Origin of the sequence: Phyllobacterium sp. YR620 (assembly GCF_900104165.1) — a bacterium.
GTDB classification, from domain to species: Bacteria; Pseudomonadota; Alphaproteobacteria; order Rhizobiales; family Rhizobiaceae; genus Phyllobacterium; species Phyllobacterium pellucidum.
This window is the reverse complement of the sequence record NZ_FNJP01000003.1, coordinates 225,143-454,552: the sequence shown is the minus strand read 5'-3', so window position 1 is coordinate 454,552 and position 229,410 is coordinate 225,143. Positions and strand designations below refer to the sequence as shown.

Annotated in this window: 218 protein-coding genes, 4 tRNA genes and 2 pseudogenes (1 of these 224 running past the window's edge); 84 read left to right on the top strand and 140 right to left on the bottom strand. The window is 58.9% G+C overall.

The window, feature by feature from the left end; all coding sequences use genetic code 11:
• From clpA to BLR72_RS13985, 3 genes are all read right to left on the bottom strand, one after another.
• Window positions 1-277, bottom strand: partial view of an ATP-dependent Clp protease ATP-binding subunit ClpA gene (clpA, locus tag BLR72_RS13995; protein WP_091949505.1) — the start only. It extends 2,186 nt beyond the left edge of the window; 277 of the gene's 2,463 nt are visible here — the first part of the coding sequence; it begins with the start codon at window positions 275-277; its stop codon lies off the left edge, out of view.
• A gap of 6 nt (window positions 278-283) precedes the next feature.
• A complete protein-coding gene (gene clpS / locus BLR72_RS13990; RefSeq protein WP_162737255.1) occupies window positions 284-616 on the bottom strand; it encodes an ATP-dependent Clp protease adapter ClpS in 333 nt (110 codons plus the stop codon).
• A gap of 222 nt (window positions 617-838) precedes the next feature.
• Window positions 839-1,171, bottom strand: a complete 333-nt coding sequence (locus BLR72_RS13985) for a phasin family protein (RefSeq protein ID WP_091949502.1) — start codon at window positions 1,169-1,171, stop codon at window positions 839-841.
• Between the two features lie 303 nt (window positions 1,172-1,474).
• Between BLR72_RS13985 and BLR72_RS13975 the strand changes: the two genes are divergently transcribed.
• Window positions 1,475-2,782 (top strand): D-alanyl-D-alanine carboxypeptidase family protein, encoded by a 1,308-nt coding sequence (locus BLR72_RS13975; protein WP_091949496.1) that lies wholly within the window; start codon window positions 1,475-1,477, stop codon window positions 2,780-2,782.
• 48 nt (window positions 2,783-2,830) lie between these two features.
• Window positions 2,831-3,100, top strand: a complete 270-nt coding sequence (locus BLR72_RS13970) for a hypothetical protein (protein WP_051615159.1) — start codon at window positions 2,831-2,833, stop codon at window positions 3,098-3,100.
• Window positions 3,101-3,112: 12 nt separating this feature from the next.
• Here BLR72_RS13970 and BLR72_RS13965 read toward each other — a convergent pair whose 3' ends face one another.
• The 3 genes and pseudogenes from BLR72_RS13965 to BLR72_RS13955 all read right to left on the bottom strand — a co-directional run bounded on the left by BLR72_RS13965 (window position 3,113) and on the right by BLR72_RS13955 (window position 6,805).
• Window positions 3,113-3,550, bottom strand: a complete 438-nt coding sequence (locus tag BLR72_RS13965; protein ID WP_091949493.1) for a DUF1489 family protein — start codon at window positions 3,548-3,550, stop codon at window positions 3,113-3,115.
• Window positions 3,551-3,723: 173 nt separating this feature from the next.
• A pseudogene (locus tag BLR72_RS13960) lies at window positions 3,724-5,196 on the bottom strand (nucleobase:cation symporter-2 family protein); the annotation flags it as partial.
• 208 nt (window positions 5,197-5,404) lie between these two features.
• Window positions 5,405-6,805, bottom strand: coding sequence for an L-serine ammonia-lyase (locus BLR72_RS13955; RefSeq protein ID WP_091922684.1), 1,401 nt, complete (start codon window positions 6,803-6,805; stop codon window positions 5,405-5,407).
• 240 nt (window positions 6,806-7,045) lie between these two features.
• On the opposite strand from BLR72_RS13955, the gene BLR72_RS13950 reads away from it, so the two are divergent.
• Window positions 7,046-7,762 carry a DUF599 domain-containing protein gene (locus BLR72_RS13950; RefSeq protein ID WP_091949486.1) on the top strand — a complete coding sequence of 239 codons (717 nt, stop codon included), beginning with the start codon at window positions 7,046-7,048 and terminating at the stop codon, window positions 7,760-7,762.
• Here BLR72_RS13950 and BLR72_RS13945 read toward each other — a convergent pair.
• On the bottom strand, window positions 7,757-8,956 hold the full coding sequence (locus tag BLR72_RS13945; protein ID WP_027232587.1) for an MFS transporter: 1,200 nt from the start codon (window positions 8,954-8,956) through the stop codon (window positions 7,757-7,759). The genes BLR72_RS13950 and BLR72_RS13945 overlap by 6 nt on opposite strands.
• Window positions 8,957-9,174: 218 nt before the next feature.
• Here BLR72_RS13945 and BLR72_RS13940 point away from each other — a divergent pair, with 218 nt between their 5' ends.
• The gene (locus BLR72_RS13940; protein WP_091949483.1) at window positions 9,175-10,146 is read left to right on the top strand and encodes a heparan-alpha-glucosaminide N-acetyltransferase; all 972 of its coding nucleotides are present in this window, start codon (window positions 9,175-9,177) and stop codon (window positions 10,144-10,146) included.
• Window positions 10,147-10,151: 5 nt separating this feature from the next.
• On the opposite strand, the gene BLR72_RS13935 is transcribed toward BLR72_RS13940, so the two are convergent.
• The 6 genes from BLR72_RS13935 to BLR72_RS13910 all read right to left on the bottom strand — a co-directional run bounded on the left by BLR72_RS13935 (window position 10,152) and on the right by BLR72_RS13910 (window position 16,236).
• Window positions 10,152-10,538: a MerR family transcriptional regulator gene (locus BLR72_RS13935; RefSeq protein ID WP_091949480.1), complete on the bottom strand. Its 387-nt coding sequence runs from the start codon at window positions 10,536-10,538 to the stop codon at window positions 10,152-10,154.
• 124 nt (window positions 10,539-10,662) lie between these two features.
• Window positions 10,663-12,075, bottom strand: coding sequence for a magnesium transporter (gene mgtE, locus BLR72_RS13930; RefSeq protein WP_027232584.1), 1,413 nt, complete (start codon window positions 12,073-12,075; stop codon window positions 10,663-10,665).
• Between the two features lie 115 nt (window positions 12,076-12,190).
• Window positions 12,191-13,639 carry an aldehyde dehydrogenase family protein gene (locus BLR72_RS13925; RefSeq protein ID WP_091949477.1) on the bottom strand — a complete coding sequence of 483 codons (1,449 nt, stop codon included), beginning with the start codon at window positions 13,637-13,639 and terminating at the stop codon, window positions 12,191-12,193.
• A 150-nt stretch (window positions 13,640-13,789) separates the two neighbouring features.
• Complete coding sequence (locus BLR72_RS13920) at window positions 13,790-14,383, bottom strand: anthranilate synthase component II (RefSeq protein ID WP_091949474.1); 594 nt, start codon at window positions 14,381-14,383, stop codon at window positions 13,790-13,792.
• Window positions 14,380-15,783, bottom strand: coding sequence for an aminodeoxychorismate synthase component I (pabB, locus tag BLR72_RS13915; protein ID WP_091949472.1), 1,404 nt, complete (start codon window positions 15,781-15,783; stop codon window positions 14,380-14,382). The genes BLR72_RS13920 and pabB overlap by 4 nt, the downstream gene beginning before the upstream one ends.
• 27 nt (window positions 15,784-15,810) lie before the next feature.
• Window positions 15,811-16,236 carry an Lrp/AsnC family transcriptional regulator gene (locus BLR72_RS13910; protein WP_027232580.1) on the bottom strand — a complete coding sequence of 142 codons (426 nt, stop codon included), beginning with the start codon at window positions 16,234-16,236 and terminating at the stop codon, window positions 15,811-15,813.
• 171 nt (window positions 16,237-16,407) lie between these two features.
• Between BLR72_RS13910 and rocF the strand changes: the two genes are divergently transcribed.
• Entirely contained in the window at window positions 16,408-17,397 is a 990-nt protein-coding gene (gene rocF, locus BLR72_RS13905; protein WP_081815943.1) for an arginase, read from the top strand.
• A gap of 24 nt (window positions 17,398-17,421) precedes the next feature.
• Entirely contained in the window at window positions 17,422-18,630 is a 1,209-nt protein-coding gene (gene rocD, locus BLR72_RS13900; RefSeq protein WP_091949630.1) for an ornithine--oxo-acid transaminase, read from the top strand.
• Between the two features lie 48 nt (window positions 18,631-18,678).
• Here rocD and BLR72_RS13895 read toward each other — a convergent pair whose 3' ends face one another.
• From BLR72_RS13895 to BLR72_RS13885, 3 genes are read right to left on the bottom strand one after another with little or no spacing between them, the layout of a single operon-like run.
• The gene (locus BLR72_RS13895; RefSeq protein ID WP_091949469.1) at window positions 18,679-21,123 is read right to left on the bottom strand and encodes a GcvT family protein; all 2,445 of its coding nucleotides are present in this window, start codon (window positions 21,121-21,123) and stop codon (window positions 18,679-18,681) included.
• Complete coding sequence (locus BLR72_RS13890) at window positions 21,120-23,567, bottom strand: GcvT family protein (RefSeq protein WP_091949466.1); 2,448 nt, start codon at window positions 23,565-23,567, stop codon at window positions 21,120-21,122. Before BLR72_RS13890 ends, BLR72_RS13895 begins: the two co-directional genes overlap by 4 nt.
• Before the next feature lie 41 nt (window positions 23,568-23,608).
• A complete protein-coding gene (locus BLR72_RS13885; RefSeq protein WP_027232575.1) occupies window positions 23,609-24,841 on the bottom strand; it encodes an aromatic ring-hydroxylating oxygenase subunit alpha in 1,233 nt (410 codons plus the stop codon).
• A gap of 154 nt (window positions 24,842-24,995) precedes the next feature.
• On the opposite strand from BLR72_RS13885, the gene BLR72_RS13880 reads away from it, so the two are divergent.
• Window positions 24,996-25,904: a LysR substrate-binding domain-containing protein gene (locus tag BLR72_RS13880; protein WP_091922669.1), complete on the top strand. Its 909-nt coding sequence runs from the start codon at window positions 24,996-24,998 to the stop codon at window positions 25,902-25,904.
• Here the strand turns inward: BLR72_RS13880 and BLR72_RS13875 are convergent.
• Entirely contained in the window at window positions 25,891-26,382 is a 492-nt protein-coding gene (locus tag BLR72_RS13875) for a thioesterase family protein (RefSeq protein WP_036814816.1), read from the bottom strand. The two genes, BLR72_RS13880 and BLR72_RS13875, sit on opposite strands and share 14 nt — an antisense overlap.
• A 109-nt stretch (window positions 26,383-26,491) precedes the next feature.
• Window positions 26,492-27,472: a GlxA family transcriptional regulator gene (locus BLR72_RS13870; RefSeq protein WP_091949463.1), complete on the bottom strand. Its 981-nt coding sequence runs from the start codon at window positions 27,470-27,472 to the stop codon at window positions 26,492-26,494.
• Window positions 27,473-27,552: 80 nt separating this feature from the next.
• Between BLR72_RS13870 and BLR72_RS13865 the strand changes: the two genes are divergently transcribed.
• Genes BLR72_RS13865 through BLR72_RS13840 form a run of 6 tightly spaced genes read left to right on the top strand, consistent with a single transcriptional unit; the run spans window position 27,553 to window position 34,512 of the window.
• The gene (locus BLR72_RS13865; protein WP_091949460.1) at window positions 27,553-28,458 is read left to right on the top strand and encodes a beta-keto acid cleavage family enzyme; all 906 of its coding nucleotides are present in this window, start codon (window positions 27,553-27,555) and stop codon (window positions 28,456-28,458) included.
• 4 nt (window positions 28,459-28,462) lie between these two features.
• A complete protein-coding gene (locus BLR72_RS13860) occupies window positions 28,463-29,527 on the top strand; it encodes a carnitine 3-dehydrogenase (RefSeq protein WP_091949457.1) in 1,065 nt (354 codons plus the stop codon).
• A 5-nt stretch (window positions 29,528-29,532) separates the two neighbouring features.
• Window positions 29,533-30,696: an acyl-CoA dehydrogenase family protein gene (locus tag BLR72_RS13855; protein WP_091949454.1), complete on the top strand. Its 1,164-nt coding sequence runs from the start codon at window positions 29,533-29,535 to the stop codon at window positions 30,694-30,696.
• Between the two features lie 11 nt (window positions 30,697-30,707).
• On the top strand, window positions 30,708-32,786 hold the full coding sequence (locus BLR72_RS13850; protein ID WP_091949451.1) for an acetate--CoA ligase family protein: 2,079 nt from the start codon (window positions 30,708-30,710) through the stop codon (window positions 32,784-32,786).
• Window positions 32,783-33,565: a carnitinyl-CoA dehydratase gene (locus tag BLR72_RS13845; protein WP_027232568.1), complete on the top strand. Its 783-nt coding sequence runs from the start codon at window positions 32,783-32,785 to the stop codon at window positions 33,563-33,565. Before BLR72_RS13850 ends, BLR72_RS13845 begins: the two co-directional genes overlap by 4 nt.
• Window positions 33,562-34,512 carry an alpha/beta hydrolase gene (locus tag BLR72_RS13840; protein WP_091949448.1) on the top strand — a complete coding sequence of 317 codons (951 nt, stop codon included), beginning with the start codon at window positions 33,562-33,564 and terminating at the stop codon, window positions 34,510-34,512. Before BLR72_RS13845 ends, BLR72_RS13840 begins: the two co-directional genes overlap by 4 nt.
• A 5-nt stretch (window positions 34,513-34,517) precedes the next feature.
• Here BLR72_RS13840 and BLR72_RS13835 read toward each other — a convergent pair whose 3' ends face one another.
• The 9 genes from BLR72_RS13835 to BLR72_RS13795 all read right to left on the bottom strand — a co-directional run bounded on the left by BLR72_RS13835 (window position 34,518) and on the right by BLR72_RS13795 (window position 45,218).
• Entirely contained in the window at window positions 34,518-36,179 is a 1,662-nt protein-coding gene (locus BLR72_RS13835) for an ABC transporter ATP-binding protein (protein WP_091922655.1), read from the bottom strand.
• Window positions 36,172-36,999, bottom strand: a complete 828-nt coding sequence (locus BLR72_RS13830; protein ID WP_027232565.1) for an ABC transporter permease — start codon at window positions 36,997-36,999, stop codon at window positions 36,172-36,174. Before BLR72_RS13830 ends, BLR72_RS13835 begins: the two co-directional genes overlap by 8 nt.
• A gap of 9 nt (window positions 37,000-37,008) precedes the next feature.
• A complete protein-coding gene (locus tag BLR72_RS13825) occupies window positions 37,009-37,968 on the bottom strand; it encodes an ABC transporter permease (RefSeq protein ID WP_091949446.1) in 960 nt (319 codons plus the stop codon).
• A 14-nt stretch (window positions 37,969-37,982) separates the two neighbouring features.
• Window positions 37,983-39,572: an ABC transporter substrate-binding protein gene (locus tag BLR72_RS13820; protein ID WP_027232563.1), complete on the bottom strand. Its 1,590-nt coding sequence runs from the start codon at window positions 39,570-39,572 to the stop codon at window positions 37,983-37,985.
• Window positions 39,573-39,692: 120 nt separating this feature from the next.
• Window positions 39,693-41,696: a CocE/NonD family hydrolase gene (locus BLR72_RS13815; RefSeq protein ID WP_091949443.1), complete on the bottom strand. Its 2,004-nt coding sequence runs from the start codon at window positions 41,694-41,696 to the stop codon at window positions 39,693-39,695.
• Between the two features lie 191 nt (window positions 41,697-41,887).
• Window positions 41,888-42,625 (bottom strand): ABC transporter permease, encoded by a 738-nt coding sequence (locus BLR72_RS13810; RefSeq protein ID WP_051615173.1) that lies wholly within the window; start codon window positions 42,623-42,625, stop codon window positions 41,888-41,890.
• 101 nt (window positions 42,626-42,726) lie between these two features.
• On the bottom strand, window positions 42,727-43,440 hold the full coding sequence (locus BLR72_RS13805; protein ID WP_091923007.1) for an ABC transporter permease: 714 nt from the start codon (window positions 43,438-43,440) through the stop codon (window positions 42,727-42,729).
• 115 nt (window positions 43,441-43,555) lie between these two features.
• Window positions 43,556-44,284, bottom strand: a complete 729-nt coding sequence (locus tag BLR72_RS13800) for a transporter substrate-binding domain-containing protein (RefSeq protein ID WP_244506707.1) — start codon at window positions 44,282-44,284, stop codon at window positions 43,556-43,558.
• 109 nt (window positions 44,285-44,393) lie between these two features.
• Window positions 44,394-45,218, bottom strand: coding sequence for an ABC transporter ATP-binding protein (locus BLR72_RS13795; RefSeq protein WP_091949434.1), 825 nt, complete (start codon window positions 45,216-45,218; stop codon window positions 44,394-44,396).
• A 170-nt stretch (window positions 45,219-45,388) separates the two neighbouring features.
• Here BLR72_RS13795 and BLR72_RS13790 point away from each other — a divergent pair, with 170 nt between their 5' ends.
• From BLR72_RS13790 to BLR72_RS13775, 4 genes are read left to right on the top strand one after another with little or no spacing between them, the layout of a single operon-like run.
• On the top strand, window positions 45,389-46,261 hold the full coding sequence (locus BLR72_RS13790; RefSeq protein ID WP_091949431.1) for a dimethylarginine dimethylaminohydrolase family protein: 873 nt from the start codon (window positions 45,389-45,391) through the stop codon (window positions 46,259-46,261).
• Window positions 46,258-46,914 carry a TetR family transcriptional regulator C-terminal domain-containing protein gene (locus BLR72_RS13785; RefSeq protein WP_027232556.1) on the top strand — a complete coding sequence of 219 codons (657 nt, stop codon included), beginning with the start codon at window positions 46,258-46,260 and terminating at the stop codon, window positions 46,912-46,914. Before BLR72_RS13790 ends, BLR72_RS13785 begins: the two co-directional genes overlap by 4 nt.
• Complete coding sequence (locus BLR72_RS13780; protein ID WP_091949627.1) at window positions 46,914-48,101, top strand: pyridoxal phosphate-dependent aminotransferase; 1,188 nt, start codon at window positions 46,914-46,916, stop codon at window positions 48,099-48,101. The genes BLR72_RS13785 and BLR72_RS13780 overlap by 1 nt, the downstream gene beginning before the upstream one ends.
• Window positions 48,098-49,684 (top strand): 5-guanidino-2-oxopentanoate decarboxylase, encoded by a 1,587-nt coding sequence (locus BLR72_RS13775; RefSeq protein ID WP_091949428.1) that lies wholly within the window; start codon window positions 48,098-48,100, stop codon window positions 49,682-49,684. Before BLR72_RS13780 ends, BLR72_RS13775 begins: the two co-directional genes overlap by 4 nt.
• A 30-nt stretch (window positions 49,685-49,714) precedes the next feature.
• Here BLR72_RS13775 and BLR72_RS13770 read toward each other — a convergent pair whose 3' ends face one another.
• Window positions 49,715-51,139 (bottom strand): aldehyde dehydrogenase family protein, encoded by a 1,425-nt coding sequence (locus BLR72_RS13770; RefSeq protein ID WP_091949425.1) that lies wholly within the window; start codon window positions 51,137-51,139, stop codon window positions 49,715-49,717.
• A gap of 331 nt (window positions 51,140-51,470) precedes the next feature.
• On the opposite strand from BLR72_RS13770, the gene BLR72_RS13765 reads away from it, so the two are divergent.
• The gene (locus tag BLR72_RS13765) at window positions 51,471-51,749 is read left to right on the top strand and encodes a hypothetical protein (protein WP_091949422.1); all 279 of its coding nucleotides are present in this window, start codon (window positions 51,471-51,473) and stop codon (window positions 51,747-51,749) included.
• Between the two features lie 107 nt (window positions 51,750-51,856).
• Here the strand turns inward: BLR72_RS13765 and BLR72_RS13760 are convergent.
• Window positions 51,857-51,941: transfer RNA gene (locus tag BLR72_RS13760), tRNA-Leu, on the bottom strand.
• A gap of 257 nt (window positions 51,942-52,198) precedes the next feature.
• Here BLR72_RS13760 and lipB point away from each other — a divergent pair.
• Window positions 52,199-52,927: a lipoyl(octanoyl) transferase LipB gene (lipB, locus tag BLR72_RS13755; protein ID WP_091949419.1), complete on the top strand. Its 729-nt coding sequence runs from the start codon at window positions 52,199-52,201 to the stop codon at window positions 52,925-52,927.
• A 7-nt stretch (window positions 52,928-52,934) separates the two neighbouring features.
• Here lipB and BLR72_RS13750 read toward each other — a convergent pair whose 3' ends face one another.
• Complete coding sequence (locus BLR72_RS13750; RefSeq protein WP_091949417.1) at window positions 52,935-54,947, bottom strand: acetyl-CoA carboxylase biotin carboxylase subunit; 2,013 nt, start codon at window positions 54,945-54,947, stop codon at window positions 52,935-52,937.
• Window positions 54,948-54,977: 30 nt separating this feature from the next.
• Complete coding sequence (locus BLR72_RS13745) at window positions 54,978-55,934, bottom strand: DMT family transporter (protein WP_091949415.1); 957 nt, start codon at window positions 55,932-55,934, stop codon at window positions 54,978-54,980.
• Window positions 55,935-56,226: 292 nt separating this feature from the next.
• On the opposite strand from BLR72_RS13745, the gene parE reads away from it, so the two are divergent.
• Complete coding sequence (gene parE, locus BLR72_RS13740) at window positions 56,227-58,305, top strand: DNA topoisomerase IV subunit B (RefSeq protein WP_091949412.1); 2,079 nt, start codon at window positions 56,227-56,229, stop codon at window positions 58,303-58,305.
• Between the two features lie 176 nt (window positions 58,306-58,481).
• Window positions 58,482-58,898, top strand: a complete 417-nt coding sequence (locus tag BLR72_RS13735) for a hypothetical protein (RefSeq protein ID WP_091949409.1) — start codon at window positions 58,482-58,484, stop codon at window positions 58,896-58,898.
• 110 nt (window positions 58,899-59,008) lie between these two features.
• Here the strand turns inward: BLR72_RS13735 and lpdA are convergent, their stop codons facing one another.
• The 5 genes from lpdA to BLR72_RS13710 all read right to left on the bottom strand — a co-directional run bounded on the left by lpdA (window position 59,009) and on the right by BLR72_RS13710 (window position 65,419).
• Complete coding sequence (lpdA, locus tag BLR72_RS13730; RefSeq protein WP_091949406.1) at window positions 59,009-60,406, bottom strand: dihydrolipoyl dehydrogenase; 1,398 nt, start codon at window positions 60,404-60,406, stop codon at window positions 59,009-59,011.
• A gap of 3 nt (window positions 60,407-60,409) precedes the next feature.
• Window positions 60,410-61,705: a dihydrolipoamide acetyltransferase family protein gene (locus BLR72_RS13725; protein WP_091949402.1), complete on the bottom strand. Its 1,296-nt coding sequence runs from the start codon at window positions 61,703-61,705 to the stop codon at window positions 60,410-60,412.
• A 9-nt stretch (window positions 61,706-61,714) separates the two neighbouring features.
• Window positions 61,715-62,728, bottom strand: a complete 1,014-nt coding sequence (locus BLR72_RS13720; RefSeq protein WP_027232545.1) for an alpha-ketoacid dehydrogenase subunit beta — start codon at window positions 62,726-62,728, stop codon at window positions 61,715-61,717.
• A gap of 3 nt (window positions 62,729-62,731) precedes the next feature.
• Complete coding sequence (locus tag BLR72_RS13715) at window positions 62,732-63,982, bottom strand: thiamine pyrophosphate-dependent enzyme (RefSeq protein ID WP_091949399.1); 1,251 nt, start codon at window positions 63,980-63,982, stop codon at window positions 62,732-62,734.
• A gap of 288 nt (window positions 63,983-64,270) precedes the next feature.
• Window positions 64,271-65,419, bottom strand: a complete 1,149-nt coding sequence (locus BLR72_RS13710; protein WP_091949396.1) for a DUF2336 domain-containing protein — start codon at window positions 65,417-65,419, stop codon at window positions 64,271-64,273.
• Between the two features lie 162 nt (window positions 65,420-65,581).
• Between BLR72_RS13710 and BLR72_RS13705 the strand changes: the two genes are divergently transcribed.
• Entirely contained in the window at window positions 65,582-66,037 is a 456-nt protein-coding gene (locus BLR72_RS13705) for a MaoC family dehydratase (protein WP_091949393.1), read from the top strand.
• Entirely contained in the window at window positions 66,037-66,909 is an 873-nt protein-coding gene (locus BLR72_RS13700) for an HpcH/HpaI aldolase/citrate lyase family protein (RefSeq protein ID WP_091949390.1), read from the top strand. The genes BLR72_RS13705 and BLR72_RS13700 overlap by 1 nt, the downstream gene beginning before the upstream one ends.
• An 11-nt stretch (window positions 66,910-66,920) precedes the next feature.
• On the opposite strand, the gene BLR72_RS13695 is transcribed toward BLR72_RS13700, so the two are convergent.
• Entirely contained in the window at window positions 66,921-67,502 is a 582-nt protein-coding gene (locus tag BLR72_RS13695) for a nitroreductase family protein (RefSeq protein ID WP_091949624.1), read from the bottom strand.
• Between the two features lie 125 nt (window positions 67,503-67,627).
• Between BLR72_RS13695 and BLR72_RS13690 the strand changes: the two genes are divergently transcribed.
• Window positions 67,628-68,668, top strand: a complete 1,041-nt coding sequence (locus BLR72_RS13690; RefSeq protein ID WP_091949388.1) for a hypothetical protein — start codon at window positions 67,628-67,630, stop codon at window positions 68,666-68,668.
• Here the strand turns inward: BLR72_RS13690 and BLR72_RS13685 are convergent.
• From BLR72_RS13685 to BLR72_RS13670, 4 genes are all read right to left on the bottom strand, one after another.
• Window positions 68,665-69,501 carry a lysophospholipid acyltransferase family protein gene (locus BLR72_RS13685; protein WP_091949385.1) on the bottom strand — a complete coding sequence of 279 codons (837 nt, stop codon included), beginning with the start codon at window positions 69,499-69,501 and terminating at the stop codon, window positions 68,665-68,667. The two genes, BLR72_RS13690 and BLR72_RS13685, sit on opposite strands and share 4 nt — an antisense overlap.
• Before the next feature lie 95 nt (window positions 69,502-69,596).
• Window positions 69,597-71,585 (bottom strand): threonine--tRNA ligase, encoded by a 1,989-nt coding sequence (gene thrS / locus BLR72_RS13680; RefSeq protein ID WP_091949382.1) that lies wholly within the window; start codon window positions 71,583-71,585, stop codon window positions 69,597-69,599.
• 110 nt (window positions 71,586-71,695) lie between these two features.
• Entirely contained in the window at window positions 71,696-72,058 is a 363-nt protein-coding gene (gene yidD, locus BLR72_RS13675; protein WP_091949379.1) for a membrane protein insertion efficiency factor YidD, read from the bottom strand.
• An 8-nt stretch (window positions 72,059-72,066) separates the two neighbouring features.
• Window positions 72,067-72,513 (bottom strand): iron-sulfur cluster assembly scaffold protein, encoded by a 447-nt coding sequence (locus tag BLR72_RS13670; RefSeq protein WP_091949376.1) that lies wholly within the window; start codon window positions 72,511-72,513, stop codon window positions 72,067-72,069.
• A gap of 267 nt (window positions 72,514-72,780) precedes the next feature.
• On the opposite strand from BLR72_RS13670, the gene folE reads away from it, so the two are divergent.
• From folE to BLR72_RS13655, 3 genes are all read left to right on the top strand, one after another.
• Complete coding sequence (gene folE / locus BLR72_RS13665; RefSeq protein WP_091949373.1) at window positions 72,781-73,407, top strand: GTP cyclohydrolase I FolE; 627 nt, start codon at window positions 72,781-72,783, stop codon at window positions 73,405-73,407.
• 13 nt (window positions 73,408-73,420) lie between these two features.
• On the top strand, window positions 73,421-73,837 hold the full coding sequence (hisI, locus tag BLR72_RS13660) for a phosphoribosyl-AMP cyclohydrolase (RefSeq protein WP_091949370.1): 417 nt from the start codon (window positions 73,421-73,423) through the stop codon (window positions 73,835-73,837).
• A 179-nt stretch (window positions 73,838-74,016) separates the two neighbouring features.
• Window positions 74,017-74,982 carry a patatin family protein gene (locus BLR72_RS13655; RefSeq protein WP_027232533.1) on the top strand — a complete coding sequence of 322 codons (966 nt, stop codon included), beginning with the start codon at window positions 74,017-74,019 and terminating at the stop codon, window positions 74,980-74,982.
• A 6-nt stretch (window positions 74,983-74,988) separates the two neighbouring features.
• Here BLR72_RS13655 and BLR72_RS13650 read toward each other — a convergent pair whose 3' ends face one another.
• Together BLR72_RS13650 and BLR72_RS13645 are read right to left on the bottom strand one after the other, a co-directional pair.
• A complete protein-coding gene (locus BLR72_RS13650; RefSeq protein ID WP_091949367.1) occupies window positions 74,989-75,420 on the bottom strand; it encodes a CBS domain-containing protein in 432 nt (143 codons plus the stop codon).
• Between the two features lie 110 nt (window positions 75,421-75,530).
• Window positions 75,531-76,265, bottom strand: coding sequence for a rhomboid family intramembrane serine protease (locus tag BLR72_RS13645; protein WP_091949364.1), 735 nt, complete (start codon window positions 76,263-76,265; stop codon window positions 75,531-75,533).
• A 306-nt stretch (window positions 76,266-76,571) separates the two neighbouring features.
• Between BLR72_RS13645 and BLR72_RS13640 the strand changes: the two genes are divergently transcribed.
• The 3 genes from BLR72_RS13640 to BLR72_RS13630 all read left to right on the top strand — a co-directional run bounded on the left by BLR72_RS13640 (window position 76,572) and on the right by BLR72_RS13630 (window position 78,951).
• Window positions 76,572-77,189 (top strand): PAS domain-containing protein, encoded by a 618-nt coding sequence (locus BLR72_RS13640; RefSeq protein ID WP_091949361.1) that lies wholly within the window; start codon window positions 76,572-76,574, stop codon window positions 77,187-77,189.
• Between the two features lie 146 nt (window positions 77,190-77,335).
• Entirely contained in the window at window positions 77,336-77,944 is a 609-nt protein-coding gene (locus BLR72_RS13635; RefSeq protein ID WP_091949358.1) for a PilZ domain-containing protein, read from the top strand.
• Window positions 77,945-78,342: 398 nt separating this feature from the next.
• Window positions 78,343-78,951 (top strand): transglutaminase-like cysteine peptidase, encoded by a 609-nt coding sequence (locus BLR72_RS13630; protein WP_091949355.1) that lies wholly within the window; start codon window positions 78,343-78,345, stop codon window positions 78,949-78,951.
• 53 nt (window positions 78,952-79,004) lie between these two features.
• Here the strand turns inward: BLR72_RS13630 and BLR72_RS13625 are convergent, their stop codons facing one another.
• From BLR72_RS13625 to BLR72_RS13600, 6 genes are all read right to left on the bottom strand, one after another.
• A complete protein-coding gene (locus BLR72_RS13625; protein WP_091949352.1) occupies window positions 79,005-79,532 on the bottom strand; it encodes a gamma carbonic anhydrase family protein in 528 nt (175 codons plus the stop codon).
• A gap of 28 nt (window positions 79,533-79,560) precedes the next feature.
• Window positions 79,561-79,767: a DUF3126 family protein gene (locus BLR72_RS13620; RefSeq protein ID WP_027232526.1), complete on the bottom strand. Its 207-nt coding sequence runs from the start codon at window positions 79,765-79,767 to the stop codon at window positions 79,561-79,563.
• Between the two features lie 103 nt (window positions 79,768-79,870).
• Window positions 79,871-80,695, bottom strand: a complete 825-nt coding sequence (gene cysE, locus BLR72_RS13615; protein ID WP_091949349.1) for a serine O-acetyltransferase — start codon at window positions 80,693-80,695, stop codon at window positions 79,871-79,873.
• 229 nt (window positions 80,696-80,924) lie between these two features.
• Window positions 80,925-81,680, bottom strand: a complete 756-nt coding sequence (locus BLR72_RS13610; RefSeq protein ID WP_027232524.1) for an alpha/beta fold hydrolase — start codon at window positions 81,678-81,680, stop codon at window positions 80,925-80,927.
• A gap of 12 nt (window positions 81,681-81,692) precedes the next feature.
• A complete protein-coding gene (locus BLR72_RS13605) occupies window positions 81,693-82,178 on the bottom strand; it encodes a DUF192 domain-containing protein (protein ID WP_091949346.1) in 486 nt (161 codons plus the stop codon).
• Between the two features lie 8 nt (window positions 82,179-82,186).
• A complete protein-coding gene (locus BLR72_RS13600) occupies window positions 82,187-82,768 on the bottom strand; it encodes a cold-shock protein (protein WP_027232523.1) in 582 nt (193 codons plus the stop codon).
• Window positions 82,769-83,039: 271 nt separating this feature from the next.
• Between BLR72_RS13600 and BLR72_RS13595 the strand changes: the two genes are divergently transcribed.
• Together BLR72_RS13595 and BLR72_RS13590 are read left to right on the top strand one after the other, a co-directional pair.
• A complete protein-coding gene (locus BLR72_RS13595; RefSeq protein ID WP_091949343.1) occupies window positions 83,040-83,480 on the top strand; it encodes a VOC family protein in 441 nt (146 codons plus the stop codon).
• 153 nt (window positions 83,481-83,633) lie between these two features.
• Window positions 83,634-85,166 (top strand): acyl-CoA carboxylase subunit beta, encoded by a 1,533-nt coding sequence (locus tag BLR72_RS13590; protein WP_091949340.1) that lies wholly within the window; start codon window positions 83,634-83,636, stop codon window positions 85,164-85,166.
• A 34-nt stretch (window positions 85,167-85,200) separates the two neighbouring features.
• On the opposite strand, the gene BLR72_RS22285 is transcribed toward BLR72_RS13590, so the two are convergent.
• From BLR72_RS22285 to BLR72_RS13540, 11 genes are all read right to left on the bottom strand, one after another.
• Window positions 85,201-85,383, bottom strand: a complete 183-nt coding sequence (locus BLR72_RS22285; protein ID WP_139202531.1) for a hypothetical protein — start codon at window positions 85,381-85,383, stop codon at window positions 85,201-85,203.
• A 327-nt stretch (window positions 85,384-85,710) separates the two neighbouring features.
• A complete protein-coding gene (locus BLR72_RS13585; RefSeq protein WP_091922603.1) occupies window positions 85,711-85,890 on the bottom strand; it encodes a hypothetical protein in 180 nt (59 codons plus the stop codon).
• A gap of 72 nt (window positions 85,891-85,962) precedes the next feature.
• Entirely contained in the window at window positions 85,963-86,328 is a 366-nt protein-coding gene (locus tag BLR72_RS13580) for a GFA family protein (protein ID WP_091949337.1), read from the bottom strand.
• A 53-nt stretch (window positions 86,329-86,381) separates the two neighbouring features.
• Entirely contained in the window at window positions 86,382-87,557 is a 1,176-nt protein-coding gene (locus BLR72_RS13575; RefSeq protein WP_091949334.1) for a BaiN/RdsA family NAD(P)/FAD-dependent oxidoreductase, read from the bottom strand.
• Window positions 87,554-88,348: a YdcF family protein gene (locus BLR72_RS13570; RefSeq protein ID WP_091949331.1), complete on the bottom strand. Its 795-nt coding sequence runs from the start codon at window positions 88,346-88,348 to the stop codon at window positions 87,554-87,556. The genes BLR72_RS13575 and BLR72_RS13570 overlap by 4 nt, the downstream gene beginning before the upstream one ends.
• Complete coding sequence (locus tag BLR72_RS13565) at window positions 88,348-88,827, bottom strand: GNAT family N-acetyltransferase (RefSeq protein ID WP_091922598.1); 480 nt, start codon at window positions 88,825-88,827, stop codon at window positions 88,348-88,350. Before BLR72_RS13565 ends, BLR72_RS13570 begins: the two co-directional genes overlap by 1 nt.
• Window positions 88,818-90,299 (bottom strand): Asp-tRNA(Asn)/Glu-tRNA(Gln) amidotransferase subunit GatA, encoded by a 1,482-nt coding sequence (gene gatA, locus BLR72_RS13560; RefSeq protein WP_091949329.1) that lies wholly within the window; start codon window positions 90,297-90,299, stop codon window positions 88,818-88,820. The genes BLR72_RS13565 and gatA overlap by 10 nt, the downstream gene beginning before the upstream one ends.
• A gap of 18 nt (window positions 90,300-90,317) precedes the next feature.
• Entirely contained in the window at window positions 90,318-90,800 is a 483-nt protein-coding gene (locus tag BLR72_RS13555; RefSeq protein ID WP_027232514.1) for a GNAT family N-acetyltransferase, read from the bottom strand.
• A 5-nt stretch (window positions 90,801-90,805) separates the two neighbouring features.
• The gene (gene gatC / locus BLR72_RS13550; RefSeq protein ID WP_091949326.1) at window positions 90,806-91,093 is read right to left on the bottom strand and encodes an Asp-tRNA(Asn)/Glu-tRNA(Gln) amidotransferase subunit GatC; all 288 of its coding nucleotides are present in this window, start codon (window positions 91,091-91,093) and stop codon (window positions 90,806-90,808) included.
• An 86-nt stretch (window positions 91,094-91,179) separates the two neighbouring features.
• Window positions 91,180-92,772, bottom strand: a complete 1,593-nt coding sequence (locus tag BLR72_RS13545) for a hypothetical protein (protein WP_091949323.1) — start codon at window positions 92,770-92,772, stop codon at window positions 91,180-91,182.
• 51 nt (window positions 92,773-92,823) lie between these two features.
• On the bottom strand, window positions 92,824-93,528 hold the full coding sequence (locus tag BLR72_RS13540; protein WP_091949320.1) for a metal-dependent hydrolase: 705 nt from the start codon (window positions 93,526-93,528) through the stop codon (window positions 92,824-92,826).
• Between the two features lie 117 nt (window positions 93,529-93,645).
• Here BLR72_RS13540 and ruvX point away from each other — a divergent pair, with 117 nt between their 5' ends.
• On the top strand, window positions 93,646-94,146 hold the full coding sequence (ruvX, locus tag BLR72_RS13535) for a Holliday junction resolvase RuvX (RefSeq protein ID WP_091949621.1): 501 nt from the start codon (window positions 93,646-93,648) through the stop codon (window positions 94,144-94,146).
• Here ruvX and BLR72_RS13530 read toward each other — a convergent pair.
• The 3 genes from BLR72_RS13530 to BLR72_RS13520 form a co-directional block, all read right to left on the bottom strand.
• Window positions 94,110-94,433, bottom strand: coding sequence for a DUF6105 family protein (locus BLR72_RS13530; protein WP_091949318.1), 324 nt, complete (start codon window positions 94,431-94,433; stop codon window positions 94,110-94,112). The two genes, ruvX and BLR72_RS13530, sit on opposite strands and share 37 nt — an antisense overlap.
• Window positions 94,434-94,716: 283 nt before the next feature.
• Complete coding sequence (locus BLR72_RS13525) at window positions 94,717-96,348, bottom strand: acyl-CoA dehydrogenase family protein (protein WP_091949315.1); 1,632 nt, start codon at window positions 96,346-96,348, stop codon at window positions 94,717-94,719.
• A 168-nt stretch (window positions 96,349-96,516) separates the two neighbouring features.
• On the bottom strand, window positions 96,517-97,581 hold the full coding sequence (locus tag BLR72_RS13520) for a class I SAM-dependent methyltransferase (RefSeq protein WP_091949312.1): 1,065 nt from the start codon (window positions 97,579-97,581) through the stop codon (window positions 96,517-96,519).
• A gap of 197 nt (window positions 97,582-97,778) precedes the next feature.
• Between BLR72_RS13520 and BLR72_RS13515 the strand changes: the two genes are divergently transcribed.
• Genes BLR72_RS13515 through dprA form a run of 4 tightly spaced genes read left to right on the top strand, consistent with a single transcriptional unit; the run spans window position 97,779 to window position 101,793 of the window.
• Window positions 97,779-98,744, top strand: a complete 966-nt coding sequence (locus BLR72_RS13515; RefSeq protein WP_027232506.1) for an aspartate carbamoyltransferase catalytic subunit — start codon at window positions 97,779-97,781, stop codon at window positions 98,742-98,744.
• Window positions 98,741-100,027, top strand: a complete 1,287-nt coding sequence (locus BLR72_RS13510; protein WP_091949309.1) for a dihydroorotase — start codon at window positions 98,741-98,743, stop codon at window positions 100,025-100,027. The genes BLR72_RS13515 and BLR72_RS13510 overlap by 4 nt, the downstream gene beginning before the upstream one ends.
• Window positions 100,028-100,048: 21 nt before the next feature.
• Window positions 100,049-100,663 carry a glycerol-3-phosphate 1-O-acyltransferase PlsY gene (gene plsY, locus BLR72_RS13505; RefSeq protein WP_091949305.1) on the top strand — a complete coding sequence of 205 codons (615 nt, stop codon included), beginning with the start codon at window positions 100,049-100,051 and terminating at the stop codon, window positions 100,661-100,663.
• Complete coding sequence (gene dprA / locus BLR72_RS13500) at window positions 100,660-101,793, top strand: DNA-processing protein DprA (RefSeq protein ID WP_091949302.1); 1,134 nt, start codon at window positions 100,660-100,662, stop codon at window positions 101,791-101,793. The genes plsY and dprA overlap by 4 nt, the downstream gene beginning before the upstream one ends.
• Here dprA and BLR72_RS13495 read toward each other — a convergent pair.
• Window positions 101,761-101,961: a hypothetical protein gene (locus BLR72_RS13495; RefSeq protein ID WP_081815942.1), complete on the bottom strand. Its 201-nt coding sequence runs from the start codon at window positions 101,959-101,961 to the stop codon at window positions 101,761-101,763. The genes dprA and BLR72_RS13495 overlap by 33 nt on opposite strands.
• 323 nt (window positions 101,962-102,284) lie before the next feature.
• Between BLR72_RS13495 and topA the strand changes: the two genes are divergently transcribed.
• The 5 genes from topA to BLR72_RS13470 are packed head-to-tail and all read left to right on the top strand — an operon-like array spanning window position 102,285 to window position 109,601.
• A complete protein-coding gene (gene topA, locus BLR72_RS13490) occupies window positions 102,285-104,909 on the top strand; it encodes a type I DNA topoisomerase (RefSeq protein ID WP_091949300.1) in 2,625 nt (874 codons plus the stop codon).
• 9 nt (window positions 104,910-104,918) lie between these two features.
• A complete protein-coding gene (gene rnr / locus BLR72_RS13485) occupies window positions 104,919-107,243 on the top strand; it encodes a ribonuclease R (protein WP_091949297.1) in 2,325 nt (774 codons plus the stop codon).
• A complete protein-coding gene (locus BLR72_RS13480) occupies window positions 107,240-107,674 on the top strand; it encodes a DUF983 domain-containing protein (RefSeq protein ID WP_027232499.1) in 435 nt (144 codons plus the stop codon). Before rnr ends, BLR72_RS13480 begins: the two co-directional genes overlap by 4 nt.
• Window positions 107,675-107,678: 4 nt before the next feature.
• The gene (locus BLR72_RS13475; protein WP_091949294.1) at window positions 107,679-108,422 is read left to right on the top strand and encodes an NUDIX hydrolase; all 744 of its coding nucleotides are present in this window, start codon (window positions 107,679-107,681) and stop codon (window positions 108,420-108,422) included.
• A 3-nt stretch (window positions 108,423-108,425) separates the two neighbouring features.
• Window positions 108,426-109,601 (top strand): MFS transporter, encoded by a 1,176-nt coding sequence (locus BLR72_RS13470; RefSeq protein WP_091949291.1) that lies wholly within the window; start codon window positions 108,426-108,428, stop codon window positions 109,599-109,601.
• 30 nt (window positions 109,602-109,631) lie between these two features.
• Here BLR72_RS13470 and BLR72_RS13465 read toward each other — a convergent pair whose 3' ends face one another.
• Window positions 109,632-110,411, bottom strand: a complete 780-nt coding sequence (locus BLR72_RS13465; RefSeq protein ID WP_244506697.1) for a DUF899 domain-containing protein — start codon at window positions 110,409-110,411, stop codon at window positions 109,632-109,634.
• A 153-nt stretch (window positions 110,412-110,564) separates the two neighbouring features.
• On the bottom strand, window positions 110,565-110,972 hold the full coding sequence (locus BLR72_RS13460; RefSeq protein WP_091949288.1) for a lysozyme inhibitor LprI family protein: 408 nt from the start codon (window positions 110,970-110,972) through the stop codon (window positions 110,565-110,567).
• A 375-nt stretch (window positions 110,973-111,347) separates the two neighbouring features.
• Between BLR72_RS13460 and rpmG the strand changes: the two genes are divergently transcribed.
• Complete coding sequence (gene rpmG / locus BLR72_RS13455; protein WP_008122896.1) at window positions 111,348-111,515, top strand: 50S ribosomal protein L33; 168 nt, start codon at window positions 111,348-111,350, stop codon at window positions 111,513-111,515.
• A gap of 85 nt (window positions 111,516-111,600) precedes the next feature.
• On the opposite strand, the gene BLR72_RS13450 is transcribed toward rpmG, so the two are convergent.
• Both BLR72_RS13450 and BLR72_RS13445 read right to left on the bottom strand, forming a co-directional pair.
• Window positions 111,601-112,977: a PleD family two-component system response regulator gene (locus BLR72_RS13450; protein ID WP_091949285.1), complete on the bottom strand. Its 1,377-nt coding sequence runs from the start codon at window positions 112,975-112,977 to the stop codon at window positions 111,601-111,603.
• A 23-nt stretch (window positions 112,978-113,000) separates the two neighbouring features.
• On the bottom strand, window positions 113,001-113,372 hold the full coding sequence (locus BLR72_RS13445; protein ID WP_008122893.1) for a response regulator: 372 nt from the start codon (window positions 113,370-113,372) through the stop codon (window positions 113,001-113,003).
• A 270-nt stretch (window positions 113,373-113,642) separates the two neighbouring features.
• Between BLR72_RS13445 and BLR72_RS13440 the strand changes: the two genes are divergently transcribed.
• Together BLR72_RS13440 and BLR72_RS13435 are read left to right on the top strand one after the other, a co-directional pair.
• Entirely contained in the window at window positions 113,643-113,930 is a 288-nt protein-coding gene (locus BLR72_RS13440; protein WP_027232493.1) for a DUF3572 domain-containing protein, read from the top strand.
• An 83-nt stretch (window positions 113,931-114,013) separates the two neighbouring features.
• Window positions 114,014-115,330, top strand: a complete 1,317-nt coding sequence (locus BLR72_RS13435) for a DNA polymerase IV (protein ID WP_091949282.1) — start codon at window positions 114,014-114,016, stop codon at window positions 115,328-115,330.
• Between the two features lie 6 nt (window positions 115,331-115,336).
• Here the strand turns inward: BLR72_RS13435 and dnaE are convergent, their stop codons facing one another.
• The 4 genes from dnaE to proS form a co-directional block, all read right to left on the bottom strand.
• Complete coding sequence (gene dnaE / locus BLR72_RS13430) at window positions 115,337-118,831, bottom strand: DNA polymerase III subunit alpha (protein ID WP_091949280.1); 3,495 nt, start codon at window positions 118,829-118,831, stop codon at window positions 115,337-115,339.
• 456 nt (window positions 118,832-119,287) lie between these two features.
• On the bottom strand, window positions 119,288-119,971 hold the full coding sequence (locus BLR72_RS13425; RefSeq protein ID WP_027232490.1) for an ABC transporter ATP-binding protein: 684 nt from the start codon (window positions 119,969-119,971) through the stop codon (window positions 119,288-119,290).
• Window positions 119,972-121,252, bottom strand: a complete 1,281-nt coding sequence (locus tag BLR72_RS13420) for a lipoprotein-releasing ABC transporter permease subunit (RefSeq protein WP_091922558.1) — start codon at window positions 121,250-121,252, stop codon at window positions 119,972-119,974.
• Window positions 121,245-122,576 carry a proline--tRNA ligase gene (proS, locus tag BLR72_RS13415; protein WP_091949277.1) on the bottom strand — a complete coding sequence of 444 codons (1,332 nt, stop codon included), beginning with the start codon at window positions 122,574-122,576 and terminating at the stop codon, window positions 121,245-121,247. Before proS ends, BLR72_RS13420 begins: the two co-directional genes overlap by 8 nt.
• An 833-nt stretch (window positions 122,577-123,409) precedes the next feature.
• Between proS and BLR72_RS22485 the strand changes: the two genes are divergently transcribed.
• Window positions 123,410-123,547 (top strand): hypothetical protein, encoded by a 138-nt coding sequence (locus BLR72_RS22485; RefSeq protein WP_172982594.1) that lies wholly within the window; start codon window positions 123,410-123,412, stop codon window positions 123,545-123,547.
• 59 nt (window positions 123,548-123,606) lie between these two features.
• Window positions 123,607-123,753: a hypothetical protein gene (locus tag BLR72_RS22480; protein ID WP_027232486.1), complete on the top strand. Its 147-nt coding sequence runs from the start codon at window positions 123,607-123,609 to the stop codon at window positions 123,751-123,753.
• A gap of 18 nt (window positions 123,754-123,771) precedes the next feature.
• On the opposite strand, the gene BLR72_RS13395 is transcribed toward BLR72_RS22480, so the two are convergent.
• From BLR72_RS13395 to BLR72_RS13290, 22 genes are all read right to left on the bottom strand, one after another.
• Entirely contained in the window at window positions 123,772-124,041 is a 270-nt protein-coding gene (locus tag BLR72_RS13395) for a DUF1467 family protein (protein WP_027232485.1), read from the bottom strand.
• Complete coding sequence (mce, locus tag BLR72_RS13390) at window positions 124,041-124,445, bottom strand: methylmalonyl-CoA epimerase (protein WP_091949271.1); 405 nt, start codon at window positions 124,443-124,445, stop codon at window positions 124,041-124,043. Before mce ends, BLR72_RS13395 begins: the two co-directional genes overlap by 1 nt.
• 10 nt (window positions 124,446-124,455) lie before the next feature.
• On the bottom strand, window positions 124,456-126,129 hold the full coding sequence (locus BLR72_RS13385) for a ribonuclease J (RefSeq protein ID WP_091949268.1): 1,674 nt from the start codon (window positions 126,127-126,129) through the stop codon (window positions 124,456-124,458).
• Between the two features lie 22 nt (window positions 126,130-126,151).
• Window positions 126,152-126,991, bottom strand: a complete 840-nt coding sequence (locus BLR72_RS13380; protein WP_091949265.1) for a biotin--[acetyl-CoA-carboxylase] ligase — start codon at window positions 126,989-126,991, stop codon at window positions 126,152-126,154.
• A 5-nt stretch (window positions 126,992-126,996) separates the two neighbouring features.
• Window positions 126,997-128,421: an NADH-quinone oxidoreductase subunit NuoN gene (gene nuoN / locus BLR72_RS13375; protein ID WP_091949262.1), complete on the bottom strand. Its 1,425-nt coding sequence runs from the start codon at window positions 128,419-128,421 to the stop codon at window positions 126,997-126,999.
• Window positions 128,422-128,441: 20 nt separating this feature from the next.
• Entirely contained in the window at window positions 128,442-129,947 is a 1,506-nt protein-coding gene (locus BLR72_RS13370) for an NADH-quinone oxidoreductase subunit M (RefSeq protein WP_027232480.1), read from the bottom strand.
• On the bottom strand, window positions 129,947-131,941 hold the full coding sequence (gene nuoL, locus BLR72_RS13365) for an NADH-quinone oxidoreductase subunit L (protein ID WP_175492358.1): 1,995 nt from the start codon (window positions 131,939-131,941) through the stop codon (window positions 129,947-129,949). The genes BLR72_RS13370 and nuoL overlap by 1 nt, the downstream gene beginning before the upstream one ends.
• A 7-nt stretch (window positions 131,942-131,948) precedes the next feature.
• Complete coding sequence (gene nuoK / locus BLR72_RS13360) at window positions 131,949-132,257, bottom strand: NADH-quinone oxidoreductase subunit NuoK (protein ID WP_027232478.1); 309 nt, start codon at window positions 132,255-132,257, stop codon at window positions 131,949-131,951.
• A 13-nt stretch (window positions 132,258-132,270) separates the two neighbouring features.
• Window positions 132,271-132,891 carry an NADH-quinone oxidoreductase subunit J gene (locus BLR72_RS13355; protein ID WP_027232477.1) on the bottom strand — a complete coding sequence of 207 codons (621 nt, stop codon included), beginning with the start codon at window positions 132,889-132,891 and terminating at the stop codon, window positions 132,271-132,273.
• A gap of 181 nt (window positions 132,892-133,072) precedes the next feature.
• The gene (gene nuoI, locus BLR72_RS13350) at window positions 133,073-133,564 is read right to left on the bottom strand and encodes an NADH-quinone oxidoreductase subunit NuoI (RefSeq protein WP_027232476.1); all 492 of its coding nucleotides are present in this window, start codon (window positions 133,562-133,564) and stop codon (window positions 133,073-133,075) included.
• A gap of 11 nt (window positions 133,565-133,575) precedes the next feature.
• Window positions 133,576-134,622, bottom strand: coding sequence for an NADH-quinone oxidoreductase subunit NuoH (gene nuoH, locus BLR72_RS13345; protein WP_027232475.1), 1,047 nt, complete (start codon window positions 134,620-134,622; stop codon window positions 133,576-133,578).
• 17 nt (window positions 134,623-134,639) lie between these two features.
• The gene (gene nuoG / locus BLR72_RS13340) at window positions 134,640-136,721 is read right to left on the bottom strand and encodes an NADH-quinone oxidoreductase subunit NuoG (RefSeq protein WP_091949612.1); all 2,082 of its coding nucleotides are present in this window, start codon (window positions 136,719-136,721) and stop codon (window positions 134,640-134,642) included.
• A 108-nt stretch (window positions 136,722-136,829) separates the two neighbouring features.
• Window positions 136,830-137,399: a hypothetical protein gene (locus tag BLR72_RS13335; protein WP_091949259.1), complete on the bottom strand. Its 570-nt coding sequence runs from the start codon at window positions 137,397-137,399 to the stop codon at window positions 136,830-136,832.
• A gap of 12 nt (window positions 137,400-137,411) precedes the next feature.
• Complete coding sequence (gene nuoF / locus BLR72_RS13330; protein ID WP_091922542.1) at window positions 137,412-138,713, bottom strand: NADH-quinone oxidoreductase subunit NuoF; 1,302 nt, start codon at window positions 138,711-138,713, stop codon at window positions 137,412-137,414.
• A 63-nt stretch (window positions 138,714-138,776) separates the two neighbouring features.
• Window positions 138,777-139,952, bottom strand: coding sequence for an NADH-quinone oxidoreductase subunit E (locus tag BLR72_RS13325; protein ID WP_091949256.1), 1,176 nt, complete (start codon window positions 139,950-139,952; stop codon window positions 138,777-138,779).
• Entirely contained in the window at window positions 139,952-141,142 is a 1,191-nt protein-coding gene (locus BLR72_RS13320; protein ID WP_091949254.1) for an NADH-quinone oxidoreductase subunit D, read from the bottom strand. The genes BLR72_RS13325 and BLR72_RS13320 overlap by 1 nt, the downstream gene beginning before the upstream one ends.
• A 69-nt stretch (window positions 141,143-141,211) precedes the next feature.
• The gene (locus tag BLR72_RS13315) at window positions 141,212-141,589 is read right to left on the bottom strand and encodes a four helix bundle protein (protein WP_280140131.1); all 378 of its coding nucleotides are present in this window, start codon (window positions 141,587-141,589) and stop codon (window positions 141,212-141,214) included.
• 38 nt (window positions 141,590-141,627) lie between these two features.
• Entirely contained in the window at window positions 141,628-142,233 is a 606-nt protein-coding gene (locus BLR72_RS13310) for an NADH-quinone oxidoreductase subunit C (protein ID WP_091949248.1), read from the bottom strand.
• Between the two features lie 9 nt (window positions 142,234-142,242).
• On the bottom strand, window positions 142,243-142,824 hold the full coding sequence (locus BLR72_RS13305) for a NuoB/complex I 20 kDa subunit family protein (RefSeq protein WP_027232469.1): 582 nt from the start codon (window positions 142,822-142,824) through the stop codon (window positions 142,243-142,245).
• The gene (locus tag BLR72_RS13300) at window positions 142,815-143,180 is read right to left on the bottom strand and encodes an NADH-quinone oxidoreductase subunit A (RefSeq protein ID WP_091922538.1); all 366 of its coding nucleotides are present in this window, start codon (window positions 143,178-143,180) and stop codon (window positions 142,815-142,817) included. Before BLR72_RS13300 ends, BLR72_RS13305 begins: the two co-directional genes overlap by 10 nt.
• Window positions 143,181-143,621: 441 nt before the next feature.
• Entirely contained in the window at window positions 143,622-144,833 is a 1,212-nt protein-coding gene (locus BLR72_RS13295; RefSeq protein ID WP_091949245.1) for an MFS transporter, read from the bottom strand.
• 161 nt (window positions 144,834-144,994) lie between these two features.
• The gene (locus tag BLR72_RS13290) at window positions 144,995-145,321 is read right to left on the bottom strand and encodes a DUF982 domain-containing protein (protein ID WP_175492357.1); all 327 of its coding nucleotides are present in this window, start codon (window positions 145,319-145,321) and stop codon (window positions 144,995-144,997) included.
• A gap of 800 nt (window positions 145,322-146,121) precedes the next feature.
• On the opposite strand from BLR72_RS13290, the gene BLR72_RS13285 reads away from it, so the two are divergent.
• The gene (locus BLR72_RS13285; RefSeq protein ID WP_027232466.1) at window positions 146,122-146,451 is read left to right on the top strand and encodes a hypothetical protein; all 330 of its coding nucleotides are present in this window, start codon (window positions 146,122-146,124) and stop codon (window positions 146,449-146,451) included.
• A 17-nt stretch (window positions 146,452-146,468) separates the two neighbouring features.
• Here the strand turns inward: BLR72_RS13285 and BLR72_RS13280 are convergent, their stop codons facing one another.
• The 5 genes from BLR72_RS13280 to BLR72_RS13260 all read right to left on the bottom strand — a co-directional run bounded on the left by BLR72_RS13280 (window position 146,469) and on the right by BLR72_RS13260 (window position 152,119).
• Complete coding sequence (locus BLR72_RS13280) at window positions 146,469-147,455, bottom strand: ABC transporter permease (protein ID WP_091949240.1); 987 nt, start codon at window positions 147,453-147,455, stop codon at window positions 146,469-146,471.
• Window positions 147,452-148,432: an ABC transporter permease gene (locus BLR72_RS13275; RefSeq protein ID WP_091949237.1), complete on the bottom strand. Its 981-nt coding sequence runs from the start codon at window positions 148,430-148,432 to the stop codon at window positions 147,452-147,454. Before BLR72_RS13275 ends, BLR72_RS13280 begins: the two co-directional genes overlap by 4 nt.
• On the bottom strand, window positions 148,429-149,928 hold the full coding sequence (locus BLR72_RS13270) for a sugar ABC transporter ATP-binding protein (protein ID WP_175492361.1): 1,500 nt from the start codon (window positions 149,926-149,928) through the stop codon (window positions 148,429-148,431). Before BLR72_RS13270 ends, BLR72_RS13275 begins: the two co-directional genes overlap by 4 nt.
• Window positions 149,929-150,014: 86 nt before the next feature.
• The gene (locus BLR72_RS13265) at window positions 150,015-151,145 is read right to left on the bottom strand and encodes a sugar ABC transporter substrate-binding protein (RefSeq protein WP_091922531.1); all 1,131 of its coding nucleotides are present in this window, start codon (window positions 151,143-151,145) and stop codon (window positions 150,015-150,017) included.
• Between the two features lie 41 nt (window positions 151,146-151,186).
• Window positions 151,187-152,119, bottom strand: a complete 933-nt coding sequence (locus tag BLR72_RS13260) for an SMP-30/gluconolactonase/LRE family protein (protein WP_091949232.1) — start codon at window positions 152,117-152,119, stop codon at window positions 151,187-151,189.
• A 380-nt stretch (window positions 152,120-152,499) separates the two neighbouring features.
• Here BLR72_RS13260 and BLR72_RS13255 point away from each other — a divergent pair, with 380 nt between their 5' ends.
• Both BLR72_RS13255 and BLR72_RS13250 read left to right on the top strand, forming a co-directional pair.
• Complete coding sequence (locus BLR72_RS13255; protein WP_091922528.1) at window positions 152,500-152,703, top strand: hypothetical protein; 204 nt, start codon at window positions 152,500-152,502, stop codon at window positions 152,701-152,703.
• Window positions 152,704-152,876: 173 nt separating this feature from the next.
• Window positions 152,877-153,623: a LuxR C-terminal-related transcriptional regulator gene (locus BLR72_RS13250; protein ID WP_091922526.1), complete on the top strand. Its 747-nt coding sequence runs from the start codon at window positions 152,877-152,879 to the stop codon at window positions 153,621-153,623.
• 41 nt (window positions 153,624-153,664) lie between these two features.
• On the opposite strand, the pseudogene BLR72_RS13245 reads toward BLR72_RS13250, so the two are convergent.
• The 6 genes and pseudogenes from BLR72_RS13245 to BLR72_RS13220 form a co-directional block, all read right to left on the bottom strand.
• Window positions 153,665-153,922 (bottom strand): annotated as a pseudogene (locus BLR72_RS13245) (transposase); the annotation flags it as partial.
• Window positions 153,923-154,017: 95 nt separating this feature from the next.
• Window positions 154,018-155,457 (bottom strand): HlyD family type I secretion periplasmic adaptor subunit, encoded by a 1,440-nt coding sequence (locus tag BLR72_RS13240; RefSeq protein ID WP_027232458.1) that lies wholly within the window; start codon window positions 155,455-155,457, stop codon window positions 154,018-154,020.
• Window positions 155,458-155,461: 4 nt separating this feature from the next.
• Complete coding sequence (locus BLR72_RS13235; protein ID WP_091922524.1) at window positions 155,462-157,183, bottom strand: type I secretion system permease/ATPase; 1,722 nt, start codon at window positions 157,181-157,183, stop codon at window positions 155,462-155,464.
• A 103-nt stretch (window positions 157,184-157,286) separates the two neighbouring features.
• Entirely contained in the window at window positions 157,287-157,868 is a 582-nt protein-coding gene (locus tag BLR72_RS13230) for a PE-PGRS family protein (protein ID WP_091922523.1), read from the bottom strand.
• A 285-nt stretch (window positions 157,869-158,153) separates the two neighbouring features.
• The gene (locus tag BLR72_RS13225) at window positions 158,154-159,188 is read right to left on the bottom strand and encodes a hypothetical protein (protein ID WP_244506705.1); all 1,035 of its coding nucleotides are present in this window, start codon (window positions 159,186-159,188) and stop codon (window positions 158,154-158,156) included.
• Between the two features lie 442 nt (window positions 159,189-159,630).
• Window positions 159,631-159,707: transfer RNA gene (locus BLR72_RS13220), tRNA-Asp, on the bottom strand.
• A gap of 188 nt (window positions 159,708-159,895) precedes the next feature.
• On the opposite strand from BLR72_RS13220, the gene BLR72_RS13215 reads away from it, so the two are divergent.
• Together BLR72_RS13215 and BLR72_RS13210 are read left to right on the top strand one after the other, a co-directional pair.
• Window positions 159,896-159,971 (top strand) — tRNA-Val (locus tag BLR72_RS13215).
• 155 nt (window positions 159,972-160,126) lie between these two features.
• Window positions 160,127-160,735: a HupE/UreJ family protein gene (locus tag BLR72_RS13210; RefSeq protein ID WP_091949227.1), complete on the top strand. Its 609-nt coding sequence runs from the start codon at window positions 160,127-160,129 to the stop codon at window positions 160,733-160,735.
• A gap of 63 nt (window positions 160,736-160,798) precedes the next feature.
• On the opposite strand, the gene lon is transcribed toward BLR72_RS13210, so the two are convergent.
• From lon to BLR72_RS13190, 4 genes are all read right to left on the bottom strand, one after another.
• Window positions 160,799-163,219 (bottom strand): endopeptidase La, encoded by a 2,421-nt coding sequence (gene lon / locus BLR72_RS13205; protein ID WP_027232450.1) that lies wholly within the window; start codon window positions 163,217-163,219, stop codon window positions 160,799-160,801.
• 439 nt (window positions 163,220-163,658) lie between these two features.
• Complete coding sequence (clpX, locus tag BLR72_RS13200; RefSeq protein WP_027232449.1) at window positions 163,659-164,933, bottom strand: ATP-dependent Clp protease ATP-binding subunit ClpX; 1,275 nt, start codon at window positions 164,931-164,933, stop codon at window positions 163,659-163,661.
• Window positions 164,934-165,141: 208 nt separating this feature from the next.
• A complete protein-coding gene (gene clpP, locus BLR72_RS13195; protein WP_027232448.1) occupies window positions 165,142-165,771 on the bottom strand; it encodes an ATP-dependent Clp endopeptidase proteolytic subunit ClpP in 630 nt (209 codons plus the stop codon).
• Between the two features lie 130 nt (window positions 165,772-165,901).
• Window positions 165,902-167,005: an NAD(P)/FAD-dependent oxidoreductase gene (locus BLR72_RS13190; RefSeq protein ID WP_091949224.1), complete on the bottom strand. Its 1,104-nt coding sequence runs from the start codon at window positions 167,003-167,005 to the stop codon at window positions 165,902-165,904.
• Between the two features lie 88 nt (window positions 167,006-167,093).
• Here BLR72_RS13190 and BLR72_RS13185 point away from each other — a divergent pair, with 88 nt between their 5' ends.
• Entirely contained in the window at window positions 167,094-168,338 is a 1,245-nt protein-coding gene (locus BLR72_RS13185; RefSeq protein WP_244506696.1) for a cytochrome P450, read from the top strand.
• Here BLR72_RS13185 and BLR72_RS13180 read toward each other — a convergent pair whose 3' ends face one another.
• The 5 genes from BLR72_RS13180 to BLR72_RS13160 form a co-directional block, all read right to left on the bottom strand.
• Window positions 168,339-168,683, bottom strand: a complete 345-nt coding sequence (locus BLR72_RS13180) for a cupin domain-containing protein (RefSeq protein WP_091949218.1) — start codon at window positions 168,681-168,683, stop codon at window positions 168,339-168,341.
• Entirely contained in the window at window positions 168,683-169,969 is a 1,287-nt protein-coding gene (locus BLR72_RS13175; protein WP_091949215.1) for an O-acetylhomoserine aminocarboxypropyltransferase, read from the bottom strand. The genes BLR72_RS13180 and BLR72_RS13175 overlap by 1 nt, the downstream gene beginning before the upstream one ends.
• 152 nt (window positions 169,970-170,121) lie before the next feature.
• Complete coding sequence (locus tag BLR72_RS13170; RefSeq protein ID WP_027232443.1) at window positions 170,122-170,559, bottom strand: CoA-binding protein; 438 nt, start codon at window positions 170,557-170,559, stop codon at window positions 170,122-170,124.
• Window positions 170,560-170,565: 6 nt separating this feature from the next.
• Window positions 170,566-171,381 carry an enoyl-CoA hydratase gene (locus BLR72_RS13165; protein ID WP_091949212.1) on the bottom strand — a complete coding sequence of 272 codons (816 nt, stop codon included), beginning with the start codon at window positions 171,379-171,381 and terminating at the stop codon, window positions 170,566-170,568.
• A gap of 15 nt (window positions 171,382-171,396) precedes the next feature.
• A complete protein-coding gene (locus tag BLR72_RS13160) occupies window positions 171,397-171,945 on the bottom strand; it encodes a hypothetical protein (RefSeq protein ID WP_091949209.1) in 549 nt (182 codons plus the stop codon).
• 53 nt (window positions 171,946-171,998) lie between these two features.
• Here BLR72_RS13160 and BLR72_RS13155 point away from each other — a divergent pair, with 53 nt between their 5' ends.
• Window positions 171,999-172,454, top strand: coding sequence for a PaaI family thioesterase (locus tag BLR72_RS13155; protein WP_091949207.1), 456 nt, complete (start codon window positions 171,999-172,001; stop codon window positions 172,452-172,454).
• Window positions 172,455-172,469: 15 nt separating this feature from the next.
• Here BLR72_RS13155 and BLR72_RS13150 read toward each other — a convergent pair whose 3' ends face one another.
• The 3 genes from BLR72_RS13150 to BLR72_RS13140 are packed head-to-tail and all read right to left on the bottom strand — an operon-like array spanning window position 172,470 to window position 175,735.
• Entirely contained in the window at window positions 172,470-173,105 is a 636-nt protein-coding gene (locus BLR72_RS13150; RefSeq protein ID WP_091949204.1) for an Isoquinoline 1-oxidoreductase subunit, read from the bottom strand.
• 11 nt (window positions 173,106-173,116) lie between these two features.
• Complete coding sequence (locus BLR72_RS13145; RefSeq protein ID WP_091949201.1) at window positions 173,117-175,273, bottom strand: xanthine dehydrogenase family protein molybdopterin-binding subunit; 2,157 nt, start codon at window positions 175,271-175,273, stop codon at window positions 173,117-173,119.
• Window positions 175,274-175,276: 3 nt separating this feature from the next.
• Window positions 175,277-175,735 carry a (2Fe-2S)-binding protein gene (locus tag BLR72_RS13140; protein ID WP_027232437.1) on the bottom strand — a complete coding sequence of 153 codons (459 nt, stop codon included), beginning with the start codon at window positions 175,733-175,735 and terminating at the stop codon, window positions 175,277-175,279.
• Between the two features lie 410 nt (window positions 175,736-176,145).
• Between BLR72_RS13140 and BLR72_RS13135 the strand changes: the two genes are divergently transcribed.
• Both BLR72_RS13135 and BLR72_RS13130 read left to right on the top strand, forming a co-directional pair.
• Window positions 176,146-176,937: a DUF930 domain-containing protein gene (locus tag BLR72_RS13135; protein ID WP_175492356.1), complete on the top strand. Its 792-nt coding sequence runs from the start codon at window positions 176,146-176,148 to the stop codon at window positions 176,935-176,937.
• Between the two features lie 113 nt (window positions 176,938-177,050).
• On the top strand, window positions 177,051-177,623 hold the full coding sequence (locus BLR72_RS13130; RefSeq protein ID WP_036814795.1) for an HdeD family acid-resistance protein: 573 nt from the start codon (window positions 177,051-177,053) through the stop codon (window positions 177,621-177,623).
• A 9-nt stretch (window positions 177,624-177,632) separates the two neighbouring features.
• Here the strand turns inward: BLR72_RS13130 and BLR72_RS13125 are convergent, their stop codons facing one another.
• Together BLR72_RS13125 and BLR72_RS13120 are read right to left on the bottom strand one after the other, a co-directional pair.
• Window positions 177,633-178,310 (bottom strand): pentapeptide repeat-containing protein, encoded by a 678-nt coding sequence (locus BLR72_RS13125; RefSeq protein ID WP_091922994.1) that lies wholly within the window; start codon window positions 178,308-178,310, stop codon window positions 177,633-177,635.
• A gap of 185 nt (window positions 178,311-178,495) precedes the next feature.
• Window positions 178,496-178,906 (bottom strand): cupin domain-containing protein, encoded by a 411-nt coding sequence (locus BLR72_RS13120; RefSeq protein WP_091949195.1) that lies wholly within the window; start codon window positions 178,904-178,906, stop codon window positions 178,496-178,498.
• 218 nt (window positions 178,907-179,124) lie between these two features.
• Between BLR72_RS13120 and BLR72_RS13115 the strand changes: the two genes are divergently transcribed.
• Window positions 179,125-179,550: a hypothetical protein gene (locus BLR72_RS13115; RefSeq protein ID WP_027232432.1), complete on the top strand. Its 426-nt coding sequence runs from the start codon at window positions 179,125-179,127 to the stop codon at window positions 179,548-179,550.
• Here the strand turns inward: BLR72_RS13115 and BLR72_RS13110 are convergent.
• The gene (locus BLR72_RS13110; protein ID WP_027232431.1) at window positions 179,542-180,513 is read right to left on the bottom strand and encodes an HAD family hydrolase; all 972 of its coding nucleotides are present in this window, start codon (window positions 180,511-180,513) and stop codon (window positions 179,542-179,544) included. The two genes, BLR72_RS13115 and BLR72_RS13110, sit on opposite strands and share 9 nt — an antisense overlap.
• 255 nt (window positions 180,514-180,768) lie before the next feature.
• On the opposite strand from BLR72_RS13110, the gene BLR72_RS13105 reads away from it, so the two are divergent.
• Window positions 180,769-181,359, top strand: coding sequence for an ankyrin repeat domain-containing protein (locus tag BLR72_RS13105; RefSeq protein ID WP_027232430.1), 591 nt, complete (start codon window positions 180,769-180,771; stop codon window positions 181,357-181,359).
• 44 nt (window positions 181,360-181,403) lie between these two features.
• Window positions 181,404-181,913, top strand: a complete 510-nt coding sequence (locus tag BLR72_RS13100; RefSeq protein ID WP_027232429.1) for a YHS domain-containing (seleno)protein — start codon at window positions 181,404-181,406, stop codon at window positions 181,911-181,913.
• A 7-nt stretch (window positions 181,914-181,920) separates the two neighbouring features.
• On the opposite strand, the gene BLR72_RS13095 is transcribed toward BLR72_RS13100, so the two are convergent.
• The gene (locus tag BLR72_RS13095) at window positions 181,921-184,137 is read right to left on the bottom strand and encodes an adenylate/guanylate cyclase domain-containing protein (protein ID WP_091949192.1); all 2,217 of its coding nucleotides are present in this window, start codon (window positions 184,135-184,137) and stop codon (window positions 181,921-181,923) included.
• A 208-nt stretch (window positions 184,138-184,345) separates the two neighbouring features.
• Here BLR72_RS13095 and BLR72_RS13090 point away from each other — a divergent pair, with 208 nt between their 5' ends.
• The 8 genes from BLR72_RS13090 (at window position 184,346) to BLR72_RS13055 (ending at window position 192,978) form a co-directional block, all read left to right on the top strand.
• On the top strand, window positions 184,346-185,584 hold the full coding sequence (locus BLR72_RS13090) for an adenylate/guanylate cyclase domain-containing protein (RefSeq protein ID WP_244506695.1): 1,239 nt from the start codon (window positions 184,346-184,348) through the stop codon (window positions 185,582-185,584).
• 126 nt (window positions 185,585-185,710) lie between these two features.
• Window positions 185,711-186,631, top strand: a complete 921-nt coding sequence (gene ppk2 / locus BLR72_RS13085; RefSeq protein WP_091949187.1) for a polyphosphate kinase 2 — start codon at window positions 185,711-185,713, stop codon at window positions 186,629-186,631.
• A gap of 182 nt (window positions 186,632-186,813) precedes the next feature.
• Window positions 186,814-188,775, top strand: a complete 1,962-nt coding sequence (locus BLR72_RS13080) for an elongation factor G (protein WP_091949184.1) — start codon at window positions 186,814-186,816, stop codon at window positions 188,773-188,775.
• A 320-nt stretch (window positions 188,776-189,095) separates the two neighbouring features.
• Window positions 189,096-189,560, top strand: coding sequence for a 50S ribosomal protein L13 (gene rplM, locus BLR72_RS13075; protein WP_027232425.1), 465 nt, complete (start codon window positions 189,096-189,098; stop codon window positions 189,558-189,560).
• Between the two features lie 2 nt (window positions 189,561-189,562).
• Entirely contained in the window at window positions 189,563-190,039 is a 477-nt protein-coding gene (gene rpsI / locus BLR72_RS13070; protein ID WP_027232424.1) for a 30S ribosomal protein S9, read from the top strand.
• 129 nt (window positions 190,040-190,168) lie between these two features.
• Entirely contained in the window at window positions 190,169-191,122 is a 954-nt protein-coding gene (gene speB / locus BLR72_RS13065; protein WP_091949181.1) for an agmatinase, read from the top strand.
• Window positions 191,123-191,195: 73 nt separating this feature from the next.
• A complete protein-coding gene (gene argC / locus BLR72_RS13060) occupies window positions 191,196-192,131 on the top strand; it encodes an N-acetyl-gamma-glutamyl-phosphate reductase (RefSeq protein WP_091949178.1) in 936 nt (311 codons plus the stop codon).
• Window positions 192,124-192,978 carry an aminoglycoside phosphotransferase family protein gene (locus BLR72_RS13055; RefSeq protein WP_091949175.1) on the top strand — a complete coding sequence of 285 codons (855 nt, stop codon included), beginning with the start codon at window positions 192,124-192,126 and terminating at the stop codon, window positions 192,976-192,978. The genes argC and BLR72_RS13055 overlap by 8 nt, the downstream gene beginning before the upstream one ends.
• Here the strand turns inward: BLR72_RS13055 and arsK are convergent.
• Complete coding sequence (arsK, locus tag BLR72_RS13050) at window positions 192,967-194,181, bottom strand: arsenite efflux MFS transporter ArsK (protein ID WP_091949172.1); 1,215 nt, start codon at window positions 194,179-194,181, stop codon at window positions 192,967-192,969. The two genes, BLR72_RS13055 and arsK, sit on opposite strands and share 12 nt — an antisense overlap.
• A gap of 165 nt (window positions 194,182-194,346) precedes the next feature.
• Between arsK and BLR72_RS13045 the strand changes: the two genes are divergently transcribed.
• A complete protein-coding gene (locus BLR72_RS13045) occupies window positions 194,347-194,586 on the top strand; it encodes a type II toxin-antitoxin system Phd/YefM family antitoxin (protein ID WP_027232419.1) in 240 nt (79 codons plus the stop codon).
• Window positions 194,583-194,966, top strand: coding sequence for a type II toxin-antitoxin system VapC family toxin (locus tag BLR72_RS13040; RefSeq protein ID WP_091949169.1), 384 nt, complete (start codon window positions 194,583-194,585; stop codon window positions 194,964-194,966). Before BLR72_RS13045 ends, BLR72_RS13040 begins: the two co-directional genes overlap by 4 nt.
• A 4-nt stretch (window positions 194,967-194,970) precedes the next feature.
• Here BLR72_RS13040 and BLR72_RS13035 read toward each other — a convergent pair whose 3' ends face one another.
• Window positions 194,971-196,068, bottom strand: a complete 1,098-nt coding sequence (locus tag BLR72_RS13035; RefSeq protein WP_091949167.1) for a COX15/CtaA family protein — start codon at window positions 196,066-196,068, stop codon at window positions 194,971-194,973.
• Between the two features lie 156 nt (window positions 196,069-196,224).
• On the opposite strand from BLR72_RS13035, the gene BLR72_RS13030 reads away from it, so the two are divergent.
• Window positions 196,225-196,440 carry a DUF2842 domain-containing protein gene (locus BLR72_RS13030; RefSeq protein ID WP_027232416.1) on the top strand — a complete coding sequence of 72 codons (216 nt, stop codon included), beginning with the start codon at window positions 196,225-196,227 and terminating at the stop codon, window positions 196,438-196,440.
• A 13-nt stretch (window positions 196,441-196,453) separates the two neighbouring features.
• Here the strand turns inward: BLR72_RS13030 and BLR72_RS13025 are convergent, their stop codons facing one another.
• Window positions 196,454-197,473 (bottom strand): polysaccharide deacetylase family protein, encoded by a 1,020-nt coding sequence (locus BLR72_RS13025; RefSeq protein WP_175492355.1) that lies wholly within the window; start codon window positions 197,471-197,473, stop codon window positions 196,454-196,456.
• A 161-nt stretch (window positions 197,474-197,634) separates the two neighbouring features.
• On the opposite strand from BLR72_RS13025, the gene BLR72_RS13020 reads away from it, so the two are divergent.
• Complete coding sequence (locus BLR72_RS13020) at window positions 197,635-198,765, top strand: GNAT family N-acetyltransferase (protein WP_091949161.1); 1,131 nt, start codon at window positions 197,635-197,637, stop codon at window positions 198,763-198,765.
• Window positions 198,766-198,777: 12 nt separating this feature from the next.
• Here BLR72_RS13020 and BLR72_RS13015 read toward each other — a convergent pair whose 3' ends face one another.
• Complete coding sequence (locus tag BLR72_RS13015) at window positions 198,778-200,925, bottom strand: GumC family protein (RefSeq protein ID WP_091949158.1); 2,148 nt, start codon at window positions 200,923-200,925, stop codon at window positions 198,778-198,780.
• Window positions 200,926-201,165: 240 nt separating this feature from the next.
• Here BLR72_RS13015 and BLR72_RS13010 point away from each other — a divergent pair, with 240 nt between their 5' ends.
• The 5 genes from BLR72_RS13010 to BLR72_RS12990 all read left to right on the top strand — a co-directional run bounded on the left by BLR72_RS13010 (window position 201,166) and on the right by BLR72_RS12990 (window position 206,060).
• Window positions 201,166-201,711 carry a polysaccharide biosynthesis/export family protein gene (locus BLR72_RS13010; protein ID WP_091949156.1) on the top strand — a complete coding sequence of 182 codons (546 nt, stop codon included), beginning with the start codon at window positions 201,166-201,168 and terminating at the stop codon, window positions 201,709-201,711.
• Window positions 201,712-201,718: 7 nt separating this feature from the next.
• Window positions 201,719-202,858 carry a glycosyltransferase family 4 protein gene (locus BLR72_RS13005; RefSeq protein WP_091949154.1) on the top strand — a complete coding sequence of 380 codons (1,140 nt, stop codon included), beginning with the start codon at window positions 201,719-201,721 and terminating at the stop codon, window positions 202,856-202,858.
• Window positions 202,859-202,927: 69 nt separating this feature from the next.
• Entirely contained in the window at window positions 202,928-204,469 is a 1,542-nt protein-coding gene (locus BLR72_RS13000) for an undecaprenyl-phosphate glucose phosphotransferase (RefSeq protein WP_091949151.1), read from the top strand.
• Window positions 204,466-205,719, top strand: coding sequence for an O-antigen ligase family protein (locus BLR72_RS12995; RefSeq protein WP_244506694.1), 1,254 nt, complete (start codon window positions 204,466-204,468; stop codon window positions 205,717-205,719). Before BLR72_RS13000 ends, BLR72_RS12995 begins: the two co-directional genes overlap by 4 nt.
• 89 nt (window positions 205,720-205,808) lie before the next feature.
• Window positions 205,809-206,060: a hypothetical protein gene (locus tag BLR72_RS12990; protein ID WP_091949148.1), complete on the top strand. Its 252-nt coding sequence runs from the start codon at window positions 205,809-205,811 to the stop codon at window positions 206,058-206,060.
• Window positions 206,061-206,073: 13 nt separating this feature from the next.
• Here BLR72_RS12990 and BLR72_RS12985 read toward each other — a convergent pair whose 3' ends face one another.
• The gene (locus tag BLR72_RS12985; RefSeq protein ID WP_091949146.1) at window positions 206,074-208,230 is read right to left on the bottom strand and encodes a mechanosensitive ion channel family protein; all 2,157 of its coding nucleotides are present in this window, start codon (window positions 208,228-208,230) and stop codon (window positions 206,074-206,076) included.
• Window positions 208,231-208,579: 349 nt separating this feature from the next.
• Here BLR72_RS12985 and BLR72_RS12980 point away from each other — a divergent pair, with 349 nt between their 5' ends.
• Complete coding sequence (locus tag BLR72_RS12980; RefSeq protein WP_091949143.1) at window positions 208,580-208,861, top strand: hypothetical protein; 282 nt, start codon at window positions 208,580-208,582, stop codon at window positions 208,859-208,861.
• 350 nt (window positions 208,862-209,211) lie between these two features.
• Window positions 209,212-209,889 (top strand): DUF1194 domain-containing protein, encoded by a 678-nt coding sequence (locus tag BLR72_RS12975; RefSeq protein ID WP_091949140.1) that lies wholly within the window; start codon window positions 209,212-209,214, stop codon window positions 209,887-209,889.
• 88 nt (window positions 209,890-209,977) lie between these two features.
• Here the strand turns inward: BLR72_RS12975 and BLR72_RS12970 are convergent.
• Window positions 209,978-210,054 (bottom strand) — tRNA-Pro (locus BLR72_RS12970).
• A 656-nt stretch (window positions 210,055-210,710) separates the two neighbouring features.
• Between BLR72_RS12970 and BLR72_RS12965 the strand changes: the two genes are divergently transcribed.
• The 5 genes from BLR72_RS12965 to BLR72_RS12945 all read left to right on the top strand — a co-directional run bounded on the left by BLR72_RS12965 (window position 210,711) and on the right by BLR72_RS12945 (window position 216,548).
• Window positions 210,711-211,376 (top strand): nitroreductase, encoded by a 666-nt coding sequence (locus tag BLR72_RS12965; RefSeq protein WP_091922990.1) that lies wholly within the window; start codon window positions 210,711-210,713, stop codon window positions 211,374-211,376.
• A 495-nt stretch (window positions 211,377-211,871) separates the two neighbouring features.
• Complete coding sequence (locus BLR72_RS12960; protein WP_091949606.1) at window positions 211,872-213,554, top strand: arylsulfatase; 1,683 nt, start codon at window positions 211,872-211,874, stop codon at window positions 213,552-213,554.
• Window positions 213,555-213,760: 206 nt separating this feature from the next.
• A complete protein-coding gene (locus BLR72_RS12955; RefSeq protein WP_091949137.1) occupies window positions 213,761-215,833 on the top strand; it encodes an ATP-dependent helicase in 2,073 nt (690 codons plus the stop codon).
• A gap of 133 nt (window positions 215,834-215,966) precedes the next feature.
• Window positions 215,967-216,218, top strand: a complete 252-nt coding sequence (locus tag BLR72_RS12950; protein ID WP_027232403.1) for a hypothetical protein — start codon at window positions 215,967-215,969, stop codon at window positions 216,216-216,218.
• Window positions 216,219-216,233: 15 nt separating this feature from the next.
• Complete coding sequence (locus BLR72_RS12945; protein WP_091949134.1) at window positions 216,234-216,548, top strand: hypothetical protein; 315 nt, start codon at window positions 216,234-216,236, stop codon at window positions 216,546-216,548.
• A gap of 142 nt (window positions 216,549-216,690) precedes the next feature.
• Here BLR72_RS12945 and BLR72_RS12940 read toward each other — a convergent pair whose 3' ends face one another.
• The 6 genes from BLR72_RS12940 to BLR72_RS12915 form a co-directional block, all read right to left on the bottom strand.
• A complete protein-coding gene (locus BLR72_RS12940) occupies window positions 216,691-217,248 on the bottom strand; it encodes a MerR family transcriptional regulator (protein WP_027232401.1) in 558 nt (185 codons plus the stop codon).
• A gap of 137 nt (window positions 217,249-217,385) precedes the next feature.
• Complete coding sequence (locus tag BLR72_RS12935) at window positions 217,386-217,706, bottom strand: integration host factor subunit alpha (protein ID WP_008128366.1); 321 nt, start codon at window positions 217,704-217,706, stop codon at window positions 217,386-217,388.
• A 123-nt stretch (window positions 217,707-217,829) separates the two neighbouring features.
• Complete coding sequence (locus BLR72_RS12930; RefSeq protein ID WP_027232400.1) at window positions 217,830-218,801, bottom strand: beta-ketoacyl-ACP synthase III; 972 nt, start codon at window positions 218,799-218,801, stop codon at window positions 217,830-217,832.
• Window positions 218,798-219,883: a phosphate acyltransferase PlsX gene (plsX, locus tag BLR72_RS12925; protein WP_091918934.1), complete on the bottom strand. Its 1,086-nt coding sequence runs from the start codon at window positions 219,881-219,883 to the stop codon at window positions 218,798-218,800. The genes BLR72_RS12930 and plsX overlap by 4 nt, the downstream gene beginning before the upstream one ends.
• Window positions 219,884-220,083: 200 nt before the next feature.
• Complete coding sequence (locus tag BLR72_RS12920) at window positions 220,084-220,653, bottom strand: YceD family protein (RefSeq protein WP_091949131.1); 570 nt, start codon at window positions 220,651-220,653, stop codon at window positions 220,084-220,086.
• Window positions 220,654-220,667: 14 nt separating this feature from the next.
• Window positions 220,668-221,222: a ubiquinol-cytochrome C chaperone family protein gene (locus BLR72_RS12915; protein WP_091949128.1), complete on the bottom strand. Its 555-nt coding sequence runs from the start codon at window positions 221,220-221,222 to the stop codon at window positions 220,668-220,670.
• Window positions 221,223-221,347: 125 nt separating this feature from the next.
• Here BLR72_RS12915 and BLR72_RS12910 point away from each other — a divergent pair, with 125 nt between their 5' ends.
• Window positions 221,348-221,875: an outer membrane protein assembly factor BamE gene (locus BLR72_RS12910; protein WP_091949603.1), complete on the top strand. Its 528-nt coding sequence runs from the start codon at window positions 221,348-221,350 to the stop codon at window positions 221,873-221,875.
• Between the two features lie 80 nt (window positions 221,876-221,955).
• Here BLR72_RS12910 and BLR72_RS12905 read toward each other — a convergent pair whose 3' ends face one another.
• The 7 genes from BLR72_RS12905 to glyA form a co-directional block, all read right to left on the bottom strand.
• Window positions 221,956-224,109 carry a sodium-translocating pyrophosphatase gene (locus BLR72_RS12905; protein WP_091949125.1) on the bottom strand — a complete coding sequence of 718 codons (2,154 nt, stop codon included), beginning with the start codon at window positions 224,107-224,109 and terminating at the stop codon, window positions 221,956-221,958.
• Window positions 224,110-224,686: 577 nt separating this feature from the next.
• Window positions 224,687-225,193 (bottom strand): transcription antitermination factor NusB, encoded by a 507-nt coding sequence (gene nusB / locus BLR72_RS12895; RefSeq protein ID WP_091949122.1) that lies wholly within the window; start codon window positions 225,191-225,193, stop codon window positions 224,687-224,689.
• 2 nt (window positions 225,194-225,195) lie between these two features.
• Window positions 225,196-225,657 (bottom strand): 6,7-dimethyl-8-ribityllumazine synthase, encoded by a 462-nt coding sequence (gene ribH / locus BLR72_RS12890; protein ID WP_027232392.1) that lies wholly within the window; start codon window positions 225,655-225,657, stop codon window positions 225,196-225,198.
• Between the two features lie 33 nt (window positions 225,658-225,690).
• Window positions 225,691-226,305 carry a riboflavin synthase gene (locus BLR72_RS12885; RefSeq protein ID WP_091949119.1) on the bottom strand — a complete coding sequence of 205 codons (615 nt, stop codon included), beginning with the start codon at window positions 226,303-226,305 and terminating at the stop codon, window positions 225,691-225,693.
• A 10-nt stretch (window positions 226,306-226,315) separates the two neighbouring features.
• On the bottom strand, window positions 226,316-227,413 hold the full coding sequence (gene ribD, locus BLR72_RS12880) for a bifunctional diaminohydroxyphosphoribosylaminopyrimidine deaminase/5-amino-6-(5-phosphoribosylamino)uracil reductase RibD (RefSeq protein ID WP_091949117.1): 1,098 nt from the start codon (window positions 227,411-227,413) through the stop codon (window positions 226,316-226,318).
• Window positions 227,414-227,417: 4 nt separating this feature from the next.
• Window positions 227,418-227,900: a transcriptional regulator NrdR gene (gene nrdR / locus BLR72_RS12875; protein ID WP_027232389.1), complete on the bottom strand. Its 483-nt coding sequence runs from the start codon at window positions 227,898-227,900 to the stop codon at window positions 227,418-227,420.
• Window positions 227,901-228,057: 157 nt separating this feature from the next.
• Entirely contained in the window at window positions 228,058-229,350 is a 1,293-nt protein-coding gene (glyA, locus tag BLR72_RS12870) for a serine hydroxymethyltransferase (protein ID WP_091949114.1), read from the bottom strand.
• Window positions 229,351-229,410 lie beyond the last annotated feature (60 nt).

The following is a 229,410-nucleotide window of genomic DNA, read 5'->3' as shown; positions in this document are numbered from 1 at the left end:
CAGCACGCTGGATGACGCGTTGAAAAGCAGCGGTTGGCTTGGAATCCTCGTCATAACCCGTCACGAGGTTGTCGAGCTCATGATCGACATAATCGGTCACCGTTCGCGTCAATTGAGCGAGGTCGACATTGCAGGCGCGCATGACACTACTCGCGTCCTGATCATCGATGAGCGCAAGGAGCAGATGCTCCAGCGTTGCATATTCATGATGATGCTCGTTCGCGATTGTCAGCGCCTGATGGAGGGCCCGCTCGAGACTAGGTGAGAAAGATGGCATGAAACCTCACTTTTTCTCCATCACGCATTGCAGCGGATGTTGGTTTTGCCGCGCATAGTCCATGACTTGGGTCATCTTGGACTCCGCGACCTCATAGGTAAAGACACCACATTCTCCGACTCCATGATTGTGCACATGGAGCATAATGCGTGTGGCATCCTCTCTGTTCTTCTGGAAAAAACGCTCCAGAACATGAATGACGAACTCCATTGGAGTGTAATCGTCATTGAGAAGCAACACGCGATAAAGGCTGGGTTTTTTCAGCTTTGGTTTAGTCCGGGTAATGACAGCCGTGCCACGTCCGGGACCATTGCCGCCACCCTTTTCTTCATCTTGCATAATGGGTGATAACCGCATCATCTCTTCAGACACCCGCATTCCTGATAGCTATTTGTCGCTTCATGCATTCTATGTAGGTCGCACCAAGCAGATTTTAAGCCCTCTCCTGAAGCTTGCAATATCAAGTTGCCGTTGCAAAGGGCCATTTGGCCCAGCGGAACAAAAAAAGTCCGGTTGCGTGGGCAACCGGACTTTTAAACAATGTCAGCAGCAAGTTCAGGTTTATTTGCCGACCTTGGCGACAGCCAACTCGAAGGGGCGGTAAGCCTCTTTTGCGAGATCGGCATAAAGTTCGCCGAACTTAGCAGCCTGCGAGACGAAGCCCTCATAGGCCTTCTTCGAAAACAGGCTCTGTGCAGCGAACGCCTGCTCTGCCGATTTCGTCGAGGCGAGCTTTTCGAGCAGGACCGAGCCGTCATTGAACGAACGCTTCGAATAGTCCGCAGCTTCGGTTGCAATTGCCTGCAGACCCTGGCTGAGCGCGTTTACGCTCTTCATCGTGCTGTTGATGAATTCCTTGCTGGATTCATTCAGTGCTTCAAACGGGGTGGCCATGATTCATCCTTCACATATATTGTTGTTGGGCTTCATTTAGTGTGCAATGCACAAAAAGTCAATTTTTTGCTGCACTGCAGCATTCCGGTAAATTTTTCGATAAAGGCGGAGGAAATCGTCAACACGGCGGTTACCATAAACATTTTGGTAACGCTGATGCGGATAAAGTTCACGAAATCAATCTGATGCGTCAGATCAAAGAGAACCCACCCGCATATCGAACAGGTGTTGATTGTGCTCCATCCGGCCCGCCAAACAAATAAACTAATCAAAAAAGTGGCTCATGCATTCCTGGCTCTCTCGATGATCTCCGGCATCAGCGCTGCCGGCACCTCGGCAGCGTCGGCTGAAACCAAGGCGGCAGCCATCGTTGTCGATGCCAACACCGGCAAGACGCTCTATTCGTCCAACCCTGACGCCCAGCGCTTTCCGGCCTCGCTGACGAAGATGATGACGCTCTACATGCTGTTCGATGCAATGGCGGCAGGCAAGGTCTCCAAATCGACACCCATCCCGGTTTCCGCTTACGCCGCCGGCCAGCCGCCGACGAAGGTTGGCTTTCGCCCCGGCCAGACGATCAGCGCCGAGGCCGCCATCCTGTCGCTGATCACCAAGTCAGCCAACGACTCGGCAACCGCCATCGGCGAGTATCTCGGCGGATCCGAGCAGCGGTTCGCTGTGATGATGACCAACAAGGCGCGCCAGCTCGGCATGCGCAACACGCAGTTCCGCAATGCGAACGGCCTGCCTGATCCGCAGCAGCGCTCTTCCGCCCGCGACCTCGCCCTCCTCGGCATCGCGCTGCGTGAGCATTTCCCCCAATACTACGATTATTTCTCCACACGCAGCTTCACCTACAACGGGCGACGCATTGTTGGGCACAACCGCTTGCTCGGAAAAGTACGTGGTGTCGATGGAATCAAGACGGGTTACACGCGCGCGTCCGGTTTCAACCTCGTCAGTTCCGTCAATGTCGACGGCAAGAAGCTTGTCGCGGTCGTCATGGGCGGCACGAGCGGCGGCGCCCGCGACGCGCAGATGGCGCAGCTCATCGACAAGTATCTTCCCAGCGCTTCGCGCCGAGACGGCGGCAACCTGATCGCCTCGCGTCGCAACAGCAAGGTCGAGATCGCGGCTGTCGATCTCCCCGATACCGCGCCCGTCCCAGTGCCGGCCCGGCGCGAAGAGGTGGCGACCACCCAAGCCGCCGAAGTCGTCACGGCCTATGCAGATCCGAAGCCGGTTCCATCGGTCGCAGCGCGCGTTCTCCAGGTTCCGGCGCCTCAGCCAAAGGCCGAGATCGGCGAAGGCGATGTTTCCGAAGTCGATCCAGTGACCACCGCTTCCGCGCCGTCGGCGGGGGGATGGATGGTGCAGATTGCTTCGGTCGGTAGCTCCGAAGAAGCCAAGGCTATGCTTGCCAAGGCCGCAGCCCAGGTTGGCGGTCCGATCGCCTCGCTCTCGCCCTATACGGAAAAATTCCAGAAGGGTGCGCAGACTTATCATCGTGCGCGCTTTGCCGGCATTACCAACGCCAAGGCGGCCAACAATGCCTGTGCCGCACTGAAACGTCAGAATTTCAACTGCTTTGCAATTGCACCACAATCGTAAGGCATCAACCCGACAGACCCAGATTGTACAGTGTAGAGGGTTTTGCGAATGTCCAGCACCACGGAAATACATGACCCGGCGGGCCTGACTGCCAAGGAATCGAAATCATCACTGTTCGGCATGCACGCCTTGCAGCAGGCCGCTTTGCGGATCGCCGATCTTCGCCACGGCAATGCGGCATTCAAGACGATGGACCTCGTCAATGTGCTGCTTTGTCAGGCTGCCCGCACCCGCCGCGCGGCGATGCCGCCGGTGCGCCTGCGCATTCACTCGGATGGCCGTAACGGCGTCAGTCCGGTTCGGCTGCGCCTCTCCTGATCGAGAACAGATTTAGAGTAGGCCCAGCGAGGCGAGTTCGTTGCGCAGTTCCGGTGGGAGTTTCGCACGGCCGGACTTGCCATGTCCTTCATCCATGGGGACATCTTCGCTGGAAAGATACCGCCATCCCTGAAACGCACGGCGCGGCTGCCATTCCGTTGGGACGATGCGCGGGTCGAGGACCAGATGGCAACGCGAAATGCCTTGATCGTCCGTGAATGTGCGAATGTCGGTTAGTCGCTGGCGGCACTGGATGTTGCCCTTGATCACCCAGTAGAGCGAGCCGCCGTCGAGAAGCTCGTCGATGCGCTTGGGCACCATCCGGGTTGTATGAAACTGCTCGATGGAGAGTCCCGCCTGCCGGCGTTCGTCAAGGCGGAAATCGATCCAGGCCGCGAGTTCTTCAATTGCACTGCAGCCGACGCAAAGTTTGACGAGATTGAGAACCATGTGAGAAGCATTTACGCTTTCATCCGCCAAGGTCAACCATTGCCTCTGCTTCTCCACAGGGCCACGGTTCACGAGGCGGTGGCCGGGCCTTGCGCCCGACCCCTTTGCGATCAGTGACTAGTTCCGGCGATGGCCGCTGGTGCCGGTTCGAACTGCCGCTTCGACGGCGCCGAATGATTATCTGGAGCCAAGACCGGCACTTCCACGCCGTTGGCATCGTAAAGCTTGCCGTTGAGGAAGTAATCGCCGTCATGCAATTGTGCGATGTCCTGGTAGCGCAACGTCCGCTCGGTTCCGGCGACGAATACGGACTGCTGGTCCGAATTACCCGCCGTGAGATGATTGAAGACCAGGTTCAATACGATCGCCATCAAGGCGGCGGAACTGATCCCCGAGTGGAAGATGGTCGCGAACCAGGCCGGAAAGTGATCGTAGAAGTTCGGCGCTGCAATCGGAATCATGCCGAAACCTATCGAGGTCGCTACGATGATGAGGTTCATGTTGTTGGTGTAGTTGACCTTGGAAAGGGTACGGATGCCGCTTGCGGCAACAGTACCGAAGAGCACGATCCCTGCCCCGCCGAGAACCGCGCTCGGCACGGCGGCGACGACCCGGCCCAAGATCGGCAAGAGGCCGAGGGTTACGAGCACCAGACCGCCCGTCGCCACGACATAGCGGCTCTTGACGCCCGTGACTGCCACAAGCCCGACGTTCTGGGCAAAGGCACTCTGCGTGAACGAGCCAAAGATCGGCGCGATAAGGCTCGAGAGCATATCCGCCCGCAGTCCATCACCGAGGCGCTTCGAGTCGACCTTGGTTTCAATGATCTCACCGACTGCCAGGATATCGGCCGAGGTTTCAACCAGCGTCACCATGATGACAATGAACATCGAGATGATCGCCGCCAGGTGAAAGGTCGGGAAGCCGAAATGGAACGGGGTCGGTATCGCGACGATCGGCCCCTCGGCGACTTTGGAAAAGTCGGTCATGCCAAGCGCGAGCGCTATGGCGGTGCCGATGATGATGGCAAGCAGGATCGAGAGGCGCGAGATCGTGGCGCTGCCGAGCTTGCTGAGCAGCAGGACAACGACGAGCGTTATCGCAGCAAGCTGAATATTGCCGACGCTGCCGAACTCGGGGGAATTGCTGTTGCCGCCCATGGCCCAGCGCACGGCAACCGGCATCAGTGTGAGGCCGATCGTCGTGATGACGATACCGGTGACGAGCGGCGGAAAGAAGCGCGTGATACGCGAGAATATGGGTGTGATCAGCAGGCCGACCAGCGATGCCGCCATGACGGCACCGAGCACCGCGTCCATGCCGCCACCGCCGCTGACGATGGCGACCATGGTGGCAACGCCCGAAAACGAGACGCCTTGCACGAGCGGCAGCTGGCATCCAAAAAGGGGAATTCCCATCGTTTGCAGTATGGTTGCAAGGCCGCCGGCAAAGAGCGAGGCGGCAATCAGGAGACCGATCTGGTCAGGCGCAAGGCCTGCGGCCTGGCCGACGATCAGCGGCACGGCAATAATGCCGCCATACATCGTTAGAACATGTTGCAGGCCATAGGCGAGATTGGCGCCGAGTCCAAGGTTTCGATCCTCTGGCCGCTGATCCAGCGGCCCTCCGATTGTGTTTGCTTCCAAGGTAAAGTCCTCCCAATACCTTTGATGCCCGGCTTTTCCTCCTCGCCGGGCGGGACGAAGACTATGACAACCTTTTCAAGACCTGACTTTAGCCGATTTGATGAAACTGTTTTCAAGAAATCCGCACCTATTGGAGAGGGCGGACGATATCAGTCGCACTCCTGAAGCGCTGCGGACATAATATAGATATTCTGAGACTTGAGGGGCGTCAGCACTCGACGACGTTGACGGCAAGCCCGCCGAGGCTGGTTTCCTTGTAGCGCTCGTTCATGTCCATGCCGGTCTGGCGCATCGTCTCGATGCACGCGTCGAGCGGCACGAAATGCGTACCGTCGCCCTTGACGGCCAATGAAGCGGCGGTAACGGCCTTGACCGCGCCAAGCGCATTGCGCTCGATACAGGGCACCTGCACAAGCCCGGCCACGGGATCGCAGGTCATGCCAAGGTGATGCTCCAGCGCAATCTCCGCAGCGTTCTCGATCTGCTCCGGCGAGCCGCCGAGCACCGCGGCAAGGCCAGCGGCGGCCATGGCGGATGCCGAACCCACTTCGCCCTGACAGCCGACTTCGGCGCCCGAGATCGAGGCGTTGTGCTTGATCACCCCGCCGATGGCGGCAGACGTCAAAAGGAAGTCACGAATGCCATCGGCATCCGCATCCTCGTGGAAATGCAGATAATAGCGCAGCACGGCGGGAACCACCCCGGCGGCACCATTGGTCGGCGCGGTCACGACACGACCGCCAGCCGCATTTTCCTCATTTACCGCCATGGCGTAGACCGAGAGCCAGTCATTGGCGAGGAGCGGATTGATCCGGTTCTGCCGCCATTCCTCCTGCAACCGATCATGCAAATAGCGGGCGCGGCGCTTGACCTTGAGGCCGCCGGGCATGATGCCCTCCTGCGCAAGTCCGCGATCGATGCATGAGCGCATGGCCGACCAGACGCGGTCGAGACCTGCATCGAGTTCCTCGCGGCTCATGAAGGTTTCTTCGTTTTGCCGCTTCATTTCAGCGATCGAAAGTCCGCTCGCCTTGGCCATGCTCAGCATCTGCGCGGCATTGATAAACGGAAACGGGACGGCAGCTTCAGCCTTTGGCGCGGAGCGGGTCTTCGCGGCTTCCAGTTCTTCCTCGGTGACGACGAAACCGCCACCGATCGAATAGAATATGCGGCGCAGAAGCAGCCGCTCATCGGCGTCATACGCCTCGAAGGCCATGCCATTCGCATGTCCGGGAAGCGGGGTGCGTCGGTCCATGATCAGGTCGGTCGCGGGGTCGAAGCGGTAGGAGGGATGCCCCTCGGGCGAGATGCGCTTCGTGCGGCTCACCGTCTCAAGCATCGTATCCATTGCGTCCGGATCGACAGTGGCCGGAAGGTAGCCGCAGAGGCCGAGGATGACGGCGCGGTCGGTCGCGTGGCCGACGCCGGTAAACGCCAGCGAGCCATGCAGGTGAACGCGCAAATGATCGACCTTGACGCCGCTCGGCCGTGGCCACTGGCCGCTCTTGAGTTCTTCAAGAAACAGCCCGCCTGCGGTCATCGGACCCATCGTGTGGGAGCTCGAAGGACCAATGCCGATTTTATAAAGATCGAAAACCGACAGGAACATGCGGTTACTTACCCCGAGCTGGATCGCTTCCGTTGATAATGGCCGGTTGCCGGCAAACGTCAAAGCCAGCTTCCGACCTTGCGTTGTGTTTCTACGACATAGGCGCGCTGTTGCAAAAGTCAAAGAAAAACGCCGTATCGCCTGGTTGGCGGCAGTTCCAAAAATACCCTCCGGCCGGTTTGCCAAGCGCCGGAATTTCCGTACATTCGCGATTGCCGCCGCGCGTCACAGAGGACCGAAATGGAACCTGCCCAAAACACATCCTATTGGCTCGACGCCGTGGCGCTCGTCTATTTCTTCGTTGTCTGGATGGTCTATTCCTATACGACCGCGAAGGGCTTTGGCGGCAGGAAATCCCTCACCTACGAAATGAACGAAGCGCGACGCCAGTGGATGGCGACAATGGCGACACGCGAGTTGCGCATGATCGACACCAGCATCATGATCGGCCTGCAGCAAGGCACCGGTTTTTTCGCCTCCACATCCATCCTTGCGATCGGCGGCTGCTTCGGTCTTCTGAATTCCTCAGGCCGCGTATTGACGCTGTTCCACGAGATTCCTTTTCTCAACGAGACGACCCAGCAATTGTTCGAGACCAAGATACTCGGGCTTCTCGTCCTCTTCGCCTACGCCTTCTTCAAGTTCGCTTGGTCGTATCGCCTGTTCAACTACTGCTCGATACTCATCGGCGGCGTGCCCATGGCGCGTGACAAAGGCCCCGATGATCCGCTCGTCCTTGCCAGCATCAACCGCGCGGCGGGCATCAATATTCAGGCTGGCCAGCACTTCAACAGCGGCCTGCGCGGCATCTTCTTTTCGATCGGCTATCTCGGATGGTTCCTGCATCCGCTGCTGTTCATGGCGACCACGACATTCGTCGCCATCGTCCTGCTGCGGCGGCAATTCTTCTCGACGGCACGCGACGTCTTGATGCGCAACAGCGTAAGCGAGCTATAGGCTTCGCGGCAGATAGCGCCAAACGAAGAAGGATGTGAATACCATGAGCCCGGCGAGCGCGATGAAGATCGCGCCGAGGTGAAAGAACGTCAGGATGATCGAATAGGTGAAGGCCGGCAATATCTCGGAAAAATCGAGGTAGGTCCGGTAGACCGCGGTCATCTGCGCGCGCTCATGCGGATGGACGGCGCGGATGAAGGTTGCTGAGCCGAGCGTATCGATCGCAACGCAGAAAAACGCGCCGACAAGCAGCATGATGGCGGCAATCATCGGGAATTTCTCACCAGCGAGGCCTGCCCCGATCAGGGAGACCGCGAGGAGCATGAAGACCGCGGAGATCGTCCGCATGAGGCCCTTGGACATGCCGACCTTGCCCCAGAGGATCGAGCCGAAAAGGAAGAGGTTGCCGAGCGAGACGAGAAGACCGCCGGCCAGCGTTCCCTGCCCCGTCGCCACCATGAGGATCGGGCCGTAAACGAAGAACGTGCTCCAATAGCAGGAGCGGGAGAACGCGATAAGCCAAGCCAGACGCAGGCGCGGCTGCACGACGAAGCGGCGCACATTGGCAATGGGGTTTGCAGGACGGCTCGGCCCTCTTTGCAGCGCCGGGTTGTCGCTGAGCCGGAAGTACCAGAACAAGGCCAGCAGCACGAGTGAGAAGCCGATCGACAGCACGAACGGCGCAACCATGCCCACGTGCGTATAAAGGAACACACCGAGAAACGGTCCGCCGGTCCAGGCGATCGTCGCCGTTGCCATGCGCACCGACTCGGCGCGGACGAGTTCGCCCTTCTTGATGTGGTCCATGATGTAGAGGCTGAGCGTGATCGACAGGGTTCCCGCGCCGAAGGTGCGCAGGAACAGCCCGGCCGCCTGCCCCGGCAAGGTGTCGAGGGCAAAGGCCATGCAACCGATGATCAGTGATGTTACTCCGGCCGTATAGACCCAGCGGCGCGGAATACGGACGATCAGCAACGGGATCGACAGGGTCGAGATCAATCCGAACAGCGACATGCAGGTGTAAAGTATACTGACGCCGCGCTCGCTCTGCATCAGGTCATAGGTCTGGATCGGCACGACGCTGGTGATGATGGCACGCGCCATCGATTCAACGCCGAACAGGATCGCAAAGACCCGCGCCGTCGGACGCTTGGCCGTGGTAATCCAGATAGGGTAGCGGACTTGGCTGATCACCGGAGGAACTTCGGAGGGATTGATTCGGTCGTTGCAGCGAGTTTCAATCGTTGCGCCGTCATTGGCCGTCGATGGAGCGACATATTATGTCCGTTTCATGGAAACCGTTGAAACAAGTAATAAAAAGCCCTGATTGATCGATATGAAAGGCAATGGATTTTGCCGGCCATGTCGCATAGCGTGCGCGGGATAGCACACCACATACGAGCATTCTCCGCATGACCGACAACCTCAGTTCGATTTCGCCCGCAAAGCCGCGTCTTGGCAGGCTCGACGTGCTGCGCGGCATCGCGCTTATCGCCATGGCCACTTATCACATGGGCTGGGATTTCGAATTCTTCGGTTATCTCGAACCGGGCACGACCGGCCAGGGAGCCTGGAAGCTCTACGCGCGGATCATTGCCTCGACTTTCCTGATGCTCGTCGGCTTCAGCCTTGTTCTTGCCCATGGGCGCGGTATAAGATGGCGGTCGTTCCTCGTGCGGTTAGCGCAGGTCGTCGTGGCGGCAGCGGCCATCACCCTCGTCACCTGGTACATGACGCCCGAAAGCTTCGTTTTCTTCGGGATCCTGCATGAAATAGCGGCGGCGAGCCTACTTGGACTGCTTTTCCTGAGGCTTCCAGCGATCATCGTGGCGCTTGCGGCGGTGGCAGTCGTGGCATTGCCATTTTACTTCGTTTCGCCGGCATTCGATCCGCCGGTGTTGTGGCCGCTCGGGCTTTCGGAAGTATTGATCCGTTCCAACGACTATGTGCCGATTTTCCCCTGGTTCGGCGCAGTCCTTTTCGGGATGGCGCTTGCCAAGGTAATGCAGCAGACGGGCGCTATGAAACTGCTTGCCGGTGATATCGCGCCGGCCTGGCTGAACCGGGCGCTGCAATTCATTGGCCGTCACAGCCTTGCATTCTACCTGATCCATCAACCGGTTCTGATCAGCTGCGTGTTCCTGATCTCGCATGTCTTCCCGCCGGCGGTGGCAACGCCGGAGGAAATCTTCGGCAATGCCTGCGTGCAGAGTTGCTCGATCGACAACGAAGCGGCGTTTTGCCAAAAGTTCTGCTCCTGCGTCATCAACGAGAGCAAGGCGCGCAATATTTTCGACGACGCGTTCGCCGGAAGGCGGGATCAGAACGATCCGGAGATGCAGGATATTGCCGGGCTGTGCACCCAGCTCAACATGCCGCAATGAGATGGCTAAGTGCTGACACCGAGTTCAGCGAGACGCTCGATGCAGGCTTCCTCAACCTGGTCGAGCTCGGTCAGCGTCTCCTCGATATCGCGGCGCTTCTGGCGCAGATCCCCACGCTTTTCCTCGACCCGCTTCATCAGCAGATGCAACTGCCCCATCTCTCCCGGGGGTTCGCGATACATCTGGACGATTTCATGAATTTCCGCGATCGAGAAGCCTAGCCGTTTGCCGCGCAGGATCTGCTTAAGTAGATGCCGGTCCGATGGACGAAAAAGCCGCGTGCGCCCGCGCCTGATCGGATGAATCAGTCCCTCGTCCTCGTAGAAGCGCAGCGTCCGTGTCGATACGCCGAACTCGCGTGTCAATTCGGTGATGGAATAATATTCGCGCATACCCGACACTATTGCTAGTTCCCCCACTATATCGATTGAATGTTTTGCCCACGCAATTACGTAAAAGTCAATTGGACGATTGTATAGGGTTGTGAACTTAAGTGCAAAATCAGGTAAGTTGCTGTTACTTAAAGCCAAACCACCAGGTGGCCAGGCCAAGGAATGATGAAAACCCGACAACGTCGGTCACGGTCGTAACAAACACGGCAGAGGCAATGGCGGGGTCCGCGCCGAAACGGTGCAGGAGCAGCGGAATCAGTATTCCCCCAAGTGCGGCGGCGAGCATATTGATGATCATGGCAGCCGCAATAATGCCGCCGAGATTAGCGTGGCCGAACCAGAGCCCCGCTACAAGTCCGATCAAAATGGCGAAAACCACGCCGTTGATGAGCCCGACCGACGCCTCGCGTCGTATGATACGCCCGGCATTGTAGATATCCATATCGCGCGTCGCGAGAGCGCGCACGGTCACGGTCATCGTCTGCGTGCCGGCATTGCCCCCCATCGACGCAACGATCGGCATGAGCACGGCTAGCGCGACCATCTGCTGGATCGTGGCATCGAAGAGCCCGATGACGGAAGCCGACAGGATTGCTGTAAAAAGATTGACGACAAGCCAGGGCACGCGCGAACGCGATGTCGATACGACGGAATCCGAAAGCTCTTCATCGCCGACACCGCCGAGGCGCAGGATATCCTCTTCCGCTTCCTCCTGAATAACGTCGACAATGTTCTCGATGGTGAGAACACCGACAAGGCGCTCGTTCTCATCCACGACGGCCGCTGAAAGCAGGTCATATTGTTCGAAGATCTGCGCAGCCTCTTCCTGGTCCATCGTGGCCGGAATGGCATGGCGCGTCTCGTGCATGATCTCTTCGACCTTGACGTCGCGCCTTGTGCGCAGGATGCGGTCAAGATCGATGGCGCCGAGCAGCCGGAACATCGGGTCTATGACGAAAACCTGCGAAAAGGATTCTGGCAAATCGTCATTGTCGCGCATGTAGTCGATCGTCTGCCCAACGGTCCAGAACGGTGGAACGGCGACGAACTCGGTCTGCATGCGCCGACCGGCCGTTTCCTCGGGATAGCCGAGCGAACGGCGCAGTCTGACGCGTTCAGTGAACGGGAGTTGCGCCAGAATCTCGTCCCGATCTTCCTGGTCGAGATCTTCGAGAATGTAGACGGCATCGTCGGAGTCGAGTTCCTGGACAGCCTCGGCGATCTGCTCGTTGGGCAGGGCATCGACAATCTCCATGCGGACTGCTTCGTCGACCTCGGTCAGCGAGGCGAAGTCGAATTCGTCACCGAGAAGTTCGACGAGCGCGGCGCGCTGCTCCGAGTGCAGCGCTTCGAGAACGTGGCCGAGTTCGGATTGATGCAGCTTGCCGACATGCGAGCGCAGGAAGAGGACGTCGCGATCGGCGATCGCAGCGCCGACACGGGCGAGATAGGATGTCTTTACCGCACCGTCATCCCCGTAGATGTCGGATTCATCATTGTCGGACGCGGCCTCCGGTAGGGTCTCTAGATCATCCATTCTGTCCGCACCCGTTTTCTGACAAGTCAAACGCGACGGGCGACCAACGCCGTCTATTGTCAGTTAGAGCAAAGCATGCCCAAAGGAAACTAGCGGGCATGCTTTGCGCTTATTTTCAGGCGGCGGTGTCTTCCCAGCCACTAATGGCCTTCACTTCTAGGAAGTCTTCAAGGCCCCAATGGCCGCCCTCGCGGCCAATTCCCGACTGCTTGTAGCCGCCGAACGGTGCATCGGCCGCATGGGAAGCGCCATTGATGCGGACCATGCCTGCCCGGAGCCGCTTAGACACGCGTTTGATTCGTTCCGGATCACCCGACTGGATATAAGCGGCAAGGCCATACGGCGTATCGTTGGCGATCTCGACGGCCTCCTCTTCCGTGTCGAATGGAATCATGGCGAGTACAGGTCCGAATATCTCCTCGCGCGCGATCGTCATGCCATTGTTGACGTCGGCAAAGACGGTCGGGCGCACGTAGTAGCCACGGTTGAAGCCCTCGGGACGCCCCGTACCGCCTGCAATCAGTCGCGCGCCTTCCTTGATGCCCTGTTCGATCAGGCCCTGCACCTTGTTGAACTGCATTTCGGAAACGAGCGGCCCCATGTGGTCGCCATTCTCTGACGGATCGCCAACCTTGGTGGCCTTGGCCGTCTCGGCGGCAACCTGTGTGGCCGTGTCGTAGACCGAGCGCTCGACCAGCATGCGCGTCGGCGCATTGCAGGACTGCCCGGTATTGTTGAACACGTGCGCCACGCCACGCTTCACGGCGGCCTCGACGTCCGAATCGGCAAAGACGATGTTGGGAGACTTGCCGCCAAGTTCGAGCGAAACGCGCTTGACCGTATCAGCGGCCGCCTTGGTGACGGCGACACCAGCGCGCGTCGATCCGGTAAATGACATCATGTCTATGCCGGGATGGCGCGACATGGCCTCGCCGACGGTCGGGCCGTCGCCGTTGACCAGGTTGAACACACCGGCCGGAAGACCCGAAGCATCGATGATTTCCGCGAAGACGACCGAGGAAATCGGCGCGAGCTCGGACGGCTTGAGAATGACCGTGCAGCCGGCAGCAAGCGCCGGAACAACCTTGAGCACAACCTGGTTCATCGGCCAGTTCCACGGCGTGATGAGGCCGCACACGCCAATCGGCTCGTAAACGATGCGCGACGACGTGTTGTGGGCGTCGAGTGGACGCTCGAATTCGAAGTTCTTCAAGGCACGGATGAAGGCCTTGATGTGCGCGGTGCCGGAAGCTGCCTGCTCGTCGAGCGCCATCTTGATCGGCGCGCCCATTTCGGCGGAAATGGCCTTGGCCATGTCGTCGATGCGTTCCTGATAGGCGGCAAGCAGGCGCTGGAGCCATTCAAGGCGCTCTTCGCGGCTGGTCACGCTCCACTTGGCGAATGCCTTGCGCGCAGCGGTGACCGCCTTGTCGACATCGGCGGCCGAGCCGAGCGAAATCACGGCGAAAGCCTGTTCGTCGGCGGGGTTGATAACCTCCAGCTCTTTGTCGACCGTTGGAGCTATCCATTTGCCATCTATATAGAAATCGGTCTTGCGCAGCATGGTCTGTCTCCTGCCAGTAAATGCGGATTGTCCGTTGATGTGCGGTCGGCGATCGCCAACGCATAATGATTGCAGTTGTAAAGGACGAATGCGGGTACGGCCAACAGGAATATCGAACAAAGAGGCGAAAATAGCGTCGCCCTCCCTGGCCTATGTCGTCCTGTTGCCATTGAATGCGCGCGCCAGCCGCAGGAAGTTTCCGAGCATGGCATGGCCATATTCCGTAAGGACCGACTCCGGATGAAACTGAACGCCATATGTCGGGTGAGTGGCATGGGCAAGGCCCATGATTTCACCCGCCTCGGAGCGCGCCGTAATGCGAAGGTCGCCATCCCCCGGAAGGTCCTGAACGATCAGCGAATGATACCGCCCGGCGCGGAAGGGGCTTGGCAGCCCCTTGAACACGCCCCGGCCGTCATGGTTGATCGCCGAGGCGCGGCCGTGCATGGGCTCGCGCGCCCGCACCACATGGCCACCAAAAACTTCGCCCATGCACTGGTGGCCAAGGCAAATGCCAAGCATCGGAGTGGTGCCGCTCAGCGCCTCGATGATCGCCATGGATTGCCCCGCCTCGCGCGGGCCACACGGGCCGGGCGACAGGACGATTGCCTCGGGGTCCAGCCGCTTGACGTCGGCAACCGAAATCGCATCGTTGCGAACCACCTGCGTTTCGACGCCAAGTTCGGTGAAGTAGCGCGCGACGGTAAAGACGAAGGAATCGTAATTGTCGATAATGAGGATCATTCCGGCCCGCCCTCATCGAACACGGTGAAGATGCGTGCTGCCTTGTCCAGCGTCTCCTGGTACTCGGATGCGGGATCCGACAGGGCGGTGATCCCGCCACCCGCCTGAAATACCGCCATGCCGTTTTGGAACAAGACGGTACGGATGCCGATATTGGTGTCGAAATTGCCGTTGAAGCCAATGAAACCGATCGAGCCGCAATAGACACCGCGCGCCTCACCTTCGATCTCGGTGATAATCTCCATTGCCCTGAGCTTGGGAGCGCCAGTGATCGACCCACCGGGAAAGGCGGCGCGAACAAGGTCCATAAGGCCCTTGTCCTCCTGCAACCGGCCGGTCACGACCGAGACGAGATGATGCACGCTGGCATAGGTTTCGAGGCCGCATAACACAGGCGTCAGCACCGAATGCGGCCGGCAAACGCGAGAAAGGTCGTTGCGCATCAAGTCGACAATCATGAAATTCTCGGCCCGGTCCTTCTCCGACCTCAGAAGAGTCTCCGCCAGTGCCTTGTCTTCATACGGATCAGCCGAACGTGGCATTGTCCCTTTGATCGGCCTCGTCTCAACCAGGTCGCCGCGGGCCACAAGGAAGCGCTCCGGCGAACTCGAGGCAACGACAATCTCGCCATGGTCGAGATAGGCGGCAAAGGTCGCGGCATTGCGCTTGCGCAGCGCCTTGTAAAAACGCCAACGATCGAAACTCTGCGGCAGCTCGGCGGTGAAGCGCTGGGCGATGTTGGCCTGGAAAATATCCCCGTCGAGTATGTACTCAACGACCCGGGCGACTGCCTGCATATAGGCGGTGCGTTCGAAGTTGGACCGCCATGAGGTTCTTGCGATGCGCTGCCCCGTCATCTCGACGGATGGCTGCGCAGCGGAACGACTGATCGCCTCGATAATACGATCCGAGCGCTCCTGGCTCCGCCGCTCCTGCGCCGGCCCAGCCATTTCGGGAAAACCCGAGGAAACAAGCCAGACCCGCTGTTCCACATGATCGAAGGCCAACACCACATCGTAAAATAGCCAGGCGGCGTCCGGCATCGCGCCTTGTGGTGGTGTTCCGGGCTGAGGCAAGCGTTCGAGCAGCCGGCCGAACTCGTAGGAGAAATAGCCGATGGCACCGCCTTGAAACGGCGGCAGCCCAGCCTGGACCTCCATCCGGTATCGCCCGATATAGTCCGCAATCGCCGTGAGCGGCTCGCCCTCGACCCTTTCGCCGTTCCAGCTGACCTCGCCACCGGCAACGATCAATCTCGCGAACGGATCGGCAGCCACGTAGGAATAGCGGCCCAACTGGTCATGGCGCATGGCGCTGTCGAGAAAGCTCATGCCCCCCAACGGCCGCAACCGCTCGGCGGCTTCAACAGGTTCGAGCCATGGAATCTCACGAACATGCAAGCGCCGATCTCCCTTCAACCTTTGAGATTATCCGCTCTTGCGGGTCGATAAAAGAATACTTGTCTCCGTCGAGGTGATTCCGTCAATATGACGGATGTCGCGAAGCGTGCGGTCGAATGCCTCCAGCGTCTCCACCTCGATTTCAGCGACGATATCCCACCGGCCGTTCGTTGTGTGCAAAGCGCGAATCTCCGGAAAGCCCTGCAGGCGGCGGATCACCTTCTCGGCACCCTGTCCCGCTACCTCGATCATCGCCACGGCGCGCACCCCGTAAATGCCGGCGCCGGCCTTGAGCGTGACGGTGAAGCCCTGAATTGTCCCATCGGTGGTCAGCTTGTCGATGCGCGTGCGGACAGTAGCGCGCGATATGCCGAGCACGGTCGCCATCGATGAGACAGGTAAGCGGCAATCATCGCGCAGCAGCGACAGCAATTTGCGATCCACGTCGTCCATTGGGCTCTCACTCTGCATAAAGTTCTTGAGCAAAATGCTCAATTCCTTGCGCATTTCTATCAAGATGCCGTCTATTTGTCACCGCGCCGAAATGCCAAAATCATTGCGGGACATAATATTCTCTTTCAATTTCGGAACGAGACCATCCAAACGCGAAAGTGGCGGTTGTTTATGAACATGCACAGCAATTTTGAGGACACGCACAAGCAGAAGCTGACGATCATCGGTGCGCCAATCGAGGAAGGCGCGGGTCGCCTTGGCGCGCTCATGGGACCGGCAGCCTTGCGCACTGCCGGACTCGTCCGCACGCTTGAGGAATTCGGACATCCTGTTGAGGATCGCGGCGATCTGCAACTGCCTCCGGTTTTGCCCGTGGTTCCAGCCGTTGATGGCCTCGCCCACCATATCGAGCGCATTGCCGCCTGGTCGCGCATGCTCAGCAGCGAAACCTATGACGCAATGACCAAGGGGACGTTCCCGATCACTCTCGGCGGCGATCACAGCCTTTCCATGGGCTCGGTGAGCGGCGTTGCCCGCTACTGCGAGGAACATGGCCGCGAACTCTTCGTGTTGTGGCTGGACGCCCATTCCGATTTCAATACACCCGCCACCTCGCCTTCCGGCAACATGCACGGCATGTCGGCGGCACTTCTTTGCGGCGAACCTGGTCTCGAAGGCGTTTTCGGCGAAGAGCCGCGCGGTTTCGTCAAGCCAGAGAATTTGCACCTCTTCGGCATACGCTCGATTGATGCAACAGAGCGCGTCCTGCTGCGTGAACGCGGAATTGATGTCGTCGACATGCGCCGCATCGATGAATTCGGGGTCGCCAAGCTGATGCGCCGCATCATCGAGCGTGTGCAGAAGGCCAATGGCATCCTGCATGTCAGCTTTGACGTCGATTTCATTGACCCATCACTTGCTCCGGGCGTCGGCACCACCGTGCCGGGCGGCGCCACGTTCCGCGAAGCGCATCTGGTCATGGAACTTCTGCACGATTCCGGCGTCGTCGGCTCTCTCGACGTGGTCGAACTCAACCCATTCCTCGACGAACGCGGCCGAAGCGCGCTGCTGCTCGTCGATCTCGTTGCCAGCCTGTTCGGCCGGCAGATCTTTGACAAGCCAAACCTTGCTGACCAGAGCGCCGGCGCGCTCAGCATTTGATTTTGGCATTAGGAGGACATTTTGCTGCACACAGCCGCTGATCTGATTTCAACAGAATCCCGTCTCGGGGCCCATAACTACAAGCCGCTCGACGTGGTGCTGGAACGCGGTGAAGGCGTTCACGTCTGGGACATCGAAGGCAATCGCTATCTCGATTGCCTCTCCGCCTATTCGGCCGTCAACCAGGGCCATTGCCATCCGAAGATCCTCAAGGCGATGACCGAGCAGGCGTCGAAACTGACACTGACGTCCCGCGCCTTCCGCAACGATCAGTTGGCATTGTTCTATGAGGAACTTGCAGCGCTAACCGGCTCGCACAAGATTCTGCCGATGAACAGTGGCGCCGAAGCCGTCGAAACCGCGATCAAGGCCGTGCGCAAGTGGGGCTACGAGGTCAAGGGCGTGCCGGAGAATGCCGCCGAGATCATCGTCTGCTCCGACAATTTCCACGGCCGCACCATGGGGATCGTCGGCTTCAGCACCGATCCTTCCGCCCGCGACAATTTCGGTCCCTTCGCCCCGGGCTTCAAGGTCGTGCCCTTCGGCGATATCGACGCTTTCGTCGCAGCGCTGAGCCCCAATACCGTCGGCTTCCTGGTCGAGCCGATCCAGGGCGAAGCCGGCGTCCTCATTCCGCCAAAAGGTTATTTCACCAAGGTGCGGGAACTGTGCACCGACAATAATGTCACGCTCATCCTCGACGAAATCCAGACCGGCCTCGGCCGCACCGGCGCGCTGCTCGCCGAGGAGCACGAGGGCATCGAGGCGGATGTGACGCTGATCGGCAAGGCGCTTTCCGGCGGCTTTTATCCGGTCTCGGCTGTCCTGTCGAACAGCGATGTGCTCGGCGTTCTCAAGCCGGGACAACATGGCAGCACCTTCGGTGGCAATCCGCTCGCCTGCGCCATTGCCCGCGCGGCGCTACGCGTTCTCACGGAAGAGAACATGATCGAAAACTCCCGCAAGGAGGGAGAATACTTCCTCGAACAGCTCAAGGGCATTCGCAGCAATATCGTGCGGGAAGTGCGCGGTCGTGGCCTTATGCTTGCGATCGAGCTCAATCCGGAAGCAGGCGGCGCCAATCGCTTTTGCTACGAACTCAAGGAACGCGGCATCCTCGCCAAGGATACGCACGGCCACACGATCCGCATCGCGCCGCCGCTCGTCATCAAGCGGGACCAGGTCGACTGGGCACTCGAACAGTTCGACGCCGTTCTCACCAGCATGAATTGATGGCTGCGAGGTGCGTGGTTGATGCAACCACGCGCCTCTCTTCTCAGCCTACATCCGGACGCGCTCAGCCTTCGGATCGTACATCGGCTTCAGCGAAGCCTCCGCCTTCACGCGCTCGCCGGCAATCTCGATCTGATATGCGGAAGCCAGGACGTCGTCCGGGTTCTCGCCTTCACTCGGAACGTAGCCAAGCCCGATCGCACCGCCGAGATGGTGGCCGTAATTGCCGGACGTTATGGTTCCGACAATGTTGCCGTCGCGAACAATGGCTTCGTTGTGGAACAGCAACGGTTCAGGATCGCTCAGCCTGAACTGCACCAAGCGACGATTGAGGCCCTTGTCCTTCTTGCGAAGCACCGCTTCCCGGCCAATGAACTCGCCCTTGTCTGCCTTGACGGCAAAGCCCAGGCCAGCCTCGAGAACATGATCCTCGTCGGTAATGTCATGGCCGAAATGCCGGAATGCTTTCTCGATGCGGCAGGAATCGAGCGTGTGCAGGCCGCAGAGTTTCAGACCGAGATCTTGGCCGGCCTCTTCGATGGCTTCGAAGACATGCGCCGTCTGATCCGTCGAAACATAAAGTTCCCAACCGAGCTCACCGACGTAAGTCACGCGGTGCGCCCGCGCCAACCCCATGCCGATCTCTATCTCGCGCGCCGTACCGAAAGGATTGGCCTCGTTTGAAAAGTCATTCGGGCTGATTTTCGTGATCAGTTCGCGCGCCTTTGGCCCCATCAGGCAAAGCACCGATTCCGCTGCCGTCACATCGGTTATGACGACGAACTCATCGCCAAGATGCTTGCGCATCCATGCGAGATCGCGCTGCAGGGTTGCGCCCGGTACAACCGCGAAGAACGCGGTTTCGGAAAGCCGCGTAATGGTAAGATCGCTCTCGATGCCGCCGCGATTGTTCAGCATCTGCGTATAGACGATACGGCCCGGCTCTACGTCGAGCTGGTTGGCACAGAGCTTTTGCAGGAAAGCCAAAGCATCGCGCCCCTCGATCCTGATCTTGCCGAACGACGTCATATCGAAGAGGCCGACGCCATTGCGCACGGCGAGATGCTCGTCACGCTGGTTGTCGAACCAGTTCTGCCGCTTCCAGGAATAGCGATATTCCGGTTCTTGGCCTTCGCGGGCAAACCAGTTGGCCCGCTCCCAGCCAGCAACCTCGCCAAAAACCGCACCGCGCTGCTTCAAGTGCTCATGGATCGGCGAGCGCCTAACATTGCGCGACGTTTCCATCTGCCGGTAGGGAAAATGGTCGGCGTAGAGCAGCCCAAGCGTTTCGGAGACACGCTCTTTCAGGTACCGCCGGTTCTTCTGGAACGGCTGCGCCCGGCGGATATCGACCTCCCAGAGGTCGAACGGCGCCTCGCCGTCGTGGATCCACTGCGCCAGCGCCATGCCAGCCCCGCCCGATGACACGATGCCGATGGAATTATAGCCCGCGGCAACCCAATAGCCGCCAAGTTCCGGTGCTTCGCCGAGATAGTAACGATCGTCGGGAGTGAAACTTTCCGGACCGTTGAAGAACGTATGAATGCCTGCCGTCCCGAGCATGGGCATGCGGTTGACGCCCATTTCGAGGATGGGTTCGAAGTGTTCGAAATCCTCCGGCAATTGATCGAAGCAGAAATCTTCGGAGATGCCGTTCATGCCCCACGGCTTGGCAACCGGCTCGAACGCGCCAAGCATCATCTTGCCGGCGTCTTCCTTGTAATAGGCGCATTCATCGGGGACACGCAGCACAGGCAGCCGACCAAGTCCTTCAATCGCCTCCGTCACCAGATAAAAGTGCTCGCAAGCGTGGAGCGGTACAGTCACACCTGACGTGGCAGCAAGATCGCGTGCCCACATGCCAGCGCAGTTGATGACGACATCGGTTTCAATCGTGCCCTGCTCATCCCCCTTCGACCAGGAAACACCAGCGACACGGCCATTCTTCTTCAGAACGTTGGTCACCTTCACATTCTCTACGATCCTCGCGCCGCGCTGACGTGCGCCCTTGGCAAGCGCCATGGCGATATTGGCCGGATCGCACTGGCCGTCGAGCGGCAGGTGCACTGCTCCGACGACATCCTCGACATTAAGATGCGGATACATCTCCTTGACTTCTCTAGGAGAAATTTCCCGCACATCCACATCGAAGGCGCGGGCCAGCGATGCTTGCCGGTAAATTTCGTGCTTGCGCTCCTCAGTGAGCGCGACCGTGATTGAGCCGACCTGGCGCATGCCGGTCGCGACCTCAGTTTCGGCTTCCAGCTTGACGTAGAGGTCGGCCGAATACTTTGCGAGGCGCGTCATGTTCTGCGATGCACGCAACTGACCGATCAGACCGGCGGCATGCCATGTCGTGCCTGAGGTTAGCTGCTTGCGTTCGAGGAGAACGATGTCGGTCCAGCCGAGTTTCGCCAGATGGTAGGCAACGGAGCAGCCCGATACGCCGCCGCCGATGATGACGGCCCGTGCCTTGGTGGGAAGCGAACTCATGCGCGGATTCTTTCGTTCTTGGGATCCCAGAGGGGCTGGTCAGGATGCACAATAGCCTTGCGGCGCTCGCCGAAGATTTCGACTTCGATCTCGGTGCCGGGCTCGGTCAGTTCGGTCTTGAGCATGCCGAGCGCGATCGACTTGTCGATGCGGTGGCCCCAACCGCCGGACGTCGTCTCGCCGACAATATTTCCCTTGTGCCAGAGGGTCGACATATAGGGCGCATCGCAATCGCCGGCATCGACGGTCAACGTGACAAAGCGTTTGTCCACACCGCGCTGCTTTTCGCTCTCAAGCGCAGCCTTGCCGAGGAAGTTGGGCTTTTCCCATTTGACAAATCGTTCGAGCCCGCTTTGCAACGGCGTATAATCCGTCGAAAGATCGCCCTTCCAGGCGCGATAACCTTTCTCGAGCCGCAACGAGTCGAGCGCGAACATGCCGAACGGCTTGATCCCGTATTTCTGCCCAGCCTCCCAGATCGCGTCGAAGATCGTCGCGGTGTCCGCAACTTTCGTGTGCACCTCCCAGCCGAGTTCCCCAGCGAACGACACGCGCACCAGCTGGCAGTACCGTCCGGCAATCTGCGTCGACTGGTGCGACAGCCAGGGTCGGTCGAGTTCAGCGTCGCACACATCCTTGAAGAGGTCCCGTGCCTTCGGACCGGTGACGATCTGGCAGGAGAACTGCTCGGTCACATTGTCGATCCTGATCGCGCTTCCCGCGGGCAGGTGTTTAACCAGCCAGTCGCGATCATGCCACTCCGCAACGGCCGCCGTGATGAGGAAGAAGAGATTTTCGTCGATCGCCATGATCGACATTTCCGTGACGACGCGGCCCTTGTCGTCGGCGAAATAGGCAAGGCCGATCCGGCCGGGCTTGGGGACAATACCGGTAATGAGCGTCGCGAGCCATTCACGCGCGCCCTCGCCGCTCACGCGAAAACGCGTGAAACCCGGCAGATCGAGGATTCCGACTGCGTCGCGCACCGCGTGGCATTCCTCGCGAATACGCTCGTGCCAAGGTCCATTGCGCGAGAAGGTCTGGGTCGCTTCCTCGGATGTGTCGTCACCGGGCCTCGCATACCAGTTCGCGCGTTCCCAGCCGTTGTAAGGCCCGAATTGACCGCCGAGCTTGGCGATACGGTCATGGAGTGGCGAGAGCTTCTTGTTGCGGCCCGCAGGCCAGGTGTGGCGCGGAAAATGGATCGCATATTCGTGGCCATAGACTTCGAGTCCCTTGGCAACGCAATAATCGGGATCGGTGAAACCGGTGAAGCGGCGCGGATCGCATGACCACATGTCCCACTCGGTGGCGCCTTCCGTCACCCATTCGGCAAGCACCTTGCCGGCGCCGCCTGCCTGGGCGATGCCGAAGGTGAAGACGCATGCCTCGAAGGCATTGGGAACGCCGGGCATTGGCCCGATCAGCGGATTGCCATCCGGCGCATAGGGGATGGGGCCGTTGATGATCTTGGAAAGGCCGGCAGTGCCGAGGATCGGCACGCGGGCAATGGCATCGTTCAAATACCAGTCGAGACGTTCAAGATCGTCCGGAAAGAGCTGGAACGAGAAATCGTCAGGCATCGGATCATCCGGCGTCGCCCAATGTGCGCGGCAGTTTCGCTCATAGGGCCCGAGATTCATGCCGTTCTTTTCCTGGCGCAGATAATAGGACGAATCGACGTCGCGCAGCAGCGGCAGCTTGTGGCCATTCTCGCGTGTCCAGGCAGCGATCTCGGGAATTTCGTCGAATAGCAGATATTGATGGCTCATGACCATCATCGGCACGTCACGGCCAAACAGCTTGCCGATTTCCTGCGCGCGGTAGCCGGCGGCGTTGACGACATATTCGCAGCGGATCACACCCTGCGGTGTCGCGATCACCCACTCGTCCTTGTCGCGGCGCGCACCCGTCACGGGGCAGAAGCGGATGATCTTCGCGCCCATGTCACGCGCGCCCTTTGCAAGCGCTTGCGTCAGCTGCGCCGGATCGATGTCACCGTCGTTCGGATCGTAGAGCGCTCCGGCAAGTTCGTGCGTCGCGATGAACGGATAGCGCCCGTTGATTTCATCGACGCCGAGCACGTCGATATCCATGCCCTGATAGCGGCCCATGCTCTTGACGCGTTCGAACTCGCGCAAGCGCTCCTTGCTATGGGCAAGGCGCAGCGAGCCGGTCACATGATAGTTCATGGGATAATCGACTTCGGCGGCAAGATTGCGATAAAGCTGCGCCGAATAGCGCTGCATGTTCATGACCGACCACGAAGCCGAGAAAGTTGGAACGTTGCCGGCGGCATGCCATGTCGAACCCGAGGTCAATTCATTCTTTTCGAGCAGGACGCAATCGGTCCAGCCGGCCTTGGCGAGGTGATAAAGCGCGGAAACGCCGACCGCTCCGCCACCGATGATGACGACGCGCGCCGACGTTGGAAACTCAGACATATAAATTCTCCCGTGGTCTCATGCCAATTTCGGGGCCGGGTTCAAGCCCGACCGATTTCATCGAGGTACCACTGGATGTACCGCAACTCGTTATATTCCATTGGCGCAATCGGGCCCGGCACAAAATAGTTAGACCGCACGCCCCGCGCCGTATGTTCGATGATCGTCTTGTCCTCTGCCGTCGTCACTTTCCACAGCCAGGTCAGCTTTTCGAGATCGTAGTCCTTGCCTTCCTCGGCATCGCCGCGCACCAGCCAGATCAGTTCCATCTCGCAGGTATCGACCGTCTTCGGGATGAAGCGGTAAATCATGCCATGATCGGGATAGCAGACGAGGAAGCTGGTGCCGCCGAGGTGAATGGAGGTCACGCCGCCATCGAACTCGGTGAAACGGCCCATGAGCGGCGCAACGGGTGATCCGTCTTCGCTGCCGCTCTTGACGCCGTCGTAGAGCGCATAGCGGAACGTGTGGATCGCTTCCTTACCCTGCGCGGAATTCTGCCAGTTGTCGCCGGTCGCAATGTCTATGCCGAGCGCGCAGGTGCGCTGCTCCATCTTGGCATTGAGTTCGACGATCTTCTCCGCCGGCTGTTCCAGCGCATGGGTCTGCGAGTATTCCGGATGCGCTGGACCGCAGTGGTAGCATTCCACATAGTTCTCGACTGCAAGCTTCCAGTTGGCATCGACGGCATAGGTTTCGCGATACGCCACCTTGGCGTCGCCCCAGCCATATTGACCGCAGGTGGTGCGCAGCGACTGCTCGATAATCGAGAAGTCCAGAGGTTCGTCGGCAAAGCAGATGAAAATCAGGCCATCCGCAACGCGGACATGCAGCTTCTTGAGGCCGTGCGCCGTACGGTCGAAGTCGCGCGGCATCAGGCGCGCGGCGCGAAGGCTGCCGTCATTGGCATAGGTCCAGGCATGATAGGGGCAGACGAAGAATCGGGCGTTGCCCTTCTGCTTGGTGCAGACCTCCGCGCCGCGATGGCGGCAGACATTCAGGAACGCATGGATCGAACCATCTTCGGTGCGCGAAACGATGATCGCTTCGGCGTCGATCTTGAACAATTCGAAATCACCCGCGTTCGGGATGATGCTGGCATGGCCGATGCAATGCCAATGACGCCGAAAGACCCTCTCCATATCAAGGGCATAGACGTCCGGATCCATGTAGAAGGCGCGCACGAGGCCATGCCCTGGCCGATGATCGGCCACCAGACGATCAATCTTGTCCAGAGCCGGTGCAAGTTCTGCAAAAGCCTGTTCCGCCGCCATTTCATTCTCCGAAAAAGATTGTTTCTGGACGCTTATTGTTTCTCAGGTGCGTCGCAGTTTAGAATGATTCCGCATTGAGCGGCATTCAAGCGATGGTTGCTCATAAAGACATGAATTATTCTCACGCATCTGATTTCGACAAGGTTTCTCCGCCATGATGTCCAAACCCCGGATACCCCCGCTCGGCTCCTTGCGGGCATTCGAGGCATCGGCGCGGCTGCTGAGCTTCCGTCTGGCAGGCGATGAACTTGGGGTCACGCAGTCGGCGATAAGTCACCGCATCTCGGAACTCGAGACGATCCTCGGGGTCAAGCTTTTCGAGCGGCTGCCGCGGGGCGTTTCGCTTACCGACGCCGGCACACTCTACTACCCCTACATGCGCGATGCCTTCGAGAAGATCGCGCGTGGCAGCGCGCTGATCAATCGGCTCGGCACGACGGACGATCTTGCGATCGAAACCTACTCGACCTTCGCCATACGCTGGCTCATCCCGCGTCTTTCCGATTTCCGCAAGGTCAATTCCAATCTGGCCATCCGCATCGGCACCAGCCAGCTCGATTGGGAGCTCAATATCGACAGTTCCGATATCGGCATCATCCATACGACGCGGCCGGAGCGGCTCAATCTGCACTACCGGTTGCTGGCCAAGGCGGAGATGTTTCCGGTCTGCAATCCGCAGGTGGCGGCACGCATGGGTGGGGGCGACGCCAAGGCATTGAGCAACGTGCCGCGCCTCGCACTCTATACCTCGCCGGAAGATTGGGGGACATGGCTCGAGGCCGCGAACATCGCCGATACGGGCCGCGCTGTCACATTGAAGTTCGACACCTACCTCGCCGCCTTGCAATCGGCCCTCGACGGCCAAGGCGTGTGCGTTGCACCGGATTTCCTGGTCGCCGACGACCTCAGGGCCGGACGCCTCGTCGCGCCATTCGCGCTGAGGGTGCCGCAGCCCGGCGCATGGTACATGATCTGCCGCAAGGAGCGGGTCGGCGAGGCCAGAATTCGACAATTCGAACGCTGGCTCGTCGAACAGTTCGGCGGCGAACCTATTTCTTCTTGATGCCGATCGCCCGGCCGACGCGATCCGGCGCCGGCAGTTGGGCGTGTTCCTTCATATAAAACTCAAGCTTGGGCAGCACGTCTTCCGGAAACGGCGTCACTTTCGGCCCGCTCATGTCGACATGCAGCGAGAGCACCTCGCACGTTGCCGCAACCCAGCCATCCTTATGGATGATTTCGAGATAAGTGTGCAGTCGCTTGCTGTCATAATCGATGAGCTGGTTGGTGACGGTCACGACATCATCAAGGTGGAGCTCCTGCACGTAGCAGATGTGCACCTCGGCCGTGTAGATCGTCAGCTTTCGCTCGGCCGCGTATGTGGGGCCAAAACCGAGCTCCGACAGGAACTCGTCGCCGCCCCTGTCAAAGACGACATTGTAATAAGCCATGTTGAGATGGCCGTTATAGTCGATCCATTCCTTCTCGATCGGGATGGGCGCCGAATGATAGAGTTCAGCGTCTCGATTGGTTGCTAGCATGTTATGGTCCTCGTTCTTGGCGAGCCGACGCCTGTCGATCGCTGGATTTGAAACATGGGTGCCTCGCCTTCCGCTGTGCCAAAAGCGACGAGCCATGGCGGTTCCCTCATCAATGGTTCGGCCGGAAAGCGCTTGGCGGCTTGCCCTCGAAACTCCTGAATGTCCGTGTGAATGCGGCAGCCGAGGAAAATCCCGTCCGCGCAGCGATATCCGCCAGCGGCGATTTCGTGTCGGTAATGAGCCGCCGCGCCACCTTGAGCCGCAAGCGCAGATAGTATCGTCCGGGCCCCTCGCCGACCGCTTTAGCGAAGATTTTCTCAAGGCTGCGCGCGCTGAGCCCGCAACGCCGGGCGATGGCGCCGACTGTCAGGGGCGCATCGATATGGGCTTCCATGAGGCGGATCGCGCCCGCAAGCTTGGGATGCACATCGTCGAGCCGGCCCAACGAAACCAGCGGCTGCGCGTCGCTCGACGTATGCGCCTCGTCATAGATGAAGACGCTGGCGACATCGAGGGCGACCGACATGCCATAGCGCGAGCGAATCAAGTGCAGCATCAGGTCGAAGGTCGGCGAGGCGCCGCCACTCGTGAAGACAGGACCGTCGATGACATAGCGGTCGGGCCTGATATCGGATTCCGGGAACTCCGCCGTAAACTCCTCCATGTCCTCCCAGTGGGTGGTCGCCTTGCGCCCGGCGAGAAGACCAGCACGGCCAAGCAGCCAGGACCCTGCCTCGATGCCGCCGATCATCTGATAGTGATGGACGGCGCGCCGCAGGTTGGCGGTAAAGGTCGTGCGCGCGATGTCTGAAGTGCCAAAACCACCGATAACCAATAACATATCGCCTTTTACGGAAGCATCGAATGAACCAGAAACCGCAATCGGCAAGCCGCACGTCATCATGGCCGGCTCGCCGTCCAGCGAGACGATTCGCCATTTGAAGAGTATGCTCCCGGAGACGCGGTTGGCCGCGCGCATCGGATCGATTGTCGATGCAACACACATGAGCGAAGCGCCGCTGAAAACGAGGACGGTCACATCCAGCGGTTGGGTGTCGGGTAAAAAGACTGGCGAATTTTCGCTTTTCATCAATTTCAATTCGTATATCGCAAAGCATCGCGTGGCAATCGGGGCATGATCACGGCAACGAAAAATATGGGAGCAGAGCTATGGGACTTACCCCCAATCGCGAAGTATTCATCACCTGTGCCGTGACCGGCGCGGGCGATACGACAGGTCGTTCCGACAAGGTGCCGGTCACGCCGCGCCAGATCGCCGACGAGTGCATTGCCGCAGCCAATGCCGGGGCTGCAATCGCTCACATCCATGTCCGCGATCCGAAGACCGGCAAGGGTTCTCGCGATGTCGCGCTCTATACCGAGGTCGTCGAGCACATCAAGGCGTCGGGCGTCGACATGGTCTTGAACCTGACCGCCGGGATGGGGGGCGACCTGACGCTCGGCAGTGTCGAGCAGCCAATGCCGCCCTCCGTGATCGGCACCGACATGGCGGGCGCGACCGAGCGCCTCGAACACGTCGCCAAGCTTCGTCCCGAAATCTGCACGCTCGACTGCGGCACGATGAACTTCGGCGAAGGCGACTACGTCATGACCAATACGCCGGCGATGCTGAAGGCAATGGCGGCGCAGATAACGGCACTCGGCGTTCGCCCCGAGGTTGAAATCTTCGATACCGGCCACCTGCTTCTCGCCAAGTGGCTCTATGACCAGAAGCTGCTTGAAGATCCGGTCATGGTCCAGCTCTGCATGGGCATTCCCTGGGGCGCGCCCGACGATATCAATACGCTTTTGGCCCTCACGAACAATCTGCCGAAAAACTGGACGTTCTCCGCTTTCTCGATCGGCCGCAACCAGATGCCCTATGCGGCGATGGCCATGCTTGCCGGCGGCAATATCCGTGTCGGTCTTGAAGACAATATCTGGCTCGACAAGGGCGTGCTTGCCACCAACGGCCCACTGGTCGAGCGGGCAGTAAAGGTTGCCGAAGGCATCGGCGCAAAGATTCTCGGACCGAACGACGTCCGCGAGCGCATGAAACTCACAAAGGGCTGGTGATAGAATGGCTGGAATTCGCAAGGCTGCGGCGGTTGGCGGCGGCGTAATTGGTGCGGGCTGGGTGGCGCGCCTTCTCCTCAACGGCATCGACGTTTCGATCTACGATCCGGATCCCGAGGCTGAGCGCAAAGTCAGCGAGGTGATGAAGAATTCTCGCCGCGCCTATAAGACCATGGTGCCGGACGGCTTGCCGAAAGAAGGAAGGCTGACATTCGCCAAGTCCATAGAGGAAGCCGTCGACGGCGCTGACTTCATTCAGGAAAGCGTTCCCGAACGGCTCGAACTGAAGCACAAGGTACTTGCCGAGATCGACAAGCATGCCGCGACGGATGCCATTGTCGGTTCATCCACCTCGGGCATTCTCCCGTCCGACATGCAGACCGCGATGAAACACCCCGAGCGTCTTGTCGTAGGGCATCCCTATAACCCGGTCTATCTTCTGCCGCTCGTCGAAATCGTCGGCGGCAAGCAGACCTCGCCGGACGCTGTCGAAAAAGCGCGCGAACTCTATGCCTCCATCGGCATGAAGCCGGTGGTCATCCGCAAGGAGATCGAGGCTTTCGTCGGCGATCGCCTGCTCGAGGCGGTCTGGCGCGAGTCGCTTTGGCTGATCAAGGACGACATTACCACCGTCGAGGAACTCGACGATATCATGCGCTATTCATTCGGCATTCGCTGGGCGCAGATGGGCATGTTCCAGGTCTATCGCGTCGCCGGTGGCGAAGCGGGCATGCGCCACTTCATCGCCCAGTTCGGTCCGTGCCTGTCCTGGCCGTGGACCAAGCTAATGGACGTGCCCGAACTTACCGAAGAACTGGTGGACAAGATCGCCAACCAGTCGGATGAGCAGGCGCACGGCCTTTCGATCCGCGAACTCGAACGCATCCGCGACGACAATCTCGTGGCGATCATGGAAGCGCTGTCGCGCCAGAACAAGGGCAAGGGCTGGGGCGCGGGCGCCCTCTACAAGGATTATACGAAGCGCCTCTCGAAGCTCGCCCAGAAGCCGGCGACCTCCAAGGCCGCCGAGAAGGCCAAAGCCAACAAGCCCAAGAAAAAGAAGGACTAACGCACATGGATTTCGGTCTTTCGGAGGAGCAAAGGCTGATCGTCGAAACGACGCGCGCCTTTGTCGAGAACGAACTCTACCCGCACGAAGCGGAGGTGGAACGCACGGGCGTGTTGCGCAAGGAACTCTCCGACGAGCTCAAGCAGAAGGCGATGGAAGCCGGACTTTATGCAGCCAACATGCCAGCCGAAGTCGGCGGCGCGGGGCTCGATACCGTCACCTGGCTGCTCTACGAAAAGGAACTCGGCCGCGCCAATTATGCGTTGCACTGGACCTGCGTCGGGCGCCCGTCGAATATCCTGCTTGCAGGTACCGATGCGCAGAAAGAGAAATACCTCTACCCCTGCATTCGCGGCGAAAAGTCCGACTGCCTGGCCATGACCGAACCCGGCGCGGGCTCGGACTTGCGCGGCATGAAGGCGACCGCTGTCGAAAAGGGCGGCGACTGGGTCGTCAATGGCACCAAACATTTCATCAGCCATGCGCTCGAAGCCGATTTTGTCATACTCTTTGTTGCATCGGGCGAAGAAGAGACGACGCGCGGCAAAAAGAAGAAAATCACCGCCTTCTTCGTCGACAAGGGCCACCCCGGCATGACGATCCGCGAAGGCTACCGCAATGTCTCGCATCGCGGCTATACCAATGCCATCGTTGAGTTTGACGATTGCCGCCTGCCACAGGAAGCGATCCTCGGCGAAGTCCACAAAGGCTTCGAGGTCGCCAACACCTGGCTTGGAGCAACCCGCTTGCAGGTTGCGGCGACGTGCCTTGGCCGCGCGGAACGTGCGCTCGGCCACGCCATTGAATATGCTGCCCAGCGACAACAGTTCGGCCAGCAGATCGGCAAGTTCCAGGGCGTTTCGTTCAAGCTCGCCGACATGGCGACGGAGCTCAAGGCGGCGGACCTTCTCACCTTCGAAGCCGGGTGGAAGTTCGACCAGGGTACAGTGACTGACCAGGACATGGCCATGGCCAAGCTGAAGGCGACCGAAACGCTGGCCTTCGTCGCCGACGAGGCGATCCAGATTCACGGCGGTATGGGCCTTATGGATGACCTGCCGCTCGAACGCATCTGGCGAGATGCCCGTGTTGAGCGCATCTGGGAAGGCACGTCCGAGATCCAGCGGCATATCATCTCGCGTGCCCTGCTCCGCCCGCATGGCGCATAACGGAGCATTTCATGGCATCGCATAAGCTCGACCGGCTGCTTCGGCCAAAATCCATTGCTGTCTTCGGTGGCCTCCAGGCCATCGAAGTCATCAAGCAATCGCAGAAAATGGGCTTTACCGGCGAGATTTGGCCGGTCCATCCCAAGCATGACGAGATCCTCGGCCTCAAGGTCTATCGCTCGGTGGCCGATCTCCCCGGAAGTCCCGATGCCGCCTTTGTCGGCGTCAACCGTTTCGTCACGCTCGATATCGTGCGGCAGTTGCGCGATGCCGGCGCCGGCGTCGCGGTCTGCTATGCCTCGGGCTTCCTTGAAGCCGGCGCGGACGATGCCGATGGCGCACGCTTGCAAGAGGAGCTCGTTGAAGCGGCAGGCGACATGCCGATCATCGGACCGAACTGCTACGGCCTTATCAATTATTGCGACGGCGCCCTGCTCTGGCCGGACCAGCACGGCGGCCGCCGGCTTGCTGCCGACGAACGCGGCGTTGCGATCATCACGCAATCGTCCAACATCGCCATCAACATGACGATGCAGAACCGCGGATTGCCGATCGCCCACGTCATGACCGCGGGCAACCAGGCGCAGACCGGCCTTCCAGACATGGCGATCGCACTTCTCGAAGACGACCGCGTGACTGCGCTCGGTCTGCATATCGAAGCATTCCAGTCGGCGCCGAAATTCGAGGCTCTGGCAAAACGGGCGCGCGAACTCGGCAAGCCGATCGTCGCCATGAAGGTCGGCCGGTCGGCGCAGGCACGCGCGGCGACTGTCTCTCACACCGCATCGCTGGCAGGGTCGGACGCTGCATCGGACGCGTTCCTGAAGCGGCTCGGCATAGCCCGCGTCAACTCGATCGCCTCGTTCCTCGAAACGTTGAAGTTCCTCCACGTCCATGGCCCTCTCGATGGCAACACACTGTGCTCGATGAGCTGCTCAGGCGGCGAGGCATCGGTGATGGCAGACAGCGCCGAGGGCCGCTCGGTGGAATTTCCGGCGCTCACGCCGGAACACAGGGCGCGCGTCAAGGCAACGCTCGGGCCGCTCGTCGCCGTGGCGAACCCGCTCGACTATCATACTTTCATCTGGAACAACGAACCGGCCCTGACGGAGACCTTCACCGCCATGGTTTCCGGCGGCTTCGCCTTAAGCTGCCTCGTTCTTGATTTTCCGCGCAAGGATCGCTGCTCGGACGTGGATTGGTGGTCGACGGTGCGCGGCTTCGAAAGCGCGCTCAAGACCAATCGCGCCAAGGGAGCGATTGTAGCGTCCTTGCCCGAAAACATTCCCGAAGAGTACATGGCCGGGCTCATGGAAAGCGGGATCGCGCCTCTTTGCGGCATTACCGAAGCGTTCGACGCCGCCGAGGCCGCCGCGTTCATCGGCCGTGCCTGGAAGCGTAGCGCTTCCGCACCCGTCGCAGCACCTGGCAGTTCAAACGCTTACGAACCCGCCTCTCCCGATGAGGCGGACGCCAAGGCGCTGTTGCGCAGGCTGGAACTCCCCGTACCGGAAGGTCGCCGCTGCCAGACAGCCGATGAGGCAGTCCTTATCGCGAACGGTCTCGGCTATCCAGTTGTCTTGAAGGCGCTCGGCATCGCCCACAAATCCGAGCATAATGCGGTGCGCCTGAACCTAAAAAGCAGCGACGAAGTTCGAAGCGCGGCGAATGACCTTGCCGGCCTTGGAACGGGACTTTACGTGGAGCGCATGGTAACGGGTGCTGTCGCCGAACTCATTGTCGGCATAGTCGATGATCCGCAGTTCGGCCCGGTCATGACGCTTGGAACCGGCGGCGTTCTCGTCGAACTTCTGCAAGATACGGCGACGTTGCTGCTGCCGTCGAGCCGTGAAGATATCGAGGCGGCACTGCGTTCGCTCCGCATGTTCCCGCTACTCGACGGCTATCGCGGCAGGACGGCGGCGGATCTTGATGCCGCGATTGATGCCATAGCGGCAATTGCCACGTTTGCCGTGAAGAATGCAGGCCGCATAGCCGAGCTGGATATCAATCCGCTGCTCGTCTGCGGCAAGGGAGACGGCGCGTGGATTGCCGATGCGCTGCTGGTCACAAAGGGAGAGCTGAATTGAACGACGTTATAAGGACAAGGCGCGAGGGCGGCATTCTCGAGGTCACGCTCGACCGCCCGAAGGCGAATGCGATCGATCTGATCACGAGCCGCCTCATGGGCGAAACGTTCAGAGAATTCCGCGACGATCCCGAATTGCGCGTCGCCATCGTCCAGACCGCCGGAGACAAGTTTTTCTGCGCCGGCTGGGACCTGAAGGCAGCTGCAGGCGGTGACGCCGTCGACGGCGACTATGGTGTCGGCGGTTTCGGTGGTCTGCAGGAGTTGCGCGACCTGAACAAGCCAGTCATCGCCGCGGTCAACGGCATGGCCGTCGGCGGTGGTTTTGAACTCGCGCTTTCCTGCGATATGATCCTCGCATCTGATCATTCGAGCTTTGCCCTGCCCGAAATTCGGGCCGGCACTCTTGCCGACGCCGCGACCGTCAAATTGCCCAAGCGCATTCCTTATCACGTCGCGATGGACCTGCTTCTGACCGGTCGCTGGATGGATGTCGCCGAGGCGCATCGCTGGGGTCTCGTCAATGAGGTTCTGCCCAAGGACAGGCTGATGGAGCGTGTCTGGGAGATCGCCCGCCTCCTCGAAAGCGGTCCGCCGCTCGTTTTCGCCGCGATCAAGGAAGTCGCGCGCGAAGCAGAGAACATGACATTCCAGCAGGCAATGAATATGATCACCAAGCGGAAGTTCCGCACGGTCGATATCCTTTATGCCTCGGAAGACGGACAGGAAGGATTCAAGGCTTTTGCCGAGAAGCGTGAACCTGTCTGGAAGGGTAGATGAGCACAGACTATTCCGTCCTGATCGATAAAGAGACCTGGGCGTTCATCGACAGGACGAACAGTTTCTATCCCCCGAACGCGATAGACCTGACTATCGAAGAGCAGCGCGGCGTCTATAACACGATGTGCCGCGCATTCTTTGCCGGCTATCCAGAGGCAGTGTCATCGATGGATGCGTTCATCGACGCGCGCGACCACCGGATACCGGTCCGTGTCTATGACAAAAGCGGCTCCAAGCCCGAAGCTGTCTGCCTCTATTTCCACGGTGGCGGCTTCGTCGTCGGTGGACTCGACAGCCATGATGACGTCTGCGCCGAGATTTGTGATGCTACGGGCTTTCGCATCATCTCCGTCGATTATCGCCTTGCACCCGAGCACCCGCATCCCACGGCGTTCCGCGACTGCCTCGCAGCCTTCGAGCACGTGGCTGAAACCTCCGATCTTCCAATCGTCATTTGCGGAGACAGCGCCGGCGGCAATCTGGCAGCCGCAGTCATCCATCACGTCCGCAGCCATGACCGCGCACCGATCGGCCAGGTTCTCATCTATCCGGGGCTCGGTGGCGCGACCGATCAGGGCTCCTATCTCACTCACGCCGAAGCGCCGATGCTGTCGACCCGTGATACCGTCTACTACGCCAATATGCGTGGCGGCGGCTTCAACTGGTCCACTGATCCGCGCTTCGCGCCCCTCAACGATCCGGATTTTGGCGGACTGCCGCCGACAGTTGTCATTTCGGCCGAATGCGATCCGCTCTCGGACGATGGCCGGCGCTACCGCGACAAGATTCTCGCAGCGGGCGGCAAGGCGATCTGGAACAATGAGCCGGGCCTGATCCACGCTTATCTGCGCGCCCGCCACAGTGTCGAGCGGGCGCGGTCAAGCTTCCGGCGGATCGTCACCGCCGTGCATCTGCTCGGGCAAGGCCGCTGGCCCGGCCAGCTTTGATTCATCTAATTCCCGGCGCTCGCCATGCGCCGGTTCTTCATGGCGCCTTCGAGCCAGCCAAGCTCCATTTCCGGCACCGACGACAGCAGCAGATCCGTATAGGCGTCGAAAGGCGGCTTCAGCACCTCGGTCTTCGGACCGTAGCGCACCACTTCGCCGCGATACATGACTGCGATCGCATCGGCGATGGATTTGACCACGGCAAGATCGTGGGTGATGAAGATATAGGCGACGTTCTCGTCCTTCTGCAGATCGAGCAGAAGCTTGAGGATGCCGTCCGCCACCAGCGGATCGAGCGCGCTCGTCACCTCGTCGCAGATGATGAGCTTGGGCTTGGCGGCAAGCGCGCGCGCAATGCAGACACGCTGCTTCTGTCCGCCTGACAGCTCGGCCGGGTAGCGATCGGCAAAGCCCGTCCCCATCTCGATCTTGTCGAGCAGTTCGCGAACACGAGCATCGCGCTCCTTGCCTCTCATACCGAAATAGAATTCGAGCGGGCGGCCGATAATCGTGCCGATGGTCTGGCGCGGGTTCATCGCGACATCCGCCATCTGGTAGATCATCTGCAACTCGCGCAGATCGTTGCGCGTGCGGTTGGCGAGGCGCGGCGACAGTGTGCGCCCGTTGAACGTGATGCTCCCTTCCATCGGCGGCAACAGCCCGGTGATGGCGCGAGCCAGCGTCGACTTGCCGGAACCGGACTCGCCGACGACGGCCAGCGTCTGGCCGAGATGGACGTCGACGGTAACGTTCTTGAGCACCTTGACCAGTCCGCCCCCATAGGCCGCGGTAATGTTGTTGACCGCCAGCACCGGCGCATCGTTCGGGTTCTTCTGCTCATGCGGAATGTGGTGCACGGAAACAAGCTGGTTGGTGTATTGCTGGCGCGGCTCCTTGATGATCTGGCGTGTATCGCCATATTCCACGAGCTTGCCATGGCGCAGCACCATGATGTCGTCGGCGACCTGCGCCACGACAGCAAGATCATGCGTGATATAGAGCGCGGCGACATTGGTGTCGTGGATGGCCTCCTTGATCGATGCCAGCACGTCGATCTGGGTGGTCACGTCCAGCGCCGTCGTCGGTTCATCGAAGACGATGAGGTCGGGCTCCGAGCACAATGCCATAGCGGTCATGGCGCGTTGCAGCTGGCCGCCGGATACCTGATGGGGAAAGCGCTGACCGAAGGTCTCGGGATTCGGAAGTCCAAGCTTCTTGAACAAGCCAATCGCACGCTTCTCGGCTTCTGCCCTCGAACATATACGGTGCAGAAGCGCTGCTTCTATGACCTGGTCCATAAGCTTGCGGGCGGGATTGAACGAGGCGGCAGCCGACTGTGCAACATAACAGACCTCCTTGCCCCGGACCTGGCGCAACAGGCGTGGGCCACCTTTGACAAGATCGCGGCCGTTGAGGATCACTTGCCCGCCAGTAATGCGCACACCTCCCCGGCCATAGCACATGCTTGACAGGCCAATGGTGGATTTGCCGGCGCCCGACTCGCCGATAAGGCCGAGCACCTTGCCGCGCTCGAGCTTGACCGACACGTCGTCAACGATGACGACGTTGCGCGGCGGCTCACCGGGTGGGTAGCTGGTGGCCTCGATGCGCAGGTTCTGGATATCGAGCAGGAGACCGGTCTTGTCCTTCCTTGGTGCCTTAGCCATTGCGACCTCCCTTCAGACTTGTCGTCCGGTTCAATATCCAATCGGCAACGAGGTTGACCGAGATCGCGAGAACGGCAATCGCCGCTGCAGGAATAAGCGCCGCCGGCACACCGAAGACGATGCCTTCCTTGTTTTCCTTGACCATGCCGCCCCAGTCGGCATCCGGCGGTTGCACGCCGAGCCCGAGGAAGGAAAGCGCCGACAGGAAGAGCACGGCAAAGATAAAGCGCAGCCCGAGTTCAGCGATAAGCGGGGTGAGCGCATTGGGCAGGATTTCGCGAAATATGATCCATACCCGGCCCTCACCGCGCAGCTTTGCGGCCTCGACAAAGTCCATGACGTTGATATCCACCGCGACGGCCCGCGCCAGTCGATAGACGCGGGTGGCGTCGAGCAGGCCCATGACGAAAATGAGCGTGACCACATTGGCAGGCAGGACCGAAAGCACCACAAGCGCAAAGATCAGCGTCGGGATTGCCATGATCAGATCGACAAAGCGTGACATGAGCTGGTCGAACCATCCGCCGACGACGGCGGCGGCGAACCCCAGCACCGAACCGAGAATAAAGGAAAGGGCCGTCGCCATGGCGGCGATGAAGATCGTTATGCGCGCACCGTAGATCATGCGCGACAGGAGGTCACGGCCGAGATTATCGGTACCGAGCAGATACTTGGCCGACGAGGGCTCCCACACATCGCCCACCGTCTCGCCGACGGGATATGGCGCGACCCACGGAGCGAATATAGCCGCAAACAGGAACACGGCGGTGATGATGAGGCCGATCCATGCGCTGATGGGAATAGCTTTGACGTTCAGCATGGCGCGCCCCTACTTCGGATGCCGGAGGCGGGGATTGGAAACAATCGCCACGATGTCAGCAATGATGTTCAAACTTATGTAGACGGCCGCGAAAACCAGCCCGCATGCCTGCACGACCGGAACGTCGCGCTTGGCCACGTGGTCGACAAGATACTGGCCCATCCCCGGATAAACAAAGATCACCTCGACCACGACGACGCCGACCACGAGAAATGCGAGGTTGAGCATCACGACGTTGACGATCGGCGCAATCGCATTGGGAAACGCATGCCGGGTAATGATCTGAAGCGGCGAAAGCCCCTTCAGTTCGGCCGTTTCTATATAGGCAGACTGCATGACGTTGAGGATTGCCGCGCGCGTCATGCGCATCATATGCGCGAGAACGACAAGCGTAAGCACCGTCACCGGCAATGCAATCGCGCTCAGCCGCTCGCCGAGTGGCATGCCTTCATAGACGGTCGATACGCTCGGGAACCACTGCAGCCGCACCGCCACGAAATATATAAGCAGGTAGCCGGTGAAGAACTCCGGCAGCGAGGTCGAAGCGAGACCAAGGCCGGAGATCAACTTATCGACGATGCCGTTGCGGTAGCGCACCGCCAAGAGCCCGAGCATGATGGCAAGCGGAATGGACACCACCGCCGCCCAGAATGCCAGGAACAGCGTATTCCATAGCCGCTCTTTCAGCGACGTCGCGATATCCTGTCCGCTGGAAAGTGCCGTCCCGAGATCGCCGGTCAGGATCCCGCCGAGCCAGCGCAAATAGCGAATATAGGCAGGGTCGTTCAGACCCATGTCACGCCGCAGGTTTTCAAGCGCCTGCGGCGTGGCCGATTGGCCGAGGATGGATTGGGCCACGTCGCCCGGCAGGATTTGCGTGCCGGCAAAGATGAGCACCGAGACCGCAAGCAGGAGCAGAAGGCCCATCGCAATGCGCTGGGCCACCAGTTTCAGGACAGGTGCACTCATCCGCCCGGCGCCGATCAGGCGTTCAGCCAGCAGCGCGACAGAGCATAGCCGCCGCTCATCTCCTGATTGCCGTCCGGCACCCAGCCGCCGACCTTGGCGCTGGTCGCGTCGATGAAGTCGTTGAACATCGGCACGATGACACCGCCTTCATCGCGAACGATGATCGCCATGTCGCGGTACATCTGCTTGCGCTTGCCCTCATCGAGTTCGCCGCGCGCGGTGATCAGCATCTGGTCGAACTTGGGATTGAAGAAGCGCGTGTCGTTCCAGTCGGCCTTCGAATAGTAGGCCGTGGAATACATCTGGTCCTGCGTCGGACGTCCGCCCCAATAGGATTCCGAGAAGGGCTGCTTGTTCCAGACTTCCGACCAGTAGCCGTCGCCAGGCTCGCGCTTGACTTCGATTTTGATGCCGGCCTTGGCGGCGCTCTGCTGATAGAGCTGTGCCGCATCGACGGCGCCCGGGAAGGCGACATCGGATGTGCGCAGGAGAACGGTGCCGTCATGGCCGGACTTCTTGAAGTGGAACGCGGCTTTGTCCGGATCGTAGGTGCGCTGCTCGATATCGTCGGAGAACAGCGGATAGGCCTTGTTGATCGGGAAGTCATTGCCGACAGAACCGTAGCCGCGCAGAATCTTCTGCACCATCTCTTCGCGGTTCATGGCGTATTTCAGCGCAAGACGCAGGTCGACATTATCGAAAGGCGCCGTGTTGCAATGTGCAATGAACACGTAGTGTCCCTTGCCGGCCACGTTCTGGATGGTCACGCCAGGGACGCGCTTGACGAGATCGACAATCTTCGGCTCGACGCGATTGATCATGTGAACCTGTCCGGACTGAAGAGCCGCGGTACGGGCGGTCGCATCGTTGATGACGATGATTTCGATCTGGTCGGCATGGCCGCGCTTGTCGCCGTTCCAGTAGTTGGCGAACTTCTCGCCAATGTGACGTACGCCCGGCTGATCGGTGACGACCTTGTATGGTCCCGTCCCGATACCTGCGGTGGGCTTGTCCTTGCCACCGTTCGGCTGGATCATAAGGTGATAGTCGTCCATCAGGAACGGCAGGTCGGCATTGGCTTCTTTCAATGTGAAAACAACGGTATCGCCGTCCTTCTTCACGTTCTCGATGCCGCCCATGATACCAAGGGCGCCCGACTTGGAGTTCGCGTCCGAGTGGCGTTCCATGGTGGCGACAACGTCGTCCGGCGTCATTTCCTTGCCGTCGTGGAATTGGACACCCTTGCGGATCTTGAAGGTCCATACCTTCGCGTCGTCCGATGAACCCCACTCTTCGGCGAGTTTCGGCTCAAGCTTGCCATCGGGCTGAATCTCGACAAGCTGCTCGCCCCACTGGCGGCCGAACTTGTAGGGCACCTGGCTTTGCCAGGTCGCAGGGTCAAGACTGTCCGTGGATGCACCGCCCTGCATGCCCGCCTTGAGCGTGCCGCCCTTCACAGGCCCTTCGGCAAGTGCTGCGCTGGACAGAAGGGAGTTGGCAAATACGGTCGTAACACCAAGTGCGGCGGCCCTGCCGAGAAAGTCGCGGCGGGAGATGTGACCGCGTGCGACCTTGCGGCTGAGATATTCGAGTTCTTTAGACATACCAGTTCCCCTTCTTGCTCCGACGCAACGCGCCCGGATTGGTTTTTGTGATAATGTGACTTGATACCCGTGGATTACAACTGTTGATTGCTAAATAGTCCTCCTCGGCTCATCTGAATATCAAATGAAGCTTCGTTTGATCGTTTCTGCGAAGTCGTGCTCGAAGATGACATTGTCGTTTTCGTAGGCCTCGATACGCCCCGTCAGGTAGAAATTGTGCTGGTCCGATCGCATCGTCGTGTAGGTCTCCGTGCGCGTACGCCAATTGTCGCGTCCGGAAATCTCGGTCCAATGCGTCTCGCCATAGGCCGACAGCGGATCGTCAGGATGGATCTCCCAACGCTCGCGCGCTACGCCGCCATGGATCAGCCCATGATCCTTGTCGCGCGCCTCGCCAAAATCATCCTCGATCAGCAAGGTGATCTTGCCGCTTACCTGATCGTGTTCGATCGTCCGGCTATTGCCACCTTCGCGCAATGTTTCAATTTGCCATGGCGACGCGCCTTCGGGCTCGGGGAAAGTCCACTCGTCGCCGAGCGCAAGCGGGCGCGAGGGAATTGCCACGCTGCCAGCGTGGATGCTGAGGCTGACATGGGATGGCGACGGCCAGACAAGCGGCCAATAAGACGTTGAAACCGCCACGCGCAAGGTGTGCCCGGCCGGGACCCTATAGGCAATATCATCGAGCTTGAACGTAGTTGTCACTTGCTCGCCGGGCACCAGTGGCTCGGCATTGTCATGGCCATGGCGGTGACAGAGATTGAAGACGCCATAGGTGATACGGGTCGATGCGCCATCCGCATGCACGTCACACAACCGCACCGCGACCATGGCCACGGGCTTGTTGCTCGAAAGCGTAAGCGTGATTTCCGGCGCTCCGACGATGTCGATTGCCTCGTCGAGGGACGTGTCATAGCAAAGCGAAAGCGCGTCGTCGCGGCGCTGGTCGCCGGGCATTTCCGGTCCGAGCCAGATCGCACAATATTCGCCGCTCATCATGCCACAATCCTGCGGCGACGCGACCAGATGCGAGAAGTTTTCGCTCGCTTCCGGCGCCAGTGACCGGTCGCCCGCAAGGTGAAGCACCTTGCTGCCGATACGTTGCGAAGGCCACTCGTTTTCGGCAATCCAATAGCCGCTGCGTTCCGTGTACCAGCTTTTCGGACGGACCGAATCCATCAGGTAACCACGGTACGTCGGATCGTTCTCGACGCCGGTGTCGATATCCTTGAGCCAGCGATCCCACCAGCGCAACGCCTCCTGCAGGAAGCCGATGCGCGGTTCCGGCACGGCAAAGTGCGGGTATTTGTGTACCCATGGACCGATGATGCCTTTGACCGGCGCGGTTATACCTTCCATCAAGCGCGGCACGGCGTTCTTATAGGCATCGCCCCAGCCGCCGATCGCCAAGGTCGCGGCCTTGATCGCCGAAAACTCCTCGCAGACGGAGCCACGCCGCCAATAGTCGTCGCGTGTCTGATGCTTGAGCCATACAGCTGGCAGGAACGGCTCGTTGCGCAGACGCTCCAGCCACATCTCCCGCCATTTTGCGCCGGCATGCGCCGGATCTGGCGGGCGCGAGGAATAGGCAAGCATTGTTGCGCCCCAGCCAAGATTCTCATTAAGCAGCAGGCCGCCCTTGTAATGGATATCGTCGGCGAAGCGATCATCGGTCGAGCACAACGTGATAATGGCCTTGAGCGGCTCGGGCTGGAGCGCTGCTACCTGCAACGAATTGAATCCGCCCCAGGATATGCCCATCATGCCAACCTTGCCGGTCGACCATGGCTGCGCGGCGATCCAGTCGATCACCTCGCACGCGTCGGCAAGTTCCTGCTCGGAATATTCATCCTCCATGAGCCCTTCGGAATCGCCATTGCCGCGCATGTCGACACGCAGGCAGGCATAGCCGTGGCCGGCAAAATACGGATGGGTGAGATTGTCGCGCGCCGTCGTTCCGTCACGCTTGCGATAGGGCAGGAATTCAAGAATGGCGGGAACGGGACTATCGTTGGCATTTTCGGGCATCCACACCCGCGCCGAGAGCCGGCAACCATCAGCCAGGACGATGCCCATATCGGCATGCTCGATGACATTCTGAGGAAACGTTTCGACTGTCCGCATTATCGCCTTTCATCTCGCGCAGAGTTGAAAACAGACAATGCCCGCCGAAGGCGTGACGCCCGGCGAAAGCCAGAATCCCATTTTCTCGTCTTTGCGAGGTGTTCCTTTGCCCACACTATGCGCATCTGCTCGCCAGCAGGCATAAAACAGCTGCGACATAACTCACACAATTTGCGCCACACCCGAGTTTTTCATCCGAGCTTCGAGGGGATCATTCTTTCAACGCGCCTGAAGAGCATCACGATAATGCCGGTGATCACCAGATATCCCGCGGCAAGGAGGAGCAACGGCTCGTAGGTCAGGAACGTATCCTGCCTGACACGCGAAGCGACTGCGTAAAGATCGACGACGGTGATCGTCGCAACGAGCGGCGTCGACTTCAGCTGCAGGACAGCCTCGCCGGCAAGCGTCGGCAGCGCGCGATGGATCGCCTGCGGCAGCCATATCCGCCTGAAGATCGTGAAGCGCGGCATGCCGAAGGCACGTGCGGCTTCCAATTGTCCCTTGGGAACGCTGGCGAATGCGCCTCGCATTACCTCGCCCTCATAGCCCGCGTAGGACAAGGTCAGCGCCAGCACTGCATAGGGCCAGGCCTGCCGCAAATAAGGCCAGAGTTCCGATCCGCGTATCCACGGATATTGCGGGAAGAGCGAACCAAGGCCGTAATAGAGCAGCCAGAGTTGCAGCAGCAGCGGCGTGCCGCGAATGACGGTGCAAAACATCTTGGCCGGAACAGCGAGAATCGCCGGCCCGGACGCTTGGGCGAGTCCCAGCGGCACCGCCAGCAGGAAGCCCAGGATAACCGTCACGATTAAGATCCAGATCGTCCGCCACAGGCCCTGAGCGATAAGGTCGCCGTAGTTTTGCAGCCAGTCCCAGCGCATGAAGAAAACGGCGGACGCAATCAACGCCAAACCGATCAGCATCATGACGATGCGATGCGGCTGCAGCAGGCTAGCGATGCGGATCCCGCCCGTTTCCTTGTGGATCGGAAATGTCTCGATCGGGACTTCGATAGGCGTTTCGGACATCAATGCGCCTCCTTGACGGAGGGCATGCCGCGTCGGGCCCAGATTTCAACCCGGCCAATAATGGCGTTTGAAAACAGCGTGATGAACAGATAAAGCGCGCCTGCTGCCATATAGAAGAGGAAATAAGCCTTGGTCGCACCCGCCGCCTGGCGCGTTTCGAGCGTTAGCTCGGCGAAGCCCACGACGGCCAGAAGCGATGTATCCTTGGTGGCGATCAGCCAGAGGTTGGCTAGTCCCGGGAGCGCATGCGGCAGCATCGCGGGCAGCGTAATGCGCCGCATCATCAGGCTCGGCGACATGCCATAGGCCCTCGCCGCTTCGATCTCGCCCTGCGGAATGGATTTGATTGCGCCGCGCAAGACCTCCGTTGCATAGGCGCCTTGGACAAAACCGAGGACGACGATACCGGCGACAAGGCCGCTAATATCGACCCGGCTATAACCGAGGGCCTCGAATAGGCGATTGATGAGGTCCGTGCCGGCATAATAGAGCAGCAGGATTAACACCAGTTCGGGAATTGCTCGCACCATTGTGGTGTAGATAGCGGCAATGTCGCGGACAATCGGGCCGCCATAGAGCTTGCCGTAGGCGCCGAGCGTTCCGATGATAAGCCCAATGCCGAAAGAACCAAGTGCGATCTGCAGGGAGTGAAAGAGCCCGCGAAGCAGATTGCCGCCCCACCCAGGTGGATTTGGCGACAGGAGCCCGAACATGCCGGATATGGCGGCGGGAAGGATCGATGCGTCGGCCAAGCCGTCCTCGATTCAGTATCGGATAGAGTTTTGAACAAGTTGGCCGGAACGGGCTGTCCCACTCCGGCCGGACAGCTTAGCCGCCATAAATATCGAAGTTGAAATACTTCTTTGAGATCTCGTCATACTTACCATCTGAGCGGATCGCCTTGATGGCAGCGTTGATCTTGTCCTTCAGCTCGGTATCGCCCTTGCGCAGGCCGACGCCGACACCGGGGCCGAGGATCTCCAGATCATCGGCTACCTTGCCCTTGATCTCGCAGCACGCCTTGCCGGCATCGGTCGCAACGAAGGTTTCGAGCGCGAGCGAGTCGGCCTGCGTCGCATCGATGCGGCCTGCGGCGAGATCCTGGTTCGCTTCATCCTGCGTCTGGTATTCCTTGATTTCGGCTGCGGTCGAAGCGAAGTACTTCTTGGCGTAGGCCTGGTGCACCGTCGAAACCTGAACGCCGATGATCTTGCCCTTCAGGCCTTCCGGCGTCGGCTGCATCTCCACGCCCTTGGCGCCCATGATGACAGTCGGGGTGTTGTAGTACTTGTCGGAAAAATCGATCGTCTTCAACCGCTCGTCGGTGATCGACATGGAGCTGGCGATCATGTCGATTTTCTTCGTGGTCAAGGCGGGAATGATGCCGTCCCAAGCGACAGGCGTAATGACGCAATCAAGCTTGGCCTGCTCGCACAGCGCGTTGATGATATCGACTTCCCAGCCGTTCCACTTGCCCGATGCGTCGGGCGAGGTGAATGGCGGATAGGGCTCGGCAGCGATGCCGACTTTCACCTGCTCGGCGCTTGCAGCGCCCATGCCAGCGACGACCAGGACAACGGCGGATACCGTTGTTTTCAAAAACGACTTCATTCTCATCTCCATTCTTTCAATGTTCCCCAGGATTGTTTCCTGTTGCTTGCTTATTTTATGAAACAGTCCGGATAAACTGCTTCAAACGTTCAGATTTTGGCGATCCGAACAATGATTCCGGCGGACCCTCTTCCTCGATGATGCCGTTGTGCAGATAGATGACGTGGCTCGCGACCTCGCGTGCGAATTTCATCTCGTGCGTGACGAGAAGCATGGTCCGGCCTTCCTCGGCGAGATCGCCGATCACCCGCAGCACCTCGCCGACAAGTTCCGGATCAAGCGCGGAGGTGGGCTCGTCAAACAGCATGACGCGCGGCTGGATTGCAAGCGCCCGCGCAATCGCGCCGCGCTGTTGCTGGCCACCGGAGAGATAGGCTGGATAAACGTCGCGCTTGGCCGACAGGCCGACACGCTCGAGCAATTGCTCGCCGATAACCATGGCCTCATCGCGCTTCATGCCCAGCACATGGACCGGAACTTCGATGACATTCTGGATGAGCGTCATGTGCTGCCAGAGGTTGAAGTTCTGGAACACCATGCCGAGACGGCTGCGGATGCGCTCGATCTGGCGCCGGTTGGCGGGATGCAGGCCACCATGGCCATCGCTGACCATTTTTACGTCTTCGCCATTGATGCGAATGATGCCGCTGGTGGGATTTTCGAGAAAGTTGATGCAACGCAGGAACGTGGATTTACCGGAGCCACTGCCGCCGATCATGGCGACCACATCGCCATCCCGCGCCGTCAGGGACACGCCCTTCAGAACTTCGAGTGCTCCGAAGCGCTTGTGAAGCTTCTCGATATGAATGGCTTCAGCTTGTTCGCCTGTCGCCCGTTGAAGTGGATCCGTCGAAACGGTTGCCGCTTCCATCGCCGTCATTCCGGGATACCTGCTCGTATTGGGCTTGCACGTTTTGTCATGACAGCCTTTGATCCGCCTCATTATCTGACAGGGTCTAAATTGCCCTCTTTGGCTGCATCACACCACTTGCGCTCTATTTATGCAAGCGTATAAATACTCCGAGAAACAATTTTTTGAGAGCAGCGCAGATGCAAGCATTCGGTTCCCAGTCCATGGCCCTCCCCTTGAAGCGCGTCATCATGCGCAAGCCGGACCACGTCATGGCAGGGGCCGAACGCGACGTCTGGCACTATGGGCCGCAATTCGATCCACGCAAGGCTTCCGATCAGCATCGCGTGTTTGCCGATCTCGTTGCCCGTTCGGGCGCGGAGATCACGTGGATACGCGACGGCAATGACGGGCTGTCCGATTCCATCTTCACCCATGATCCATCGTTGGTGACCGACAAGGGCGCCGTTATCCTGCGCATGGGAAAGCCCCTGCGCCTTGAGGAAACGGACTTGCACCGGGAGACCTATCGGCAGATGGATGTGCCGGTCCTCGGCCGCATCGAGGCGCCCGGCACCGTCGAGGGCGGCGATTGCGTCTGGGTCGACGAAAAGACCCTGGCGGTTGGGCGCGGGGTCCGTACCAATCAGGCGGGGATCGAGCAGCTCGCCGATATTCTCAAGCCGCTTGGCGTCACCGTTCTCGGCTTCGACCTGCCGCTCTGGCATGGAGAAGAGGCCTGCCTGCACCTTATGTCGATCATATCCCCGCTCGCCGAAGACCTTGCGCTTGTGCACATGCCGCTGTTGCCGGCAGCGTTCTACCAGCTTTTGAAAGAACGCGGCATTCGCCTGGTTGCCGCTCCTGAAGCAGAATTTGCGGCCAGCAATGGTCTCAACCTCAACGTCCTGCCGACAGCGCCCTATGAGGTCATTGCCGTCGCAGGCTTCGAGGGCACGAAGGCCGCTATGGAAGCAGCAGGCTGCACTGTCACAACCTTCGAGGCCGATGCGCTCTGCATCGCCTGCGAAGGCGGCCCGACCTGTCTCACCCGCCCTGTCTGGCGCCAATGAACGCTGAAACCGCCACCCGCAAGAGCTTTCGCCGCGAGGGCGAGGACAAGCGCCGCGAGGATCTTATCGCGGCAACGCTCGAATGCGTGGCCGAACGCGGCCTTGCCGGTGCGACAGTACGTGAGATTGCGCAACGCGCCGGAGTCACCGCCGGGCTTATCCGCTATTATTTTCCGACCAAGGATGAACTGATCGGCGCGGCCTACCGTGCCGTCATGCAACGCATGACCGTGCAGGCGAGCGACGCTCTTAGAAGCGCGAATGACGATCCCCGCGCCCGCCTTTACGCCTTCGTGACAGCCAATCTCGGCCAGCCGATCATGGATCCGCACAATCTTTCGCTCTGGGCGGGTTTCATTGCGCTCGTCCACGCCGATCCGGCCATGGCAGCAGCACATCGCGACGGCTATCTCGGCTTCCGCGACGAACTCGAAATCCTGATACGCGATGCACTGCTGTCGGCAAGCGCACCGGCCGAGTCGCGCCACACCCGCAGCCACGCCATTGCCATCAATGCGATCATCGACGGGCTGTGGCTCGAAGGCTGCCTGGCCGGCGATATTTTCTCCGATGGCGAGTTGGCCGAAACCGGCATAAGCGCTATCGAAGCCGTACTTGGAATTTCTCTCAAAGCTGAAGGAGGCGCGCCATGATGCGCTATGCGTCTGTTACGAATCGTCTCGCGGGGCTTGGCTCTGACAAGTGGGCGGTGCATATGCGCGCCCGCGAAATGAAGCATGCCGGCGAAGACGTCATCGAGCTCACCATCGGCGAACCGGACATCCCGACGCCAAACGATATGATTGACGTCGCAGAACGCTCGATGCGCGCCGGACGCACCGGTTATTCCAATGGCCGCGGTGAACCTGCAGTACTGGCCGCGCTTTCGGCCAAATATACTGCCCGCACCGGGCGCCCGATCGATGCCGAGCACATTATGTGCTTTCCCGGCACCCAGACCGCCCTCTCCCTCGTCATGCTTGGCATCGCCGAGGAAGGCGACGAAATCATAACGGGCGATCCGCTCTATGCGACCTATGACGGCGTCGTACGTGCAACCGGCGCAATGCGCGTCTCAGTACCGCTGCGTCCGGAAAAGGGTTTTCGCATGCAGGCGGCCGACCTTGAAAAGGTCATTACGCCGCGCACCAAGGTGTTGCTGTTGAATACGCCGCACAACCCGACGGGGGCGGTACTCAGCGCCAGGGAAATCGCTGAAATCGGCGAGGTCTGCCGGAAACATAATCTCTGGATTGTCTCCGACGAGGTCTACGAGCAGCTCATATTCGACGGTACCTTTGCTTCGCCGCTCGATCAGCCGGAACTTGCGGACCGCACTGTCGCGGTCTCCTCCATTTCCAAGTCGCATGCGGCGCCGGGCTTCCGCAGCGGCTGGTGCGTCGGGCCGAAGGACTTTACCCGCCGCCTGCTGCCGCTTTCCGAATCGATGCTCTTTGGCGGCCAGCCCTTCATCGCGGATATGACCGCCTATGCGCTCGGCCAGCCTTCAGCCGCCGCATCGACGATGCGTGAAAGCTATCTTCGCCGGGCGCGTTCGATCGCCGACCGCCTCGATGGCGTTGCCGGCATTGACTGCAAGATCCCACAGGCCGGAATGTTCATTCTCGCCGATATCCGCGCCACTGGTCTCAGTGGCGATGAATTTGCGATGCGGCTCCTCGAAGAAGAACTCGTCGCGGTCATGCCGGGCGAATCGTTCGGCGAAAACCTTGCCGGTTATCTTCGCCTCAGCCTCAGTGTCGCCGACGACAAGATCGACGCAGCCTGTGCCGGCATCGTCCGCCTCGCATCACGCCTTCAGAAACGGAAATCCGCATGACCACGGTTGGTGAAGCTCTCGTTCATTTGCTCGAATCCTACGACGTCGATACCGTCTTTGGTATCCCGGGCGTCCACACCATCGAGCTTTATCGCGGCCTTGCCGGCTCCAAGATACGCCACATTACCCCGCGCCATGAACAAGGTGCCGGATTCATGGCGGATGGCTACGCACGCGCGACGGGCAAGCCGGGCGTCGCATTCGTCATCACCGGACCGGGCATTACCAATACGATCACTGCCATGGGACAAGCGCGCGCCGATTCCATTCCGATGCTGGTCATCTCCGGCGTGAACCAACGTGACTCGCTCGGCAAGGGCATGGGTTTCCTGCACGAACTTCCGAACCAGCGCGCCATGCTGCAAACGGTTGCAATGTTCTCGCACCGGATCGAAAAGCCCGATGAACTGCCCATCGTGCTTGCCCGGGCCTTTGCTCTTTTTGCGTCTCGCCGTCCAGGCCCCGTTCACATTGAAATTCCGCTCGACGTCATGGCGCTACCGCTTGAAGGCGCGCAGCGCGAGCCTTCCGATGCGCCGGTGCCGCACGCATCAACCGAAACCATAGCGGAGTTGGTCCGCCACTGCCTGTCAGCGGAACGGCCCGTCATTCTCGTTGGCGGCGGCGCAAAGTCTGCGGCGGACGGCTTGAAGGTTCTCGCCGAGAAGCTCGATGCGCCGGTAGTCGCCACCACGAACGGGCGTGGCATCATGCACAAGCATCCGCTGCTCATCCCGGCAAGCCCGAGCCTCAAGGCGGTGCGCGAGCTCCTAGCCGACAGCGATCTCGTCATCGCCATCGGCACGGAAATGGGACCGACCGACTATGACATGTACGCCGATGGCGGCTTCCCGGAATTGAAGCGCTTCGTGCGAATCGACATCGATGCCGGACAGCTCGATCGCTGGCCTGCATTCATGCCGATCGAGGCGGACGCGAAGGAAACCGTCGGGTCACTTTCTGCAGCCCTGCCGGACCGCAGAAACGGCCGAGGCGGCGAAGAACGCGCAAAGCGCGTGCGCGACGCGGCCTGGGCCGATGTCGGCGCGCGCATCCAGGGGCAGGTGCGTTTCCTCAATACGTTGCGCGATACGCTGCCCAATTCGCTGATCGTCGGCGATTCGACGCAAACGATTTACTCCGGCAACCTCTATTACGATCACGACCGCGTCGGCGGGTGGTTCAACGCTGCCACAGGTTTCGGCGCGCTCGGCTTCGGGCCGCCTGCAGCCATTGGCGCAGCCCTTGGCAAGCCCGAGACCTCGACGGTCTGCATTGTCGGCGATGGCGGCTTCCAGTTCGTCCTCGGTGAAATCGGCGCAGCCGTCGATGAAAACGTGCCGATGATCTTCATCGTCTGGAACAATCAGGGCTATCAGGAGATCGAGCGCGCAATGGTCGATGTGAATATCGACCCCGTTGGTGTTCGCCCCTCCGCTCCGGACTATATCAAGATTGCCGAAGCCTATGGGGTACCGGCCGAGCGTCTCAGCGATATCGGAGAGCTCCCGGCTTCGCTTTTGCGAGGCAAGGCGAGCAATAGCCCGTACCTGATTGAAATCGATGAAAAACTGGTTGGCTGACGGCTTGCAGCCGTCAGCCCTTCTTCCGTCTTATGGACGGTGGATTGTCTTCACTTCAAGGAAGTCCTCGAGACCGAACCTGCCACCCTCGCGGCCATTGCCGGACTGCTTGTAGCCTCCGAACGGACTGCCGTAGCGATGCGGCCCGCCGTTGATATGTACCATGCCGGCCTTAAGCCTTGCAGCGACACGCTCGGCACGCTTGGCGTCGCCGGTCTGCACGTAGGCCGCGAGACCGTAGGGCGTATCATTGGCAATGGCGATCGCTTCTTCCTCCGTGTCGAAGGGTATCAGCGCCAGCACAGGACCGAACACCTCTTCGCGCGCAATGCGCATGGTATTGCTGACATCGGCAAAGATGGTCGGACGCACGAAATAGCCGGTCTCGTAGCCTTCTGGCTTGCCCGCGCCACCGACGACGACGCGCGCGCCCTCGGCGATCCCCGCCTCGATGAGGTTTTGCACCCTCCCATACTGGATATGGCTGACGAGCGGGCCGATATGTTCACCCTCCTCCTCCGGATTGCCGACGCGCGCCTGCTTTCCGGTTTCTCCGGCAATTTTCACTGCCCGGTCATAGACCGAGCGCTGGACGAGCATGCGCGTCGGGGCATCGCAGGACTGGCCGCTATTGTTGAAGCATTCAAGCACGCTGCCGGCGACGCGATCCTCGAGATCCGCGTCCTCAAAAACGATGTTCGGCGATTTGCCGCCAAGTTCGAGGGTCACGCGCTTCACCGTTTCCGCCGCATCCTTGCTGACGGCGATGCCGGCGCGGGTCGATCCTGTAAAGGACATCATGTCGACATCCCTGTGCCTGGAGAGCGCCGCTCCCACAGTTGCACCATCGCCATTGACGAGATTGAATGTGCCAGCCGGGAAACCCGCCTCGTCGATCATTTCGGCGTAGAGCATGGCGTTGAGCGGCGTGAATTCGCTCGGCTTCAGCACGCATGTGCTGCCCGTTGCGAGCGCCGGGATGACCTTGAGCGCAATCTGATTGATCGGCCAGTTCCACGGCGTGATCAAGCCGCAGACGCCGATAGGTTCGCGCACCAACAGGTCGCCATTGGGCAATTCCTCGCGCATATGTAGGTTCTTCAAAGCATCAATGAAGCCCTGAAGATGGCCGACGCCCACATCCGCCTGCTGCTGCGTGCTCATCGTGATAGGAGCGCCGAGTTCAAGCGTAATCGTTTGCGCCATTTCGTCGTAGCGGCGCTTGTAGATAGCGAGCAACCTTTCGAGCAGCGCAATGCGCTCGTCCACCGACGTCTGGCTATAGGTTTGGAAAGCCTTCTTGGCCGCACCCACCGCGCGATCGATATCGGCGGCCGTGCCCATGGAAATAACCGCAATCGGCTGTTCAGTCGCCGGATTGATGACTTCCAGATCGTTTGGCTCAAGCGGCTTTACCCATTCGCCATCGATATAGAAGTTGCGTTTGTCGAGCATGAAACTTTCCTCCGAGAACTTAGCCGTAGGCCCATTCTGACCAACAATCGGACGAAGGCAAGAACTTTATACGTTTGTATAATTAGGTGGCGCGGAGAGCGGCATCACGTCAAGGCGACCGAGTGTGAGCGCTACGTCTAGTCCGCGAAAAATTCCGTCGCACAATTCATGATGGTTGTTCTCGATCCACAAATTGGCTAGAGGAGTAGGGCATACTTTTTATATTTTGAATTAAGGAAAATACTATGATCTCCCAGTCCACGTTGGGCCTCCGCCCAGGGCTTTTCCTTGTCGCTGAACGCTTCCTGTCCTCCCAAGTTTGGAGGATGGCATGACCGACGGCGACACTTTTGATCAGGAATTTGTCGATTTAATTGTCAAATTCGGAAAACGTGCGGTTCGCGCATCGGGATATATGATCGTTAGTTGGTTGCTTCTGCACCATAATCAGTTGGGCTTGCAGAGCAGTTGGGGCTTGCCTATAGCCTTTGGAATTCTGGGCTTCGCGTCGTCAAGCGCCCGGTTGGCTCAATTGGGGCTAGCTGCGTTACTCTGTATGGCTCTGTTGCCGATGAGTGAAATCAAGTCGATCATCAGCACGTTTATGTGACCAAGATTCGATCATTCGCCAAACTCTTCCTCACGGGTGGCATCTATAAGCAATATGGCGGCCGAAGCCGCCATATTTTGCTTTAGATTCAAATATTTGAGAGAAAATGGTGCGGTCGAGAAGACTCGAACTTCCACGTCTTGCGACACAGCGACCTCAACGCTGCGCGTCTACCAATTCCGCCACGACCGCACTCTGTGGTAGAAGCCGAACCAGTCGGCTCGCGGCATGTAGCAAATAGGTTTCGGTGAAACAAGCCCTATCTACCGATAATCCGATTGTTTTTTAGAAAGCTGGCATAAACCTTCACGCAGCCGCGCAAGACTGGAAATTCCGCCCGAAAAGGTCCATATGCGGCAGACCCAACGCAATCGTTGAAACGAAGCCACACCGGCTAAGCGGACTACGATTCTGGCGCAGGCAGATACAACCGGACCAGCATTCATACCATGAGAACCATTCGCGACGACCTCGTCCCCGATTTCCTGCCCGAAGGCGAATCGTCACCCGTCGAATGGCTCGTTACCGATGGACTGACAGACTATGACACCGCCCTCGGCTTCATGGACGAGCGTGTGGCGGCCATTCGCGACGGCAGGGCGCGTGAGCTTGTCTGGCTCGTCGAGCATCCGCCGCTCTATACAGCCGGCACCAGTGCCAAGGCGGCCGATCTACTCGTCGCCGATCGCTTTCCGGTCCATGCAACCGGACGGGGCGGCGAATATACCTATCACGGCCCCGGCCAGCGCGTTGTCTACGTCATGCTCGACCTAAAGCGACGGCGTGAAGACATACGCGCCTTCGTGACCGCTCTCGAACAGTGGATCATCACCACGCTCGCCTCATTCAATGTTCGCGGCGAGCGGCGCGAGGATCGGGTCGGCGTCTGGGTCACCCGGCCGGAGCGCCCGCCCCTGCCCGATGGTTCGCCCGCTGAAGACAAGATCGCCGCCATTGGCATTCGCCTGCGCAAATGGGTGAGTTTTCACGGCATTTCCATCAATGTCGAACCGGAACTCGCACATTTCGACGGGATTGTTCCTTGCGGCGTGCGCGGCCACGGCGTTACCAGCCTCGTCGATCTTGGCCTGCCGGTCGACATGCACGATGTCGATCGCGCCTTGCTGGAGGCCTTCGAAGATGTGTTTGGACCAGTTGTGAAGGTCGCGGCGGCCTAGCTGGACCTCACGCGAATTCCATGATGATCGCATCAACGGCGAGACTGTCGCCGATCTTGGCGTTGATCGCCGAAACAATGTGGTCGCGATCGGCGCGCAAAACGTTCTCCATCTTCATCGCCTCGACGATCGCAAGCGTTTCGCCGGCCTTCACTTCCTGCCCCACGGTCACATTGATCGACACGATCAGGCCGGGCATCGGGCAAAGCAGCAGCTTCGAGGTGTCAGGCGGCACCTTCACCGGCATCAGCTTTTCAAGTGCGGCGACGTGATTTTGCATGGCGTGGGCAGTAACCGACATGCCCTTCCAGTCGATACGCATGCCATTCAGCACCGGGCGAAGCTGCGCCTTGACAGAACGCTCGCCGATATAGCCGTCCCAGACCGCATCGCCGGGCTGCCAGTTGGCGCGAACCGTAACCGCTTTCTCGCCATGCAGCCTGAATTTCATTTTTGATGGCGGATGGGCCGTGCAGGCGTCAATATGAACAGGGACGTAGTCGTCGCCGATGCGGACTTCCCAATCGGCCCGAATTTTGCCTGTGTGCGGCCGCAGGCGGTCGTTGAGCCGGTCGAGACGCTCCTTGCGCACGAGTTCAACGGCAAGCGCCACGCAGGCAAGGATATCACGATCCTCGTCCGCCGGGACCACGGGCTTGAAGCCATCGGGGAATTCTTCAGCTATGAACCCTGTGGAAAGTCGGCCCTCGCGCCAGCGGGGATGCTGCATCAGCGCGGCAAGGAAGGGAATATTATGCTCGATGCCGTCGACGACGAACGCATCGAGAGCATCGGCCATTGCGTCGATCGCCTCAAGTCGGGTCGGCGCCCATGTGCAAAGCTTGGCGACCATCGGATCGTAGAACATGGAGATTTCCGACCCTTCGGTGACGCCCGTATCATTGCGGATGATCGCCTTGCCCACTGGGCCTTCGCTTGGCGGCCGGTAGCGTGTGAGCCGGCCGATCGACGGCAGGAAATTGCGATAGGGGTCTTCGGCGTAAAGACGGCTCTCCACCGCCCAGCCGTTGAGTTTGACATCAGCTTGTTCAAGGCCAAGCCTTTCGCCGGCGGCAATGCGGATCATCTGCTCGACCAGGTCGATGCCGGTGATGAGCTCGGTGACGGGATGCTCCACCTGCAGGCGCGTGTTCATTTCGAGAAAATAGAACTTGCGGTCCTTGTCGACGATGAATTCGACGGTCCCGGCGCTCTGGTAGTCGACCGCCTTTGCCAACGCTACCGCCTGTTCGCCCATGGCCTTGCGAGTCGCCTCGTCAAGGAAGGGCGACGGCGCCTCCTCCACGACCTTCTGGTTGCGCCGCTGCACGGAGCATTCGCGCTCGCCGAGATAGATGCAGTTGCCGTGCGCATCGGCCAGCACCTGGATCTCGATATGGCGCGGATCGACGACGAATTTCTCGATAAAGACGCGATCGTCGCCAAAGGAATTGCGCGCCTCGGAGGTTGCCCGCTCAAAACCATCGCGCACCTCGGACTTGTCCCAGGCGATGCGCATGCCCTTGCCGCCGCCGCCTGCCGAAGCCTTGATCATCACCGGATAGCCGATCTCGCCGGCGATCTTCTCCGCATGCGAGGCATCCTTGATGATGTCGAGGAAGCCCGGGACAGTGCTGACCTTCGCCTCGTTGGCGAATTTCTTCGACTCGATCTTGTCGCCCATGGCGATGATCGCCCTGGGCTTCGGCCCGATGAAAATAATGCCCTGCTTTTCCAGCGCTTCGCAGAAGGAAGCGCGCTCGGAAAGGAACCCATAGCCCGGATGTACGGCTTCGGCCCCGGTGGCCTTGCAAGCCGCAATGATCTTGTCGGCGACAAGATAGCTTTCGGACGCGGCGGAAGGGCCGATATGCACAGCCTCGTCGGCCATCTCCACATGCACCGCATCGCGATCGGCGTCCGAATAGACAGCTACAGTGGCAATACCCATCTTGCGTGCGGTCTTGATGACGCGGCAGGCGATTTCACCACGATTGGCGATCAGGATTTTCTTGAACACGTAAGTCCTCCCCGGAGCATGTTCCTGTTTCTATTGCCAATCGCGCACTTGCTCAACAGGTTCTTCGGCGGTCGCTCCGGTTGCGTTGCGCTTCTTGCCCTCGCGCCAGACCACATAGGCGCCAGAACCGATAATGATCGCAATGCCCAGCCACTTCGAGGCGGAAGGAAATTCGTTGAAGACGACAAGCCCGATGATTACGGCCATGACGATTTCGAGATATTGAAATGGAGCGAGCAGCGACGCCGGCGCAAGACGCGATGCGTGTACCACGAGCAGGTGCCCACCGGTCGCAATCGCGCCGATCGCGAAAAGAAACAGCCATGAGAGTCCGGCCGTCGGCCGGCCAAGCGTCATGTCGCTCACGCCGAAGATTTGGCCGAGCACCAGGGCAATGATAACGGTGATCGTGCCGCCGATGCCGGCATAGAGCTGCATGACGAGCGGCGTGTCCGCATCGCCATAGCGGCGGTTCAATATCAGGTAGAAGGCAAAAAGCGTCGCGGTGGCGAGCGGCAGCAGCGACACCCATCCGAAGAGTTCCCAGCTCGGCTGGATGACGATCAGGGTGCCGACAAACCCAATCGCGACAGCGCTGCGCCGGCGCCAGCCGACCTCTTCCTTGAGGATCAGGGCTGAAAGCAGGGTCAGCATCAGCGGTTCGACGAAAAAGACGGCCATTGCATCGGCAAGGGGCATGTATTTCACGGCTGCAAAGAAGCAGAGGCTGCCGATGCCCATCAAAAGGCCACGAAACATATTGCCCCAGAGCTTTACCGGTTTCAGCGAACGGGCGCCGCTGAGCGCGACGATAATCAACAGGGTCAACAGGGTTTGGACGACGAAGCGCGACAGGGTTACAGTCGCGGGGGGCATGCTGTCGACCGTCGAAAGCCATTTGGCGATCGCATCCATCATCGGCAGGAAAAACATGGCCGCGGCCATTGCTGAAACGCCCCTCAACTGTTGCGAGGTCGTGTTTTCCATGGCTTTGACCTTTCCGGATGAAGCAGGCGGGCGAGATGACTGCTGGCATATCGGCTCCGCAGAAAAAATCAATTGCTGGAGTGCGCCGGACATGTTCGTTCTTGGACCTCCTGACGCAGGCTGGATCCGAAAAGGTGAGTTGGAGGTAGAAAGTTGCTTGATACGCCCACGCGCATGGCATAGTCCTGTGGGTGAACACCAGAACAGACAGCGAACTCCCATCGCCTTTCCCCTCGGGGCATGCAAGGATTGCAGGTGATTCGAATTGGGATAGAATTGGCCGATCAAGACCATGGATGACAGCAACGATCTATTTTCTGCAGTCGTAAAGACAGCCCGCGAACGCCAGGCGGCGGTACAGTCGCGTCCGGAAACGAGCGTCCCTGCGTCATCCGAGCGATCAGTGCCGAGCGCGAAACTGCCGCAGAAGCAGGCCGCAGAAAATAGTTACAGCGCTGCCGACATTGAGGTTCTGGAAGGGCTGGAACCGGTACGTCGGCGTCCCGGCATGTATATTGGCGGCACGGACGAGCGGGCGCTGCATCATCTCTTTGCCGAAGTCATTGACAATGCCATGGACGAGGCGGTGGCGGGCCACGCCAATTTCATCGACATCGAGCTCGACGAACACGGCTATCTGTCGGTAACGGACAACGGCCGTGGCATCCCTGTCGACCCGCATCCCAAGTTTAAGGATAAGTCGGCCCTTGAAGTGATCATGACGACGCTGCATTCGGGCGGAAAGTTCGACTCCAAGGTCTACGAGACCTCGGGCGGCTTGCATGGCGTCGGCGTCTCGGTCGTCAACGCGCTCTCCGATCACCTCGAAGTCGAAGTCGCGCGCAATCGCAAGCTCTATCGCCAGCGATTTTCGCGCGGCAAACCGCTCGGCCGGATCGAAGAGGTTGGCGACGTTCAGAATCGCCGTGGCACCAAGGTGACGTTTCACCCCGACGCCGAGATTTTTGGACAAGGCGCCAAATTCGATCCGGCGCGCATCTACAAAATGGCGCGCTCCAAGGCCTATCTTTTTGGCGGTGTGGAAATTCGCTGGAATTGCGCGCCTTCATTGCTGGATCCGAAGGACCCGACGCCGGATAAGGCGGTTTTTCATTTTCCCGGTGGACTCAAGGATTACCTCAGCAACTCGCTTGGTAAGGAATTTCAGGTCACTCGTGAAATGTTTGCGGGAAAGACTGAAAAGTCCGGAGGACACGGCGCGCTCGAATGGGCTGTGACCTGGCACGGCGGCGACGGCTTCGTCCATTCCTATTGCAACACCATTCCGACTGGCGAAGGCGGCACCCATGAGGCGGGCTTGCGCATCGCCCTCACCCGCGGCCTGAAGGCCTATGCGGAGCTTGCCGGCAACAAGCGCGCCTCGATCATAACCACCGACGATGTGATGATCTCCTCGGCCGCAATGCTCTCCGTTTTCATCCGGGAGCCGGAATTTGTCGGTCAGACCAAGGACAAGCTCGCGACGGTGGAAGCGCAGCGCATCGTCGAGAATGCTATTCGCGACCCGTTCGACCATTGGCTTGCCGCCTCGCCGCAAGAGGCGTCCAAGCTTCTCGACTGGGTGATCGACCGCGCGGACGAGCGCGTCAAGCGCCGGCAGGAAAAAGAGGTCAACCGCAAGTCCGCGGTCAAGAAGCTGCGGCTTCCCGGCAAGCTTGCCGATTGCAGCCAGACCGGAGCGATCGGCGCTGAGCTTTTCATCGTCGAAGGTGATTCCGCTGGCGGATCGGCGAAGCAGGCGCGTGATCGCGCGACGCAGGCTGTGCTGCCCCTGCGCGGCAAGATCCTCAATGTCGTCAGCGCCGGCCGCGAGAAAATGACCGCCAACCAGCAGATCAGCGATCTTATCCTGGCGCTGGGCTGTGGCACGCGATCGAAATATCGCGACGAGGATCTGCGATATGACCGCGTTATCATCATGACTGACGCCGATGTCGACGGCGCGCATATCGCATCGCTGCTCATCACCTTTTTCTATCAGGAAATGCCGGATCTCATCCGCAACGGCCACCTGTTCCTCGGCGTACCGCCGCTCTATCGGATCGCGCAGGGCGGCAAGGTCGCCTATGCCCGCAATGATGCTCACAAGGACGAACTCCTGAAGACCGAGTTTACCGGCAAGGGCAAGGTCGAGATCGGCCGGTTCAAGGGCCTCGGCGAAATGCGCGCCGACCAGCTCAAGGAAACGACGATGGACCGGCGCAAGCGTACGCTGCTTCGGGTCCAGATCGACGAGGAATGGATCAACGAGACCAAGCTTGCCGTGGACGATCTCATGGGCACGCGCCCCGACGCCCGTTTCCGCTTCATTCAGGATCGCGCGGCATTCGTCGAAGAACTCGATATTTGAGCTGAACTGATCTGGTTCTGCTCTTTTTTGGCCTGCGTCGCGGGCCCTCATGTGCTGCGACGCATCTCCGATGCTTGTCACATATCTATTTTATAACAATGCAATATTCAGCGTCTCGGAGCTCATATTCGCCGAGCAACAACTTAATCAATCACAATTTTATTTAAGGAATTGCCATGGGCCAGAAGATTGATCAATTCACCGAAAGCCTCCGTCTCAAGCTGACCGCTGCCAGCGAAAATCTGGATAGTCTCAAAGCCAAAATTGACGGCAAAGTAGATGATGCCGAGCAGGATGTGCGGACCCGTCTCGATGATGTGAAAAGCCGTATAGACGAGGGCAAGGCCTCGGTTGCAGCGGCAAACTCCCGGATCAAGAACTGGGTCGATGCCAAGAAGGCGGCAACGGACGAGCAGATTTCCGCGTGGAAGACGCAGCTCGAAGTCGACCGCCTCGAGGATCGCGCCGTATTGGCCGAAGAATATGCGCTCGCTGCGCGCGAAGTCGCCGCCGCTGCTATCGACGACGCGGAAGAAGCGTCACTCGAGGCATGGCTTGCCCGCAAGGACGCTGACACCGCAGCCGGAAAGTAACGCTCGTCGGTTAAGCCTGAAGAGTTTCATCCGGCGCTGGCGCGCCGGATGGGCCTATCCTGTGTTTGTATGTTAAGAACCAGCGATCCTTCGACCAGGCGGGCTCCTGATTAGATATGCAATGCGTGCCCGAGCGCCTTCAGGCAGGCTTCGTGGAAGCCCTCGCTCTGCGTCGGGTGCGCATGGATCGTACCAGTGATGTCTTCGAGGCGAGCGCCCATTTCGAGCGCCAGGGCAAACGCTGCCGAAAGCTCCGACACGCCCTTGCCAACCGCCTGGATGCCAAGGATCAGGTGATTGCCTGCGGCAGCCACTACGCGCACGAACCCTTCCTCGCCTTCCTGCGTCATGGCGCGGCCATTGGCGACGAAGGGAAACAGTCCCACCTTGACCTCGTGACCGGCCGCCTTTGCCTCGTCCGGCGAAAGGCCGACCGATACGATCTCCGGATCGGTGAAGCAGACTGCGGCGATGGCCCGCTTGTCCCAGCTGCGATTTTCGCCGGCCACGATCTCAGCCACCATTTCGCCCTGCGCCATGGCGCGATGTGCGAGCATCGGCTCGCCGGTCACGTCGCCGATCGCATAGATGCCACGCATCGACGTGCGGCATTTGTCATCGATGCGGACAAAGCGTCCATCCATGTCGATGTCGATCTCCTCAAGCCCCCAACCCGAGGTCACCGGCTTGCGGCCAACAGTCACCAGAACCTTGTCGGCCGGGATCTTGTCGTCATTGCCATCGGCGTTTTCGATCAGGAGCGCATCGCCCTTGGCGCTCATGCCCTTGGCCTTGGCGCCGGTCAGCACCATCACGCCAAGTTCGGAAAGGCTGCGCGATACCGGCCGTGTCAGTTCCGCATCATATTGCGGCAGGATTTTTGGCAATGCCTCGACGACAGTGACCTTCGAGCCAAGTTTTGCATAGGCCGTGCCGAGCTCAAGCCCGATGTAACCGCCGCCGACCACGACAAGCTTCTCGGGCACGTCGCGCAGGGCGAGGGCCTCGGCCGAGGAAATGATGTTTTCGCCGAACGGCAATGACGGAATCTCCACGGGCGCCGACCCGGTGGCGATTACGATATTTTCAGCGCGAATGATCTGCTGCCCTGTCAAGGTCTCGACTTCGACCGTCTTGCCGTCGCGGAATTTTGCCTTGCCGGTAACAATCTTGACGTTGGCCTTCTTCAAAAGCCCAGCGACGCCATTGTTGAGGCGGCTGACGATGCCGTCCTTCCAGGCAATGGTCTTCGAGAAATCGATGGATGGTTCTTTCAGTGAAATGCCGAGCGGGGTTTGCCCCGCGGCAAAATGCGCGACCTTGGCAAACTCGTCGGCTGCGTGGATCAAGGCTTTCGATGGTATGCAGCCGACGAGCAGGCACGTTCCACCCACCTTGACCGCTTCTACGATCACGGTATCGACGTTAAGCTGGCCGGCGCGAATGGCGCAGACATAACCGCCCGGCCCTGCCCCGATCACCAGCAATTTGCAGGAAATGTCCTTCATAGGTCAGCCCTCCACGAAGATCAGCGCAGGCGTTTCGAGCAGCGTCTTGATCCGCTGGATAAAAACTGCGGCATCCCAGCCGTCGATGACGCGATGGTCGAAACTGGATGACAGGTTCATCATCTTGCGCGGAATGAAATTCGTCCCGTCCCAAACCGGACGTACCATGATCTTGTTGACGCCGATGATCGCGACCTCCGGATAGTTTATAACCGGGGTCGTCACCACGCCCCCCATGCTGCCGAGCGACGTTATGGTGATCGTCGAGCCGGTCAGTTGTTCACGCGTGGCAGAACCCGTCTTTGCAGCATCCGCAAGCAGATTGACCTCAGCCGCGCAGTCCCAGAGCGTGCGCGCCTCGGCATGCTTCACCACCGGCACCACCAGTCCGTTCGGGGTCTGCGCCGCAATGCCAATGTGCACACCGCCATACTGGTTGATGATGTTGGCCTCGTCGTCGTATAGCGCATTGAGGTTTGGTTGGTCGGCGATGGCCTTGACCATTGCCCGCATCAGGAACGGAAGAATCGTGAGCTTAGCCTGCTCGGCGCGCTTCTTGGCGTTGAGCGTCGCGCGCAGTTCCTCGAGCGCGGTGACGTCGATCTCCTCGACATAAGTGATGTGAGGAATGTGAGACTTGGCGATCGCCATTTTCTCGGCAATCTTGCGCCGAAGACCGACAACCTTGATCTCCTTGATCGAATTGTCCGGAGCAAGCGCCGCAGCGCCCGGACGCTGCGAGCCACGGGCGAAGAAAGCCTCTAAATCCTCATGGGTGATGCGTCCGGCAGGTCCGGTACCGCTTACCTGCCGCAGATCAACGCCTGCTTCCCTGGCGCGCAGCCGGATTGCAGGCGAAGCGAGCGGCTTTTCGCCCTCACCGCGCGGCGCCACTCCGCTGACGGGCGGTGCCATCACGCGGGGCGGCTCGGCGACTGCTGCCGGCTTGGCCTTGGGCTTTTCTACCTCTGCCTTCGCCGGTTCGGACTTCTTTTCCGGCTGCGGGGCTGCAGCCTCGCTTTTGGCGGGCTTGGCCGGTTCAGGTGCATGACCCTCACCTTCAATCTTAAGGCGCACCAGCGGCGAACCGATGGCTATCACCTCGCCGATTTCACCGCCGAGCCAGAGGATTTCGCCATCCACGGGCGAAGGAATTTCGACGGTTGCCTTGTCGGTCATGACGGCGGCAAGCACCGTATCCTCGCGCACGAGATCGCCGATCTTTACGTTCCATTCGACGAGTTCGGCCTCCGCAACGCCTTCACCGACATCCGGCAGCTTGATGACATATTCACCCATCTTCTGCTCCTATCCTTCCAGCGTTTCTACAAGGGCGCGACCGACACGCGCTGGACCCGGGAAATAGTCCCATTCCTGCGCATGCGGATAGGGCGTATCCCAGCCGGCGACGCGAGCAACCGGCGCTTCCAGCTTGTAGAAGCAGTGTTCCTGAACCAGAGCTGCTAGTTCCGCCCCAAAGCCGGACGTCAGGGTCGCTTCGTGAATTATGACACAGCGCCCCGTCTTGCTGACCGATTCGACGATCGTTTCGAGGTCAAGCGGCAGCAGCGTCCTAAGATCGATGATTTCGGCGTCGATGCCGTGCTCCTCGGCAGCAGCTTCTGCGACATAGACCATTGTACCGTAGGCAAGGATCGTCATCTGTTTGCCCTCGCGCCGCTTGATAGCCTTGCCAAGCGGCACAGTATAATGACCGTCCGGCACGTCGCCGAGATCATGCTTGGACCACGGCGTGACGGGACGATCATGGTGGCCGTCAAACGGTCCGTTATAGAGGCGTTTCGGCTCGAGGAAGATCACCGGATCCGGATCCTCGATCGCGGATATGAGAAGTCCCTTCGCATCGTGCGGGTTGGACGGGACCACCACCTTCAGGCCCGATACATGGGTGAAAAGAGCTTCCGGGCTTTGGCTATGCGTCTGCCCTCCAAAGATGCCGCCGCCTGTCGGCATGCGGATAACGATGGGGCAGGTAAAGCCGCCATTGGACCGGTAGCGCAAGCGGGCTGCTTCGGAGACGATCTGGTCATATGCCGGATAAACGTAATCGGCGAACTGGATCTCGACGCAGGGCTTCAAGCCATAGGCGGCCATGCCGATCGCAGCGCCGACGATGCCGGCCTCGCTGATCGGCGCATCGAAGCAGCGTGTCTTGCCGTACTTCGCCTGCAGCCCTTGCGTACAGCGGAAGACACCGCCGAAGAAGCCGACATCCTCGCCGAAGACGACGACGTCATCGTCGCGCTCCATGGTGATATCCATCGCGTCGCGGATGGCTTCGATCATCGTTTTGCGGGCCATGGATCAGACTCCTGCCTGCTGGCGCTGACGACGCAGATGCGGCGGCATGGTTTCGTATACGCCCTCGAACATATCGCGCGCCGAAGGCTTGCCGCCTGCATGCAACGTACCGTGGCCTTCAGCCTCCTTCTGCGCGGCAATAACCGTGTCGAGGATTTCGGCTTCCGTCTGCTTGTGACGCTCTTCAGTCCACGCGCCGCGCAAAATCAGGTGATTCTTCAACCGCATGACCGGATCGCCGAGAGGCCAGGCATCGGATTCCGTTTTGGGTCGATAGGCGGACGGATCATCCGAGGTCGAGTGCGCGCCGACGCGATAGGTAACGTATTCGACAAGCGTCGGACCGAGATTGCGCCGCGCCCGTTCGATCGCCCATTTCGCCACCGCATAGACCGCGAGATAGTCATTGCCGTCAACGCGCAGGGCCGGGATGCCGAAGCCAAGGCCACGCGCGGCAAATGTACCCGATCCGCCGCGCGCAATACCCTGGAAGGTGGAAATTGCCCACTGATTGTTGACGATGTTGAGGACGACTGGCGCCTTGTAGGTCGATGCGAAAACCAGCGAGGCATGGAAATCCGACTCGGCCGTCGAGCCGTCGCCGATCCAGGCTGCCGCAATCTTGCTATCGTTCTTGATGGCAGACGCCATGGCCCAGCCGACCGCCTGGATATATTGCGTCGCAAGGTTGCCCGAGATCGAGAAGAACCCATGCTCTTTCGACGAATACATGATCGGCAGCTGGCGCCCCTTCAGCGGATCACGCTCGTTCGAGTAGATCTGGCACATCATCTCGACCATGGGATAGTCGTCCGCGATGAGCAGGCCTGCCTGGCGATAGGTCGGGAAATTCATGTCGCCAGGCGCAAGCGCCTTGCGAAAGGCACAGCTTACCGCTTCTTCACCAAGATGCTGCATGTAGAAGGACGTCTTGCCCTGCCGCTGCGCTATCTGCATGCGGGCATCGAAGGTGCGCAGCGTCATCATATGGCGCAAGCCCTCGACGAGTTGCTCGTCGGTCAGCATGCCGGCCCAGGGACCGACCGCCTCGCCTTCGCGGGTCAAAACCCGGATGATCGAAAAGGCGAGATCGCGGAAATCCTCGGAATTTGCGTCCACCTCGGGCCGCCTGACCGATCCAGCCTCCGGAATATTCACATTCGAAAAGTCCGGCTCGCCGCCGTGCCGCACGGCCGGCTCCGGCACATGCAGGCTTAAAGGATCAAATTCTCCAAGGGGACCGTCATTCGACATGCCATCGCCTCCCAACCACTGACATTTTCCACGCAGTCTACCATGAATTATTAGGTCAGTAATACTGTCTTAAAACAGCGGCCTTCGAGCATGGCATCATGCCCTGCCTCAATATACGATCACATCAGTTTGATATTATTAGGCATTCGTGCATCACGTGTGGTGCATGGGTGTGGCACGTCCGAGCAAAAAAGCAACAATACTTCAATTCGGGTCACGACCGCCGGCCTATTCGTTCGCAAGCGGCCGCGATTTTGCAATCAAATGCAGATTATGCTCATTCACGTTCTAGGCGGCAGTGATGGCGAGAACCTGTTCGCGCGCATTTTCCCGGATGGCATCGAGGTGGATGCGTTTGAGCAGAGACAGCATATCATCATTTGCGGCGGCGGGAATCGTGCCCGCATCTCGACCGATTGGCTCCAGATGCTCGATCATGCGACGGATGATTTCGGGCGAACCAACGTCCTGTCTGCCGTTGGCAACGTTACGCCAGCCCTCGAGCGCCACCTTTAGCGGAAGATGCGTGCTGACCGGCAAACCCGCTGCGCTGAGCAAAGCGCCGAGCGCGGCCGGCCGTCCGTCGATGATGAGGCTGCGCACGCGCCCGAGACTGTAACCCGAGAGCGCAACCAGAACGGCGGCAAAGAAATCGATCTTTCCAGCCGCGACGATCCGAATGACGAAGGCGGTGGTCAGGTCGCCGCGCAATTGCAGATGCTCGATAAGCGCCGGATATTCATTGATGCGCGTTGCCGCGACGAGGCTGACGGATGCCCGCACGCAGGCGTCCCGCGTGATGCGCTTTGCGCGGCGCTCTCCCATAAGAGCCATGACCATATCCATCTGACACAGGGCTTCGGCGATACGAACTGCGAGTGCATGCCGGCAATCGGCAGGAAGGCGGTTGTCATCGATCAGGAGCGTCCTGATTTCCGCGACATGGCCGAGGCGCTCGACAAGCCTGCGAAAACTTATGTCGGCGATCTGCGCCTGGCTATTGGCGAGCAATGCTGCGACCGCCTCGACCTCGCCGATCTCGATAATGGCAGCGCTCACCGGATAGGACACCTTTGCGCGCGCCGCCACCAGGCGCTGCGCTTCGCCACTGCCGCCGGCGACGCAATCGATAAGGTCGGCGTCACTCAACAATACGGAACGGCCGAGAATATAGGTTGCGACCTCGATCTGGTCACGCGCGAGGCTGGCAACGATGTGAGCCGGCGCATGGGCGCTCGTCGAAAAAGCTTCAGCAAGAGCAAGCCGCACTTTGGGCGAAGGATCATCGAGCAAGAGTGTCAACACCGCTTCGGTGGAGCGCCGTTCGTCGAATTCGAGGTCGGGCTGCAAGTAGATATGCGCCAAGGCAGCCGCCGCATGGCAGCGCTGCGCCACCGAGGCATTGTCGATCATCTTCACATAATGCTGAACGGACATTCTGTCTTCGCCCCCGAGTCCCCTGATTGGGCACAACTCTAAAGGGAAAAAGTTTACGATCCGTTCACCATGCGCGTTAACCATGCATGTCCACGCGACAGGTTGCGAACTCAAGCAGGCCGCCCTAGTCTCTCGCAAAAACATTGAGGAGACGCGAGGCGTATGGCCGGGCTTTATCTGGAAGAATTTGAGATCGGGCATGTGTTTCAGCATGCGCTGCGCAAGACGGTCACCGAGAGCGACAACATGCTTTTCTCGGTCATGACGCTCAACCCGCAGCCCCTCCATATCGATTTCGATTACGCTTCGAAGACAGAGTGGGGAAAGCCGCTGGTGAATTCGCTGTTCACGCTGGGGCTGATGATCGGCATATCGGTGAATGATACGACGGTCGGCACGACCATTGCCAATCTCGGCATGACCGATGTGACGTTCCCCTCTCCGCTCTTCCATGGCGATACCGTGCGCGTCGAAACGCAGGTCATCTCGGTCCGCCGGTCGAAGTCCAAGCCTGACCGCGGCATCGTCGAATTCGAACACAGGGCCTTCAACCAGCACGGCATTCTCGTCGCCAAATGTACGCGGCAGGCGATGATGAAATCGAAGGGTGCGGCCTGATGCGCTCACTTCTGTTCGTACCCGGCGACTCGGAAAAGAAGCTGGAAAAGGGCTTGGGAAGCGGCGCCGACGTCCTGCTCGTCGATCTCGAGGATTCGGTCGGCACGGCCCGCAAGGAAGTGGCGCGCGACATCGCCTCGGCATTCCTGCGGGCGCATCGGAGCGAAAGCTCGCCCCGGCTTTTCGTGCGGATCAACGACCTTGCAAGCGGGCTTGCCGATGATGATCTCGCGGCGGTGATGCCCGCCATGCCTGAGGGCATCCTTCTGCCAAAATCCAATAGCGGCAAGGACGTAACGCGGCTTTCCGCCAAGCTCAATGTGCACGAAGCCAACAGCGGCGCAGAAGAAGGGGCGACGAAGATCCTTGCGCTCATAACCGAAACTGCCATCGGGACGCTTTCTGCCGCCAGTTATCCGGGCTGTTCAGGCCGCCTGGCGGGGCTCAGCTGGGGCGCTGAAGACCTATCGGCGGCAATCGGCGCGCGCGCGTCGCGCAACGAGACCGGAGCCTATACGGACGTGTTTCGCATCGCCCGCGCCGCGACCATCCTCGGCGCGTCGGCCGCTGATGTCGCCGCCATCGATACGGTCTACATCAATTATCGCGACGATGCCGGCCTTGAACGCGAATGCACCGAGGCGGAGCGCGACGGCTTTACGGCGAAGCTAGCGATCCACCCGGCGCAGGTGCCCATCATCAACCGGGTCTTTACGCCATCGGCCGACACTGTCGCCCAGGCGCAGAAAATCGTCGATGCCTTCGCGGCCGAACCGTCGGCAGGGGTTATCGGCATTGACGGGTTGATGTTTGACCGGCCGCATCTCAAACGCGCCCAGCGCCTTCTGGCCCGGGCCCGGTCAGCATCCTGATACTTTCCGTCTCAGCCCTCCCAGGGACCGGAATATTCGGAAAGAATGTCCTTTATCTCGGGCCGCGGACGCTCCGGGACTTTCTGGGCGCAGGTCCCGATATGAACGAAGCCGGCGACTCGCTCATGCGGCGCCAGCCCCAGCAAGGCCCGGCCCTTCTCGTCCGAAGCATACCAGTTGCTGATCCAGTTCGTTGCGTAGCCGAGCGCATTGGCCGCCAGCGAAAGGTTCATGGCGGCGGCGCCGGAGGAAAGAAACTGTTCCCACTCAGGAATGTGGTGGTCGACCGGAGAAAAGATCACGCCGATGACCAGCGGCGCCCTGGCAAAGCGTTTCAATTCCTGCTCGCGCCGCTGTTCGGTGAGCGGCCCCTCCCGCTCCTCGGCCAGCGCCGAAAGATAGGTGCCAATCCGCTCGCGCGCTTCGCCGCGATAGACGATGAAGCGCCACGGTGTCAGGCGCCCATGGTCAGGTACCCGCGAAGCTATGCGGATCATCGTTTCGATCTCGCCGTCGGAAGGAGCCGGAAGCCCGATCGCTGAAATAGGCGTCGAGCTGCGTGTGGACAAGAATTCGATGACGGAGTGGGGCACAGATGTATCCATAATAATCCTGCTTTTGCGATGCGCCGACAATGTGGTGGTTTCTCGGGCCAAGTAAAGGTGCGGCATAGCGAAAAAGCCTTGAAATTGCCATCGGCTTCGGATCAAACCATCACATGGGTGCAGCCAATAATTTCCCGGTGGGGCGGAAAGCTTTCAAATGCGGACATGTCCGCATCGCGATCCTGTTTGCCGGCCTGGCGATCTATGTTCCAGGCGCAACGGCCCAGGCACTGGCGCCGGATCTGCCGCAGACGCCGACGGTTGAACTTCCAACGATTCCCAATCTGCGCGAATATGCCAATCCCAAGGCTCCCGCCAACAACCCGCTGGCAAACGAACCCGAACTCATGCTTTCGGCCAAGCTTTCCGACGATGGCGGTGCCATCAGCCGCGGATTGGTTTGGCGCGTCTTCGCTCCCGAGCCCGGTGCAGACGGTAAGCTCGCCTTGCTTGCAACGGCCAAGGGCGGCACAACCTCTTTCAACCTCGCACCCGGCAGCTATCTCGTCCATGTTGCGTTTGGCCGTGCTGGCGCAACCAAGCGCATCACCATGACGCGTGCCAAACGCTCGGAGACAATGATCCTTGACGCCGGCGGCGTCAAACTCAATGCCGTCCTTTCCGGCGGCGGTCGCATCCCGCCCGATCAGCTGCGTTTCTCAATCTACGAAGACCATGAAGATTCAAACGGCGAGCGCGCGCTCATCATTCCCGATGTGAAGCCGGACACGGTCGTGCGCCTCAATACTGGCACCTACCAGATCGTTTCCAACTATGGCACGGCCAATGCCGTAATCCGCGCCGATATCCGTGTCGAAGCTGGCAAGATTACCGAGGCGAATGTCGAGCACAGGGCGGCGCAGCTGACGCTGAAGCTTGTACGCGAGCAAGGCGGCGAGGCGTTGGCCGATACGGCCTGGTCCGTGCTTACCACGTCTGGGGATATCGTCAGGGAAAGCGTTGGCGCGTTTGCGTCAATCGTTCTGGCCGAGGGCGACTATGTGATCATCGCCAAGAATAAGGACAAGATCTATCAGCGCGACTTCAAGGTCGTCGCCGGCCGCAACCAGGATGTTGAAGTCGTCGCGTCCGAGGGCGCAGCTACCGCCACCAGCGCCAGCCAACCCGCAGATGGTGAAGAGCCCTTGGATTAGACCGCGCTGGTTGCCGGGCGGAACTTGGGATCAAGTGAGAAAACGGCGTTGTAGAGGTATTCGAGCATCTGCTTGCGGTCCTCGAGACCCTTCAATTCATCCCAGCCGATAATCCTGCCGACATGCGCTTCGATGGATTTTCCTGATAGGCGCCGGAATTCACGAATCAGCAGCGAAATGCGCAGCGTCATCGATACTTTGCTGGCAAGGTGGAAGACACGGCCGTTCTGACCGCCGAAATAGACAGGTATCACCGACGCCTTGGCCTGCTGCACGAGCTTGGCGGGAAATATCTTCCACGGCAGGTCTTCGGCTCGCCCGAAACCCTTGGGCGCAGTTGCAACGCCGCCCGCCGGAAAGACGACGATCGTCACGCCCTCCTTTAAAAGCCGCACGGCCTCATGGCGTGTCGCCATGTTCATTGCCATGGCTTCCTTGGTTTCATCGAAACAGACCGGCAAGGCGTAGGGGCGAATTTCCGGCACCTTCAAGAGATCGTTGTTGATGAGCACCCGAAACGGCCGGCCAAGCTGCTCGGCGAGTGCAAGAGCCGCGATACCATCGCCAATGCCATAGGGGTGATTGGCAATCATGACGAGCGGCGTATCTGGCAGATCGCGCGGCGGCCACTGGTCCTGAACGTCCAGCCGGACATTGATCAGATCCATCATGCGGCAGAAGACATCGATGCCGGCAGGCACGATGTCCCGGCGCCAGATATCATAGAGGCCCGCGTAATAGTTGCGGCCCGATATACCCTCGATGGCCCGGATCAGCCACTGGGTCAGGCGCGACTGGGTGTCATTGGCATAGGAGAGTTCGGGAAAGTGCACGTTAGACCTTTGGCTGAAACAAATTTGAACAATTTTCTCGTAATCTTGTGACAGCGCGATGAACGTCACCGCGCCGTCATATTTCGACTTTTAGCCTATTGCGCGGCAAGTCGCGCCAGGTCAGGCGGTGTTGCTTCGGCGGTCAGTTGCGCAATAGCTTCATCCAGCGTCAGCGACACCTGGTTCTGCGAGCCAAGGCGACGCATATTGACCGAACGCTCTTCCGCTTCCCGCATACCGCAGACGAGAATGACCGGCACTTTCTGCAAGGAATGCTCGCGCACCTTGTAGTTGATCTTCTCGTTGCGGAAGTCGGTGATGACCTGCAGGCCGGCGGCCTTCAGCTCCTTGGCGACCTGCGCACCGTAATCGTCGGCCTCGGAGGTGATCGTCGCCACCACCACCTGTACTGGCGCAAACCACAGCGGCATGTGTCCGGAATAGTTCTCGATCAGGATGCCGAGGAACCGCTCCATGGAACCGCAGATAGCGCGGTGGATCATTACCGGCTGCTTCTTCTCCGAAGTCGAGTCGATATAAAAAGCGCCGAAGCGCTCCGGCAGGTTGAAATCGACCTGCGTCGTTCCGCATTGCCAGTCGCGGCCGATGGCATCGCGCAACACGTATTCGAACTTGGGGCCGTAGAAAGCGCCCTCACCCGGATTGATCGCCGTCTTGATCTTGCCGCCCGACTGCGCCTCGATCGTGTTGAGCACCTTGCTCATCACTGCTTCGGCACGGTCCCAAAGCTCATCCGACCCAACGCGCTTGTCGGGACGCGTCGACAGCTTCACCGTAATGCCCTCGAAGCCGAAATCGGCATAGGTCGTCAGGATAAGGTCGTTGATACGCAGGCACTCGGCCTCCATCTGCTCGTCGGTGCAGAAAATGTGGGCATCATCCTGGGTAAAGCCGCGAACGCGCATCAAGCCATGCAGCGCTCCGGAAGGTTCATAGCGATGCACATTGCCGAATTCCGCAAGTTTTACCGGCAGATCGCGGTAAGATTTCAAGCCATGCTTGAAAATCTGCACGTGACCCGGGCAGTTCATCGGCTTCAGCGCGAAAACGCGCTCATCGTCCGTTTCATCGCCGGCAACCGTGACCTTGAACATGTTGTCGCGGTACCAACCCCAGTGGCCCGACGTCTCCCACAGCGATTTGTCGAGCACCTGCGGAGCATTGACTTCGCTGTAGCCATGGCTGTCGAGACGGCGGCGCATATAGCTGACGAGGTTCTGGAACATACGCCAGCCCTTCGGATGCCAGAATACGACACCCGGGCCCTCTTCCTGGAAATGGAACAGGTCCATTTCCCGGCCAAGACGGCGGTGGTCGCGTTTTTCGGCCTCTTCCAGCATGTGGAGATAGGCGTTGAGATCGGTGTCGTTGGCAAAGGCCGTTCCATAGATGCGGCTCAGCATTGGATTGTTGCTGTCGCCGCGCCAGTAGGCGCCCGCCACCTTCATCAGCTTGAACGAATTGCCGATCTGGCCTGTCGAGGCCATGTGCGGGCCGCGGCAGAGATCGTACCAATCGCCCTGCGCATAGATCTTCAGATCCTGGCCCTCGGGAATGGCATCGACGAGCTCGACCTTGTAGGCCTCGCCCCTCTCGGCAAAAACCTTGCGGGCCTTCTCGCGCGACCAGACTTCCTTGGTGAACGGCTTGTTGCGGGCAATGATCTCCCGCATCTTCTTCTCGATCACCGGCAGGTCGTCGGGCGTGAACGGCTCGTTCTTGGCGAAGTCGTAGTAGAATCCGTTTTCGATGACGGGGCCGATGGTGACTTGAGTGCCGGGAAACAATTCCTGGACGGCTTCGGCAAGGACGTGGGCACAATCATGCCGAATAAGGTCGAGCGAGCGCGGATCGTCGCGCGTCAGGATCTCGACCGCACCGCCCTTTTGCAGCGGATCGGAAAGATCGCGCACAACGCCGTCGACCGCATAGGCGACCGCCTTCTTCGCCAGTGATTTGGAAATCGATTCTGCAAGTTCCGTCCCGGTCAGATGAGCGTCGTAGTCGCGCTGGGAGCCATCGGGGAAACGCAGGGACACAGTCTTGGCAACTGCCTCGGACATATAACCACTCCTATCCAGTCCCGCCAACGATTGCGGGTGGTGTTGAACAACCGGACTTCCTGCCGGCGAGCGGACTTCTAAAGCCTGTTTCGGCTGGCGTAAAGTACCCCTCAGCTTTTGCGTGAGGCGATCGCCCAGTAGCGCCAGGGCATGTACCAGACATAGCGGCTTTCGAGCGTCGTCGGTACGGGATCGATGCCATGGGTTCCGCCTGGTCCGCAGCGCATCAGCCGGAAAAGACCCATCCAGCTGCCCGACCACAGTCCATGGCGCGCGATCGACTCGTAGGCGTATTCCGAACAGGTCGGCAGGTGGCGGCAGGAATTCCCGATGAAGCCGGACAGTGTGAGCTGGTAAAGCCTCACCAAACCGGTTCCGAGCAGCCGGCCAGGCGTTTTTCGCCAGGCTCCGTTCCAGTTCCTGCTATAGCGGGATGAAGGTCGCGTTTGATCGCGCAGCTTTTGGTCGCACATGGCGCTGGTCAGGCCGCAGCCTCTGCGGTCTTCTTTTCGATCTGGTTGATGCAATCGACGACCGCGTCGAATGTCAGCATGGTGGAGTTGTGGCGCGCCTTGTAGTCGCGCACGGGTTCCAGAAACTTCAGGTCCTCGAAGCGTCCCTCAGGCGGTACTCCGTTTTCCTTGAGCATCCTGAACATCGTATCGCGGACGTCGCGTAATTCCTGCGCCGTCGCGCCGATGACATGTCGCGCCATGATTGAAGACGAGGCCTGGCCCAGGGCGCAGGCGCGAACGTCATGGGCAAAATCGGAGACAACGCCATCCTTCATCTTCAAATCAACGATAACCGTCGAGCCACACAGTTTCGAATGTGCCGTGGCAGTGGCATCGGGATCTGCAAGGCGGCCAACCCGTTGAATATTTCCGGCAAATTCGAGAATGCGCCCGTTATAAACGTCATTGATCATGATGGATGCCTGTTCTCGACACAGTGTTCATCGCAATTGCGTCAATCCGTATCGTTTTACCCTATGAATTCCATGCTCGATCTCTATATAGTATGTGAGTAGGCCAGCACAAAGTCGAATAGATTAAATTCTCTCTTTCGATAACATGCTGGTGGCGTTGGCAAATCCGTCAATGCTGGCTTCAATACACCGTCCGTTCGCCAGAACGACTATCGTGTATTGCCGTTTAACTCGTCGCTCCTTTGAGGGCGGCTACGGGAGATCGCGATGGATGCGGTAATCAAGAACTTGCAGTCGGCAACGGCCAAGCAGGACAATTCGAAACGCCCCACTCAACAGGAAGCTGAAGACGCAGTGCGTACGCTGCTGCTGTGGGCCGGCGACAATCCCGACCGCGAAGGATTGCTCGACACGCCGGAACGTGTCGCCAAATCCTACAAGGAACTGTTTTCCGGTTATGGACAGGATCCGGCCGAGGTCCTCGGCCGCACGTTCGAGGAAATCGCCGGCTACGAGGATATTGTTCTCATTCAGGACATCCCGTTCTTCTCGCATTGCGAGCACCATATGGTACCGATCGTCGGCAAGGCCCACGTTGCCTACCTGCCCGATGGCGAGAAGGTCGTTGGCCTCTCCAAGATCGCGCGCGTCGTTGATATTTATGCACACCGCCTGCAGACGCAGGAGAGCATGACCGCACAGATTGCCAATGCCATCCAGAATTCGCTGCAGCCGCGTGGCGTTGCCGTCATGATCGAAGCTGAACACATGTGCATGTCGATGCGCGGAATCCGCAAGTCTGGTTCGACGACCACCACGACAACCTTCACCGGCACCTACAAAACCGATGTCAACGAACAAGTCCGGTTCATGACACTCGTCAAAGGCCGATAGTCCGAACACGTTTATGACTGACTTCTCGGAACCGCTCGCTGACAAACATCAGAACGAAGAAGGCGCGGTGTTCGCACCGCGCTTCGATGCGTCAGGGCTGATCACCGCCATCGTTACCGATATAGGCGATGGCCAGCTGTTGATGGTTGCGCATATGAATGCTGAGGCGTTGCGCCTTACCCTCGAGACAGGCATTGCCCATTATTGGTCGCGTTCACGCGGCACGCTGTGGAAAAAGGGCGAAACGTCGGGAAATCTGCAGACCGTCGTCGAGATGCACACCGACTGCGACCAGGACGCGCTGTGGCTCAAGGTCCGGGTCGCCGCCGATGGCCCGACATGTCATACGGGTCGCCGTTCCTGCTTCTATCGTCAGGTGGTGACCGCAAATGGAACATCCGCATTGGTAATGCAGTTAGAGACAAAGTAGAGCCTACTTAGCCATAGGGCCAATATGCCGCGATACCCCTCTATGCCTCGTAACCGCCATTATCGACCTTTGTAATCCTATTTCCTTGGTTGGCTAAGGGGTCACAATTCCGCAATATTTATCCTTTGGATACCAATGCAGAGGGATAATGAGCCAGTACGACGTCAGGAGTGTGTGCCATGCTCGAATGGGCATCGCGCCGGTTGCGCGCAGCCGAATCAATCGGCATCAGTGATAGCCCGGGCGTGCAGTTGATCGCACCAGAGCAGCCGCGAGAGCGGAAGACACCCATTGCCCTGGCGCTGGGCGGTGGCGCGGCGCGCGGCTGGGCGCATATCGGTGTACTTCGTGCGCTCGACGAGGCCGGCATCGAGATTTCCATGATCGCCGGAACCTCGATCGGCGCTCTCGTCGGCGGCTGCTATCTCGCCGGCAAGCTCGACCAGCTCGAGGATTTTGCCCGCAGCTTGACCAAGCGCGGCATTTTCAGCCTGCTCGACCTGCGGTTCCGGGGCAATGGCCTGTTCGGCGGCATGAAACTCGACAGGCGGTTACGCGACCACCTCGAAGAGCTTTCGATCGAAGAACTCAGCAAGCCCTTCATCGCGGTCTGTACCGAAATCAACACAGGCCACGAAATCTGGCTGACACGCGGAAGCCTGATTACGGCGATGCGCGCCTCCTATGCCCTCCCCGGCGTGTTCGAGCCGGTGGATTGCAATGGCCGCACCCTGGTTGATGGCGCATTGGTCAATCCGGTGCCGGTATCGGTGTGCCGCGCACATGAGCAACCGCTCGTCGTGGCGGTCAACCTGCACTACGATCAGTTCGGACGCGCTGCCGTCATCAAGCACGCGGCAGAAGGTCCGATTTCGGCACGGGGCGACGGTGAAATTGCAGCAAGCCGTCCAGCTTCCAAGCGGCTCGGAATTACCGGCGTGATGATGGAGGCGTTCAACATCATCCAGGACCGCATCTCGCGGGCGCGTATGGCGGGCGATCCACCTGATATCGCGCTCCTGCCGAAAATCGGCCATGTCGGCCTCGCCGAGTTTCATCGCGCTGACGAAGCGATCAAACTCGGCTATGAAGAGACCATGGCGCGCCTCGGTGAACTCGAGCGCATGCAGAAGCTGGTGTTTTGAGCCTTATCAAGCCGTTGCGATGTAGCTGCGGATCTCTTCAGACTCGCGCTCGACCTCTTCGATACGAAGCTTCACGACGTCACCAATCGACACAAGCCCGTACAACTGCCCGTCTTTCTCGACCGGAAGGTGGCGGAAGCGTCCGCGCGTCATCATCTCCATGACCTGATTGACCGTGTGACGTTCGCTGCATACGCTGACCTTGACGGTCATGATCTCCGAAATGGGCTTCGCCAGTGCATCGGCGCCTTCCGCGGCAATGGCCCGCACCACGTCGCGCTCGGAAAGAATACCCTTTATCGCTCTCTTGTCATTGCAGACGACAATCGCACCAATCTTGTGTTGGGCAAGCATGGCGACCGCTTCGCCGAGGGTGGTCTCCGGATTCGTGTTGAAGACGTCGTAACCCTTGCGTTCGAGTATCATTTTGACTGTCATGTACATCCTCCTTGCACAATCGACATTCGACCGCCGAAAATCCCCCAATTACATCCGATGGTCTAGGTTCATCGTGCGCGTAAGTCGCGCTTATTGCAACTACTGAGCAATTATACCAACAGATCTACGTCCGTACGACCACGATCAGGCTTGTCAAACAGGGATATGCCGAAAAAACCCACCAGAAAGCCGCCAATGTGAGCTTCCCATGCGATTGTCGCAGAATTGTCCACCCCGACGGAAAGCAGGCCCGTGACTATGTTCGTAACGAACCAGACGCCCAGGAACACAATGACCGAGCGCATGCGCAGGGCAACGCTGATGGGCAGGATATCGCCGACGAATGCTGCGGAATTGCGTGAGTCCGACCTGCGGAAACCGAAGCGGGCGGCCGCGCCCATCATTCCCGAAACCGCACCTGAGGCACCGACGAGCGGCGTCATGCTGTCGGGATAGACGGCAAAATGGGTCAGGACGGCCGCAACGGCCGTGGCAATCCAGAACAATGTTGTGCGCAAGGGCCCTATGCGGGCCGCCAACGGCGAGCCGAATGCGGCAAGCCAGATCATGTTGAGCGCAATATGGGCGAAGCTGCCATGCATGAACGAATAGGTAACCATCGTCAGCCAGGCCGAGGGGGAATAGAACCCGCCATATTGCGAGAAGCGTGCGGGAATGAAGGCAAAATTCAACAGGAGAGTGTCGGCCTGCTGCTCATCAAGGACATATGCCTCGGCGATATAGACGAGCGCGCACAAGCCCATGATGGCGAGAATGATGCCAGGAATATTGAAAACGGGCTCGCGGCCGGTGGTGTTGTTTCGGATGTCCCCTCGCTCGCTCATGCACCGCCTCGTTATTGTTTCCGGGGCAAGCTATCCGGTTCGGGGCGCATCGCCAAGGCAAGCACCAAAAGAAAAGGCCGCTCAGCTGGAAGCGAGCGGCCGTAAGTTACATGAGCATTCGTATCTGCAATCTCCAATGGGGTCTTTGTCTCACAGACGGAGCCAGCGCTCAATCGAAACCAATTGTTAACGTTAATTGCCAGCCGCGGTGGACCTTGCCACTTCCCAGGTAGCACCTTTCAAAGGCGCCTGTCAGAGTCAGGCGGACAGAAGCAGAATCGCTTCGGCGTCCGGAAAATCGATCTCATGCGGCACGATGATATTGGCAGGCTTTTCGCCTATTGGGACCGGCTGCGCGGACCGCGCGCGGCTCCTGAGCGACGGGAAATTGTACCGGCTGCCCTCGGCGCACGGCTTCCAGAAACGTTCATACTGCAGTCGAGTGGTTCGGGCGAACCCCGTTTTCGGCTGGCCGGCACCCGCATTTGTGCGATCTACGGCAAGGAACTCGGCCGCCAGCCCTTCGCGTCACTATGGCAGCCCAAAGATCGCAACAGCATCCTGCGCCTCGTCAAAAATTGCATGACAAGCAAGACGGCGGTTCAGATCGACTGTGAGGGTCGCAGCGCACGCGGCCGCAAGACCTTGTTCAAGTTCGTCCTTCTGCCGCTCGCCAGCGAGGCAAACGAACGTCATCTCATGGGAATAATTACGGTTGTCGGCCGGCCATTCTGGCTTGAATCCGATGCAATAGTTGAAAATCACATCCAAACGGTCTCCCTCGTCGACCCGCGCCAGACCCGGCACGAGACTGATTTGGGCATAGCGCCGGAGGCAGCTGTCCCGCCTTCCGCCTCGCGCGCGCTGGTTAGTCGAAAGGTCGGGCATCTGCGCGTCATCGAAGGCGGCAGGATCAAGTCTTAGGATTTTCTACTTTCGCGGTTCGCTCCGTTAATGGGCGAGGTTAGCAATTTATGAGCAACCACCAGTTGTTGTTACCTGGCATTAAGACTTGTGTCCTAATCTATGAGCACCACCCACCTCCTAGATTCCGCCATCTGGACACCTTTATGCAACTCCACCGTGACGTTCCGAGCCATAGCCCTGCCGCCACGGGCAAATTCTTCAGTGTGAAAGTGCAGCTTTATGGCCGCTTCATGCTCGAAGACCGGACCGAGCACTCCTGCCAGATCGAGGAAATGTCACCCGGCAATGCCATCCTAACCACGGATGTCATGGCGCATAATGGCGAGCGCGTCATCGCCTACATCGATCACATCGGTCGGATTGAAGGTACGGTCGAGCGCGCGGTGCGTGGCGGCTTTCTGATCTCCCTTGTGGCGTCCGACCGCAAGAAGAACAAAATCGCGGCGCAGTTGACCTGGCTTACCAACAAGCATGAACTCGACATGCCGGAAGACCGCCGCCACCAGCGTGTTGCGCCGCGCAATCCGATCAGCACGCTTTCCATGGCCGACGGGCGCCAGTACCCCTGCCGCATCATCGACCTGTCGATCTCCGGCGCTGCCGTGGAAATTCGCATACGCCCTGCCCTCAACAGCGAGGTCGTGCTCGGGACCATGCGTGGCCGGGTCGTCCGGCATTTCGAAGAAGGCATCGCCATCGAATTTGCCACGGTCCAGAGCCGTGACACCATTGGCTTGGCGCTCGAGCACTGAGTTCATTTCCTCAATCTGACGGCTAATGGTGCGCGGCACCGCGTGTGCACAACGATCATTTCGACCTGCCCTGCAAACAATTCTACAGATATGGTTCATCATCGGTGAACATCATTGGCGAGATTGCGGCCTGTTCACGGCGCTGGCCTGAGCCCTTTCCCGAACATATTAATCGATTTTCAATCACGCTCTTCTCACAATAACCGATGTTTAATTCTATTATACTCTCGAAATTTCATTTATAAGCTACCTTAAATAAAACAATAATAAAACTTAATACATGGTTATAGTCAAATTCGTTTATTTTTTGCTACCGATTTGATTCATATTTACTCACATGCATTTCCGGTCGATCAAACTCTCTCTGTCATTGTCGTCTCAACCGGGGAGACGACGGTATGATAAAAAAGACAATCTTGGTTGGAGTGGCGCTGTTGGCTTCCTGCCTGGCGGCTAGCGCAGATCCAGTCAGTTCCAATGCGCCGTTCATGAAGACCGGCTCACGCACATCGCAGCCGATCGGGCATTACGAATTTTGCCAGACCTACAAGAATGAGTGCAACATCAAGAGCAGCGATCAGCAGCCCGTTGCGCTGACGTCGAAGACATGGGCCCTGCTCGTGCAGGTCAACACCAGCGTCAACGCCAAGATCGAACCTGCAACGGACATGGATATGTGGGGAAAGGCCGAGGTCTGGTCCTATCCGACAACCAAGGGCGATTGTGAGGACTACGTTCTTTTGAAGCGCAAGCTCATCAATGAGGCTGGCGTCCCGCTGAGCGATCTCCTCATCACCGTCGTGCGGCAGATGAATGGCGAAGGCCATGCGGTGCTGACGGTCCGCACCGATCGCGGCGACTATGTACTCGACAACTTGGAGCCGCGCATCAAGGCCTGGAGTGAAACGAGCTATGACTACCTGAAGCGCCAGGCCACGAACAATACCGGCGCATGGGTTTCGATCAACGACGACCGACAGGTACTCGTCGGCAGCATCGAGCAATAACCGACACCTCGACGCAGAACGCCGGCTCCTTCAGCGGAGCCGGTCTTCTTGTGTCAGGCGATCTCCATGCCGCGCATGAAGCGCTTGCCGTTTTCCACATAGTGAAGGGCCGACAGCCTCAAACTTTCAATCGCGGCATCGTCCAGAGTGCGGATCACTTTGGCGGGCGAACCAACAATCAGCGAATTATCGGGAAATTCCTTGCGTTCGGTGACAAGCGCGCCAGCGCCGACGAGTGAATTCTTGCCAATCTTCGCACCATTCAGGATGATCGCTCCGATGCCTATCAGCGAATTGTCGCCGATGGTGCAGCCATGGAGCATGGCGCGATGCCCGATCGTGCAGCCCTCGCCGATCGTCAGGGGAAAGCCCATGTCGGTGTGCATGACGACGTGTTCCTGGACATTGGAACGGCGCCCGACGTGGATGAGTTCGTTGTCGCCGCGCAAAACCACGCCGAACCAGATGCTAGCGTCCTCGCCGAGAAACACCTTGCCGATGATCGTGGCGTCCGGCGCGATCCAGTTCGAACTGCGGCGCTCGAACTGAGGTTCGTGTCCATCCAGGTTGAATATCGGCATGGATGCTCCTTACCGAACGTTGGATGGATCAGAGATCCATCTCCAGGATTGCCATGGAGAAATTGTAGGAGAGCTCGCCTTCGTCCTCATCCTTGTAAATGAGGCCGAGAAATTCTTCACCGATGTAAAGCTCGGCGGAATCGTCCTTGCGCGGGCGTGCCTTGACAGTGAGGTCCATGTTCCGGAACGTGCGCTTGAAATAGCTGTCGAGTTTTTTAAGTTCTTCGGGTTTCACTGGGGTCTCCTGTCGTATTTGCTTGAGCGCTTTTGGCACGCAGAAGTCAGCCGTGTAAAGGACTGATTGCTGCCACGTGCCGCGTGGAGACCTGTGTTTCCGCCTAGTCGAAGTTGGTAATGAGCTGGTCCATGGCGCGCGAAGGCTCGGCGCAACCGGTCTCGCCGACAACGCGTGCGGGTACACCTGCGACGGTGACATTATGCGGAACCGGCTTCAGGACCACGGAACCTGCGGCAACCTTTGAGCAGTGACCAATCTCGATATTGCCGAGAATCTTGGCGCCGGCGCCGATCAGCACGCCGTTGCGAATCTTCGGATGGCGGTCGCCCGACTCCTTGCCCGTACCGCCTAGCGTCACGTTCTGCAGGATGGAGACATTATCCTCGATCACGGCCGTCATGCCGACGACAATGCCGGTTGCATGATCGAAGAACACGCCCTGGCCCATCGGCACCATCGGATGAATATCGGTCTGGAACACCGATGACGAGCGGCTTTGCAGATAAAGGGCAAAATCGATGCGCCCTTCCTTCCACAGCCAATGGGCGAGGCGATGCGTCTGAATGGCCTGGAAGCCCTTGAAATAGAGCACAGGCTCGATGAAGCGCGTGCAAGCAGGGTCACGGTCATAGACGGCCTGGATATCGACGCGAAGCACTTGCGACCAGGCCGGATTGGCCTCGAGCATGGCGGTGAAGGTCTGGCGCAGCAGTTCGGATTCCATGTCGGGATGGTCGAGGCGCTGCGATATGCGGTGGATAACCGCTTCTTCGAGCGACTGGTGATTCAAGATCGTCGAATAGAGGAACGTGGAAAGCAGCGGCTCGTTACGGACGGTCTCTTCCGCTTCCGCCCGGATTGCATGCCAGATCGGGTCCATCTGCTGTACTGAACCGGTCATCTTTATCGGACTGCTTGATGGCATTTCCTAACTCCAGCATTCGGCCAATTTTTATGCTCGTTGGTGAAGCATAAGGCAAAAGTGTTTCCTTGACACGCCAATTTCCAGACCCGGCGGCCAAGAAAAATTGAAGCCTTGATCGATTTGACTGAACCGACAATCCTCAAAATGATGGCGTTCCCATACTCCATACGGGGCACTCTCGCAAGAAACGATCAGTGATCCTGAGGGTTCCGGTTTGCAAGCCTAGAGATTACAGCGGATTCCGTTTGAGAAATTCGATGACCGCCTGCTTGAAGACCTTGTCGCCGACAGCGAGCATATGGTCGCGGTTCGGTATATCGATGGCTTCGCCCCGGGGCATGAGCGCCGCGAGGCGATGCGGGTCCCCGCCGATATCATCCTTGGTCCCGACACCCACGAGCGTCGGCTGCGTTATCCGCGCCATGTTCGCTTCGCTGATTTCCTCCTTGGAGGTGATCACGCAGGCAGCCAGCGCGACCTTGTCGCTCTGGGTCTTGTCGGCGAACATGCGGAACATTTTGCCGCGCGGATGGCTGACGGAATCTGGGTCGTCGGCCAGCAGGGCTTCCGCAATGGGCGACCAGTCGCCCGCACCCTCGACCATGCCAATGCCAAGTCCCCCGAAGATCAGGTCATGGACGCGTTCCGGATGATTGAGCGCCAGAAAGGCGCTGATGCGCGCGCCCATCGAATAGCCCATGACATGGGCTTGCGGAATATCGAGATGGTCGAGCAGCGCTGCGGCGTCGCCTGCCATCAAGGTGGGGGTATAAAGCGACCGGTCGTGCGGCTTGTCGGAATTGCCGTGGCCGCGATTGTCGATGGCAATTGCACGGTAGCCCGCTGCAGTCAGGGTCTGGATCCAGCCGGGCTGCACCCAATTGTAGAAGGAAGATGAAGCAAAGCCGTGAATAAGTAGGATCGGTTCACCCTCGCCCTCGTCCAGAAAAGCGAGCTTCAGTCCGTCATTTTCGAAGAATTGCATCGGCTGGGTCCGTCAATGACCTATGGCATTTATAGCGGGATGCCGCACCTTGTCCCCAATTGTCAAGCCGAGGCGCTTTACGGTACCGGCTTTCACCTCAACGACAAAGCGAACCGGGCCGCCCGAAGATATGATGTCACGCGAAAAAGGCACCGCATGTTCGCGGATTGCCGAGATACGACCATTGTCGTCGAGAAACAGCATGTCGAGCGCAGACGGCGTGTTTTCCATCCACATTGTAACGAGCTGGGATTCGTCGAAGACGAAGAGCATGGCGCTGTCGTCCTTAAGATCCGTGCGGAACATCAGGCCGCGCTCGCGCTCCTCGTCCGTATCGGCAACTTCGACACGAAACGGCACGTCACCGCGCGCCGTATTGATCGTCAGCGGCTTGGCGTCGATTGGAAGGTGCATCGGCCCCTGATCGAGGGCCAGGGCCGGAAAGACTGCAAATACGAGAAAGAGCAGGCTGACGAGAAACGATGCCGGGCGCGACATGGCTGGCGTCAGTGGGAAGCAGGCAACTGCGTGCCGATATCCGGGTGAATCTCGGAAGCCATCAGGCCCTTCTCGCCATGTCCGAAACGGATCAGAACCACCTGCCCCGGTCGCAGTTCGGTCAGGCCGAAGTGGCGCAGCGTTTCCATGTGAATGAAGATGTCTTCGGTTCCTTCGCCGCGGGTCAGGAATCCGAAGCCCTTGGTGCGGTTAAACCACTTGACGAGAACGCGCTCGAGCCCGCTCGATGGCGTCACCGTCACATGCGTGCGGACCGGCGGCAATTCCGTCGGGTGGACCGCGGTTGAGTTATCCATGGATTTGACGTGAAAGCACTGCATGCCGCGCTCGCCCTGCTTGACTTCGCAAACGACGCGGGCGCCTTCAAGCGCGGTCTGGAAACCGTCGCGACGCAGGCAGGTCACATGGAGGAGTATGTCTGGAAGCTCGCTATTATCGGGAACAATGAAGCCGTAGCCCTTGGCAACATCAAACCACTTTATCGCGCCCGAAACCTCGATAAGGTCCAATCCGTCACTCAAACTTTCACTATCTTGGGATTGCCGGGCTGATACTGGTCTGTCAGACATGAAGCGAGCCCCTCCTCTCCTGCAAGAAACCACTGATTCTCTTCTTCAAGAATAGCACCTGACCGCGGCCAGAGAGCAAGTATGATCTGCCTGTTTTTACTGAAAACCACAGGCAAAACTGTTGAGCATTATCTACAACCCTTGCTCGAACCGCCACAAATTTGTCGAGCTAAATAGTAAGTGTTACGAAACATCCCCGGCCCTCAACCAAAGTTACGAGTATGGTTGCAGCGCCCATCCGATCCACCTGAAAGAAAGTCCGAGGCTAAAGATGCGTTATCTTCACACCATGGTCCGTGTCCGCGATATCGATGAATCGCTTGATTTCTACTGCAACAAGTTCGGACTTGAGGAAGTTCGCCGCATGGAAAACGAGAAGGGACGCTATACCTTGATCTTTCTCGCCGCACCGGAAGACAAGGGACGATCGGCCGCCGAACGCGCGCCTGAACTCGAACTCACCTATAATTGGGACCCTGAGGAATACGCCGGCGGGCGCAATTTCGGCCACCTTGCCTACGTCGTCGACAATATCTACGAGACCTGCCAGAAGCTCGCCGACAAGGGTGTCGTGATCAACCGGCCGCCGCGCGACGGGCATATGGCATTCGTGCGCTCGCCCGACGGTATCTCGATCGAAATCATTCAGAAGGGCCCCGACCTTCCCAAGCAGGAGCCCTGGGCATCCATGCCTAATACCGGCGTCTGGTAAGCCGGCACTTTCAAAGTCCTGAGCAGTCAATGCGTCAGGCCAATGGAGCGCACGATAATCCGGGCGTTCCGCGGCGCGATAGTGCCGCAAATACAAACAGCTTCCAAGCACCCTCCTCACCTGATATCAGATCGAAGAAAGTGGGAGGATGCCATGAAGGACGTGCTGATCGAGCTTGAACGCCGCAGGAAAATTGCCCGGGAGGGTGGCGGCGCGGCACGGATCGAAGCGCAGCACAAACGTGGCAAGCTGACGGCGCGCGAGCGCATCGACATCTTTCTCGACGAAGGGTCGTTCGAAGAATTCGACATGTTCGTTGAGCATCGCTCGACCGATTTCGGCATGGAAGAAACCAAGTTTGCGGGTGATGGCGTCGTCACCGGCTGGGGAACCGTCAACGGCCGGACGGTCTTCGTCTTTGCCAAGGACTTCACTGTCTTTGGGGGTTCGCTTTCCGAGGCTCACGCGGAGAAGGTCCAGAAAATCCAGGATATGGCGCTGCGCACCCGCGCCCCTGTGGTCGGCCTTTACGATGCGGGCGGCGCGCGTATTCAGGAGGGCGTCGCGGCGCTCGGCGGCTATGCCGAGATTTTCCAGCGCAACGTGCTCGCATCCGGCGTCATTCCCCAAATCTCGGTGATCATGGGCCCCTGCGCGGGCGGCGATGTCTATTCGCCGGCGATGACCGATTTTATCTTCATGGTGCGCGATACGTCCTACATGTTCGTGACGGGACCGGATGTGGTGAAGACCGTTACCAACGAGACTGTTACCGCCGAACAGCTCGGCGGCGCTTCAATCCATACGACGAAGTCCTCGATCGCCGACGGTGCCTATGACAACGATGTGGTAGCGCTTTTGCAAATGCGCCGGCTGATCGATTTCCTGCCTGCCTCGAACACGGCCACGCTTCCCGAGATCGAATGTTTCCAGTCAACCGACGAGCCGGACCACTCGCTCGACCGGCTGGTCCCGGATAATGCCAACAAGCCCTATGATATTAAGGAGCTGATCCGAAAGACTGTCGACGAAGCCGATTTCTTCGAGATCCAGGAAAGCTTCGCCAAGAATATCGTCATCGGCTTTGGCCGCGTCGAGGGCCGGACTGTGGGAATTGTCGGCAACCAGCCGATGGTGCTTGCTGGCGTACTCGACAGTGATGCCTCCCGTAAGGCAGCGCGGTTCGTGCGCTTTTGCGACTGCTTCAATATCCCGATCGTCACGTTCGTCGATGTGCCGGGGTTCCTGCCCGGCACCGCGCAGGAATATGGCGGGTTGATCAAGCACGGGGCGAAGCTGCTCTTCGCCTATGCCGAGGCGACTGTCCCGAAGATCACCATCATTACGCGCAAGGCCTATGGCGGCGCCTATGACGTGATGGCGTCGAAGCACCTGCGCGGCGACATCAACTACGCCTGGCCCTCAGCCCAGATCGCCGTCATGGGTGCCAAGGGCGCGGTCGAGATCATCTATCGCAAGGATATCGGCGACGCCGAGAAGATCGCAGCACATACGAAGCGTTATGAAGACAGGTTCCTGTCACCATTCGTTGCCGCGGAACGCGGTTATGTCGATGAAGTGATCATGCCCCATTCCACGCGAAAGCGGGTCGCAAGGGCGCTACGCATGCTGCGCAATAAGAATTTGGAAAATCCATGGAAGAAGCACGATAATATTCCGCTGTAGTCGTGCTTCTTCCAAATATGCAAGCGCAGCAAACTTAACGGCGGAAGCTAAAACCGCCGCTGGACTCGCGCAATATCTGCGAAATCGTCCGGCTTTCGCCAGGCTGGCTCAATTTCTTGGTCGCCTTGATCAGGGTTGGCTTGGCTTTTGCAATGTTTGCAATCTTCAGTACATTTGTATCTGGCAATGATGATGTGTCTTTAGTTATTGTTATCATTCCGCAACATCTCCACTTCGAACTACTCCGTCAAACAGAGTACTCTTCCCTCAGCAGACGCATTTGTCCGCTGCATGCTACATAAATAGGGGATCTAAACCGATTTAACAAATCACTCTTTGTATCGAATTTTGACCTATATTTGAATAAAACCAGTAGATTGCGAATAGTTTCCCCGCCGATGAATAAGCATCCTGTTCATTGCGCAAAAGTGTCGGCGCACGTAATAAAATTGCGCCAACGAGGTCGGGCGGGCCTGGAAAGGCCGGGGGTGAGGCGATCAGGATAAGATGCTCGCCGTTACAGACAAAGTCGTTCAGGAACCGTTCAGCTTGCGGTAATTCCAACCTTCTTCTGAATTTCGTCAGTAGTTTCCTTGACGAAGAAGGTTAACCCGGCCGTGATCGTTACAATATGCGTTCCAGTACCATAGGGATTGAATGAAACAACGTGATTGAAATTGACGGTAACGTGGTCGCCATTAACGTCAGTCAGATTGATCCACATGGCCTACCTCCCTGTTCGACTAAAACATCGCCCCGGGTCAGGGAAGCAGGATTCTCGACCGGAGGCAACGACTTACCAGAGATTTCTCCCGTCAACCGTTTTGACCGGCAGCGAGGTGATATCGAAATCGTCGAACAGCCGAATATTGACGCTGGTGCGCGGATGTTCGAAATCCGGCTTTAAGTCGACCCAGGTCGGCAGTACCGAGAACGTGCCGCAACCGCATACGAGGCAATGATGGTGTTTGCTGAAGCCTCTGCGCGAGTAAACGGCATCCGCTTCGGGCGTCACCGAGAGCTTGACCTGATCCGGCGTGTAATAGGCCCACAGCGCCCCGCGCTTGGTACAGAAGGTACACGTGCAGGCGGTTACGGAGGCCGGCACTTCACTGACCTCGAATTTGATGGCGCCGCAATGGCAGCTTGCATGAATGGTCATGATTGCCTCCCTCAGGCGAAACAGTCATCAGCAGAATCTCAGCTTATGCAGGTTTATGCAACCTGACCCGCCGCCCAGCCCGACGACCAGGCCCATTGGAAATTATAGCCGCCGAGCCAACCGGTTACGTCGACAACCTCACCGATGAAATAAAGTCCCCTGTGCGACTTTGCCTCCATCGTTTTCTGGTCGAGATGGTCTGTATCGACGCCCCCAAGCGTGACCTCCGCCGTGCGATACCCTTCCGAACCGGCCGGCTTGATTTGCCAATCGTTGACGGCCTTTTCTACAGCCAGGAGTTGCTTGTCCGAGAGGTCGGCAAGGTGCGTATCGATCTTGCTGTTTTCCGCAATGAGCTGCGCAAGTCGCTTCGGCAGAAGCTCCCCGAGCGCAGTCTGCAGGGCTTGTTTGCCATTGCGCGAGCGCGCTCCGCGCAAGGCCTCGAAGACCTTGGTGCCAGGCAGCATCGCCACGGAGATCGTATCGCCTTCCCGCCAAAAAGACGAAATCTGCAGGATCGCCGGACCGCTGAGGCCGCGATGCGTAAAGAGCATCGCCTCGGCAAAGCTTGTACGTCCATGCGTAATCACCGCATCGACCGAGACGCCAGAGAGGGGCTTGATCGGTGCAAGCGTCTTCTCGTCGAAGGTCAGCGGGACCAGCGCCGGCCGAGTCTCCGTGACAGGGATACCGAACTGGCGGGCGATATCATAGCCGAATCCCGTCGCACCCATTTTCGGAATGGATTTTCCGCCGCAAGCGACAACAAGCGATGCACACCTGACCTTCTGCCCATCGAGGTCGATACTGTAGCCGTCGGAGATCGGTTCGATTGAACTTGCCGTTGTGCGTAAACGCATTTCCACGCCAGCACGGCTCATTTCCGTGACGAGCAAGTCGATGATCTGCCTGGACGAGCCGTCACAAAACAGCTGTCCCAGCGTCTTTTCATGCCAAGCAATGGCGTGACGATCGACGAGCGCTATAAAATCCCGCTGCGTATATCGGCGCAGGGCCGATATGCAGAAGTGGCGGTTGTTGCTGATGTAATTCTGCGGCGCGGCATTGAGATTGGTGAAGTTGCAGCGCCCGCCCCCCGATATCCGGATTTTCTCGCCGGGCGCCGCGGCGTGATCGATGATCAGCACCGAACGTCCGCGTTTTCCCGCTTCAATGGCGCACATCATGCCAGCAGCCCCGGCGCCGATGACAAGGACATCCACCTTCATGGCGAGGGAACCAGTTGGTCGATACGTCCGGTCAGCCTATAGACGGCGAGACCAATCCATTCGCGCAGCGCCATAGAGAGGTTCTGCAGCGAATCCTGGGCATTGTCCTGTGCGATACCAAGGTGCTCCTTGCCCGAAGTCCGGTAATCGGACGGCCACGGCAGGACATTGAAGCCAGCTTTGCGAAAGAGGCCCATCGAACGGGGCATATGGAACGCCGATGTAACCAGTAGCCAGGTTTGGCCGGGCTTCGCGTCAACCATGGCTTTGGTAAACATTGCATTCTCGTAGGTGTTGCGCGACTTGGATTCGAGCAGAAGGCGCTCCGGTGCGACCCCAAGAGCAGTCAGCAAGCGCGGCGCCGTCACGCCGTCCGCTTCTCCGTCGAGGATCAGGTCGCCGGCACCACCGGTGACGACCACCTTCGCCTCTGGAAATCGCCGCGCGAGAATGGCCGCCTCGACGAAGCGATCGCCGCTGCCGTTGAGCTCATAGCCGCCGCGGACGAGATTAATTCCGGCCTCGAAGCCACCGCCGAGGACGATGATGCCGTCGATCTTGTCCGGCATGGTTTGCGGGCGCAGGAAGCGGTCTTCAAGCGGATGCATCATCAGTGCGCCGACCGATGTCCAGGCGCCGACGCCGAGAATAAGAAACGACAGGCCAGCCGTTGCCAGTGCGAGGCGCCTGCGAGACAGGAGAATTGCCAGAAAAGCCAGTCCCGACAGCAAGATCGAGAAGTTGAGCGGCTGGGCAAAGAACCAGAAAATTTTCGAGGCGGCAAAGAACATCAGCCAAGCTCCGCCAGCATGTGCACCTTCTCGATTTCGCGCTCAAGGCTGGTCGACCATTCAAGGCCCTGTTCGATGATCGCGAAACCTTCGCGCCGGTAAAGCCGAATGGCGCCGGAATTGCGGGCATGCGTGCTGATGCGGGCTTTCGCATATCCAGCATCTGCTATCGCAATCTTGAGAACCCGCAGGAGTTGCGAACCAATGCCCTGCCCCTGAACGGCAGGTTCGACCCAAAGGTCGGAAATATAGTCATTATCCTTTTCGCGAGCACCCCATCCGACGATGGTTGTATCGACTTCGGCAACCGTCACGTGCTGATAGGAACTTTCGGCAAAAGACTGAAACGCCCGTTCGACATGCGAACGCATGCCCGGCAATTCAGGCTCGAACGAGAAGATATTGGATGCCCAGGCGCGGGAGCCGACTGCGGCAATTGCCGCGATGTCGGCTTCTGTTGCGCGCCTGATTACCACCATTTCGGAGCGGTGAATTTTCCGGCTGCCTGCTCGATGACGTAGCCCGCCTGAAACAGCGTTTCCTCATCGAACGGCCGCCCAATGAGCTGCAATCCAAGCGGCAGACCCTTGGCGTCGAGGCCCGCGGGTACGGCGATGCCCGGCAGGCCGGCCATGTTCACCGTGACGGTGAAGATGTCGTTGAGGTACATTTTCACCGGATCGGCCGCCATATCCTGATCGGCGATGCCAAATGCCGCCGATGGCGTTGCCGGCGTCAGGATCGCATGGACGCCCGCATGGAAGGCATCCTCGAAATCCTTCTTGATCAGCGTGCGCACCTTCTGCGCCTTCAGGTAATAGGCGTCGTAATAGCCGGCGGACAGCACGTAGGTGCCAATCATTACGCGGCGCTTCACCTCTTCACCGAAGCCGGTGGCGCGCGTCTTCTCATACATATCGACGATGTCCTTGCCCGGCACGCGCAGGCCGTAGCGTACGCCGTCATAACGGGCGAGGTTCGACGATGCCTCCGCCGGCGCAACGATGTAGTACGCCGGGAGCGCATATTTCGTGTGCGGCAAGGATATGTCGACGATCGAAGCGCCTGCATCCTTCAGCCAGGCAATGCCCTGTTGCCAGAGCTTCTCGATCTCCTCCGGCATGCCATCGACGCGGTATTCCTTCGGAATGCCGATCTTGATGCCAGCGAGCGGCTTGCCGATGGCGGCTTCGTAGTCCGGAACCGCGATATCGACCGAAGTCGTGTCCTTCGGATCGACCGAAGCCATGGACTTCAGCAGAATCGCAGCGTCGCGCACGTCCCGTGCGATCGGCCCGGCCTGGTCCAGCGACGAGGCGAAGGCAACGATGCCCCAGCGCGAGCAGCGGCCATAGGTCGGCTTGATGCCGACGGTGCCGGTAAAGGCCGCGGGCTGGCGGATGGAACCGCCGGTATCGGTCGCCGTCGCGCCGGCGCAGAGATGGGCAGCAACGGCAGCAGCCGAACCGCCGGACGATCCACCCGGTACGAGGTCCAGATTCGAGCCATTGGCGCGCCACGGGTTCTTTACGGGGCCGTAAAAGGAGGTCTCGTTCGACGAGCCCATGGCGAACTCGTCCATGTTAAGCTTGCCGAGCATGACGGCGCCGTCAGCCCAGAGATTCGCCGTGACCGTCGATTCATAGTGCGGCTTGAAGCCGTCGAGAATATGCGAACCTGCCTGGGTGTGCACGCCTTCGGTGCCGAACAGGTCCTTGATGCCGAGCGGAATGCCTTCAAGCGCCCCAGCCTGCCCGGCCGCGAGCCGCGCGTCCGATGCTTTGGCCATTTCCAGCGCCTTTTCCGGCGTCTGAGCGACATAGATGTTCAGGGCATCGTTCGCGTTCTCGATCGCCTGAATATAGGCGCCAGTGAGTTCCGTGGCGGTGATCGCCTTCGCCTTCAACTGGTCGCGCGCCTCGGCAATGGTGAGAGCGGTCAAATCGGTCATATCAGAGACTGGTCCTGTCTATTGGGCCGGCGTCAGCGCCAGCCGCTTCTCGTAAAATGCACTGTGTTCGGAATCCGGATAGTCGAGCACGACGCCGCAACGGGTGAACCCCGCGCGCTGGTAGAGCCGCCACGCCGCGTCGAAACCCGGCCCGACGCCGGTCTCAAGCACGAGGTGCGTGACGCCCCTTTCCACCGCAACGGCCGTAATCGCCTCGAGCAAAGCCGATCCCACGCGCTGGCCGCGAACGGTTGGCCGCGTAAACATGCGCTTGATCTCGCCAAGCCCGTCTGCATGCTCTTTAAGCGCGCCGCACCCGATGGCAAAGCCCGATTCATCGCGCGCGACGAAAACGGTCGTATCGGCGCCCGCCATTTCCTCGACGGTCATCTTGAACTGGAACTCGACCGGAGAAAGCGGCAACAAATGCGCATTAAGATCGGCAACAAGCGACCTTACATCATCCTGCAATGGAGTTTCGATGGCTATGGAGATGGCCATTGGTCTTACTCCACGACCTTCGGAACGACGAAGAAATTTTCCTCGTGGATCGGCGCGTTGGCGACGATATCGGCAGCCTTGCCACCGTCATCGACCTCGTCACGACGCTTCTTCATCGCGATGGGCGTCACCGACGTCATCGGCTCGACGCCGTCGACATTGACCTCATCAAGTTGTTCCACGAAGCCGAGAATGGCGTTCAGCTGGCCGGTCATGCGCTCGACATCGGCTTCGCTCACGGCAATCCGGGCTAAATGCGCGACGCGCTTGACGGTGGATACGTCGACAGACATGGGACTTCCTAAAGTTCGGGTTTTTCTTCCAGAGCTATAGTGTCCGTCGCGCGCGAGCGCAACGGACAAGACGCAGTGAAACGAGCCTATTGCTTCGGCGCATCCGCGTTATCGCTATCGCTCCCGGCATCCGGATCGATAATATTGTCGTCGAGCGTCGTTCCATCCAGCGCGTCGTCATCGTCGGGTGTCGCGACCGGATCGGGTCCCTTGACAGGATTGCCATTCACGCTGACCGACCCATCCGCCTGTTGATCTACGATCCACTGCATATGTCCGTTCGGCAGCTTCGTGCCGAAATCCTTCGCAAGCTTGGCAAAGACGACGTAATTCTTGACCTCGGGCTCATGCTCGGCGGCTTTGTTCAGCCGATCGAGCGCGGCATCGAACCCGGCCATTTCCCAGGTGGTGCGGCTTGTCGGCTTCATGCCGGCAAAGGATACTTCGCCCTCCACGGTGATTTCACTTTCGGCGGTCCGAACCATGCTCTTGTCGATAACCACCTTGGGCGGATTGGTCACAAAGGCCGCAGCGGCATTTGACTCAAATGCATCCGAAAACGGCTCGTCGCGACGCAGGTCCATATCCGCCACGGCGGCCTTCACCAGGGTTTCCAGATCAACGCTTTCCGCGCCAAAGGCAAGTTCGACATCGGTAGGCAGGAACGGCAGGCCCCAATCCGGTATAGGCAAGGCCGGATAGGTGAGGCCGTTGGTTCGAAGTGCAAAGTGATAGCCACCGTCCTTGCTGATACCGTCGAAATCCATCTCCTGCACGATGTTCTTGGCTGTGAATTTGCCGAGCGGCGTATCGATATCGAGCCCAGCGAACCGATATGTCCCCGTCAATTCCTCCCAGATCGGCAATACCGCAAGGAGCTTGCCCTTCAGTTCCGCCTGCTGCGGGTCGGTCAGCGTCTTCGTGTCGGAATGGGCGACAAAATAAGCCCATAGGTCCAGAATTTCGAGATTGCGTGCGCCCTTGGCATCCGCCGAGTACGTCACTTCCCCGCTGCTGAAAACCACCTTCGACGGCGGTGCGGGAAGGGTCGGCGCCGGCGTAACAGCGCCATCATCCGGTGCCGCTGGAAGCGGGGATTTCAGCGAGATCGTTTCGACGAAGTTACCTGTGGTTTGAGTATAACCCATATCGACGCCGCCGGCAGGATTTGCCATCCCGTTCAATTGGCCTTTCACCGGGCCGGCAGTCACGTCGGCGGCTTGGGTACCGGCCGCCACCCTCATCTTCATGCCATCGTAGGAAAAATCGGACTTGCTGAATGTACCGAGTTTCGGGTCAAAAACACCGTTCATTTGGGCATTCTTGACCGACCAATACGTCGACCCCGTAAACGTTGACGTGTCGATCCAATCAGGAGGGGTTGCAGTCGATATGTTCCACGTTCCGTCGGCCAGCGGCCGGGCGAGCAGGTCAGAGCTAATAAAATCGCCATTAACGCCGCGACTGGGCATTCCTTTGAAAAGCTCCGCCAGGCTCAAGGTGATACGGTAGTTATCCCCGGCGGGCGCAACGTTCACGATCTTGCCCTCGATCGCGGACCGGCCGAAATATTTCGCCAGCGTATCGGCGAGCGCCTTCGCGCCATCCGCATCGACGGTTTGAGCGAATGCCGGCCAGACCGATGTCATCAAGAGGGAAGCAAAAAGCAGTCTGCGCACGTCATTTCTCCAGGCGTCGATACGAGCCAGCGTTGATCTAGCAACTTCAATTCAAATGGTAAATTGCTGATTCGTTGTCGGAACTACGACTTTAGTTTCACCACCTTCCATTCCGGCCACGAATTTCTCCGGGGTCTGGTCGATTATGCGAAATGAGCCGTAATGACAGGGAATGGCGTGTTCGAACTTGAAATATCGCCGCGCCGCAAGGGCCGCCACCGCACCACCCATGGTGAAACGGTCGCCAACCGGCAAAATACCGATCTGCGGATTGTGCAGTTCGTTGATCAGCGCCATGTCCGAGAAGATATCGGTATCGCCCATGTGATAAAGCGTCGGATCGGCATCGAAATGCAGCACCACGCCGTTCGCGCTGCCGAGGGAATGCGACACGCCGTCTTCGGTTAACTGCGCCGATGAATGCAATGCGTTGACATAAGTGACCGTAAAGCCGTCATAGGAAACCGTACCGCCCGTATTGGTGGGATCGACCCGGGCGACGCCTTTAGAAGCGAGCCACGACACAAGGTCGGCGTTGCCAGTGACAAGCGCACCGGTTTCCTTGGCCATCGCGATCGTGTCGCCCACGTGATCGCCATGGCCGTGCGTCAGGATAATGTGGTCGACGCCCCTGGTTGCTTCCTTGATGTCCACGCCCTTGGCGCCGGGGTTCCCGTTCAGGAACGGATCGATCAGAATCGTTTTCTTTGCGGTTTCGAGCCGGAAAGCCGAATGGCCAAGCCAGGTAATTTTCATGTCTTTATCCCTTCATTCACTGGATGCTCGCCACGCTGCCGTAGAAGCGGTATGTGTCAGGTGTGCCGGATTAAAGCGATCGATCGATCCGCATTGCAAGTGCAGGAAGCAATCAAATTGACGGTATTGGCAATTGAAGAACTTGAGACGCGCGTGGCGGAGGGCAAGACGCTCGCCGGTCTTGACCTTGGGACCAAGACGATCGGCATCGCGATTTCAGATCGCGGTTTCTCGTTCGCCAATCCACGCCCTGTATTGAGACGCAGCAAGTTCACGCACGATGCTCAGGATTTGCTGAAAGCGCTCAATGCCGAAAATGTCGGCGCTATTATCATCGGGCTGCCGGTAAACATGGACGGCAGCGAGGGACCGCGGGCGCAGGCGACCCGCGCCTTCGTGCGCAATATGGAAAAGCTGACGGAACTTCCATTTGTCTATTGGGACGAGCGGCTGTCGACGGTTGCGGCCGAGCGCGTTCTGATCGGAATGGATGTATCGCGCCAGAAGCGGGCCGACCGCATCGATTCAGCCGCTGCATCCTTTATCTTGCAAGGCGCTTTGGACCGTCTGCGGGCGCTGCGTCAGGAAACCGATATTGACGGAAGTTCCTTCCCGTAGCCAGCCCGCGCTGCGCGCCATTCCCTTACCCAGGCAATGATCTTGCGTCGACGGCGGAAGGCGATGAGGCCAAGGACCAGGCCGGTGTCGATTATACAAGCACGCGCAACCAGAGGTGGAATGCTTTCCGGCGCTATGCCGAGCGCCTGCCCGTAAATCTGAAACACCAGGTCATGCATCTCACGGCTGAAAAAATACATGCCCATGCTGAGGTCGTAATACGACAGGAAATACCATCCCCAAAGGAAAGTCAGCGGTCCCGCCCAGAAAATCAGGAAGCTGCGCATTCAGTAACTCCTCCAAGGGAAGCTCATAATCACTTTATCTTAACCCTACGAATTTGCAGTGCAATTTCGAACGACAGTGTTATCGTTTAAGAAGTGAACCGCAATGTAAACCGTTTGTTAAGGTTAATTTACAAAAATTTAATTCAAATTGAAGCTATTAGCGAGCCCCCGTGCGCACTCGGGATGCATTTTTGTGCGTCACTATCCGATTTTTCTGACAATGATGATGCTGCACGCGGTGCGTGCACTGCGCGGTCAAAGGTTCTGCGGCTTCCCCTGAGAATCAGGAAGCGCCCGGATAAAGCGAATTCACGATGTTCTTAGCGTTGTGGCGCGCGTCGAGCATGCCATAGGTCGTGCGCCACTGGCCGCCGAGCCGCGTTTCGATAAAGGCGTCAGCTATATCTTCCGAATGGAGATAGCGCAGTTCCGCACCGGCCGCCGCCAGTGCAAGCTGCTCGGTCAGAATACGGGCCGCACCTTCATCGTTCTCGGTGACGCGCATGGCTGCGCGCAGCACTTCGACTGTGCCCTGCCCGCCCCGTCCGAGTTGGGCCCCGATCCAGTTCAGCACTTCATCGAAAAGCTGCGGACCACGTTTGAGAACGCGAACAACATCCAGTGCCATGACATTGCCCGAGCCCTCCCAGATCGCATTGACCGGCGCCTCGCGATAGAAGCGTGCGAGATTGCCTTCCTCGATGTAACCATTGCCGCCAAGGCACTCCATCGTTTCATAGAGCATCGCGGGTGCGATCTTTGCGACCCAGTATTTGACCACCGGGGTCATGACGCGGGCGAAGGCGGCTTCGCTGCGATCCTTGGCAGCATTGTCGAATGCGCGCGCCAGGCGCATTGCAAGTGCCGTGGCAGCCGCGACATCGAGGGCCATATCGGCGAGCACGCGCAGCATGAGCGGTTTTTCGATGAGCGTCGTCTCGAACGCAACGCGGTAGCGCGCATGGTGCACCGCTTCCGCAAGCCCGGCACGCATCAGGCCTGCCGAAGCGACGGCGCAATCAAGCCGCGTCAGCGTCACCATGTCGATGATCGTTTTAACGCCCTCTCCAGGATTTCCGATCATCTGGCCAAGGGCACTTTCGAATTCGACTTCCGACGAGGCATTCGAGCGGTTGCCGAGCTTGTCTTTCAGCCGTTGAAAGCGGAATCCGTTCGAACTTCCGTCCGGAAGGATGCGCGGCACGAGAAAGCATGAAAGTCCCTCGCGGACCTGCGCGAGAACGAGGAAGGCATCGGACATCGGCGCTGACATGAACCATTTATGCCCAGTGATCCGATAAAAGCCGCTTCCATCCGGCTCGGCGCGCGTTGTATTGGCCTGAACGTCGGTGCCGCCTTGCTTCTCGGTCATCCCCATACCGAGTGTGAGACCGGCCTTCTTTGCCGGCGATTTGTTGCTGGAATCATATTTGCGAGGCAGGATCAGCGGCGACCACTCGCGATAGAGCGTGGGCGATGCCATCAGGGCCGCGAGCGAAGCGCTCGTCATTGTCAGCGGACATAGATGGCCACACTCGAGTTGGGCCGTAAGGTAGAAGCGCGAGGCGCGCGCTTGATGGCGTACGCCTGATTCCGTCTTTCCGTCTTCCCATATCGAGGAATGCAGGCCCTGCGACACCGATCGCCGCATCAAGGCATGATAGGCAGGATGGTAATCGACGACGTCGATGCGCCGGCCCTGACGGTCATGGGTGCGCAGCTTTGGCGTTTCCGCATTCGCTAGCCTCGCCAAATCCTGCGCATCGCTTGAGAGTACGAAGCGCCCGTTCTGTTCCAGTTCCTTGCGCACCTCCTGCGGGAAACGCTTGGTGATCTGCATCAGCAAGGGATCGCCGAGGTAGGCGTTAAGGCCGCTCATCGGCGGTGTCTGGTTGAGAACATCATGGGTTTTCAAGTAGCGGGTCCTGACTTGCTTGGGTAGTCGCACGCTCGGGTTTTAATCGGAATGCGGGCGCGCGCAGACTCTTTATCGTGCCAAGAATCTGACAAGCGGTTAACTCACTCAATATATGATGTGTCCGGCGTTAGTCGATATCGGCCGCGTGGGAGAAAACCAGTCGTCTCAACCGACCTTATGCAAAAGCACGACGGCGACAAAGTGTTCATGCCGCCGCGGGTTCGACGCGAGGCTTGCTTCCATTCTGCCGTAAAGCTCATCGACCAACGCTGCCCGGTTCGGTTTGGCGCTGAGTGAGGCTGCCACGGTTGGGCCGGAGAAAGCCCGCATCATGCCGGTCCAGCCGCGCGCAAGCGGTAGTGGATCGCCGGTGCGCTCGAACGCATCCCAATGCAAGTCCGGCCCGGGCAATATTTCCGAGTGCTCGATCCGCAGGCCGGCAAACGCGCCATCTCCCGTTGCAAAGGGCGCCCGGATATCGGCAAGTTTGCGCGGGGCCGTCGGAATATTGATATGCAGAAGATCGTTTTCCGAAAGAAGTCCATCGTGCTTCATGGAGAGCAAGGCGTGCCACAACTCGCTGGTCAGCCACTCCCAGCCAACCCTGTCTTCCGGCCGTCCCGGGAAAAGGCATAGTAGTTTGCCATCATGGCGCAGCTCCCTGGCCCGGCGCTGCAGGAATAGCCGCCAGTCGCGGGCTTGTTGAAGGAGTAATGCCTTGTGAACGTCCTCAAATTTGCTGTGAAGGGCAAAAATGTGGTCGGGAATGTCGACGGGGTGCTGGCTCATCCACTGCATGGTCCAGGAATTCCACCCAAGGTGCACCCGCCCCGGGGGAAAGAGGGGTTCATAGTAGCTGCGCCCGATCGCGGAGGGGAATATTCCCGTCGATCCCGTCATGTAGCTCTGCGGATCGCTTTCGAGGGCATTGAACAGCGATGTGAAGTCATTCGAGGGCAAATCCGTGTGGATCACCTCGATGGAACGCTCGTCACCGGCGCGTGCCCGCAGCGCCTGGATCGCGATGGCTACCGGATCCATCGAGTTCTTGCCCTGAGAAGAGCCGTAGTCGACAATGACGAGCGGTTCGTCGCCGAAGGCGACCGAATTCGCCGCCGATTGCCACAGCGCCAAGGCCGCCGCATTTCCGGCAGCCTGCATCGCCGAATGGCGATTATAGTATCCGCCGCCTTCCATGGCGGCGCGTGTCGGGATAATGCCATCTGACATGCTGCCCCCTCATTGCATCCGCGTCGTCACTGGCAGAGGTGATTGTACGCCTCTTCGACAACAGCAGCAATTGACGCCCGTTGCCGACCCCGCCACCTTTATGCTCCATTGTTCACAGCCATGTTGGCGATCACAAAGGATATGCGCGCTCCGATGCTTGCAGCAGCGGGGCATCGGGCCTATAGGGGGGACTTGCTATGACATTGGAAACGCTCCCACCTCCTTTCGCCCATCGCCATCTGCTTGGCATCAAGGGTCTTTCACCCCAGGACATAACGCAGCTTCTCGATCTCGCCGAAAGTGAGATTGCCGTTTCACGGCAGTCCGAGAAAAAGAAGAGCGTTCTGCGCGGCCGGACCCAAATCAACCTCTTCTTCGAAGCCTCTACACGAACGCAATCGTCGTTCGAGCTTGCGGGCAAGCGTCTCGGGGCCGACGTCATGAACATGTCGGTCGGCAACTCATCGGTCAAAAAGGGCGAGACGCTCATCGACACGGCGATGACGCTCAATGCGATGCGGCCCGATATCCTGATCATCCGCCACTCTTCCGCCGGCGCCGCTGCCCTTCTGGCGCAGAAGGTTGGTTGCTCGGTGGTCAATGCCGGCGATGGGGCGCATGAACATCCGACCCAAGCGCTGCTCGATGCGCTGACGATCCGCCGTGCCAAGGGGAAAGTCGAGCGGCTGACAGTCGCGATCTGCGGCGATGTCCTGCATTCGCGCGTCGCCCGCTCGAATATCATCCTCCTCAACGCCTTGGGCGCCCGCGTTCGCGTGGTTGCACCGTCCACCTTGCTTCCTTCCGGCATTGCCCACATGGGCGCGGAGGTGTTCCACAACATGCAAGACGGCCTGAAAGACGCCGACGTGGTCATGATGTTGCGGCTTCAGCGCGAGCGCATGGCCGGATCATTCGTTCCGTCGGTGCGCGAATATTTCCGCTATCACGGGCTTGACCGCGAGAAACTCAAATATGCCAAGCCCGACGCGCTGGTCATGCACCCCGGTCCGATGAATCGCGGTGTCGAGATTGCTTCGGACGTTGCCGACGGCTCACAGAGTGTCATTCAGGAACAGGTGGAAATGGGCGTCGCCGTGCGCATGGCCGTGATGGAAGCGCTGCTCGACCCCCGCCGCAATGCGGAGGGAGTTGCAGGATGAGCACCACAGTTCTGCAGAACGCCCGCATTGTCGACCCCTCGCGCGGCCTCGACGAAACAGGAACCCTGATCATCGACGGCGACAGGATTGTCGCGAGCGGAGCGGATGCTCGTAACCAGGGCACGCCCGAAGGCGCAACGATAATCGACTGCAAGGGCAAATCTGTCCTCCCCGGTCTTGTCGATGCCCGCGTCTTCATTGGGGAACCGGGGGCGGAACATCGCGAAACGATCGCGTCCGCCAGTCATGCTGCCGCCGCCGGCGGCGTCACCTCCATGATCATGATGCCCGATACCGACCCGGTCATCGACAATGTCGCCCTCGTCGAATTCGTGCTGCGTACCGCGCGCGACACAGCGGTCGTCAACGTCTATCCGGCCGCCGCAGTCACCAAGGGTCTCAACGGCGAGGAGATGACCGAGATCGGATTGCTCCGCGAAGCCGGAGCCGTCGCGATTAGCGAGGGCCGACACTCCATCGCCAATACGCAGTTGATGCGACGGGCACTGACCTATGCGCGCGATTTTGGTGTCGTGCTCGCGCACGAAGCCCAGGATCCCCACCTCGGCGTCAACGGGGTGATGAACGAGGGCCTGTTCGCCAGTTGGCTCGGCCTTTCCGGCACGCCGCGCGAAGCGGAGGTTATCCCGCTCGAGCGTGACATGCGGCTCGCCGCCCTCACCCAAGGCGCTTATCATGCGGCGCAGATCTCGACTGCCATGTCGGCAGAGGTCATCGCCAAAGCCAAGCAGGACGGTCTCAACGTGACCTCAGGTGTTTCGATCAACCACCTGTCGCTGAACGAGAATGATGTCGGCGAGTTCCGCACCTTCTTCCGCCTGCAACCGCCGCTGCGACTCGAGGAGGACCGGCTTGCCATGGTGGAGGCGCTGCGCGAAGGCGTGATCGACATTATTGTGTCGGCCCACGATCCGCAGGATGTCGATACCAAGCGCCTGCCCTTTGCCGATGCCGCCGCCGGTGCGATCGGACTTGAAACGCTGCTCGGTGCGGCGCTGCGGCTGCACCACAACGGCGATGTACCGCTTCTGCGCATCGTCGAAGCGCTGTCGAGCGCGCCAGCCCGGATATTCGGCATCGAGGCCGGCTCGTTGCGGCCCGGCGCCAAAGCAGATGTGACCATAGTCGATCTTGACGAGCCGTGGGTTGTGAAGGAAGAAGATCTGCGGTCGCGCTCCAAGAACAGTTGCTTCGAAGGAGCACGGTTCCAGGGGCGCGTCATTCAGACATTCGTTGCAGGCAAATCAGTCTTCACTATCTAGAAGCCGCCAGGGGGGCGTTGCATGTCGGATTTTTCAGGCGGACCAGCAGGCGTTCCGCTTCTTCTCTTTGCACTGGCCTTCGGCTATCTGCTGGGTTCCATCCCGTTTGGCCTGATTTTGACGCGCATGGCAGGGCTCGGAGACGTCCGCAGCATTGGTTCGGGCAATATTGGCGCCACGAACGTGCTGCGCACGGGCAACAAGAAGCTGGCAGCGGCCACCCTGCTCCTCGACATGTTGAAGGGAACGGCCGCCGTACTGATCGCCGGGATCGCCAGTCCGGAAGCGGCAATCGCAGCGGGCCTCGGTGCGTTCCTCGGCCATATTTTTCCAGTCTGGCTGAAGTTCAAAGGCGGCAAGGGCGTCGCCACATATCTGGGCGTTCTGCTCGGATTGTTCTGGCAGGGTGCATTGATCTTTGCCGCAGTCTGGCTTGGCGTGGCCTATGCCACGCGCTACTCGTCACTCGCCGCTCTTGTCGCGGCCGCGATTGTTCCGATCGCACTTTATATTATAGGCTTGCACCAGATAGCCGTGCTGTTCCTGATCCTTACCGTCATCGTCTTCATCAAGCACCGCGCCAATATCCAGCGTCTCGTCGCCGGCAATGAGGGCAAGATCGGATCCAAAGGGTGAATGACGCCGCGAAAGGCATTCGCCTTTCTGACAGCCAGCGGCTGGCCTGGCTTCGTTTGCTCCGAAGCGACAATGTCGGCCCCGCGACCTTTCGCGATCTCATAGCCCATTGCGGATCAGCCGCTGCCGCATTGGAAATGCTTCCCGAACTCGTTCGGCGCGGTGGAGGGCACCGCCCGATTCGCATCGCTCCGGTCGAGGACGCCATGCGCGAGATGGAAGCCGCGGCCAAAACCGGCGCGCGCTTCGTCGGGATCGGCGAACCCGACTATCCGCGCTACCTGCGGCAATGCGATAATCCGCCTCCCCTCGTGGCAATCAAGGGCAATCCTGACGTTTTCCGGCTTCCGCCGGTTGCTATCGTTGGCGCCCGCAACGCCTCGTTGGTGGGGCTCAAGTTTGCCCGCATGCTTGCGCGAGACCTCGGAGAAGCAGGTTTCGCCGTGATCTCCGGCCTGGCGCGCGGCATCGATACCGCCGCCCATGAGGCAAGCCTCGACCATGGAACCGTCGCGGTCATGGCAGGCGGACTGGACATGCCCTACCCGCCGGAAAATCTTGACCTTTACGCAGCCATATCCAGTCGACACGGCGCTGCCATCAGCGAAATGCCTTTCGGCTGGGAGCCGCGTGCGCGGGATTTTCCACGGCGCAACAGAATCATCGCCGCACTGTCCCTGGGGCTCGTCGTGGTGGAAGCTGCAGAACGATCGGGTTCGCTCATCAGCGCCCGGCTTGCCGGCGAACTGGGACGGCACGTTTTCGCCGTTCCGGGCTCACCTTTCGATCCGAGGGCCAAGGGCACCAACGATCTTCTGAAGAATGGCGCGACGGTGACAACCTGCACGCAGGATGTGATCGACGGCCTCACGCCGCTTGTCGATCGACCGATCGCCGACCCGCCCGCCTTCCTCGCGCCGGAAATCGATTTCCTTTCGCTCAACCCACCTGATGAAAGCGACCGTGACCGGGTGGTCAACCTCCTTGGGCCTGTTCCGACCGAAATCGATGAGCTGATCCGTGCGAGTGGACTGCATCCTTCCCTGATCATGCTGATTCTGCTTGAGCTCGATCTTGCCGGACGTTTGCAACGCCACTCAGGCGGATATGTTTCGCTGGTTTATTCCTGAGTCCGAGCCCGTGTGGCGACGCAACTGGTCGCTGCCCTCGATGTAGGCGATCTCGATGAGGTAGGCCAACATGTCCAACCGGGTGTTTTGGGCCATCGTGCGGAGCTCACCGAGCATCTGCTGAATAAATCTGACGTTCTCGACTGGATTGATTTTGCTTTCGCTCATAATTACATCCTTGAAAAAGCCCATGCTGAAATGGCGCTATATTTGACCAGAAATCGCTTAATGTATAGCTACTTAAGTCCTTGTTTTTTATACTTTGCACACGTACACATCAAATAACCGGCCAAAAATCTCCGGGGCTCTTGCACCGCAAACGACAATACCATTAATTGTATTAGCTCGTTGAGCAACCCGTGGTTGCAATTGTCGATTTTTGAAGCCCAGACCTTGACGTTGCGCAGAAGCCTGTTCATTTCACAGACTTCTGTACCGGTGCGAAACCGGCACTTCTTTAATCAGACAAGGGCAGAAAGCTCGAATCCGTAATGAATCTCGTCGTCGTCGAATCGCCTACCAAGGCCAAATCAATCACCAAATATCTTGGCCCGGGCTACAAGGTCCTGGCCTCGTTCGGCCACGTGCGCGATCTGCCTGCCAAGGACGGCTCGGTCCTCCCCGACAATGATTTCTCGATGTCCTGGGAAGTAAGCTCCGAATCGTCAAAGCGGCTGAGCGATATCATCAAGGCCTTGAAGGAGAGCGACACGCTCTTTCTTGCGACCGACCCTGATCGCGAGGGTGAGGCGATCTCCTGGCATGTGCTCGAGGTGCTGCAGCAAAAGAAGGCAATCGGTACAAAGGCGGTAAAACGTGTTGCATTCAACGCGGTTACCAAGGATTCGGTGCTCGAGGCCATTGCGAACCCCCGCGATATCGATATGCCGCTGGTCGATGCCTATCTCGCCCGCCGTGCGCTCGACTATCTGTTTGGCTTTACCCTCTCGCCCGTGCTTTGGCGCAAGCTGCCCGGCGCCCGTTCGGCTGGACGTGTCCAGTCCGTCACCCTGCGGCTCGTCGCGGATCGCGAGGCGGAGATCGAACGGTTTGTGCGCGAAGAATACTGGACGATTGCAGCGCACTTGAAGACGCCGCGCAACGACCTCTTTGAAGCGCGCCTTGTGGCAATCGACGACAAGAAGCTCGGCAAGCTCGACATCAAGAATGGCGAACAGGCCGGTGAGATTCGCGCCATGCTCGAAGGCGCTTCGTTTAAGGCGACCGCCGTTGAAGCAAAGCCGATAAAGCGCAGTCCCGGACCGCCCTTCACCACCTCCACTTTGCAGCAGGCAGCATCCGGACAATTGGGCTTTTCCTCGTCACGGACGATGCAGATCGCCCAGCGTCTTTACGAAGGCATGGACCTTGGCGGGGAAACTGCCGGTCTCATTACTTATATGCGTACTGACGGCGTTCAGATGGATCCGGAAGCGGTGCAGGCAGCACGCAAGACCATCGGGCGCGTCTTCGGCGACAAATATGTGCCGGAGAAGCCGCGTTACTATTCGACCAAGGCGAAGAATGCGCAGGAGGCTCATGAGGCCATCCGCCCGACCGACTTCAATCGTCACCCCAAGGACATGCGCAAGTTCCTCGATGATGATCAGGCGCGGCTTTATGAATTGATCTGGAAGCGCGCTATCGCGAGCCAGATGCAATCGGCCGACATCGAGCGTACGACCGTCGACATCGAGGCGCGGAACGGTTCCCGCCTGGCGCAATTGCGTGCGACAGGTTCGGTCGTCCGTTTTGACGGTTTCCTCGGAGCCTATGTCGATCACCGCGAGGAAGAGGATGTCGACGAAGACAGCGCCCGCCTGCCCGAGATCAGGGCTGGCGAGGCCCTCGCCCGCGAGAAGATCGAAGCCAGCCAACACTCGACCGAACCACCGCCGCGCTATTCGGAAGCAACGCTCATCAAGAAGATGACCGAGCTCGGCATAGGCCGCCCGTCCACTTATGCGGCAACGATAACGACACTGCGCGACCGCGAATATATTGCGGTCGAGAAGCGCAAACTTATCCCCGAGGCCAAGGGCCGGCTTGTGATCGCCTTCCTGGAAAGCTTCTTCAAGCGCTATGTCGAATATGATTTCACGGCGGACCTTGAGGAAAAGCTCGATGAAATCTCCGACGGCAAGCTCAAGTGGAAAGATGTCCTGCGCGATTTCTGGACCGATTTTTTCGGGTCCGTCGATGGTATCAAGGAACTGCGGGTCACCAACGTTCTCGACGCGCTCAATGAGGAACTCGGCCCGCTCGTCTTCCCGCCGCGTGAAGACGGCAGCGATCCCCGCATCTGCCAGGTGTGCGGAACGGGCAATCTTTCGCTGAAGCTTGGCAAATACGGCGCATTCGTCGGTTGCTCGAACTATCCCGAGTGCAAGTTCACGCGCCAGCTCGGCGGCAGTGAGGCGGCAAACGAGAACGGCAATAGCGGCGACGAGCCCAAGCTTCTCGGCAAGGATCCCTATACCGGCGAGGACATCACTGCACGCAGCGGCCGCTTCGGCCCCTATATTCAGCGCGGCGACGGCAAGGAAGCCAAGCGCGCCAGCCTGCCCAAGGGCTGGACGCTCGAAACGATCGACCACGAAAAAGCGCTGGCCCTATTGTCGCTGCCGCGTGATGTCGGGCAGCACCCCGAAACCGCCAAGATGATTTCGGCAGGCATCGGGCGGTACGGCCCGTATATCGCCCATGACGGCACCTATGCCAATCTCGAAAGCGCCGAGGACGTATTCTCTATCGGGCTCAACCGCGCCGTGACTGTTCTTGCTGAAAAGCAGGCGAAGGGTCCGGGTCGCGGCAGAGGAACACCCGCAGCGCTCAAGCAGCTCGGTGATCATCCTGATGGCGGTCCGATCACGGTGCGCGACGGGAAGTATGGCCCTTACGTCAATTGGGGCAAGGTCAATGCGACATTGCCTAAGGGCAAGGATCCGGCTGTCGTTACGGTCGAAGAAGCGCTTGCCATGATTGCGGAAAAAGCGGGCTCCAAGGGCGGCAAGAAGGCGCCGGCGCGCAAGGCTGCCGCCAAGAAGGAACCCACCGCGAAGAAAACTGCCAAGAAGCCGGCAGCCAAGAAGGTTGCCGCGAAAAAGGCAAGTTAGGAAGCTGAATTGGCACGCCGTATCTCTCCACCCAGCGGAAAAAAGCGGCCTGCCAGTTCCGCAGAAGGCAAGCGCGAATCCTTCTTGCCGAGCCGGGATGAGATTCTTGCCTTTATCAAGGAAAATCCGGACCTTGCCGGCAAGCGCGATATTGCCAAGGCATTCAACCTCAAGGGCGAGGCGCGGATTGTCCTGAAGGACATTCTCCGCGATCTTGCCGACGACGGCCTCGTCGAAAAGCGTGCCAAGCGTCTCGCTCTCCCCGGCAGCCTTCCCAATGTGGCCGTTCTTGATATCACCGGGCGGGAAAGCGACGGCGGGCTCATTGCCAGGCCCGCGGAATGGGACCCCAATCATAATGATCGCCCGCCGGTTGTCTTCATTCGCGCCTCGCGGAACCAGAAAGGTCCTGTCCCTGGCGTCGGCGATCGGGTCCTTGCGCGCATCTTTCATGGCGCCGATGCATCGGGCCATGCCTATACGGCGCGCGTCATCAAGCGGATCGAACATCGCAAGGATGCAGTGCTCGGCGTCCTGCGCAAACTCGACAATGGCGAATGGCGGCTCGAGCCCGTCGAGCGTCGCCAGGTAGAGCTTTCGATCGATCCCGCGCAGCTGAACAATGCCAAGCCGAACGATCTTGTTGAAGTCGAGGTGCTGAAGGTCAGTCGGTATGGGCTCGCATTGGGCCGGATCACGCAAGTCATCGGGTCGGTGGCCAGTGAAAAAGCGCTGTCGATGATAGCGATCCACGAGCACGAGATACCGCACGTATTTCCAGACAGCGTCATCGCCGAAGCAGAGAAGGCCAAACCCGCAACAATGGAGCACCGCGAGGACTGGCGCGCGGTTCCACTGGTGACGATCGACCCGGCCGACGCCAAGGACCACGACGATGCGGTCTATGCCGAGCCTGACGCCGACGAGAAGAACCCCGACGGCTACATCGTCACCGTCGCGATAGCCGACGTCGCCGCCTATGTGACGCCGGGCTCCGCGCTCGACCGTGAAGCGCTGAGGCGCGGCAACTCGGTCTATTTTCCCGACCGGGTGGTGCCCATGCTGCCCGAGCGCATTTCAAATGATCTTTGCTCGCTTAAGGAACTGGTCGATCGCCCTGCCCTCGCCGTCCGCATGATTTTCAGCGCCCAAGGCAAGAAGGTATCGCACAGTTTCCACCGCATCATGATGCGCTCGCATGCGCGGCTTGCCTATCCCCAGGCCCAGGCCGCCATAGACGGTTCCCCGGATGAAAAGACACAGCCGATCCTCGACACCATCCTGCGACCACTATGGGACGCCTACAGCGTCCTGAAGCGCGGCCGGGATGCGCGCGAGCCGCTCGAACTCGATCTTCCGGAAAAAAAGATTCTGCTGACGCCGGAGGGTAAGGTCGACAAGGTCGTCGTGCCCCCACGGCTCGACGCGCACAAGCTCATCGAAGAATTCATGATCCAGGCCAACGTGGCCGCCGCGGAAACACTCGAGCGCAAGAAGCAGCCGCTGATTTTCCGCATCCATGATGCGCCGTCGCTGGCAAAGCAGGAGACGCTGCGGGAATTTCTGCGCACGCTCGACATCTCGCTGGCGCGCGGTGCGGAGCTGCGCCCGAACCAGTTCAACAACATATTGAAACGGGTGGAAGGCAGCGAAAGCCAGGAACTGGTCAATCAGGTTGTGCTCAGATCCCAGTCGCAGGCTGAATACAATCCTGAGAACATTGGGCATTTCGGTCTCAATCTGCATCGTTATGCCCACTTCACGTCCCCGATCCGCCGCTATGCCGATTTGATCGTCCACCGGGCGCTGATCGCGGCGATCGGTCTTGGTTCGGACGGCATCACGCCGAAGGAAGAAGCCGATCTTGCGGAAATTGCCGCGCTTATATCGACGGCGGAGCGGCGCGCCATGGCCGCCGAGCGCGACACGGTGGATCGCCTCATCGCGCACTATCTTGCCGACAAGGTCGGCGCGAGTTTCGAGGGGCGCGTGCAGGGCGTAACCAAGTCGGGGCTCTTCGTTTCGCTTGCGACATATGGTGCCGACGGCTTTATTCCCATTTCAACTTTGGGTGATGATTACTATCTTTACGACGAAACCAACCATGCCCTCTCTGGCGAACGAAGCGGAAAAGGCTTCAGACTTGGCGATGTCGTCGAAGTCAGGCTGGTAGAAGCATTGCCCGTGGCGGGCGCATTGCGGTTCGAAATGCTCTCCGAGCCTCACCCCGTACCAAGCGGGGTACGCTCGCATCACAAGGCAAAGCGCTTCGTGCGCGGAAACCAGAAGCGCCCATCCACCGTCTCCCGCGGAGGGCGAAGAGGCAGAGGATGACGACAATACAGACGTTTGGCGCAGGCACTGGCGAGACGCGGCCCGTTCGTCCCGTGGGACAGGCAATGTGGCGGGGCTTTCGCTGCCGCTGCCCCAATTGCGGCGAAGGCAAGCTCTTCCGTGCGTTCGTCAAGTCCGTCGACAATTGCTCGGTATGCGGCGAAGACTTTACCCACCAACGCGCCGACGACTTTCCCGCCTACATCACCATCACGATTGTCGGACACGTCGTCCTCGGCGGCTTCCTCGCAGTCGAAACCCTCTTTATCCTGTCCAACTGGGTGCACCTCGCGATCTGGGTGCCCTTGACCATCATTATGTCGATTGCCCTGCTTCAGCCGATCAAGGGTGCGATCATCGGTTTGCAGTGGGCAAATTACATGCATGGCTTCGGCGGCGAGACCGACGATCTGGAACCATCGGACCAGTGAGCTCATGGCGGTGAACGGCCAGAACCACGAAGCCGCGGTCGCCGACAAGCGGCGAGCGGCGCGCATAAGGCCCCGCGATGCTGCCTCGCTATTGCTCGTCGACCGTTCCGGTCCAGAGCTGCGGATACTCATGGGCAAGCGCCACATGCGCCACGTCTTCATGCCAGGAAAATTCGTGTTTCCCGGCGGCCGCACCGAAGTGTTCGATGGGCGGGTATCTGCGTTTTCGGAACTTGCGGAGGCCGATCAGGCGAAGCTTCTCGGCGGCATGGGCAGCAGGCCCAGCCTCCAGCGCTGCAGGGCTCTGGCCCTTGCAGCGATCCGCGAGACCTATGAAGAGGCCGGTCTTCTCCTCGGGCGCCGGCATGACGATCGTTCTTTGATCAAGCATCCGGACTGGGCGGCCTTCTCGGAGCGCCGGATCATACCGGACCTGTCCCTCCTTCGATATTTTGCAAGGGCGACCACGCCCCCCGGTGGCTCGCGCCGGTTCGATACGCGATTCTTCCTTGCTTTTCGCGACGCCGTCGCCGATACGCTCCCCGAGCCGACCGGTCCTTCCCAGGAACTCGAGGAGCTATGCTGGCTTCCCTTCGCGCAGGCAAGGCAACTCGACATTCCCGAAATTACCCGGTTGATCATCAAGGAGGCGGAGACTCTCCTCGGCGAGAATCCGTCACTGACACCCGGCAATGCCCTTATTCAATACCGCATGAAATATGGACGATTCGTCCGAGAGGTCTTTTGATTCATGGATTCAATGCAGACGGCTGAACAGGTGAAGGTTCAGACCCACTGGCGCGCACTCGTCGCTGCCATTGCTACCATCAGCGCCGTTGGCGTTGCCATTGGTCTTGGTATTCCGCTCCTCAGCGTCATTCTGGAAAGTCGCGGTCATTCGGCAACCATGATCGGCCTGAATGCGGCCGTCGCCGGCATTGCGTCCATCGTCGCCGCGCCTTTCGCAGCTCCGATTGCAGCCCGACTCGGTGTCGTACCAACCCTGATCGGAATGCTTCTTATCGGCGCCTTCTCCTTTGTCGGATTTCATTTCTTCACCGACTTCTGGATGTGGATGGTGCTGCGTGTCTTCCTGCACTTCGCCTTGACGATGCTGTTCATCCTTTCCGAATACTGGATCAATGCGGCGGCCCCGCCCGAGAAGCGCGGTCTGGTACTCGGCATCTATGCCACCGTACTTTCGATGGGATTTGCGCTTGGCCCCTGGCTGTTTTCGCGCATTGGCAGCACGGGAATCATGCCTTTCGCGGTGGGCTTCGGGATCATTCTGTTCGCGATACTGCCCGTGCTTCTCGCATGGAACGACAGCCCGGACTTCAAGGAAGAAGAACATGTGCCCTTTGCGCCATTCATCTGGGCGGTCCCTACTGCCACGGCAGCGGTCTTCGTGTTCGGCGCGGTCGAAACGGGAGGCTTCGCCCTCTTCCCGGTGTTTGGCTCGCGCATAGGCTATAGCGAAGCCAATGCTGCCCTGCTGCTCACGACGATCGGGCTCGGCAACGTTCTTTTGCAAATTCCCATCGGTCTTCTCAGCGATCACGTCAACGATCGCCGCAAGATCCTGCTTGGTTGCGCCCTGATCGGGCTTGCCGGCATGTGCATTCTGCCGTTCATTTCGAGCAACTGGTATATCGTCGCCGCCCTGCTTTTCGTCTGGGGCGGCGTGGTTGCCGGCCTCTACACGGTCGGGCTCGCGCATCTCGGATCGCAATTGACCGGCCGTGAACTCGCCTCCGCCAATGCAGCGTTCGTTTTCTGCTATGCGGTCGGCATGCTGGTCGGACCGCAGGCGGTTGGCGCCGGCATGGATGTTCTCGGGCCCAAAGGCTTTTCGATCACCCTCGCCGTGTTCTTTGCCTTCTACGCGCTTCTCGTCGGATCGAGGCTTCTGGCTCGCCGGGACTGAACCCCGGCGACCAGTTATGTATCTACCGCTTCATTTCTTGTTGCGGAACGCCGCCTCGCCTGCATCCGAGACTTCGACCCATTTCTTGTCGGGCGCGGCATTTGGCACATAGGCGTCGTGCCAGTTCCACCATTTGTAGGTGGGTGTCTGCGGATAGCCTTTGGGCGAATCCTCCCAGACTTCCTGCCGGCCAAGCGGCGTGATGTCGAGGTAGTTCCAGGTACCCCCCATCTGCTCGTCGCCGCGATTGTTGATGAAATATGTACGGAAGATGCGATCGCCGTCACGGTAAAAGACGTTCGTTCCGTGCCATTCGTCGACGCCGAAATCCGCATCGAACCCGTCGGTGACCGTGACCCAGGGTATCCCCCAGCCCATTCGCTCCTTCAGGCGTGCGATATCTGCCTGGGGCGCACGCGAAACGAATACAAGCGTCGTGTCGCGGGCATTGAGGTGGGCGACATGCGCAACCTGGTCGGCCACCATCGAGCAGCCTCGGCAGGCATGTTCCGGCCAGCCAAAGACGCCGGGTTCGAAAAAGGCGCGATAGACGATCAGCTGCCGGCGGCCATCGAACAGGTCGCGCAAGCTGACCTTGCCGTCAGGTCCTTCGAAAGCATATTCCCTGTCGACTGACATCCACGGCATGCGTCGGCGCTCGGCAGCAAGGGCGTCGCGTGCCCTTGTGTGATCCTTCTCCTTGACGAGCAGCTTTTCGCGCGCCGTTTCCCACTCCTGGGGCGATACGACTGACGGCGTATGCATTCCGGTCGTGCCGCTGGCGTTGCCGCCTTTGATAGATGAAGCCATGATGTTATTTCCTCCTGATCCTGGCAATGCCGCGCCTATTTCGCGCGGCAATCATGCGGTCATGAGCCAGTCTGGCACCGGAGACTGGTAGTGCGCGAGTAACAAAGGTGACGGCATTGCGTTTCAGCCACGCTCAACCCACCCCTAACCCCGTCAGTTTGCCGCCGGCACCGGACAATCCAGATCGCCATCCGTACATTTGAGATAGCCCTTCAGGTTCTCGATGCGCATTTGTGTCATGCCGTCGAGGCACGAGCTGGAGACAAACGGATATACGGTACCGGCAGCTACGCGTGAACTCGAGAAATTGCATTCGGCATCGCGGAAGGCCACCCATGCCTTCTGCGCTGAAACGAGAAGCTTTGTCGTGTCCGTGTCGTCTTTGAGCCGCGCCTCGATCTCCTTATAGAGCTTGTTCAGTTCGGCGTCGGATTTTGCATAAGCTTTCCCGGCGCACACGTTCATTTCCGTCTGATTGTTCAGATCGCCGCAATTGCTCTGTGCCGAGCCGAGACCGGGTATCGCAAAAATCATGGCGACAGTCAGAAGTGAAACTTTCATTGGTGAAATTCTCCGCCAAACGATGGTCAGATGGGAGGATTAGAACCCGCGAATCGCGCCCGAGCCAGATGCAATTGCCAGTTTCAACGTCAGCGTGTGTCCGGCAGCTACCTTTAATAGAATTTCGCCATTTCGTCATTTGAAAAGCTGCCACGCGGCACACCTATGCGTTCGAGCACATACTCGAACAGCGGCGAGCTTAGTGATGATCGCCGCAACCGGGTGTCGGGTCGATTTGGAGGAAGTATGCCGTGAGCCAATCGAGTGGGCTTGACTTTCGGCGCCATTCGGTTAAGTGTCCGGCCGAATTTCCGCTTATAGCCACGCTGCTGGATTTGAATAGCGGTCCTCAACAATCAGAACAGGTAAACTGAAATGGCTAAGGCTGCGAATATCAAGATCAAGCTTCTGTCGACCGCTGACACCGGTTTCTTCTACGTCACGAGCAAGAACAGCCGTACGAAGACGGAGAAGATGTCCTTCCGCAAGTACGACCCGGTTGCGCGCAAGCACGTTGAATTCAAGGAAACCAAGATCAAGTAATCTTGGGTCATCCAGATCATCAAAATGCCGCCCCAGGGCGGCATTTTTGTTTGCAACTGGGTGTTCTTGTTCGGATAGAGGCGTACTAGGCGGCGGCTGAGACAACACGGTTGCGGCCGGCGGCCTTGGCATCGTAAAGCGCGTCGTCGGCGCGCTTGAGGAGCGCTGACACGCTGTCACCGGTCGGCAGCACGCTGGCGATGCCGACACTGATCGTCACGGGCACGCTGATCGCATTCTTGTTGACTGGAAACGGTGTGGAGGCGACTTCGCGCCGGATACGCTCGGCGACGACGGCAGCAATTGACGTATCCGTGTCCGGCATGACGATAAAGAACTCCTCGCCGCCGTAACGGCTGGCAAGATCGCTGCCGCGAACATTGCGGCGCAGGCGCTTGGCGAACTCGCGCAACACCTCATCGCCGCCATCATGGCCGTGCGTGTCGTTGATCAGCTTGAAGCGGTCGATATCGGTCATGAGCACCGACAGCGGCCGACGCCGCTCCACCGCGCGCTTGAACAGCGTTGCCAGATGCGTTTCAAGATAAAGCCTGTTGTGCAAGCCAGTCAGGCTATCGGTCACCGCCATTTCGTAGGTCTTGACGACGCTCGCGCGAAGACCGTCATGATAGGCCTTGCGCCGCAACTGCGTCCGCAGCCGCGCCAAAAGTTCGTTGGGATGCAGCGGACGCATTACATAGTCATTGACGCCAAGCTCCAGGGCGCGGCGGATCAAGGTCTCCTCACCCGGTCTGGCGATAAGGATAATCGGCAGCGAGCGCGTATTGTCGAGCGAACGCAGCTGGGCACAAATGCGCAGCGGATCGAAATCGGACAGATTGGACGATATGACCAAGCAATCATAGTTGCCCTGTATCGCATCGAAGAAGCCGGTCTGCGGGTCAATCTGGACATCAACGACCGCAGTTACCCCAAGGATCGACTGGATGCGCTCGGCGCTTTCCAGCCGCTCGTCGATGAGCAGTACGCGCGCTTTCTTGTTGCCACCGTCCTTGCCCGGGAAGCGCAGAATCGATTCGAGCCCGACATCGCGCGTCGTCGCCACCCGAAGCCGCAGTTCGTCAGTCAGGTTCTTCAGCCTTACCAGGCTTTTCACCCGCGCGAGGAGTTGCAGGTCGTTCACCGGTTTCGTCAGAAAATCATCCGCGCCGAGGTCGAGGCCGGTGATACGATCCTTCTCGCCGTCGAGCGCGGTGACCAGCACGATCGGAATGTGGGCAGTCGCTGCACTCGATTTCAGCCTGCGGCAGACTTCGAAGCCGTCCATGCCGGGCATCATGATATCGAGCAGGATGACGTCGACGTTGCTGGTCTCGCAAATATCGATCGCCGCATAGCCGTCGGTAGCGGTCACGACTTCGTAGTATTCCGCCGTCAGCCGCGCTTCCAGCAGCTTCACATTTGCGGGTACATCGTCAACGACAAGAATGCGGGCCGTCATATTTCACTACTCCGAACTGACGGTTACGCGTCGCCAAGATAAGATTTTATGGTTTCGATGAACTTCGGCACCGAGATCGGTTTTGAAATATATGCTTCGCAACCGCCCTGCCGGATGCGCTCTTCATCCCCCTTCATGGCGAAGGCGGTGACAGCGATAATCGGGATGACGTGGAGATCGTCGTCGGCCTTGAGCCATTTGGTGACTTCTAGTCCGGAAACTTCCGGCAGCTGTATGTCCATGAGAATGAGATCGGGCCGATGCTCGCGCGCAAGATCGAGCGCTTCCAGCCCGTTGCGCGTACGGATGGTCTCATAGCCGCTGGCTTCGATGAGATCGCGAAAGAGCTTCATGTTCAGCTCATTATCCTCGACGATCATTACTTTCTTCACCATTGGCAAATTCCTGTTGACCATGCTCGAAGGCGCATGCCACCTGCCGAATTCCATGAGACAAAGATCAGCAGCAACTCCGCTCCAAGGATACATTTGATATCGGCGGATGATTGATGAAAAGGTAACTCCGCACACCAATCCAGATATGCTGTCGATCATGTTTAACCAAGGATTTATTCAACAACTTCTTTTGCTCATATTCAACCGCATGTGGTTGCGGGTGCAGCAGAAAGATCGACCGCGATGTGCGACATTGAGGAACGTACCCAGATGAAAAATCAGCTCTCTCTCGACGACGCGCAGCAATTCGCGATCGACGCCCTGGTATTTCTGGCGCAAGACAGCGAGCTGCTTTCCCGCTTCCTCGCGCTGACCGGGATCAACGCCGACCAAATCCGCGCCGCGGCAGGCGAGCCAGGCTTTCTCGCCGGCGTTTTGCAATTCTATCTTGGTCACGAGCCCACCCTGATGAAATTCTGCGAGACGAATGGAACCGACCCCGCCACCTTTCAGGCTGCGCTTCGTCTGCTTCCCGGTGGACGGACCCAGGAGATGTAACCGGTTCATAATCGCCAGCGCGATATTGCGCGGACTCAGCCGCTTCGGTAAGCTGGCGACGTTCCTTTTATGTTCCGAGCATCATGGCCTCCCTCAACGATCCGCGATATGGCTTTTGCCGTGACTGTATGGCCGCCCAACGCGCGGAAGGCCGCCGCTGCCACGTTTGCGGCAGCCCGCGCGTGCTGCGTCATCCAGAGCTGTACAGGCTGAGCATCGCCCATGTTGACTGCGATGCTTTTTATGCCGCGGTGGAAAAGCGCGACAATCCCGAGCTTCGCGACAAGCCCGTCATTATCGGCGGAGGCAAACGTGGCGTCGTTTCAACAGCTTGCTATGTTGCGCGCATCCATGGCGTGAAGTCGGCAATGCCAATGTTCAAGGCACTGGAGGCCTGCCCGAACGCGGTCGTTATTCCACCCGATATGGAGAAATACGTCCGCGTCGGCCGAGAGATACGCCAGATGATGCGCGATCTGACACCGATGGTGGAGCCGCTGTCGATCGACGAAGCGTTTCTCGATCTGGCGGGCACAGAACGGCTGCATCACGATCCGCCAGCGCGGGTGATGGCGAAGTTTTCAAACCGCGTGGAGCGGGAAATCGGGCTCTCTGTCTCCGTCGGCCTCTCCTACTGCAAGTTCCTCGCAAAGATCGCTTCCGACTTCGACAAGCCGCGCGGGTTCTCGATTATCGGCGAGGCCGAAGCGAAGGACTTTCTTGCCGACAAGCCGGTGACAATGATCTGGGGCGTCGGCAAGGCTTTCGCCGCGACGCTGGAGAAGGATGGCATCCGCATGATCGGCCAGTTGCAGACCATGGAGCTCGGCCCGCTCATGGCGGCATACGGCACGATGGGCCAACGGCTTTACCGGCTTTCGCGAGGCCTCGACACGCGGCGCGTCGAGCCGAATGGCGAGAGCAAAAGCGTGTCGGCGGAAACGACCTTCAACGAAGACATCGGGTCCAGGGACGAACTTGTGGCGATCCTGCGCTCGCTATCCGAAAAGGTCTCGCGCCGTTTGAAAGCGGCCGACATTGCGGGTCGCACGGTCGTGCTCAAGCTCAAGACACGCGACTTCAAGTTGCGCACCCGCAATCGCCAGCTCGCTGATCCGACGCAGCTTGCCGATCGCATCTTTCGCACCGGCTGCTCGCTCCTTGAAAAAGAAATCGATGGTACGAGATTTCGCCTAATCGGCATAGGCGTGAGCGATCTCAGCGATGACGGACGAGCCGACCCGAAGGATCTGGTCGACGTGCAAGCTACGAAGCGCGCCGTGGCCGAGAGCGCCATCGACAAACTACGGGGCAAGTTCGGCAACAATGCCGTCGAAACCGGCTATACGTTCGGCAAGATCAGGACACCGCCCAAGGCTTCGCCCGAGGAACTGGAGTGAGCGACCCTACCCCATCTCGACTTCGACGATGCCCGGAATGGCCTTCATGGCGCTCGCAACCTGCGGTCCGACCCGGTAGCGATTGGGAAGCTCGATCTCGACTTCAGTCGCGCCGTTTTCCTTGATCAGTACGAGACTGACGACCTGGCCGTCATTCTGCGGCGCAAGATAAGGCGCAATCGAGGTCAGCGGCGCGCTGGAGCGCATGTAAAGCCGCAACGCCTTCTGCATGCGCGTTGCCTCATCTTCCAGCGACTGCGCGGTCTGGATGCGCAGGCTGATCCCTTCCGGACGGTCCTCCGCACCGACAGTCACCACGACCGACTTGCCGGGCTCGAGCAAATCTCGATATTGCGACAGCGCTTCGGAAAAGAGCACGGCTTCAAACTGGCCGGAGGAATCCGAGAACTGGATGATTGCCATCTTGTTGCCGGTCTTCGTCTTGCGCTCCTGCTTGGCAGTGATCGTGCCCGCCAGCCGCCCCGCATTGGCGCCGCGCTTGACCGCCGCCTGAAACTCGAGCCAGGTCTGCACGCGCAGCTTTTCGAGGATAGGCCTGTATTCGTCGAGGGGGTGGGCAGAAAGGTAGAACCCTGCCGCCTCGTATTCGCGCCGCAGTTTTTCCGCCGAAAGCCAGGGCGCTGCCGCAGGCAGTTGCAGCGTTTGCGCGCCCGAGGCCATGCCGCCGAAAATATCCGCCTGCCCGCTCAGGCTGTCTTCCTGGGTGCGCTGCGCATGGCCGATGATGCGGTCGAGCCCGGCAATCATGGCGGGGCGCTCGCGACCGAAACAATCGAAGGCGCCGGCATTGATGAGACTTTCGAATACGCGCCGGTTGACGACGCGCGGGTCGATGCGCTCGCAGAAATCCTCGAGGCTGGCATAGGGCGTCGCGCCACGTTTTTCGACGATATGGTCGACGGCCGCCTCGCCGACGCCCTTTATGGCCGCGAGCGAATAATAGATCCGGTTCTCGCCGACTTCGAACAGGCGATAGGATGTGTTGACCGAGGGCGTCACCACTTCGATACCCAGCCGAACAGCTTCTCGCCGGAAGTCATTGAGCTTGTCGGTATTCGACATGTCGTAGGTCATCGACGCGGCGAGGAATTCGACCGGATAATGCGCCTTCATATAGGCGGTCTGGAACGACACGATCGCATAGGCCGCCGCATGCGACTTGTTGAAGCCGTAATCGGCAAATTTCGCAAGAAGATCGAAGATAAAATTGGCCTGCGGCTTGGTCACGCCGCGCTCGACCGCGCCATCGACGAAGCGCACGCGCTGCATGTCCATTTCAGCGCGAATCTTCTTGCCCATGGCGCGGCGCAAAGAATCGGCTTCGCTCAGCGAATAGCCGGACAGTTCCTGCGCGATCTGCATCACCTGTTCCTGGTAGATGATGACGCCTTGCGTTTCCTTGACGAGATGGTCGATCTTTGGATGGATCGACGCCATCTCCTCGTCGCCGTTCTTGCGGGCGTTATAGGTCGGGATATTCTCCATCGGGCCCGGGCGATAGAGCGCGACGAGCGCGATGATATCTTCGATCCGGTCCGGCCGCATACCGATCAGCGCCTTGCGCATGCCGGTACTTTCCACCTGGAACACGCCAACCGTCTCGCCGCGCGAGAGCATCTCGTAGGTCAGTTTGTCATCGAGCGGCAGATTGGAAAGGTCGACCGCGATCCCGCGCCGCTTGACGAGGTTGACCGCTGTTTGCAGCACGGTCAGGGTCTTAAGGCCGAGGAAGTCGAACTTCACCAGTCCAGCTTCTTCCACCATCTTCATGTTGAACTGGGTGACCGGCATGTCCGAACGCGGATCGCGGTACATCGGCACGAGTTCGGACAGCGGCCGGTCGCCGATGACGATGCCGGCTGCGTGAGTAGAGGCGTGGCGATAAAGGCCTTCAAGCTTGAGCGAAATATCGAGCAGCCGCTCGACCACTGGCTCCTTGTCGCGCTCCTCGCGAAGACGCGGCTCATCCTCGATGGCTTTCGACAGCGTAACCGGATTGGCGGGATTGGCCGGAACCATCTTGGTCAGGCGGTCAACCTGGCCATAGGGCATTTCGAGAACGCGCCCGACATCGCGCAGGACGGCGCGGGCCTGCAGGGTGCCGAACGTGATAATCTGCGCCACCTGATCACGGCCATACTTGCCCTGGACATAGCGGATGACTTCATCGCGCCTCTCCTGGCAGAAATCGATGTCAAAGTCCGGCATTGATACACGATCGGGATTGAGAAAGCGCTCGAACAGCAGCGAGAAGCGCAACGGATCGACGTCGGTGATCGTCAGCGCATAGGCGACGAGCGAACCTGCACCCGAGCCGCGACCTGGCCCGACCGGAATGTCGTGGGCCTTTGCCCATTTAATGAAGTCAGAAACGATGAGAAAGTAGCCCGGATATTTCATCCGGGTGATGATCGAAATCTCGTGTTCAAGCCGTTCTGCATATTGCTGTGGCGTATGGCCGTCAGCCAGGCCCTGTTGCTGGATACGCTGGGCAAGCCCCTCCCGCGCCTGCCGGGCGAGTTCATCGGCCTCCGCCTGGAGCGCCGCATCGGGATCATCGCTTTCGCCGGTAAAGCGCGGCAGGATCGGCGCGCGTTTCTCTGGATAATAGGAGCAACGCTGCGCTATCTCGACGCTGCTTTCGATTGCCTCCGGCAGATCGGCGAAGAGCGCTACCATCTCCGCTTCGCTTTTCAGATAGTGGTCCGACGTGAGGCGGCGCCGGTCGTCGATGGAAAGGAGCGAACCCGAGGCAATGGCAAGCAGCGCATCGTGCGCCTCGTAGTCTTCGCTTTTTGAAAAGAACACATCGTTCGTCGCTACAAGCGGCAATTCCAGCTCATAGGCCAGTTCGACCTGCGCTGCCTCCAGAGCACGATCGTACCCCGCATGTCGCTGTAATTCGACGTAGAGCCTATCCCCGAACTGCGACCGCAACAGGCTCAGGCGCTGGCGGGCCCGGTCACTGCGGTCGTCCTTGATCGCTTTGGCGATCGGCCCCTCCGGTCCACCCGTCAAGGCAATGATGCCGTCGGCTCTGCCGGGAAGCCAGTCCGCCGCGATGTGAATTGGATCGCCAGCAGGTGAATCAAGGTAGGCACGGCTCACGAGGCGAACGAGATTGGCATAGCCCGCCTCGGTGGCAGCGATCAGTACGAGCGGGGCAAGACCAAGCGCCTCGCGCCGATTGGCGCTCCGGCTTTCTTCGGCCTGGTCGTGGAAAGCAATGTCGAGCTGGCAACCGATGATAGGCTGCAATCCTGCTTTCGAACCCTTCTGCGCAAACTCGAGTGCGCCGAAGAGGTTGTTCGTATCGGTGATTGCCAGCGCCGGAAACTTGCTGGCAACCGCAAGATCGATGACCTTGGGAACCTGCAATGCGCCTTCGAGCAGCGAATAGGCGGAGTGAACCCTCAGGTGGACGAATCGCAGCGCCTGCGCATTTGCCTTGCCGCCGCTATTGCCCTGCCCGTCTGCCAATTGTCGTCTCCGGATATTGAACGGAGAACTGATTCACCGCTGCGGCATAGTCGAACAAGCGCCACACGGTGTCCACCCGTATTGGGGTCTTGCCCGACCACAACAGTGGATAGAGCAAGATCGCGCGGGCTGACGCTCTGCCGCGCGATCTCAGCTTTTCAGATAACGCTGACCCACATTGCGAAAGTGGCAATGAAAAGGCTGACAGTAACGAATGACATGACGTCCTGGAAAAGTTCGCTCATCGGTAAAACCCTTCTTCGTTGTCTCTATGTATATGTTTTGTTCTTTTTTTGTTCTGAAGTCAAGCCAGCCAGAGTGCGGGTTGGCGCTATGGTTTGCAAAATCTTAAGAGAAGATGAACGATGTCCGCAGCGAAGCGCATTTGAACAGGATTATTTGACCGCGCGCTTCATTTTGGACGCGACTATCAGGCCCCCGAAAATCCCCGGGGGATCAAAGATCGGTGATCTTGCCGTCCTTCAGGGTCACGCGCCGGTCCATGCGGCGGGCGAGATCGAAATTGTGAGTCGCGATCATCGCCGAAAGCCCGGATTGGCGAACGAGCGCCTCCAGAGCTTCAAACACATAGGACGAGGTAACAGGATCGAGATTGCCGGTGGGCTCGTCAGCCAGGAGCACCAGCGGCGCGTTAGCGACCGCACGTGCAATCGCCACACGCTGCTGCTCGCCGCCCGAAAGTTCGCTCGGCCGATGCGAAGCCCTGGCCCCGACCTTCATGTAATCGAGGAGTTGCTGCGCCCGCTCAGCCGCTATGCCCGGCTTCATGCCACGGATCATCTGCGGCATCATCACGTTTTCAAGTGCGGAAAATTCGGGCAGAAGATGATGAAACTGGTAGACGAAGCCGATATCATTGCGGCGGATTGCCGTACGTTCTTCATCAGAAAGCGTGCCGCATGACCTTCCGGAAAGAATCACATCGCCACTGTCAGGCCGCTCCAGAAGGCCGGCCGTATGAAGCAGTGTCGACTTGCCGGCGCCCGACGGTGCGACAAGCGCCACCATCTCGCCCTTGCCCAGCGCGAAATTTGCGTCGTTGAGGATCACCAATTCGCGGTCGATCTCATTGTACCGACGGCCGACGCCCGTCAGTTGAAGAATGGGACCGGCTGCCATTTATTCGTACCTCAGGGCTTCAACTGGATCGAGCTTGGCTGCGCGCCATGCGGGAAAAAGGGTTGCAAGGAACGATAGAACCAGCGCCATGAGAATGACCGAAAACGTCTCGTTGAAGTCCATCTTGGCCGGAAGCGTGCTGAGAAAATAGAGTTCCGGATTGAACAGGGTGGTTCCGGACAGCCAGGAGAAGAATTCCCGAATCCGCTCGACGTTAAGGCAAACGACCACGCCAAGCACGACGCCTGCGAGCGTGCCGGTCACACCGATGGCGGCGCCGGTCATCAGGAAGATGCGCAGGATCGAATTGCGCGTCGCTCCCATCGTTCTGAGAATGGCGATGTCATGCCCCTTGTCCTTCACCAGCATGATCAGGCCGGAGATGATGTTGAGTGCTGCGACGAGCACGATCAGCGTCAGGATCATGAACATTACGTTGCGCTCGACTTGAAGCGCGGAGAAGAAGGTCTGGTTGCGTTGACGCCAGTCGGTTAGCATGAGCGCCCGCTGCGCAGCATCCTCGACCGGCTTCTTCAGCGCATCGATATTGTCGGGATTGTCGGCGAAGATTTCGAGCGACTGAACTTTGCCTTCCTGGTTGAAATAGAGCTGCGCTTCCTCGAGCGGCATGATGACGATCGAAGCATCATATTCCGACATGCCGATCTCGAAGATGGCGGTGACCGGATAGGATTTGACGCGCGGCGCCATGCCGAGCGGGGTCACGTCGCCATCGGGAGAAATCAATGTGAGACGGTCACCGAGGCCGAGGCCGAGATTCTCGGCCATGCGCGTGCCAATGGCGACCCCGCCTGCCGTATTGAACCCCTCGAAGGTCCCCTGCCGCACATTCGTCGCAACGAGCTTGAGCTTGGCGATATCCTCCTCGCGCAAGCCGCGCACCAGAGCGCCCGTGCCTGCGCCGACAGTGCCCTTGGCAAGCACCTGGCCCTCAACAACGGGTATGGCAAAGGATACGCCGGAGACGCCGTCAACACGCTTGATTACCGCATCGTAATCATCGAGCGGCCGGTCGATCGGCTGCATGATCAGATGGCCGTTGATACCAAGGATGCGGGTCAGCAGTTCGCTGCGAAAACCGTTCATCACGGCCATGACAATGATGAGTGTCGCAACGCCCAGCATTATCCCGGTGAACGAAAACCCGGCAATCACCGAAATGAAGGTTTCCTTGCGCCGCGCCCGAAGATAACGCCAGGCGATCATCCGCTCATAGGCGGAGAACGGCTTGGAACCGGTCATCGCAGTCTGTTCAGTCATGGGGTCCTGCAAGCTTGTTGATCGCCGATTCGACGCTGAGCGTCTCGCGGGCGCCCGTTGCGCGATTCTTGAGTTCGACTTCGCCAGCAGCGACGCCGCGCGGGCCGACGATAATCTGCGTCGGCAGACCGATCAGATCCATGGTCGCAAACTTGGCGCCCGGACGGTCGTCCGTATCGTCAAGCAGCGGATCGAGCCCGGCATTCGTCAGAGCTTCGTAAATCTTGGCAGAAACCGCATCGCAAGCCGCGTCGCCGGGCTTCATGTTGACGATGCCGGCGCCAAACGGCGCTACGGATTTCGGCCAGATGATGCCGTTCTCGTCGTGCGAGGCTTCAATGATGGCAGCGACGACGCGCGAAGGGCCGATCCCATAGGAACCCATCGATACGAGATGATCCTTTCCATCGGGGCCGCTAACCTTGGCGCCCATTGGTTCGGAGTATTTCGTACCGAAGTGGAAGATGTGACCGACCTCGATACCGCGAGCGGCCAGCTGATCCGAAGCTCCGACCTTGGCCCAGGCGGCCTCATCATGCATTTCGTCGGTCGCCGCATAGGGCGTCGTCCAGCGCTTTACGATATCGGCGATTTCGTCGTCATTGTCGAAATTCGTATCGGGACCCGGTACAGGCAGGTCGAGATAAGCCCGATCGCAGAAGACCTGGCTTTCGCCGGTATCGGCAAGGATGATGAATTCGTGGCTGAGTTCACCGCCGATGGGGCCCGTATCGGCACGCATGGGTATGACCTGGATACCGAGGCGCGAGAACGTGCGCAAATAGGCGACGAACATGCGGTTATACGCTGCCTTCGCTGCCTCGAAGTTAAGGTCGAACGAATAGGCGTCCTTCATCAGAAACTCACGCGAGCGCATGACGCCGAAACGCGGACGGCGCTCGTCTCGGAATTTCCACTGGATGTGATAAAGATTGAGCGGCAAGTCCTTGTAAGACTTCACATAGGCGCGGAAGATCTCTGTGATCATTTCCTCATTTGTCGGCCCGTAAAGCATATCGCGTTCGCCGCGATCCTTGATGCGCAGCATCTCGTCGCCGTAGGCGTCATAGCGACCGCTTTCACGCCACAAATCGGCCGATTGAAGGGTCGGCATCAGGAGTTCGATAGCTCCGGACCTGTTCTGCTCCTCGCGGATGATATTGCTTACCTTGTTGAGAATTCTCAAACCCGCAGGCAGCCATGCGTAGATGCCGGCTGACTCCTGTCGAATCAGCCCGGCGCGCAACATGAGCCGGTGGGAGACGATTTCCGCCTCCTTGGGGTTTTCTTTGAGGATGGGCAAAAAGTACCGGGAAAGCCGCATTGAAGATCACCAAATTGAATACAGCCTGAGTGCGTTAAGAATCAGGCAAAACCAAGTGCAAGGTAGCGCATAACTCCATAAATCGTGTTCGATTTTTGGGAGGGAATCGTGCACCCATCAAAATCACGCTGCGTTTCTCGTAGTTCGAAAGAAGACAAGCCAGCAGCAAAGTTTACTTAACTGCTTCGCATCTGATTGGAAACCCGTAAGCAGGCGCGAAGAAGCTACTGATTTATCGAAGATTCATGATCCTGCTGGAAATGTAAGCAAAATGTGATGGCAACGAATATTTTTCGTGACATTTCGCAGGCAGTCCGCTATTTTTTTCGGCATAAGGAGAAAGTAAGAAAAATTCTGCTTTCCTACGCGGTCAAAGTCTTGGGAGGATGTGACCTGTGGCGCGATAACACGCAGCCGCCACGCAAGTGGATCAGGTCGGACGCGATCTTAAAATGCAAGGTGAAAGCCTTGCATTTTTTTTGTCCTTAAGCGCAGATTCAAGTACTTGCTTGCTGTTCTGAAATCGAATTCTAAGCAGCCGCTTTTTGTTGCTGCATTTCGGCTCTGTTAGCCTACCTCTTCGGCCGATTTCAATTTCGAGCTGCCGCTGTTTGCCAGATCGCGCGACGCCCAATCAAAGTTCTTAGCCAGTTTACGTTTATCGATCGTTCCCGGAGATCGGTGCGAGGCAGGATTTTCAGACGCCGTTTCACGCGAAAGGGCCGGCGAATCAATATTCTTTTCCGCGGTAACAATCCTAAAGAAGCGCAAAAGCCGGGCCTCGCGGAACTTTTCGCCGCCGCGCTGGTTGATAGGGCAAACTGGAGACCGTTATGAACTTGCAGACCCTGTTCATTGCAGCGCTTCTGACATTACTCATTCTTGCCGGCCTGCTGGCAGTCTTTCCCCTAAGAGGAAGCAATGAACCCGGAACACCGGCGCCGCACGCGCTGGATCAGACCAACGGCTAATATTCAAAGCCCTCTCACTTCTCTAGTTAGTCTCTCCATCACAATTAAAGGAAATGATCTTGAATAATCGCAATGGCCTTTACCTGATCGTCGGAGCACTTCTCGTTGCCGTCATCGGATTGGGAATCTACATTTATCGCGAAGAGACCAAACCCGCCGTCGAGCTCAAAATCGGCGAAAGTGGCGTTTCGATCCAGCAAAACTGAAGTTAGTGGCGTGAATTTCTATTTTGCCTGCGGGAACCAGACCGGGAAACTGTCTACGCCAAAGCCATATTCCTGGTTCACGACGTAGAAGGCTCCGAATAGCACCGCCGAAATGATCGTCGTCAGAAGAAAGACCCTGCCCATGCGATGCTTGTGCGGGGCGCTGGCTGGCGTGCCCAGCGTCACGTCATCCTCGTCGCCTTGCGTGCGCAGGCCGATCGGCAGCATGGTGAACAATGTCAGCCACCAGAGGATGAAATAGACTGCCATGGCCGTCGCGATAGGCATTATTCTTGCTCCAGTTCGATCAATGTCCCGTTGAAATCCTTCGGGTGGAGGAAGAGAACGGGTTTGCCATGCGCGCCGATCTTGGGCTCTCCATCGCCAAGTATACGGGCGCCCTCACTTTTTAAATGATCGCGGGCGGCAATGATATTGGCCACTTCGTAGCAGACGTGATGCATGCCTCCGGAGGAATTTTTGGCCAGGAAGGCAGCAATCGGTGAATCAGCCCCGAGCGGTTCGAGGAGCTCAATCTTCGTGTTGCCGACATCGATGAAGACCACCGTCACGCCGTGTTCCGGGAGGACCTGCGGCTCGGTGGGCTTGGCGCCCAGCATGTTGCGATAGGTCGCCGACGCTGCTGCCAGATCAGGCACCGCAATGGCGATATGGTTGAGACGGCCCAGCATAAGGATTGTCCTATGGGCGGGTCACGAAGACGGTAACCACCGGCTTCTTGCCCCAGACCTCGTTTGTTGCCGCCCGTACCGCGCGGCGCACTGCTTCGCGAACCATCGCCAGATCCCTGCGCTTTTCACGGGGAATGCTTTGAACGGCGCTTACTGCCGCATCGTAGAGCAAGTCCTCGAGCAGTTCGCCCTCATCGTCGCTTTCCGGCAGCCCCACCGGCACGATCTCCGGATCTTCAATGATGTTGTAGTTGTCGTCGAGCAGCATCGACACGGCAACATGCCCGACATAGGCGAGCTTGCGGCGTTCGACGATACCCACCTCTTCCTCGTCGCCAATGAGCTTGCCATCTTTGACCAACCGGCCGAACGGCGCCTTGTCGATGATCTCGGCCCTGCCCGGCGCGAGCCTCAAGATGTCGCCATTGCGCACCTGCGGCACTTCCGGGATGCCGGCCATGGCAGCGAGTGAACCTTGGGCGACGAGATGCGCGGCCTCGCCATGCACCGGGACGAGAATGCGTGGACGTACCCACTCATACATCCGCCGCAACTCGTTGCGACGGGGATGCCCGGAAACATGCACGAGCTGGTCGTCATCCGAAATGATCTGGATGCCCTGCTCTATCAAAAGGTTCTTGGTCTCGATGATCGGTTTTTCATTGCCGGGGATCGTGCGGGACGAATAGATCACCAGATCGCCGGCCGAAAGCGCGACGCTGCGCATTTCATCGCGGGCTAGCTTGGCCAGCGCTGCGCGCGGTTCGCCCTGGCTGCCGGTAAGGATAATCACCATGTTCTCGCGCGGAATGAAGCCGTAATCGTCTTCCGACAGGAATTCAGAGACATCGTCGAGATATCCAAGCTCACTGGCGACATCGATCATGCGCTTCATTGAACGGCCGAGCACCAATACCTGCCTTCCCGCATCGCGCGCGGCCAAGGCGATCGAGCGGATACGGCCGACATTCGACGAAAAGGTCGTGATGGCGACGCGGCCACGCGCGTTCTCGATAATATTGCGCAGGCTCTCACCCACCTCGCGCTCGGAAGGCGATTCGCCTTCGCGCAGCGCATTCGTCGAATCGCACATCATGGCGAGAACGCCTTCATCGCCGATGGCGCGGAAGCGCGCTTCATTGATCAGCGGCCCCATTGATGGCTCCGGATCCATCTTCCAGTCGCCAGTGTGGATGATCGTGCCGAGCGGTGTCCTGATCGCGAGCGATACCGGCTCGGGGATCGAATGGGTGACCGCCAGCGCCTCGAACTCGAATGGGCCGACATTGAATGTCTCGCCGGCGCGATAGATCGTTACCGGAATGTCCGGCGCGCCGGGCTCCGCATGACGCTTGGCCTCGAGCAGCCCGGCGGTGAAGGGAGTGCCGTAAACCGGAACATTGAGGAGCGGCCACAGATCGAGCAACGCCCCGTAGTGATCTTCATGGGCGTGGGTGATGACGATACCCTTGAGGTTCTGGCGTTCGGCCTGCAGGAACCGGATGTCTGGCAGAATGAGATCGGCGCCGGGAAGTTCGGGGCCGGCAAAGCTGACGCCCATATCGACCACCACCCATTCGCGCTTATGCGCCGGGCCATAGCCATACATGGCCAAGTTCATTCCGATCTCACCGACACCGCCGAGTGGAAGGAAAACAAGCTCAGCTTGATCGGAATTCGCCATCTATACTCCTAATAGCCGAATTCTATTCAGCCCTTGCGGACGCCACCGCACCAAAATGCACATCACCAGCGGCGATCTTTATGCGCTCGCCCTCGCTGTCGCGAATGACGAAACGGCAATCTTCGTCAATGGTTTCGAATATACCACGCAGGACCGCGCCGTCGACTCGCACAGCGACCTCGCTGCCGAGGCCGGCCGCACGTGCCAGCCAGCGCTTGCGAATTTCGGCAAGTCCCCGTCCCTCGTTCCAAACCCAGCTGTTTTCCTGCCAGGCGTCGGACAGCGCCAGAAACAGTGTTTCGGCATTACAATCCGCCCCAAGGCGGGCAAGCGACGTTGCCGGATAAGGCACGTCGTCAGGGTATGCCACGACGTTGACACCGATACCAATGACAATCGCGAAACGATTGGCCTCAAGCTGGGTGGACTCGAGCAGGATACCGGCGAGTTTTGCCCCGCCTGCAAGCAGATCGTTCGGCCATTTCAACTCGACACGCAGCGGTGTGTTGGTAGAACCGTGATTGCCGGCACCGTCGAGGCCAACCGAGAAGGTAGTCGATGGACAGACCGCGTCCAGTGCGTCGGCCAATGCGAGGCCCGCGACAAAACCGAGCGTCGCTGCGGCCTTCAGGTCGAATGCGCCGGTTAGCAGCAGCGAGGCCGCGAGGTTGCCGTGCGATGTCGCCCAGGCCCGCCCGCGCCGTCCGCGCCCGCTTTCCTGCTGCTTGGAAACAATCCAGAGCTTTCCGGGGTCACCCGCAAGTGCCCGCTCCAACGCCACGGCATTGGTTGAACCTATCGTCTCGAAGGCCTCAAGGCGATAGAAGTTCTGCTGGGCCAAGGGCGATAGGGAAAAGCCCATAGTCGTCAGAAGAAGGTTTTCGCTGCGGCTTCCGCATAGGTGCTGACCGGTCCGCCGACAAAGATATAGAACAGAACCAACAGGCCGGAAACGCCGAGAACAAGCCGCAACTCGCCGGCCATGGGCACAAAAGCACCTGCCGGTTCATCGAACCACATGATCTTGATGATGCGCAGATAATAGAATGCACCCACGACCGAGGCGACAATGCCGATGATCGCCAGCGCATAGAGGTTTGCCTGCATCGCGGCAAGGAAGGTGTACCATTTGCCCCAGAAGCCGGCGAGCGGCGGAATGCCTGCGAGCGAGAACATGAGGATCGTCAGGATCGTCGCCATGATCGGATTGGTGCGCGAGAGCCCGGACAAATCGCTGATCTGCTCGACATTGCCGTCCTTGCGTCGCATTGCGAGGATGAAGGCGAAGGTGCCGAGCGTGGTGACGAGATAAATGAGCATGTAGATGGCAACGCCGCGTACGCCGACAACCGTCCCGGCGGCGAGACCAACGAGCGCGTACCCCATGTGACTGATCGACGAATAGGCCATCAGCCGCTTAATGTTACGCTGGCCGATGGCCGCAAACGCACCAAGCACCATCGAAGCTATGGCTATGAAAACGACCACCTGTTGCCAATCGTGGGTGATCGGCTGGAAGGTTTCGCTGACGACGCGGGTCAGAAGTGCCATCGCCGCCATCTTCGGCGCCGAGGCGAAGAAAGCTGTCACCGGTGTCGGTGCGCCTTCGTAAACGTCAGGGGTCCACATATGGAAGGGGACGGCCGAGATCTTGAAGGCAAGGCCGGCCAGGATGAAAACGAGGCCAAAGACGACGCCGAGCTGGCGTTCGCCGCCGCTGAGTGCCTGCGCGATCGCTTCAAAGCCGGTATGTCCGGTAAAGCCATAGACCAGCGAAATGCCGTAGAGAAGCATGCCGGACGACAAAGCGCCGAGCACGAAATATTTGAGACCAGCTTCGGTCGAACGGACGTTGTCGCGATTGATGGCGGCGACGACGTAGAGCGCGAGGGACTGGAGTTCGAGGCCAAGATAGAGCGAGAGCGTATCATTGGCCGAAATCATTAGCAGCATGCCGAGCGTCGCCAAAAGGACGAGGATCGGGAACTCGAACTTGTCGAACTTCTGCTCCTTGGCAAAGCCCGCCGACATCACCAGCGTCACCACTGAACCGACAAGCGTCAACACCTTCATGAAGCGTGAGAAAGGATCGCTGACAAAGGCGCGTCCGAAAACATGGCCGTCCTGCGGGAATATGACGACAAGCGCGAGTGCGGCGAGAAGCAGTGCAACGGCAAGGCCGCCAACCAGCCCGTTTGCCCGCTCGCCGGAAAACGCGCCGATCATCAACAGCACGAGCGCGCCGCCCGCGATGAGCAGTTCAGGAGCCATAAGCGTCAAGTTGGCAATCATGTCGGTTAGGCCTCTTCCTGCTATTTCAGCGCCAGTGTGGCGGCCGAGGACAGCGCATTATTGTATTGATTGATGATGGCGTGCACGGAGCTTGCCGTCGCATCGAAGATCGGCATGGGGTAGACGCCATAGAAGATCGTCAGAATGACCAGCGGATAGACCACGGCTTTCTCACGCGTCGTCATGTCGAGCAGCGATTTCAGGCTGTCCTTGTCGAGCACGCCGAAGATGACGCGGCGATAAAGCCAGAGCGCGTAGGCCGCAGAGAAAATAACACCGCTTGCCGCGAACATCGCCACCCACGTGTTGACGCGGAAGACACCGAGAAGCGTCAGAAATTCGCCCACGAACCCGGACGTACCCGGCAGGCCGACATTCGCCATGGTGAAGATCATGAAGACGACGGCATATTTCGGCATGTTGTTGACGAGGCCGCCATAGGCCGCGATCTCGCGGGTATGTGTGCGGTCATAGATGATGCCGACGCAAAGGAACAGCGCGCTCGACACGAGGCCGTGCGACAGCATCTGGAACAATGCTCCCTGGATGCCCTGCTCGTTGGCGGCAAAAATGCCCATGGTCACATAGCCCATATGCGCGACCGAGGAATAGGCAATGAGCTTCTTCACGTCTTCCTGCATCAAGGCAACGAGCGACGTGTAGATAATGGCGACTACCGAGAGCGTATAGATCAGCGGCGCGAAATCGGCGGAGGCGAGCGGGAACATCGGCAGCGAGAAGCGGATGAAACCGTAGCCGCCGAGCTTCAACAGAATGCCGGCAAGGATCGCCGAAGCCGCGGTCGGCGCTTCGACGTGCGCATCGGGAAGCCAGGTATGGACCGGCCACATCGGCATCTTGACGGCGAAGGAGGCAAAGAATGCCAGCCACAGCCAGGTCTGCATGGATGCCGGGAACTTGTAGGCGAGCAGCGTCGGAATATCCGTGGTGCCGGCCTGCCAGTACATCGCCATGATGGCAAGCAACATCAGCACCGAGCCGAGCAGCGTATAAAGGAAGAACTTGAAGCTTGCATAAACGCGCCGCTTGCCCCCCCAAACGCCGATGATGATGAACATTGGCACGAGAACGGCTTCGAAGAACACGTAGAAAAGCACGATATCAAGCGCACAGAAGACGCCGATCATCAGCGTTTCCAGCACGAGGAATGCGATCATGTATTCCTTGACGCGGTTCTGGATGGCATCCCAGCTTGCAAGGATGCAAAGCGGCATCAGGAACGTCGTCAGGATGACGAACAGCATGGAAATGCCGTCGACGCCCATATGGTACGAGATTCCCGAGTCGAGCCACGCCGTCTTTTCGACGAACTGAAAGCCCGACTGGCTATTGTCGAAATAGTACCAGATCGGCAGCGACAGCAGGAACGTGATGATCGTCGTCCACAGCGTCACATTGCGGATGTTCGTCCGCGCTGAGTCGCTGTCATCACGGATGAACAGGATGAGCAGAACACCGACCAACGGCAGAAAGGTAACGGTCGAGAGAATTGGCCAGTCGGTCATTAGAAGTTGCTCCCGAGCATCATCCAGGTGACGAGTGCGGCGACCCCAATGAGCATCGCGAACGCATAGTGATAAAGGTAACCCGTCTGCAGCCGCACGACGCGATTGGTCACGTCAACGACGCGTGCCGAAATTCCATCGGGGCCATGGCCATCGATCAGCCAGCCGTCGCCCTGCTTCCATAGGAACCGGCCTAGGGCTTTCGCCGGGCGCACGAAGAGGAAGTCGTAGAGCTCGTCGAAATACCACTTGTTGAGCAGGAACTGATAAAGGCCAGGATGCTGGGCAGCGAGGCGCTTGGGTGTTTCCGGCGAGCGGATATAGAACTGCCACGAGATCAGGAACCCAACGACCATCGCGATGAATGGCGACAGCTGCACGATGAACGGCACGTGGTGGTGTTCCTCGAGAATCTCATTGCCCGGAGCCGTGTACAGCGCGCCTTTCCAGAACTCGGCATACTCGTGGCCGAAGAAGTACTCGTGGAACATCACGCCGGCAAAGAGTGCGCCTGCCGCGAGAATGAAGAGCGGCACCAGCATCACATAGGGCGATTCATGCACGTGATGCATGACATCGTGGCTGGCGCGCGGCTTGCCATGGAAAGTCATGAAAATCAGGCGCCACGAATAGAAGCTGGTGAAGACAGCGGCGATGACAAGAAGAATGTAGGCGTAGTTCGCCACCGGATTGTGCGAGGCGAAGGCCGACTCGATGATCATGTCCTTCGAGAAGAAGCCGGCCGTGCCGATCAGCGTGCCCGGAATGCCGAGACCGGTCAGTGCAACAGTGCCGATGATCATCATCCAGTACGTTGTCGGGATGAGCTTGCGCAGTCCGCCCATGTGGCGCATGTCCTGCTCGTTCGAAACGGCATGGATGACCGAGCCCGCGCCGAGGAACAGCAGCGCCTTGAAGAAGGCGTGCGTGAAGAGGTGGAATATGCCTGCGCCATAGGCGCCGACACCGAGCGCCACGAACATGTAACCGAGCTGCGAACAGGTCGAATAGGCGATCACGCGCTTGATGTCGTTCTGAACGAGGCCAACCGTGGCCGCGAAGAACGCGGTCGTTGCGCCGATGAAAGTGACGAACATCAGCGCCGTGTGCGAAAGTTCAAAGATTGGCGACAGGCGCGCGACCATGAAAACGCCGGCGGTGACCATCGTTGCGGCATGGATGAGCGCTGAAACCGGGGTCGGGCCCTCCATGGCATCCGGCAACCAGGTGTGCAGCAGGAACTGCGCCGACTTGCCCATTGCACCCATGAACAACAGGAGCGCGGCAATCGTGATTGCGCCTTGCTTATCAAGCGTATAGCCGAGGAAGTTGAGAACGATCTGGCTACCGTCAGTTGCGGCGCCTTCTGCCGGCAGATATTGCGCGGCAGATGCGAACAGCGTGTCGAACTGGACGGTATCGAACAGAACGAACAAGGAGAAGATACCGAGAAGGAAACCGAAGTCGCCGACGCGGTTGACGATGAAGGCCTTCATGGCGGCGGCGTTGGCGGATGGCTTCTTGTACCAGAACCCGATCAGCAGGTACGAGGCAAGACCGACGCCTTCCCAACCGAAGAACATCTGAACGAGATTGTCGCCCGTCACCAGCATCAGCATGGCAAAGGTGAAGAGCGAGAGATAGGCGAAGAAGCGCGGGCGATCGGGGTCATGGTGCATGTAGCCGATCGAATAGGTATGAACCAGCGCCGAGACCGTATTGACGACGACGAGCATGACCGCCGTCAGCGTGTCGATGCGCAGCGACCAGTCGAAGCTCAGCGAACCGGACTCGACCCAATGCGCCACGGGAATCTTGAACGCCTCGGTATGCCCAAGGGCGACCGAGCCGAATGCGATCCACGAAAGGATGGCACAGACGATCAGAAAGCCGGTCGTGACATATTCGCTCGCCTTCGCGCCGATAGCGGAGCCGAAGAGCCCGGCGATCAGGAAGCCGAGCAGCGGAAGGAAGACAATCGCCAGATACAGCATGCCCCCGTCAACCTTTCATCATGTTGACGTCTTCTACGTCAATCGATCCACGATTGCGGTAGAACACGACGAGAATAGCAAGACCGATGGCTGCCTCGGCGGCGGCGACGGTCAGGACAAACAGCGCAAAGACCTGGCCGACCAGATCGTGCAGAGCGGCGGAAAACGCCACGAAATTCAGATTGACCGCAAGCAGGATCAATTCGACCGACATCAGGATGACGATAATGTTCTTCTTGTTGAGGAAGATGCCGAAGATCCCGAGCGTGAACAGCAGGGCAGAGACAGTCAGATAATGTGCGATACCAATTTCCATCATGACGCTCCTGTCAGATACCCTTGCCGGTTTCGACCTGCTTGACCTCGATGGCCGTTGCAGGCGTGCGAGCCACCTGCTGCGCGATGTTCTGCCGCTTGATGTTCGGCTTGTGCCGCAGCGTCAGAACAATGGCGCCGATCATCGCAACCAGAAGCACCAGCCCGGCAATCTGGAAGAAATAAATGTAGTCCGTATAAAGGATGTCGCCGAGCGCCGCGGTGTTGGTGCGGGTCGCAAGATCCGGCGTCGGCTGGACCGGCGATGCGGTCAGGGTCGGCGCGAAAATCGAACCGCCCAGAACGATGATCAGCTCAGCGGCCAGGATGAGCCCAACCAGTGCGCCGATCGGCGCATATTGCAGCGCTCCGCTCTTCAGTTCGGCAAAGTCCACGTCCAGCATCATGACGACAAAAAGGAAGAGCACCGCCACAGCGCCGACATAAACGACGAGAAGGATCATCGCCAGGAATTCGGCGCCGGTCAGCAGGAAGAGACCGGCCGCGTTGAAGAAGGCGAGGATCAGGAACAGCACGGAATGCACGGGATTGCGTGCAGCAATAACCATGAAACCACTGGCTACAGTGATGAAGGCGAAGAGATAGAAAAACGCCGCCGCGATACCTGTCAGCATGGGTTCCCCCGATTTCCATTCCGGCAGGTCGTCCTGCCATTAAACCCGGCAGATAAGACTGCCAATTCAAACGGATCGTTTGCCGTTCCGGCCAAATGATCTTTCAATTTTTCAAGCCTCTTAGCGCATGTTCCCTGCCGGTTGAAGATCAACGGCCAAGACACATGCGCGCAGTTCATATTCAGCGATAGGGCGCATCCATCGCGATGTTGCGCGCCAGTTCCCGCTCCCAACGATCGCCGTTGGCAAGCAGACGTTCCTTGTCGTAGTAGAGTTCTTCGCGTGTTTCCGTGGCGAACTCGAAATTCGGCCCCTCAACGATCGCGTCGACCGGACATGCTTCCTGGCAGAAGCCGCAATAGATGCACTTCACCATGTCGATATCATAACGAACCGTGCGACGCGTGCCGTCGTTGCGGCGCGGACCAGCCTCGATCGTGATTGCCTGTGCCGGGCAGATCGCCTCGCACAGCTTGCAGGCAATGCAGCGTTCTTCGCCGTTAGGATAACGGCGCAGCGCATGTTCACCACGAAAGCGCGGGCTAACCGGTCCCTTTTCGTACGGATAGTTTAGCGTCGCCTTGGGCGCAAAAAACTGCCGCATCGACAGGAAGAATGCCCCGACGAATTCCAGAAGCAGGAGCGATTTAGCAGCTTGTGCCAGTTGTGCCATGCTCGTTCTCCTTAAGGCGTCAGGCCGGTGATTTTGAGGAAGGCCGCGGTGGCGACGACCATGAAGATCGAGATCGGCAGGAATACCTTCCAGCCAAGGCGCATCAACTGGTCATAGCGGTAGCGCGGAACGAAAGCCTTCACCATGGCGAACATGAAAAAGCAAAGGAACAGCTTCAGCAGAAACCAGATGACGCCAGGCACCCAGTTCAGGAACCACACATCGACGGGTGGCAGCCAGCCGCCGAGGAAGAGGATCGTCGTCAGCGCGCACATCAGGGTGATGGCGACATATTCGCCGAGGAAGAACAGCAGAAACGCCGTGGACGAATATTCGATCATGTGGCCGGCGACGAGTTCCGATTCGGCTTCCACCAGATCGAAGGGTGGACGGTTGGTCTCCGCCAGTGCCGAAATGAAGAAGATGATGAACATCGGGAACAGGCCGAGCCAATGCCAGTCGAGGAACGTATTCGGCAGACCGATCATCGTGCCGAGGCCGGTCGTCTGCGACATGACAATGTCGGTCAGGTTGAGCGAACCCACGCAAAGGAGGACGGTGACGATCACGAAGCCGATCGACACTTCGTAGGAGACCATCTGCGCGGCCGAGCGCAGCGCGCCGAGAAACGGATATTTCGAGTTGGATGCCCAGCCCGCCATGATGACGCCGTAGACTTCAAGCGACGAAATGGCGAGGACGTAAAGGATGCCGACATTGACGTTGGCGACCGCCCAGCCCTCATTGACCGGAATGACAGCCCAGGCCGCCATGGCAAGGACGGACGATACCAGCGGCGCCAGCAGGAAAATGCCCTTGTTGGCGCCGGAGGGGATGATCGGTTCCTTGACGACGAACTTCAAAAGGTCGGCGAAGGACTGCAGCAAACCAAACGGTCCGACCACGTTGGGGCCGCGCCGCAACTGCACGGCCGCCCAGACCTTGCGATCCGCCAGAAGCAGGTAGGCGATAATCAGCAGCATCACGACCAGCAAAAGCAGTGATTTGCCGAGGATAATCAGCAGCGGCAGGATGTAGGTTGCGAAAATCTCTTCCATATCAGTCTCTTTCCCGCCTACTCGGCCGCCTGCTTGAAGCCGCCCTTGGCAAGCGCCGAGCACTCGGCCATGACGGCAGAGGCGCGTGCGATCGGGTTGGTCAAGTAGAAATCCTTGACCGGCGAGATGAAGGCCGTCTTCTCGACTGCGCCGATTGCACTCGCCAGCTTCTCGACATCGGCAGGATTGCCGGCTTCGATCGAGTCGACCGAAGCGAGATGCGGATACTCCGCATAGAGGCCGGAGCGCAAGGCCGCGAGCGAGTCGAACGGCAATTTCTTGCCGAGTGTGTCGGATAGAGCGCGCAGGATTGCCCAGTCTTCCTTGGCGTTGCCAGGAGCAAAGCCGGCGCGGTTCGTCATTTGCACGCGGCCCTCGGTGTTCACATAGGTGCCCGACTTTTCGGTATAGGTCGCGCCGGGCAGGATCACATCGGCATTGTGCGCGCCCTGATCACCATGCGTGCCGATGTACACCGTGAATGCCTTGTCCTTGCCGGACCAGTCGAGTTCGTCGGCGCCGAGCAGGAACAGAACATCCATCGCGCCCTGCATCTCGGCTACCGTCTTGCCGCCCTCACCCGGCACGAAGCCGATGTCGAGCGCGCCGACACGGCTCGCAGCGGTATGCACCACGCCAAATCCGTTCCAGTCGTCCCGTAGGGCTCCGGCTTCAGCGGCGATCTTTGCCGCAAGTCCCAATACCGACTGGCCGTCCGCGCGCGACAGAGCGCCCTGCCCGACGATGATCATCGGGTTCTTGGCTGTCTTCAGAACCGACAGGAAATTCATCGATCCAGCCGCAAGATCGGCAAGCGTCTCGGCACCGGCGCCAAGGTATTCGTACTTGTAGCGCAGGTCGGCCTGTTCACCGATCAGGCCGATCGGCGTTCCAGCGGCACGCCAACGCTTGCGGATACGAGCGTTGAGCAGCGATGCCTCGAAACGCGGATTTGATCCGACAATGAGGATCGCATCAGCCTGCTCGATCCCGTCGATCGTCGGATTGAAAATGTATGAAGCGCGGCCGCCCGCCGTAGCAAGCGCCGAGCCGTCCTGACGTGCGTCGATATTGGCCGAACCAAGCGACGCCATCAGCGCCTTCAACGCGTACATCTCCTCGACACTGGCGAGATCGCCGGCAATGGCGCCGATCTTGCTGCCGTCGGTCTTGGCAACGGCGACCCTGATCGCGTCGAAGGCCTCCGGCCAGGTCGCGGCAACGAGACGGCCGTCCTTACGGATATAGGGACGGTCGAGGCGCTGCGTGCGCAGGCCATCCCAGATAAAGCGCGTCTTGTCGGAAATCCATTCCTCGTTCACCTGCTCGTTGACGCGCGGCAGGATGCGCATCACCTCGCGGCCACGGGTATCGACGCGGATCGCCGAGCCGACTGCATCCATCACATCGATGGATTCCGTCTTGTTCAACTCCCAGGGACGAGCCTGGAAGGCATAGGGCTTCGAGGTCAGCGCACCGACCGGGCAAAGATCGATGACGTTGCCCTGGAGTTCGGAGGTCATCGCCCGTTCGAGATAGGTGGTGATCTCGGCATCTTCACCGCGGCCGATCAGGCCGAGTTCGGAAATGCCGGCAACTTCCGTCGTAAAGCGGACGCAGCGGGTGCAATGGATGCAGCGCGTCATGATCGTCTTGACGAGAGGACCGATATATTTGTCCTCGACGGCGCGCTTGTTCTCGCGATAACGCGAGGAATCAACGCCAAAGGCCATAGCCTGGTCCTGCAGATCGCATTCGCCACCCTGATCGCAGATCGGGCAATCGAGCGGATGATTGATGAGCAGGAATTCCATCACGCCTTCGCGGGCCTTCTTGACCATCGGCGTATTGGTGAAGATTTCCGGGGTCTCGCCATTCGGACCGGGGCGCAGATCGCGCACGCCCATGGCGCAGGAGGCTGCCGGCTTCGGCGGTCCGCCCTTCACTTCGATCAGGCACATGCGGCAATTGCCGGCAATCGACAAACGCTCGTGGAAGCAGAAGCGCGGAACCTCGGCACCCGCCGTTTCCGCAGCCTGCAGAAGCGTATAGTGATCCGGTACCTCTATTTCCTTACCGTCGACTTTGATCTTTGCCATCGTCCGTCCAACCTCGCGGAACATACCGCATTCCAGTCCGGCATTTCCGCAGTTGCCGAAATGCCCTTAATTCTCAACGTGCCGGGTAACAACCGGCGCGCACCTTGTTCAGGGTTTCCCCATCAATCGATTTGCCTGGCCAACCCAATCGTCGCGCACAATGCGCCCCCCCAACTTGAGTTCGTCATCGACCTTCGCGATCTCGTCCGCCGTCCATCCGGCGATCTGCGCATAGGTGCTTATTCCCATGCCGTTCAAGACCTGCTCAAGCTTCGGCCCTATGCCCGCGATCCGCTTCAGATCGTCGGCCTCAGTCGTCACGGCCGGAGCCAATGTTACGGCAATTGCCGTTTCAACTGGAACAACCTGCGGCTCTACGGGTGCCTGAAGCCGCTTCGCGGATGCCGTGGCAGTCTTGCCGCGAATGATCATCTTGAGATCATCGACGTCCGCTGCAACGCGCGGAGCACCGGCTTCCGCCGTCTTCGAGTTCAGATCAAACGCCCCGGCAAAAGCACCGGCCCAGAAACCCCACATCTGGCTGGCAATGCCAAGACCGATTGCGGATGCGGCGGCGGCCGCGCCCAGCGACGGCGTCAACAGGTTAACTGCCGCAACCGTGTGGTTCGGCATCAAGGCTGTCCATGTGTCGATGCGATGTTTTGCGTTGTCTGCCATCGGCTTTTCCACCTATTCCGCCGCTTCGAGCACAGGGCTCGGCGAGGCATTGCGGGAAAACTCGTCGATGCGGCGCTCAATTTCAGGGCGGAAACTGCGGATGAGGCCCTGAACCGGCCATGCCGCGGCATCGCCAAGCGCACAGATCGTATGACCCTCGATCTGCTTGGTGACGTCGAGCAGCATCTCGATCTCGCGCTTCTGCGCGTTGCCGGTAACCATGCGCTCCATCACCCGCCACATCCAGCCTGTGCCTTCGCGGCAAGGCGTGCACTGGCCGCAGCTTTCGTGCTTGAAGAAGTAGGAAATACGGGCGATGGCGCGAACAATGTCGGTGGACCTGTCCATGACGATCGCGGCAGCGGTGCCGAACGACGACTTGACTGCACGCAGCCCGTCGAAGTCCATCGGGCAATCGATAATGTCCGCTGCCGGAACCACCGGGCAGGAAGCACCGCCGGGAATGACCGCCAGAAGATTGTCCCAGCCGCCACGGATACCACCGCCATGCTTGTCGACGAGCTCGCGGAAGGTAATGCCCATGGCTTCTTCGACGGTGCATGGCTTGTTCACGTGACCGGAAAGCATGAAGAGCTTGGTGCCGACATTGTTCGGCCGGCCGATACCGGAGAACCACGCCGCGCCGCGACGCAGGATCGTCGGCGCAACAGCGATCGATTCGACATTGTTGACGGTGGTCGGGCAGCCATAAAGGCCCATATTCGCCGGGAATGGCGGTTTCAGCCGCGGCTGGCCCTTCTTGCCTTCGAGGCTCTCGAGAAGCGCTGTTTCCTCGCCGCAAATATAGGCGCCAGCGCCATGATGGACGAAGATATCGTAGTCCCAGCCATTCTTGTTGTTCTTGCCAAGAAGACCGGCGTCGTAGCATTCATCGATTGCCGCCTGCAGCGCCTCGCGCTCGCGGATATATTCGCCGCGCACATAGATGTAGCAGGTGTTGGCACCCATGGCGAAACCGGCAATCAGGCAGCCTTCGATCAGCGTATGCGGATCGTGCCGCATGATATCGCGGTCCTTGCAGGTACCGGGCTCGGACTCGTCGGCATTAACGACGAGGTAATGCGGACGTCCGTCGCTTTCCTTGGGCATGAACGACCATTTCAACCCTGTCGGAAAGCCCGCGCCACCACGACCACGAAGGCCGGATGCCTTCATTTCGTTGATGATCCAGTCGCGACCCTTTTCGAGGATCTGCTTGGTGCCGTCCCAATTGCCACGGCTCATCGCGCCCTTCAAGGACTTGTCCTTGTGGCCGTAAATATTGGTGAAGATGCGGTCTTTGTCAGCGAGCATTTCGCACCTGTCCTACTCTCTTCGTCCATTCCAGGCGGGCGCTCAAGGCAGCCGCCAAATTGATCATCTCGGCTTCTTGCCGAAAACCTTGATGTATTCCGCTTCGCCGCCCTTGGCCAAAGCCTTGGCTTGCTTGACCCATTCGTCGCGCTCGATGCGGCCATTGAAATTCAGGTAGTTGTCGACCCACTCCCGCTCGGCCTTCTTCCAGGCAGCAACCTGGGCGAAGGTGAAAATGCCAAGCTCATGCAAGATATCTTCAATCTTCGGTCCGACGCCTGCAATCAGCTTCAGATCGTCTATGACGGCCGGTCTTTCGATTGCGGCCGGGCGGCTCTTGTCTTCCAGCGAAACAGGCTTTGCGGCGATATCTACGCGCTGGACGTCAGGCTTCTCACCGAGCGAACCTTCCGCGATCGGAGGGTTCTTGATGGTACGTGCAGCAACAGGCTTTGCTGCCGGCTTCGACGTCGCATCCTCGGCCGCCTTCGTGGCCTTCACCCTTGATGGCGACCTGATCGCGGCATTGGTCGTTTCGTCATGCGTAACGGGCTTTGCCGCGTTCGACGGCGGTATGGATGCGCTATCCGGGGTAGCCTGTCCTGAGCTCTTCGGCGTGGCGATGCCATTTCCATCGGTCAGCGATGTGAGGCCGCCTTCGGGTGCCGAGAAGATGCGGTCAATCTGCGGTCCTACCGGGACCGAGGCACCGTTTCCGGCCTCGAAGGCGTCGATGATTTCCTCAAGGCGTTCCGGCGTCAGATCCTCATAGGTGTCCTTGAACACCATGACCATCGGAGCATTGACGCACGCGCCAAGGCACTCGACCTCTTCCCACGACAGCGTGCCGGCTTCGTTGGTGTGGAACTGTTCGTGGTGAATCTTGTGCTGGCAGACGCGTTTGAGCTCGTCCGCTCCCCGCAGCATGCATGGCGTCGTGCCGCATACCTGAATGTGCGCCCGCGTTCCGACCGGCTTCAACTGGAACTGCGTATAGAAGGTGGCGACTTCGAGCACACGGATCAGCGGCATGTCGAGCATGCCGGCGACATGTTCGATCGCTGCCTTCGTGACCCAGCCATCCTGCTCCTGCGCGCGCATCAGCAAGGGGATAACAGCCGACTGCTCACGCCCCTTCGGATATTTAGAAATCGCTTTCTCGGCCCAGGCACTGTTTTCGCGATTGAACGCGAATGCCGCTGGCTGGATATTATCTTCTGCAAGACGACGGACGGACATTAACGATCAACCTCACCAAATACGATATCGAGCGAGCCGAGCACCGCCGATACGTCGGCGAGCATATGGCCACGGCACATGAAGTCCATGGCCTGGAGATGGGCAAAGCCTGGTGCGCGCAATTTCACGCGGTACGGCTTGTTGGACCCGTCCGAGACGAGGAAAACGCCGAACTCGCCCTTGGGCGCTTCCACGGCTGCATAAACCTCCCCGGCGGGGACGTGATAGCCTTCCGTGTAGAGCTTGAAGTGATGGATCAGCGCTTCCATCGAGCGCTTCATCTCGCCGCGCTTCGGCGGTACGATCTTGGCCGAGGTGTTCGATACCGGACCAACACGCTCCTTGCCGAGTAAAAGGTCGACGCACTGGCGCATGATCCGCACAGACTGGCGCATCTCCTCCATGCGGATCAGATAACGATCATAGCAATCGCCATTCTTGCCGATGGGAATATCGAATTCCATCTCGGAGTAACATTCATAGGGCTGCGACTTGCGCAGATCCCATGCGGCGCCCGAGCCGCGGACCATGACACCGGAGAAACCCCATGCCCACGCATCCTCGAGCGTAACGACGCCGATATCGACATTGCGCTGCTTGAAAATGCGGTTTGGCGTGATCAGATCGTCGAGGTTCTTTACTGTCTGAAGGAACGGATCGCACCATTTGCCGATATCTTCGACGAGTTTATCCGGGATGTCCTGATGAACACCACCTGGCCGGAAATAGGCGGCGTGCATGCGCGCGCCGCAGGCCCGCTCGTAGAACACCATCAGCTTTTCGCGCTCTTCAAAACCCCAGAGCGGCGGCGTCAGCGCGCCAACGTCCATGGCCTGCGTCGTCACATTCAAAAGGTGGGATAGAATGCGGCCTATCTCGGAAAAAAGCACACGGATGAGCTGACCACGCCTCGGCACCTCGATCTCGAGCAGGCGCTCGACGGCAAGCGCATAGGCATGCTCCTGGTTCATCGGAGCAACGTAGTCGAGCCGATCGAGATAAGGCACGGCCTGCAGGTAGGTCTTGGCTTCCATCAACTTTTCGGTGCCGCGATGCAGGAGGCCGATATGCGGATCGACACGCTCGACCACCTCGCCGTCAAGCTCAAGCACGAGGCGCAAAACGCCATGCGCCGCAGGATGTTGCGGGCCGAAGTTGATGTTAAAGTTACGGACGCTATGTTCAGTCATCGCTTGCTCCGCGATACGTCAGTAGTCAGTAGAGAGTAGTGAGTAGTGATCATCCACGTCGTACCTAACTCATTCAGCCTGTTTTCTCTGGACAGTGCGGATCAGTGCCCTAAGCATTTTTCCGTTCTCCTCGCACTGTACCAGCAGATCGATTTCTGCTTTCTCACCCATAAAGCCAACGCGGCGCGCAAGCAAAATATGAGTTTCCAATTCCTTGAGGGATCCTTGCGCAATTCTTAGAAACTGCACAAACGACCCCGGGTTCTCTCGTCCATAGCCTTCCGCGATATTTGCAGCGATTGATGTGGCCGCGCGACGCATCTGGCTCGTTAATCCGAACATCTCCTCCTTAGGGAAGTTCTTTGTGGCCTCGTAACACAACTCGGCGATAAGCATCGCCGATTGCCAGACCCTAAGACCCCGATAGGATTCGATCCGTTGATCCAAGCGCTTCCCTTGCTACCTACTACTCACTACTCCACTAACTACTGTTTCGCCTTCTCATCGCCCGGCAGCACGTAATCCGTGCCTTCCCATGGCGACTGGAAGTCGAAATTGCGAAATTCCTGGCGAAGTTCGACAGGCTCGTAAACGACCCGCTTGATCTCGTCGTCGTAGCGCACTTCGACAAACCCGGTCAGCGGGAAATCCTTCCGCAGCGGATGCCCCTCGAAGCCGTAGTCGGTGAGGATGCGGCGAAGATCCGGATGACCCGAAAAGAGCACGCCGTAAAGATCGTAGGTTTCGCGCTCGTACCAATCGGCACCGGGATAGACCGCTGTCGCTGAGGGAACCGGGGTATCCTCGTCGGTTGCGACCTTGACGCGGATGCGCAGGTTCTGGCGCGGGGACAAGAGGTGATAGACGACGTCGAAGCGATGCTCGCGTGACGGATAATCCACACCGCTGATGTCGATCAGCGAAATGAACTGGCATTGTACGTCGTCACGCAGGAACGTCAGTGTATCGATCAGCTTGTCGCCGCCAACCTCGATCGTCAGCTCGCCATAGACGAGTTCGGCGGACTTTATTCCCAGTGACGGCTGTTCGCCGAGATGGCGGGAGAGTTCACCCAAGGCTTCTTCGAACATCGCCCTCTCCTATCGCTCGATCGTGCCGGTGCGGCGGATCTTCTTTTGCAGGAGCAAAACGCCGTAAAGAAGCGCTTCCGCGGTGGGCGGACAGCCAGGCACATAGATATCGACGGGAACGACACGGTCGCAGCCGCGCACTACGGAATAAGAGTAGTGGTAATAGCCGCCACCATTGGCGCAGGAGCCCATCGAGATCACATAGCGTGGCTCAGGCATCTGGTCGTAGACCTTGCGCAGCGCCGGCGCCATCTTGTTGGTAAGCGTGCCCGCAACGATCATGACATCCGACTGGCGCGGGGAAGCGCGCGGCGCAAAGCCGAAACGCTCTCCGTCATACCGCGGCATCGACGTGTGCATCATCTCTACGGCACAGCACGCCAGGCCGAAGGTCATCCACATCAACGATCCGGTGCGCGCCCAGGTTACCAGCGCGTCAGCCGACGTGACGAGGAAGCCTTTGTCGGCAAGTTCATTGTTGATTTCGCCGAAGAATGCATCATCCGAACCTATGGGCTTGCCGGTGTTCGGATCGAGGATGCCCTTGGGCTTTGGTGCAACGAGGGTGGTGGTGCCGTCGGTCAATCCCATTCCAGCGCTCCCTTCTTCCACTCATAGATAAAGCCGATCGTCAGAACGGCGAGAAACACCATCATGGACCAGAAGCCGAACCAGCCAATCTTGCCGAAGGATATCGCCCACGGGAACAGGAAGGCCACTTCCAGATCGAAGATGATGAACAGGATCGAAACGAGATAGAACCGCACATCGAACTTCATGCGGGCGTCGTCGAACGCGTTGAAACCGCACTCGTAGGCCGACAGTTTTTCCGGATCCGGCGCACTGTATGCGACCAGAAAGGGCGCAACCAACAGTGCCAGACCGATTACCAGCGCTACCCCGATAAAGATAACGATGGGCAGGTAGGAACTTAATAGCTCGTTCATGATCCGTCTTTTTCCGCCTTGTGAACTCAGGCTGACAAGAATGCCATGTTATGCACATGACTGCCACTTATACGCGACAGATCACACTATCCCGGAAGATGGTGCGATGCGGCGAGGGTTAGCGCGTTAGCGCCATGGGCGCAAGTGCGACGATGGCCGCAAATCTGTTCGCAAGTTCCAGCTTCCGCGGTGTCCTCTTGCTCCAAAATCGTCAATTTCTGCATGTTTTGCCTTGTTTTCGCGCCAAATAGGCCGTGAATGCCTCTTTAGAATGATATTAATGTGGACCGCGCTTTCGGGCCTGCGGGAGGAGAGATATCTGACTGCGACATTCGGTCCTATAAACGATTTAACCCCTTAAACGCCGCGATCCCTGAAGCGCACGCCAACAGGGCGCAAGCGCCCGTGCTTCAGCACCGAACAGGGACAGTGGGGTGAGTGTCAAACACCCGCCAAAGGCTCGAGACCGAGGCCCTGCCCTTCTTCGCTGAGGGCCTTTTCGCGGTGCTGCTTCCTGTCGAGCAGCATCGACCAGGTTGCCACCGCAAGTCCGGTCGCGGCCAACAGCGAAGCCACATAGGGTAGATTCTGATAGGAGACCCCGATTGTCAGCGCGACGCCGCCAATCCACGCTCCCGCCGCATTGCCCACATTGAACGCGCTCTGGTTGAGCGTCGCCGCAAGATTAGGCGCGTCGCCAGCCGTTTCCACCACGCGCATCTGCAGGGGCGGAATAGCGATGAAAAAGATCAGGCCCCAGAGAAAGACGCCGGAGATCGCGGCAAACTCGTATGTGCTGACCCGGGCAAAGACAATATAGACAAAGACAAGTGCAAGCAGGGAGCCAATCACCGTCGGCATCAGCTTCCAATCGGCGAGCCTGCCGCCCAGGATATTGCCGAGCGTAATTCCCGCACCGAAGAGCAGCAGCACCCAGGTGACCGACGAGGCCGGAAGGCCAGAGACGTCGGTCAGAATTGGCTTGATATAGGTGAAGACCGCAAACAGGCTGCCCGAGGCAAGCGCCGATATCAGCATGGCAAGCCATACCTGCAACTTGCCGAGCACCCTGATTTCGCTGAGGATGCCCGTGCCCTTGTCCGTATCCTTCGCTGCGGGAACGAGGAAGGCGATGGCAATGACGGCGGCGATGCCGATCGCGACAACTGCAAAGAAGGTGGAACGCCAGCCATAGGCTTCGCCAAGTGCAGTCCCCAACGGTACACCGAGAATGTTGGCAAGCGTCAGGCCGGCAAAGAGCAGCGCAATCGCGCTCGCGCGCTTGTGCCGGGGAACGAGATTTGCCGCAACGACCGAACCGATACCAAAAAATGCGCCATGACCGAAGGCGGTAAAGACGCGCGCGACCATCAGCATCCAGTAGTTCGGTGCGATGGCACAAAGGAAATTGCCAATGACGAACAGCATGGCAAGTCCGACGAGTACGGGCTTGCGCGGCAGCGAAGCCGTGGCGATGGCAATGATGGGTGCACCGACGACGACGCCGAGCGCATAGCCTGTCACCAGCAGGCCTGCATGCGGAATGGAAACGCCGAGATCAGCAGCAACCTCAGGCAACAGGCCCATGATCACGAATTCGGTCGTTCCAATACAGAACGAGGCGATAGCTAAGGCGAGAATCGGCAAAGGCATGGGAAGGACCGCGAGTCTTGAGAAAGTACCGATCCTGCATAGCGGAGCATGTTAAACAAATGACGATTGTGCAATGCAGCGATGCATTTCCGCTGGAACTGCGAGTTAAGCGTGCGAGAGTCGGCGAAGAGGGTGTCCGCCTCGCCTTCCGGTTGGATCAATCACCTTGCCCGGTCGTGATGGTGAGGCTGGGCCGCCTCGTCCTCAACCGAAAAGGCCGCGGCGTTCACCTTGTCGTTGGCTGGACGGTGGGCGGCTGACGCTTCGGTCTTTTCCTCGACGAACGCATCGACCTCCTTGGCTGCTTCTACGAATGCGAAACGAGCCGCTCTGGCGGTTGCTTCACCTTCCAAAGCCTTGGCGCAGACGGCTTTCGCTTCTTCGTAGAGGGGGCCGCATTGTTTCGTCCAGCAATGCTTCAACAGGTCCGCAGCCTGCTTAACCGAAGACACATTCATTATTGTGCCGGAGCGCGGTGATTTGATCATTACATGTTCAAAGGATTGATCACGCATAACACAAGAATGCGGGGCAAAAGGAATGGTTCCGGAGGCTCCCCGGGACCCTATAAGATCGATCTACTTACAGTAGAATTCGGTTCGTATTGAACCAAAGCAGTTGAAATGCGTTTGATTAGTGGAATGCGTTTGATTAGTGGATTGCATGGCATGACAATTTTGTGAGTCGGACAGATCGCGTTGACAAAGGGGTTGGCTCCACGAACGTTTGCTGATATTCGGCCGGCTCCATTCAAGAAGGACTTATGCAGCAATGAACAGTCACTTTGCTCTCATCCTGGCGATGCTTACGGCAGTAGCCTGGACCGGAACACTGGTTTATCTGGTCAAGCGGTGGAGCCACGGTCACGGTCGGAAGTGACAATTTCCGGTGATATGTACCGGAATGTGATTTGACAGCCTAAATCGAAAGTATCAGGGTGGATCTAAGCCCTCCCCCGGCCCATGGAGGCTCGACGATTGCCATCGACATGAGTGGCGCATCGTCGAGCCTCATTTTTTCCAAATAGCTCTAATACGCAACCAATGTCTGATTTCTGCGTTATTGTAGTGTCGGGAGCGTTATTTGAACCCGTTTCAGATATCCCGATAGAGGCCCAGTATCGTCCACGGCAATCAAACGCTGTGTGGCCATCTGGGCCTCACTCTGTTTGGTCATACCTGCCATCTAGTCCTTTGGATGTAGTTGCGCATCACCCATCCGATTAGGTTGTTCGGCTTTTACCCCTAGGTTAGCGTTTTGTGAAACGCGTGACTCGGGGGACTTGCGCATGCTGATAACGATACTGCTGGGCTTGGCCCTGACTGCTGGCAAGGTAGACAAGGGTGATGCCGTCATGCAGGCCCAGTTCGATCTGCTCAGATTGTCCTATGCATGCGGCGATCCACTATACAGGTCGAAGCGCGACTCGACCCGGCGCTGGATCGAACGGCTGGAATCAAACACAACCTACAGTATGCAGGACGTTGCAGATCTCGATAGCGGTCTGAAGAACGGCACCATCAAACCCGCGACCCGGGTAGAGCGCGGTGACTGCATCAAGCTTCTCGCCGATGGGGAGGCGAAGGTCGAAAGCCTCGTCGAGGAATACAACCGCTAGTAATATTATTTCATTGACTATTTCCGGTCGATCTCGCCGCGTCCGTAACCGAGCAACATGACAAGAATGACGACGCCGTAGATGATCTGGCGCCCTGCCTCCGGGATTTGCATCACAGCCAGGATCGATTGCAGCAGCGTTATCAGGATAACGCCGGCGATCGTGCCGAGATAATTGCCCTTGCCGCCAAGGATATTTGTTCCGCCAAGCACAACGGCCGCAATGGCCGGCAGGAGATAGGGGTCTCCCATCGCCTGATAGGCCTTGGTCGAATAGCCGGCCAATAAAACACCTGCAAAAGCCGCCGCGGCACCGGAGAGCACGAAACACCAGATGATGACGCCATTGGTGTTCACGCCTGAAAGATATGCCGCCGATTCGCGATTGCCGACCGCATAGACCCGGCGCCCGAAGGCGGTTCGGGTTAAAAGATAGGTGGTGAACCCGCCGACGATGATCCAGATGAAAAGCGCGTTGGGAAAGCCGAAGAACAAGCGCCCGACTGCCATGAAGTGCATCGCGTCGGTTGCATGATCCTGCGGTGCGAAGCCGCCGGTGTGCAGCACCATGAGACCCTGGACGACCGCGTTCATGCCCAAGGTGAAGATCATCGACGGCAATCGCAAATAGGCGACGCCGAGTCCGTTGAGCAGGCCCACAAGCGCGCCGCAAAGCACGCCGACCGGAATCGCGACGACATTGCCGATGTCGCCGAACCAGCCGGCGACAGCCGTCGCCATCATGGCTCCGAGCGTAACTGTCCAGGGTATCGACAGATCGATGTGACCGATGAGAATGACCATCATTGCGCCGGAGGCAATAATGCCAAGAAACGCGCTGATCTGCAGTTGCTGCAGGAGATACTCCGGAGAAAGAAACTCGCGCGAGTAGAGTGCGCCGCCAAGCAGCATCAAGATGATGCAGCCGAACGCAATGATGACGGAGCGGTCGAGTGTAAACCGGAGGATCGGGACAGTGCCGGCCTGAAGCTTCTGGTCGTTCATGCGAAAAGCTCCAGCCGGTTGCGAATGCGCAGCACGCGGATCGCGCCGAGGCTGACGGCGGCAAGGAGCACGACGCCCTGAAACAATGGCTGCCAGAGCGGATCGAGATTGAAGACGAAAAGCAGATCCTCGATTGTGCGAAGCACGAATGCCCCGAAAATGGAGCCGATGGCGGATCCCCATCCGCCAAAGAGCGACGTTCCGCCGATCACAACAGAAGCGATCGAGTTCAGCGTATAGGAGCCGGCTATCGGCGCGGATGCCTCTCCCGAATAGGTGTTGAAGGTCAGCATCAGGCCGCCAAGTGCGGCGAGAAAACCCGCGAGCGTATAGGCAAGCAGTTTGGCGCGTTGGACCGGCACGCCCGACATATACGCCGCTTGCTCATTTGAACCCACGGCATAGGCCGCGCGGCCGAGAACCGAGCTGCGATAGGGCAACCAGACCAGCACGACAACGGCCGGGAGAATAACCAATGCGGTCGGAATGACTCCGAAAAGCTGGCCGGTGGCAAAATCCGCAAGGTCGGACTGCACGTCTCCGCCGGGGCCCGGTCTGATGTAAAGCGCGATGCCGTAATAAATCGCACCCGTTGCGAGGGTGGTGATGATAGGCTGAAGCCTGCCCCAGACGACGATGGCACCATTGAGGAAACCGGCCGCGGCCCCGACTGCAAGGACGGCCACAGCACCGAGCAGCCCCTCGCCCAATGTGCCGACCACGATCGCCGAGGCCAGGCAATTGGCAAGGATGAATATCATCCCGACAGAAAGATCGAGCCCGCGCGTCAACACCGGCAGGGTCTGGGCCATGGCCACAAGTGCGAGCAGCACCGCCTTGTTCGCCGCCGTTGCGGCAACAGCGGCGTTCAGACCCACCGGATGGTTCGAGGTGTATATGGTGAACATCAAAATGAAGAGGGCAATCGCGCCCAGGAGACCGGCATTGTGCGAGATATGATGGCGAAGATTGCTCATGCGGCCTGCTCCTTGCCATTCACGTTCAGCGCTGTCTCGATGATATTTCGCTCGTTGAGGTCGCGACCGAAAAGTTCGCGCGCTATCCTGCCGCCATACATCACCAGCACCCGGTCGCAGCAGCCGATGAGCTCGGCGTAATCGGTCGAGTAGTAGAGGATCGCGACGCCACTATCGGCAAGATCGCGCAGCAGCTTGTAGATTTCCTGCTTCGTGCCAACGTCAATGCCACGGGTCGGATCGTTCAAGAGAATGATCCCGGGCCCGGTCATGAGCCATTTCGCCAGCACGACCTTTTGCTGGTTGCCGCCGGAAAGCGTACTGACGGCGGCCGCAAGATCGCTGACCTTGATCTTCAGGCTCCTGATCATCTGCTCGACCGCCGCATGTTCTGCGCTGCGGTCAAAGCGAAGCCCTTTTTGAAACCGCGACAGCGAAGCAAGGCTTATGTTGTCGCGAATGTTCATCGGCAGCATCAGCCCTTCTGTTTTCCTGTCTTCCGGAATGAGGGCAAGCGGCAGCCCCGCCCTTAGGGCCGCGCGCGGGCCCGACAGCCGTTGCTGCTTGCCCAGAACCTCAACTGTTCCCGATACGCCCTTCAAAACGCCAAACAATGCAAAAAGCAGCGAGCGCTGGCCCTGGCCATCGAGCCCTCCCAGCCCGACGATCTCGCCCTTTCGAACGTCGAGAGAGATGTCCCTTAATTGCTCCGCCCAGGAAAGGTTGCGAACCGACAGAGCCACGGGCGCCGAAAGATCGGCGGCGGGCTTTTCGGGATAGTGGTGGGTGAGTTCGCGGCCGATCATCATCTGAACGATGGCATCCATCGAGCGCTCGCCGATGCCAAACGTCTCGATCTTGCGTCCATTGCGGAAAACCGTCGCGCAATCGGCAAGCGCAGTAATTTCATGCATCCGGTGCGACACGTAGAGTATGCCAACACCTTCGGAACGCAGTTTACGGATGATCGCATAGACACGTTCCACGTCGGCGGCGGTAAGCGCCGAGGTCGCTTCGTCAAGGATCAAAAGCTTTGGCCGTTTTGCCAAAGCCTTGGCAATCTCGACCATCTGCCGGCGCGACAAGGGAAGGTTGCGCACGAGTTCGAGCGGATGGATGTCGTCGCAGCCGATCATCGCCAAAAGTTCACGCGCCCGTTCGCGTTGCGCGCGCGCATCGATCAAACCCGCCCGCATCGGCGGTGAAACGATTGAAAGATTGTCGGCGACAGTCATATCTGGAAGCAGCGACAATTCCTGAAAGACGCAAACCACTCCCGCCGCCATTGCCTCGGTCGGGTTGCGGAAATCGACTCGCTTTCCTTCTACATAGAGTTCGCCTTCACTCGGGTCTGTCACCCCGGCGGCAATCTTGATCAGCGTCGATTTCCCTGCGCCGTTCTCACCAAGAATGGCGTGAATCTCGCCGGGATAGGCAACGAAATCCACCTCGCTCAAGGCCGCTATGCCACCATAGCTTTTCGAGACATGCTTCATTTCCAGAATAGGCGCGGGTTGCGACACGTCATCCTCCTCCAAGACGCGAATATACCGGGGCGCGAATGCGCCCCGGTTGGTGCCGCTTACTGGTCAGCCTTCGTTTGGCCCATGATCTCTTGTGCCGAGAAGTTGATCCCGCAGGTCGGGAAGGAATTGCCGACGAAGAAGTTGTCGCTCTCCTTCGCATAGTAGCTGTCGCCGTCCTTGAAGTTCGGGTCCTCGACAATCGACAGTGGCAGCGAGATCGACTGCGGCACGACCTCGCCCTCAAGCGCGGCTATCGCCGTCTTGATGGCAACCGCAACCTGGGCCGGCCCGGTCCCGGCGGAGGTGCATTTCAGCCCATCCTTCGAATGTTCGGCGCATAGTTTGCGGAAACCATTCTCGGTTTCGCCGCCGACGGGCACGAATGGATGCTTCGCGTCGATCATGGCGCGGACCGTACCCGTCGAGCCGCCCTGTACCGACACACCGTCGAAATGCTTGTGGACGGCGATGGCATCAGCAACGACCTTCTGGGCGGTGCCGTCATCCCAGCGGCCGACCACCTCCACCGTTTCCCATTGACCGCCGGACTTCTTCAGGACTTCCTGAATGCCCTCATGGCGATCACGGTCGACCGATGTACCGGTGACCCCGCGCACTTCAAGGAGCTTGCCCTTGTTGCCTGGCACGTTCTTGACCAGCCAATTGCCCCACAGTTCACCGAGGCCCTTCTGATCGACATTCACGTTGACGGCTTCATCCGTATCGAGCGTGTTGTCGAATGCAACAAGGACGACGCCGGCGGCATTTGCGCGCTTGATTACCGGTTTGAAGGCGGTTGGATTCTGCGCGTTGACAACAATCGCATCGTAGCCGGAATTGATGAAATTATCGACGGCAGCAATCTGTGCGGCGACATCATCCCCGGTCGATACGACCTTGAATTCCTTCAACTTGGCTTTGACTTCGGGCAAGGCAGCATAGGCTTTGGCGGTCTGGATCATCTGGATGCGCCAGGTATTGCCGATAAATCCATTGGCAAGGGCTATGCGATAGGGACCTTCTTTCTTGGGCCACTGGAAAAACTTGGTCTCGGACGTTTGCGGCTTGAAGCATTCGGCATCCTTGCTTGGGCCTTTTACGACCTCGGGGCCCGCAGCATAGGCGGATACACTCATCATCAGACTGACTGCTGTCGAAATCATCATGCTCTTTAGAATCATGCTCATTTCTGCTCCTCCTCCGTTGATTTATTGTCGTTGCCTGCCGATTACGGTGCCTGTACTCCCTGTCTCCTGGTCTCCACCGCGTAGACCGAACTCGTCGCCGTTATAAAAAGGCGTGATTTGGACGGTCCGCCAAACGTCAGGTTGGCGACAACCTCCGGGACCAGAACGCGGCCGAGCCTTTCGCCCGCCGGCGTATAGCAATGGACGCCGTCCGCGGCGGATATCCACAGAAGGCCCTCCGTATCGACACGCAATCCATCCGGCACTATGTCGATAACCGCGACAACCCGGCTTTTTCCAAGCTTGCGGCCGTCGACGACATCCAATGCGCGTACATGATGTGGGCGCGTATCATCGAAGCCGAAACCAAATCCGCCGGCCCGGCCTGAATCCGCGATGTAAAGGACGCTCTCGTCGGGCGAAAAGGCAAGTCCGTTGGGCCTGTCGAAATCATCGGCCACCAATTCCACGGCGCGGGTATCAGGATCGATGCGATAGACATTGTTGCCGTCGATCTCGCGGTCGGCCCGTATGCCCTCGTAATCCGAAATGATCCCATAGGGCGGGTCGGTGAACCATATTGAGCCGTCGGACTTGACCACAACGTCGTTCGGCGAATTCAGCCGCTTGCCCTGCCAGTGAGTTGCAAGAACCTCATACGCGCCATCCGTGCCGGTTCGGCTGACGCAACGCCCGCCGTGCTCGCAGGATACCATTGCGCCGTCGCCATCGAGCGTGTGGCCATTGGCACGTTGCGAAGGTTGCCTGAAAACCCGCACGCCCTTTGTTTCTGACCATGTCATCATCCGGTTGTTGGGGATATCTGAGAAGCGCAGTTCCTGGATATCATTCAGCCACACCGGCCCCTCGGCCCAGACTAGACCGGTTGCGATCTGCTCGAGCTTGGCATGCTCGGGAAAGAATCCCGCAAAGCCGCGTTCATCTTCCGAAAGAAAATGTTGTTCCACTCCCATGCGCCGGCCCTCCCGTGCCGGTTAGTCTCGCTGGACGCGAGACGCCTTAACGCTTCCCTCTCATGCCGCCATGAGGCATCTCACGACATGGCGCTCGCCAGCGCGTCGCCTGGACAGCGAAATTCCGTCGCGCGCAACACGCTCGCAGTTGCAAGCGGTAACGGGTCCTATCAGCATTGTTTTCGGGTAACGGCCGGCGACACGTCCCACCCCTGAATAGAGATTTTATATCTAAGATAACATATGCGTCATCGAGAGCCCAAGACTTTGTTAGCCGGAACGCCTGTCTTTACGATTATAAGTTGCATAGGCTGTATGCAGCGCGTTACCACGTTCCGTGCCACCCGAGACAAGCTCATTCCAAGGGCAAGGAGAAATGCATGACAGTCGCAAGAGCCATCGCCGCACTCATTACAGCTTGCCTGCTTATGGGCTGCAGCAGTGCCAAAGGCGACTGGCGCGCGCGTTATAACGCGATGTGGCGGACGGAACGCTCATGCGCTTCGGGCTATTACGATTGCGGCCTGCGAACCAGCAATCAGGCGAGCCTTCACGGCGCGCGCAATAACAGAAACTGGCACTGACGCAACAACCGGGAAAGCGCTCCGCACCATTGGATATCAGCCAAAGGATATAGCCCTATGGAGGCATACCTATGTCCAGATTGGAGTTAATCCCCTTTTTATCATGACATGACGCACGAACGGGAATAATATGTGTTGCAAATGGATTGCAAAAAATCCAAGGGGGGCTGCACGTGTCCATTAACTCTGACACAAAACGCCGTAAGGCGCGTAATGCGCCGACTGTAATCGTCATAGAGCAACATACACTGGCAAGGACGACAATAGTCAGACTTCTCGAACACGAGCTCGCTGGCTGGGACTTTATCGATATGGTCTCAATAGAGACTCTCGATAGTGCTCTTGGAATGGACGTGCGGCTTATCGCACTCGACCTTGCCGGCCGAACACTGGACAGTACCAGCCTCAACGACGATCTCGACGCAATCAGGGAACGTTTCCCCGAAGCCTCGATCGCACTTCTATCAAATACTGACGATACGTTCGTGGCTTCGCAGGCGCTCGAAATGGGCATTCGTGGTTATTTCACGACATCCATTCCACTCGATGTTGCGCTCGCGGGCATGCGCCTTGTATTGGCGGGCGGCGTGTTTTACCCGCATCCGCTGGTCGCCTCACCTTCGCGCAGTCGCGCAATCATTGCGCCAAGCGGGCCTGCAGACGAGCCGCGCAAGGTGATCAGCGTTAATACCGATTATTTGACGATAGCCGATTTCACGCCGCGCGAGGCGGACGTGCTCGCAGAATTGCAGTGTGGACACCCCAACAAGGTGATCGCTGGCAAACTCAACCTGTCGGGCCACACGGTGAAAATGCATCTGCAGCACATCATGCGTAAGTTGCAGGTCCAGAACCGTACAGAAGTCGTTGCCCGCCTTGGCCAAAGGGCGATGGCAGACCAGGACGTCAGGGCCAACTGAGGCTTTGGGTAGAATCGCTTCTAGGCATTTCCGCGTGAGGTCTTCTCAAGCATTTCACTCAGCGTCGCCGCGGCCAGCATGGTCTCGGCGAGCAGTTTCTTGAGCTTCTGATTTTCTTCTTCCAATGCTTTCAGTCTTCTGGCGTCGAACCCGACATTCTTGAACTGCAGCGATTGCCAGCGATAGAATGTCGGCTCACTGATACCGTGCCGGTGGCAAACCTCGGCCACCGTCGTTCCGGCCTGGTGTTCTTTCAGAATGCCTGTGATTTGATCGTCGTCGAACTTTCTCTTACCCATCGATACGATCCTTCGATGGCCGCTGCCGGCGAAGCGGATGCGGCGGAACAACCCGGCATGGTGTTCCGCCCGAATTGATCCGTCCCACGCCCATATCAGTCTTCGCGGAACGCGCGGTGGAAGCTGTCGATGAGGGGACGCAGCGCGTAGAATGCAACGCTGTTTTCGCCGGTCTCGATCAGAGCCTGGGCAGGCATCCCCGGAACGAGCTCCACATCGCGCATCTTCGCCAGCCGTTCGTCGGTCACGCGGATGGTCGCGGCGTAATAGGGTTGGCTCGTCTGCTTGTCGACAAGACGGTCGGCCGAAACGTATTCGACGATCCCCTTGAGCAGCGGGACGCGGCGTTGATTGTAGGGAAGCAGGTGGACTTGCGCCTGCAGGCCCGGATGGACGACGTTGATGTCTTCCGGCCGCACCCGCGCCGAGACGACAAGCTTGTCTTCACGCGGCACGAGATCGACCAAGGGTTGCCCCTCACCGATGACGCCGCCCGTCGTATGGACACGCAAATCCATTATCGTGCCGTCTTCCGGCGCGCGGATCGAGGTCCGCGTCAATTGATCGTCGATGGCACGCAGGCGTTCACTCAGCTGCAGGATCTGCGTTTCGGTGTCGCGCATGCCTTGCGAAACCTCGTTGAGGCGATCGCTTTCGAGCTTGACCAGATATGCCTGGCTTTCGCTGATGACCTGGTAGGCGCGGGAAATCTGCGCGGTGACCTCACCGAACTGACCATCGAGATCGGCTTTTTCCCGGCCAAGAACGAGTAGCCGGCTCTTGCGCTCGAGGCCCTTTATCGCGAGCGGCGTTACGGTCTCGAGTTCCTGTCGGGCGATCTCGACCCGTTCTGTCAGCGCAGCCTTTTGCGCCGTAAGCCCGGTGATTTCCTCCTGCACCTGCTCCATCTTCTTTTGCGTGATCGCAATTTCGGATTGGAGGACCTGTTTGCGAGTCTCGAAGATCCGCTGTTGACCGCTGAGGATGCCGTCAACCGATGGGTTGTTGTGGCGAACTTCTTCAAGATCGATGGGGTACACGACGCGGTCGAGGTTCTTTTGCTCCGCGAGCAGGCGGGCGTGACTCGCCTTGGCATCCCAGAGCTGCCCCTGGAGGCTGTCGCGCTCTGAACGCGACTTGGTGTCGTCAAGCTGGAAGAGCACCTGCCCGGCCTTTACCGCATCGCCGTTCTTGACGAGAATCTGGCGTACGATGCCGCCCTCCAGATGCTGGATGGTCTTGCGGCTCGACTCCGGCTCGACCAGCCCGGATGCGATCGCTGCGCTTTTGAGCGGTGCGAAAATCGACCATGTGCCGAAGCCGATGATGAACACCCCGATCAGGAGGTTGCCGACCAGGGCGACCCTGCGGAGCCGTGACATAGGTGACGGCGCAGCCAACAGGGTATTGACCTGCGTGCCTTGTGGCGAATAGCTGAGAAGCCTTTTGAGACTCGTGCCGGCTAGAGCGGTCCGGCGCATCACGCTCAGTGCTCCGGTCATACGTGACGGAATCTCGGATTGAACGAGGGCCATGGCTCTATCCTTGTGTCCCTGCCGGTGACGGCGGCTGGAGATAGGTGTCGTAGATGTGGTCGCTGTCGCCGAAGGCGTCGACCGTCCCATTACGCATGATCGCAATCTTGTTGGTCACGGGCAGCAGCCCCATGCGGTGGGTGATGATGACGACAGTCATCCGGCGCGCCTTCATCCGCTCGATGGCGTTGAACAATACGCGCTCACCGTCAAAATCGAGACTCGAGTTCGGATCGTCGAGCACAACCAATGAGGGATTGCCGTAGGCAGCGCGCGCCAATCCAAGTTGCTGGCGCTGCGCGCGCAGCAGCAAGGCACCGCCGTCGCCGATATCAGTATCGTAGCCCTGCGGCAGCCGCATGATCGTGTCGTGCAACCCGACAAGTTTTGCCGCTTCGATGGCCTTGCTGGCGTCGCCACCGTCAAGGCGCCCGATCACATCCCTGATCGCACCGCCAAAGAGTTCGATATCCTGCGGAAGATAGCCGATATGGCCGGCGCCGCCGCAGAGCCGTAGCGCCGATATATCGACGCCTCCGAGAAGCGCGCATCCGTTTGTCGGCTGCAGGACGCCGGCCATGATGCGGCCAAGCGTCGATTTGCCGGAACCCGACGCACCGATCAAGGCGACACAATCGCCGGGCGCTAGTCGAAGATTCACGCCCTCCAGCAGATTCTTTTCCTTGAACGGGAGCTTGTAGCCAACATTGTCGAGTACGAGGCCGCTCGATTCCGGTACCGGCACGATGCGGGCATCGGTGCCGGACTGGACGGCGATGAGCATTCTGTTCAACCGGTTGAAGGCATTGCGGGCAAAGGCAAATGACCGCCATGCGCCGATTGCCCCTTCGACCGGCGCGAGCCCGCGGCCAAGCAGAAGGCTCGCGACGAAGATGATGCCGGGGCTGCTATTGGCTTCAAGAACAAGCCAGGTGGCAGCGCCCATGACCAGGATCTGCGTCAGCGTACGGATCGATTTCGAAAATGCCAGGATGATTTCCGTCCGGTGCATGGCGCTGTCCTGCGCCTTGCGGGCAAGTTCGGCGTCGCGATAGACGATTTGCGCTGCGCCGTCTTGCATGCCCATCGAGCGGATGACCTGTATATATTTAAGGGCGGTTGCGAATTTGGAATAGCTGCGTGCGAGCGCAAAATTCGCATGCGCCAGAGGTTCGCGTGTCGCAAACTCCGTCAGCAGCGCAAGCAGCAGCAGCGATACGGCGCTGACGAGGCCGATGGCGCCAAGCAAAGGGTGCACCATGAAGAGCAGAAGCAGGAACACCGGCGCCCAGGGCACATCGAAGAGCAGAGCGCTTGCGGGGGAATCGAGAAACTGGCGCAGCGAGGCAAGATCGCGATAGCAATCGGTGGCTGTTCCGGTATCGGCGCGCGCGGCGTATTCGAATGACGCGGTCAGTACCATGGGACGAAGCCGATGATCGAGCCAGCTGCCGATCCGCGACAGCGCGGCGCGGCGCACAATATCGAGTGCCGAACCCACGACCACGGCTGCCGCAATGATCAACGTCAGCATCACCAGCGTGTCGGCACTACGGCTCGACAGCACGCGATCGTAGATTTGCAGGAGGTAGACCGAGGGGGCCAGCAAGAAAAGGTTGTAGCCGCAACTATAGACGAAGACGAGCCCGAAGGCTCCGGCGCAGGCGCGGAGCGCGAGGACCAGATGCGTCGGTTGGCGCTGGGATTGTGTGAGGTTCGTTGTCATTATCGGGGTCTCAATACGCAGGGTACTGACAAGGCAGACGCGTGGTCACACCATTCGGAGAGGCAGGATCGCCGGATATACCGGCGATCCTCCTGGGGTCTGCTTATGATCCCAGATCGTGCAGGTCGATCGAGCCGAGCACGTTGACGAAATGATCAAGCGCATTGTTGACCGTCGTCGTTGTGGTTTCAGGATCCGTGTGAACAACGGCTGCGGAAATATCGCCGCCAAGTGCATTGTTGCCGTTACCGCCATTGCCGCCGACGCCAGCAAGGATCGTGGCGTGCTGATCAGCAGCAAGTTCGTTCAGCTGGTTGCCGGTCGTGGCAGCAGAAACCGCTGCAACGTCGCCGCCGCTATTGTTGGACTGGCTGCCGTTCGATGTTGCGTCGCCGCCTGCACCGCCAGCACCGAGATTGGTGATCGCTGCCAGGAAGCCATCATGGGCCGAAGCGTTACCGCCCTGCCCGCCGCCACCAGCTTCCCAATCCGCCTTCTGCCAGACATCATCGCCGTTGTACAATTTGGTATGTGCGCCTTCGACAGTCTGTGAGGCTTCAAAATAGGCTGTAGGGCTGAAGTTGATCGTGCCCTCATTGTATCCATCGCCGCCATTGCCGGCATTGGCGTCGCCTGCATCGGAATGATTGAGCTGGATGGTGTCAGACAATTGTGGAATAGGCATAATTTTACTCCTCTACTTTAGTTTTTGTCCGTGTTTCTCCCACGGCCCGGTACCCAGCAGTCTCCGCCAGGCAAGATAACCGCCCCATAAGAGTGCTCGTGTTCGGGCCGGCGAACTAGCTAGATATTCGGGGATGTTCCTTTGGGCGGGGTGGCTTCGAAGAGTGGTATGTAGTCCGGGAACGGACAAATGGATGTATCCTTCAGCCAAAACGACCTGCAGACGGCGGGCGCAATGCCCGCCGTCTGCAGAAAAAGCCCTGTTTGCTTTGTAGGCTAGCGCACTTTAAGCGTGCATGAACGACATGATGTCGTCCACGAGTGAGGCGTGATCGACCGTCAGGTTACCCTCGCCGCCATGCCCGCCGATGCCAGCCATCTGCAGCGCATGCTGGTCATAGAGCACGTGGTCGATCTGTTGGGCGTCCGCGGTGCCGCCCGCCGGAACGGCAATATTGACAGGATGGAAATAGCCGACATTGACATCGACGATGCTGCCGTTCGAATAACCGGAGCCGCCGCCGCCTCCCGAGCCCATGCCGGAACCGGTGAAGATCGTATCTGAACTTAAATTGAAGCCGCCACCGTCTCCGCCGATACCGGCGATTTGGACGGCACCCTGATCAAAAACAACATTGTTCGTCTGGTGAGCTTCGGCCGATCCGCCAGCTGCGCCAACCGCGATGTTGATTGGCGAAAAGATGGCTACGTTCACATCGATCATGCTGCCGATGAAGTACCCGTTGCCACCGTGCCCGGCATAAAGATCGCCGCTATAGGTGAGCGCCGTTCCGGCACCGCCAGGCGAGTTGGTGATGGCACCATTGTGGTCGCCGCCATCACCGCCGATGCCACCGATCTGGGTCGCGCCCTGCAAGAACAGGGCATTGTTGTCCTGATGGGCCGCCGCATGCGAGCCTGAACCCCAGGATACGGCCGTATTGACTGGAGCAAAGACCCCGACGTCAGAGCTGACCATGCCCCCGTAGAAAATACCGTTGCCGCCGGTGCCGGCGTGGTTCACGGTATCGCCTCCCCCGCCATTCAAAACGACATTGCCGCTGCCGCCGTCTCCGCCCATGCCGGCCATTTCGGTAACGTGCTGATTCATCAGCGCATTGTTACCCTGATTGGCGTCGGCCGAGGAATGAGGGCCAGCGATGGCAGCATTGGAAGGCGTAAAGATCGCGAGCGGATTGGCCGATATGAGCCCGATGGCGATCCCATCGCCACCGCTGCCGGCGGAACTGCTCGGAAGAACTTCGAGCGGAAGCCATGTTGGCACGAGCGCCAGATGCCCCGAAGCGGAACCCGGGATCATGCTTTGATTGACGCTCGGATTGAGCGCTTCTTCCGCTACGGGCCGATTATCCGCCATGACGTCTCTCCACTCCGCTTACACGCACGGTCCCGACAAAACACGCGGGCGCATGGTTCTTATTGTCCGCTATTGTGAAGGCGAACGGCGAAAAAGAAGAGCCTGCAATTCGTCTACAGCCGTTTGGGCGTAGGAATAGCCATTTGGCTATATCCCTAATGGTTCGCATGCTGCTGCGAAACCTCGAAAGGAATGCCACACCCTAAATGGCTGCTGCGTTACAACTGGAATGAGAACATGCTGAGGAGAGCCTACCGATCGGCAACTAATAGATACCTGGGCGGGTAATTGAGTGATCGGGCGCCACTAAATCGGGACAAGGTGGAAAATGTGCTGGGCGCCATTTTCGCGCAACAAATCAAGCTATTGATTTTATTGAGAAAAGTGGCGCGAGTGACGGGGCTCGAACCCGCGACCTCCGGCGTGACAGGCCGGCACTCTAACCAACTGAGCTACACCCGCGCACTTTCGTGCCGAACATTTCGTCCGGCGTGAGCGGTCGTTTAAGGGGTTCGCGGGGGTGTGTCAAGCACAACCGAACAGGAAAAATGCGAATGTGAAAAACTCTTTGCGGAAATCATAAAAGTGTCGCAACCCTCTTGCCAATATCGCGCTAAACGCATAAACGCTCCGTCCATACCCTTTGCGTAGGGCGATTAGCTCAGTTGGTAGAGCGCTTCGTTTACACCGAAGATGTCGGGAGTTCGAGTCTCTCATCGCCCACCATTCATCTCCCAAACCGTATCTGAGAGACAGGCGATCGCGACAGCGATGACCGCTGATTTTATGCCGCTGTCAGTATTTCCTCTTTCTCTCGCGGCCCATCTCGGCAACAATGGCTTCAGCCTCCTTCCAAGAACGCTGAAACACGGGAACAGAACATGCCAGCCCTCCGCACCTTCACCTTCAGAATCGCTTTAGCCCTTGCCGCCAGCCTATTACCGTCCCTTGCCCATGCCCATGTGGGCCTCGGCGATACAGGCGGATTTGCGCACGGATTCGCCCATCCTTTAACCGGTCTCGACCATATCCTTGCCATGGTGCTTCTCGGTATCCTCGCCGTACAGATGGGCGGGCGTGCATTGTGGCTCCTGCCCCTTGCTTTTATCGGCATGATGAGCGCCGGCGCTGCGCTGGGCTTTGCCGGCCTTGGCATGCCGTTCGTCGAGGTCGGTATCGCAGCATCGGTAATCGTGCTCGGCGCCGCGGTTGCGTTTGAGGTCAAGCCGCCGGTCGCCGTTGCCGTTGCCCTCGCAGGGCTGTTTGCCACCTTCCACGGCCATGCGCATGGCGCGGAGATGCCGATGGATGTTGCCGGCTACGCCTACGGCGCCGGATTCATCGCCGCCACCGCCCTTCTTCACCTTGCAGGCATCACCATCGGTGTCGGGGTCGCCAAACTTGGCGAGCGCTTCGGTCCCAATCTAATACGCATCGTCGGAGCGATCGCCGCTGCCACGGGGCTCGGCATTCTCGGCGGCGCTATCTGAATTCAAGCGCCGAATCAAAAAGGCCGGGCAATTGCTTGCCCGGCCTTTTGTTTATGCGTTCGCCTAGTGAGCGACTTGCGCTGCCGTTTCATCCTCGACAGGCGCGGCCGGCACATGTGCTGGCTCGGTCCACTCGATCCGCTCCGGCTGACGGATCAGAGCGTGCTTGATCACCTCGTTGGCATGCGAGACCGGAATGATCTCGAGGCCGTTCTTCACATTGTCAGGTATTTCCACCAGGTCCTTGGCGTTATCCTGCGGGATCAGAACAGTCTTTATGCCACCGCGCAGCGCGGCAAGCAGCTTCTCCTTGAGGCCGCCGATCGGAAGGACCCTGCCACGCAGCGTGATCTCGCCGGTCATGGCGATATCCTTGCGAACCGGAATGCCCGTCAGTATCGATACGATGGCCGTAACCATCGCTATACCGGCCGAGGGTCCGTCTTTCGGCGTTGCGCCTTCCGGCACGTGCACGTGGATGTCGCGGCGATCGAAGAGAGGCGGCTCGACGCCGAAATCAATCGCGCGCGAGCGGACATAGGAAGCCGCTGCGGAAATCGATTCCTTCATCACATCGCGCAGGTTGCCCGTCACTGTCATGCGGCCCTTGCCGGGCATCATGACACCTTCGATGGTCAGCAATTCGCCGCCCACCTCGGTCCAGGCAAGACCTGTTACGACACCGACCTGGTCTTCGCCGTCGATCTGGCCGAAACGGAACTTCTCGACACCGAGATAGTCGTCGATGTTGCTTTCCGTAACCTTCACCGCCTTCTTCTTGGTCTTCAGAATTTCGGTGACGGCTTTCCGGGCGAGCTTCATCAGTTCACGTTCGAGACTGCGCACACCGGCTTCCCGCGTATAGTTGCGGATGATAGCGCGGATGGCACCCTCTGAAACCGAGAACTCCTTCGGCTGCAATGCATGATCGCGGATAGCCTTGGGCAACAGGTGCCGCTTGGCGATTTCCAGCTTCTCGTCTTCCGTGTAGCCGGCAATACGGATGATCTCCATGCGGTCCATCAAGGGGCCTGGAATATTCAGCGTATTGGCCGTCGTCACGAACATCACATTCGACAGGTCGTACTCGACCTCGAGATAGTGATCCATGAACGTCGAGTTCTGTTCCGGATCAAGCACCTCGAGCAACGCAGAGGACGGATCGCCGCGGAAGTCCTGGCCCATCTTGTCGATCTCATCGAGCAGGAAGAGCGGATTCGACTTCTTGGCCTTCTTCATCGACTGGATGACCTTGCCGGGCATCGAACCGATATAGGTACGGCGGTGACCGCGGATCTCAGCCTCATCCCTCACGCCGCCGAGCGACATGCGGATATATTCACGCCCCGTCGCCTTGGCGATCGAGCGGGCAAGCGAGGTCTTGCCGACGCCGGGAGGACCGACGAGGCAGAGGATCGGACCTTTGATCTTGGTCGAGCGCGCCTGCACGGCGAGGTACTCAACGATACGGTCCTTGACCTTGTCGAGCCCGTAATGCTCGGCATCGAGGATCTCGTCGGCGAGGTTGAGATCGTTCTTGATCTTCGACTTCTTGCCCCAAGGAATGGACAGCAGCCAGTCAAGATAGTTGCGAACGACGGTCGCCTCGGCGGACATCGGGCTCATCTGCCGCAGCTTCTTAAGCTCGGCATTGGCCTTCTCGCGCGCTTCCTTCGAAAGCTTGGTCTTCTTGATCCGGTCTTCCAGCTCGGCTGCCTCGTCGCGGCCGTCTTCGCCATCGCCGAGTTCCTTCTGAATCGCCTTCATCTGTTCATTCAGGTAGTACTCGCGCTGGGTCTTCTCCATCTGGCGCTTGACGCGCGAGCGGATGCGCTTTTCCACCTGCAGGACGGAGATTTCCGATTCCATGAACGACATGGCTTTCTCGAGCCGTGCGCGCACCGAAAGAATCGAAAGCATGTCCTGCTTTTCGGGAATCTTGATCGCTAGATGTGAGGCGACCGTATCGGCCAGCTTCGAGTAATCCTCGATCTGTCCGGCGGCGCCGACGACTTCCGGCGAAATCTTCTTGTTGAGCTTGACGTAATTCTCGAAATCCGAGACGACCGAACGCGCAAGCGCTTCGATCTCGACAGGATCTTCCTCGGGTTCTGCGAGCGTTACGGCAGTGGCTTCGTGATATTCCTCGCGATCGCTGAAACCGGTGATTTCGGCGCGGGCGATGCCCTCGACGAGCACCTTGACCGTACCATCCGGCAGTTTCAGAAGCTGCAGCACGTTGGCAATCGTGCCAACCGTGTAGATCGCGTCGGCCTGCGGATCATCATCCGCAGCGTTCTTCTGTGTGGCAAGCAGAATTTGCTTGTCGACGCCCATGACTTCCTCAAGCGCACGAATGGACTTTTCGCGGCCGACGAAGAGTGGAACGATCATGTGGGGGAAGACAACGATATCGCGCAACGGCAGAACGGCATAAAGCCCGCTCTGGCCACCCGCTGGTGTCTTCTTGCTTGCAACCGTCATTTCATGTCCTTTCTCAGGCCATCTGGCCAGATCGCCACGCCCGGGTACCCATGGGTTGCATGATCATTCCAAAAAGCGTCCACTTTCGGGGATCAGCATGAGCGGCGTACTACCGGTTGTGCGGCTTACCTCATTACTTGGAGTGGCGGCCCGCCTGTTTCAAGCATCCCGGCCCCAAGCACAGTCACAGAATCGTAATCTATCCTGCTCCTGCAAATTTCGGAGCGCAATCTTCCGCAAGGCAACAAGTAGGGTGCGACGGTGTGATTATCGTGGAAATCATCCACATACGCCGTCTGCTCTTCATTGCCTTTCGAACAGCGCTCGATGGTGTCAACCAACCTCATGCAACCTTTAGCGCAATTCAGCCGACATATAAAACAGAAAAGCTCCGCAGGTGTGCGGAGCCTTTCGCATTTAGCAGCCAATCTCTCCGCGATCAGGCGGAAACATTGCCTTTCTCTTCCTTGCGTTCGGCATAGATGTAGAGCGGGCGTGAATTGCCCTCCACCACATCGCCGGAGATGACGACTTCCTGGACACCGTCGAGCGTCGGCAATTCGTACATCGTGTCGAGCAGGATCTTCTCCATGATCGAACGCAGGCCGCGTGCGCCGGTCTTGCGGGCAATCGCCTTCTTGGCAATCGCCTTCAACGCGTCCTCGTGGAACGTCAATTCGACGTTTTCCATGTCGAACAGGCGCTGATACTGCTTGACCAGGGCGTTCTTCGGTTCAGACAAAATCTGCACCAGAGCGACTTCATCAAGGTCCTCGAGGGTAGCGATGACCGGCAGGCGGCCCACGAATTCAGGAATGAGGCCAAACTTCAACAGATCCTCCGGCTCGAGTTCGCGGAAGATCGCGCCGACGCGACGATCGTCCGGAGCCTTGACCGAGGCACTGAAGCCGATGGAGGTCTTTTCGCCGCGAGCCGAGATGATCTTGTCGAGACCAGCAAAGGCGCCGCCGCAGATGAACAGGATGTTCGTCGTGTCGACCTGCAGGAATTCCTGCTGCGGATGCTTGCGGCCGCCCTGCGGCGGGACGGAAGCAACCGTACCTTCCATGATCTTCAGCAAGGCTTGCTGCACGCCCTCGCCCGACACGTCGCGGGTGATCGACGGATTGTCGGACTTGCGGCTGATCTTGTCGACCTCGTCGATATAGACGATGCCGCGCTGCGCCCGCTCGACATTGTAGTCGGCAGATTGCAGCAGCTTGAGGATGATGTTTTCGACATCCTCGCCGACATAACCAGCTTCCGTCAGCGTCGTCGCGTCCGCCATGGTGAATGGCACGTCGATGATGCGTGCAAGCGATTGAGCCAGATAGGTCTTGCCGCAACCGGTCGGGCCAACCAGGAGGATGTTGGACTTCGCCAGTTCGACTTCATTGTTTTTCGATGCGTGCGCCAACCGCTTGTAGTGGTTGTGCACAGCGACAGAGAGAACACGCTTGGCATGGCTCTGACCGATGACATAATCATCGAGAACAGCCATGATTTCCTGCGGCGTCGGGACGCCTTCGCGGGATTTCACCATCGAGGATTTGTTTTCCTCGCGGATGATGTCCATGCACAATTCGACGCATTCATCGCAGATGAATACAGTCGGGCCCGCAATCAGCTTGCGAACTTCGTGCTGGCTCTTTCCGCAAAACGAGCAATAAAGCGTATTCTTGGAATCGCCGCCGCCGTTGCTGACTTTGCTCATTGCAGTTTCCTTTCAGTATCGGCCCCGCTCTCTCAGGACCGTCACTTCCAACCGACGGAAGTGAATAGACGTATGCAGATCGGGCTTCCTAACTCACAATGGCTTAACGTAGCGTCTGTTGGCCTCTATGCAAGCCGGTTGTGTGGCAGAAAGTCCGCATCGGTGTCAAAAAATGTTCATTTCAGACCCCGATGCGGGAATTAGCCGGTTACTTTATCTCGCCTTCCAGAAGTTCGCGGGACTCAAGCACCTTGTCGATCAAGCCGAATTCAAGTGATTCCTGTGCCGTCATGAAATGGTCGCGGTCGAGCGTGCGCTCGATCGTCTCATAATCACGCCCCGTGTGCTTCACGTAGATTTCATTGAGGCGGCGCTTCAGCTTGATGATGTCCTGGGCATGGCGCTCGATGTCGGAGGCTTGTCCCTGGAAGCCGCCCGAAGGCTGGTGCAGCATGATGCGGGCATTCGGCAGGGCAAAGCGCATGTCCTTTGCGCCGGCCGTCAGCAGGAGCGACCCCATCGAAGCGGCCTGACCGAAGCAGAGCGTTGCCACGGCGGGGCGAATGAACTGCATCGTGTCATAGATTGCCATGCCGGAGGTGACGACGCCGCCGGGGGAGTTGATATACATGTTGATTTCTTTTTTCGGATTTTCCGATTCAAGGAATAGCAACTGCGCGCAGATCAGCGTCGCCATGCCGTCCTCGATGGGTCCGGTAATGAAAATAATGCGTTCTTTCAGCAGGCGCGAGAAAATATCATAGGCCCGCTCGCCCCGATTGGTCTGTTCGACGACCATAGGCACGAGGTTCATAGCTGTTTCGATTGGATCTCTCATCGGTGGGCCTCAGCGTTTTGAGAATAATGGGGCATGCCCCAGATTCGTGGATGACACTTTCGATACATAGGGCTTCGCAACCCGTTTCCGCAAGATCCTCGCGTGACCATGCCGGGCGGGTTGCCAGCGATCATGCCGCTTCCGCGCGCAGCCAGCGCTGCAGCAAGGGCAGGCTGCCATCGTCAAGGGAGCGGGCGACGCGCCTGCCGACAGCCGCACCAAACTTGTAGCCATGGCCGGAACAGGCTGAAACGATTAGGCATTTTCCGATTTCCGAAGCGAAGAAGCGCTCATCGGCGGTAAACGTGTAAGCGCAGGTGACCACGTCCACCACTCTGTACTCCGAAAGCCGCTTCATCGGCGGCGCGAAATGAGCGCGTATGGCCTCGCCCTCACCTTCCGCCGCTACACGGTCGAGATCAGCGTCGCTGCTCTGGCGCTTATGAAGCCCGGTTCCGAATTTGAGACCACCACCGCCGCTTGCCGGTATGATGTAACCGTCAGTACCCCCGCCGACGTCGAGGACCACGGGCGAATTCTCCCATGCTGACCGCAAGTCCGCAGGCGGGTCGAGATAGACAACAGCGGTGCGATAGGTTGTCAGGTTTGTTGCAAGCTCCGGGAAGAGTTTGGTGACCCAGGCGCCTGCGGTGACGATCACGCGATCCGCTTCGATGACTGTGCCATCGGCGAGGCGGACTGTGGCCAAATCCGTGTCGACCGAAACGACCCGGGCGTTTTCCATGACCCTCGCGCCCTTTTCGCGCAGCCAATGCGCCAAGTCCGTTGCGATTTTTCGGCAATGAAGCGCGCCGCCCTCCGGCGAGAAGAACGCGTAGCGGAACGTGCCTTCCTCAAGATAGGCGTAGCGCTCAACGGCATCCCTGGGCTCATAGATTTCGAGCGGATAGCCTCCCTGCTCAAGCCCTTCACGATATTCATCCGTGTCATCGCCGGCCTCCCGCGATACGCAAATGAAACCGCGTGGATCAAGGTGGCTCGTCCCAATATCGTGCCAAAGCTCGTCCCAGGCCTCGTAGGCTTCGGAGATGGCGTCGGCATATCCGCCGGCCTTGCCATAGGCCCGGCGTATGATGCGGTGGTGGTCGCCCGAGGCGGCGAGCGGATTGGGGATCGGCCCCTGTTCAAGGAGCGTGACCAGATGGCCGGCCTTGGTCAGGGACCAAGCCGTCGACAATCCGGCGATGCCAGCGCCGACAATGGTGATTTTCATGGTGGGATTCCTGTATCAGTCTTGGGGGCTGAAATATGAAACGATATGTAGTGAATGCTCAACCCCTGATCACGCACGGAAAATACCAATGACCCTCCCCGCATCGTTTCGCCACGATCCCGAACGCCGCCATCTGCAGCTCGATCCGCGGGACCCGAGCTTCTTTCAGGACCCCTACCCGGCCTATGCGCACCTCCATGCGGCAGGTTCCAGTTTCTTCTGGGAAAACTACGGATTCTGGTGCTTCATCGGCTACGATGCCGTCAACCGGCTGTTGCGTGATCGGCGTTTCGGCCGGGAAAAGCGGCACAGCGATGCCGATTCGCAAGGCAGAGCCGGCGACCGCTCGCATCTGACGGATTTCGACCACATCGAGAAGTTCTCGATGCTTGAACTCGAGCCGCCGGTCCACACGCGGTTGCGCACGCTGGTCAATCGCGCTTTCGTTTCGCGCCAGGTGGAGCGGCTGCGCCCGCGCATCGAGGCATTGGCAAACGATCTGATCGACAAGTTCGAGCCAAGAGGCCAAGCCGACCTGATCGCGGAATTTGCCACGCCTATTCCCGTGACTGTTATCGCGGAAATGCTTGGTGTGCCGACGCAAGCCGCGCCGCAGCTTCTGGATTGGTCGCACCGCATCGTTGCGATGTACATGCATGGCCGAACCCGTCAGTCGGAAGAAAGCGCGAACGCCGCCGCGGCGGAATTCTCACAATTTCTGCGCGACTATGCCGGCAAGCGCCGGTCAGAACCCGCCGACGACCTGTTGAGCCTCTTGCTTGCCGCGGAGGCAGACGGGGCAAGGCTGACGGAAGACGAACTCATCACAACGGCCATCCTGCTTCTCAACGCCGGCCATGAGGCAACGGTGCACCAGACCGGTAATGCGGTTAAGACCATCCTTGAAAGCGGCACAAATCCCGCAAGCCTTCTGGCCGATGCGGAAACCACGGCCAAAACCGGGGAGGAATGCATCAGGTACGATGCACCGCTCCACATGTTTACCCGCTATGCCTATGAGGCGATCGATCTCGGGGATGGCATCACGCTCAAGCCCGGCGACCAGATCGGATTGATGCTCGGCGCTGCCAACCGCGACCCGCTGGTCTTTCAATCGCCCGAAACTTTCCGGCCCGAGCGCACGGACCAGAAAAATCTCTCATTTGGCGCAGGCATCCACTTTTGCATCGGCGCGCCGCTGGCGCGGCTTGAACTGCAGGTGGCGCTCAAGGTGCTCTTCGACCGGCTACCCAATCTGAAGCTTCGCGACGTGCCGCGCTATCGCAACACCTACCATTTCCACGGGCTCGAAAGGCTCGACGTCACCTGGTAATCAAAGCCTGATCACATATTCCTTGCGCGTCGTCTCCAGGACTTCCCACGTTCCGCGAAATCCCGGGCGCAAAACGAAACTGTCGCCGGCACCGAGGTGATGCGGGTCGCCACCTTCCTCGGTGACAATGGAGCGGCCTGAAAGGATGTGGCAAAACTCCCACTCGTCATAGACGATCTGCCATTTGCCCGGCGTCGCCTCCCAGATGCCGGCATAGAGGCCGCCATCTGCCTCCTCGGCGTTCCAGGTGCGGAATTGCGGATTACCCGAAACGACCCGGTCCGCCGCAGGGGCACCGCGTTCCGGCTCGATTCCGTCAATGCCGATTTTAACGAGATGCCCCATTAGCCTGCCTTGCTCAATGCCTGTTCGAGATCGGTGATGATATCTTCAACGCTTTCAATGCCGATGGAAAGTCGTACCACATCGGGCCCGGCCCCCGCCGCGACCTTCTGTTCGTCGCTTAGCTGGCGGTGGGTGGTGGAGGCTGGATGGATGACCAGCGATCGCGTATCGCCAATATTGGCAAGGTGCGAGAAGAGTTGCAGCGCCTCGACGAATTTGACGCCGGCATCGTAACCGCCGCGCAGGCCGAAGGTGAAAACGGAACCAGCGCCCTTAGGCGCATATTTCTGCTGCAATGCGTGATAGGAGTCCTCGGGCAGGCCGGCATAGCTGACCCACGCAACCCCCTCCTGCCTTTGCAACCATGTGGCGACCGTCAGGGCATTTTCGGCATGGCGCTGCATGCGCAGCGGCAAGGTCTCAATACCCGTGAGGATCTGGAACGCATTGAACGGCGAAAGCGCCGGACCGAGATCGCGCAGGCCAAGAACGCGGCAGGCGATGGCAAATGCAAAATTGCCGAAAGTTTCGTGGAGGACGGCGCCGTTATATTCCGGTCGCGGCTCCGACAGCAGGGGATAATTGCCGGATTTCGACCAGTCGAAGGTACCGCAATCGACGATGATCCCACCCATGGAATTGCCATGGCCGCCGAGAAACTTGGTGGCGGAATGCACAATGATATCGGCGCCATGCTCGATCGGCCGAATGAGATAGGGCGACGCGAGCGTGTTGTCGACGATGAGCGGGATGCCGCGGCGATGGGCTATCCCGGCGATGGCCGCAATATCCGTAATGATCCCGCCCGGATTGGCGATGCTTTCGATGAACACCGCCCGCGTACGATCATCGATCTGCGCTTCGAACGAGGCGGGATCGTCGCCCTCCGCCCAGCGCACCTGCCAGCCAAATGATTTGAAAGACTGGCCGAACTGGTTGATCGAGCCGCCATAAAGCTTGTTCGACGCAACGAAATTGTCGCCCGGCTGCAGAAGGGTGTGGAAGACCAGAAGCTGCGCCGCATGACCGGAGGCAACACTCAGCGCGGCAGTGCCCCCCTCCAGCGCTGCGACCCGTTCCTCCAGCACCGCATTGGTTGGGTTGGTGATGCGCGAATAAATATTGCCGAAAGCCTTCAGCCCGAACAGCGACGCAGCATGGTCGGCATCCTCGAAGACGAACGCGGTCGTCTGATAGATCGGCGTCGCGCGTGCGCCTGTCGCAGGATCGGGCTTGGCGCCAGCGTGAACGGCAAGTGTTTCTATTCCGGGTGCGCGATGCGCCATGGTGTTCCTCCTGTCGGGATAATCGGGCAAACTATGGAATGACGACGCTGGAGCCTACAGCGCATGTTTGCAAAGCAACATCGACCAATTTCAGCCCAAGCTTGAGATTCCAATGCCTTGGACAATGGTTTCGGTGAAATCGAACCGGCGGCTCACCCCTGATCGAGACCGAGCAATGCATACTCTATGGCCGGGCAGCGATCCATTACCACAGTCAGACCAGCCGTTTCGGCTTTGCGCGCCGCACCCTCGTCGCGCACCCCAACCTGCGCCCAGAAGACTCTCGGGCGCTGCTCCAGCGCCAGGACCTCATCGACGAGTGCGGGGAGAGCCGCCGAATTGCGGAACACATCGACCATGTCGAACGGCTCGGGAATATCGGCAAGGCGGGCGTAGACCGTTTGGCCATGAATCTGCTTGCCCTTGTGCCCGGGATTGACCGGAAAGACCTTGTAACCCTTGGCAAGGAGGAACTGCATCACCGTGTTGCTGGGGCGCGACTCATTTGGAGACGCACCGACAAGGGCTATGGTCTTGACCGAAGTCAGGATGCGGCGGATGAAACTGTCGGAATAGTGGTTGTGGTCCATGAGGGGTTACTCACCTTTCCACTCGGGCGAACGCTTCTCGATAAAAGCATTGATACCCTCTTCTGCGTCTCGCGCCAGCATATTCTCCACCATGATCCCTGCCGCATAGTCATAGGCTGCGGTCAGCCCCATTTCGAGCTGACGGTAAAATGCCTCCTTGCCGATCTTCACGGTCAAAGGCGATTTTGCTGCAATGCTTTGCGCATATTTCCTGACAATCTGATTGAGATACTCCTGCGGCACGACGCGATTGACAAGGCCGAATTCGCGCGCCGTCGACGCATCGATGGTTTCACCCGTGAGCAACATTTCCATCGCCTGCTTGCGTGAGACATTGCGTGAGAGGGCGACCATGGGCGTGGAGCAGAAGAGCCCTATATTGACGCCCGGAGTGCAGAATGTCGATTTGTCGGAACAGATCGCCAGATCGCACGATGCGACGAGTTGGCACCCCGCCGCGGTCGCAAGCCCATCGACAGACGCGATGACCGGGCGCGGATGGCGGACGATTTCCTCCATCAGTTCTGCACAGAGGCGCATCGTGGCGTCAAAGAAGGCGCGGCCACGATCTTCGTCACTCCGATGCGCGGTCATTTCCTTCAGATCGTGCCCGGCGGAAAAAAGCTTGAGGCCGGACCGGAGGATGATCACACGCACACGTTCGTCCTCGCGCGCAGATCGCAACAGGTCCAGCAGCATCTGCATCGTGGCAAGCGAAAGCGCGTTTGCCGGAGGATTTTGCAAGGTCAGCAGCAGAATGCCGTCCGACAGTTCCGACGCGATCATCGGCTCTTCCTTGCGGATGGCGTGAATTTCTCCCATCGAACTCCTCTTGGATTATTGGCCGGGCGGTGCCCAAAGATCATAAAACGGCTTCAGCGTTCGCAGATGGCGCTGGACGATTGCGAGGTTCTCTGGCGTGGGCCTCGCGCTTTCCACCCGCGCAAGACCCGCCTTCAAGCCGTTGATCATATCAGCCTTTTCCTGATCGTTAAGATTGGTCATGGCAGGAATGGCGTCAATCGCATTTTCTACTTCAAGGCGCGGATCGGGATTGGTCGCCCAATGATAGGTCACCATGATCGTGTTGGTGGTGTTTACCCAGTCGGTAAAGTTGGCAAAGCCGAATTCGGCCGCTGTCTCATCAAGCGCCGCCTGGCGCTGGGCCGCCTCACCCTGCCCGTTTACCTCCCTCGCCCGGGCCGCAACCGGTGCGAAGCCATAAAGAAAGCGCGTGATCATGTCTTCCGTCAGCGCAACGGGACGTTCCGGCAGGCTGAACGGCTCGATCGCCTGCATGGGCGGCGGCGGGGTTTGAGTAGCGAGCACCCCGACATAGACGAGTGCGGCGATGCACGATGCAACAACTAATCCCGGCGGTTTCATGCGCTCATCCTTGTCAAGACGATGCAGTTGCTTAGTTTGAAAATAGCAGCGAAATGCTAAAGAAAACAATCGGGAGGGCTATTGTGGCACCGTTGATGGACGTCGAAGCGCTGACATCGTTTCTGGAACGTGAATTTCCGCAGGTAAATGCTGACGGTATGACATTCATCGTTACCGACGCAGGTGAGGGCTTCGCCTCGATGCGTCTCGATCCGAAGGACCGTCATCTGCGGCCCGGCGGAACGGTGTCGGGGCCGACACTTTTCGCCCTCGCCGATCTTACGGCCTATGTAGCAATCCTCGCGCAGATCGGTCCGGTAGCGCTCGCTGTCACGATCAATCTCAACATCAATTTCCTGCGCAAGCCGGAGCTCGGCGCGATCGACGCCACGGCACGCGTGCTGAAGCTGGGCAAACGCCTCGCTGTCGTCGATATCTCCATTACAAGCGCCGTGAGCGGCGAACTCGTCGCCCACGCCACGTCGACCTATTCGATTCCACCTAAATAACGGATTGGCGCATGCCTACGACGGGCAAGCAGCGCCCGTCTCGACCCAGGCGCGGATCAACTCGCCGAATTCGGCTTGCGTGCCCGGCACGGGCTCACGTCCCTCGCCCGGTTGCCAGCCCCATCCGACAAGATCGTCATGGGCCATATGCTCGACAATCTGGTCGAGCGTCTTGCCGCCATTGCGCTGCGGATCCTTGATCTGGCTGCAAATTTGACCGAGCGACTTGCCCTCCCAGGCCATTTCGATGGGCGCCAGGTGCCAGTTGCCATTACCGGGGATGCTCTTGATGGTTTCGGCCTGCCCTACAACCTTGACGTTTTCCGGGCCATGGCAGGTGCTGCACATCATGCCGGGGACGCCCATGCCAGCCTCGCCGCGCGTGACCGGCGGCTGGTGCACATGCATCGACATCGACTGCAGCGGCCTGTCGGTCGCCGGATGGCAGTTCACGCAGCGCGGATGCTGGATCACCTTGCCGGCCTCTTCGAAGAGCGCCACCGAGCGCTGATTTTCATCAGCAATAGCCTGAAAGGCAGAGGCCGGTTTCAGGGCGTTCACCGGATTATCCTGCGCCATCGAGATATTCGAGACGGCAAGGGCGGCATTGATGGCAACCGCCACGGAGATGTAAGCGAGGTTCCTGTTCATGGCGCGCCCCCTCAAACCGAGCCGATACTGACGATCGGCAGACGCCGCACGGCGCCATGGCCGAGGCGGCGCCAGGCGTTGGCAATGGCCGGCCCAACAGGCGGAACCCCAGGTTCACCGACACCCGTTGGTTTTTCGCTTGAAGATATGATCGCGACCTCCACCGCAGGCATCTCGTTGATGCGCAATGAACGGTAATCGTGGAAGTTGGACTGCACGATCTTGCCGCCTTGGCCGAGCGTGACGGCGTCGAAAAGAACCGCACCGACGCCATAGCCGATGCCGCCCTCCATCTGCGCCTTTATGACGTTGGGATTGATCGCCACACCGCAATCGACGGCGCACCAGACCTTGTGAACCCGCGGCGCGCCATCATCGCCGGTCGATACTTCGACGATCTGCGCGACATAGGTGCCGAAGCTCTTGACCACCGCAACACCGCGCTGGCGCCCATCAGGCACGGCGGAACCCCAGTCGGCCATTTCGGCAACCTTCTTCAAGGTGCCCATATGGCGCGGCTCCTTGCTGAGGAGCGCAAGCCGTCCCTCGACGGGATCCTTGCCCACCTTCTGCAGTAGCTCGTCCATGAAGGTTTCGACCGCAAAGCCCGTGTGTGTATGACCGACCGACCGCCACCAAAGCGGCGGCACGGCAAGGGAAACATTGTGCGAGATAACGCGCAGGTTCGGTATGACATAGGGCAGGTTCGCTGCTCCTTCGACGGAGGTTTCGTCGAGGTCCGCCTTGGCCATTATGGATTGGCCGACGATTGTTTGATCCCAGCCGACGACATTGCCATTCGCGTCGATCGCTCCGCGCATCCTGTGCATGTACATCGGCCGATAGAACCCGCCGCGAATATCGTCTTCGCGCGTCCACATATGTTTCATCGGTCGCTTGCCGTCGGTCGCGGCGAAAACTGCAGCAGCTTCGGCGATATAGGGCGAGCCAAATTGCGCCTTGCGACCGAAGCTTCCGCCGGCGAGCTGCGTGTTGACCCGCACCTTCTCAGGATCGAGGCCGAGCACCTGCGCGGTGACCTTCTTGTCCATCGTGGGGAACTGCGCGCCGTTAAAGACATCGACCGATCCATCGGCCGCCTTGATAAACACCGCATCGAGCGGTTCCATGGGCGCGTGTGCGAGGAATGGAAAGACGATGTCAGCTTCGAGGGTCTGCACGCCGTTGCCGCCGAACGACTTTTCAACGTCACCGGTGTTGGCGGCTTCATGTCCATCCGTGCCGAAAAGCTTGGCGAAATCGGCGGTGAGTTGGTCGCTTGAACGTGTTTCGGCCTTGGACAGGTCCCACTCGACCGTGAGCGCGTCGCGGCCCTTCAGGGCGGAAAAAGTGCTCTCGGCATAGACCGCGACGCCCTGCGGGATTGTCTTGACGTCAAGGACGCCGGGGATCTTGCGCGCTGCCGCGTCATCCACCGACTTGACGGTCGCACCGAATTGGTCCGGATGGGCGACGACAGCATAGAGCATGTTGTCGGCGGTTATATCGAGGGTGAACACAGCCGTGCCATTGGTTTTGCTTACCGTGTCGAGCTTCGGCAATTCCTGGCCGATAAGCACGAAGTCCTTGGGGTCCTTCAGTTTCGGCTCAGCGGGAGGGGTCTGCGTGGCAGCCTTGTCGGCAAATGCGCCGAAGCCGCTTTCCTTGCCGGACCCCGCATGTTTGATGCGGCCCTTTTCAACCGTGATCTCGGCTGCGGGAACACCCCACTCGGCAGCCGCCGCGGCAACCAGCATGGCGCGTGCCGTTGCGCCCGCCTTGCGCAATTGGTCATAGGAATTGGCGATCGACGTCGAGCCGCCTGTGCCCTGCAGGCCAAATGCCAGATTGCCGTAGATCTTGTCGTCGGCCGGTGAATGAACCGCGCGCATTTGGCTCCAGTCCGCATCGAGCTCCTCGGCGACGATGGTCGAAAGCCCGGTAAAAGGTCCCTGGCCGAACTCGATGTGCTTGGAGAGCACGGTAACGGTGTCGTCGGTGCCGATCTTTATGAAGGCGTTGATCTGGGAAAGGCTCTTGTCGCCTCCCGCCTGTACGCCCTCTAACGCGGAGGCGCTGAAGACTTTCGGCGCGAGTGTGAATCCGATGATGAGGCCAGCGCCGGCGAGAAAGGAACGGCGCGTCGCTGTGAGAGCATTGAAGGTCATGGCTCAGCCCTCCATCGTGTCGGCGGCGTTGTGGATGGCCTGCCTGATGCGGTGATAGGTGGCACAGCGGCAGATATTGCCGGCCATCGCACCGTCGATATCCTCGTCGGTGGGCTTCGGCGTCAACTGCAAGAGCGACACGGCGGACATGATCTGGCCTGACTGGCAATATCCGCATTGGGGAACGTCTATCGCGATCCATGCCTTGCGAACCGCCTCCGCTTCCTTGCCCTCGATGCCTTCGATGGTGATGACCTCCGATCCATCGACCGTCGAGATCGGCGTAATGCAGCTGCGCCGGGTCGATCCGTCGAGATGGACGGTGCAAGCGCCGCACTGGGCGATGCCACAACCGTACTTTGTGCCTGTCAGTTTTTCGAAATCGCGCAGGACCCAGAGCAGTGGGGTATCGGGATCCCCGTCGAAAGTCCGTTCCTGTCCATTTAGCTTGAAGGTAATCATGGCGAACTCCGCATCTGGCTTGCAACGCTTGTGCTTGCTTGAGTTGGTGTCTTCGTGGAGCTAAAGGCATAACATGATTTTTTTCGCCTGCGCCACGCGATGTCATCACCTCACGCCATCGTGAGAGTGCTGCATCCAGCGCGGGATCACCCTGCCTGCAGCCTTGCTCGTTTGTCCGGCCTGATCGGGGGCTAAACGTTCGTAGCGCGTGGAAGTTGCGCCGCTCATGCTGAACTTTTAGGATCCGATTGATCGGGAAACAGTCGATGCATGAGTTCGCGGAAAAATCGTCAAGAAGATTGGGATGGGGCGCCCCCCTTTCCGCGATCGTGCATGTAGGTGTGATCCTGTTGCTGGTGCTGGGATTGCCTATGCCCTCACCGGTCACAACGCCTCCGCAGGAGGTAGACGTGACACTTGTGCCGCCTCCGCCGCCACCGGCCCCGCCGCCACCCAAGCCCCAGGAGAAGCCGCCTGAAACGGCTAAACCTGCCAAACCGGTCGAGGTGTTCGAATCTGCTGCCGCAAAGACAGACCAGAACGTGAAGGAGTCGCAGCCGGCGCCGTCAGCACCGAGCGATCCTGTCGAAGACCCGACTGACAAGCCTGCCGAACCGGAAAACAAGGCCGCTGCGGGTGGAAAGCCCACAGAAGCCGCGCCGAGCGCACCGGACCGGACAAGCCCGGACGGGCTTGCTGCGGCCGATGCCAAGGCAGCCGAGGCGAATGCTGCTGCCGCGCCGAATCCGGCTCCGGCTCCAACCGCGTCTACCGCCCCAAAGCCGGATGAAAGCAAGAAACCGGCTGCGGCCAAGCCTGCGTCGCGACGCGGCAAACTTGTGGTGGCGCGCGAACTCTACTCCGCCGGGGCGCTGTTCGATCCGCGCGTCATGCAGGCGCTCGGGCGGTTGCCGCCGCGACAGCGCATGAAGCAGGTGTGCATGATAGAGGCGCTGGAACAAATCCGCCGCCAGAGGCCGGGAACGGACATACTTGTTCCATTTGGCGCGAGCGGAAGCAGCTATACCGCCACGACACTCGATGCCATCGGTGGTGCGTTCCGCAACGGTTCTAACTGGTACGACCTCGACTTCCATTGCAAGGTCGATAATGAGGGAACCAAGGTGGTCGCTTTCAGCTACGCGATGGGTAGCCTCGTGCCGAAAAGCGAATGGGTCAGGCGGCAGTTTCCTCTCGATTAGATCCTGATGATGGCTCTCCGCACGCACCGTTACTGTTACGTACTTGTTCCGACAGCGTAACCTCGCGAAAGTCGCCACATTTCAGTCGATCAATTTCCATTTGGAGAGCAACGATGTCGATGTCATTGGATCAAGCAGCCGAAGTCTATCGGGAAGCCATGCGGGCGACCGTCAAGCGGTATTCCCTGTGGTATCTGATCGAAGGAATATTGCTCGTCGTTGCGGGCGTTCTGGCGATCATCTATCCGGTGTTCTCATCCGTCGCGGTTATTCTGTTGCTTGGCTGGTTGCTTATTTTCAGCGGCATCCTGCAATGCATAGGGCTGTTCTATGCCCGCCATGTCCCGAATTTCTGGCTGCAGCTCATTTCCGTCTTCCTTGCCGTGCTGATCGGTTTCCTGTTCCTGCGCGATCCGGCGCAGGGTCTCGTTACAGTGACCTTGCTGCTTATCGTCTTCTTCATGATCGAAGGCATATCGAAGGTGGTCTTCTCCCTGACGATCCGGCCCTTCCCGCATTGGGGTTGGGTTCTCGTCAGCGGCATCATAGGCATTCTTCTGTCGCTGTTCCTGCTGATAAGCCTGCCGGTTACAGCGCTCTGGCTCATCGGTTTGCTGCTCGGCATCCAATTGATCAGCGTCGGAGGGGCGCTGGCGCAGCTCGCCTGGAAAGTACGCCATAGTTGAGGCGATTTGTCAGTTGTCGCGATCGTCGGGCGGGCACGGCCATCCCGACGGCGGGTTGAGGCCGGCAGGCAATTTGGTTTTGGCGTCACCGCAGGCGAGTTCGATCTGTCCCTGTTCCAGCCCCTGCGCCGCCGAGAGATCGAGCCCCTCGATCCGCGTCAGATACATGAAGGCATGGTCGAAGATGATCGGTCCTTCAAATGTTGCATGACTAAGGTCTGCCCGGGACAGATTGGCCAGCGAGAAACGTACGCCGGTCAGGATGGCGTCATCGAAATCGGCGCGTCCAAGCTCGGCTTTTTCGAAATTCGCTCCCGTCAGCTTGGCCTTAGCAAACCCGGATCGTTGCAGTTCCGCACTGGCGAAGTTGGCGCCTTCAGCGGAAATGCCGGTGAAATTGCTGCGGTAGGCCTCGACCTTGGAGAAGTTGGCCTTCTCGGCTGCGGCACCGGCCAGCGAAGCCCGTACCAGTGTCGCCTTTTCGAGGTTTGCCGATTTGAGGTTGGAGTTGCTGAGATCGGTAGAGGCAAAATCGGTGCTGAAGAGCTTGGCACCTTCGAGTTCGCTGCCGGGAATCATGATGTTGCGCTTCGTGCAATCGGTCCAGTCCAAACCCGGCGCTGCGGTGGAACCGCAATCTGCCGCCAACGCAGGTCCCAGCGGCAATATAGTGCAACCTGTCAACATGCAGGCGGCGAGGAACGCGCTCCGCCGCTTTACCGGAGCTGAGACTTCCATCACCACTTCCATTGAGACGCTCATACCGCACTCCGATTCTGTCACGCCATGGCAGCCAAGATAGCGCAGCGCATTGCCGAAACCAATTGATCCAACAGGCAAAAATACATTACCTCCGGCTCACGCGTATGCTGCTAGGGCACGACCGCATCGAGTTCCGGCAAAAGGACAACGCTTTCCTGCTCGTTTGGATCCGTGCGGGCAATAATTGCCGTGCAAGGCGTGTTGCTGAGATTGGCCGGCAGATGCGGCACGCCTGGAGGAATATAGAAAAGCTCGCCCGCATGGACGACAATGTGTTCCTTGAGCCCTTCGCCGTACCAGGTATGTGCCTCGCCCGACAGCATATAGATCGCCGTTTCGTGGGCCTCGTGCATGTGCGCCTTGGCCCTCGCGCCCGGAGGAATCGTCAATATATGCATGCAAATTCCCGTCGATCCGACCGTCTCGGCGGCTATTCCTTCAAAGTAATTCAGTCCCTGTTTGCCGCCGTAGGTGTGATGCGGTTTGACCAGCCGGCACGTCGGTTTAGATTTTACGTCCATCATCGCCTCCAAGAGAGGTAAGGGAAAGTCATGCACGTTTTAACCGCCAGCATAGCATGCAATGGCTGGGAAACCGCTGTGAAAACTGCCGTGGTTCACCCTCACGGGTGATGCGGCGAACCGGCGGTTCGATCAGTATCCTTCCGCAAGCCAATGATTCGTCTTACTCATTATGCGTGCCCTGCGTCAGACCCTCGGTTGAATGTCAGGAGAACTGCATGCCGGACAGACACGAATTCTATCGTATCGAGATTTGCGGTCGCACATTTACCGGTACCGTCCACGCTGACGGTCCATACCTCAAACTGCTCGAGAGCCGCACCTTCGGTTATGGCGCCCCGCTGCGCTCGCATCTGGTGCTGTCGAAGGTCCCCGGCAGGCGCTACTACGCCATCTGCAGAAATTCCGAACCGCTCATATCGCTTCCCCTCTTCCTTGATGAGGATGTGGAACTGCTTGCCAGGGAATTCGGCATACCGATCGATGACAGATCCCGTCACTATTCATTTGAACGCAGCCCGGCCTCGCGAGCGCTGAAGCAATGGTCGTTGCAACACCCTGAAATCGCTCGCGCCTGTTCGGGCCTGACGTCGCTCGTCCCTCGCTGGTACCAGGCAGGCCGTCGCCGCCTCGCTTCACTTTGACGGCGGGAAAATCACCTTCCAGTCGTTCTTCATGCTGACGACCTGCCAGCCCTTTGCGACTGCTTCATCCCAGCCTTTGTCGAACTTCGCCAGCTTGTCGGTGCGGTCGTAGGCATATTCGCGCTCGGCGTCGTCATGATGGATATAGACCGCCAGCCTCGCACCGCTTCCTGCGGTTGTATATTCAAGCATCTCCCGGTCGCCGTCGGAGTTGCCGATGGCCATGATTGGCCAGCGTCCAATGAAGCGATTGATACCAACGGGCTTGCCGGGACCGTCATCGATGAATTCGACCTTTGGTTCCTTCATCAACTCAGGCTTCCCGTCAGCCCCAAGCTGATATTTAACGACACCGGAGGAACCAATCACCTGCTCGGGCGGCACGCCATAGATCTTGTCGGCAAAGACGCGCATGAACTCAACGCCTCCGCCCGACACGATGAAGGTGCGGAAACCATTGTCGCGCAGGTAGGCGAGCAATTCGAGTTGCGGCTGGTAGACGAGTTCACCGTAGGGCTTTTGACGGACCGGATGTTTTGCCGTGGCAAACCAGTCGGCGACGGTCTTTGAAAATGCCTCTGTACTCATACCGGCGTGGGTCGCCGCCATGATTTCGAGCATGCCTTTCATGCCGGAGGCCTCGACCCCGGCGAGATCGTTGGCAAGAACGGACTTAAAGGGCTCCGTGTCCTTCCACTCGGGATGCTCCGGCGCCAGACGCTTGACTTCGTCCAAGGCAAAGAAAAGTTCAAAAGGCACAGGCTTTTCTGCCCATAGCGTGCCGTCATTGTCGAAGACGGCAATGCGGTCTACTGGCGCTACGAAATCGGCCGAACCATCGGTCGTGACGCGCTTGACGAAATCGACGATGGCTGTGCGGTTTGGCCCATCGTTCCAAGACGGCAGCGGGTCGGACTGTGCAAGGGCTGAACCCGCGTTTAGGAGCAGAAAGACGAAAAGAATTGCCCAAACCCTGGCGAGCCCATGAACGCGAACCCATCCCAATTTTGTGAAATTTCCCACGGCGACCCCTCCTGGCAACAGGTAACTTTCACTCATAAACGCTCGCGGCCGGCACAACTGGAAGTACGTAACTGTAACAATTCGAACAGCGCCTTTCGGGTGAAGCAAAAGCCTAATCCTTGTCCGGTGGGTATCGCCGTGATAATTTGTCGTCATTCCGCTCAAGAGAATCCGAGATAGGGCGGAGGATGTGGGATGAAGATTCTTTATGGTTCCGTTCTAGGTATCCTGCTTGGGATCACAGCCGCATGGGCGGGTCCGCTGCACGATGCTGCCAGGGACGGGGATGTTGCTCGCGCGAAACAACTGATCGACCAGGGCGCAAAGGTGGGCGAACCCGATGAAACGGGCGAACCGCCATTGGTCATTGCTGCATTGAATGGTCGCAAGGATGTGGTCGTGCTATTATTGGAACGTGGTTCCGATATCGAGATCCGTAACAAGGGCGGCCTGACCGCTTTGCATGCTGCTGCCTATGGCGGCCATCTCGACGTGGTGGAATTGCTCGTTTCGAAGGGCGCTGCAGTCAACGACCAGAAGAACTTTTATCACATGTCGCCCCTGCATGCCGCCTCCGAGGAGGGCCATGCAGATATCGTTGCATTTCTCCTGGCGAACAAGGCCGAGGTCGAGGCAACGGAACGGAATGGCTACACGCCTCTAAGCCAGGCGGGCTGGCGTGAACATTGGGATGCAGCCGACCTTTTGATCAAGGCGGGTGCTGTCTGCCAGAAGGCCGACCTTGTCGGCGAGCGGCTTTACGACGAATGCACCAAGCGCAAATAGCGCGACGTTGCGGGCCGTCCAGATTCATGAATTGGAGGATTGGAATGTCAGATCACAGGCGGAGACACGCGATAGCGTTGGCAGCGGCCATTGGCATGCTTTCGTTCGCACAGCCCGTTGTGGCCGAGGAATTCGTCAACACCGGATATTTCGGAGACGTGGCGATAAAAGGGTACGATCCGGTCGCCTACTTCACCCAGCATGACGCCGTGCAAGGCAACCCGCAATATTCATATCATTGGCTGGGCGCGACTTGGCAATTTGCCAACGCCGAAAACCGCGACCTGTTCAAGGCGGATCCCGGCAAATACGCCCCGCAATATGGCGGCTATTGCGCTGACGGCGTTTCCTTCGGCACGGTAACGACCAACATTGATCCCAAGGCATGGCGCATAATCGAGGGCAAGCTTTACATCAGCTACGACCCCGGTACGGCAGAGGGCTTCGAGAAAAGCCCGACCAAGCTTACCGACTCGCAAAAGCACTGGTCGGAGGTCGAGCAGACACTTGTCTCTGAAAAGCAGGACAAGAATTGGGAAGCTCCAGCCAACTAGATCTTTGCTATAAGGGCGCCACGGAAAAATACTTCAAGGATTGCGGCGTGACCTGGATATAATCCAAGTCGCGCTCGTCCGTTGTCGTATTACGGTAAACATAGCCGCAGACGGTGCGGTCGCGAAAATACCCCGGGTATTTTTCGCAAAGCCGATTGCCCTGGATTTCAACTGCGCCCGTGATGTTGGTATTAGCGCTCCGGTAGGCGGTATTACCTGCACTGTCGAAAAACTGGACGAACTGCGTACCGTTCCGGTGCTTGCCGGCCCATTTCTTGCTATTGACCAGGTCCTTCAACTGGGATTCGGTCAATTGGTCGGCCTGATTTCCCTGGAAATCGAAGGGCCATTGCGGCACTCGCGCCGCCTTCAAGCCGGCAAGATGGTAGTCCAGATCCTCCTTCTGCCAGTAATCGTATAGATAGCTGTAATAGGTCAGGTTGGCGTCCGGGAAGAGCGTCATCAACTTCGCCTTTTCTTCAGCTGCCGGCGTCAGCTTCCCCTCATCGACATAGGCGGCGGCGAGATATTCGCGCGCCGGCTCCGCCCGGGGAAGCGAATCGCGCGCCGCCTCGAGCAAGGGGATCGCGCGCTCGTTCTCGCGCGAGGTGTAGTAGACAATCCCTGCAAGCAGTTTGAAGCTGGGTTCCGGCGACGGGTCGAGCCGCAGCGCGCGGTCCATTTCCGTCACCGCCTGCCCGCGGCTGCCGGTTTGCGCAAGAATGAGAGCAAGGTTTGCCACAGCTTCCGGGTCATTGGGCTGGGTTGCGACGGCCCGGTTGGCGGATTCCCGCGCCTCCACTTCACGGCCATCGACGAGTTGCAACAGCGCAAGCACGGTATGGGCCCTAGCATTGTTTGGATCGATCTTCAGTGCCTCACCAGCCGCATCATAGGCAATCTTGCGCGCGACCGCCGCCGACCAGAGAAAATTATAGTCGTTGCGCCATACGTCAACGGCGACGCGCGCTATGCCTGCATGGGCGTTGGCAAAACGTGGATCGAGATCGATCGCCTTCTGATAATATGACAGGGTTCGCCGGTAAGTCTCGACATCCGCATAGAAAAACCCCTCCTGCTCGGCCCGCATGTAATAGTCGTAAGCTTCGAGATTATCGGTGGGGATGCGCGCGAGCTGGTCCCGTTCGCCCTCGCTGAGCTTCACCTCGAGCGCGGATATGATCTTGCCGATTACATCGTCCTGTACGGCGAAGAGATCGGCATATTGCCGGTCGTACCGCTCGGCCCAAAGGGACAGGCCCGTTACCGCATCGATGAGCTTGACGTTGATGCGCAGGCGGGTGTCCGCCCGTTGCAGGGTGCCTTCAAGAATATAGTGCACGCCGAGTTCCGAAGCGACGTCCTGTATCTTGTTTGCCGATGTGCTGACGGCGAACACGGAATGGCGCGCGATGACGAAGAGGCCGGATACTTTCGAAAGTTCGGTGATGAGATCATCCGTCAGGCCTTCAGCAAGATGATCATGTTCAGTGTCTCCGCTGACATTGATGAACGGCAGAACGGCTACCGACGGTTTGTCGGGCAAGGGATAGGCAAAACGCTGCACCGGCGTCGCTGGCCATATCAGGGTCCAGGGCTTGAACCACAGCGCTCCCCCGGCAAGCACAAGCATAAGGAACGCGGCCGCGGCAGGCACCCGCCAGTTGAACTTCTTTTTAGGCGCTCCAAGCGTCTTGCCCGCAGCGGATGGATCGAGCACGACACGATAGACGCGTACCGGTTCGGCAATGCTCTTTACCTTCTGTTCGCCAAGAGACACATAGCCGACGGGCAGTCGCGATTTGACGTGATCGTAAGTGGTTCCGGAGATGGCGATGCCCCCAGGCTCGGCAAGTGCCTGGATGCGATCGGCGATGTTGACGCCGTCGCCATGAATATCGTCGCCCTCAACGATGATATCGCCAAGATTGACGCCGATGCGAAAATCGAGGCGATGACCGGCGGGTTCTCCTGCGTTTCTCTTTGCTTTCTCCTGCTGGATCTCCACCGCACAGCGCAAGGCATCGACGACGCTATGGAATTCGACCAGCACCCCGTCGCCCATGGTCTTGACCAGACGGCCGTGGTGGTTGGCAATCTTGGGTTCAAAGACTTCGTACAGATCGCTCTGGAACCTTGCGCGGGTTCCTTCCTCATCGATCTGGCTCAAGTGGCCATAGCCGGCAACGTCGGCGATGAGCACGGCAGCTAGGTGACGTTCCATTTCACCGTTTTTCCCCGGAGCACAATGTCACTCCTTCTCGCATCTTATCGCAGGTAGGAGGCAGAGGCCATTACGCTCAAATGGGTGAGCGCGAAGCCGGCCTGCAGGAACTGGTCGAGTGCTATTATTTACCAGCTCTGCTTTAATCCATCGGTCCGCGCTCTATTTAAGGGTGTAGCCTGGACTGACGATGACGGAGAAATTCACAATGCAAGCCCTATCCACTGTTCCTCCGCTCGTTGGTGACCTGGCCTGGCCCGCCAAACGGCGCAAGGTGCTCGACTGGCTCGTGCATGCAACCCGTGAAGAACGCTTCATCGACAATATTTTCGTCGAGCTCTGCAATCGCCTTATGGAAGACGGCGTGCCGGTCGCCCGCTCGACGCTGCATCTCAGAACCCATCATCCCCAGTGGCTCGGCGCGCGGATTCTCTGGAAAACCGGCTTGGACAAGGCCGATATCCAGACATTCGGCTACGGCATCGAGGAAACTGAACGGTATCGCAACAGCCCAATCGACCAGATCAGGAGTGGCGTGCGCGAAATCAGGTGGCGACTCGAAGAGGATAGCGGGGAAACCTATCCGCTCTATAACGAATTGCGGTCAGAAGGCCTCACCGACTATATCGCATGGCCGCTTTACCACACCCTCGGCAAGGAACATGTCGTCACCTTTGCCGCCGACGCGCCTGGCGGTTTCAGCGACGAACACGTGGCCTATCTTACCGACCTTTTGCCCGCCCTCGCACTCGTCAGCGAAATTCGGTTGAAAAATCGCCTCGCGCGCACGCTGCTTGAAACTTATGTCGGCCCGCACGCGAGCGAACAGATTCTTGCCGGCGCCACGACGCGCGGCAGCGGCGTAACGGTCGGCGCTGCCATATTGATCTGCGATCTGCGCGATTTTACCGGAATATCCGATCTCTGGCCGCGCGACGACGTTATCGAACTGTTGAACGGCTACTTTGACGCAATGTCCGAGCCCATCGCCCGCCATGGCGGCGAAATATTGAAATTCATGGGCGATGGGCTGCTTGCCATCTTCCCGCTGAGCGATCCCATGGCCTGCCGCAATCTGCTGCAGGCGATCAACGAAGCGCAGACCGCGCTTGCAGCGCTCAACGAGGATCTCGTTGGCAAGGGCCGCAAGCCGCTCGGCTATGGCATCGGGGTCCATGTCGGCGACGTGATGTACGGCAATATAGGCTCGCGCAGCCGGCTTGACTTCACTGTGATCGGCCCGGCCGTGAATATCGCCTCGCGCCTCGAGAGCCTGACCAAGGAAATCAAGCGTCCGGTCCTTTTGTCGAAGGCGTTCGTGGAGATGGCCGATTGCGGCAACGAATTCGAAAGTCTTGGCTCGCACAGGCTGCGCGGGCTTGAGCGACCATTCGACGTGTTCGGATTGAAGGAACACGACAAGGCCGCCGTGCTGTCGCCCGCATAGAGGAGCGACAGGGCCTCGGCGCCGGTTCACAATTGTTTCAAAAATCCTTCATGAGGGCGTGGCATAACCGACGGCACAGTAGCAAAATGTGCTCCGCCGTCAGTTGGCCAATCCCGGAGAGGCGATATGAACAAATCCAAGGAACATTCCGATGCACAGGACTGGCTTGAAGCTGAGCTAGCCGACACGCTTGACGAGGATTACGAACTGGAACTATCCGAGCCGGCGCTTTCGGAGGAGATCCGCAAGATTTATCGCAAGTCTCATCCGCCCTCAATTCCGCGCATCGACTACTTCCGTGCCCTGCTCTCCCTGCAGTCGGAACTGATCAAGCTTCAGGACTGGGTGGCTTACCACAAGGAAAAGGTCGTCGTGATCTTCGAGGGTCGCGATTCTGCCGGCAAGGGCGGTGTCATCAAGCGCATTACGCAGCGCCTCAACCCACGTATCGTCCGCGTCGTTGCGCTGCCGGCTCCGTCGGATCGCGAAAAGACCCAGTGGTATTTCCAGCGCTACGTGCCTCACCTGCCGGCAGGCGGCGAGATCGTGCTCTTCGACCGTTCCTGGTACAATCGCTCCGGGGTTGAGCGTGTCATGGGCTTTGCCGGTGAAGACCAGGTGCAGGAATTCTTCCACGACGTGCCCGAGTTCGAGCGCATGCTGGTTCGCTCCGGGATCAGGCTGGTGAAATACTGGTTCTCGATCACCGATGAGGAACAGCAGATGCGCTTCCTTATGCGCATCCACGACCCGCTGAAACAGTGGAAACTTTCGCCGATGGACCTAGAGTCGCGCGTTCGCTGGGAATCCTACACCAAGGCCAAGGAAGAAACTTTCGCCCGCACCAACATTCCCGAAGCGCCGTGGTACATCGTCGAGGGCAATGACAAGAAGCGCGCACGGCTCAACTGCATCGATCACCTCCTCAGCCGCATCCCCTACGAGGAGGTGCCGCACGAGGACATCGCCCTTCCCGAGCGCGTGTTCAATCCGGATTACGAGCGCAAGGTCCTGCCGCCCGAACTCTATGTGCCGGCGAAATATTAGAGCGCTTCTCTTGTTTAGATGGAAACAGTTTCTCGAACGGCGGGAGACTGTACTAAGCAAGGAACGCCTCGAGCCGGGTCAGGCAACCATCTAAATCAGCGCGTGTACCTAGCGATTTTGGCCCGTGTAGGGCATCATCCTCCCAGCGGAGATTTTGTGATGCTGGCAGAGGGAGGATCGCCATGCGCTGCTTTACGGTACTCGGACCTTCGCAAACCGGAAAATCCACGCTCGTGGACAAACTCGGCTCACTTGAAGGTTCCCCACGAAAATCTGTTTCTCCTTATGGACTTGGCCTGACGGAATTCGAGTTCGGTGGTGAGGCGTGGTGCGCGCTGGACACGCCCGGATCAGGCGAAGCGATTGCTCATGCCCACCACGCTCTTCTCGCCAGCGATGCCTGCATCCTGTGCGTTTCAACAATCCCGGAAGAAGCCGTACTTGCTGCGCCATACCTGCGCGCGATCGAAGCGTCGGGTACGCCCTGCATCCTTTTCGTCAACAAGATGGACGAGCCGCGCGGGCGCCTGCGGGACGTTGTCGCCGCGCTGCAGGATTACTCAAATCATACGCTCATCCTCCGCCAGATTCCCATTCGCGAGGGCGACAAGATCGTCGGCAGTTGCGACCTGATTTCCGAGCGCGCATGGCGCTACCGCGAAGGTCAGCCATCGTCGTTGATCGAAATCCCTCCAGACCTCATCGAGCGCGAACATGAAGCGCGCGCCGAACTGCTTGAACACCTCTCCGAATTTGACGACTGGCTGCTTGAGGAATTGATCGAAGACCGTGAACCGGCAACGAATGCCGTCTATGCGATCTCCTCGCGGGTCCTGCGCGAAAACCGGATCATACCGGTGCTCGTCGGGGCCGCAAGCCACAGCAACGGCATCATGCGACTGATGAAGGCGCTCCGCCATGAAGCGCCGCAGGCTGACGTGCTGCGCAAGCGGCTGTCGGCGGGGGGGAGCATTTCCGAAAGTGCTCTGGTCGCCGTCGGGTTTCACGCCTACCACCGCCAGAATGTCGGCAAGACCATTCTCGTGCGTGCTTTCACGGACGGTTTGAAACAGGGCACCATGCTTGCGGGCGCACGGCTCGGCCCGGTGCAGGATCCGGGCACCGGAAAGCCGATTGCCTCGGGTGCCGCGTCGGCGGGTGATGTCTTTGCGACGGTCAAGTCGGATCACCTGCCCGTCCCCTCGCTGCTTGGCGCGGATGCAGCCGTCGACGCCCCAAACTGGACCAATGCACCCACACCAATGATGGAGCGCATACTGGTTCCAAGCAGCGAACGCGATGAAACCAAGCTCTCCGAAACACTGGCAAAATTGGCCGAAACCGATCGCGGCATCAAGGTTGCCCAGGAAGAAGGAACCGGCGCGCAATTGATCAGTTCCCAGGGGCCCGTCCATCTGCGCGACATCTGCCGGACCTTAGCCGAAGTCTTCCACGTGGATGTCAGCGAGAAGCCACCGAGCCCGGTCTACCGCGAGACAATCTCGAAATCATCGGATGTCAATTATCGGCACCGCAAGCAGACGGGCGGCGCCGGACAGTTTGCCGACGTGAAGTTGAGCGTCAGGCCCAATGGGCGCGGCGAAGGCTTCAGCTTCGCCGAAACGGTCAAGGGCGGCGCAGTGCCACGCAACTTCATACCGGCGGTCGAGGCAGGTGCGCGGGAAGCCATGGACAAGGGCCCCCTGGGGCTGCGGGTCATCGATGTCGGTGTAACGCTCACTGACGGCCAGCACCATTCGGTCGATAGTTCCGAATTCGCCTTCCGCGCGGCCGGAAAGATGGGGGTTCGCGATGCGCTTGCCCAGGCTTCGTCCGTGCTGATGCAGCCGATCTATCGCGTCGAGATCAAGATCCCCTCGATCTATTCCGGAAGCCTGGTGCCGATCATATCGTCGTTCAAGGGACAGGTGCTCGGGTTCGACCGCGACGACAAGGCAAAGGGCTGGGATATATTCCGGGCCCTCATTCCGGGCAGCGCCCTCGATGAACTTGCGCGCACATTGCGTTCGGCAACGCAGGGCATAGGCACATTCGCCAAGACATTCGACCATTTCGAGGAAATGTACGGTAAGGAAGCGGATGCGATAATCCAGGCGCAAGGCGCGCACGCGAACGAGCATTGACTGGCGGGTTGCGTGCCTGCTGCAAGCGCTGGCGGGCACGACCCCAACCTGGCGCATTTCAGCTTGGGGCGGGCACCGCGAGAGCCAAAATATGCGGTAATATAATACCTTTTTTCTAACATATTGTTTTTTAACACTGTTTTGCTAAATATGGCGAAATCTAGTGCTTGACGTGTTTGCCGGGGACCTATATTGAACCTTTCGACTGCGGTGGGTCGTTTCCCGCCGCTTTTCATTGTTGCCGGTATTTTCGAATTTCGTGCAACGCAAGCAACAAGAAAAGCCTTCCTTCGTGAAGGATGATCTCAAGGACGAACACAATGGCTACCTTCTCTCAGAAGCCGGCAGAAGTGACGAAAAAGTGGATCCTGATTGACGCCGAAGGTCTCGTCGTCGGCCGTCTCGCCACTCTCGTTGCCAACCGCCTGCGCGGCAAGCATAAAGCGACCTTCACCCCGCACGTTGACGATGGCGACAATGTCATCATCATCAATGCCGACAAGGTTGTCTTCACCGGTAAGAAGTTCACCGACAAGGTTTACTACTGGCACACCGGCCATCCCGGCGGCATCAAGGAACGCACTGCCCGTCAGCTCCTCGAAGGCCGTTTCCCGGAACGCGTCGTCGAAAAGGCTGTTGAGCGCATGGTTCCCCGCGGACCGCTCGGCCGTCGCCAGATGAAGAACCTGCGCGTTTACGCTGGTTCCAACCACCCGCACGAAGCTCAGTCTCCCGAAGTCCTCGACGTCGGCGCGCTGAACAGCAAGAACAAAAGGAGCGCATAAGAATGGCTGAGCTCAATTCGCTCGAAGCTCTCGGCACCATTGCCGCCAGCACGCCTGCCGCAGCGCCGGTCCATGTCCAGAAGCTTGACGCAAAGGGTCGCGCCTATGCGACCGGCAAGCGCAAGGATGCGGTTGCCCGCGTCTGGATCAAGCCGGGTTCCGGCAAGATCGTCATCAACGACAAGGAATACGGCAAGTATTTCGCACGTCCGGTTCTGCAGATGATCCTGCAGCAGCCAATCGTTGCTGCCAACCGTGCCGGCCAGTACGACATCATCGCCACCGTTGCCGGCGGCGGTCTTTCCGGTCAGGCCGGTGCCGTTCGTCATGGCATTTCCAAGGCCCTCACCTACTTCGAACCCGCTCTGCGCGGCGTACTGAAGAAGGGCGGCTTCCTGACCCGCGACAGCCGCGTTGTCGAACGCAAGAAGTACGGCAAGGCCAAGGCCCGTCGTTCGTTCCAGTTCTCGAAGCGCTGATCTCGGCACTTCAATTGGACAAGAACAGAAAGCGGGCCTTCGGGTCCGCTTTTTTGTTGCGGTCGCAGGCATATGACGGTTATCGAATAAAAGCCTTGCTTAGCCCCTCTGCCCTGCCTGGAGAATTCAATGCCATCGAAATCCATCGACCACGCCTTCACAGCGCGCGCATTGACTGGCGCGGCGAGCGATCCGACCCATGCTGGCGCACTCTCCTTCATGCGCCGCCGCTATACGAAAAACCTCAACGGCGCGGAAGCGGTGGTGTGGGGCATCCCCTTCGATTCGGCGGTCTCCAACCGGCCGGGCGCACGCTTCGGACCGCAGGCGATCCGTCGCGCTTCGGCGATTTTCGACAATGACCCGCAATATCCGTTCCATCGCGATCTCTTCGCTGATCTTGCCGTCATTGACTATGGCGATTGCCTGCTTGACTACGGCAACCATCAGAAGACGCCCGCTACCATCGAACGCGAAGCCGCCAAGCTCATCAAGTCTGGCGCCTTTCTCGTTTCGCTCGGCGGCGATCATTTCGTCACCTGGCCGATACTGAAAGCCCACGCAGCGAAGTACGGACCGGTCGCGCTCGTGCAGTTCGATGCGCATCAGGACACCTGGTACGATGATGGCAAGCGCATCGATCACGGTTCTTTCGTCGGCCGCGCCGCGCGCGAGGGTGTGATCGACCCCGCCCATTCGATCCAGGTCGGCATTCGCACCCATGCACCGGACGATTGCGGCCTGAAGATCGTCTATGGCTACGAGGTCGAGGAACTCTCGGCCGCGGAGATCGCCAAATCGATTATCGCGCGCACCGCCGGCAAGCCGGTCTACCTCACCTTCGACATCGATTGCCTCGACCCGGCCTTTGCACCGGGCACCGGAACTCCCGTTGCCGGCGGACCGTCTTCGGCTAAGATCCTCTCGGTGCTGCGGCATCTGACGGAACTGAACATCGTAGGCGCCGACGTGGTCGAAGTCGCGCCCGCCTATGACCATGGGGATGTAACGGCCATCGCAGGTGCCACAATCGCGATGTATTACCTTGGTATGCTGGCGGAGAAAAAAGCGCGACGAGGCTGATTGCGATCAGCTTAGACATTGAATCCGCTTTTCTCCCCAACTATCTGAATTCAAAGCTTCCAAGGGCAACGACATGAAACCCAAGATCTTCATCGACGGCGAACACGGCACAACAGGTTTGCAGATCAGGACGCGCCTTGCGGGCCGCGACGATCTCGACGTGCTTTCGATTCCGGAAGCCGAACGTCGTAACCGCGACATGCGGGCAGACTTCCTGAAGGAGGCCGACGTCGCCATATTGTGCCTGCCGGACGACGCTTCGAAAGAAGCCGTCTCAATCCTCGAAGGGCACAATTCGACCAAGATCATCGATACCTCGACGGCACATCGCGTGCATCCCGACTGGGCTTACGGTTTTGCCGAGCTCGACCGCGCGCAGCGGCAGAAGATCGTCGACGCCCGGCTCGTCGCCAATCCCGGCTGCTATCCGACCGGAGCGATCTCGCTGGTGCGCCCGCTGCGTGATGCCGGCATTTTACCCGCCGACTATCCGGTCACTGTCAACGCAGTTTCCGGCTACACCGGTGGCGGCAAGCAGATGATTGCGCAGATGGAGGACGCGGCCAATCCGGACCATATCACGGCCAACAATTTCCTTTATGCCATGCCGCTCAAGCACAAGCACGTGCCGGAACTGCAGATGCATGGCCGCCTCGAGCGTCGTCCTCTGTTTTCGCCGAGTGTCGGACGCTTTCCACAAGGCATGATCGTGCAGGTGCCGCTGTTCACAGCCGACCTCGATGGCAATCCTTCGCTGGGCGACATCCAGGCTGCCCTGAGTGCACACTATGAAGGCCAGGATATCGTCCGGGTCGTTCCGCTTGCCGAAAGCGTGCAATTTGCACGGCTCGACGCCGAAGAACTGCGGGACACGGACATCATGAAATTGTTCGTCTTCGGCTCGGAGGATCAGGGACAGGTCAATCTGGTTGCGCTCCTCGACAATCTCGGCAAGGGCGCGTCCGGCGCGGCCGTGCAGAACCTCGATCTCATGATCGGCCATGGGTGATACGGTGAATGAGACGTTTCCCGCCAAGTGGAACGTCTCCTCTCCTGAACTTCTCGCCGAAACGCCCACAAGCCGCATTACCAAGGTGCGGCTCCCTGATGGAGCGCCGGCCATCGTCAAGGCTTTGACGCCGATCGGCATGAAGGACGAACTGCCCGGTGTTCATTACCTCGACTGGCACGACGGCAGCGGCGCGATCCGCGTCCTTGCGATCAAGGACAACCTGCTGCTGCTCGAATATGCCGGCCGACGCACCCTTCTCGACCATCTCAACGAATTTGGCGATGAAGCGGCGACTGCTATCGCCGTCGAGGTGTTGCGCAAACTCCTGGACACACCGCACGACGACCGAGCTTTCGCGCCCGACCTCATCCCGATCAAGCAGCAGTTTGCGAGCCTCTTTGCCAAGGCGGAAAGCGACCACAGGAATGGTATCGACAGCCTGTTCGTGGAGGCGGCACGGATCGCAGACGAGTTGATGAACAAACCAATGAACGTGCAGCCGCTGCACGGCGATGTCCACCACGAGAACATTCTCTTCAGCGACAGGGGCTGGCTGATCATCGATCCCAAGGGCCTTCTCGGCGATCCGATGTATGACGCGGCCAACATGTTCTACAACCCGCTGGATCGTCAGGATCTGAGAGCAAGCGAGACGCGCGTCGCGACCATGGCGCGGACGTTTTCGCGCGCCTTCGATCGCGACATTCGCACCATTCTCGGTTATGCCATGGTCCACGCGGCACTTTCCGCCTCCTGGCACACGGAAGATCAGAACTTCGAAGAGGCCGAGCGCAGTCTGGCCGTCGCGCGGGCGGTACGGAGTGTACTCACTTCACTGGTATGAACGGCGTACAAGGCGCGCGACCATCAGGAATGTGACGACACCGCAACAGCCGACAAATGCGGCAATGGCGAGCGCCGCATGCGGACCAAACTGCTCAAGGATAAATGCGAAAATAAAGGGCACCGTTGACGACACAGTCAGGCGCGCAGCCGTGATCTTGCCGAGAATTTCGCCGTAGCCTCGATGCCCGAACAGGGCGAGAGGCAGGGTTCCCTGGACAATGCTGTTCAGTCCAGAGCCCATGCCGAACAGCATGGCGAAGAGGATTGCGCCGGCGATCAGCGGCACCGGCGGCGGCAGGAGCAGCATAAGGAATGCAAGCGGGATCAGGGCCGTGGAGAGGATAGCCACGGCAAGCGCCGAGAACCGATGACCGAGCACCATGTTGACGAGACGGCTCGCAAACTGAGACGGCCCAAAGATCGTGCCGACCAGCACCGCGGACGTGCCGAGCCCCACCGCCGCCAGAACCGGAACGAGGTGCACAAGCATCGCGGAAAGGGCAAAACTTCCGAACGAAAAGCCGCTGGCAATAAGAATAAGGGCAGAACGGCGGCTTGCCAGAGGCAAGGAGCCGGCATCGAAGGTTGCAGGATCAGATGACGCCTCCGGTCTCAGCATCGGCGATGTTCGGGTCATCTGGGACAGCCAGAAATGGATCGGAAAACAGATGCAGAGCTGGAGGCCGGCGTAAAACAGGAAGATTTCGCGCCAGGTGAACCATTTCAAGAGCCCTGTCGCCAAGGGCCAGAACAGCGTCGAGGAAAAACCGGCAATGAGCGTCAGTAGCGTAATTCGGCGAGGAGCCGCTTGCGGATCGATCTGCACGAGAACCGCAAAGGCCGTGTTGTAAAGAATGAACGGCGTGGCGATGCCCGTCGTCACCAACGCAGGAGCAAAGATGCTCCAGTTTGGCGCCCAGGCGCAGACTAGCAACGATACTGCGGCAGCAAGCGAACCAAGCGTCATGACCCGCCCCGCGCCGAAACGATCTGCCCATCGCCCCGACCAGGGTGAAATGATGCCGCCGATGAGCAGCGTCCCGGAAAATGCAGCGAACAGCCATTCGCGCGAGCGCGCAAACTCCTCGCCCATCGCCGGCGCCAGAATGCTGAAACTGTAATAGAGCGTGCCGTAGCTGATGATTTGCGAAACGCCGAGAGCGCTGACAGCGGCCAGTGAGCGTCTCGCACTTAGGGTCATTCTATTCGTTTCCACATGTTGTCCCGCTTCTTGCGAGCGGCAGCCAAGAACTACACTGAGTCCCGTTCGCGGAAAACGGTTCCGTACAAAATCTCGTGCCTGACCAACTTGACCAAGCGCCCTATGAACCTTACATTGGTCAAGTTAGTCAAGAGGAAGCGGTCAATGAACAAAGTCAATCTGTATGACGCAAAAACCAATCTTTCCAACCTTGTTGACCGTGCAGCGGCTGGTGAAGAAGTGGTGATCGCCAAGAACGGCGTGCCCTTGGCCAGACTGGGACCATTGCCGAAACAGAAACAGTCACGGCACCCGGCAAAGGCGCTCGGAATATCCTATATCGCGGAGGATTTCGATGCTGTGGATGATCAGACTGTCGAGCTCTTCAGTGGCGGCAACGCATGAACCTTCTGCTCGATACCCACGTGCTTCTCTGGTGGGATGCCGGGGCCTCAGAGATGGGCGCTACGGCGCGAGCGGTCATCGCAAACCCTGATAATACAGTCTATGTAAGCGCAGCATCCGTTTGGGAAATCGCACTCAAGAGCGCCAAGGGTAAATTGCGCTTCAACGGCTCAGCCCACGCCGCCATCGAAGCTAACGGCTTTTTGCCCCTGTCTATGTCGACCGCACACGCAGAATTGGCGGGCCGGCTCGAATGGGCCCATGCCGATCCGTTTGACCGCATGCTCGTGGCACAAGCCCAATCGGACGGACTGATCCTGCTGCACGCCGACGCCGTCATCCACGAATTCCGCGAAGTCGCACAACTCTGGGCGCGATGATCAGCTATCTTCCCGCGATTACCTCGGTCTCATGTGGATAGCTGCCCTTTGTGGCGCGCCAGTGCGCGACCGAAAACCCGAGCAGAACGATTGCAAAGCCTTGATGAAGAAGGCCAAGGCCGATTGGCACCATCATCAAGAGCGTCGTGATGCCGATCGCCGCCTGCAGCGCGACAATCACCGCGAGAAGCACGGCGCGGCGTGCATGGGTCGTGCCCGGTGCGCTGCGGCTGACTGAGACGGCCTGCCAGATCGCCACGAGGAAGACGAAATAAGCAAAGCAGCGATGGACGAACTGCACCGTCTTCGGATTCTCGAAGAAGTTGTGCCAGATCGGCTGGATCGGGAAAAGATCGCCCGGAACCATTGAGCCATCCATCAGCGGCCAGGTGTTATAGGATAGTCCCGCGTCGAGACCCGCGACGAGCGCGCCAAGGTAGATCTGGATGAATATCAGCACGACAAACCAGCCGGCAAAGCGCTGGATCGCGCGCTCGGCCGGGGCTTCGGAATAAACGGCAAGACCGCGCGCCACATACATTACCGCAGCAAAGATGATGCAGGCGAGCGTCAGGTGGGTGGCCAAACGATATTGGCTGACGTCGACGCGGTCTACGAGCCCGGACGCCACCATCCACCAGCCAACCGCACCCTGCAGCGCGCCGAGGGCAAGGATGCCGACCATGCGCGGCTTCAGGCGGCGCTCCAGACGGCCGGTGAGCCAGAAGAAGGCAAGCGGCAAGGCGACGAGAAAGCCGACGCTGCGTGCGAGAAAGCGATGCGCCCATTCCCACCAGAAGATCTGCTGGAACTCGGCAAGGCTCATGCCCTTGTTCAGCCGTTCGTACTGGGGAATCTGGCGATACTTGTCGAATTCCTCGATCCACTGGTCGTGACCGAGGGGCGGAATGATGCCGTGGATCGGCTTCCATTCTGTGATCGAAAGACCGGAGCCGGTCATGCGCGTGGCTCCGCCGACGATGACGATCGTGGCGAGGACGATAAGGACCAGATAAAGCCAGATCCGCACGTACTGGCGGTTGCGAGCTTCGCGATCCTGAATGAGGCTGATCGCGCCGGCGCTGATTGTCTGATCGGTCATCGCATTCTCCTGTCGGTCGGATAGGTGCCGCATAAAGGTGGCGAAGACAAGCTGGGCTCGCGCGACACGCCGTCGCGTTTTTCCAGTATGGCGGGCTTTTTGGCTTTCCGATCCGGTTTTTAGGCGCTACAGGAAGCGCTGAACTTGGAGAATGCGATGCCGGTCCGGCTGAAGAAACTTATTGGTACATTTCTGCTCGTGGCGCTGGTATGTGTCTACGCCATCATCGCGACGGTCTTCGCGGTTGCCCTCCTCGCCAATGCCAGCCCCTGGATCCATCTCCTCTATTTCTTTGGCACGGGGATATTGTGGGTCGTCCCGGCAATGTTCATCATCAGCTGGATGGAAAAGGCGCCAAAGAAGAAGGCCTGAGCCTGGCGCGTCCTTAATCGCCCTGCACAACCCTGCGCCCGGCATTGGCAATGGGTGTCGTCACCCCGCTCATCATCGTCTGGGCATAGACGAGTTTCTGGAAGCGACCGTTGATCGATATGCGTGGCAGTGCATGCAGATTGGTTCGGTGTTCGACATGGATCGTGCCGTGGCGCGTCGTCACCGCCGAAACGAAGCCCTCATCTTTCGCTATCTCGGCTTCACGCCTGCCCGCCGCCTTGGCGGACCCGTAGGGAAATGCAAAGTGGACAGGGCGCTTGCCGAGATGATCGCCGATCATATCCGCCGATTGGCGCATTTCCTGGGCGACCATGCCGGCGGTCAGACGTTTGAGGTTGTAGTGGTGCACCGTGTGGCCGCCGATCGTGCACAAGGGATCGGCCGAAATTTGCTGCAATTCCTTCCAGGTCATGACGTCCTGATCTGCCGCAACGCCGCACAATATACCGGCCTCGGTGCACATTTCGCGCAGGACCGGCAATTGCTCCAGTTCCGTCAATGTATATGAGAAATACCGCATAAGGCCATGAAAAGCCGTGCGTTTCTGGAGGACAGTCGAGCAGCGCCACTCCGGCCCGCCCGGCACCTTGATATATGGCGTCTGCGCGACCAGCTTTTCAACGACTTCCCACCAGAGCACCGCTGCGCCTTCGATGAAGCCCGGCGCCACATAGACCGTAAATGGGACGTGGTGCTTCTGGAACACGGGATATGCATGGTTGAGATTGTCGTTGTAGCCATCGTCAAGCGTTACCGCGACAAAACGCCGATCGCTGCGAACGCCGTTCTCAACGCGATCGGCCATCTGGTCCATCGACACGAACTCGGTGCCCTCCGCTTTCAGCGAGATAAGAATCTCGTCAAGAAATTTCGGGGTGATGGACAGCGAGCGTGTTACACCGAGCGGACTTATGCAATCGGGACGGACGCGGTGCAACATGATGATCGAACCAAGCCCGCCAAAGCGATTGCGTGCGCCTTGCGCGAAACCACTATGCCAAGCCAGTCGCATCACGGCTTTGCGTAATAAATCAGCCGTGTGGACCATTCTTTCACCAATTTACGCTAATCAAGAATAATCGGAGGGTTGTTTTCAGGAATTCATGCAACCTAAATGTTTAAAAAATACTGATCAATGAGTCCTCTTTAACTTTCTCCCCGACGGAAAACAATATGGCTACGTCCCGGCTTGTGCCTCGAATCGTTGTCGATGCCAGCGAAGCAACGACTTTATGGAATGCCTTTGCAGGTGAGTTTCTCTCGGGCGCTGCGCAGACTGCACAGTGGTTCTCCTGCTGGCAATCGTCCGCCAATTCCGATTGTCTCGTTGGGGCACTTTTCATGGACGGCGCCCCTGTCCTCCTCTTGCCCCTGGAGGTCGAGCGAAGAGGAAGCCTCCGCATTGCGTGCTATGTCGGCGGACCCCACGCAAACTGCAATTTTCCCGCACTTTTACCCACGCTCTCGATCACTCAAGACGATCTCAACGGTCTCTTTCAGGCGTTGCACAGGGCGAGGCCCGACATCGACATCGTTACGCTGTCACGCCAGCTCCCCGAGCTTGCCGGGGCTGCCAATCCACTTATGCAGTTGCCACATCGCACAAACCCCAATATCAGCCTCGCCATCCGGCTCGATGGCAGTTTCGAGACTGTTCTCAACCGCCACAATTCAAAGCGAAAGATGAAGAAGCATCGGCACGTGGTCCGGCGCTATGACGACGCAGGCGGTTTCAAAATCGTCACGGCTGAAAGCGCCGCCGAAAGCAGGAACATGCTCGACGATTATTTTGCCTGGAAGTCTGATCGCCTGGCGCGGGCAGGCATCACGAACACCTATGAGCCAAAGGGCGTTAAGGAGCTTTTTCACCGCTTGTTTGCCGACGAAACAAATGCCGCCTCGCCGCGTTTTCAGTTGCGGGCTCTGGAAGTCAAAGGCAAATATCGGGCGGTTCTCGGCAAATCTCACGCCAAGGGAATGACCTTCATCGACTTCGTCGGGATCGCCGACGACGAACTCGTCAGTACGAGCCCGGGTGAATTCCTGTTCTATAAGGATATCGAGGAAAGCTGCGGCTCTGATCTCGCCATCTACAGTTTCGGCATCGGGGACGAGCCGTACAAGCGCAGCTGGAGCGAAATCGAGACGCCAACCTACGACAATGACATCAGCTTGACTGCCAAGGGACGCTTGTTCTCGCTCTATCTCGGTGCACGCGGCTCAGTGGTGCGCCGGATCAAGCAGAACGAAAAAGTCTGGGTGATGGTCAAGACGGCCCGCGCGAAGCTCCGCGGCCAATCCTAGCAGGGCCGAGCGCTAGGCAGAGCGAACAATCCTTCCGCCATCGAGCCGCAACTGTTCCTTGTTGAATGCCGTCAGAAGTTCCGGCTGCAGGAGCTTGGCGTCGTACACCGACTTAGCTGTCGCCACTACATCAGGATCATCGGGGTCGACGACGCCGAGGATAAGCTCCGTACCGTCGGCAATGATATGTTTCAACTCCTTGACGGTTGCCGCACCACCATCGATCACGACAAGATCATAAGCCGATTGCAAGGCATTGAGGATCATGGGCAGACGACCAACCGATTGCATTGCCTTGGCCGGGTCGTGATTGCCGAGCGGAATGACCTCGGCCTGCGAATAGTGATCGGGGTGGATCACATCGCTGAAATGCTTGTCGGATACGAGCAGATTGGTAATGCCCGGAAGGTTCTTCTCGTCGAGCATGGAACGGCCAATCTCGCCGGAGCCGGTCATGTCGATGAGGATGACCCGCACGCCGCGGTCGGCAAGCTCGCGGACCAGCAATATGGTCAGGGCCGAAGCTTCATCGCCCTCCGGGGAAACAACGACCGCTCGCGCCGCCCCACTAGCCATCAGCCGGGCGGCCACATTGGCAACGCCCGAATAGTCCGGTTGCACCGGAACAGTGAGTGCCTCCTCCGCCGCAGTTTCGATTGCTCGAAGCGGGGTTTCTTCCGGCCCTGAAATCGCGAGCGTCGCCGGACTGACCGGGAGTGCGGGAGGCACGGGTTCCGGGAGGGCCTCCCGCGCATTGTAAGCAGGGCGCAGGGCCGCTCCGGTAAACAGCGCACGCAGCAGGGTGAAAATGCTCAGCAACAGTAGTGACGCGACGAATGCCGCAATGGTCATCGGCAAAATCTTCGGAAAATAGGGCTCGATTGGCCGGTCGGCCCGCGAAAAAATGCGGGCATCCGCGGGCATCGAGCTGCGGTCGATCCGCGACGAGGCCTCGCGGTAGCGGGTCAAATAGGATTCGAGCAATTGGCGCTGGGCTGTGGCCTCGCGCTCAAGCGCGCGCAACTCTACCTCTTCTTCGCCGGCCCTCGACGATTGCGCCTTCAATTCATCGAGCGAGCGGATCAGTTGGGCTTCGCGCAGGCGCGACGTCTCAGCCTCGCTTTCGAGCGAGCCCTGAACCTTGCGGGCTTCGAGCCGGATCTGCTGGTTGAGATCGGCAAGCTGCGAGCGCAATGCCTTGATGCGCGGATGTCCGCTCAGAAGCGTGGATGACTGGTCGGCAATGTCATTGTTGAGTTGCACCTGCCGCTCGCGCAGCCGCTGGATCAGGGGCGATGCCATCACGTCTGGCAGCGTTTCGACAGCTGCACCATTGGCAAGCGCCGTACGCACGCTTTCGGCCTTTGCTTCGGTCGCAGCGCGATTGGCACGAACACGCGACAATTCCGAGGAAAGCTCGGATAATTGCTGCGTTGCAAGCACGGCATTGTTCTGGCCGATAAGGAGATCGGACGAACTGCGGAAAGCTGCGACTTTGGCCTCGGCTTCCTTAACGCGCTTGCTGAGATCGTCGATTTCAGGTTGCAGCCAGCCCGTGGCGTCTTCGTTCGATTGCGACTTCGATGCCTGCTGCGTGGCAATATATTCGTCGGCAATGGCGTTGGCGACCGCGGCAGCGAGCGCCGGGTCCTTTGACGAAAACTGGACGACGATGACGCGTGAATTCTGTACGGCATAGACGACAAGCCGATCGCGCACGCCCTGAAGAATATAGTCGTCCCGCGTCTCTACGTCCGGGTTCTTGCCGATACCCACCTCGCCGAAGAAGCGTCCGATCGCCGATGGCTCGGCTCCCGCCGAAAGTTCGGGATTCTTGCCGAGGTCAAGCTTGACGATGACGCGCTTCAGGAGATCGGAGGAATTGATCACCTCGACCTGGCTCTTGATACCCTCCTGATCGATGACCGCCCGATCGTCGGCCTGCTGCGTGGTCGGCCGTGTGAATATAGACTCGCGCGTCTCGATGAGTATCCGCGTTTCCGCCCGATATTTTGGCGAAACGGACGACAAGGCAGCAAATGCCAACCCCGTCAGCAGAATTGAGCCGAGCATGATGCGCCACTTGCTTCGCCAAAGGCTGGCGAACAAGGCACCTATATCAATGTCTACATCGTTACCGACAGTGCTCGCCCCGGCCATTCATGCAACTCCACTTCGATCGGCGACATGGTAAATGCCTATGGTAACCAGCGCGTTAAGAATATCTGCTGCGAATGCATGATCAAATTGAGGCATGCTATTCATATGCACATGAAGCGCCGGCTTTTGCCGATATTTTACCAGCCATTAACCCTAATGAATTGATAATCCCAGCAAGAATCGAGAATTCTCGTTGCAACTGTCGTTAGGGTTCAGGCCGTGTCCAGCAAACAGATCTTAATGGTCGCCATTGGCGTGCTATCGATGACGCTCGGTGGATGTGCCAGTTACCGGCCGGCTCCCCCTGCTTTCAACGCAGCGATCAACAAGCCGTACGTCTTGGATGCCGGCGACCGCATACGTCTGACCGTCTTCGATCAGGAGGGTATCACCAATACCTATAGCGTAGACCAGGCCGGCCATATTTCGGTTCCGCTTGTCGGCAGCGTTCCTGCCCGCGGCAAGACAATACAACAGATAGAGGCGGCGGTTGCCGCCAAACTTCGCAAAGGCTTCTTGCGCGATCCTGACGTGGCAGTGGAGATCGACCGATATCGTCCTGTCTTCATCATGGGCGAAGTCGGCGCAGCTGGCCAATATTCCTACCTTCCCGGCATGACCGCCCAAAAGGCGATTGCCGCTGCCGGCGGGTTCACGCCGCGCGCCAATCAGGCGGATGTTGACATTACTCGTCAGATCAATGGCGAGAGCCTGACCGGCCGCGTCATCATTTCCGAACAGGTGCTGCCCGGCGACACGCTCTACGTGCGCGAACGGTTCTTCTGATCCTGTCATGACGAAAAAGGAATCGCTGCGGATTGTCCACTGCTTTCGCGCTCCCGTCGGCGGGATATTCCGTCATGTCCGCGACCTCATCGATGCGCAGGTGGCCGCGGGGCACAAGGTTGGCGTCATCTGTGACGCGTCCACCGGCGGTGCCTTCGAGGAAACGCTACTCAACGAGATGCGCGGCAAGCTCGAACTTGGCCTCGAGCGGATAGCCATGCAACGCCAGATCGGTCCCGGCGATGCCATTGCCGCATTCCGCACCTATAAGATCATCGCCAGGATGGCTCCCGATGTCCTCCATGGCCACGGCGCAAAAGGCGGCACCTATGCGCGCCTTTTCGGATCGATGCTGCGGCGGTTTACCGGCGTGAAGGTCGCGCGCTTCTATTCGCCTCACGGCGGGAGCCTCCATTTCGATCCCGCAAGCATGCAGGGGCGCGTCATTTTTAGCGTCGAGCGGCTGCTGGAACGGATGACCGACCGGATCATTTTCGTTTCGGCCTATGAGCAAGGCGTCTATTCCAAGAAGATAGGTGTCCCGCGCTGCGGACATGCACTGATCTATAATGGCCTCAAGGACAGCGAGTTCGAACCAGTCCCTTTGGACGGCGATGCGGCGGACTTCCTTTTCATCGGCGAGATCCGAGAACTGAAAGGACCGGATATTTTTGTAAACGCGCTCGCGCAGGCGAGCGCCGCATCCGGGAACACGTTGAAAGCCGTGATGATCGGGGATGGCAAAGATCGCGCCGCCGTAATCGAGCAGGCGCAAAGGGACGGTTTGGGCCCGCACATTCGCTTTCTCATGCCCATGAAGGCGCGCGAAGCCTTCAGGCTGGCAAAGGTAGTGGTCATTCCCTCGCGTGCCGAGGCCCTGCCCTATATTGTGCTGGAAGCACTCGCCGCCGGTCGTCCTGTCATTGCCAGCCGGGTTGGCGGAATCCCTGAAATTCTTGGCGAAACGTCGCTCGCGCTCGTCGAGCCGAACGCCGAGGCGCTGGCGAAAACCATGACGCACGCCATCAGCGATCTTCCTGCTTTCAAGGTGCTGCTTCCCGATATACACGCCCTTCGCGAGAAGTTCGGCGTAGCAAACATGGCCGCACGCCTGGAGGCCGAGTACTTCTCGGCCCTTGCAACATAAGATTAGTTTCTTTTCTGTATTTCAGGGCGATCCGTGCTAATGAGGGCCGCTACAACTTCAGGGTCAATCATGAAAGACAGAAAAGCCGACCACGGGTTTTCGCGCGATGCTGTGCGCAGTGTTGCTTCGCGGGCCGCCAAGCCGGTCGAGGAGAAGGCTAAACTGAGCCCCATCGCTCACGCCATTGCCTCCCAATATGCGCGCAACACCAATTCTCCCGTCATGATCAGCGGTGTCATGCGCATGATCGAATTCGCAATCATTACGTTTGTCGGTTTTGCCGTCTTCGTCATCTATGTCGGCTCGCCTGCGAATTCGTTGATGCACTACACGGCGGCGATATTCGCAACGGCAACGCTAAGCATCCTCTTTCTCGAGTTTGCGGACAGCTACCAGCTTGCGGTCATGCGCGATCCGTTTCATACGATCGGCCGCCTTGTTTTGAGCATTTCCGGTGCTTTTGCCCTGATCTCGCTGGCTGGTTTCTTCCTCAAGGTCTCCGAGGATTTCTCGCGCCTCTGGTTCGGGGCCTGGTTTGTGACCGCACTCGTCGCCTTTGTCGGTTTTCGCCTCGTGATGTCGAGGTTGATCCGCCGCTGGGCCCGCAACGGCAAGATGGAACGCCGCGCGGTGATCGTCGGCGGCGGCAAGCCCGCCGAGGAACTCATCCGGTCGATCGAACAGCAGCCATACAACGACATTCGCATCTGCGGGGTCTTCGACGATCGCGACGCCAAGCGCTCGCCTGCCGTCGTGGCCGGCTATCCCAAGCTCGGCAATATTGCCGAACTCATCGAGTTCGCCCGTATCGCGCATATCGACATGCTCATTGTTTCGCTGCCGATCACAGCCGAGGCGCGCGTCCTTTCCCTTTTGAAGCAATTATGGGTGCTCCCGGTCGATATCCGGCTTTCAGCGCACAATAATCACCTGCAGTTCCGGCCCCGCGCCTATTCCTATATCGGCTCGGTCGCGATGATCGACCTTTTCGACAAGCCGATCAACGATTGGGATTCGGTGGCAAAACGTGCCTTCGACATCTTCTTCAGCCTGTTGGGACTTATCATATTCAGCCCCGTCATCATTGGCACGGCGATCGCCATCAAACTCGAGAGTAAGGGTCCGGTGATTTTCAAGCAGCAGCGGCACGGCTTCAACAACGAGTTGATAGAGGTGTGGAAATTCCGTTCGATGTTCACCGACATGTGCGATCCGACCGCCCGCAACGCCGTGGTGAAGGACGATCCGCGCGTGACCCGCGTTGGCCGTTTCATCCGCAAGAGTTCGATCGATGAATTGCCGCAGTTCTTCAATTCGCTGATGGGCACGCTCTCGCTCGTCGGCCCGCGGCCGCATGCCGTCTACGCCCACACCCGCAATCTTCTTTATCATGAAGTCGTCGACGGTTACTTCGCCCGCCACCGGGTGAAGCCCGGCGTCACCGGCTGGGCCCAGATAAATGGCTGGCGCGGCGAGGTCGATTCCGATGAAAAGATCAAGATGCGCACCGAGTTCGACCTCTACTACATCGAAAACTGGTCGCTCTGGTTCGACCTCAAGATCCTGTTCCTGACGCCGATCCGCCTCCTCAACACGGACAACGCCTATTGAGCGCAATCACAACCCCGAGTGAAGCTGACAAGGCGAAACACGCGCTAAAGAACCGCGCCCTGATCGCGCTTATCTCGACGTTTGCTGTGGGCCTTGGGGTGTTTCTGAGCGGCTTCGTCATCGACGAGCCGGCGCCCTATGAACTCTATATGGCCGGGCTTATCGGCATCTGGGCGTTGTTCGGCCTTCGGCTGTCCCGCACCGTTGCCGTGCTGCTGGCGATCCTTGTGGTATTCAATGTCGGCGGCGTGATTTCCATGGGCCAGATGCCCGAACTGAAGACGGCGCCTATGTATATTGCCGTATCGCTGTTTCTTTGCCTCACCGCCGTTTTCTACGCCGCCATCATCAATGCCAATGAACGAATCCTGTCGGTGATGTTCAAGGCCTACATTCTTTCAGCGGTGTGCACGTCGCTGCTCGGCATTCTCGGTTATTTCGACGCGTTTCCCGGCGCGGATATATTTACCCGCTACGGCCGCGCCATGGGCGCATTCCAGGACCCCAACGTCTTCGGGCCGTTCCTGATGCTGCCGCTTGCCTGGCTGGTTCACGGCGTTCTGGTCGGTGATCTGCGTGCCCTGCCCGTCCGGCTCGTTCCGATCCTGATCATAACGCTCGGTGTATTTCTTTCCTTCTCGCGCGCAGCCTGGGGCATGGCGGTGTTCATGATCGCGGGCGTTGCCTTCGTCCTCTTCATTCGCAACCCCAGCCCGAAATTTCGCCTGCGGATCATCGTGCTTGCCGGCCTTGCGGTCGTGTTCGTTCTGCTTGCCGTCCTCATCGCCCTGCAGATACCAAGCGTCTCCGAGCTCTTCACGGCGCGCGCGCAGCTGGTCCAGGATTATGATGAGGCCCAGTTCGGACGCTTTGCCCGCCATTGGTATGGGCTGTTGATGTCGCTCGATCGCCCGCTCGGCATCGGTCCGCTCGAGTTCGGCCCAATCTTCGGCGAAGACACGCACAATATCTGGCTCAAGGCTTCGCTCGACTATGGCTGGATCGGCTTCATCAGCTATCTGACCCTGACCATGCTGACGCTCGGATTTGGCCTTCGCATTCTCTTTCGCGAGCGGCCGTGGCAGCCCTATTTGCTGTGCGCCTACCTCGCCTATGTCGCCCATGTGGCAATCGGCAATATCATCGACACCGACCACTGGCGGCATTTCTGGCTGCTTGTCGGCATTATCTGGGGCTGCGTCGCGCTGGAAACGCGCTACCAGAACCGAAGGTCGAGTTTTCCGGCTTAAGGCTGTGGCAATTTAAACATTTTGATTTATAAATCTTCTCCAGGCGTTCGGGGGAAAACGAGACGCCAAATATCGAGGGTGGACCGCCGTTGACCTTTTTCGACGATGACAATCCTAACTATTCGAAAGTGGACGGCGAACTCATGCAGTTCGCCCTCGACAATGCCGCCAAGAGGCTCGGCCTTTCCGACAAGAATGATGCCGAGTTCAATACGCTCGCACGTTTCGTCCGGGCGGCATTCATCATCGGCAACCGCGACGCAACGGCAATGGCTGAATTTGCGGTCGATGCCGTCATTATGCGGCGCAAGCGTATCGGTGCAGACACTATTGCGCCCTGAACCGAACTAAGCTTCAGCCGTCACCTTCAGCTGCCTTCGCCGCCTCTGCCGCCTTCTTGCGGTTCAACGTGTCGCGGGCGGCCGCGGCGGAGGTCGCGGAGTGATCCTCGTTTCCGGCAACCTGGACAGTCGGGGAAGCGAAACCAATGCCGTTTTCGGCAAAGGCTTCGCGGATCATCGCATAGGCGCGGCGGCGAATGGTGGATTGATGCCCCGGCTTGGTCATCATGGCAAAGCTTAAGTTGATGCCGTAGTCGCCAAAGGCTTCGACACCCTTCATCTTCACGGTTTCGATGATCTGTGGACCCATTTCCGGATCCTCGAGCAAGGCAGCCCCTACCCCCTTCACCACCTTTTTGACCTTGGCAATGTCCGTGTCGTAGTTCACGGAGATCAGGAACTTGTCGATCACCCAGTCGCGGCTCATGTTCTGCACCGCGCCGAGCGTTCCGAAAGGAACCGTGAAGATCGGCCCTCTGTGGTGTCGCAGCTTTACCGAACGGATGCTGAACGACTCGACAGTGCCCTTGTAGCTGCCGCTCTGGATATATTCGCCAACACGAAACGCATCGTCTGTCATATAGAAGACGCCGCTGATGACATCCTTCACCAGCGATTGCGAGCCAAATCCGATGGCAACGCCAAAGATGCCGGCACCGGCTATCAATGGCCCGATTTCGACACCGAGGCCGGAAAGCACCATCATGACCGCGATAGTCACGATCAGCACGGCGAGGAAATTGCGCAGGATCGGCAGGAGTGTCAGCAGACGGCCACTGCGGGCAAGCTCGGCCTCGTCGCCGCCTTCGATGCGCGCACGTTCGATCCGCCGATTGATCAAGCCCTTCGCCAATTGCCAGAGAAGATCGGCTGCAAGCAGAATGACGACGCCGCTCAAGACCCCACGAATGAGGCGTGTAGCGCTTTCGTCGCCCATCAGGCCGCTTGCGCGGAACCTTGCGACCGATGCGAGCCAGGCGACCGCGATAATGATGACGATGGCGCGCGCCCCGCGCTCCATGAGCACTTCGAAAATCGCACTGCGTGACTTGGCCGCCTCTTCATCGCTTCCGAAGAATGAGCGAACGATCGCGCTCGTCGCCCGCAAGATCGGGGGAAGCACAAGCGCGTAAATACCGACCCAGAGCAAGAGGCCGAGGCCCGCGATCCAAAGCAGCCAAAGGACGCACAAGTAGAAGGTGAGCAACCATTCCTTCAAACGATAGACCTTTGATTCCGTTGACGCTTCCGGGCGGCGCCATACTGCTTCGATCCCAATTGCGAGCAGACCAAGGCCGAGAATGTAGACCAGAAGACTCCGCACGTTCGGCGTGAAATTCAGAACGTCCATCAGGCCGGCCAATGCCCAACCGGCGAAAAAAATGAAGGCAAATGCACCGACGCGCGGATACCAGAATTTCGCCTTGACGTCGTCCATGGGGATCAAGCGCAGTTGCGGGTGCACGCCGTCGCTCGCATAGGCGCGGTGCGTGCCGAGAAGGACCGCCGTTATCTGCATGATGGCGCGCCAGGCGATGAGCGCAATCAGCAATGGTAGAACCAACTGGGAAAGCAGTGGCGGCCAGGTGAAAGCAAGAAATGCGCCGACGCTGGCGATTGCAAAGACAACGAGCGGCGCAATGGCGATGAATATCGCCTTGCCGATCACGTGATGACGCGCTGTCGTACGGGCCTCGGTGACGTTGGCAAGGCTGCGTTCATGGGCACGGCCAACCAGGCGTCGGAAAATAAACTCGGCGCCGAATCCAAGCGCGGCAAAGCCCGCGAACAGAACGAGGATGGCCCCCGGTCCGCGACCATGCACTTCGGTCATGATCGTGTCGGTGGCTTCCTCGAACTCACCCGGCACTTCCGGAATAGCCTCGCCGATCCCACGTAAATGCGCGCGGATCGCGTTGGACCACTTCATGAAATCATTCGCCGACGCGCCCATCGACCCTTCCGTTGCCGGCGCGGCATTCTTTTTCTCGAGCCACGCCTTGACCTCGGGATCATCGAGGAGCTTCAAAATCTGTTCGACTTTCGCTGGAGGCGGCGCAGGCGCTGTCTGCGCGCGGGCAGTTGCGGCACAGCCTATGAAGGCGATCAGGCCCAGTGCAAGGAGCGCGGCCGCTCTCGCAGCCCATACCCGAAACACGACACTACCCATCAATCCGCCCCCAACAAAATTTCTCTCACTATGCCCCACAATATGCCGAACTGCCTTACGAATAAATTGCTGTATCAATGCACCCGAGCGAACCCGGAATCGCCCGCCGAAGCGGTCATGCTGGCAAGGGAGATCAGCCATCAATTGCCGGGCCCGCTCGGGTGGGGCAATCGGAGGGAGGCACCCTGGTTGCCCGTCCGATGTTCGGTCAAATAAAGTGCCGCGTCAAAGTTGTTACAGTAACATCGTTGCAATTCGGCATAGTGCCGAGCATCTTCTTGGCGACGGCAATAGCCTGTTCGGTCGGGATCTCCACCTAAATAGATCCACTTTTGCTTGGGGTTAGAGCATGAAATTCATCTTTGCGGCTCTCGTTGCTTTCTTCTGCATCGCAAACCTGGCTGAGGCGCAAACGATGGAAAAAAATATGCTGGAGCGCCGTACCGCCCGTGCGATCCGCAACGCGGGATACTGGTGCGATCAGGTATCGAACGCCTATGTCGACAAGGTATTGTCTTCGACGGGCCCGACGGTCGTGCGCGTCACCTGCGACGACAAGACCCGGTTCGAGCAATATAAGTTGACGATGACCAAGGACAACAAGATCGCGAAGATCGAAGTCTGGAAGTAACGCTACGTCGAAGCGACGGCCGACGCCAATGCAGGCGGATCAAGCCTCCGACGTGCCCGGGGGCTACATGCCCGCGGTGCGCAGCAGCATCAGGATCGATACCCACAGGACCAGCATGCTGGTGAGCCCGATGACGTAGTAGTTTGGTGAGTGTTCCATAAGGGCGCTTGTACAATGCCGAGGTTTTTAAATTGCTAAATCGCACCACTACAATTTGAACCACTCATAATTTTTTTGCCGACTTGTCCAAATGCGTCGCCCGCCCCTTTAACCCATTTGGGGGGAGAGTGTTCGTCCATCGTGCATGTTACGATGACGGCTTCCGTCAGAGCGCACCACGGGGGTGGTCCATGCATAAGGCGTTGCTCTTTGCGGTGGTGACCTTGGCTGCCATCGTCACTTCTTCGCGGTCGCACGCATGCGTCGATACCGCGCTGGTGCTGGCGGTCGATGGCTCAGGCAGCATTAGCGATGAGGAGTACGAATTCCAGAAATCGGCGATCGTCGCGGCGTTCCGCGACAGGCAGGTCCTGTCTGCGATAAGGGCATCGGGAACCGTGGCGGTTGCAGCGGTCTTTTGGGGAGATGGCGAGTTTCCAGCTCAGATCATCGACTGGACCGTCATGGACGGCATCAAGCCTTCGCAAAAGTTTGCCGACGAGATCGAGAAAAGCGAGCGGGTGGTCTTCGGCAACACCGATATAGGTGACGGTCTTTGGGTGGCACTCGAACTCCTGTCGCGATCGCATGCGTGCGCGAGACGGCAGATCGTCGATATTTCCGGCGACGGCATGGAAACGACAAGACCAAGACGGAGGCGCTCCGTTTCCCTGCTTCAGGCACGCCAACGTGCGCAAGAGATGGGCGTTACCATCAATGCCTTGGCAATCTCCGACGAAGAGACCGATCTTGCGGATTATTACAACGACCGGGTCATCCTCGGTTCCGATCGATTTGTGATGAACATACGAAAATTCGAGGATTTTGCGCGAGCGATCAGACTGAAACTCATCAGGGAATTGTCCTGACCTGTCGCGCGGAATTGCCGACAAGATTCATGCGGCAAAAATCGACCTGGGGGGACGATCTGCTCGATACCTGCAATCGTGGAGATAATGGTCGGAGTGGCGGGATTCGAACCCACGACCCCTTGACCCCCAGTCAAGTGCGCTACCGGGCTGCGCTACACTCCGAACCGCTGAAAGCCCTAGATTACTGGACTTTTTTTAGCAATACCCCAAACGTAAGAAAAAGAACAAACTGCACACTAATGCACGCCGTGGAATAGACCGGCACCAAATGTCCCACGACGCTCCAATGGGACGCCGTGCATGATCGCTACCCTTCTCCACCAAGAATCCCTCGGCATCAGGTTGTGTGGATCGTCGTGAGCCGACAGAATCCCATCTCCGAATCACTTTGCCCCAAGACCCAACAGCCATGCAGCCACCTCGAAAGCGGTTTCGCACCAAGCCCGACAAGCGCGATCAAGCGACCAGGATCTCCGATTTTGTTTCCAGCCTTAGATCAGCCAATCCGAACCTGACTTCACGGGACATAGCATCCCTTCTGGATATTTCGCCCTTTCATCCTCCATCCGCGGACAATTGGTCTTCAACCGCAGTGATGAAAATAATTCGGCAGCTTGAGCTGGGCCAGGCTGATAACGCCAGCGCGTAAGAACATAGAAGCCCTAATGTTGGCGATGCTCGATAGGACCAAGGGCCTGTGGCAATGCCCTCACACGCATGAGGTCGCTAAACGTTTGATTTAGGCCTCCCAGACCACGGTGTGATTACAACCTCCATTGCAAAAAAAGTAAAAAACGCATCGCGGTATGGAGGCGATCATGGATGTGTATGAGGCAGTTGCAACCCGACGAGCGGTGCGCGGATTCAAAGACGAGCCTGTGTCGAGGGAATTGCTCGAGCGCGTGCTGTCCGCCGCGGCGTGGGCTCCGTCTGGATCGAATATCCAGCCGTGGAATACCTATGTGATGACCGGCGCGCCGTTGGCTGAACTCAAGACCGACGCCGTCGAGCGCGTGGCCCACGGCGACCCGTGGGACGAGCGACAGTACGAGATGTACCCGTCCGTGTTGAAGTCCCCCTACGCCGAGCGCCGATCCGCCTTCGGCAAGGAGCGCTACAGCGCGCTCGGTATTGCGCGCGAGGACTGGGAGGCGCGCCAGCGGGCAGCCATTGCCAACTGGAACTGCTTCGGTGCACCGGCCGCGCTGTTCTGCTATATCGACCGCGATCTGGGCCTGCCCCAATGGGCTGACGTCGGCATGTATCTGCAGACCGTGATGCTGCTGCTCCGCGCCGAAGGACTGCACAGTTGCACGCAGATGGCGTGGTCGCAGGTTCGCGAGTCGGTCGCGGAGGCCCTGTCACCTCCGGAAGGTCTCATCCTCTTCTGCGGCATGTCGATAGGTTACGAAGACCCCACGGTGAATTACCCCCGTACAGGCCGCGCGCCACTCGCCGAGACGGTCACGTTCGTCGGCGGTTAGTTGCTTACATCACGTACGCAACCCCTTCGTGCTCGAGCCCGACGGGAGGCTGGCGTTTCGACGCGCTTGCGGATTATCTAGGGCGCCTGGACCGCTCTAAGCTCAAGAACGTGCGTTCGGTCTCAATCCAGGCTGGTGTCGCATCTAGAGCAGCTCGCGGTCCGCCAGACGTATACTACTGTAAATTACTTCCAAACCAGCCACACCGGCGTCGTGGTGCTGATTACGCGCGAACAAATGCCCCGCAAGGCAGTATCGGGCTTTGCCACCGTCGCGTGAATGATCGAAGACAGCTTTATTCTTTTCCCAGGCCCGGCTCGCATAAAACGCCACCGGGAACAGAGACGCGCGCGCGGCACGTGGCTCACATCGCCATTGTCAGCTCTATCACCGCGTTTTGCGTCGAACTTGTCCTTTCAGCGCCTTGGCCATCCTGCAATGGCCCTTCGAGGGAGTAGAAGAATGAGAACGACACTGAAGAGCATGACGGCAGCGATAGCTGTTGCCGGTGGCCTTTTGGCTGGCACGGCGGCGGTACACGCGCAGGACGCCAAACCCAATATCCTTTTCATCATGGGGGACGATATTGGCTGGATGCAGCCGAGCATCTACCACCGCGGTCTGATGGTTGGAGAAACGCCCAACATCGATCGCATCGGCAATGAAGGCGCAATGTTCACGACCTACTACGCCGAGCAGAGTTGCACGGCAGGACGCAACGCCTTCTTCACCGGAATGCACCCGTTGCGAACGGGCATGATACCGCCACAACTGCCCGGCAGCCCGTCTTACCTCAAGCCAGGCACTCCATCTCTCGCATGGTTCTTGCGCGACCTCGGATACAACACGGGTGAGTTCGGCAAAAACCACCTTGGAGATCACACGGACGCCTTGCCGACAGCGCACGGTTTCCATGAATTTTGGGGCTATCTCTATCACCTCGATGCCATGCAGGGGGTAAGTTTCCCTGATATCAACAAGACCCCGACCGAGCAGACGATAGCCCCGCCCTGCCGGAACACGCCAATCCCTGGTCTCAAGGAAGACCCAGCTGCGGTCGATCCGAAAACGACGACGTGCTTGATGCCGCCACGACCCGTACTGGCTTGCAAATCCTCGGATGGCACCGGCGCCAACCAGACCTGCACCGACGAGGGCCCGCTGACACTGGAGCGCTCGAAGACGGTCGACGAGGAAATATCGAGCCACGTCATCGATTTCCTTGATCGCAACGATCCGAAGAAAACCAACAAGCCGTTCTTCGTCTGGTACAACCCCGCGAGAATGCACATAACCACCGTGCTTTCCGACAAGTATCTCGGGATGGTCGGCGAACCCGGCGGCAAGGACTGGGGTGTAAACGAGGCAGGCATGAAGCAGATGGACGACAACATCGGCTACGTGCTCAAGAAGCTCGAGGAAATGGGACAACTCGATAATACGATTGTTGCATTCACCACCGACAATGGTGCCGAAACGATCACCTATCCTGACGGCGGTACTACACCCTTCAAGGGTGGCAAGCTGTCGACCTGGGAAGGCGGGATGCGGGCGCCGCTCGTTGTGCGCTGGCCCGGCCACATCAAGCCCGGCACGGTGAAAAACGACATGTTCGCTTCCCTCGACTGGTTGCCAACCCTCGTTGACATTGCTGGCGGTCCTAAAGGCAATGAATTGAAGAGCGAAATCGAGAAGGGAACATATCCCGGGATTACCAAGACCACACTCGATGGCGTTAATCAGCGCGACTATCTTGAAGGAACGTCGGACAAGTCGGCCCGCGATACATTCTTCTACTATTCCGGCAAAGACCCGTCAGCCGTCCGCTACAAGAACTGGAAGATGTACTTCGCGATGGTATCCGATGCTCCGCAGGGATTCCTGACCGGTGTCATTCCGTATAGCTGGACACAGGTCGTCAATATCAAGCGCGACCCGTTCGAAACCTCTGTCGGCGATCAGATAAAGACGCTTTTCGGTATGGGCGGGGCAATCTCGGCTCCGGCGACTGCCTACGTCTACGACTGGAACATGCTCCCGATCGGCCAGGCATTGTGGCTCAAGGAACTCCAGAGCTATATCGACTTCCCGCCAATGCAGGACCCGGCGAGCTATAACCTCCAACAGGTGATCCAACAGGTTCAGGCGATGAAGCAAGCGCATCATCCAAGTGAATGACACGAATAATGCGGACGTCCCCTAGGGGCCGTCCGCATTCGGCGATTAGCCACTTCGGCTCAATTCACCTTTTGCCGTCGATATTCTCGCGACTACACGCCAAACGCGAAAGTTCTTCATTTGTTCGCAGGCCAAGCTGGAGTAGTCTTGCGCAACGACTCACCGCTGCCGCTACGCAGCCGACCGACTTGCCGCAATGAGGGACTATGGGCGCTGCCTATCTGGAGAAACTTAACCCCGAACAGCGGCTTGCCGTCGAATATGGAACACACTTGCTTCCATCGACCATTGGCGGGCCGTTGCTTGTCATTGCCGGCGCCGGATCCGGTAAAACCAACACGCTTGCCCACCGCGTGGCGCATCTCATCGTCAAAGGTACCGATCCACGGCGCATTCTTCTGATGACCTTCTCACGCCGGGCTGCCTCGGAAATGGCGCGACGGGTAGAGCGTATCTGTACGCAGGTGCTGGGCGCAAATGCCGGAGTCTTGACCGACGCGCTGGCCTGGGCGGGCACGTTTCATGGCATTGGCGCGCGCCTGCTACGCGATTATGCCGAACAGATCGGCCTCAATCCCGATTTCACGATCCACGACCGTGAAGACAGCGCCGATCTCATGAACCTTGTTCGCCACGAACTCGGTTTCTCTAAGACGGAAAGCCGTTTTCCGACCAAGGGAACATGCCTTGCCATCTATTCGCGCGTCGTCAACTCGGAGGTACCGCTCGCTGAGGTGCTGCAGGCATTCTTTCCCTGGGTGGCCGGGTGGGAGAAACAGCTGCGCGAGCTCTTTGCCGCCTATGTCGAAGCCAAGCAGCTGCAGAACGTCCTCGATTATGACGACCTGCTGCTCTACTGGGCGCAAACCGTCGGCGATCCGATGCTCGCGGAAGATATGGGCTGCCGTTGGGATCACGTTCTCGTCGATGAATACCAGGACACCAACCGGCTGCAGGCCTCGATTCTTTTGGCTTTGCGGCCGGCGGGCGTCGGTTTGACCGTCGTTGGCGATGACGCGCAATCGATCTATTCATTTCGCGCAGCGACCGTACGCAACATCCTGGATTTCCCTGCCACCTTCACCCCGCAGGCGAGTATCGTCACCCTTGACCGTAACTATCGCTCGACCCAGCCGATCCTTGCCGCAGCCAACGGCGTGATCGATCTGGCGCGAGAACGCTTTACCAAGAACCTCTGGAGCGAGCGCGAGTCGGCGGAGCGGCCGCGCATGGTGACCGTCAAGGACGAGGCGGACCAGGCCCGCTACATCGTCGAACAGGTACTCGAAAATCGCGAAACGGGAACCTTGCTGAAACAGCAGGCCGTGCTTTTCAGGACGTCGCACCACAGCGGCCCATTGGAAGTCGAACTGACGCGCCGCAACATTCCTTTCGTCAAGTTCGGCGGCCTCAAGTTCCTCGACAGCGCCCATGTGAAGGATATGCTTGCCTTGCTGCGTTTTGCGCAAAACCCACGCGACCGCGTTGCGGGCTTCCGGCTTATGCAGATCATCCCAGGCGTCGGCCCGACCTCGGCGCGCCGCGTTCTCGATGAAATGGCCGAGCAGCCCGATCCGCTCGGCGCGCTCGCGCAGATCGCCCCTCCTCCCCGTGCGGGCAATGACTGGTCAGCTTTCGTCAATGCGCTGAACGACTTGAAGCGCGGAACGACCTGCTGGCCTGCCGAACTCGAGCGTGCGCGCGCCTGGTACGAACCGCACCTCGACCGCATTCACGAGGATGCCGAAATACGCAAGACGGATTTGCTGCAACTCGAACAGATCGCCGCAGGATATGCGTCTCGCGAGCGTTTCCTCACGGAACTCACCCTCGATCCACCGGATGCGACGAGCGACCAATCGGGCGTTCCGCTGCTTGACGAGGACTACCTTATCCTGTCGACGGTCCACTCCGCCAAGGGACAGGAATGGAAATCCGTCTTTATCCTCAACGCCGTCGATGGCTGCATTCCGTCCGACCTCGGCGCCGGAACGACGGCCGAACTCGAGGAAGAGCGCCGCCTGCTTTATGTGGCGATGACGCGTGCCAAGGATAGCCTCCACCTCATCCTGCCGCAGCGTTTCTTCACACACGGCCAGAATTCACTCGGCGATCGCCACGTCTACGCGTCGCGCACGCGCTTCATCCCGGCAACTTTGCTGCAGTATTTCGAGAACCGGCCGTGGCCGGTGCACAACCGGGATCAGGAGGCGCGCGCCAAGGATGTTCGTAGCCAACGCGTCGATGTCGCCGCAAAAATGCGGGCAATGTGGCGGTAGGTCCTCGACCCTAGGTTGATCCGCTGTAAAACCCAGGGATGAAAGAGCAAAACGACCGGCACGCAGGCAATTAGCGCGGAACATTCGCGAGGCGCGGTCGTTATAGCTCTGTCAGTAATAGGAGCTCCCAAAAATGGCAATGTTTTCAAAGAATGCGGATGATATTCAAGGTGATGTCGAGGCGCAGATCGCTGCCCTGCGCAAGGAAATTTCCAAGATCTCCGCAAGTCTTCCCGATTTGACCAGCGAACGATTTGATGAAGTAAAGCGCATTGCGACGAAGCAGGCGAAACATGCAGCCGCCACAGCGCGCGAAAATCCCGTGGCTACCATCGCAATCCTGGCTGGCGCAGCGGTGCTGGTCGGCCTGCTCGCTCGGCGATAGAAGGACCGAAGCGCCATGGATGAAACAACCATTGAGAATGAGGCGGACAAGGTTCGCCTCAAGGCCGAAATTGCCGAGTTGAAGCGCGATCTTGCCGCCATCACCAAGACCTTGGCTGACAAGGGCGTGGAGCTGCTCGACGATTTTAGCGGCGACGATGATGACGACGAGACATCGACGCTCGACGATCTGCGGGAGCGCGGTCGCCGTGCTGCCATCGGCCTCGGGCATAAGGCGCGGCAGATCGCCGATACGCCGACCCAGAACTCGGTTTCAACGCTGATGATCATCGCCGGACTTGGCGTCATCATCGGCATGCTGGCGCGTTAAAAAATTATGAGGGTTCTTCGGAACCAATCCGCCAGATAGGCATTTAATAGGTGCTGGTTCCCAACCAGCAAGGCCGCACCCCACGGCCCAACCCCCAAGTCCCAGCTTTCATTCCGATGAAAGCTGGGCTTTTTTTGTAGGCTTATCGAACCTGATCGAGCAGACGTTTGCACTCCAAGAGGTCGAACAAGGTCTCCTGCAGAAGCGTGCGGTTGTCCTTGGAGAGGCGCTTGCCATCGGCCGCAACAGGCCCTTCCTCCTCGCCCTTGATCAGGCCGAAGAGCCGGCGCCCGTGGGCCGCAGGTTTCGGCGTTCCCATGACCGCGGCCTCCTCCGCAGCATCGACCCGATCCTGTTCGGCTGCTAGCGCTTCCTCCTGGCGGGCATTGGCCTGCTTTTGCTGGCTTATTGCTTCCGCTGCCGCCGTATCGCCGCTGCCAAGCGCAATGATGAACTGCGTTCCGTTTTCACGTAGAAGACGCTGCACGCCCTTGATCGTATAGCCTTGATCGTAAAGGAGATGGCGGATACCCTTGAGAAGGTCGACATCGAGCGGACGGTAATAGCGCCTGCCCCCACCGCGTTTCATCGGCTTTATGTGCGTGAACCGCGTTTCCCAGAAGCGCAGGACATGCTGGGGCAGATCGAGATCTTCCGCGACTTCGCTGATGGTTCTGAATGCGTCGGGGCTTTTGTCCATGTTTTCACCCTTTCAGGAGAAAATCTGATTCGACCTCCATTTTCAGCGATTTGCAATGCATAATTCAAGCGGAACGCGAGACTACCTCACAGCAATCTCGCGTAAAAGGACGCTTAAAGTTGCGGAATCGCCCGAATTCAGGCTGATTTCTTTTTGCGTGTCTGGTGGGAGCGGAGAATCCGCTGCTTGAGCACGTTGGATGCCTTGAACGTCATTACCCTGCGCGGCAGGATCGGGACTTCTTCCCCGGTCTTCGGATTGCGCCCGATGCGTTCATTCTTGTCCCTTACCTGGAACGTGGCGAACGACGACAATTTAACTGTCTCGCCACGAACAATTGCGTCACATACCTCATCGAGGATTGTTTCGACGAGTGAAGCTGACTCCGTTCGCGATAGTCCTACCTTGCGGTAGACCGCCTCGGCCAGATCAGCACGCGTAATGGTCTTACCCCCCATACGATCTCAAAGCTCTCGTTTGTTGCAAATCTACCAGGTGATAGCGGAAGTTATAGGATGAAAACCGATCGGGCAAGCAGCTTGGAAGAGTTCGTCGGCCAATCCACGGACCCGGTCGTCCTGCTACCAGCGTAGCAGAACTGCACCCCACGTAAAGCCCCCGCCCATGGCCTCGAGCAGCACGAGATCGCCTTGCTTGATACGTCCGTCCGCAACAGCCGTCGCAAGCGCTAAGGGTACTGAAGCGGCTGATGTATTTCCGTGCCGGTCAACGGTGATGACAACCTTTTCTTCGGCCAGATGCAGCTTCTTTGCGGAGGCGTCGATGATGCGCTTGTTGGCTTGGTGCGGCACGAACCAGTCGATGTCCTCGGCAGTAATTCCTGCCTCGGAAAACGAGGCTTCGATCACGTCCGTGATCATGCCGACCGCATGCTTGAAGACCTCCCTGCCCTCCATCCGCAGGTGGCCGACAGTCTGGGTCGTCGACGGTCCGCCATCGACGTAAAGCTTGTCCTTGTGCGAGCCGTCGGAGCGCAAATTGGCCGTCAGCACGCCGCGATCGGAGGTAAGCCCACGGCCTTCATTGGCCTCAAGGATGATGGCACCGGCGCCGTCACCGAACAGCACACAGGTCGTGCGGTCATTCCAGTCGAGGATGCGCGAGAATGTCTCGGAGCCGATCACCAAAACGCGCTTTGCCATGCCGCCGCGAATATAGAGGTCGGCTGTTGCAACCGCGTAGACGAATCCGGAGCAGACCGCCTGCATGTCGAATGCAAAACCGTGCGTCATGCCCAGCCGGGCCTGGATATTGACCGCCGTAGCCGGAAACGTGTTGTCGGGAGTCGATGTTGCGAGAATGATGAGATCGATATCTGCCGGCGTCATGCCCGCATTGTCGAGAGCGGCGCGCGCTGCCGCCTCGCCCAGCGATGCGGTGGTTTCACCCTCACCCGCAATGTAACGCTGCCTGATGCCGGTGCGCTGGACGATCCATTCGTCCGAAGTTTCGACAATGCCTTCGAGATCAGAATTCTTTACCAGGCGCGCCGGCGTGGCCGCCCCTATACCTTTAACAACGGAACGGATCATTTACTTCCCTGTTCTATTTCAACCTCGGCGTCGCTTTCGGTTTCATCCTTGAACGCCACACCGACCGGGCTCTTATGGAAATGGGTAAGATCCGCCGCGATCTTGTCCAGAAGCTTGTTGTGGGCCATGTCATAGCCGACGTCGATCGCCGAAGCAAAGCCGAGAGCATCGGTACCGCCATGGCTCTTGATGACGACGCCGTTGAGACCGAGGAAGACGCCGCCATTGGTCTTGCGCGGGTCCATCTTCTCCCGCATGCGATCAAAAGCGCCTTTGGCAAAAAGGTAGCCGATCTTGGCCATCAGCGTGCGGTTCATCGCATCGCGCAGATACTGCGTATATTGCTTGGCCGTACCTTCAGCGGCTTTCAGGGCTATGTTACCGGCGAACCCCTCGGTCACGACGACATCGACCGTACCCTTGCCGATATCGTTGCCTTCGACAAAACCGTAATATTCGAGCGTGGGCAAAGGTATCTCGCGCAGGATGCGCGCAGCATCCTTGACGTCGTCCTGTCCCTTGATCTCCTCAACGCCTACGTTGAGCAGGCCGATCGTCGGACGCTTGATTTCAAAAAGCGACCGGGCCATCGCCGCGCCCATGACAGCATAATCGACGAGCTGCTGAGCGTCGGCGCCAATCGTTGCACCAATGTCGAGTACGATGCTCTCGCCCTTCAGGGTCGGCCAGATACCGGCAATCGCCGGCCGCTCGACATTCGCCATTGTACGCAGGCAGAATTTCGACATGGCCATCAGGGCGCCGGTATTGCCGGCCGAAACGCAGACATCCGCCTCGCCGGTCTTCACCGCCTCGATCGACCGCCACATAGACGATTTCCAACGCCCGTTGCGCAAGGCCTGGCTCGGCTTTTCATCCATGCGTACAGCAACGTCGCAATGATGCAGGGTCGATGCATTGGACAATGCCTGGTGGCGGGCAAGGATCGGAGCCACCTCTGCCTCACGCCCAAAGACCACGAACCTGATGTCAGGATGGCGCTCCAGCGCCGTTGCCATGCCGGGGATGACGACCTCTGGACCGAAATCACCGCCCATGGCGTCAATGGAAATTCTGATCACTCTCGATTGTCCTGTCTGGTTCAGTGCCTGTGCATGGCGTTCTTTGAAAAGACTCGGGGAAAATAGACATTTTGCGTAGGCGCACAACTGATTTCTGCCCAATCATAGGCGCGCTCGACCCACTAAGCTTGAATACTCGTCCCAATCCTTGGTCTTGTCTCAACTCCCTGACACCATCTACCCGCAGGATGAGATAGCGATCAAGTCTTCTGTTTCCAATCCTTGAGAGCCGCAAACGGGTTGGCTGGCTTTACGTCTTCCTCATCGTCCGATCCGACGTCAACAACGAGGGGCGGCGCAGCCTCCATGCCCTCCTTGCGCGGATAAGGATCGACAGCCAATTCGAAGAATTCTTCTGCGATTGCCCCAACGTCGAGCTTATCGCCGGAAAATGTCTCAGGTATGTCGGGGCCATCCGCACTGATGATCAGTTCGCCATTCTCATCGAGCGGAAGACGTGCGAGTCGCGAATTCTCCGGTACGAAGAGCGTGTCGACGTCCGTATCGATCGTCGTTTCGATCGGTTCTAGCGTCACGACGCAAGCCTGGACGATTTCCGCCTGTACCTTCCCGCGCACGCGGATCCCGTCCTTCTTCCACGGTACCACCTGCAGTTCCGCTTTGAAGGATTTAACATCTTCCAAATCGTGAAAATCGCGCATGGCGTCACGCTCTTTTTTATCCGCCTCGATTTTGACGTTGAGGCCTTTCTGCGGAAGCCGCTGCACTGAGACTTGATAACTTAGGGTTCCATCCGAGTTTCTCGACATCGCATTTCCTCCTATCAAAGCGGCGTATCGTCGGTGCTGGCATCAGGAAACGTAACCCTGCCGTCCACGATATTATCATCCAATTGCCCATCGAGGTGGCGTGCCGTGCGTTCGACATAGGCGGCTAGCGCGGGCGCGCCTGTCCAGCCGACACTGTCCGGACGCACATTGCGGGCGAGCGCCGCGATGAGCGCCGGATGGTCATTCGTTTCCAATGCGCGATCATACGACTCGATGCGCCCGTAGAACATGCGCGCAAGTTTCTTCATGCGCTTCGGCACACCGGAATCACCGATGCCCAGTTCGCGCAGCGAATGGTCGACATCGCGGAAGAATTCGTCGGTAACCTCCTGGCCAACGGGCTTCAGCGCGGGGACCCTGTCCTTGATGCGGCGCATGAACAGGAAAACATGCAGCGACAACATCTCGTAGCGTCCGAGCGGAGTATCCGGCACTTCAAGGTCAGAATAAAAATAGGGCTGCCGCGCCGCTGCCACGATCGCATCGTAGAGGGCAATTGTAATCGCCTCATTTGCTTTGGCCTTGCGGCTAAATAGACTGAGAATCATAGAGTTGTGCCTTGACTTGAGTCTTCCTCGCAGCACTTTTGCCGTGTTGCATCGGAGTTCAAGGTGGTTTACCGAGTTTCTGCGGGCAGCGAAAGACTTGCGCCCAGATTCAAATGGAGATGTCGTTGCTGCAGCGGATTTTCAAGACCGAGCGTACGCGTGAGTGCGTTCTCGTTGGAACACTTATTTTGACTGCCGGGGTGTCCGGCTGCAACACTGCCGCCCTCAAGCTCGCACCGACAGAGACCTTGACGCAAGGCTATGTTCTCGACGAGAAGGCGCTCGAATTCGTGCCGGTTGGCTCAAGCCGCGAACAGGTCATCCTGTCGCTTGGCAGCCCGTCGACCACGGCGACCTTCGACAATGAAGTCTTCTATTATATTTCGCAGAAGCGTCAGCGTTCGGTTGCCTTCATGATGCCGCGCGTGACCGACCGGCGGATCCTTGCGGTCTATTTCGACAAGGATGGCAAGGTTTCCAGCATCTCCAATTATGGTCTGCAGGACGGCAAGGTCTTCGACTTCATCTCGCGCACGACCCCGACTGGCGGCAAGGACCTCTCCTTCCTCGGGCAGATGCTGCAGGGTGTCAGCAAGACTCCAAGTTCGCTGCCGAGCGCCGGCCGCACGCCAACCGGCGGCGCACCGGACTGATCCGGCGACCGCGATTTACGAGGCACAAATGAAAAACCCGCGAAGCAGCTTCGCGGGTTTTTCGTTTTTGCTGGCAGGTGTCAGTGGGCCAGCACCGCCAAGAGCAGCAAGGCCACGATGTTGGTGATCTTGATCGCCGGATTGACTGCGGGACCCGCCGTATCCTTGTATGGATCGCCAACGGTATCGCCGGTGACGGACGCTTTATGTGCCTCCGAGCCCTTCATGTGGCGGGTGCCGTCCTTGCCGACAAAGCCGTCCTCAAACGACTTCTTGGCGTTATCCCAGGCACCACCACCCGAGGTCATCGATATTGCAACGAAGATGCCGTTGATGATGACGCCGAGCAGCGAGGCACCGAGCGCGGCAAAGGCGGAGGCCTTGGAACCCGATATCAGCAGCACGCCGAAGTAAACCACGAGCGGCGCAAGCACCGGCAGCAGCGAGGGAACAACCATTTCCCGGATCGCCGCCTTGGTCAGAATATCGACCGCACGCGCATAGTCAGGCCGTTCGGTGCCGAGCATGATGCCGGGCTTTTCCCGGAACTGGCGACGCACCTCCTCGACCACCGATCCCGCCGCACGGCCGACGGCTGTCATCGCAATGCCGCCGAAAAGGTAGGGAATGAGACCGCCGAAGATGAGGCCTGCAACGACATAGGGATTGGAAAGGTCGAAGGAGACCGCCCCGATGCCCTTGAAGTAGCTGAATGCAGTCGCGCCTTCCTTGTTGGCTTCGCTGATGAAGTATTGAAGGTCGTTGCTATAGGCTGCAAACAACACCAGCGCGCCAAGGCCGGCAGAGCCGATGGCGTAGCCCTTGGTGACGGCCTTCGTCGTATTGCCAACGGCGTCGAGAGCATCGGTGGATTTACGCACGTCCGGATCGAGGCCCGACATTTCGGCGATGCCGCCGGCATTGTCCGTTACCGGGCCGAATGCATCGAGCGCAACGATCATGCCGGCAATGCCGAGCATCGCCGTCACCGCAATACCGGTTCCGAAGAGGCCGGCGAGCTGATAGGTGGAGATGATGCCGCCGACAATGACGAGCGCAGGCAAAGCGGTCGACTCAAGCGAAACAGCCAAGCCCTGGATCACGTTGGTGCCGTGACCGGTGATCGATGCCTGGGCGATCGAATTCACCGGACGCTTGTTGGTGCCGGTATAATATTCGGTGATGACGACAATCAGGCCGGTTACGACGAGACCGATAATACCGCAGAAGAAGAGGTTCGTGCCGGTGATGGCTCGCCCGGCCACGGCGCCAAACTCGCCCCAGCCGACGGTCATCGACGTTGCGACGCCGAGGCCGACGATCGACAGGAGCCCCGTCACGATCAGGCCCTTGTAGAGGGCACCCATGATGGAGTTGTTGGCGCCGAGCTTTACGAAGAACGTGCCGGCAATCGAGGTGATGATGCAGGCACCGCAGATGGCCAGCGGATACAGCATGACCTGCCCGAGAACAGGTGTCGCGCCGAAGAAAATCGCGGCAAGCACCATCGTTGCGACGATCGTCACGGCGTAGGTCTCGAAGAGATCGGCAGCCATACCGGCGCAGTCGCCGACATTGTCACCAACATTGTCGGCAATCGTTGCGGGGTTGCGCGGATCATCTTCGGGAATTCCAGCTTCAACCTTGCCGACGAGGTCGCCGCCAACATCTGCACCCTTGGTGAAGATGCCGCCGCCAAGGCGGGCGAAGATCGAAATAAGGGAAGCGCCGAAACCAAGCGAAACGAGGGCGTCTATTACCGCGCGATCAGCTGCAGGAAGGCCGAGCGGACCGGTCAGGACCCAGAAATAGACGGAGACGCCGAGAAGCGCGAGCCCGGCAACGAGCATGCCGGTGATTGCTCCCGATTTGAAGGCTATCTCGAGACCAGCAGCCAGACTACGGGATGCAGCCTGCGCCGTGCGCACATTGGCGCGGACTGAGACGTGCATGCCGATGAAGCCGGCAAGGCCTGAAAGCACCGCGCCGATCAGGAAGCCGATGGCGGCCGTCGCGCTCAGGAGATACCAGACGGCGACAAAGACGACGATGCCGACAATGGCGATCGTGGTGTACTGACGTGTGAGATAGGCCTGTGCACCTTCGCGGATCGCACCGGCGATTTCTTGCATGCGCGCATTGCCCTGGTCCGCCGCGAGCACCGATTTGGTGGCCCAGATAGCGTAAACGATAGACAGCAGACCGCAGGCAATGACCAGAAATAGTATTGTCATGCCACTCCCTCAGATTTTGACCGGAAAACCCCTCCCCGGGTCAGGTTCGGTACGGCACTCGAAATCTGCCAGGCCGGCAGAGACGCGACCGTATGTGTAAGGAGTAACGAAGCAAATGCGAAACCGTCAAGGTCTTTCGCAACTTAGCGGAATGCGAGACGAAAGTAGGGATTGCGAACAGTAGGGGGAGTGATCAATCTTAACAAAAGAATTCATTTGAATGAGTTGGCCTTGAACGTGATCTATAATGAACGCGTGAAGTTATTTGCGACCGTTTTAAATGGCCTCGGTGTCGCGATTTTCGCGGTCGGTGGATTCGCTCCACTCGTTTCGAGTCTGAACGGCACAATCGGACCGACAAGATTTCTCGCATTTGTGAGCGCAATTTGTGTTGTGATCGCATTCACCCTACATTACTTGGCGAGCACTTTCCTCACGAGGATGAGACCATGACGACGCTGCAGATGCTTTCGTTCTTCATAGCGCCGGTCAGCGCCGTGCTCTTCGCCCTGCTTGCGTTCTACGTTGTCGATCGCAACCAACGGCGCAAACCGCGCGACCGTTGAGGGCCGCACCTCTACCGCTGCGGGCCCTTTACGCCCTTGCTTGCACCGCGAATCTCAAATGCCAGCCGGTCGAGAACGGCGTTGACGAGCTTCGGCTCGTCCTCATTGTAGAACGCCTTGGCGATGTCGACATATTCAGAGACGATGACGGCCGTCGGCACATCGACCCGGTCCTTCAATTCCCAAATCCCGGCGCGCAAGATGGCGCGAAGCGTCGAATCGAGCCGTGACAAGGGCCAATCCTCGAGCAGTGCCTGATGTATGAGCGGATCGAGCACCTTCTGCTCGGCGACGACACCTGAGACGATACCGCGAAACCACTGCGGATCTGCATCGAGATATTGGTTGCCGTCCACTTCCTTGCCGAGGCGGTGCGCCTCATATTCGGCAACGACCTCGAGAACACCCGTACCGGCAACGTCCATCTGGTAAAGGGCCTGCACGGCGGCAAGGCGGGCAACGCCACGCTTGTTGGCGGTCTTTGCGGCAGGGCTATGCCCCTCTTTGGCGGAAGGCATCGTCAGGCTCCAAGCTTTTCCTTGATGGCGATCATGGTCAGTGCAGCGCGCGCCGCGAAGCCGCCTTTGTCGCCTTCGCCGCGCTTTGCACGCGCCCACGCCTGTTCGTCATTCTCGACCGTGAGAATGCCATTGCCGATGGCAATGCTTTCATTGACGGAAAGATCCATCAAGCCGCGCGACGATTCATTGGCAACAATATCGAAATGGTACGTCTCACCGCGAATAACCGTCCCGAGGGCGACAAAGCCATCATATTCCCTGCCACCTTCGACAGCAGCATCGAGAGCAAAAGAAATGACGGCCGGAATCTCCAGTGCACCCGGCACGGTGATCACCTCATAGGTCGCGTTCGCCTCGTCGAGGGCGCCCTTGGCGCCAGCCAGCAGCGCGTCAGCGAGATCGTCATAGAATCGTGCTTCCACGATCAACAGATGTGGCGCATGCGCCTGACTTTTGGACATGAATGCTCCAACGGAAATGAGGTGGCGTTGGTCCTAGGCCGATTTCGGGTATTCCGCAAGTCGTGCGGCGTATCTCGCCATCTGATCGATCTCGATATTGACCTTGTCGCCAACCTTGCGCTCGCCCCAGGTCGTAACTTCCAGCGAATGGCGGATAAGGAGCACGTCGAACTCGTTGCCATTGACGCCGTTGACGGTCAATGACGTACCGTCCAGGGCAACCGACCCCTTCTGCGCTATGAAACGCGCGAGATGCCCGGGAACCCGAAGCGTGAACCGGACGGCATCGCCCTCGTCTTCGCGCTTGATGAGTTCCGCCATTGCATCGACATGCCCGGAGACGAGATGTCCTCCCATTTCATCGCCAAGTTTCAAGGATCGTTCCAGATTGATACGCGAGCCGGTTCTCCAGCCGGCTATGCTGGTAAGGCGCAGCGCCTCTTCCCAGGCCTCGACTTCGAACCAGCGGGCATTCGAACCTTTTTCCGGCAAGGTGGTTACAGTCAGGCAAACGCCGGAACAGGCGATCGATGCGCCAATTTCGATCGTCTGCGGATCATAATTGGTTTCGACACGCAGCAGCACGCCCTCGTTGAGCGGCTTTACCTGACCGATCCGGCCGATATCCGTTACAATACCTGTGAACATTCATGTTTTCCTAGGTCGATCTGACATATTCGCGATAGCGGTCTTTCCCAAAGCGAAATTCGTTCAGCTGCTTGAAATCACGCGCGATATGGGGGTTGAGATCAGGACCTGCAACCCCCGCCTTACTACCAATCACAACCGCACCCTCAAAGAGCGCAATCCTGTCAACGAGGTTCTCGTTAAGCAACGAGGTCGCGACGGCCGCTCCACCCTCGACCATCACGGTTGAAAGTCCCTGAGCAGCGAGGTCCTCCAGGAGCTCCGGCAGGGCGGTTGCGCCGCAATCGGTCTCGGTCGCCAGTATCCTGCAGCCCGCGGCAGCGAGTGCCCGGCGCTTGGCTGGATCAGCATCCGCCCGCGCCGCAACCCAGACAGGAACGTTCGCGGCCGTTCGCACAAGTTCGCTGTCGATCGGCAGACGCAGATGGCTGTCCAGCACGATGCGGATCGGCGAGCGCGCTTCAAGGCCGGGGAGACGGCAGGTCAATTGCGGATCGTCGCTCAGTACTGTGCCGATGCCGACGAGAATAGCGTCGGATTCGGCCCGCATCAGATGCACATGCGCACGTGAAACGCTGCCGGTGATTGGCACCTGCCCCTCGCCCGCCCTACCCATGTAGCCGTCGCTGGAAAGGGCAAGTTTCAGAGTCACTTCGGGGCGTTTCTTCGCTGAGCGAATAAGGTAGCCTGCGAGGTAGTCCGCCGCTTGCGCCGCCAGGACGTTTTCCTCCACTTCGATACCGCCAGCGCGCAGGATGGCATAGCCCTTTCCCGATACCCGGTCGTCAGGGTCGGTGGCTGCAGCAACGACGCGGGTCACACCGGCCGTTACCAGCGCGTTGGCGCAGGGTGGCGTCTTACCATGATGAGCACAAGGTTCGAGGGTGACATAGGCGGTTGAGCCGCGGGCTTCCTCGCCAGCTTCGGCCAAGGCTTGCGTCTCCGCATGCGGGCGTCCACCAATTGCGGTCACCCCACGCCCGACGATCACGCCGTTCTTGACGATGAGGGTGGCTACCGATGGGTTGGTTCCCGTGAGGCCCTGATGCGTGCGCGAAAGGCGTATCGCCGCTTCCATGTAGCGGCGGTCAAGCTCGGATGCCGCCATTTGTTCAGTCTTCCTCGACCCGTTCGGCAACCGTGTCGCCAGAGGTGATCTCGTCGATCACATCGTGGAAATCCCTGGCTTCGCGAAAATTGCGGTAGACCGAGGCAAAGCGGATATAGGCGATGTCATCGATGCCTTTCAGCGCATCCATGACCAGCCGCCCGATTTCGTCGGACGCGACCTCCGGTTCTCCCGAACTTTCGAGTTGGCGTACGATGCCGGAGACGGCACGCTCGACGCGATCGGGATCGACCTGACGCTTGCGCAGCGCAACTTCCACTGAACGCATGAGCTTGTCCCGGTCGAAGGCAACCTTGCGGCCGCTCTTCTTGATGACCGTCAGATCGCGCAACTGCACGCGCTCAAAGGTGGTGAAGCGCCCGCCGCAGACCGAGCAGACACGTCTTCTCCGGATTACCGCTCCGTCTTCTGCCGGACGGGAATCTTTCACCTGGGTGTCTTCGGATTGGCAATAGGGACAACGCATCGACGAGCTTTCTGAACAACTTCATGTTCGCAAGAGACAGGGCCCGAAGATAATGATTTTCTTGCGAAGTTAAAAGCGGTCGGGCGGAGAGGACTGTGAACGGACCGTTCGATCCGCCACATTCCCCCCGCCCATCCATATCAATCCGGCGCGCGCCTCAGCCCAGGTAGGGGTAAAGCGAGAAACGGTCGGTCAATGAGATGACCTTCCGCTGCACGGCTTTTTCCACGGCGGCATTGCCCTCATCGGAATTCGCGACCTTGAGACCGTCGAGCACTTCGGAAATGAGATTGCCGATTTCGGTGAATTCGGCCGGACCGAATCCGCGTGTCGTGCCGGCCGGGGTGCCGAGACGAACGCCCGACGTCACGAACGGCTTTTCCGGGTCGAACGGAATACCGTTCTTGTTGCAGGTGATGTTGGCGCGGCCAAGCGCGGCCTCGGCGCGCTTGCCGGTCGCATTCTTGGGACGAAGATCTACGAGCATCAGATGGTTGTCGGTACCGCCGGAAACGATGTCGAGCCCGTTCTTCTTCAGCGTCTCGGCAAGCGTCTGCGCATTGGTGACGACGTTCTTGCCATAGGTCTTGAAGTCCGGCTTCAGCGCTTCGCCGAAGGCGACTGCCTTGGCGGCGATGACGTGCATCAGCGGCCCGCCCTGCAAGCCGGGGAACACGGCGGAATTCATCTTCTTGGCGATCTCGGGATCGTTGCAGAGGATCATGCCGCCGCGTGGACCGCGCAGCGACTTGTGCGTGGTGGTGGTCACGACATGCGCGTGCGGAAGCGGCGAAGGGTGTACGCCGGCAGCAACGAGACCCGCGATATGCGCCATGTCGACCATGAGGTAAGCGCCGATGGAATCGGCAATCTGGCGGAAGCGCTGCCAGTCCCAGACCCGTGAATAGGCCGTGCCGCCCGCAAGGATAAGCTTGGGCTTGGTCTCATGCGCCTTCTTCTCGATGGCGTCCATGTCGAGGAGGTGATCGTCCTCACGCACGCCGTAGGAAACGACGTTGAACCACTTGCCAGACATGTTGACCGGCGAGCCGTGGGTAAGGTGGCCGCCAGAATTGAGATCGAGGCCCATGAACGTGTCGCCCGGCTGCAGCAGCGCCAGGAACACGGCCTGGTTCATCTGGCTGCCGGAGTTCGGCTGAACGTTCGCGAATTCGCAGCCGAACAACTGCTTGGCGCGCTCGATGGCGAGTTCTTCGGCAATATCGACAAATTGGCAGCCGCCATAATAGCGCTTGCCCGGATACCCCTCGGCATATTTGTTGGTCATGATCGAGCCCTGGGCTTCGAGCACGGCACGGGAGACGATGTTTTCCGAGGCGATCAGCTCGATTTCATGCCGCTGACGACCAAGTTCCTTGCGGATTGCGCCGAAGATTTCCGGATCGACTTCTTCGAGCGGTGCGTTGAAAAAGGTATCTGCGTTCGACATGGTGTCTCAACCTCATTTGCCGGTGGGAACAGTTACGTGATTGCGGCGCATTATCATACT

Coding starts and splice junctions, on each gene's coding strand:
- BLR72_RS13150 (WP_091949204.1), bottom strand. CDS start 173,105: ATGAACAGGAACCTCGCTTACATCTCCGTGGCGGTTGCCATCAATGCC.
- BLR72_RS13585 (WP_091922603.1), bottom strand. CDS start 85,890: ATGTGGATCAATCTGACTGACGTTAATGGCGACCACGTTACCGTCAAT.
- BLR72_RS13875 (WP_036814816.1), bottom strand. CDS start 26,382: ATGCTAGCAACCAATCGAGACGCTGAACTCTATCATTCGGCGCCCATC.
- BLR72_RS13370 (WP_027232480.1), bottom strand. CDS start 129,947: ATGACCGACTGGCCAATTCTCTCGACCGTTACCTTTCTGCCGTTGGTC.
- BLR72_RS13030 (WP_027232416.1), top strand. CDS start 196,225: ATGCCGGTCCGGCTGAAGAAACTTATTGGTACATTTCTGCTCGTGGCG.
- BLR72_RS12935 (WP_008128366.1), bottom strand. CDS start 217,706: ATGGGGGGTAAGACCATTACGCGTGCTGATCTGGCCGAGGCGGTCTAC.
- BLR72_RS13235 (WP_091922524.1), bottom strand. CDS start 157,183: ATGACAACGAACCTCACACAATCCCAGCGCCAACCGACGCATCTGGTC.
- BLR72_RS13735 (WP_091949409.1), top strand. CDS start 58,482: ATGGGCCAGAAGATTGATCAATTCACCGAAAGCCTCCGTCTCAAGCTG.
- BLR72_RS13705 (WP_091949393.1), top strand. CDS start 65,582: ATGGCCGGGCTTTATCTGGAAGAATTTGAGATCGGGCATGTGTTTCAG.
- nrdR (WP_027232389.1), bottom strand. CDS start 227,900: ATGCGTTGTCCCTATTGCCAATCCGAAGACACCCAGGTGAAAGATTCC.
- BLR72_RS12945 (WP_091949134.1), top strand. CDS start 216,234: ATGGATGAAACAACCATTGAGAATGAGGCGGACAAGGTTCGCCTCAAG.
- BLR72_RS13105 (WP_027232430.1), top strand. CDS start 180,769: ATGAAGATTCTTTATGGTTCCGTTCTAGGTATCCTGCTTGGGATCACA.
- clpP (WP_027232448.1), bottom strand. CDS start 165,771: ATGAGAGATCCAATCGAAACAGCTATGAACCTCGTGCCTATGGTCGTC.
- BLR72_RS13160 (WP_091949209.1), bottom strand. CDS start 171,945: ATGAAACCGCCGGGATTAGTTGTTGCATCGTGCATCGCCGCACTCGTC.
- rpmG (WP_008122896.1), top strand. CDS start 111,348: ATGGCTAAGGCTGCGAATATCAAGATCAAGCTTCTGTCGACCGCTGAC.
- gatC (WP_091949326.1), bottom strand. CDS start 91,093: ATGTCTGTCGACGTATCCACCGTCAAGCGCGTCGCGCATTTAGCCCGG.
- mgtE (WP_027232584.1), bottom strand. CDS start 12,075: ATGGATGATCTAGAGACCCTACCGGAGGCCGCGTCCGACAATGATGAA.
- BLR72_RS13185 (WP_244506696.1), top strand. CDS start 167,094: ATGACCCTCCCCGCATCGTTTCGCCACGATCCCGAACGCCGCCATCTG.
- lon (WP_027232450.1), bottom strand. CDS start 163,219: ATGACGGTTGCAAGCAAGAAGACACCAGCGGGTGGCCAGAGCGGGCTT.
- BLR72_RS22485 (WP_172982594.1), top strand. CDS start 123,410: ATGAACTTGCAGACCCTGTTCATTGCAGCGCTTCTGACATTACTCATT.
- plsY (WP_091949305.1), top strand. CDS start 100,049: ATGTCGGATTTTTCAGGCGGACCAGCAGGCGTTCCGCTTCTTCTCTTT.
- BLR72_RS13575 (WP_091949334.1), bottom strand. CDS start 87,557: ATGAAGGTGGATGTCCTTGTCATCGGCGCCGGGGCTGCTGGCATGATG.
- BLR72_RS13230 (WP_091922523.1), bottom strand. CDS start 157,868: ATGCCTATTCCACAATTGTCTGACACCATCCAGCTCAATCATTCCGAT.
- BLR72_RS13285 (WP_027232466.1), top strand. CDS start 146,122: ATGCTGATAACGATACTGCTGGGCTTGGCCCTGACTGCTGGCAAGGTA.
- BLR72_RS13450 (WP_091949285.1), bottom strand. CDS start 112,977: ATGACGGCCCGCATTCTTGTCGTTGACGATGTACCCGCAAATGTGAAG.
- BLR72_RS13640 (WP_091949361.1), top strand. CDS start 76,572: ATGCGGCACGATGATATTGGCAGGCTTTTCGCCTATTGGGACCGGCTG.
- BLR72_RS13715 (WP_091949399.1), bottom strand. CDS start 63,982: ATGTCGAATGACGGTCCCCTTGGAGAATTTGATCCTTTAAGCCTGCAT.
- rplM (WP_027232425.1), top strand. CDS start 189,096: ATGGCTACCTTCTCTCAGAAGCCGGCAGAAGTGACGAAAAAGTGGATC.
- proS (WP_091949277.1), bottom strand. CDS start 122,576: ATGCGGCTTTCCCGGTACTTTTTGCCCATCCTCAAAGAAAACCCCAAG.
- ribH (WP_027232392.1), bottom strand. CDS start 225,657: ATGTCCAAAAGTCAGGCGCATGCGCCACATCTGTTGATCGTGGAAGCA.
- BLR72_RS13765 (WP_091949422.1), top strand. CDS start 51,471: ATGACCGACGGCGACACTTTTGATCAGGAATTTGTCGATTTAATTGTC.
- BLR72_RS13045 (WP_027232419.1), top strand. CDS start 194,347: ATGAACAAAGTCAATCTGTATGACGCAAAAACCAATCTTTCCAACCTT.
- BLR72_RS13080 (WP_091949184.1), top strand. CDS start 186,814: ATGCGCTGCTTTACGGTACTCGGACCTTCGCAAACCGGAAAATCCACG.
- BLR72_RS13100 (WP_027232429.1), top strand. CDS start 181,404: ATGTCAGATCACAGGCGGAGACACGCGATAGCGTTGGCAGCGGCCATT.
- BLR72_RS13440 (WP_027232493.1), top strand. CDS start 113,643: ATGAAAAATCAGCTCTCTCTCGACGACGCGCAGCAATTCGCGATCGAC.
- BLR72_RS13510 (WP_091949309.1), top strand. CDS start 98,741: ATGAGCACCACAGTTCTGCAGAACGCCCGCATTGTCGACCCCTCGCGC.
- BLR72_RS13890 (WP_091949466.1), bottom strand. CDS start 23,567: ATGTCTGAGTTTCCAACGTCGGCGCGCGTCGTCATCATCGGTGGCGGA.
- BLR72_RS13965 (WP_091949493.1), bottom strand. CDS start 3,550: ATGGTTCTCAATCTCGTCAAACTTTGCGTCGGCTGCAGTGCAATTGAA.
- BLR72_RS13290 (WP_175492357.1), bottom strand. CDS start 145,321: ATGATCAAATCACCGCGCTCCGGCACAATAATGAATGTGTCTTCGGTT.
- BLR72_RS13420 (WP_091922558.1), bottom strand. CDS start 121,252: ATGACTGAACAGACTGCGATGACCGGTTCCAAGCCGTTCTCCGCCTAT.
- BLR72_RS13025 (WP_175492355.1), bottom strand. CDS start 197,473: ATGCGACTGGCTTGGCATAGTGGTTTCGCGCAAGGCGCACGCAATCGC.
- BLR72_RS13570 (WP_091949331.1), bottom strand. CDS start 88,348: ATGTTCTTTGCCGCCTCGAAAATTTTCTGGTTCTTTGCCCAGCCGCTC.
- BLR72_RS13840 (WP_091949448.1), top strand. CDS start 33,562: ATGAGCACAGACTATTCCGTCCTGATCGATAAAGAGACCTGGGCGTTC.
- argC (WP_091949178.1), top strand. CDS start 191,196: ATGAAACCCAAGATCTTCATCGACGGCGAACACGGCACAACAGGTTTG.
- BLR72_RS13565 (WP_091922598.1), bottom strand. CDS start 88,827: ATGGTGGTAATCAGGCGCGCAACAGAAGCCGACATCGCGGCAATTGCC.
- BLR72_RS13055 (WP_091949175.1), top strand. CDS start 192,124: ATGGGTGATACGGTGAATGAGACGTTTCCCGCCAAGTGGAACGTCTCC.
- BLR72_RS13190 (WP_091949224.1), bottom strand. CDS start 167,005: ATGAAAATCACCATTGTCGGCGCTGGCATCGCCGGATTGTCGACGGCT.
- BLR72_RS13325 (WP_091949256.1), bottom strand. CDS start 139,952: ATGTCCGTCCGTCGTCTTGCAGAAGATAATATCCAGCCAGCGGCATTC.
- BLR72_RS12940 (WP_027232401.1), bottom strand. CDS start 217,248: ATGGACAAAAGCCCCGACGCATTCAGAACCATCAGCGAAGTCGCGGAA.
- BLR72_RS13435 (WP_091949282.1), top strand. CDS start 114,014: ATGGCCTCCCTCAACGATCCGCGATATGGCTTTTGCCGTGACTGTATG.
- rocF (WP_081815943.1), top strand. CDS start 16,408: ATGAACATGCACAGCAATTTTGAGGACACGCACAAGCAGAAGCTGACG.
- BLR72_RS13515 (WP_027232506.1), top strand. CDS start 97,779: ATGACATTGGAAACGCTCCCACCTCCTTTCGCCCATCGCCATCTGCTT.
- BLR72_RS13125 (WP_091922994.1), bottom strand. CDS start 178,310: ATGTTGACAGGTTGCACTATATTGCCGCTGGGACCTGCGTTGGCGGCA.
- nuoH (WP_027232475.1), bottom strand. CDS start 134,622: ATGGAAGAGATTTTCGCAACCTACATCCTGCCGCTGCTGATTATCCTC.
- BLR72_RS12920 (WP_091949131.1), bottom strand. CDS start 220,653: ATGTCGAGAAACTCGGATGGAACCCTAAGTTATCAAGTCTCAGTGCAG.
- BLR72_RS13170 (WP_027232443.1), bottom strand. CDS start 170,559: ATGGACCACAACCACTATTCCGACAGTTTCATCCGCCGCATCCTGACT.
- glyA (WP_091949114.1), bottom strand. CDS start 229,350: ATGTCGAACGCAGATACCTTTTTCAACGCACCGCTCGAAGAAGTCGAT.
- BLR72_RS13870 (WP_091949463.1), bottom strand. CDS start 27,472: ATGAAAAGCGAAAATTCGCCAGTCTTTTTACCCGACACCCAACCGCTG.
- BLR72_RS13470 (WP_091949291.1), top strand. CDS start 108,426: ATGGATTCAATGCAGACGGCTGAACAGGTGAAGGTTCAGACCCACTGG.
- BLR72_RS13120 (WP_091949195.1), bottom strand. CDS start 178,906: ATGGACGTAAAATCTAAACCGACGTGCCGGCTGGTCAAACCGCATCAC.
- BLR72_RS13115 (WP_027232432.1), top strand. CDS start 179,125: ATGCCGGACAGACACGAATTCTATCGTATCGAGATTTGCGGTCGCACA.
- BLR72_RS13385 (WP_091949268.1), bottom strand. CDS start 126,129: ATGGCGAATTCCGATCAAGCTGAGCTTGTTTTCCTTCCACTCGGCGGT.
- BLR72_RS12975 (WP_091949140.1), top strand. CDS start 209,212: ATGCATAAGGCGTTGCTCTTTGCGGTGGTGACCTTGGCTGCCATCGTC.
- BLR72_RS13300 (WP_091922538.1), bottom strand. CDS start 143,180: ATGAACGAGCTATTAAGTTCCTACCTGCCCATCGTTATCTTTATCGGG.
- BLR72_RS13650 (WP_091949367.1), bottom strand. CDS start 75,420: ATGACAGTCAAAATGATACTCGAACGCAAGGGTTACGACGTCTTCAAC.
- BLR72_RS13210 (WP_091949227.1), top strand. CDS start 160,127: ATGCCAGCCCTCCGCACCTTCACCTTCAGAATCGCTTTAGCCCTTGCC.
- BLR72_RS13260 (WP_091949232.1), bottom strand. CDS start 152,119: ATGGGAGTGGAACAACATTTTCTTTCGGAAGATGAACGCGGCTTTGCG.
- BLR72_RS13850 (WP_091949451.1), top strand. CDS start 30,708: ATGGCATCGCATAAGCTCGACCGGCTGCTTCGGCCAAAATCCATTGCT.
- BLR72_RS13520 (WP_091949312.1), bottom strand. CDS start 97,581: ATGTCAGATGGCATTATCCCGACACGCGCCGCCATGGAAGGCGGCGGA.
- nuoL (WP_175492358.1), bottom strand. CDS start 131,941: ATGCTGTATCTGGCGATTGTCTTCCTTCCGCTGCTCGGCTTCCTGATC.
- parE (WP_091949412.1), top strand. CDS start 56,227: ATGGATGACAGCAACGATCTATTTTCTGCAGTCGTAAAGACAGCCCGC.
- BLR72_RS13855 (WP_091949454.1), top strand. CDS start 29,533: ATGGATTTCGGTCTTTCGGAGGAGCAAAGGCTGATCGTCGAAACGACG.
- BLR72_RS13425 (WP_027232490.1), bottom strand. CDS start 119,971: ATGGCAGCCGGTCCCATTCTTCAACTGACGGGCGTCGGCCGTCGGTAC.
- BLR72_RS13000 (WP_091949151.1), top strand. CDS start 202,928: ATGAAAGACAGAAAAGCCGACCACGGGTTTTCGCGCGATGCTGTGCGC.
- BLR72_RS13625 (WP_091949352.1), bottom strand. CDS start 79,532: ATGCCGATATTCAACCTGGATGGACACGAACCTCAGTTCGAGCGCCGC.
- BLR72_RS12985 (WP_091949146.1), bottom strand. CDS start 208,230: ATGGGTAGTGTCGTGTTTCGGGTATGGGCTGCGAGAGCGGCCGCGCTC.
- BLR72_RS13005 (WP_091949154.1), top strand. CDS start 201,719: ATGACGAAAAAGGAATCGCTGCGGATTGTCCACTGCTTTCGCGCTCCC.
- clpS (WP_162737255.1), bottom strand. CDS start 616: ATGCAAGATGAAGAAAAGGGTGGCGGCAATGGTCCCGGACGTGGCACG.
- BLR72_RS12905 (WP_091949125.1), bottom strand. CDS start 224,109: ATGACAATACTATTTCTGGTCATTGCCTGCGGTCTGCTGTCTATCGTT.
- BLR72_RS13380 (WP_091949265.1), bottom strand. CDS start 126,991: ATGGGCTTTTCCCTATCGCCCTTGGCCCAGCAGAACTTCTATCGCCTT.
- BLR72_RS13910 (WP_027232580.1), bottom strand. CDS start 16,236: ATGGACGACGTGGATCGCAAATTGCTGTCGCTGCTGCGCGATGATTGC.
- nusB (WP_091949122.1), bottom strand. CDS start 225,193: ATGCCTTCCGCCAAAGAGGGGCATAGCCCTGCCGCAAAGACCGCCAAC.
- BLR72_RS13795 (WP_091949434.1), bottom strand. CDS start 45,218: ATGACGGCGATGGAAGCGGCAACCGTTTCGACGGATCCACTTCAACGG.
- BLR72_RS13790 (WP_091949431.1), top strand. CDS start 45,389: ATGCAAGCATTCGGTTCCCAGTCCATGGCCCTCCCCTTGAAGCGCGTC.
- BLR72_RS12950 (WP_027232403.1), top strand. CDS start 215,967: ATGGCAATGTTTTCAAAGAATGCGGATGATATTCAAGGTGATGTCGAG.
- topA (WP_091949300.1), top strand. CDS start 102,285: ATGAATCTCGTCGTCGTCGAATCGCCTACCAAGGCCAAATCAATCACC.
- BLR72_RS13895 (WP_091949469.1), bottom strand. CDS start 21,123: ATGAGTTCGCTTCCCACCAAGGCACGGGCCGTCATCATCGGCGGCGGC.
- rpsI (WP_027232424.1), top strand. CDS start 189,563: ATGGCTGAGCTCAATTCGCTCGAAGCTCTCGGCACCATTGCCGCCAGC.
- BLR72_RS13140 (WP_027232437.1), bottom strand. CDS start 175,735: ATGATTACCTTCAAGCTAAATGGACAGGAACGGACTTTCGACGGGGAT.
- BLR72_RS13465 (WP_244506697.1), bottom strand. CDS start 110,411: ATGGCTTCATCTATCAAAGGCGGCAACGCCAGCGGCACGACCGGAATG.
- BLR72_RS13040 (WP_091949169.1), top strand. CDS start 194,583: ATGAACCTTCTGCTCGATACCCACGTGCTTCTCTGGTGGGATGCCGGG.
- BLR72_RS13955 (WP_091922684.1), bottom strand. CDS start 6,805: ATGTTCCTGTCGGTTTTCGATCTTTATAAAATCGGCATTGGTCCTTCG.
- BLR72_RS13925 (WP_091949477.1), bottom strand. CDS start 13,639: ATGCTGCGCAAGACCGATTTCTATATAGATGGCAAATGGATAGCTCCA.
- BLR72_RS13710 (WP_091949396.1), bottom strand. CDS start 65,419: ATGTCCGTTCAGCATTATGTGAAGATGATCGACAATGCCTCGGTGGCG.
- BLR72_RS13010 (WP_091949156.1), top strand. CDS start 201,166: ATGGTCGCCATTGGCGTGCTATCGATGACGCTCGGTGGATGTGCCAGT.
- BLR72_RS13725 (WP_091949402.1), bottom strand. CDS start 61,705: ATGGGTGAATATGTCATCAAGCTGCCGGATGTCGGTGAAGGCGTTGCG.
- BLR72_RS13645 (WP_091949364.1), bottom strand. CDS start 76,265: ATGAGCGAGCGAGGGGACATCCGAAACAACACCACCGGCCGCGAGCCC.
- BLR72_RS13785 (WP_027232556.1), top strand. CDS start 46,258: ATGAACGCTGAAACCGCCACCCGCAAGAGCTTTCGCCGCGAGGGCGAG.
- BLR72_RS13165 (WP_091949212.1), bottom strand. CDS start 171,381: ATGGGAGAAATTCACGCCATCCGCAAGGAAGAGCCGATGATCGCGTCG.
- BLR72_RS13630 (WP_091949355.1), top strand. CDS start 78,343: ATGATAAAAAAGACAATCTTGGTTGGAGTGGCGCTGTTGGCTTCCTGC.
- BLR72_RS13670 (WP_091949376.1), bottom strand. CDS start 72,513: ATGATCAATGACGTTTATAACGGGCGCATTCTCGAATTTGCCGGAAAT.
- BLR72_RS13885 (WP_027232575.1), bottom strand. CDS start 24,841: ATGGCGGCGGAACAGGCTTTTGCAGAACTTGCACCGGCTCTGGACAAG.
- BLR72_RS13600 (WP_027232523.1), bottom strand. CDS start 82,768: ATGTCTGACAGACCAGTATCAGCCCGGCAATCCCAAGATAGTGAAAGT.
- BLR72_RS13595 (WP_091949343.1), top strand. CDS start 83,040: ATGCGTTATCTTCACACCATGGTCCGTGTCCGCGATATCGATGAATCG.
- clpX (WP_027232449.1), bottom strand. CDS start 164,933: ATGAGCAAAGTCAGCAACGGCGGCGGCGATTCCAAGAATACGCTTTAT.
- BLR72_RS13935 (WP_091949480.1), bottom strand. CDS start 10,538: ATGCGCGAATATTATTCCATCACCGAATTGACACGCGAGTTCGGCGTA.
- speB (WP_091949181.1), top strand. CDS start 190,169: ATGCCATCGAAATCCATCGACCACGCCTTCACAGCGCGCGCATTGACT.
- BLR72_RS13985 (WP_091949502.1), bottom strand. CDS start 1,171: ATGGCCACCCCGTTTGAAGCACTGAATGAATCCAGCAAGGAATTCATC.
- BLR72_RS13825 (WP_091949446.1), bottom strand. CDS start 37,968: ATGAGTGCACCTGTCCTGAAACTGGTGGCCCAGCGCATTGCGATGGGC.
- BLR72_RS13810 (WP_051615173.1), bottom strand. CDS start 42,625: ATGATGCTGATCGGTTTGGCGTTGATTGCGTCCGCCGTTTTCTTCATG.
- BLR72_RS13445 (WP_008122893.1), bottom strand. CDS start 113,372: ATGGTGAAGAAAGTAATGATCGTCGAGGATAATGAGCTGAACATGAAG.
- BLR72_RS13035 (WP_091949167.1), bottom strand. CDS start 196,068: ATGACCGATCAGACAATCAGCGCCGGCGCGATCAGCCTCATTCAGGAT.
- BLR72_RS13580 (WP_091949337.1), bottom strand. CDS start 86,328: ATGACCATTCATGCAAGCTGCCATTGCGGCGCCATCAAATTCGAGGTC.
- hisI (WP_091949370.1), top strand. CDS start 73,421: ATGACTGACTTCTCGGAACCGCTCGCTGACAAACATCAGAACGAAGAA.
- BLR72_RS13175 (WP_091949215.1), bottom strand. CDS start 169,969: ATGGCGCATCGCGCACCCGGAATAGAAACACTTGCCGTTCACGCTGGC.
- BLR72_RS13775 (WP_091949428.1), top strand. CDS start 48,098: ATGACCACGGTTGGTGAAGCTCTCGTTCATTTGCTCGAATCCTACGAC.
- BLR72_RS13130 (WP_036814795.1), top strand. CDS start 177,051: ATGTCGATGTCATTGGATCAAGCAGCCGAAGTCTATCGGGAAGCCATG.
- BLR72_RS13700 (WP_091949390.1), top strand. CDS start 66,037: ATGCGCTCACTTCTGTTCGTACCCGGCGACTCGGAAAAGAAGCTGGAA.
- BLR72_RS13320 (WP_091949254.1), bottom strand. CDS start 141,142: ATGACTGAACATAGCGTCCGTAACTTTAACATCAACTTCGGCCCGCAA.
- BLR72_RS22285 (WP_139202531.1), bottom strand. CDS start 85,383: ATGATAACAATAACTAAAGACACATCATCATTGCCAGATACAAATGTA.
- thrS (WP_091949382.1), bottom strand. CDS start 71,585: ATGTCCGAGGCAGTTGCCAAGACTGTGTCCCTGCGTTTCCCCGATGGC.
- BLR72_RS12915 (WP_091949128.1), bottom strand. CDS start 221,222: ATGATTCTCAGTCTATTTAGCCGCAAGGCCAAAGCAAATGAGGCGATT.
- ppk2 (WP_091949187.1), top strand. CDS start 185,711: ATGAACAAATCCAAGGAACATTCCGATGCACAGGACTGGCTTGAAGCT.
- BLR72_RS13920 (WP_091949474.1), bottom strand. CDS start 14,383: ATGATCCTCATTATCGACAATTACGATTCCTTCGTCTTTACCGTCGCG.
- BLR72_RS13270 (WP_175492361.1), bottom strand. CDS start 149,928: ATGAAGCATGTCTCGAAAAGCTATGGTGGCATAGCGGCCTTGAGCGAG.
- BLR72_RS13950 (WP_091949486.1), top strand. CDS start 7,046: ATGGAACCTGCCCAAAACACATCCTATTGGCTCGACGCCGTGGCGCTC.
- BLR72_RS13460 (WP_091949288.1), bottom strand. CDS start 110,972: ATGAAAGTTTCACTTCTGACTGTCGCCATGATTTTTGCGATACCCGGT.
- BLR72_RS13475 (WP_091949294.1), top strand. CDS start 107,679: ATGGCGGTGAACGGCCAGAACCACGAAGCCGCGGTCGCCGACAAGCGG.
- BLR72_RS13480 (WP_027232499.1), top strand. CDS start 107,240: ATGACGACAATACAGACGTTTGGCGCAGGCACTGGCGAGACGCGGCCC.
- BLR72_RS13395 (WP_027232485.1), bottom strand. CDS start 124,041: ATGCCTATCGCGACGGCCATGGCAGTCTATTTCATCCTCTGGTGGCTG.
- BLR72_RS13555 (WP_027232514.1), bottom strand. CDS start 90,800: ATGGCCATCTCCATAGCCATCGAAACTCCATTGCAGGATGATGTAAGG.
- BLR72_RS13295 (WP_091949245.1), bottom strand. CDS start 144,833: ATGCCTTTGCCGATTCTCGCCTTAGCTATCGCCTCGTTCTGTATTGGA.
- BLR72_RS13820 (WP_027232563.1), bottom strand. CDS start 39,572: ATGTCTAAAGAACTCGAATATCTCAGCCGCAAGGTCGCACGCGGTCAC.
- BLR72_RS12980 (WP_091949143.1), top strand. CDS start 208,580: ATGAAATTCATCTTTGCGGCTCTCGTTGCTTTCTTCTGCATCGCAAAC.
- lipB (WP_091949419.1), top strand. CDS start 52,199: ATGAGAACCATTCGCGACGACCTCGTCCCCGATTTCCTGCCCGAAGGC.
- BLR72_RS13155 (WP_091949207.1), top strand. CDS start 171,999: ATGCTAAAGAAAACAATCGGGAGGGCTATTGTGGCACCGTTGATGGAC.
- BLR72_RS13255 (WP_091922528.1), top strand. CDS start 152,500: ATGACAGTCGCAAGAGCCATCGCCGCACTCATTACAGCTTGCCTGCTT.
- mce (WP_091949271.1), bottom strand. CDS start 124,445: ATGCTGGGCCGTCTCAACCATATCGCCATTGCGGTGCCTGATCTGGCA.
- BLR72_RS13635 (WP_091949358.1), top strand. CDS start 77,336: ATGCAACTCCACCGTGACGTTCCGAGCCATAGCCCTGCCGCCACGGGC.
- nuoI (WP_027232476.1), bottom strand. CDS start 133,564: ATGGCACAACTGGCACAAGCTGCTAAATCGCTCCTGCTTCTGGAATTC.
- BLR72_RS13265 (WP_091922531.1), bottom strand. CDS start 151,145: ATGAGCATGATTCTAAAGAGCATGATGATTTCGACAGCAGTCAGTCTG.
- BLR72_RS13095 (WP_091949192.1), bottom strand. CDS start 184,137: ATGGAACGTCACCTAGCTGCCGTGCTCATCGCCGACGTTGCCGGCTAT.
- BLR72_RS13770 (WP_091949425.1), bottom strand. CDS start 51,139: ATGCTCGACAAACGCAACTTCTATATCGATGGCGAATGGGTAAAGCCG.
- nuoF (WP_091922542.1), bottom strand. CDS start 138,713: ATGCTCGCTGACAAAGACCGCATCTTCACCAATATTTACGGCCACAAG.
- gatA (WP_091949329.1), bottom strand. CDS start 90,299: ATGACCGATTTGACCGCTCTCACCATTGCCGAGGCGCGCGACCAGTTG.
- BLR72_RS13865 (WP_091949460.1), top strand. CDS start 27,553: ATGGGACTTACCCCCAATCGCGAAGTATTCATCACCTGTGCCGTGACC.
- BLR72_RS13590 (WP_091949340.1), top strand. CDS start 83,634: ATGAAGGACGTGCTGATCGAGCTTGAACGCCGCAGGAAAATTGCCCGG.
- ribD (WP_091949117.1), bottom strand. CDS start 227,413: ATGGCGGCATCCGAGCTTGACCGCCGCTACATGGAAGCGGCGATACGC.
- BLR72_RS13835 (WP_091922655.1), bottom strand. CDS start 36,179: ATGGCTAAGGCACCAAGGAAGGACAAGACCGGTCTCCTGCTCGATATC.
- nuoG (WP_091949612.1), bottom strand. CDS start 136,721: ATGGCAAAGATCAAAGTCGACGGTAAGGAAATAGAGGTACCGGATCAC.
- BLR72_RS13805 (WP_091923007.1), bottom strand. CDS start 43,440: ATGTTCGGGCTCCTGTCGCCAAATCCACCTGGGTGGGGCGGCAATCTG.
- BLR72_RS12930 (WP_027232400.1), bottom strand. CDS start 218,801: ATGATCCGTTCCGTTGTTAAAGGTATAGGGGCGGCCACGCCGGCGCGC.
- BLR72_RS13880 (WP_091922669.1), top strand. CDS start 24,996: ATGATGTCCAAACCCCGGATACCCCCGCTCGGCTCCTTGCGGGCATTC.
- BLR72_RS13690 (WP_091949388.1), top strand. CDS start 67,628: ATGGGTGCAGCCAATAATTTCCCGGTGGGGCGGAAAGCTTTCAAATGC.
- BLR72_RS13145 (WP_091949201.1), bottom strand. CDS start 175,273: ATGACCTTCAATGCTCTCACAGCGACGCGCCGTTCCTTTCTCGCCGGC.
- nuoK (WP_027232478.1), bottom strand. CDS start 132,257: ATGGAAATTGGTATCGCACATTATCTGACTGTCTCTGCCCTGCTGTTC.
- BLR72_RS13605 (WP_091949346.1), bottom strand. CDS start 82,178: ATGTCGCGCCCGGCATCGTTTCTCGTCAGCCTGCTCTTTCTCGTATTT.
- BLR72_RS13940 (WP_091949483.1), top strand. CDS start 9,175: ATGACCGACAACCTCAGTTCGATTTCGCCCGCAAAGCCGCGTCTTGGC.
- BLR72_RS13015 (WP_091949158.1), bottom strand. CDS start 200,925: ATGGCCGGGGCGAGCACTGTCGGTAACGATGTAGACATTGATATAGGT.
- BLR72_RS12965 (WP_091922990.1), top strand. CDS start 210,711: ATGGATGTGTATGAGGCAGTTGCAACCCGACGAGCGGTGCGCGGATTC.
- folE (WP_091949373.1), top strand. CDS start 72,781: ATGGATGCGGTAATCAAGAACTTGCAGTCGGCAACGGCCAAGCAGGAC.
- BLR72_RS13225 (WP_244506705.1), bottom strand. CDS start 159,188: ATGATCCCGGGTTCCGCTTCGGGGCATCTGGCGCTCGTGCCAACATGG.
- BLR72_RS13860 (WP_091949457.1), top strand. CDS start 28,463: ATGGCTGGAATTCGCAAGGCTGCGGCGGTTGGCGGCGGCGTAATTGGT.
- arsK (WP_091949172.1), bottom strand. CDS start 194,181: ATGACCCTAAGTGCGAGACGCTCACTGGCCGCTGTCAGCGCTCTCGGC.
- BLR72_RS13275 (WP_091949237.1), bottom strand. CDS start 148,432: ATGAGCAATCTTCGCCATCATATCTCGCACAATGCCGGTCTCCTGGGC.
- BLR72_RS13540 (WP_091949320.1), bottom strand. CDS start 93,528: ATGAAAATTACCTGGCTTGGCCATTCGGCTTTCCGGCTCGAAACCGCA.
- BLR72_RS13090 (WP_244506695.1), top strand. CDS start 184,346: ATGCAAGCCCTATCCACTGTTCCTCCGCTCGTTGGTGACCTGGCCTGG.
- BLR72_RS13240 (WP_027232458.1), bottom strand. CDS start 155,457: ATGGCCCTCGTTCAATCCGAGATTCCGTCACGTATGACCGGAGCACTG.
- BLR72_RS13280 (WP_091949240.1), bottom strand. CDS start 147,455: ATGAACGACCAGAAGCTTCAGGCCGGCACTGTCCCGATCCTCCGGTTT.
- BLR72_RS13975 (WP_091949496.1), top strand. CDS start 1,475: ATGATCTCCGGCATCAGCGCTGCCGGCACCTCGGCAGCGTCGGCTGAA.
- BLR72_RS12885 (WP_091949119.1), bottom strand. CDS start 226,305: ATGTTCACAGGTATTGTAACGGATATCGGCCGGATCGGTCAGGTAAAG.
- BLR72_RS13610 (WP_027232524.1), bottom strand. CDS start 81,680: ATGCAATTCTTCGAAAATGACGGACTGAAGCTCGCTTTTCTGGACGAG.
- BLR72_RS13335 (WP_091949259.1), bottom strand. CDS start 137,399: ATGGCAGACAACGCAAAACATCGCATCGACACATGGACAGCCTTGATG.
- BLR72_RS13530 (WP_091949318.1), bottom strand. CDS start 94,433: ATGCGCAGCTTCCTGATTTTCTGGGCGGGACCGCTGACTTTCCTTTGG.
- cysE (WP_091949349.1), bottom strand. CDS start 80,695: ATGCCATCAAGCAGTCCGATAAAGATGACCGGTTCAGTACAGCAGATG.
- BLR72_RS13745 (WP_091949415.1), bottom strand. CDS start 55,934: ATGGAAAACACGACCTCGCAACAGTTGAGGGGCGTTTCAGCAATGGCC.
- BLR72_RS13180 (WP_091949218.1), bottom strand. CDS start 168,683: ATGGGGCATCTCGTTAAAATCGGCATTGACGGAATCGAGCCGGAACGC.
- BLR72_RS13355 (WP_027232477.1), bottom strand. CDS start 132,891: ATGCTGACAGGTATCGCGGCGGCGTTTTTCTATCTCTTCGCCTTCATC.
- BLR72_RS13780 (WP_091949627.1), top strand. CDS start 46,914: ATGCGCTATGCGTCTGTTACGAATCGTCTCGCGGGGCTTGGCTCTGAC.
- BLR72_RS13815 (WP_091949443.1), bottom strand. CDS start 41,696: ATGCGGACAGTCGAAACGTTTCCTCAGAATGTCATCGAGCATGCCGAT.
- nuoN (WP_091949262.1), bottom strand. CDS start 128,421: ATGATTGCCAACTTGACGCTTATGGCTCCTGAACTGCTCATCGCGGGC.
- BLR72_RS13830 (WP_027232565.1), bottom strand. CDS start 36,999: ATGCTGAACGTCAAAGCTATTCCCATCAGCGCATGGATCGGCCTCATC.
- BLR72_RS13655 (WP_027232533.1), top strand. CDS start 74,017: ATGCTCGAATGGGCATCGCGCCGGTTGCGCGCAGCCGAATCAATCGGC.
- lpdA (WP_091949406.1), bottom strand. CDS start 60,406: ATGAAGGACATTTCCTGCAAATTGCTGGTGATCGGGGCAGGGCCGGGC.
- BLR72_RS13020 (WP_091949161.1), top strand. CDS start 197,635: ATGGCTACGTCCCGGCTTGTGCCTCGAATCGTTGTCGATGCCAGCGAA.
- BLR72_RS13720 (WP_027232545.1), bottom strand. CDS start 62,728: ATGGCCCGCAAAACGATGATCGAAGCCATCCGCGACGCGATGGATATC.
- BLR72_RS13305 (WP_027232469.1), bottom strand. CDS start 142,824: ATGGGATTGACCGACGGCACCACCACCCTCGTTGCACCAAAGCCCAAG.
- BLR72_RS13800 (WP_244506707.1), bottom strand. CDS start 44,284: ATGGGCGCTGCAAGCGCCGAGCAGGTGAAAGTCGGCATCGCTGCCGAG.
- BLR72_RS13495 (WP_081815942.1), bottom strand. CDS start 101,961: ATGAGCGAAAGCAAAATCAATCCAGTCGAGAACGTCAGATTTATTCAG.
- yidD (WP_091949379.1), bottom strand. CDS start 72,058: ATGTGCGACCAAAAGCTGCGCGATCAAACGCGACCTTCATCCCGCTAT.
- BLR72_RS13310 (WP_091949248.1), bottom strand. CDS start 142,233: ATGTTCGAAGAAGCCTTGGGTGAACTCTCCCGCCATCTCGGCGAACAG.
- BLR72_RS12955 (WP_091949137.1), top strand. CDS start 213,761: ATGGGCGCTGCCTATCTGGAGAAACTTAACCCCGAACAGCGGCTTGCC.
- BLR72_RS13970 (WP_051615159.1), top strand. CDS start 2,831: ATGTCCAGCACCACGGAAATACATGACCCGGCGGGCCTGACTGCCAAG.